Origin of the sequence: Actinomycetospora sp. CA-053990, assembly GCF_050948445.1 — a bacterium.
Classification (GTDB): domain Bacteria; phylum Actinomycetota; class Actinomycetes; order Mycobacteriales; family Pseudonocardiaceae; genus Actinomycetospora; species Actinomycetospora callitridis.
On the sequence record NZ_CP192043.1, the window covers coordinates 5,556,204 to 5,780,938 of the forward strand.

Here is a 224,735-nt window from a genome sequence, read left to right on the forward strand (position 1 = left end):
GAGGAAGACGCGCAGGCGCTCCTCGAGGTCGGCGGCCCAGGCCCGCAGGCGGGACTCCGCCGACGGGTCGGCCCCTACCGCGGCCAGCAGGGCGTCGACCTGGGCCGGGTGCAGGCCGCCGACGGGGTCCGCGGGCCGGACGGCGGCCGCGCCCGCCGCGAGGTCGCGCACCGCGGCCGCGACGGTGGCCGCCGCGACCTCGAAGACGTCCGCGGTGTCCCCCAGCTCGCCCACGAGGCCGTGTGCGGAGCGCGCCAGCGCCGACACCCGCTTCTGCACGGCGTCCGCGGACGGGCCCGCCCACGTGTCCCACAGCGGCCCGAGGTCCTCGGCGGTGTCGACGTGCTGGCGGCGCACCTGGGTCGCGGCCTCGCGCAGCGCCTCCGCCTGCGCGGCGAGCGCCGCCGGGTCGGGGAGCTCGCGCGCCTCGGCGCCCGCGCGCCGCACGGTGGCCGGGTCGGTGTCCGGGCCGGCGGGGATGCCCCGCCAGCGCGGCGGCAGGGCCGCCCAGCGGGTGAGGTGCGTGGTCAGCACGCCGACCGCGGTGTCGACCGCGCCGAACAGGGCGGCGCGGGTGGGCCCCGCGACGTCGACCGGGCCGGCCTCCCCGACGAGCCGGAGCGGGCGGTCGGGGCGGGTCACCCGGCGCTGCGCGGCACCCCGCGCGGTCCGGAGCCCTCGGGGCCGGTGTCGTCGCCCGACCCGGCGCTGAGCAGGTGCTCCGCCAGGTCGTCGACCGCGCCGGCGTGGGCCCGCAGGAGCGCGACGGCCGAGAGCGTGCCGCCCTCGCCTGCCCGGCCGGGCTCGCCGTGGTCGGCGCTGAGCCGGTCGGCCAGCTCGTGGAGGTCGCGGGCGCGGCCCGTCACGGCCTCGACGACCTCGGGGAGGTCGGCCGGCGGGCCGTCGTCCTCGGCGGCGTGCTCGTCGTTCACGGGGTCGAGGCCCTCGACGAGGTCGTCCAGGTGCCGGGCCGGGCCGTGCGTGGGCGGCATCGAGTCCATCCGCGTCCTCCGCGTCCGGCCCGCGCGAGCGGGGTACCGACACCGTCCCGTCCCGGTCGGCGATGACGCCGGGGCGCGGGACCGCCGTCAGGTTAACGCCTGACCGACCGCCAATGAGCGTGAACCCGGGACCGGTCCGCCCCGGTGGGTGAGGCGGTACCGAGCGTCGCGAGCCGACTTCGCTGTGTCGTCGGGAGGGTCGTCAGCGGACGCTGGAGACGAGTCCCGCGAGGCGGTCGGCGACCTGGCCGGCCACCACCTGCGTCGGCGCCTCGACCATCACGCGCACGAGCTGCTCGGTGCCCGAGGGGCGCAGCAGCACCCGGCCCCGGCCGGCGAGCTCGGCCTCGGCGGCGGCGACGGCGTCGGCCACCTCGGTCGAGGCGCCCACGGCGGCCTTGTCCGCGACGGGCACGTTGACGAGCACCTGGGGCAGGCGCGTCATCACCGCGGCGAGGTCGCCGAGCGGGCGCCCGGTGTGCGCCACGCGCGCCATGAGGCGCAGGGCCGTGAGCAGGCCGTCGCCGGTGGTGGCGTGCGCCGGCAGCACGACGTGCCCCGACTGCTCGCCGCCGAGCGAGAAGCTCCCGGAGCGCAGCTCCTCGAGGACGTAGCGGTCGCCCACGGCCGTGGTCCTCAGCGCGACCCCGGCGTCGGCCATGGCGAGGTGCAGGCCGAGGTTGCTCATCACCGTGACGACGAGGGTGTCCGCCGCGAGCTCCCCGCGCTCGTGCATGTCGAGCGCGAGGATCGCGAGGATCTGGTCGCCGTCGACGACGGTGCCGTCGGCCGCCACGGCGAGGCACCGGTCGGCGTCGCCGTCGTGGGCGATCCCCAGGTCGGCGCTCTCCGCCACGACCGCGCGTGTGAGGACGTCCATGTGGGTGGAGCCGACGCCGTCGTTGATGTTCCAGCCGTCGGGGTCCGCGTGCAGCGCGGTCACGCGGGCACCGGCCGCGGCGTACGCGCGGGGCGCGGCCTGCGAGGCGGCGCCGTGCGCGCAGTCGACGACGACGTGCAGCCCCGTCAGCGGCGTCGGCGTCGCCGACGCGAGGTGGGCGACGTAGCGCTCGAGCGCGTCGGGGACGTCGCGGACCCGGCCGATGTCGTGGCCGGTGGGACGCGGCGTGGCGTCGCCCGCACGGACGTGGGCCTCGATCTCGTCCTCGAGGGCGTCGGGCAGCTTGTGCCCGCCGGCGGCGAAGAGCTTGATGCCGTTGTCCGGCATCGGGTTGTGCGACGCAGAGATCATCACGCCCAGGTCGGCGTCGAACTCGCCGGTCAGGTACGCGACGCCGGGCGTCGGCAGCACGCCGACGCGCAGGACGTCCGCACCCGCGGCGCTCAGACCGGCGGTGACCGCCGCCTCGAGCATCTCGCCGCTGGCCCGCGGGTCGCGACCCACGACGGCCAGGGGACGACTGCCCGAGGCACCACGACGACCGCCGGCCCGGGCGTGCTCGGCGAGCACGCCCGCGGCCGACGCGGAGACCGCCGTCGCCAGCTCGGGCGACAGGTCGGCGTTGGCCAGCCCCCGCACACCGTCGGTGCCGAAGAGCCGCGCCATCAGCGCTTCGAGTACTGAGGAGCCTTCCGGGCCTTCTTGAGGCCGTACTTCTTGCGCTCCGTGGCCCGCGGGTCGCGGGTGAGGAAGCCGGCCTTCTTGAGGCCCGGACGGTCGTCGGGGTCGACCTCGGTGAGGGCGCGGGCGAGGCCCAGGCGCAGGGCGCCGGCCTGGCCCGACGTGCCGCCGCCGTGGAGGGTGGCGAAGACGTCGAACTGCTCGGTGCGCTCGGTGATCACCAGCGGCTCGCGGATGAGCTGCTGGTGCACCTTGTTCGGGAAGTACTCCTCGAAGGCCTTCCCGTTGCACACGATGCGGCCCGTGCCCGACACGAGGCGGACGCGGACGATGGCCTCCTTGCGGCGGCCGACCGTCTGGATGGGGCGGTCGATCTGGGCGAACACCGGCGCGGGCGCGGCGTCACCGAAGACGTCGGTCTCGGCGTCGGCCTCGGCACCGTCGGTCTCGGCGCCGTCGCTCTCGACGTCCACCTCGACCTCGGCCAGGACCTCGTCGTCGGTACCGGGCTCGTCCGTGGCGGACACCGGAGTGCCGCCGACGGCACCCTCGGGCAGGTCCGCAGCTTCGGCGAGCGTCTGGGCCGCGTCCGTGTCGTTGACCTCGGGCTGGTCGGTCGCGTCGTCGGGGCTGGTCACTGGCTCACCTGTCGAATCTCGTAAGGCACCGGCTTCTGCGCGGCGTGGGGGTGCTCGGGACCGGCGTACACCTTGAGCTTGCTGCCCATGGCGCGGCCGAGGCGGTTGTGCGGAAGCATGCCCTTGATGGCCTTCTCGACCACGCGCGCCGGGAACCGGTCGAGCTCCTCGCCGATCGTGCGCGAGCGCAGGCCGCCGGGGAAACCGCTGTGGTGGTACACCATCTTGTCGTCACGCTTGCCGCCCGTGAGGGCGATCTTCTCCGCGTTCACGATCACGACGAAGTCGCCGGTGTCGACGTGCGGCGCGTACGTCGGCTTGTGCTTGCCCCGCAGCAGCTGGGCGCTCTGGGCGGCCAGGCGGCCGAGGACGACGTCGGACGCGTCGATGACGTGCCAGGCGCGGTCGATGTCACCGGGCTTCGGACTGAACGTGCGCACGGAAGCTACCTCGTCACGGACGGCTGGGCGGTCGGCTCGGGGCCGGGGTGTGGTCGAGCGGGCGCGGGACATGCACCGCGCATCAGTCGTCCAGAGTACGCGGGCGGCCGCCGACGACGGCGACCACCCCCTCGCCGTGGGTCGTCCGCGCGGAGCCGCCGTCAGGTGAACATGTTCCTCACCTGGTTCTCGGTGTTCTGGTAGTTCGCGTTGACCGTGCCGGTACGCGTGCCGATCTGTGCGAGCAGGCCCTTCATGTCCTCCCAGGAGGTGCGGACCTGCTGCTGGCGCTGGCGGTAGAAGTCGGCGGCCGCGCCGTCCCACACCGCGAGCTGGGCGATCGTCGAGTCCAGATCGGCCAGCTCCTGCTCGATGGCGGACGCGCCCCGGCCGATGTTGGCCTGCGCGCCCTCGATGTCGCCGAACGACACCCGGATCTCACTGCTCATGGGGACTCCGTCCTCGTCTGTCGGGATACGTCGGGGTGCCTCAGAGGTACTGGCCGAGGCCGCCGCCGGAGGCGGGCGTCGTCGCACCGGGGGCCGGACCCGACCCGCCCGTGCCACCGAGCTGGGAGAACGCCTGGCGGTTGTCCTCGTCGGAGGCGGCGTAGTTGCGCCCGCTCTGGCCGATCTTGGCCGCGATCTCGTCGAGGGCGGTGTTGATGCGCGTCGCGTCCTCGTTCCACCGCGCCATGAGCCCCTGGAACGCGACGGATCCCTGGCCGCGCCACGTGCCCGCCAGGGGCGCGAGCTGCGACTGCAGGCTGCTCATGTGGCCCTGCATGCCCTGCTTGATGTCCTGGATCCGCTGCGAGGCGGTGAGCATGACGTCGGTCTCGGTACCGAACTGCCCGGCCATCCGCGGCTCCCTCCGTGTCCGGGGGCCGACCGGCCCCGCGTGCTGCTGACGGATCGAGCATGACGAGGGGGCGCGGGCCGTGGTGGTCGTTTGGTGAAACCCGCGGACCCGATCAGCCGGCGGGCCCGAGGGTCTCGACGACCTGCGCGCAGACCGCGAGGACCCGCGTCGCCTCGGCGTCGTCCGTGCCGTGCCGGCACCCCACGCTGACCATCGACGACGGCGACGAGAGCACGACGAACCAGTCGACCCGCACGCCCGGCGCGGGGTCCTGGCGGTAGCGGGCGACCTCGCGGTCGCCGAACTCGGCGCGCGCCTCGTAGCCCGACACGGGATCGCCGGCGGCGCGTGCGGCCTCGTACTGGGCGGCCAGCTGCCCCCGGGCGCGCTCCGGGTCCTGGGCGGCGGCGCCGTCGAGGGGTTCTCCTGGACGGCGACGAGGTCCGTGCCCTGCAGGGCGCCCGCGGGGCGGAGCAGCACCCGGCGCGCGGCCGCGTCGCCGCCGGCGGTGACCCACCCGACGGGGGCGACGAAGACCTGCCCGCCGACCACCGTGGGCGTGCCGGACGGGCGGCTCACGGCCCGGACGCCCAGGACGATCCCGGTGACCAGGGCCAGGATCGCCAGCGCCGCGATCACGACCGCGCCGACACCCACCGGGCGGCGGGGTGGGCCGGCCGACCGCGGCCGGCGCGCGGGGAGCCGGCGCTGTGGGGACCGTTCCTGGGAAGGCCGAGCGACCACGGCCGCGCCCGGGGCGGTGGCGTCGTCGCTCCCGTCGTCCCCCTCCGCGCCGTCGACCCGGCGCACCGGGAGCAGCGCCGGGGACCCCGACGAGGTCGGGGTGAGCCAGGCGGGGGTGTCCGCGGGATCGCCGAGGTCCTCGGTGGGCTCGGCGTCGGGCACGCCGGGCTCGGCCCGGGGCCACGCCCGCTCCCCCGGCGGCAGCTCGACGGTCGGGGGATCGAGCAGCGGGCCGGCGGCCGACCGGGGCGCGGACGACGAGGACCGGCCCGCACCGGCCGCGACGGCGGCCCCCGCCCGCTGGCGCGAGGCAGCACCGGCGGCCCCTCCGAGCAGCGCCTCGTCCTCCCGGGCCACGACGAGCGCCCCCCGCACCACGACCAGCCGCGGCTCCGGGCCCACGGTGGCGGGCACGCCGAGCTCGCGGTGCACGAGTGCCGCGAGCAGCGGGATCCGCGCACCGCCGCCGGTGAGCCACACGCCGTCGAGGTGCTCCGGGCCGGTGCCGGCGTCGGCGAGCGTCTCCGCGAGGAGGTCCACGACCCGCCTCAGCGACGGACGCAGGACCTCGGTGAGCTCACCCCGCGAGAGCCACGCCGCCGTGAGCCGCCCGGGCAGCGGCACCGCGGCCTGCTCGGCGTCGGAGAGCTGCTCCTTCGCGGCGCGCACGTCGTCGAGCAGCACCTGACGGTGCCGCCGGTCGCCGAGGGTCGTGGCGGCGACGACCTCGCGGACCCGATCGGCGTCGCGTCGCGCAGCCGGATCCTCACGCGACGCGTCCCCGGGGGTCGGCTCGTCGGCGAGCGTCGAGAGCAGGTGGCCCAGCAGCAGCTCGTCGGCGTCGTCGCCCCCGAAGCGGTCGTCCCGTCGCCGCGCGAGCAGCCGGGCGCCACCGCAGCGCCCGGGGTCGGGCGCGAGCACGGACGCGTCGGCGCCGCGTGCCCCGAGGTCGAGCACCGCGATCGGCCCGGGACGTCTCTCCTGCGGGCGCATCCACGCGGCGTGCGCGGCGGCCGCGACGGGCTCCGCGAGCAGGGTGAGCCCGGCGGCGAGCCCGGACCCGGCCCGCCGCAGCACCTCGCGGCGCCCGGCGTCCCAGCCGGCCGGGTGGGTGAGGACGAGGTGGCGCGGCCGGTCCCCGCGCAGCAGCGGGCCGGCCCGCTCGAGCGCCCCGGCGAGGACGGCGCCCCACGCCTCCGCGATCCCGACGACCCGGGTGCCGAGCAGGAGGTCGGGATCGTCGACCCGCAGGCGTGGCGTCGGCTCGTAGCGCGAGGGATCGGTCGGGGCCAGCCGTCGGGCGGCGGCCCCGACCGCGAGGGCCGTTCCGTCGGCGGGGGCGAACACGGCGGCGAGGTCGAGCGGCACCTCGGCGGGTTCGACGGTCTCCGCAGGGGCGCGGGAATCGGGCGACACGTCCACCGACGCCGCCACCGTCGTCACCCCGAGGTCGATCGCGACCGTCGGGCCTTCGCTCACGGGTCGGCGTCCGGGACCGTGATCGGCGGGTCCGGGGCGCGCCACCCGACCTGCACGAGGCGCTCCCCGTGGCGCCGCCCGACGAGCCAGCCGCGCCCCGGCGGCTGCGGACCCGGCCGGACCGTGCCCAGCAGCACGCCCTCGTCGCGGCTGCCGCTCATGACGATGCCGGGCGAGGAGAGCTCGCGCAGTCGGGCGAGCACCGGCTCGAACACCGCGCGGGACGCCCCGCCCGTGCGCCGCGCGACGACCAGGTGCAGGCCGACGTCGCGGGCCTGGGGCAGCAGGTCGAGCAGGACGGCCAGCGGGTTGGTCGCGGCGCCCGCGACGAGGTCGTAGTCGTCGACCAGGACGAAGACGTCCGGGCCGGTCCACCACGAGCGCGCCCGCAGCTGCTCGGGGGTGACGTCCGGGCCGGGCAGCCGGCGCTGCAGCGACTCGACGAGCTCGGCGAGCGCCTGGGTCAGCGCCGCGGCCGACGACGTGTAGGAGATGAGGTGGTCGGTGGCCACCGCCCCGAGCAGCGAGCGCCGGTAGTCGACGATCACCAGCCGGGCCTGGTCCGGCCGGTACCGGGTGACGATCTGGTGGGCCAGCCCCCTCAGCAGCGCCGTCTTGCCCGACTCGGCGTCGGCGAAGCAGACGAAGTGCGGGTCGGCGGACACGTCGAGCAGGACCGGCGCGAGGCGCTCCTCGGACAGCCCCAGCGGCAGCAGGTGCGGCGGGCCCTCGTCCGGGCCGGGCAGCGACTCGACCCCCACGCGGTCCGGGAGCAGCCGCACCCGCGGCGCCCCGGTGCCGCCCCAGGCCGCCGCGACGCGGGCGACGAGCTCAACGGTGGCGCGCCCGAGGTCCGCCGTGTCGGCGACCCCGTCGAGACGCGGCAGGGCGGTGAGGACGTGGCGCTTGTCCGGTGAGAGCCCCCGCCCCGGGCGCCCGGACGGCACGACGGCGGCGACGCGGCGGTCGACCTCGGACTCCGACGGGTCGCCGAGCCGCAGCTCGAAGCGGGTGCCGAGCAGGTCCTTGAGGGCGGGCCGCAGCTCCGCCCAGCGGCTCGCCGTGATCACGACGTGCACCCCGTACGAGAGGCCGCCGGTGGCCAGCGAGATCACCGTCTGCTCGAGGCCCTCGTGCTCGCTGCGGAAGGCGTGCCAGCCGTCGACGACGAGGAAGACGTCGCCGAGCATGTCGCTGCCGCCGGTGCCGGGCGCGAGCTCGCCGCGGCGGCGCCGGGCCCGCAGGTCGGCCATCGACTCGACGCCGGCCTCGCGGAACCAGCGCTCCCGCCCCGCGAGCAGAGCGGTCACCTCGGCCACGGTGCGCCGCACCAGCTCGGGCTCGCCGCGCCCCGCGACCGTGCCGACGTGCGGCAGGCCCGCCAGCCCGGCGAGCGTGCCGCCGCCGAGGTCCACCGCGTAGAACTGCACCTCGGCCGGCGTGTGGGTCAGCGCGGCCCCGGCGACGAGCGTGCGCAGCAGCGTCGACTTGCCCGACTGCGGCCCGCCGGCGACCACCACGTGCCCCGCCGCCCCCGCGAGCTCGGCCCACAGCACGTCGCGGCGCTGGTCGTAGGGGCGGTCGACGACGCCCACCGGCACCGCGAGCTGCCCGTTGGCGGGGAAGCCGGGCGCGGTGAGCCCGCGGTCCGGGGTGGCGGTCAGGGGCGGCAGCAGCGCGTCCAGCGTGGACGGGTCGGCCAGCGGCGGCAGCCACACCTCGTGCGCGGGCGGGCCCTGGCCGCGCAGCCGTTCGACGACGACGTCGAGCACCGACGGCGTCCCCGCCCCGCGCGGGACCGACGGCCCGTGCGGCCCGATCACCGCGGGCGGCCCGCCTGCCGGGGGGTGCCCGTGGCCCTCGAGCACCGCGCCGGGCTCCACCCAGCTCGCGGTGAAGGGGCGCGGGCGCATCTCGCGGGGCACCGGGGAGGGGTCGGGGTCGGCGGGCTCGGCGGAGCGGTAGGGCGCCGACACGTACCCGGCCTTGAACCGGGTCATGGTCGACGACTCGACCTTCAGGTAGCCCGAGCCCGGCACCGGCGGCAGCTCCGCCGCGTCCGGGACCCCGAGCACGGCCCGCGAGTCCGACGGCGAGAACGTCTTGAGCCCGATGCGGTAGGACAGGTGCGAGTCGAGGCCCCGCAGCCGCCCCTCCTCGAGGCGCTGCGAGGCGAGCAGCAGGTGCATCTGCAACGAGCGGCCCAGTCGCCCGATCGCGACGAACAGCTCCGCGAAGTCGGGCTTCTGGCTCAGCAGCTCGGAGAACTCGTCGACGACGACGAACAGGGTCGGCAACGGCTCCAGCGGCGCGCCGTTCTCCCGGGCACGCTCGTACTCGGTGACGTTGGCGAGGTTGCCCGCGGCACGCAGCTTCTCCTGGCGGCGCTGCATCTCTCCCGCCAGCGCGTCCTGCATGCGGTCGACGAGGCTGAGGTCATCGGCGAGGTTGGTGATCACCGCGGCGACGTGCGGCGCGCCGGCGAGCCCCGCGAACGTGGCGCCGCCCTTGAAGTCGACGAGCACGAGGTTGAGCGCCTCGGACGAGTGCGTCGTGATCAGACCGAGCACCAGGGTGCGCAGCAGCTCGGACTTGCCCGACCCGGTGGCCCCGACGCACAGCCCGTGCGGGCCCATCCCCTCCTGGGCGGCCTCCTTGATGTCGAGCTCCACCGGCTCGCCCTCGGCCGAGACCCCGAACGGCACCCGCAACCGGTCGCGCACCGGGCGCGGGCGCCAGGCCGCGGTGACGTCGAACGTGTCGGGCTCCCCGTCGACGCCGAGCAGCTCGAGGATGCCGGGGCTGGTCAGCAGCGGCTCCTCGTCCTCGGCGCCGGCGGCCGGCGGTCGGCAGGGCGCGAGCCGCCGCGCGAGCGCCTCGGCCTCGGCGCCACCGAGGGTGTCGGGACGACCGAACCACTCGACGCCCTGCTGGCCCCGGGCCCCGATGCGGCCCTCGCCGTCCGGTTCCAGGACCAGCCCGAGGCCCCGGCGCGCGGTCAGGGTGCCGAGCGAGTCCGACAGGTCGATCACGGTGACGCCGGCCAGTCCCTCCTCGAGCACGACCTGCTCGGAGCGCGTGACCTCGGCGTCCTCGAGCACGACGACCACGTGGCGGGTGTCGGTGGCCGGCGCGGCGCCCCGGGTGAACCGGCCCCGCCCGGCGAGCTCCGGGGCCAGCCACGCCTCGACCGCAGCGAGCGAGGAGGTCACCATCCGCACCGGCCCGGCGCCGTCCGAGTGCCGCGGGTGCGCGATGTGCGGGAGCCACTTCACCCACTCCCAGTCGGCACGCGCCGGCCCCGTCGCGGCCACCGCGATCACGAGGTCCTCCGGGCTGTGGAACGTCACGAGCTGCGCGAGCAGCGCCCGCACGAGCCCGCGACGGCTCGCCGCGTCGCCGCCGGTGACGCCCACCGACGCGAACGCGCGCAACGACACCGCGGTCGGCAGGTCCGGGACGATCGAGTGGGTGCGCACGAAGCGGCGCAGGGCCACCGTCGACACCGGCTCGAGGTCGTCGACGGGACCGGTCTGCGGCGGGACGAGCGCGGTGGCGAGGCGCTGGGAGCCGCGGCCGACGCGCACGTGCGCGAAGTCCGGGTCGGAGGGGCGGCGCTCCCACATCCGCGGGCCGCGCGCGAGGCCGACGAGCGTCGCGGGCTCGGGGTGGGTCCACTCGAGGGCGCGCCGCTGGTCGACCGCCGTCTCGCGGGCCCGCCGGCGCATCTGCGCGAGGTAGCGCAGGTAGTCCTTGCGGTCCTCGTCGGCCTCCGCCCGGCGCTGTCCTCCGCCGCGTGTCGCGCCACCGGCGACCATGCCGATCGTCGAGAGCGCGAACATCCCGCCGAAGAGCCACGAGGTGGGGTTGTCGACGCCGATGACGACGATGAACCCGAGCGAGCCGAGCACCATGAGCAGCGGCAACAGCCGCAGCAGCGGGGACGTCGGCACCGCCCGGGGGATCTCCGGCGGGGCCTCGAGGTGGATCTCGCCCGACGGCACCTCCGGGGGCGCCGGGCGCGCGGCGCGGCGGAAGACCCGTGTGCCCACCGGTCGCCCCCCATCCTCCGAACGCACCACCCGGCCCTCGCGGTCCGGCCATACTAAGGAGCCGCGGCCCGCCCCGGGTCCGTCTCGGCGAACCTCCGGACGGTCCCCGGACGACGCCGATGCCACGATCCCCGAACGACGGTCGCCGAGATCCGGGAGGAGCGCATGACGGACACCGCCCGCCCGGGTCGCGCGCTGCCGGGGGCCGCCGGGAACGGGGCCCGTGCCTCGTTGCCGGCGGGGTCGGCCGCGCCGATCACGGCCGCGAGCCGGGTGTCGGTCCTCGCGCCCCGCACACGGGTCGACGTCGCCCTGCCCCCCGACGTCCCGCTGGCCGACCTGCTGCCGGTGCTGCTGGACATGACCGGCGAGTCGGGCGCCGGCGCCCGGGGCGGCGCCTGGACGCTCGCCCTGCTCGGGCAGGGCCCGGTCGACCCGTCGCGCACGCTGGCGTCCCTCGGTGTCCTCGACGGCGACCAGCTCGTGCTGCGACGCCGGGCCGACGCGGCACCGCCCCCGCTGTTCGACGACGTGGTCGACGCCGTCGCCGAGGCCACGCCGGCGAGCTACCGGGCGTGGGGGCCGGGTCTCGCGGGCGTCCTCGGGATCTGCGGGCTGGCGCTCGGGCTCGCGGGCGCGGTCCTCGCGCTCGTCGTCGCCGGCCGGGGTCCGGGCACCGCCGGGGGCTGGGCACCGCCGCGGTGGCCGGGGTCGCCGCCCTCGGGGAGCTCGCTGCGGCCGCGGTGTGCACGCGGCTCGCCGACGGCCCGGCCGCCGGGTCGGTCCTCGCCGCCGGGGCCGTGGCCCTCGCGGGGGTGGCGGGTGTCGCCGCGGTGCCGTGGGGAGCCGTCGGTCCTGCCGCCTCGCTCGCCGCGACGTCCGGGGCCCCGCAGCTGCTGCTCGGCGCGGTCCTCGCCGGGGCGGTCGCCGCCGCCTCGCTCCTCGCGCTGGGACGGGCGGGGCGCGCCGGCGTCGCCGCCCTGCTCGGCGCCCTCACCGCGGCGGTGCTCCTCGCCCTCGCCACCGGCATCGCCACCGTGGTCGACGCGGGCGACGCCGCGGGCATCGCCGCCGGCGCCGGCGCGCTCGCCCTCGTCGCCTCCGCCCTGCTCCCGCGCACCGGGATCGCCCTCGCCCGCCTCCCCTGCCCCGCGTCCCGGCGTCGGCCGAGGAGCTCGCCGACGACCCCGGCGTCGCCGAGCACGCCGACATCGAACGGCGCGCCGACCGCGCCCACGCCGCCCTCTCCGGCCTGGTCCTCGGATGCGGCGCCGTCACCGCGGGCGCCGTCACCGTGCTCGCGCTCGCGTCGGTGGGCGGCTGGCGGGGGTCGCCGGCTGGGTGCTCGCGGTCCTGCTGACGCTGCTGCTCGCCCTGCGCTCGCGCACCTACGCCAACGGCGTCCAGGCCGTCGCCCTGCTCGTCTGCGCGCTGCTCGCGGGCGCGGGGCTGGTCGTCGGCTGGCTGCTCGTCGCCCCGCCCGCCGTCGCGATGCTGGCCGTGCCGGCGGTCGCCCTCGCGGCCGGCGCGGGGGCGTTCGTGCTCGGCGTCGTGGTGCCCCGGCGGCGGTTCTCCCCGGTGGCCCGGCGGGCCGTCGACATCGCGGAGGCCGTCGGGATCGCGGCCGTGCTGCCCGTGGCGCTGGCCGTCATGGACCTCTACACCGCGATGCGGCTCCTGTGACGCGCACGCTCGCCGGTACTGTCGTGCTCACCGCGCTCACGGTGCTGCTGAGCGCCGCGCCCGCCGGAGCGACCGATCCCGTGGACGCACCGTCCAGCGCGCCGACGCCGCCCGCACCGGACCGTGCGGCGCTCGACGCCCTCGACGCCGCCCCGGACGGCGTGCCCGGCGCGCGGCGCGACGCCCCTGCCCCGCACCGACCCCGCCGTCGGGCACCGGGTTCGGCGACCTCCCGCCGGGCCCCGACCCCGCGGACGCCTGGGTGGACGGCCGCGGCGAGGGCCAGCTGGTCGCCGTCGTCGACACCGGCGTCGCCGCCCACCCCGGCTCGCGGGCCGCGTCGTCGACGGCGGCGACTTCGTGGCCGGCGACTCCGGCCTCGACGACTGCGACGGCCACGGCACCGCGGTGGCCGGGGTGATCGCCGCGAGCCCCGCCCCCGACGACCTGGTGGTGGGTCGGGCGCCCGCCGCCCGCGTGCTCGCCGTGCGTCAGACCAGCGCCTTCTTCGGTGTCGACGGCCGCGCGGGGGTCGGCGGTGTCGGGGACGTCACCAGCCTCGCCCGGGCCGTCCGGCACGCCGCGGACAGCCCGGGTGTCGGGGTGCTCACCCTCGCCCTCACGGCCTGCCGCACGCCCGCCGAGGTCACCGACCCGTCCGACGCGCCCGCCCTCGAGGCCCTGCGCGCGGCCGTCCGCGACGCGGTCGACCGCGGTGTCGTCGTGGTCGCGGCCGCGGGCAACTCCGGCCCGGCCTGCGCCCCGAACACCGGCGGCCCGGTGCGCAGCGTCCCCGTGCCGGCCTGGTTCGGCGACGACGTGCTCGCGGTGGGCGCGGTCGACGACGCCGGCGCCCCCGACCCGTCGTCGCTCGCCGGACCCTGGGTCGACCTCGCCGCCCCCGGGCGCGAGCCGTCGTCGCTCGCGGCGCGCGGCCCCGGCCTCACCACCACCCTCGGCGCGCCCGACGGCTCGTCGGGGCCCCTGGTCGGCACGAGCTTCGCCGCCGCCCGGGTCGCCGCGGCCGCCGCGCTGCTGCGCCAACGCTCCCCGAGACCCCCGCCCGCGAGATCGCCGCCGCGCTCGTGCGCTCCGCGAGCCCGCCGGCCGGGCTCGCCCCCGGCGTGCGCGACGACGCCGTCGGCTACGGGGTGCTCGACGCCGCGGCCGCGGTCCGCGGCGGTCCGCCCCGCACGGGGCCCGAGGTCCGTCCCGAGCCGCCGACGCCCCCGACGAACGACTCCGGGATCGGGTGGATCACCGCCGCCGTCGGCGCCGCCGTCGCCGTCGTCGCGGTGGGGGCCGTCGCGGTCCGCCGCCGGCGGGGTGGTCCGCGGTGAGCCTCGTCGTCACCCCGTCCCGTCCGGCGCCGTCGGTGTCGCGCCGGCCGTCCGGGCCCTCGCTCGGGCCCGTCCCGCTCGCCGGGGTGGTGGTCGTCGAGGTCGGGCTCGCCCTCGCGGTGGCGCTCGTCGCCCTCGACCGCGGGCTGCTCCCGCTCGCCGGGGTCGTCCTGTCCGCCGCGCTCCTCGTCGGGCTGCTGCGGGTGCGCGGGCGCTGGCTCGTCGTGTGGATCGGGCTGGCGCTGCGCTACCGCCTCCGAGCACGCGAGCGCGAGTCCGAGCCGGTCGATCCCGACGCCGACCCGCGCGTGCGGACGCTGCGCCTGCTCACCGGCGACCTCACCGTCGCGCGCACCCGCGACCACGACGGGCGCGAGGTGGGGATGCTCGGGCACGGGGGCGGCTGGAGCGCCGTGCTGGCGCTCGACCCGACCTCCCCGGACGGCTCGCCCGGTCTCGTCGCGGGCGACGCCTCGTCGGGCACCGCGACGTTCCCGCTGGCGGCGCTCGCCGGCTGCCTGGCCGACCGCGGCGTGGTGCTCGACGCCGTGAGCGCGCTCTGGCACTGCCGCCCGGTCGCCGAGGACACCCCGGCCGCCGCCGCGTACCGCGAGGTCCTCGGCGCCCTGCCGCCGCTCGCGCGCCGCGACGCGTGGCTCGTCGTGCGCCTCGACCCGGCGCGCTGCCCCGACGCGGTCGCCGAGCGCGGCGGCGGGGTCGCCGGGGCGCACCGGGCCGTGGTCGGGGCGCTCGCGCGGATCGGGCGGGTGCTCGCCGAGCACGGCACCGCGGTCCGCCCGCTCGGGGTCGACGAGGTCCTGGACGCCGGCCTCGAGGTCTCCGACACCCCGGGCGAGCCGGAGCGCCTCCGGGAGCACTGGCGCGCGGTGGTCGTCGGCGAGGTCGGGCACGCGACGCACGCCGTGACGCGGTGGCCGGACGTCCCGGAACGCCTCACCGCCCTCACGGCCACGGCCGCGCGCACCTGCACGCTCGCCCTGACCCTCGAGCCCGACCCGCGGGCCGACCGGGACGGGAGCGCGCCCGCGGCCGTCGGGCTGCGCGGCACCGTGCGCCTCACCGCCGACACCCCGGACGCGCTCGAGGAGGCGGGCCGCGAGCTGGTCGCCCGCGGATACACCCTCGGGACGACCCTCGATCCGCTCGACGGCCAGCACGCCGCCGGGCTCGCCGCGACCCTGCCGCTCGGGGTGGCGCCGTGACGACGCCGGGCGCCGCAGGGCGGGTCGCCCCCACCCGCGCGGACCCGGAGCTCGCGCCGACGTTCTCGGTGCCGCCGGCGATGCTCGACGCCCTCGGGCCTCCCGTGCGCCCGGCGGGCGTCGTCCTGGGCGCCGACCCGGACGGTGAGCCGGTCGCGGTGACCCTCGTGCGCCCCGCCCCCACCCGCGTCGTCCTCCTCGGCGGGCTCTACCTCGCCCGCCAGGTGACGCTGCGCGCGGTCGGCACCGGCACGCGCGCCGTGGTCGTCACCGGGCGCCCGCCCGTGTGGGACGCGGTCCGCCTCGCGGGCGAGGTGCCGGGCCCCGAGACCCCCGACGCCGACGCCGACGCCGACGACCCGGCCGCGCCCGTCCGCGTCGTGCGTGAACCCCCGGCCGATCTCGCCGCCGGGGGCGAGCCACTCCTCGTCGTCTACGACCGGGGCGCCACGGCGCGCGGCCCCGCCCCGGCGCGACGTCCGCGGCAGACGACGCTGGTCGTCCTGCCCTCGCTCGTCCCCGCGGTGTCCGATCTGGCCGACGACGCCGACCTGGTCCTCATCCAGCGCCTCCCTCCGCACGAGGCCGAGCTCGCCGGCCGGCTGTGGCGGCTCACGCCGGCGATGACCGAGACCCTGCGGACCCTCCCCGATCGCGGCATCGTGGTGCTCGGGCGCAACCTCTGGCGTCGCGTCGACCTCGTCACCGGGCCCCGCGAGACCGCGATCCTGGGCCCGGTGCGCCGGGGTGACTAGCCCGGCGAGGAGACACGATGGACGACACGTTCACCCCGGTCCTGGCCCTCGCGGACCTGCCCGAGGGCGCGATGACCGCGGTCATGGTCGGCGGCCGGCGGGTGCTGCTGGTCCGCGTCGACGGCGGGGTCCGCGCGTACGACAACCGCTGCCCGCACCGGGCCTGGCCGCTCGAGCGGGGCACGCTCGCCGACGGCGTCCTCACCTGCGCGAACCACCGCTACACCTTCGACGTGGCCACCGGCCGCGGGATCGACCCCGGCGACTGCCACCTGGTCGCGCTGCCCTGCCGCGTCGACGCCGGGACCGTCGAAGTGGCGGCCGGGGGCTGACCGGCCCTTGACCTCGACCACCGTCGAGGTCGGACCCTCGGGGGCATGCCCATCGAGCTGAACCACACCATCGTCGAGACCCGTGACCAGGACGCCGGTGCGGCCTGGCTCGCCGAGGTCCTCGGCCTGCCCGCACCCGTCCGCTTCGGGCCGTTCACGGTCGTCGAGGTCGCCCACGGCACGAGCCTGGACTTCATGGACGTCGACGACCCGCACCCGCAGCACTACGCCTTCCTCGTCCCCGACGACGAGTTCGCGGTCATCGCCGCCCGGCTGCGGGACCGGGGCGTGCCGACCTACGCCGACCCCATGCATCGCCGGTCGGGGTCCAACACCAACGACGGAGGGCAGGGCGCCTACTTCGACTCCCCCGAGGGCCACAACCTCGAGATCCTCACCCGGCCCTACGGCAGCGGAGGCTGATCCGCCGGATCGAGTGCGTGGCGCTACGGACACCGGATGTCAGCATCAGAGGAGCACGCCGAGAGGGCGCCGCCGCTGACGTTCAGACCTCGTCACGACGCCGCCGCGTCCGCGCGGCGCGCTCCGCGAGGTCCGCGGCGTCCGGGTAGTCGACCCCGGTCAGCCGCAGCCCCCGCGCGGCCACGACGGTGACCTCGCTCGACCGCGCGCGCGCCGCGAGCAGCGCCGCGGGCCACTCGACGGGCCGCCGGCCCTCCCCCACTGCGAGCAGCGCGCCGACGACGGACCGGACCATCGAGTGGCAGAACGCGTCGGCACTGAGCCGGGCGACGAGGACGTCGCGCTCGCCGGGCTCCGCGTCCCAGCGTAGGTGCTGCAGCTCGCGCACGGTGGTCGCGCCGGCGCGGGGACGGCAGTAGGCGGCGAAGTCGTGCTCGCCGAGCATCGCGGCGCCGGCCGCGTTCATCGCGTCGACGTCGAGGGGCCGCGGCCAGCGCAGGGTGTCGCGTGCACGCAGCGGCTCGGGCCCCCACGGGGCGGTGCTGACGCGGTAGGCGTAGTGGCGGCGCATCGCGGAGAACCGCGCGTCGAAGCCGTCGGGCGCCGGCGTCACGGCGTGCACCCGCAGGTCCGGCGGCAGCATCCGCGCCAGCCGGCCGATCAGTCCCGGATGGATCTCGACCTCGGCGGGCAGGTCGACGTGGCAGACCTGCGCGTCGGCATGGACGCCGGCGTCGGTACGTCCGGCGACCGTCAGCGCGACCGGCACCCGCCAGATCGTCGACAGCGTCTCCTCGAGGACGCCCTGCACCGTGCGCAGCTCCGGCTGGCGCGCCCAGCCCGAGAAGTCGGTGCCGTCGTAGGCCAGGTCGATCCGGTACCGCCGGGTCGGCGCCGGAGACACCACGAGCCCGCCGTCGGGATCGACGGCGGGCTCGTGGGGGTCGTGCGGGGTCAGGACTTGTCCGAGTCCTTGTCCGAGTCCGCGTCGGAATCGGAGGTCTCGAGACCGGAGCTGGCCGCCGCGTTGTCGGCCATGCCCTCGGGCACGTCGTCGTCGGCATCCGCCGACGACGAGGTCGTGTCCTCGGACGCGGTGTCCTGGGTAGCGCTGTCCTCGGCGGCCGCGGCCTCGGCCTCGGGCACCTCCGGCGCGGAGGTCTCGTCGCCGCTCTCGGCCGCCGCGATCGTGGCCGCCGTGGCCGCGGCACCGGTCGCGGTGTCACCGACCTCGGCGCCCGGACCCGACGGGGACGTCGGCGGGGCCGCCACGCGGGTGGCCTGCGACGCCTCGGCGCTCGCGGTCCGCTCGTTCACCAGCTCGATGACCGCCATGGGCGCGTTGTCGCCCCGGCGCGGCAGCGTCTTCACGATGCGCGTGTAGCCACCCGGCCGGTCCGCGAAGAACGGGCCGATCTCGGCGAGCAGGCGGTGCACGACGTCCTTGTCCCGGATCTGCTCCTGGATGAGACGCCGGTTGTGCAGGTCGCCCTTCTTGGCCTTGGTGATCAGCCGCTCCGCGTACGGACGCAGCCGGTCGGCCTTGGCGCGCGTGGTGTGGATGCGGCCGTGGGTGAAGAGCGACGTGGCCAGGTTGGCCAGCATCAGCTTCTGGTGGTCGGGGGAACCCCCGAGCCGCGGACCCTTGCTGGGCTGGGGCATGTCGAATGCTCCTGTCTCGTGACGCCTTTCCTCCCCGGCCCGCGCACGGACCGGGGAGGGGGCAGCACGTCAGAGTTGCTGGGGTGGTGCTAGAGCTGCTCGGTCTCGGCGTAGTCCTGGCCGTCGTCCTCCGAGGCCCCGTAGCCGCCGAAGCCGCCGAAGCCGCCGTCGGAGCCGTAGGACTCGAAGCCCTCCGAGGGGTAGTCCGCCGCGGCGGCGGACGGGTCGAACCCGGGCGGGCTGTCCTTGAGCGCGAGGCCCAGCCCGGCCAGCTTCATCTTGACCTCGTCGATGGACTTCGCACCGAAGTTGCGGATGTCCAGCAGGTCGGCCTCCGAGCGGCCGACGAGCTCGCCGACCGTGTGGATGCCCTCCCGCTTGAGGCAGTTGTAGGACCGGACCGTGAGGTCGAGGTCCTCGATGGGCATCGCGAAGGCGGCGATCGAGTCGGCCTCGGCCGGCGACGGCCCGATCTCGATGCCCTCGGCGTCGATGTTGAGCTCACGGGCCAGCCCGAAGAGCTCGACGAGGGTGCGCCCGGCGGACGCGATCGCGTCGCGCGGGGTCATCGACGGCTTGGTCTCGACGTCGAGGATCAGCTTGTCGAAGTCGGTGCGCTGCTCGACGCGGGTCGCCTCGACCTTGTAGCTGACCTTGAGCACCGGCGAGTAGATCGAGTCGACCGGGATGCGGCCGATCTCGGCGCCGGACGCCTTGTTCTGCGCGGCCGGGACGTACCCGCGACCACGCTCGACGACGAGCTCGACCTCGAGGCGGCCCTGGTCGTTCAGGGTCGCGATGTGGAGGTCCGGGTTGTGCACGGTCACGCCGGCCGGCGGGACGATGTCGCCCGCCGTCACGGTGCCGGGGCCCTGCTTGCGCAGGTACATCGTGGCCGGCTCGTCCTCCTCGGAGCTCACGACGAGCTCCTTGAGGTTCAGGATGATGTCGGTGACGTCCTCCTTCACCCCCGGGACGGTGGTGAACTCGTGGAGGACACCGTCGACGCGGATGCTGGTCACGGCCGCGCCCGGGATGGACGACAGCAGGGTGCGACGCAGCGAGTTGCCGAGGGTGTAGCCGAAACCCGGCTCCAGCGGCTCGATGATGAACCGGGAACGGGTGTCGTCGATGGCGTCCTCGGACAGTGCGGGACGCTGAGAGATCAGCACGTGCGAAACCTTTCCGATGCGGCGTCCGCTATTTGACGCCGAACGTGAGACCCGGCCCGGGCACGATCGCCCGGGCCGGGGGTCGTGCGTACTTCGTGGGCTTACTTCGAGTAGAACTCGACGATCAGCTGCTCCGAGACCGGCGTGTCGATCTGCGTCCGCTCCGGGAGGGAGTGGACGAAGATGCGCAGCGAGTCCGGAACGACCTGGAGCCAGCCCGGGACGGGCCGCTCGCCGAAGTTCTCCTTCGCCACCACGAGGGGCAGCATGTTCCGGGACTTGTCCCGGATGTCGATGATGTCGTACTGCGTCACCCGGTAGCTGGGGACGTCGACCTTCTGGCCGTTGACCAGGAAGTGGCCGTGGCCCACGAGCTGACGGGCCTGACGACGGGTCTGCGCGATCCCGGCGCGGTAGACCACCGAGTCGAGACGCGACTCGAGGAGCTTGAGGAACTCGTCGCCGGTCTTGCCCTCGCGACGGTTCGCCTCCTCGTAGTACTTGCGCATCTGCTTCTCGAGCAGGCCGTAGGTGAAGCGGGCCTTCTGCTTCTCCTGCAGCTGCAGCAGGTACTCGGACTCCTTGATGCGGATCCGGCCGTGCTGACCCGGGGGGTACGGGCGGCGCTCGAAGGACTTGTCGCCGCCGATCAGGTCGACCTTCAGGCGGCGGGACTTGCGGGTGGCAGGTCCTGTGTAGCGAGCCATCGTGTGTCTCCTCTCCGCCCTAGACCCGGCGACGCTTCGGCGGGCGGCAGCCGTTGTGCGGCTGCGGGGTGACGTCGGAAATCGTGCCGACTTCGAGGCCGGCCGCCTGCAGCGACCGGATCGCGGTCTCGCGGCCCGAACCCGGGCCCTTCACGAAGACGTCGACCTTCTTCATCCCGTGTTCCGCGGCCTTGCGGGCGCAGTTCTCGGCGGCCATCTGCGCGGCGAACGGCGTCGACTTGCGCGAGCCCTTGAAGCCCACGTGGCCGGCCGAGGCCCAGCTGATGACGTTGCCGGTCGGGTCGGTGATGGAGACGATCGTGTTGTTGAACGTGCTCTTGATGTGCGCGTGCCCGTGGGAGACGTTCTTCTTCTCCCGACGACGGACCTTCTTGGCCCCGGCCGCGCCCTGGCGAGTCCTGGGTGGCATCTAGCTCTTCTCCTGATCGAGGGGGGCCTGCATCACTTGCGTGCGGCCTTCTTCTTGCCGGCAACCGTCTTCTTGGGGCCCTTGCGCGAGCGGGCGTTGGTCTTGGTCCGCTGCCCGTGCACCGGCAGGTTGCGGCGGTGCCGCAGCCCCTGGTAGCTGCCGATCTCGACCTTGCGCCGGATGTCCGCCTGGACCTCGCGGCGCAGGTCACCCTCGACCCGGAAGTGGTTCTCGATGTACGCACGCAGTGTCGCGGCATCGGAGTCCGACAGGTCCTTCGACCGCAGGTCGGGGTCGATGCCGGTCTCGGTGAGGATCTCCTTGGAACGGCTACGGCCGATCCCGAAGATGTAGGTCAGCGCGATCTCCATCCGCTTCTCGCGGGGGAGATCGACGCCGGCGAGTCGTGCCATGTGGCGACGTGCTCCTCGTGTCGTCCGGGAGGTCTGGCTCCCCGCCCGTCCCGGACCTCACGGGTCCGGGCCCCGGCCTCCCGAGCCGGGGGTGTTCCGCCGGGGCATCGATCGCTCGAGCCGACGTAGGTGCGGGGAGGAATGGGATGCGGCCGCGTGTGGCCGCGAGTGCCCGGTACTGCGTCAGCCCTGGCGCTGCTTGTGGCGCAGGTTGTCGCAGATGACCATGACCCGCCCGTGACGGCGGACCACCTGGCACTTCGCGCAGATGCGCTTGACGCTCGGCTGGACCTTCACGTCCTCTTCCTCGCTGTGTGGATCACTTGTAGCGGTAGACGATCCGGCCGCGCGACAGGTCGTAGGGCGACAGCTCGACCACGACCTTGTCCTCGGGGAGGATCCGGATGTAGTGCTGACGCATCTTGCCGCTGATGTGCGCCAGGACCTTGTGCCCGTTCTCGAGCTCCACCCGGAACATCGCGTTGGGCAGGGGTTCGATGACCCGGCCCTCGACCTCGATGGCGCCGTCCTTCTTCGCCATGTCCTCCGCATTCTTCTCGACGTACGCTGCCGTCCCCGGCTCGGTGCCACCGCATCGCGACGACACGTCCACAAGGGACGGGGAGCGCGCTCGACACCGGACCGACACACGAGCGCGCGTGGCCGGCACGACACGCGCACCAGCTGTCAAGTGTACGCGTGGCGTGTCGAGAGCCTCGCCACCGGGGCCCTCGACGACCACGCGCACACCACGTCAGCGGCGGATCGGCATCCCGGCGCACGGACCCGGGAAGGGGAGGCCCGCCCGGCCGGCGACCGCCCCGAGGGCCAGAGCGATCCCCCACGGTCCGGCGACCCAGATCCACCACGGTGCCACGACCCCGCCCGTGCCGACCGAGACGGCGACCCAGATCACGAGGTTGATCACCGAGACGACCGCCCAGACCGCCACGGCGGCGCGCATCGGCGAACGCGCCGGCCGCGCTTCCGGGCGGACGGCGCCGCCCGACCGGGCCGGCGCCTCGGCCGGCAGGTCCGCGGTCAGCGGCAGGAGATCGGACCCCACCACCGCGCCGTGCGCCGCGCGCACCCGCTCGTCGTACTCGGCGAGCGTCAGCCGTCCCTCGGCGTGCGCCTGCCCCAGCCGCGCCGCCACCCGCTCGCGGTCCGCGTCCGCCACCCGCAGTTCGTCCCCGGCCACCACGACCACCCCGTCTCCTCGACCCTGCGGCCGAGGATAACAGCGAGCGGATAGCTCCGCTATCCGCACTGGCTCACGGGGGTGCGGTGAGGATGCGGGGCCCGTCGTCGGTGACGGCCACCGAGTGCTCCCAGTGCACGGCCCGGCTGCCGTCCGAGGTGACGACGGTCCAGCCGTCGGCGAGCTCGTCGGTCTCGTCGGTGCCGCCGGTGAGCATCGGCTCGATGGCCAGCACCATTCCGCTGCGCAGGCGCATGCCCGTGCCGGCGCGTCCGAGGTTCGGCACGAACGGGTCCATGTGCATGGAGGTCCCGATGCCGTGCCCGCCGTAGTCGGCGACGATCCCGTACTCGCGGCCGTCCGCGGCCGCGCGACGGCGGGCCTCCTCCTCGACGGCGTGCGAGACGTCGCCGAGCCTGCCGCCGGGCACGAGGCGCTCGATGCCCGCGTACATGGCCGCTCGGCACGCGGCAGACAGCGACTCGTCCCCGGCGCGCGGGGTGCCCACGGCGACGGTCACCGCGGCGTCCCCGTGCCAGCCCTCGAGGATCGCGCCGCAGTCGATCGAGATCAGGTCACCGTCGGCGAGCACCGTCATGTGCGACGGGATGCCGTGCACGACCTGCTCGTTGACCGAGGCGCAGATCGACGCCGGGAACCCCTGGTACCCGAGGAACGACGGCTCCGCGCCGGCCTCCCGGATCGTGGCCTCGGCGACGGCGTCGAGGTCGGCCGTGCTGGCTCCGGGGCGCACCGCGTCGGTGACGGCGGCGAGGGTGGCCGCGACCACGAGGCCGGCCGCACGCATCGCCTCGATCTGACCCGGTGTCTTCATCTCCACGAAGCGTCCCCGCACGCGGTCGGCGATCCCGCCGACACCCGCTGTGAGCCCTGCGACGGCCCCCGTGATCGGCCCGCGACTCGGGTTCCCCAAGTCAGTCGTCGGGCTCGTCGGCGAGCGCGTCCATGGCCCGGTCGGTGATCTCCTCGACCGATCCGACGGCGTCGACGCGCACGGCGATGTCGCGGTAGTGCTCGATGAGGGGCTCGGTCTCGGAGCGGTAGACCTGCTGGCGGTGCCGGATGGTCTCCTCGGTGTCGTCCGAGCGGCCACGGGACATCAGGCGCTTGACGAGCTCCTCGTCGTCGACCTCGAAGACGAGCACCGCGTCCAGGCGCTGGTCGAGGTCACTCAGCACGCTCTCGAGCTCCTCGGCCTGGGCGCTGTTCCGCGGGAACCCGTCGAGCAGGAAGCCCTCGGCGGCGTCGGGCTGGGCGAGACGGTCCTTGACCATCTTGACCGTGACCTCGTCCGGCACCAGGTCGCCCGCGTCGACGTAGCGCTGGGCCTCCTTGCCGAGCTCGGTCTCGTTCTTCATGTTCTCGCGGAAGATGTCCCCGGTGGAGATGTGCGGCGCGTCGAGACGCTCGGCCAGCCGCGCGGCCTGCGTTCCCTTGCCCGCTCCCGGCGGCCCCACCAGAACGATCCTCACGACAACACTCCTTCGCCCGACATCCCTGTGGTCCGTGTACCGCGCCGACCGGCTACCCGATCAGCGCAGGAAGCCCTCGTAGTTGCGCTGCATCAGCTGGCTCTCGATCTGCTTCACCGTGTCCAGCCCGACGCCCACCATGATCAGAACAGCCGTGCCCCCGAAGGGGAAGTTCTGGTTCTGTCCTTGACCGGTCAGGCCGAGGAAGAAGTTCGGCAGGACGGCGATGATGCCCAGGTAGATCGAGCCGGGCAAGGTGATGCGGGACAACACGTAGCTGAGGTACTCGGCCGTGGGACGGCCGGGCCGGATGCCGGGGATGAAGCCCCCGAACTTCTTCATCTCGTCGGCGCGTTCCTCGGTGTTGAACGTGATCGCGACGTAGAAGTACGTGAAGAAGATGATCAGCGCGAAGTACAGGATGATGTGCAACCAGTTGGACTGGTTGGCCAGGTACGTCTGGACGAAGCGCGAGAAGCCGGAGTCCTGGTTGCCCGTGATCCGCGAGAGCAGGTCGGGCAGGTACAGCAGGGACGATCCGAAGATCACGGGGATGACGCCGGCCTGGTTGACCTTCAGCGGCAGGTAGGTCGAGGTGCCGCCGTACATGCGACGTCCGACCATGCGCTTGGCGTACTGCACCGGGATGCGGCGTTGCCCCTGCTCCACGAACACGACGCTGGCGATGATGACCAGCCCGAACGCGCAGACGACGGTGAACGCGATGGCGCCGGCGTTCGTGAGGATCGTGCCGCCCTCGGCGGGGATGCGGGCCGCGATCGAGGTGAAGATGAGCAGCGACATGCCGTTGCCGACACCGCGCTCGGTCACCAGCTCGCCGAACCACATGATGACCGCGGTACCCGCCGTCATGACGATGACGATGACCGCGAGGTCGAAGACGTCCGCGCCCGGCAGGATCGGGAACTGCGCGGGGTCGCAGTCCTGGAAGAGCTGGTTGCGGTCGGCCAGGGCGACGATGCCCGTCGACTGCAGGACGGCCAGCGCGATCGTCAGGTAGCGCGTGTACTGCGTGAGCTTGCCCTGACCGCTCTGCCCCTCCTTCTTCAGCTGCTCGAAGCGGGGGATCACGACGGTCAGCAGCTGCACGATGATGCTGGCCGTGATGTAGGGCATGATGCCCAGGGCGAAGATCGACAGCTGCAGGAGCGCGCCGCCGGAGAACAGGTTGATCAGCGAGTACACGCTCGCCGCGTCGCTGCCCTGGACCTGTCGCAGACATTCCTGCACGTTCGAGTACGAGACGCCGGGTGCCGGGAGCGTGGCTCCCAGTCGGTAGACCGCGACGATCCCGAGCGTGAACAGGATCTTCTTGCGCAGGTCCGGTGTGGTCAGAGCTGACCGCACGGCGCCGAGCACTCGGACCTCCAGATGTCGTTCGGCCGCACCGCGGAACTCCACACCCGCGCGGGCCGGGGGTCACCACACGCACCGCGTCATGGGCGGTGCGCAGGGCCGCGCCGGGTCGGAAGGCGACCCGGCGCGAGACTACACCGCGACGCAGGACCGGCCCCGGCCCGCTCCTGCACAGGAGCGGACCGGGGCCGGTGCGTGCGTCACGAGGGGTACTGCTACTCGACGACGGTGGCGCTGCCGCCGGCGGCGGTCAGCTTCTCGCTCGCCGAGCCCGAGAACGAGTGCGCGGTGACACGCAGCGTCACCGACCCGACCTCGCCGGTGCCGAGCACCTTGATCGGACGGCCGGCGCGCACGGCGCCCGCCTCGACGAGCTCGGCCGGGCCGACCTCGCCGCCGTCGGGGAACAGCCGGGCGAGGTCGCCGACGTTGACGACCTGCGCGACGACCTTGTTGCGGTTGCGGAAGCCCTTGAGCTTCGGCAGACGCATCTGCAGCGGCATCTGGCCGCCCTCGAAGCCCGCGGGGACGTTCTTCCGTGCGCCGGTGCCCTTGGTACCGCGACCGGCGGTCTTGCCCTTGGAGGCCTCACCGCGACCCACACGGGTCTTCGCGGTCTTGGCACCCGGGGCCGGGCGCAGGTGGTGCAGCTTGATCGGGGACGACTCAGCCATCGCTCCCCACCTCCTCGACCGTCACCAGGTGACGAACGGTGTTGATCAGGCCGCGGTTCTGGGGCGTGTCCGGGCGCACGACGGTGGCACCGATGCGCCGGAGCCCCAGGGTCCGCAGCGTCTCGCGCTGGTTGCGCTTGCCCCCGATCTGCGACCGGGTCTGGGTGACCTTGAGGTCGGCCATCACGACGCTCCCTGCGCGGCGCGGGCACGCAGCATGCGCGCCGGCGCCACGTCCTCGATCGGCAGGCCACGACGGGCGGCGACGGCCTCGGGGACCTGCAGGCCCTTCAGCGCCGCCACCGTGGCGTGCACGATGTTGATCGCGTTCTGGCTGCCGAGCGACTTCGACAGGATGTCGGCGATGCCCGCGCACTCGAGCACGGCGCGCACCGGGCCACCGGCGATGACGCCGGTACCGGGGCTCGCCGGGCGCAGGAGGACGACGCCCGCGGCGTCCTCGCCCTGGATCGGGTGCGTGATGGTGCCGCCGACGCGCGGGACGCGGAAGAAGTTCTTCTTCGCCTCCTCGACGCCCTTCGCGATCGCGGCGGGCACCTCCTTGGCCTTGCCGTAGCCGACGCCGACCATGCCGTCGCCGTCACCGACGACGACCAGGGCGGTGAAGCTGAAGCGACGGCCACCCTTGACGACCTTCGCCACGCGGTTGATGGCGACGACGCGCTCGAGGTGCGGCGTGCGGTCCTGCTGGCGGTCGCGGCCGCCCTGCTGGCGGTCGCGACCGGCGCTGCCGCCCTGACGCTCGCCGCCCTGTGCGCCCGAGCCCGCGGGCCCGTCGCGCCGTGTGCGTCCCGGCATCAGGCGTTCCTTCCAATCGTGTTCGTCCTGGGAGTCCGCATCAGAACTGCAGACCCCCCTCGCGGGCCGCATCCGCGAGCTGCGCGATGCGACCGTGGTAGCGGCGACCGCCGCGGTCGAAGACGACCGCGTCGATGCTGGCTGCCCGCGAGCGAGCCGCAATGAGCTCCCCGACCTTCGCGGCCTGGGCCTTCTTGTCGCCCTCCAGCCCGCGCACGTCCGCCTCCAGCGTGGAGGCGTGGGCGAGCGTGTGGCCGGCGATGTCGTCGACCACCTGCGCCGTGATGTGCCGGGTCGAGCGGGTGACGACCAGACGGGGACGCGTCGGCGTGCCGGCGATCTTCTTGCGCAGCCGGACGTGGCGACGGGTACGACCCGTGCGACGCGTCTCCGAGACGTTCTTGCCCAGGTGACCCCGAGCCTTGGTGGTCGTGCTCTCGGTGTTGGTAGCCATCACTTGCCCGTCTTCCCGACCTTGCGGCGAATCTGCTCGCCGGCGTACCGGACGCCCTTGCCCTTGTACGGGTCGGGACGGCGCAGCCAGCGGATGTTGGCGGCCACCTGGCCGACCAGCTGCTTGTCGATGCCCTGCACGGAGAAGCGCGTGGGGCTCTCGACCGTGAACGTGATGCCCTCGGGCGGGTCGATCCGCACCGGGTGGCTGAAGCCGAGCGCGAACACCAGGGTCGAGCCCTGGAGCTGCACGCGGTAGCCGACGCCGTGGATCTCGAGCTTGCGCTCGTAGCCCTGGCTCACGCCCTGCACGAGGTTGTTGAGCAGCGAGCGCGACAGCCCGTGCAGCGCACGGTTGTCCCGCTCGTCGTCGGGGCGGGCCACCGAGATGACACCGTCGTCGACCGAGACCCGGATGGGCTCGTCGACGGTGTGGCTCAGCGTGCCCTTCGGTCCCTTGACGGTGACCTGCTGGCCCTCCACCGCGACGTCCACGCCGGACGGCACGGTGATCGGGGCCTTGCCGATACGTGACATGGTTGGTCCCTCTCCTTCCGAGCCGTTACCAGACGAAGGCGAGGACTTCCCCGCCCATCCGTCGCTGGTAGGCCTGCCGGTCGGTCAGCAGACCGGAGGACGTCGAGATGATGGCGACGCCGAGACCGCCGAGCACCCGGGGGAGCTCGTTGGACTTGGCGTAGATGCGCAGACCCGGCTTCGAGATGCGCTTGATGCCGGCGATGCTGCGCTCGCGGTTCGGGCCGTACTTGAGGTCGACCACGAGGGACTTGCCCACGGTGGCGTCCTCGGTGCGGAACCCGGCGATGTAGCCCTGGTCCAGGAGGACCTGCGCGACGTGGGTCTTGAGCTTGCTGTGCGGCATGGTCGCGCTCTCGTGGAACGCCGAGTTGGCGTTCCGGATGCGCGTCAGCATGTCCGCGATCGGGTCGGTCATCGTCATGACCAGGTCACCTTCCTCGCCGTGGTTCCCCGGGTCGGGCGCACGGAGGCCGTGCGCGCGGTCCCGATGACGGGCCTGCGGCGTGTGGAGCTCTTCTGAGCGGTGGTTCGGGGATGCGCCGTCGGCGAGGCGACGCCGACGAGCATGTGCTCGCGGTGCGCCACCCGCTGGATCAGACGCAGGAGCGCGGGGTCGATCGCGCCCTCGCTCGGGGCCTCGGGGACCTCGGCGGTGTTCGCGGAGGTGTTCGCCGCGCTCACCAGGACGCCTTGCTGACGCCCGGGAGCTCGCCCCGGTGCGCCATCTCGCGCAGGCACACGCGGCAGAGCCCGAACTTCCGCAGCACGGCACGGGCGCGCCCGCACCGGTTGCACCGGGTGTAGCCGCGGACCTTGAACTTCGGGGTCTTCGCGGCCTTGTTGACCAGAGCCTTCTTCGCCATTCTCAGTTCTCCCTGAACGGGAAGCCGAGCTGACGGAGCAGCGCCCGGCCCTCCTCGTCGGTGGTCGCGGAGGTGACCACGGTGATGTCCATCCCCCGCGGCCGGTCGATCGAGTCCTGGTCGATCTCGTGGAACATCGTCTGGTCCGACAGACCGAACGTGTAGTTGCCGGAGCCGTCGAACTGCTTCGGCGAGAGACCGCGGAAGTCACGGATGCGCGGCAGGCCGATGGTCAGCAGCCGGTCCAGGAACTCCCACATCCGCGCGCCGCGCAGGGTCGCGCGGGCGCCGATCGGCATGCCCTCGCGCAGCTTGAACTGCGCGATCGACTTGCGGGCCTTGCGGATCTCCGGCTTCTGGCCGGCGATGAGGGTGAGGTCGCGGACCGCGCCCTCCATCAGCTTGGAGTCCCGTGCGGCCTCGCCGACGCCCATGTTCACGACGACCTTGACGACGCCCGGGATCAGCATCGGGTTCGCGTACCCGAACTGCTCCGAGAGCGCGTTCTTGATCTCGTCGTGGTAGCGCTGCTGCAGCCGCGGACGGGTCGTCTCGGGAGCTTCGGTGGTGGTCACGAGAGGTCCTTCCCGCTACGGCGCGCGATGCGCACGCGCTTCTGCTCGCCCTCGCCACCCTCGCGGCTGCCGACGCGGGTCGGCTTGCCGTCGGGGTCGACCACCATCACGTTCGAGACGTGGATAGGCGCCTCCTGGGTGACGATCCCGCCGCTCTGGGCGCCGCGCTGGTTGGCGGACTGGGCCGTGTGCTTCTTGACGCGGCCGACACCCTCGACGAGGACCTTGTCGCGGTCGGGGAAGGCCTTGATGACCTTGCCCTTGGCGCCCTTGTCCTTGCCGGCGATGACGACGACCGTGTCGCCCTTCTTGACCTTCATCTGCTACAGCACCTCCGGCGCGAGCGAGATGATCCGCATGAACCTCTTGTCGCGCAGCTCGCGGCCCACGGGGCCGAAGATGCGGGTCCCGCGGGGCTCACGGTCGTTCTTGATGAGCACGGCTGCGTTCTCGTCGAACTTGATGTACGAGCCGTCCGGACGGCGCTTCTCCTTGCGGGTGCGCACGATGACGGCCTTGACGACCTCGCCGCGCTTGACACCGGCGGCCGGGATGGCTTCCTTCACGGTCGCCACGATGACGTCGCCGATGCCCGCGTAGCGGCGGGACGAGCCCCCGAGAACGCGGATGCACAGAATCTCCCGTGCACCCGTGTTGTCGGCGACACGCAGCCGCGACTCCTGCTGGATCACTTCTTCTCCTGACCTGCCCGCACGAGCGGACGGTTTCCAAGGATCACTTGGCTTTTTCGAGAATCTCGACGAGACGCCAGCGCTTGGTGGCCGACAGCGGCCGGGTCTCCATGAGGAGCACGCGGTCGCCGGGGCCGGCGGTGTTGTTCTCGTCGTGCGCCTTGACCTTCTTCGTGCGTCGGATGACCTTCGAGTAGCGCGGGTGCTTCACCCGGTCCTCGAGGCTGACGACGATGGTCTTGGCCATCTTGTCCGAGACGACGAGACCCTCACGCACCTTGCGCAGGCCACGGTCGTCGTTGCGGGCCTCGGCCGGGGTCTGCTGGGCCTTGTCGGCCTGCTTCACCTCGGCGCGGACCTGCTCCTGCTCGTCACGCTCGGGGGCGGTGGCGCCCGAGCTTGCCGGAGTGGTGGTCTCAGCGGTGCTCTCGCTCATGCCGCTCCCTCCTCGTCGGTGCCAGATCCTTCATCGGGGCTGACCGACAGGCCGAGCTCGCGCTCGCGCATCACCGTGTAGATGCGCGCGATGTCGTGGCGCACGGTCCGCAGTCGACGGTTGTTGTCCAGCTGCCCGGTCGCCATCTGGAAGCGCAGGTTGAACAGCTCGGCCTTCGCCTCACGGGCGCGGGCGACGAGCTCCTCGGCGTTGAGCTCCCGGAGCTCGCTCGCGGGGGTTCCGGCGGCCATCAGAAACTCTCCTCACGGCTCACGATGCGGCAGCGCATCGGCAGCTTGTGCTGCGCGCGACGCAGCGCCTCGCGGGCCGTGGCCTCGTTCGGGTAGCTCATCTCGAACATGACCCGGCCCGGCTTCACGTTCGCCACCCACTTCTCGGGCGAGCCCTTACCGGAACCCATGCGGGTCTCGGCCGGCTTCTTGGTCAGCGGCCGGTCCGGGAAGATGTTGATCCACACCTTGCCGCCACGACGGATGTGCCGCGTGATGGCGATACGGGCGGACTCGATCTGCCGGTTGGTGACGTAGGCGTGCTCCAGGGCCTGGATGCCGTAGTCGCCGAAGGACATCTGGGTGCCGCCCTTGGCGGCGCCCGTCCGGTCCGGCCGGTGCTGCTTGCGGTACTTGACCTTGCGGGGGATCAGCATGACTCAGGACTCCGTCTGCGTGGTCGCCTCGGGGGCGGCGCCGGCGGGGGCCCCGCCCGTGGTCGCACCCGCACCTGCCTGCTCGGCAGCTGCGGCGCGCCCGGCCTCGGTGCTCGTCCCGGTCGTGCCCGACGAGCCGGAACGACGCCCGCGGGGACGGTCGTTCGAGCCGCCGCCACGGCCACGGCCGCCACGCGGGTCACGCGTCGCGGCGTCGAGCGCCGCCTGGCGCTCGGACTCGCGCTTGCCGCCGACCACGTCGCCCTTGTAGATCCAGACCTTCACGCCGATGCGGCCGAAGTTGGTCCGGGCCTCGAACAGGCCGTAGTCGATCTCCGCGCGCAGCGTGTGCAGCGGCACGCGCCCCTCGCGGTAGAACTCGGAGCGCGACATCTCGGCGCCACCGAGCCGGCCGGAGCACTGCACCCGGATGCCCTTCACGCCGGGGCTGCGCATGGCCGACTGCATGGCCTTGCGCATCGCGCGGCGGAACGACACACGGTTGGACAGCTGCTCGGCGACGCCCTGCGCGACGAGCTGCGCGTCGGCCTCGGCGCCCTTGACCTCGAGGATGTTCAGCTGGACCTGCTTGCCGGTCAGCTTCTCGAGGTTGCCGCGCAGGCGGTCCGCCTCGGCGCCGCGGCGCCCGATGACGATGCCCGGACGCGCGGTGTGGATGTCGACGCGGACGCGGTCACGCGTGCGCTCGATCTCGACCTTGGAGATGCCGGCCCGCTCCATGCCCTTGGAGAGCATGCGGCGGATCTTGACGTCCTCGGCCACGTAGTCGGCGTACTGCTTGTCGGCGTACCAGCGCGACTTCCAGTCGGTGGTGATACCGAGGCGGAAGCCGTGCGGGTTGATCTTCTGGCCCATCAGCGGCCACTCCTCTTCGAACGCGAACGGCCGCCCTTCGCCGCGGCCACCTCTGTGACCTCGACGTAGATGTGGCTGGTCCGCTTCCGGATGCGGTACGCCCGGCCCTGCGCACGGGGCTGGAACCGCTTCATGGTCGGACCCTCGTCCACGGTGATCGTGGAGATCACCAGGTTCGCGCGGTCCAGATCGACGTTGTTCTCGGCGTTGGCCACCGCGCTCGCGACGACCTTGGCCACCGGCTGGGCGGCCTTGAGCTCGGCGAACTGCAGCACCGAGGCGGCCTCGCCCACGGGCATGCCGCGCACCAGGTCCACCACGCGACGGACCTTCATCGGCGACATGCGCACGTAGCGCGCCCGCGCCACGGCCCCGCGCGGGGCCGTGTCGGTGTCGGCTGGTGCAGACATCTCTGACGTTCCTTCCTGATTCCGGGCCATGGGGGTCCCGCGCTCCGCGTCGACTAGCGACGGCGGGAGCGGCGGTCCTCCTTGACGTGCCCGCGGAACGTGCGGGTCGGGGCGAACTCGCCGAGCTTGTGCCCGACCATGGACTCCGAGACGAACACGGGGACGTGCTTGCGCCCGTCGTGCACGGCCAGCGTGTGGCCGATCATGTCCGGGATGATCGTCGAACGGCGCGACCAGGTCCGGATGACCGTCTTGCGGTTGGCCTCGTTGAGCGCGTCCACCTTCTTGAGCAGGTGGTCGTCGACGAACGGGCCCTTCTTGAGACTGCGTGGCATCGCTTCGCTCCCTCCTGCTCTCGTCAGCGCTTCTTCTTGCCCTTGCCGGTGCGGCGGCGACGCACGATCATGCGGTCGCTCTCCTTCCGGCCTCGGGTACGGCCCTCGGGCGTGCCGGCGGGGTTGACCGGGTGGCGACCACCGGAGGTCTTGCCCTCACCACCGCCGTGCGGGTGGTCGACCGGGTTCATGGCCACACCGCGCACCGACGGGCGCTTGCCGCGCCAGCGGTTGCGGCCCGCCTTGCCCCAGTTGATGTTCGAGTGCTCGGCGTTGCCGACCTCGCCGATGCTGGCGCGGCACCGCACGTCCACGTTGCGGATCTCGCCCGAGGGCATCCGCAGCTGGGCGTGGGGGCCGTCCTTGGCCACCAGCTGCACCTTCGAGCCGGCCGAGCGCGCGATCTTGGCGCCGCCACCGGGGCGGAGCTCGATCGCGTGGATCGTCGTACCGGTCGGGATGTTGCGCAGCGGGAGGTTGTTGCCCGGCTTGATGTCGGCCTTGGGGCCGGCCTCCACCGTGTCGCCCTGGTGCAGCCGCTCCGGGGCGATGATGTAGCGCTTCTCGCCGTCCGCGTAGTGCAGCAGCGCGATGCGCGAGGTGCGGTTCGGGTCGTACTCGATGTGAGCGACCTTGGCCGGCACGCCGTCCTTGTCGTGGCGACGGAAGTCGATGAGCCGGTAGGCCCGCTTGTGGCCACCGCCCTGGTGCCGGGTGGTGATGCGCCCGGTGACGTTGCGGCCGCCCTTGTTGTGCAGCGGGCGGATCAGCGACTTCTCGGGGTGGTCGCGCGTGATCTCGGCGAAGTCCGAGACGCTCGCGCCGCGCCGCCCCGCGGTCGTCGGCTTGTACCTGCGGATTCCCATGGTCAGCTCCCTGCCCCGGGCGCGCCGAACACGTCGATCGTCCGGCTGTCGGGCGTCACCGTCACGACCGCGCGCTTGGTGTCCTTGCGCTTGCCGAAGCCGCGGCGGGAGCGCTTGCGCTTCCCCTCACGGTTCAGCGTGTTCACGCTGGCCACCTGCACGTCGAAGATCTGCTGAACGGCGACCTTGATCTGCGTCTTGTTCGCGTCCGGGCGCACCAGGAAGGTGTACTGGCGCTCCTCGAGCAGGCCGTAGCTCTTCTCGGAGATGACCGGCGCGATGATCACGTCTCGCGGGTCGGCGATCACTTGTCGGCCTCCTGTCCCGGCGTGCGCGAGGCGATGAAGGCCTCGAGCGCCGCGGACGTGAAGACCACGTCGTCGGCGCGCAGGACGTCGTAGGTGTTGAGCTGGTCCGGCGTGATCATGTGGACCGCCGGGAGGTTGGCCACGCTGCGGCGGCCGGCCTCGTCCTCGCGGGCGACGACGGCGAGCACGTTGCGGAGCTCCGCGCCCGACGTCACCACGCCCGAGAGCGCCGTGCGGGCGCCCTTGGTGGACGGGGCGGTGCCCTCGATCAGCGCCGAGAAGACGTGGATGCGCTCGTGACGGGCGCGGTCCGACAGCGCACCGCGCAGGGCGGCCGCCTTCATCTTCTTGGGGGTCCGCTGGTCGTAGTCGCGCGGCGTCGGTCCGTGGACCACGCCACCGCCGGTGAACTGCGGTGCGCGCACCGAACCCTGACGGGCGCGGCCGGTGCCCTTCTGGCGGTACGGCTTCTTGCCGCCGCCGCGGACCTCGCCGCGCGTCTTGGTGTCGTGCGTGCCCTGGCGGGCCGCCGCGAGCTGCGCGGTGACGACCTGGTGCATCAGCGCGGTGCTGGCCGGGGCGTCGAACAGCACGCCCGGGAGCTCCACGGAGCCGTCGGTGCCGCCGGCCGGGGTGTTCACCGGCACGGAGCGCGTCTCGCCGGAGGCCGTCGCGTGCTGGTCCCGCCGGGCGAGACGACGCGCCTCACCGGCGGTGTAGCCGCGGCGACGGGTCGAGTGACCGTGGGTCGACCGGAGCGTGGCGGTGGCCGCGGCCGTCGCCGAGCTGGTGCCGGCTTCGGTCTGCTCGGCCGCGTCGGGGCCCTCGGAGTCGGTCACGCCGGGGGTCTGTCCGTCCGGGGTGCTCACTGCTCACCGCCCTTCGCGGGGTCGACCTTGGCGGCCGACGTGACGAGGACCAGGCCGCCGCGCGGGCCGGGGACGGCGCCGCGGATCAGCAGCAGGCCCGCGTCGGCGTCCACGCCGTGCACGGTCAGGTTCTGCGTGGTGGTCTTCTCGTTGCCCATCCGGCCGGCCATGCGCGTGCCCTTGAAGACACGCGCCGGGGTGGCGCAGCCGCCGATGGAGCCGGGCGAGCGGTGCTTGCGCTGCGTGCCGTGGCTGGCCCCGAGGCCGCCGAAGCCGTGGCGCTTCATGACACCCGCCGTGCCCTTGCCCTTGCTGGTGCCCGAGACGTCGACGACGGCACCGGCGGCGAACGTCTCCGCGGTGACCTCCTGGCCGACCTCGTACTCGCTCGCGTCGCTGGTGCGCAGCTCGGCGAGGTGGCGCCGCGGGGTCACGCCGGCCTTGGAGAAGTGGCCGGTCTCCGGCTTGTTCACCTTGCGCGGGTCGATGGCGCCGAAGGCGATCTGCACGGCGTTGTAGCCGTCCACCGAGGGGGTGCGCACCTGCGTCACGACGCAGGGGCCAGCCTTCACCACGGTCACCGGGACGATGCGGTTGGAGTCGTCGAACACCTGGGTCATGCCGACCTTGGTGCCGAGGACGCCGCTCATCTTCCGCTCGGGGCGCGCCGGCGCTGCATTGACTGCATTCGCTGTCGTCACTGCCGACCTCACTGGATGTTCACGTCGACGCTCGCCGGCAGGTCGATGCGCATGAGCGCGTCCACCGTCTTCGGCGTGGGGTCCACGATGTCGATCAGTCGCTTGTGGGTGCGCATCTCGAAGTGCTCGCGCGAGTCCTTGTACTTGTGCGGCGAGCGGATGACGCAGTAGATGTTCTTCTCGGTGGGCAGCGGCACGGGCCCGACCACGGAGGCGCCGGTGCGCGTCACGGTCTCGACGATCTTGCGAGCCGACGCGTCGATCGCTTCGTGGTCGTAGGCCTTGAGCCGGATGCGGATCTTCTGTCCCGCCATGGTGGCTTTGCCGTTCCTCTTCTCGTCCCGCCAGGGTGTGACCCCTGGTGGCTGGCCAGGTTCTCGAGACGCCCCGGTGCTCATGCCTCCGGCCCGGACACCCCCCGAGCGAGACCGTCTCCGGTCCACGCGGTCGGGTGTGTCGAGTCGGTCGACAGGCTCCGCCGTGTGCACTCCGCACACCGCGGCCCCGTGGACCCCGCGCTGTTCAACGTGTGTCCGTCCCGCTCCTCGACACGAGGGGCTGCACGGTGGACCGCCGGCGCGATGGCCGGGCGATCCGGGCCCACGATGTGGCTCTCGGACCCCCGCTCACAGCGGGGCGGTCGGCTCGATACCGACTGAGCCGACCGCCCCGTGCGAGCTAGGTGTCCAGTGTCGCACGGCCGTTCGGGCCGAGCCCCACCGGGGTCGGAGAAGGGGCTCGAGCCCCTTCCCCTGTCCTACTTGCTGATCTTCGTGACCTGACCGGCGCCGACCGTCCGGCCACCCTCGCGGATGGCGAACTGGAGGCCCTCCTCCATGGCGATCGGCTGGATCAGCTGGACGGACATCTCGGTGTTGTCACCGGGCATGACCATCTCCGTGCCCTCCGGCAGCGTCACCACGCCGGTGACGTCGGTGGTCCGGAAGTAGAACTGGGGGCGGTAGTTGTTGAAGAACGGCGTGTGCCGCCCGCCCTCGTCCTTGCCCAGGATGTAGACCTGGCCCTCGAACTCGGTGTGCGGCGTGATCGAACCGGGCTTGCCGATGACCATGCCGCGCTCGACGTCCTCGCGCTTGATGCCGCGCAGGAGCAGACCGACGTTGTCGCCGGCGCGCCCCTCGTCGAGGAGCTTGCGGAACATCTCGATGCCCGTGGTGGTGGTCTTCGTCGACTTCGCACGGATGCCGATGATCTCCACCTCCTCGTTCACCTTGACGATGCCGCGCTCGACGCGGCCGGTGACGACGGTGCCGCGACCCGTGATCGTGAAGACGTCCTCGACGGGCATGAGGAACGGCTTGTCGGTGTCACGCTCCGGCGACGGGATGGCGTCGTCGACGGCGTCCATGAGCGACATGATCGCGTCGCCCCACTCGGCGTCGCCCTCGAGCGCCTTGAGCGCGGAGACGCGGACCACGGGCAGGTCGTCGCCGGGGAAGTCCTGCGACGAGAGGAGCTCGCGGACCTCCATCTCGACGAGCTCCATGATCTCCTCGTCGTCGACCATGTCCGCCTTGTTCAGCGCCACCACGATGTAGGGGACGCCGACCTGGCGCGCGAGCAGCACGTGCTCGCGGGTCTGCGGCATGGGGCCGTCGGTGGCGGCCACCACGAGGATGGCGCCGTCCATCTGGGCGGCACCGGTGATCATGTTCTTGACGTAGTCGGCGTGCCCGGGGCAGTCGACGTGCGCGTAGTGGCGCTTCTCGGTCTGGTACTCGACGTGCGCGATCGAGATCGTGATGCCGCGCTGCCGCTCCTCGGGCGCCTTGTCGATCATGTCGAAGGCCGACGCCTGGTTGAGCTGCGGGAACTTGTCGTGCAGCACCTTGGTGATCGCCGCGGTGAGCGTCGTCTTCCCGTGGTCGATGTGACCGATCGTGCCGATGTTGACGTGCGGCTTGGTCCGCTCGAACTTGGCTTTCGCCACTGCTCTCGTCCTCCTGGACTGTGTTCTCCTGGCCCGTCCCTCGTTACGGGGCGGGCCGGGTGGTGCTCGTCGGTGGGTCCTGCCGTGTCTCGGAGGACCGAGAGGGCCGACACGAGGCTAGCGAAAGCCCTGTGACGTCCCGCGACGTGGTCCGTGACCCGGGCTCTCACCCGGGTCACGGACCCGCGTCACTCGCCGGTCGCCTTCGCGATGATCTCCTTGGCCACGTTGGCCGGGACCTCCGCGTAGGAGTCGAACTGCATGGAGTAGTTCGCCCGGCCCTGGGTCCGCGACCGCAGGTCGCCGACGTAGCCGAACATCTCCGAGAGCGGGACGATCGCGCGTACGACGCGGCCGCCGGCCCGCTCCTCCATGGCCTGGATGTGGCCACGGCGGGAGTTGAGGTCGCCGATGACGTCCCCCATGTAGTCCTCGGGGGTGTTCACCTCGACGGCCATCACCGGCTCGAGCAGCGCGGGGTCGGCCTTGCGGGCCGCCTCCTTGAGCGCCATCGATCCGGCGACCTTGAACGCCATCTCCGACGAGTCGACCTCGTGGTACTGACCGTCGAGCAGCGTCAGCTTGAGCCCGACCATCGGGTAGCCGGCCACGATGCCGTACTGCATCGCGTCCTGGGCGCCCTCGTCCACCGACGGGATGTACTCCCGCGGGACGCGACCGCCGGTCACCTTGTTGTCGAACTCGTAGAGCGGACCGTCGGCCGTCTTCTCGAGCGGCTCGAGCTTGATGATGACGCGGGCGAACTGCCCCGAACCACCGGTCTGCTTCTTGTGCGTGTACTCGTACTTGTCGACCGTCTTGCGGATGGTCTCGCGGTAGGCCACCTGCGGCTTACCGATGTTCGCCTCGACCTTGTAGTCGGACTTCATCCGGTTGACCAGCACCTCGAGGTGGAGCTCGCCCATCCCCGAGATGATCGTCTGACCGGTCTCCTCGTCGAGGTTGACCCTGAAGGTCGGGTCCTCGTCGGCGAGACGCTGGATGGCCGTCGACAGCTTCTCCTGGTCGGCCTTCGACTTCGGCTCGACCGCGACGGAGATGACCGGCTCCGGGAAGGTCATCGACTCGAGGATCACCGGGTTCTGCGGGTCGCAGAGGGTGTCGCCCGTCGTCGTGTCCTTCAGGCCCACCACCGCGTAGATGTGGCCGGCGGTGGCGTTGTCGACCGGGTTCTCCTTGTTGGAGTGCATCTGCAGGAACTTGCCGATGCGCTCCTTCCGGTCCTTGGTCGAGTTGATGAGCTGCGTGCCCTGGGAGGCCTTGCCCGAGTAGACCCGGACGTAGGTCAGCTTCCCGTAGAACGGGTGCGCGGCGATCTTGAACGCGAGAGCCGCGAACGGCTCGTCGGTGTTGGGGCTGCGCTGGATCGGCGTCTCGCCGTCGAGCAGCGTGCCCTCGACCGGCGGGACGTCGGTCGGCGCCGGCAGGTAGGCGATGACGGCGTCGAGCATGGGCTGCACGCCCTTGTTCTTGAACGCCGAGCCACAGATGACCGGGTAGGCCTCGCCGGTGACCGTCACGGCGCGGATGCCGTGCTCGATCTCCTCGACGGTGAGCTCCTCGCCGGCGAAGTAGCGCTCCATGAGCGCGTCGTCCTTCTCGGCGACGGCCTCGAGCAGCGCCTCGCGGTAGGAGGCGACCTGCTCGGCCATCTCGGCCGGGATCTCCTCGACCGCGTAGTCCTCGCCCTTGGACACGTCGCCGCGCCAGGTCAGCGCGCGCATGCGCACCAGGTCGACGACGCCGTAGAACTCCGACTCCGACCCCATCGGCAGCTGCAGGACCAGCGGCTTGGCGCCGAGGCGGTCCTTGATCGTCTGCACGGTGAAGTAGAAGTCCGCGCCGAGCTTGTCCATCTTGTTGACGAAGCAGATGCGCGGGACGTTGTAGGTGTCGGCCTGGCGCCACACCGTCTCCGACTGCGGCTCCACGCCCTCCTTGCCGTCGAAGACGGCGACGGCGCCGTCCAGGACGCGCAGGGAGCGCTCGACCTCGACCGTGAAGTCGACGTGACCCGGCGTGTCGATGATGTTGATCTGGTGGTCTTTCCAGAAGCAGGTCGTCGCGGCGGACGTGATCGTGATGCCGCGCTTCTGCTCCTCCTCCATCCAGTCCATCGTGGCCGCGCCGTCGTGGACCTCACCGATCTTGTAGTTGATGCCGGTGTAGAACAGGACGCGCTCGGTCGTGGTGGTCTTGCCCGCGTCGATGTGGGCCATGATCCCGATGTTGCGGACCTTGCCCAGGTCGGTCAGCACGTCGCGTGCCACGAGATTCCTCTTCCGTCGGGTCGTCGCCGCGGGTCCCGCGGCGGGTGTTCTCGGACCGGTCGGGGACCGGGGTGGTTCGCACCCCGGCGCCCCGCGCGATCACCAGCGGTAGTGCGCGAACGCCTTGTTCGACTCCGCCATCTTGTGGGTGTCCTCGCGGCGCTTCACGGCCGCGCCGAGGCCGTTCGAGGCGTCGAGCAGCTCGTTGCAGAGCCGGTCGATCATCGTCTTCTCACGACGGGCGCGGGAGTACGTGATGAGCCAGCGCAGGCCGAGCGTGGTCGAGCGACCGGCGCGGACCTCGATCGGCACCTGGTAGGTCGCGCCACCGACACGGCGGCTGCGGACCTCGAGGGCCGGCTTCACGTTGTCCAGCGCGCGCTTGAGCGTGACCACCGGGTCGGCGCCGTTGCGCTCCCGGCAGCCCTCCATGGCGCCGTAGACGATGCGCTCGGCGAGCGAGCGCTTCCCGTCGACGAGCACCTTGTTCACGAGCTGCGTCACGAGGGGCGACCCGTAGACGGGGTCGGCGACCAGCGGACGCTTCGGTGCGGGTCCCTTACGCGGCATGTCAGCTCTTGTCCTTCTTCGTCCCGTAGCGGCTGCGGGCCTGCTTGCGGTTCTTGACCGCCTGCGTGTCCAGCGCGCCGCGAATGATCTTGTACCGGACGCCGGGGAGATCCTTCACCCGGCCACCACGCACGAGCACGATCGAGTGCTCCTGCAGGTTGTGGCCCTCACCCGGGATGTAGGCGGTGACCTCGATGCCGTTCGAGAGCCGGACGCGCGCGACCTTGCGCAGCGCGGAGTTCGGCTTCTTCGGCGTGGTGGTGTAGACGCGGGTGCAGACGCCGCGGCGCTGCGGGCTCCCCTTCAGGGCCGCGGTCTTGGTCTTCTCGACCTTGTCCTCGCGGCCACGGCGGACCAACTGCTGGATGGTGGGCATCGAGTGCGCTGACTTCCGTTCCTCTGGACTGTCTGATCGGGCTCGTACGTCCGCACCCGGGGTACCGGCTCTGACGGCCGGCCGGGGAGAGGGGCGCCGTGGCTCCCTGCTCGGGAACCGGCGCACCACACACCCATCGGCACGCGGAACGACCCGACCACGTCGGGCTCTGGAGTCCAGGGTACGCGCATCCCGCACGGCAGCATCCAGCGGGTCGGATCAGGGCCCGGACCGCCGCCTGGCGGTCTCCGGGAATGCCACCGGCGTCCTGTGCTCCGGGGCCCCTCGAGTGTCCTCGACCGCCCGTCGGGACGGCCATGCCGACGCAGGCTGAGATCACCGCATCGACCGGACAAGGACCAGCCTACCCCGGCCCCGCCGGACGGCAAGCCGCGCCACCCCGCCGCCACACATGCCCCCGGAGATCAGGGGCGCCAGGTGCACGCCGACCGGGCCGGCGAGGTGCTCGACGCGCCCCTGATCTCCCCGCACACCCAGGAGGCTTTCCGGCGAACGGCGCCCCTGGCCCCTCTCTCCGGGCGGAGGTGCCCTTCGCGCGGACCCACGGTCCCCGGGACACACGACGGAGGGCGCCCCCGCTGGTGCGGGGACGCCCTCCGGTGTCGTGCGGTGCTACTACTCCGAGGTCAGCGGAACTGGCCGAAGTCGTAGTCGTCGAGCGGCACGGCGGCGCCGCTGCCCGAGCCGAACACGTCGGGGGCGTAGTACCCGTCGTCGTAGCTCGGCAGGGCGTAGGCGGCCGCGCGGGCCTCCTCGGTCGGCTGGACCTGGATGTTCCGGTACCGGTTGATGCCGGTGCCGGCCGGGATCAGCTTTCCGATGATCACGTTCTCCTTCAGCCCGACCAGGCTGTCGGACTTCCCCTCGATGGCCGCGTTCGTGAGGATGCGCGTCGTCTCCTGGAAGGAGGCGGCGGACAGCCACGACTCGGTGGCCAGCGAGGCCTTCGTGATGCCCATGAGCACCGGGCGGGCCGCCGCCGGGTCGCCGCCCTCGGAGACCACCTTGCGGTTGGCCGCCTCGAACTCGGCGCGGTCGACGACACCACCGGGCAGGAACTCGGTGGCGCCCGAGTCGATGATCGTCACCCGGCGGAGCATCTGCCGGACGATGACCTCGATGTGCTTGTCGTGGATCGACACACCCTGCGACCGGTACACCTTCTGCACCTGGTCGACGAGGTGCAGCTGCACCTCGCGGGGGCCCATCACGCGCAGCACCTCGTGCGGGTCGGCCGTGCCCTCGAGCAGCTGCTGGCCGACGCCCACGTGGTCGCCGTCCTGCAGCGGACGCTCGGAGCCGTCGACCGGCACCGTGGCGAGCCGCATGCGCTTGGACAGCTTGTCGTAGACGACCTCCTCGCTCCCGTCGTCCGGGATGAGGGTGATCTTCCAGAACTTGTCGCCGTCCTCGAGCTGGATGCGGCCGTCGACGTCGGCGATCGGCGCCTTGCCCTTCGGGACGCGGGCCTCGAAGAGCTCCTGCACACGCGGCAGACCCGTGGTGATGTCCTCACCCGCGACGCCACCGGTGTGGAAGGTGCGCATCGTCAGCTGCGTGCCGGGCTCACCGATGGACTGGGCGGCGACGATGCCGACCGCCTCGCCCACGTCGACGAGCTTGCCGGTGGCCAGCGAGCGGCCGTAGCAGCGGGCGCAGACACCCTGGGCCGAGTCGCAGGTCAGGACGCTGCGGACGCGGACCTTGCCGACGCCCGAGCCCAGGAGGGCGTCGATCGCCTGCTGGCCGATGTCAGCACCGCGGTCGAGCAGCACGTTGCCGTCGGCGTCGGTGACGGCCGAGGCCGCGGTCCGGGTGTAGACGCTGGTGTCGACGTGGATGTCGCGCACCAGGGTCCCGTCCGGGCCCTCCTCGCCGATCGGCATCGGGATGCCGCGCTCGGTGCCGCAGTCGACCTCGCGGACGATGACGTCCTGCGAGACGTCGACCAGACGCCGGGTCAGGTAGCCCGAGTCGGCGGTCCGCAGGGCGGTGTCGGCCAGACCCTTGCGGGTGCCGTGCGTCGAGATGAAGTACTCGACGACCGAGAAGCCCTCACGGAAGTTCGACTTGATCGGGCGCGGGATGAACTCGCCCTTGGGGTTCGCGACCAGACCCTTCATGCCCGCCAGCTGGCGGACCTGGGTCATGTTGCCTGCCGCGCCCGAGGCCACGATCCGGGAGATGGAGTTGTCGGCGGGGAAGTTGTCCTCCATCGCCTTCGCCACCTCCTCGGTGGCCTGGCCCCAGATGCGCACCATCTCGTCGTTGCGCTCCTGGTAGGAGAGCGCACCGCGCTGGTAGCGCTTGTTGACCTGCTCCGCGCGCGTCTCGTACTCGTCGAGGATCTCCTGCTTGCGCGGAGGCACGACGACGTCGTCGATGGCGATGGTGACGCCCGAGCGCGTGGCCCAGTGGAAGCCGGCGTCCTTGAGCCGGTCCAGGGTCATCGCGACCTCGGTCATCGAGTAGCGCTCGGCGAGGTCGTTGATGATCGCCGCCTGCTTCTTCTTCGGCAGCTGCTCGTTGACGAAGGGGTAGTCCTCCGGCAGCAGCTCGTTGAAGAGCACCCGGCCGAGCGTCGTGTCGGCCAGCCACGGCTTGCCCTGCTCGTAGGAGCCGTTCGTCATCCCCGGACCGGGCACCACCGAGCCCACGAGGCGGATCTTGATCGGCGCCTGGAGGTCGAGCGACCCCAGGTCGAACGCCATGATCGCCTCGGCCACCGACGAGTACGCCCGGCCCTCGCCGGCCGTGCCCTCGCGGCGCTGGGTGAGGTAGTACAGGCCGGTCACCATGTCGAGGCGCGGCATGGCCAGCGGCTTGCCGGACGCCGGCGACAGGATGTTGTTCGCCGACAGCATGAGGATGCGGGCCTCGGCCTGCGCCTCGGCGGACAGCGGCAGGTGGACCGCCATCTGGTCACCGTCGAAGTCCGCGTTGAACGCCTCGCAGACCAGCGGGTGCAGCTGGATGGCCTTGCCCTCGACCAGCTGCGGCTCGAAGGCCTGGATGCCGAGGCGGTGCAGCGTGGGCGCCCGGTTCAGCATCACCGGGTGCTCGTTGATGACCTCCTCGAGCACGTCCCAGACCTGGCCGCGCTGACGCTCGACCATGCGCTTCGCGGACTTGATGTTCTGCGCGTGGTTGAGGTCGACCAGCCGCTTCATGACGAACGGCTTGAACAGCTCGAGCGCCATCTGCTTGGGCAGGCCGCACTGGTGGAGCTTGAGCTGCGGGCCGACGACGATGACCGAACGGCCCGAGTAGTCGACGCGCTTGCCGAGCAGGTTCTGACGGAACCGGCCCTGCTTGCCCTTGAGCAGGTCGGACAGCGACTTGAGCGGGCGGTTGCCCGGCCCGGTCACCGGCCGGCCGCGGCGGCCGTTGTCGAACAGCGCGTCGACGGCCTCCTGCAGCATCCGCTTCTCGTTGTTGACGATGATCTCGGGCGCGCCGAGGTCGATCAGTCGCTTGAGGCGGTTGTTGCGGTTGATGACCCGGCGGTACAGGTCGTTGAGGTCCGACGTCGCGAAGCGGCCACCGTCGAGCTGCACCATCGGGCGCAGGTCCGGCGGGATGACCGGGACGCAGTCGAGCACCATGCCGCCGGGACGGTTCCCGGTGGCCTGGAACGCCGCGACGACCTTGAGCCGCTTGAGCGCGCGCAGCTTGCGCTGGCCCTTGCCCGAGCGGATGGTCTCGCGGAGGTTGTCGGCCTCGGCGTCGATGTCGAAGGTCTCCAGGAGCTTCTGGATCGCCTCGGCACCCATGGCGCCGGTGAAGTAGTCCGCGTAGCGGTCGTAGAGCTCGCGGTAGAGCGTCTCGTCCGAGATCAGCTGGGCACGGTCGAGCTTGACGAACGTGGTCCAGACCTCGTCGAGGCGGTCGATCTCGCGCTGCGCACGGTCGCGCAGCTGGCGCATCTCGCGCTCGCCGCCCTCCTTGACCTTGCGCCGCACGTCGGACTTCGCGCCCTCGGCCTCGAGCTCGGCGATGTCGCTCTCGAGCTTCTGCGCGCGGGCCTCGAGGTCGTTGTCGCGCTGGGTCTCGAGGCGCTTGCGCTCCCCGGAGATCTCGTTCTCCAGCGTCGACTGGTCCGCGTGACGCTGGTCCTTGTTGACGTCCGTGATCACGTACGCCGCGAAGTAGATGATCTTCTCGAGGTCCTTGGGCGCCAGGTCGAGCAGGTAGCCCAGGCGCGACGGGACGCCCTTGAAGTACCAGATGTGCGTGACCGGCGCGGCCAGCTCGATGTGGCCCATGCGCTCGCGGCGCACCTTGGCCCGGGTCACCTCGACGCCGCAGCGCTCACAGATGATGCCCTTGAAGCGGACGCGCTTGTACTTGCCGCAGTAGCACTCCCAGTCCCGGGTCGGACCGAAGATCTTCTCGCAGAAGAGTCCGTCCTTCTCGGGCTTGAGCGTGCGGTAATTGATGGTCTCGGGCTTCTTGACCTCGCCGAAGGACCACTGGCGGATGTCGTCGGCGGTGGCCAGACCGATCCGCAGCTCGTCGAAGAAGTTGACGTCGAGCAAAGGTTCTCCCCTGGATGGGTGAGCGGTGTATCGAAGGTCCGCGGGCCGGCCCCGGCGTGGGGGCCGGGGCCGGCCGGCGCGGCTAGTTCACGACGTCGTCGACGGACGGCGACTCGTTGCGCGAGAGGTTGATGCCCAGGTTCGCCGCGGCACGCTCGAGGTCCTCGTCGTCGCCGTCGCGCATCTCGATGGCCGCGCCGTCCGAGGACAGCACCTCCACGTTGAGGCACAGCGACTGGAGCTCCTTGAGCAGCACCTTGAACGACTCGGGGATGCCCGGCTCGGGGATGTTCTCGCCCTTGACGATGGCCTCGTAGACCTTCACGCGGCCGAGCACGTCGTCGGACTTGATGGTGAGCAGCTCCTGCAGCGTGTACGCGGCGCCGTAGGCCTGCATCGCCCAGCACTCCATCTCACCGAAGCGCTGGCCACCGAACTGGGCCTTACCGCCGAGCGGCTGCTGGGTGATCATCGAGTACGGGCCCGTGGAGCGGGCGTGGATCTTGTCGTCCACCAGGTGCAGCAGCTTGAGGATGTACATGTAGCCCACCGCGATCGCGTGCGGGTAGGGCTCACCGGTACGTCCGTCGAAGATCTGCGCCTTGCCGTCCGGACCGACCAGCCGCACGCCGTCGCGGTTGGGCAGCGTCGACTGGAGCAGCCCGGAGATCTCGTTCTGCCGCGCGCCGTCGAACACCGGGGTGGCGGTGTTCGTGTCGGGCTCGACCCGGCGCATGTCGTCGGGCATGTCGACGGCCCACTGCTCGGTGTTGTCCGGGTCGACCTCCCAGCCGCTCTTGGCGATCCACCCGAGGTGGGTCTCCAGGACCTGGCCGATGTTCATGCGTCGCGGCACACCGTGGGTGTTGAGGACGATGTCGACCGGCGTCCCGTCGGCGAGGAACGGCATGTCCTCGACCGGCAGGATCTTGCCGATGACGCCCTTGTTGCCGTGGCGGCCGGCGAGCTTGTCACCCTCGGAGATCTTGCGCTTCTGGGCCACGTAGACGCGGACCAGCTCGTTGACCCCGGGCGGCAGCTCGTCGTCGTCGTCGCGGGAGAACACCCGGATGCCGATGACCTTGCCGGTCTCGCCGTGCGGGACCTTGAGCGAGGTGTCGCGCACCTCGCGCGCCTTCTCACCGAAGATCGCGCGGAGCAGGCGCTCCTCGGGGGTCAGCTCGGTCTCGCCCTTGGGCGTCACCTTGCCGACGAGGATGTCGCCGTCGGCCACCTCGGCACCGATACGGATGATGCCGCGCTCGTCGAGGTCCGCGAGGACCTCCTCGGAGACGTTCGGGATGTCCCGCGTGATCTCCTCGGCGCCGAGCTTGGTGTCCCGGGCGTCGATCTCGTGCTCCTCGATGTGGATCGAGGTCAGGACGTCGTCCTGCACGAGACGCTGCGACAGGATGATCGCGTCCTCGTAGTTGTGGCCCTCCCACGGCATGATCGCCACGAGCAGGTTCTTCCCGAGGGCCATCTCGCCGTCCTCGGTGCACGGCCCGTCGGCGAGGACCTGGCGGGCCTCGACGCGGTCGCCCTCGGAGACGATCGGCTTCTGGTTGATGCAGGTGCCCTGGTTGGACCGCGTGAACTTGTGGAGACGGTGCGTCGTGCGCTGTCCCTCGTCGTCCATGATCGTGATGTAGTCGGCGCAGAGCTCCTCGACCACACCACCCCGGTCCGTCGCGATGACGTCGCCGGCGTCGACCGCGGCGCGCAGCTCCATCCCGGTGCCGACCAGCGGCGACTCGGAACGCAGCAGCGGCACCGACTGACGCTGCATGTTCGCGCCCATGAGCGCGCGGTTGGCGTCGTCGTGCTCGAGGAACGGGATCATGGCCGTCGCGACCGACACCATCTGGCGCGGCGAGACGTCCATGTAGTCCACGCGCGTCGGCGCGATGAGGTCGACGTCGCCGCCCTTGCGGCGGACGAGGACGCGCTCCTCGGAGAAGTGGCCGTCCTCGTCGAGCGGCGCGTTGGCCTGCGCGACGACGAAGCGGTCCTCCTCGTCGGCGGTGAGGTAGTCGATCTGGCCGATGACCACGCCGTCGACGACCTTGCGGTAGGGCGTCTCGATGAAGCCGAACGGGTTGACCCGCGCGAAGCTCGACAGCGACCCGATCAGGCCGATGTTCGGGCCTTCCGGCGTCTCGATCGGGCACATGCGGCCGTAGTGCGACGGGTGGACGTCGCGGACCTCCATGCCGGCGCGCTCACGCGACAGACCGCCCGGGCCCAGCGCCGAGAGCCGGCGCTTGTGGGTCAGGCCCGCGAGCGGGTTGGTCTGGTCCATGAACTGCGAGAGCTGCGAGGTGCCGAAGAACTCCTTGATCGCGGCCACGACGGGCCGGATGTTGATCAGGGTCTGCGGCGTGATCGCCTCGACGTCCTGCGTCGTCATGCGCTCGCGCACGACGCGCTCCATGCGGGAGAGGCCCACCCGGATCTGGTTCTGGATGAGCTCGCCGACGGTACGCAGACGACGGTTGCCGAAGTGGTCGATGTCGTCGGTCTCGACCGGGATGGAGCCGGTCTCGGCCTCGACCTCGGTCTCCCCCGCGTGCAGGCGCACGAGGTAGGAGATCGTGTTGATGATGTCGTCCTCGGTGAGCGTGCCGACCGAGGGATCGACCGCCGAGCCCAGCTTCTTGTTGACCTTGTAGCGGCCGACCTTCGCGAGGTCGTAGCGCTTGTCCTTGAAGAAGAGGTTCTCCAGCAGCGTCTGGGCCGACTCGCGCGTCGGCGGCTCGCCCGGACGCAGCTTGCGGTAGATGTCGAGCAGGGCCTCGTCCTGCCCGGCCGTGGAGTCCTTCTCGAGGGTGGCCAGCAGCGTCTCGGAGAAGTGGAACTTCTCCTGGATCTGCTCGGTGGTCCAGCCCAGCGCCTTCAGCAGGACGGTGACGGGCTGGCGGCGCTTGCGGTCGATGCGGACACCGACGGTGTCGCGCTTGTCGACGTCGAACTCCAGCCAGGCACCGCGGCTGGGGATGATCTTGACGCTGAAGACGTCCTTGTCGGTGGCCTTGTCGACCGAGCGGTCGAAGTACACCCCGGGCGAGCGCACGAGCTGCGACACGACGACGCGCTCGGTGCCGTTGATGATGAAGGTGCCCTTGTCGGTCATCACGGGGAAGTCGCCCATGAAGACCGTCTGGCTCTTGATCTCACCGGTGGTGTTGTTCGTGAACTCGGCGGTGACGAAGAGCGGGGCCGAGTACGTCATGTCCTTGTCCTTGCACTCCTCGACGGAGGCCTTGACCTCGTCGAAGCGCGGGTCGGAGAAGGACAGCGACATGGAGCCGGAGAAGTCCTCGATGGGAGAGATCTCGGAGAGGACCTCCTCCAGGCCGCCGGCGGGGAGCTCCTCACCCGCCTCCACGCGACGCTCGAACCACTCCTCGCTGCCGACCAGCCACTCGAAGGACTGGGTCTGCAGGGCGAGCAGGTCGGGAACCTCGAGGGGCTGGTCCAGCTTGGCGAAGGAGACCCGGGTGGGTGCCCCGGGGAACGACGCGTGGTGGTTCGAGACCTTGGTGGCGCGGGTAACTGCCAAGATGCGTCCTTCCGGAACAACGCTGTCTGAACGCTGTCAGTAGCTTCACCGGCCGGTACGCAGCGCAGCGATCCGGTCGGCGTGGACGCGGCCCGGGCGTCGGCACACGAGGGGGCGGACAGACGTAGGGCAGCGCGATCCGACAGTCTAGCCATGCATGATGGCACCTGTCGAACGACCCCCCCTCGTGACGCGCCGGGAGGGATGTCCGCCTGGGGCGGGATCGACCTCCGGGGTCTGACGCGGGGGTGCCGCGCTGCGAACAGAGTGACCGCCCGTGCCGCCGGAGTCAAGTGGGGCGCGCCCGGTGTCGCCCGGGCGGATCGGACGATCCCGTGCAGGTCAGGCCCTACGTGGACCCGATCGGGCCCGGACACGACGATGCCGGGTGGACCGTCGGTCCACCCGGCACGTCGCGGGGACGATCAGCGGTTCGCCGTCAGGGGGGTCAGCTCGGCGAGCTTCCAGCGGCCGTCGACGCGCTCCATCTCGAGGCGCAGGAGCCCCGGCGCGTTGGTCGACTGGCCGGTCGTCGTGCGCTGCGCCGAGAACTGCGTCAGCGCCATGACCGTGGCCCGGTCGTCCCGCATCGAGACGACGCCGATGTTCTGGACGGTCGCAGTCTGCCGCAGCTGTTGCTGCTGCGCAGGGGTCCGGATCGTCTGGTCGAACACCGACAGGTAGCGGTCGGTGAACTGGCCGGTCGACATCGTGCGGGCGGCCTCCACGGAGTCGTCGAGGCGCGTGAAGTCGTACGAGAAGATCTTCTCGATCGACTCGCGGCTCTGCCCGACCAGCTCGGCGGTGCCCCCGACGTCCACGACGGCCTGGTTGCTCACCGGCCCGCTGGTCCAGGCCTGCCGGCCCTGCCAGAACGCGAGGCCCGCCAGGACCAGGCACACGACGATGACGGCGACGAGGGTGATCGGCAGGGCCTTCGAGGCGCCGAAGCGGGTCAGCGTGGCGCGCTGCCGCTCGAAGCGACGCGGGGCCCCGTCCGATTCGGGCGTGCGTCCGCGCACCCGGGTGGGCCTCGCGGCCCGCGTCGGGGACGCGACGGTGTCCTCGTCCTGCCGGCCCGGGCGCACCGTGGTGGGGGCGTCCGCGCGCGGCGTCATCCGCGTGGTCCGACGGCCCTTCGGCCGCGGCGTCGTCACCGTGGTCGCCGCGACGCCCTCCGCGACCGGCTCGGTCTCGGTGGCGGTGTCGTCCTCGGAGGTCTCCTCGCTGGAGGACTCCGTGGACGTCGAGGCGTCCGCGGCGGGGAGCGCCGTCGTCTCCTCGGACGCGGTGTCGTCGGCGGGTGCGGTGCCGACCGTCGACGTGCCCTCTGTGGCCTCGGCGGGCTCACTCGCCGCCACGTCGTCGTCCGCCACCGGTGTCGCGGTGGCGGTGTCGTCGGCGCCCGCGGGCGCCTCCGGCTCGACCGGCGCGTCCTCGAGGAGGTCGGCAGGCACCGTCGCCGGGGTCGCCACCGGCGCGGTGGACGCGGCCGGAGCGGTGTCCTCGTCGGCGACGGGGGATGCGTCGAGCGGCCCGTCGTCGAGCTCGGGATCGGTGAGGTCGGGGCTCGCGGCCCCGGCGTGCGCGTGCTGGCGCAGGCCGGCGACCTTGGGTCGACGGGCGGCGGAGCCGGGCTTGGTGCGGGAGCGGGGTGGCACGGTCACTCCCCCTTTCTGGTGTCGGCCGCGGCTACTGCTGTCCGGTCGAGGGCGTCGCCTTGGCGGCCTTCCAGCCGTCCGGCGTACGGATCATCTCGACGAGGAACAGCTGCTGCTTGGACTGGGGCTGCGCGGTGGCGCTGCGGGCGTTGACGTCGATCGCCACGATCGCCGAGGCGGTGGCCCGCTCGGGGTCGAAGGCGGTCAGGGCCGCGGAGACCGGGGTCGCGACGACCTCGGCCTGCGACTGGCGCAGGTTCTCGGCGAACTGCTGCCGCACCCGCTTGTACTCGCCGAGCATCGGCTCGGTCAGGGAGGACTCCGCGGCGCCGAGGTCGGCGTCGAGCGTCGAGGGCCGCACCGTGTTGATGTTGACGACGATCTGTTCGGCAGCGTCGGTCGCCTCGTCGCGCATCGCCGCGGCGCTCGCGTTGTCGCTCTGGGTGCCCGACCACCAGTAGACGCCGCTCGCGACGGCGGCCGCGAGGGCCAGGACCGTCAGGACGGCCAGCACCGTGACGGTGCGCCGTCGGCGCCGATCGGGGGTACCGGCGGGGTCGGGGGCCTCGTCGGTGTCGGGGGCCTTCTCGGCCGTCGTCGTGGACGTGGCGCTCAGCTCCTCAGGTCGTCCGCCGGGCTTTCGGGGAGCGCCCGGCGGGGTCGTGCGTCGGGGTCAGTCGCCCAGCCCCGGGATGATCACCGGCGGTGCGCCGCGCTCGCTGCCCTCCAGGACTCCGCCAGCGGGCAGAGAGGCCAGCGCGGTGGAGTCCTGCTGCTCATTCTGCGACTGGCCCGTCCCCCCGGCGTCGGCGGGGTTACCAGGGTTCTCCGAGTTGAACGGCGCGGGCAGGTTCTGGGCCCCGCGGACATTGACGGGCGGCGCCTCGGCACAACGGACGCTGGTGTCCATGGGGATGAAGTCCTTGGCCGTCGCCGGACGCCAGCCGGCGTCGGGCTGCAGATAGCCGTTGGTGCAGTACGGCGGATCGGCGATGTTCAGCACGAGACCGAAGTGCACCCGCCCGTCCGGGCCGGGGTCCTCGGCGTCCTTGAGGACGGACGGGGCCGCCGCCGACAGCGCCGGGTACGTCACGAGGATTTGCTCGACTCCCGCGAGACGCGGCTCGATGATCCGGGTGATCGTCAGCAGGTTGGCGATCGTGCGGCTGAGGTCCGGTCCGACGTCGCGGATCAGCCCCTCGAGCTGCTGGGCGGCCGGCGGGGCCGCCCTGACGAGCCGGCGCAGGTTGGGGTCATCGGCCTTGAGCTGCGCCGTGAACAGCTGCAGGTCGCGGCTGAACGACGTGATCTGCGGCCCGAGCTGGCTCTGGGTGGTCAGCACGATCCGCCCGTCGCGCAGCAGCTGGCGCGTCTGCGGCAGGTTGGCGATCGCGTCGGGGATCAGCGCGTTGCTCGAGTCGAGCAGGCGCTGCAGGTCCGGACCGGCCCGGTCGAACGCGTTGAAGAGCTCGTCGACGGTGGTCCGCAGCTCGGGCAGCGGGACCGACGTCGCCAGGGCGTTGACGTCGGCGAGCAGCTGGTCGACCGGCACCGGGGTCCGCGTCTGCGAGATCGGGATGACCGAGTCCTCGTCGAGGTAGGGACCGCGGTCGTTCGGCGGCTGGAGGTCCACGTACTGCTCGCCGACCGCGGACCGGTTGGCGATCACCGCCATGGACGAGGTGGGCACGGGCGGGGCGTCCTGCTCGATCTCGAGATCGACCTGGAGTCCCTGCGGGGTGACCCGCATGTCCCCGACCTTGCCGATCTCGACGCCGCGGTAGCTCACCGAGGCGTCGGGGAAGATACCGCCGGAGTCCGCCAGCTCGACCTTGGCCGTGTACGGGCCGAGGCCGATCAGCGAGTCGGCGCCGACGTAGCGCAGGCCGACATAGACGATGCCGACGATCGAGATGACGGCGAACAGCGCCACCAGCCGCAGGGTCTTGGTGCCGATCATCCGTCGTTACCTCCGCCGAGACCGGGCAGCTGGGGAACCAGACCAGGCGTGTTCGTCGACCCTCGGGCGCCTGCTCCTCCTGCGGCCGCGTCCCCGGCCACCGGCGTCGTGCCCGGCGGCTGGAGCAACTTGAAGATCGCGTCCACGCCGGGGACCTCGGGGCTGTTGAGGATGGTGGTGAGCAGGTCCCGGAGGTTGATCTGGAGGCTGACGTCGATGTTCGCGAAGTCGCCCTTGATGACGTTGAGCGAGTTGTCCGCGAACGGGATCGTCAGCAGGATCTGGAGCGAGCCCGGCAGTGCGTCCCCCGCCTCGACGAGGTTGCGCAGGATCGGCTGCAGCGCCCGCAGGTCGGCCACCGTGTTGGCCTGGCTGCGCCGGATCACGTCCGTACCGACGTCGGAGAGCCGGTTCAGCGACTGCAGTGTGCCGACGAGCAGGCCCCGCTGCTGGTTGAGCACGTCGAGACCCGGGCCGAGGTTGTCGATGACGTTCGCGATCCGCGCCCGCTGGTCGACCAAGGTGCGGCTGAGCCGCTCCAGGGAGTCGATCGCCCGCACGATGTCGGCCTTCTGCCGGTCCAGCGTGCCCACGAACTGGTCGAGGTTCTGCAGCAGGGACCGCAGCTGGGCCTCGTTGCCCGTCGTCGCCGCGTTGAGCTCGCGGGCGATCGTCTGGACCTTCTCGACGCCGCCGCCGTTGAGCAGCAGCGACAGCGCCCCGAGCACCTCCTCGACCTGCGCACCGACGTCGGTGCGGTCGGCCGGGATCACCGCGCCTGCGGCCAGGCGGCCCTGCGGGGGGTCCGTGGGCGACGGCAAGAGCTCGACGAACTTCTCGCCGAGGAGGCTGGTCTGACGCAGGCGGGCCGTGGCGTTGGCCGGCAGGACGACCGCGCCGTTGACCTCGACCGTGACCTGGGCGGTCCAGCCGTCCGGAGCGAGCGAGACCTCCCGGACGACGCCGACGGGGACGTCGTTGACGCGGACGCTGTTGTTCGGCACGAGGTCGACGACGTTGGTGAACTGCGCCGTCACCACGTAGGGCTCGGGGCCGAGCGCGGCGCCGCCGGGCAGCGGGAGGTCCTGGAGGGACTGCAACCCGCACCCGGTCAGCGCGAAGAGCGCCACGACCATGAGTGCCGCCAACCGGGTGCGGCGCGGCGGGGTCGTCGACCCTTCCTGCGGGGCGCTCACTGGCCACCTCCGACGGTCTCGAAGCCGAGGATCCCGCTGCCGGGCTCGGTGGGCGTCGCCTCGCCCGGAGCCCCGTCGGCACCACCGGCTCCCGGCTGTGATGCGCCACCGTCGGCGCCGGCTGCGCCTGCCGGTGCTGCGGCGTCCGGCAACGCCGTGACGGGCACGAGCGCGTTCAACGACGGCTGGGTGTTCAGGAGGTTCAGCAGGTTCTTGATCGGCGCGAGCGACAGGCCCAGGGCCGAGTTCCCGACGACCTCGCCGGCGGCGTTCGTGCCGCCCAGCAGGGCCCCGCAGACCGTCGAGGCCCGCGCCACCTGGGTGAGCACGGGGTCGGCAGGCCCCGCCAGGACGTCCGGCAGCCCCGGCTGGTTCACGAGCAGGCTGCAGATCAGCGCCCGCGGATCGAGCCCGGCGCCGAGGAGCTCCGGAGCGAGGACGGGACGCACGTCGAGCGTCCCGGAGCGGGCGTTGTACGAGTTCGTGAGGTTGCCCAGGGCCAGCGGCGCCACGTTGGTGAACTCGGTGACCGCCCGGCGCTGGCGCACGAGGATGTCGGTGATGTTCGCCAGCTTCCGGACGTCGGTCCGCAGGATGTCGCGGTTGTCGCGGATGAAGCGGGCCACGTCGTCCAGGGCCGGCGGCAGCGTCGCGAGCACCGTGGAGAGGTTGCCGCGCTCCGAGGCGAGGAACGCCGAGATGTCGGCGAGCTGGTTGTTCAGGTCGCGGACGGCGCCGTCGTTGCGGGCGAGCATGTTCGTGAACTGGCCGAGGTTGTCGACCGTCGCGAACAGGTTGTCGCGGTTGTCGGCCAGGGTGCCCACGGCGCCACCGAGCTCGGTGATCGTGCTCTTGAGCAGCTCACCGTTGCCCCCGAGAGCGCCCGCGGAGGAGCGGAGCAGCTGGTTGAGCGCACCGGCCCGGTTCGCGCCGTTGGGGCCGAGGGACCGGGCGATGGTGTCGAGGCTCTGGTAGACGCGGTCGAGCTCGACGGGCGTGGCCGTCTTCTCCACCGGGATGATGGCGCCGTCCGCGAGCTGTGGCCCACCCTCGTAGGTCGGGCCGAGCTGGACGTACCGGTCGCTGACCAGCGTCGGGGCGACGATGACGGCCTGCGGGTTCGCCATGACGGGCGCGTCATTGTCGACCTTGAGGGTGACGCGGACGACGTCGCCCTGCGGGACGATCTCGTCGACCGAACCGACCGGGATGCCCTGGATCGTCACCTCGTTCTGGGTGTAGAGGCCGACGGTGTTCTCGAAGTACGCGGTGACGGTGCGCTGGCTCCCGCGCTGCAACGCGTACCAGAGCCCTGCCGTGGCCAGGAGCGCGAGCACCAGCGCCACAGCGAGCGTCCGGGCGGCGCTCTCGAGGAACGTCGCGATGCGGTTCGACATCAATTGCCTCCGCCTTCGCCGCCCGCGGCGCCGGGCGTCGGGTCCGCGCCGGGGAGCAGCCCTCCGCCGGCGTCGGGCGCCAGCGCCTGGGTCAGCGCGTTCACGTCGGGCACTCCGTTCGGGAAGAGAATCTGCAACTGTTGCGGTGTCAGGCCGCCGCCCAGGAGGGCTTGGAGCTGGGCGAGCTGGGCGGGACTCAGCCCGGAGATCACCGCAGGCAGATTTGTCAGATCGATCGGACCGAGTATCTGGGCGAGCGCGTTCTGCAGGATCTGCTGCAGCAGCGCCGGGTTGAACAACCCGGCCAAGCTCGCCGGGTCGAGGCTCGAGCCCGGGTCGCAATTCTGGTCGCCCGGCGGGTCGAGGTTGCAGATGTAGGCGTCGAACCAGCGCCCGTTGCCGACGACGTTGGCGAAGACCCGGGCGAACGGCGCCAGCAGCCGCAGGCCGTTCTCCAGGTTCGCCGAGTTCTCCTCGAGCGTGGAGAGCACGCCGTCGAGCTGCTCGAGGGTCGGCCGCAGCGTCGCCTCGTTGTCGGCCACCAGCCCACGCAGCTGCTGGGACAGCGCGATCGTGCCGGTCAGGAGGTTGTCGATCGCCGCTTTGCGGGCCCGCAGCTCGCCGAGCAGCAGGTTGCCGTCGTTGATCAGCCGTTCGACCTCGGCGTCCCGATCGGCCAGCACCTGGGTGGTCGTCCGGGTGTTGGCGAGCAGACGGGCCAGCTCCTGATCGCGCGAGGAGATGGTGCGCGAGAGTCGGCTCAGACCGTCTAGCGCCCCGCGGACCGGACCGGCGGCGCCATCGAGCGTCTCGGACAGGACGCCAAGGCTCTGACCGAGCTGGTCGGTGTCGAGGTCCTCGACGGTCGTCGAGAGCTGCGAGAAGGCCTGGATGACGTCGAACGGCGCCCGCGTGCGCTCCCGGGGGATCGACGCGTCGGGGTCGAGCGGCGCCTCGCCGGCGGGCTCGAGGTTGATGTACTTCTGCCCGAGCACGGTCTTGATCTCGATCGACGCCGAGGTGCGGTCGCCGACCCAGGCGTCCGGCGCCTTGAACGAGATGACGACGTCCTTGCCGTCCAGCTCGAGGTCGGTGACCGTCCCGATCCGGATGCCCGCGATGCGGACGTCGTCGTCGGGCTGCACACCGGCCGACTCGCTGAAGCGCGCCGAGTAGGTCGGGCCCTGCCCGATGAGGGGAAGGTCCCGGATGTTCAGGGACGCCGCGGTGAGCAGCAGCAGGATGGCGAGGCTGGCCGCGCCGATCGGCAGGGGGTTCCGCTTGCGGAACGGCTTCATCCGTTGCATCGGTTCGCCGTATCCGGGAGTTGGATCAGGGAGCCAGCGTCGATCGGGGGAAGGGGGAGCGGATCGAAACTGATCGTCCCGCCCACCGCGCAGAGGTAGAAGTTGAACCAGGAGCCGTAGCTGCCGGCCCGCCCGAAGTTGTTGGCCTTCTGCGGGGTCAGGCGCAGGAATCGCTCCACGAGGTCCCGGTTGTCGTTGAGGTTGGCCGAGAGCCGGCCGAGCTGGACGATGTCGTCGCGCAGCGGCGGGCGTGCCTCGTCGAGGAGGCCGGCCGTCGTGGTGGTCAGGTCGGCGATCGGCTGCAGGGTCTCGCCGATCCGGACGCGATCGGCGGCGAGGCCGCTGACCAGCTGCTGGAGCGACACGATGAGACCGGACAGCCGCTCGTCACGGGCGTTGACCGTGTCGAGGACCGTGTTCAGGTTCGTGATCAGCGAGCCGATCACGGCATCGCGGTCCGCGATGGTCGACGTCAGCGACGCGGTGCGGGCCAGCAGGGAGTTGACCGTGCCGCCCTCGCCCTGGAGCACCTGGATGATCTCGAACGACAGCTGGTTGATGTCGGCCGGGTTCAGCGCCTGGAACAGCGGCTTGAAGCCGTTGAACACCACGGTGAGGTTCAGCGGCGGGCGCGTCTGGTTCACCGGGATGGTCGCGCCGGGCCGCAGCATCGCGTTCATCGGCCCGTTGCCGCGGGCGACCTCGAGGTACCGCTGGCCGACGAGGTTCTGGTACTTGATCGAGAAGATCGAGCCGACCGGCAGCTTGCGGACCTCGTCGACCTTGAAGGAGACCTCCGCGGTGTCGCGGTCGACCAGCTGCACGTCGGTCACCTGGCCGACCCGGACCCCGGCGATGCGCACGTCGCTGCCCGCGATGAGTCCCGAGGCGTCGGTGAAGCGCGCCTTGTAGTCCTCGGTGCTGCCGAAGTACGAGTTCTGGACGGCCGTGAGCAGCACGGCCACCGACAGCACGGTGACGACGGTGAAGATCGCCAGCTTGATCAGCGGCGCCGCGAGCCCCCTCATCGGAACTCCGCCTGGGCTCCGCGCAGCGTCGCCGCGCTGAGGTACGGGGCGAAGGAGGGCACCTGCGACGGGGTGACGCCCATCTGCATCGCGGTCACCTCGGTCACCAGCTGGCGCTCCTCGGGTGAGTTGGGGGTGTTGGGCAGGCCGATGTTGGCGCCGTCGACACGGCCGGGGGCTGACTGCCCCTCGGTCCGGCCGCCGCCCCGGGCCGATGCCGGCGAGTCGTCACCGGTCTGCGACTCCGCGTCGATCTCGCCGCCCTCGCCGCCCGCGTAGGCGTCCTGCGTGGCCCGCGAGGGATCGGGCGGGGTCGACCCGTCCCGGATCGGTCCGCCGGGCGGGAACTGCGGGGCCTGGCCCTCGATCTGGTAGCAACGCGGGCCGCGGGTGTCGAGGTACTGCGGCTGCTCGCCCGGCACGTACTTGCCGTTGTCGATCGTGAGCTCGGCTTCGATGAGCACCCCGGTCGTCGGGCTGAGCACGTTGTTGATCTGGGGCGTCACGTCGGTGAGCTGCTGGAACAGGCACGGGAACTCCGAGCTGTACCGCGCCAGGAGCTCGAGGATCGGCCGCGACGTGGCGGCCAGCTCGATGATGTTCTCGCGGTTGGCGGCCAGGAAGGCCGTCGTCGTGTCGGACGCCGACGTCACCGTGCGGAAGGTCGACTCGAACGCCGCGCGCTCCTCGACCAGGGTCCGGCTCGTGGTGACGAGGTTGTCGAGCGCGAGGATCAGGTCCGGCGAGGCCTGGTTGTAGATGTCCGCCGTCGGCGCCAGCGCCCGCAGGTTGGCCTGGAGGTCGGGCAGCGACGGGTTGAGGCCCTCGACGTACTGGTTGAGCAGCACCAGCGTGTTGCCGAGCTGCTCGCCGCGGCCCGACAGGGCCTGCGAGACCGCACCCAGGGTGTCCGAGAGCTTCTCCGGCTGGACCGCGGTGAGCACCGGGAGCAGGTTGTTGAGCACCTGCTCGGTCTCCGTCGCGTTCGACGACCGGTCCTGCGCGATGGTGTCGCCCTCCTGGAGCGGGCGGGGGCTCGCGTCCGGCGGGATCGACAGCGACACGTAGCGCTCGCCGAACAGCGTCTTCGGGATGAGCGTCGCCGTCGTGTTGCTCGGGATGGTCGGCAGGAAGTCGGGGCTCATCGCCATCTCGATGACCGCGCCCGAGCCGTCGCTGTCGATCGAGGTGATCTCGCCGACGATGACGCCGCGGACCTTCACGTCGCCCTGCTTGGAGAGCTGGTTGCCCACCGTCGCCGTGCGCAGGTAGACGGTCTCGGTCGGCTTGAACACCTTGTTGAAGTTCGCCAGGCACAGCCCGACGATCAGCAGCATCACCAGGATGAGCGCGACGCCCATCGACCGGCGGCGGATCGGGCTGAGCGGAGGCCGCTTGTCCTTGAGCTGCGGACCCTGGTCGTCGCGCTCCGTGTCCTGCGTCGGCGCGCTCACCCGGCGATCCTGATCGAGGTCGTCGTGCCCCAGATGGCCAGGGTCAGCAGGTTGTCGAGGACCGAGAAGATGACGATCGAGTTCCGCACCGCGTTGCCCACCGCGACACCCACGCCGGCCGGCCCGCCGCTGGCGTTGTAGCCGTAGAAGCAGTGCACGAGGATGATCACCAGGGCGAAGACCAGCACCTTGCCGAAGGAGTACATGACGTCCTGCGGCGGCAGGAACAGGTTGAAGTAGTGGTCGTACGTACCCGGCGACTGCGTGTAGAAGTTCGTGACCAGCAGGCGCGCCGCGAGGTACGAGGCCACCAGGCCGATGACGTAGAGCGGGATGACCGCGATGAAGCCGGCGACGACGCGGGTGGTGACGAGGAACGGCAGCGACGGCACCGCCATGACCTCGAGGGCGTCGATCTCCTCCGAGACCCGCTGCGCGCCGAGCTGGGCGGTGAAGCCGGCGCCGACCGTCGCGGACAGCGCCAGCGCGGAGACCAGCGGCGCGACCTCGCGGGTGTTGAAGTACGCGGTGACGAAGCCGGAGAACGCCGAGGTGCCGATCTGGTTCAGCGCCGAGTAGCTCTGCAGGCCGACCACCGAGCCGGTGAAGAAGGTCAGCGTGGCGACGATGACGACGGTGCCGCCGATGAGGGCGAGCGCGCCCGACCCGAAGGCCACCTCGGTCAGGAGCCTCAGGACCTCGCGTTGGTAGCGGGTCACCGACTTGGGGATCCAGCCGATGGTGCGCGCGTAGAAGGACGCCTGGTCGCCGAGGGTGTCGAGGACACCGAGCGGCGCGCTGGCGGCACGACGTGCGCGTGAAGTGATCGTCATCGATTCCTGGCCTGGGGAGCGGCGGTCAGAACGTCGAGCTGGTCAGAACTTGGTCGGGGGAACGAGGTTGAGGTACACGGCCGTCACGATCACGTTGATCGCGAACAGCAGGATGAACGTGATGACGACGGCCTGGTTGACGGCGTCGCCCACGCCCTTCGGCCCGCCGGCGGGGTTGAGGCCGCGGAAGGCGGCGACGATTCCGGCGGCCAGCCCGAACAGGGCGGCCTTGACGAAGCCGACCAGGAGGTCGGTCGGCTTCGACAGGGCGGAGAAGCCCTGCACGTAGGCGCCCGGGGTGACGCCCTGCAGGACCACGTTGAAGTAGTAGCCGCCGGCGACACCGACGATCGAGACGAGGCCGAAGAGCAGCGCCGACACGAGGATCGAGGCGAGCACCCGGGGCACCACCAGGCGCTGGATCGGGTTGATGCCCAGCACCTCCATCGCGTCGATCTCCTCGCGGATGGTGCGGGCGCCGAGGTCGGCGCAGATGGCCGATCCGCCGGCCCCGGCCACGAGGAGCGCGCAGATGACGGGAGCCGCCTGCTGGATGACCGCCAGCGTGCTCGCCGCGCCGGAGAACGACTGGGCACCGAACTGCCGGATCAGCGACCCCAGCTGCAGCGAGATGACCGAGCCGAAGGAGATCGACACCAGCGCCGCGGGGAGGATGCAGACGCGGGAGATGAACCAGCACTGGTCGATGAACTCGCGGGTCTGGAACGGCCGCTGGAAGATCCCGACGATCACGTCGAGGCCGAGGGCGAACATCTTCCCGGTCGCGGTGAGCGCGCCGGCGCCGGGGAAGTTCCCGGTCGCGAGACGGTTGCTCACGAGCCGCTCCGCCGGAACATGCGACGCAGACCGCCGAGCTTGCTGTCGTCGTCCTCGCGGCCACGCGGAACGTCACCGGACGACTCGTTGCCCGGCGGGGCCTGTTGCGGGGACCCCGGCCCACCCTCGGCGGGCGGGTCGTTCGTCGTCTCGCCCTGGGGGTCGGGGGCGGCGTCCTGGCCGGCGTTCGGCTGGGCCCAGCCCGAGCGCTCGGACTCGCGGCCGCTGCGGGCGCCCTGCTGGCCCTGACCCTGCTGCTGGCCCTGACCCTGCGGCTGACCCTGGTCCTGCTGCTCGCCGCCGTCCTCGCGCGCCGGACGGGCAGCCATGGGGACCAGGCCGGCGACACCCTGGTCGCCGCCCTGATCGGCCGGGGCACCGGCGTCCTCGCCGCGCCAGTGGTGGCGTCCGGTGGTCTGGGCGTCGTCGGAGGACACGGCCGCGGCGGCACCGGCGGCGCCCGCCGCTCCGGCGGTGGCGACCTGTTCGGTCCGCTGGTCCTGCTGCTGGCCGCCCTGGTCCTGGCCGGAGTCGTCCCGGACGGCCTGGAACTGCTCGGTCGGCGGGTCGTCGTCGCGGTCCTGGCCGGAGTCCTGCTGGCCGGAGTCCTGCTGGCCGGAGTCCTGCTGGTCCGAGGACTGCTCGGTCGTCTGCTGGTCGGAGGACCCGGCGCCGCTCTCGTCGGACTGCTCGTCGCCCTCCTTCGTGTGCTCCCCCGCCTGGGGCAGCACGACGGTGCCGCCGGCGTCCTCGTCGGCGGGGACGCCCACGAGGGGCTCGTCGGACTCCGGCGGCGCGGGCGCGGCCTTGCGGGCCTCGGCGTCCGCGTCGGGGTCGCCGCTGCCGGCCTGCTCGCCCTCGCCCTCGCCCTCGCCGGCCGGGGAGTCCTCGACCATCGAGTTGTCCTCGGCCTCGGCCATGGCCTGGTAGCCGAACGGGTCGGCGTCCTCGGGCGGGTTGTTGCGGGTGATCTCGATGAGCTCGGTGCGGTCCTGGTCCCGGGAGATGCCGTAGCGCTCCTGGTCCTCCTCGGTGAGCTGCTCGAGGATCGCCGTCTGCGCCTTGGGCGGCAGGGTGTGCAGGACCTGCATGACGCGGTCCTTGCGCCGCTGCACCGCCTTGCGCTCGGGCACGCCCTCGCTGACCTCGAGCTGCGGGTCGATGAAGGACTCCTCGGACTCCGCCGCGCCGCCCTTCTTCTTCAGCTCCTCCATCTCGGCCTCCATCTGGGCCGAGTCCTTCTCCTCGGACATGCCGATCGGGCCGATGCGCCGACCCTGGAGGAACTGCTGGACCACGGGCTCCTCGGAGGTCAGCAGCACCTCGCGCGGGCCGAACATCACCAGGTTCTTGCGGAACAGCATCCCGATGTTGTCCGGCAGCGAGCGCGCCGTCCCGAGGTGGTGGGTGACGATGAGGATCGTCGCGTCGAGCTGGGCGTTGAGGTCGACGATCAGCTGGTTCAGGTACGCCGTGCGCACCGGGTCCAGGCCGGAGTCGGGCTCGTCGACCAGGATGATCTCGGGGTCGAGCACCAGCGCGCGGGCCAGCCCGGCGCGCTTCTTCATGCCGCCGGAAATCTCGCCGGGGAGCTTGTCCTCCGCGCCGCCGAGCCCGACCAGGTCGAGCTTCTCCATGACGATGTCGGAGATTTCCTTCTCGCCCTTGCGGGTGTGCTCACGCAGGGGGAAGGCGATGTTGTCGAAGATGTTCATGGAACCGAACAGCGCGCCGTCCTGGAACAGCACCCCGAACAGTTTCCGGATCTCGTAGAGCTTCGACTCCGAGCACCGCACCAGGTCGGTGTCGTGGATGAAGATCGAGCCCTTCTCGGGCTTCAGCAGTCCGATGATCGACTTCAGGAGCACCGACTTACCGGTACCCGACGGGCCGAGCAGGACACTCACCTCACCGGCCGGCAGCGTCAGCGTGACGTCGGACCAGATGTTGGAGCTGCCGAAGGACTTCGAGAGGTTCTTGATCCCGACCTCGACGCCCGCCATCGGAGTCCTCCCACTGTCGTCGTCGTGTCGACCTGATGTGCGCCCGCTGTGTCACCGACGTCATGTGGCCGGCACCCCGCGAGAGGGGCGTCACGTCTACAACGACGGGGTTCTGCGGGAGGTTACTCACGCGCAAAGTTGGGCAGACGCCGGGTCGTGATCGACCGGACACGACCGGTGCTTGCGCCGCACGGGTGGCGACGAGCGGTCCGCTTCACGCGTTCGGTGGACTGATCGCTGCCGGCCGACGCATCGTTGTGTGCCGCACCACCCGCTCCGGCGACGCCCGGACGCGGGCTTGACGGACCCGGAGACGACGACGGGGCGGGGACCGACCGGTCCCCGCCCCGTACGTTCCGTGCAGCGCTCGTGCGCGCCGAGATCAGGTCAGGCTGATCTTGGCGCCGGCCTCCTCGAGCTTGGCCTTGGCCGCGTCGGCGGCCTCCTTGTTGACGCCCTCGAGGATCGGCTTCGGGGCGCTCTCGACGAGCTCCTTGGCCTCCTTGAGGCCCAGGCCCGAGACGACCTCGCGGACGACCTTGATGACCTGGATCTTCTTGTCGCCGGCGCCCTCGAGGACGACGTTGAACTCGTCCTTCTCCTCCTCGACCGGGGCGGCGGCACCGCCGGCGGCCGGGGCGGCCGCCGCGGCGACCGGCGCCGCCGCGGTGACCTCGAAGACCTCCTCGAACTTCTTCACGAACTCGGAGAGCTCGATCAGGGTCATGTCCTTGAAGGCGTCGAGCAGCTCGTCGGTGGACATCTTCGCCATGGTGGCTCCTAAAGAATGATCAGTGATGGGACAGGACCGGCCGTGCTCAGGCGTCGGCGGTCTCGGTGTTCTCGGCAGGGGCCTCGGTGGCGGCCTCGGCGTCGGCGGACTCGACCGCCGCGACGGCCTCCTCGGTGCTCGAGGTGCCCTCGGCGGCCCGCTTGTCCTGCAGGGCCTGCGCGAGACGCGCGACCTGCGAGGCCGGGGCGCTGAACAGCTGGGCGGCCTTCGTGAGGTTGCCCTTCATGGCGCCGGCCAGCTTGCCCAGCAGCACCTCGCGGGACTCGAGGTCCGCGAGCTGGGTGACCTCGACGGCGGAGAGCGCGCGGCCCTCCATGTAGCCGCCCTTGACGACCAGGGCCTTGTTGTCGCGCTGGAAGTCGCGGAGCGCCTTGGCGGCGTCCACCGGCTCCCCGCTGACGAACGCGATGGCCGTCGGGCCGACGAGCAGGTCGTCGAGACCCTCGACCCCGGCGTCGGCGGCAGCCCGCTTGACCAGCGTGTTCTTCGCGACCGTGTAGGTGACGTCCGAGCCCAGCGAACGCCGCAGCTGCGAGATCTGCTTCATCGACAGGCCGCGGTACTCGGTGACGACCATCGCCGACGCGTCGCGGAACTCCGCGGCGATCTCGGCGACAGCAGCCACCTTGTCGGCGTTCGGAGGCCTCTCGGTCTCTGTAGCCATGCGCGCCTCCTCTCTGCGTACTCGGGCGACCGCGGTGTGCGGGGCCCGGGACGACGAACGCCCCGTGCGCAGGCGCACGGGGCGTGGAGGTGACGCACGGGCGGGGCCCGGCGGACTCGCTGCCCTCGTCCTCCTGCGCGGGACGCCCCTCGTGGGGCCTTCGTCCGCTCGGACCCCCAGGAGGGGCCGGGCGGAGACCAGCGGTCTCGGGTGGATCGGGGTTCGATCTGGTGTGGAGTCTACGCGGAGCCTCGGGGCACCCCGCGCAGCAGGGTGCGGTAACCCGACCGCACCGAGTGATGCGGTGGGAGCGCTCCTACGTCGCGCTCCCACCGCTCACCGGTACGGGGGTCCCTGCTCAGGCCTCGGCGGTGAGCAGGTTGCGCGTGCGGTTCGGGTCGACCGGGATGCCCGGGCCCATCGTCGTGGTGACGGTGATCTTCTTGACGTAGCGGCCCTTCGCGGCCGACGGCTTCACGCGCAGGATCTCGTCGAGCGCGGCGCCGTAGTTCTCGACGAGCTTCTCGACGTCGAAGCTCGCCTTGCCGATGATCAGGTGCAGGTTGGCCTGCTTGTCGACGCGGAAGTTCACCTTGCCGCCCTTGATGTCGCCGACCGCGCGGGCGACGTCCGGGGTGACCGTGCCGGTCTTCGGGTTCGGCATGAGCCCGCGGGGGCCGAGGATGCGGGCCACGCGGCCGACCTTGGCCATCTGGTCGGGTGCGGCGACGGCGGCGTCGAAGTCGAGCCAGCCGCCCTGGATGCGCTCGATGAGGTCGTCCGACCCCACGACGTCGGCGCCGGCCGACTCGGCCTCGCGCGCCTTGTCGCCGGTGGCGAACACGATGACGCGGGCGGTCTTGCCGGTGCCGTGCGGCAGGTTGACGGTGCCGCGGACCATCTGGTCGGCCTTGCGCGGGTCGACACCCAGGCGCATGGCGACCTCGACGGTCGCGTCCATCGACGTCGGCGACGTCTCCCGGGCGAGCTCGATGCCCTCGAGCGGGGCGTAGAGCTTGTCGAAGTCCACCTTCTCGGCGGCGTTCTGATAGGCCTTGCTGCGCTTCATGTCTGTCCTTGTCCTGATGGATCAGTGGTGGTCAGGGCTGCGCCGCCCTCCCACGTGTCGCCGACCGTGTCGGCGCGGGTCAACTTCTCAGTCTGCGACGGTCAGACCCATCGACCGGGCGGTGCCGGCGATGATCTTCGACGCCTGGTCGAGGTCGTTCGCGTTGAGGTCGGCCATCTTGGTCTGGGCGATCTCGCGGACCTGGTCCGCGGTGACCGACCCGACCTTCTTGCTGTGCGGCGTCGCGGAGCCGGACTTCACGCCGGCCGCGGCGAGCAGCAGCTTGGCCGCCGGCGGGGTCTTGAGCTCGAAGGTGAAGGACCGGTCCTCGTAGACCGAGATCTCCACCGGCACGACCTGACCACGCTGCGCCTCGGTGGCGGCGTTGTAGGCCTTGCAGAACTCCATGATGTTCACGCCGTGCTGACCCAGGGCCGGGCCGACGGGCGGGGCCGGCGTGGCCGCGCCGGCGTTGATCTGCAGCTTGACGACTGCGGAGAGTCGCCTCTTCTTCGGGGGCATCGGATTCCTCTACTGCGTTGTGCTGGGTGGTGCCTTAAATCTTGGAGACCTGGTTGAACCCGAGCTCGACCGGGGTCTCGCGGCCGAAGATCGAGACGAGCACCTTCAGCTTCTGGGCGTCGACGTTGACCTCGGAGATGCTGGCGGGCAGCGTCGCGAACGGGCCGTCCATGACGGTGACCGACTCGCCGACCTCGAAGTCGACCTCGACGGCGGGCTTGGCGCCGAAGGACTCGGTGCCCGACTTGTCGGCACCCTTGGCCTTCTTCGGCGTCTCCTGGCGCGGCAGGAGGAACTTGACGACCTCGTCGAGGGTCAGCGGCGACGGGCGCGAGGTGGCCCCGACGAAGCCGGTGACGCCCGGCGTGTTGCGCACGGCGCTCCACGAGGCGTCGTTGAGGTCCATCCGCACGAGGATGTAGCCGGGCAGCACCTTGCGCTGGACCTGCTTGCGCTGCCCGTTCTTGATCTCGGTGACCTCCTCGGTGGGCACCTCGACCTGGAAGATGAACTCCTCGACGTCCAGCGTCTGGACACGGGTCTCGAGGTTGGCCTTCACCTTGTTCTCGTAGCCCGCGTAGGAGTGCACGACGTACCAGTCGCCGGGGGCCAGACGCAGCGAGTCCTTGAGGGCCTGCGCCGGGTCGACCTCCTCCTCCTCGACCTCGGCGGCGGGCTCCTCGACGGGCGTCTCGTCGACGACCGGGTCGTCCTCGGTGTCGGCGCGCGCGGCGAGGTCGCCGGTGCCCGCCGACTCCACGGGGAGGTCGGAGTCGTCCTCGTCGGCGGGGCCGCCCAGGGCGGCGCGCGCGGCGCGCAGCTCGGCCTCGGCGTCGACCTCGGCGCTCTCGTCGTCGGCGTCCTCGGCGGCCTCGCGGGCCTCCTGGCCGGCGCGCGCCACCGCGGCGTCGTCGAGCGTCGCCGGGTTCTCCTCGGTGCTGAGGTCCCCGTACGTCCCACTGCCCTCACGCACCATGACGCCACGCGTGCGGGCTTCACCGACGAGCTCGGGCTCGCCGCCGTCGGGGGTGGTGGTCTCGGAGTCTGCGCCGGATCCTGCGGAGGTCACTTCTGTCTCACTTCCTTTGCACGGCGGGCACCGCGGAGGTGCCCGGCCGGCCGCTCGCGGAACGGTCAGCCGAAGAGGGCGAACACGGCCTTGGCGAACACCCAGTCGAGGCCCGCCACCAGGGACACCATGAACGCCACGAACACGAGGACGACGAACGTGTAGACCACGATCTGCCGTCGGGTCGGCCAGTGGACCTTGCGGAGCTCGGCCACGACCTCGCGCAGGAACCGGCGCAGGCGCGTGATGAGCGAGCCCTCCGGCTCGGCCTGCGCCCGGTCGCGCGTGGGGGTGGCCGTGCCCTTGCCGCCGGGACGCCGTGACGTGCCGGTGTCCGCGGCGTCTCCGGCACCGTCGCCGGAGGCCCGCCGTCGACGGCCGGCGGCGGTGACCGGACGCGCCTCGTCGTCGTCGCTCGCGCGCCGACGTCGGCTGCTGTCCTCGCTCACGGGGCCGTCCTCACCGTCCTCGTCCACCGTCCCGCCGGCCGGCGGGCCCGTTGTCGTGTAGTGCAGGGGCGACAGGACTTGAACCTGCAACCTGCGGTTTTGGAGACCGCTGCTCTGCCAATTGAGCTACGCCCCTGTGGCGGACCCGGGGACCCGCCCGGACGATGCGACGTCGTTCCCGGCACGCCGACGGACGCGCGGGGACGACGGACGAACCGTCCCGACCATCGATGGTACGCAACGACCCACGGGAGCAGCGCCCCGACCCCTGGCCACGGCGGGACCTGGCCGGGAACGCGGTCGCTGCTGTCTGTCAATATCTGGGGCATGGCATCGGTGACCTCGCTCCAGTCCACCGCGACCGACCGCCGGATCTCGGCCCGCGTGGGCGGGATCGCGGAGTCGGCCACGCTGGCCGTGGACGCGAAGGCGAAGGCCCTCAAGGCGGCCGGCCGGCCGGTCATCGGCTTCGGCGCCGGCGAGCCCGACTTCCCCACCCCGCAGCCGGTGGTGGACGCGGCGATCGCGGCGTGCTCGGACCCCAAGAACCACCGCTACTCCCCGGCCGCCGGGCTCCCCGAGCTGCGCGACGCGGTCGCGACCAAGACCGCGCGGGACTCGGGCTGGCAGGTCGAGGCGCGCCAGGTGCTGATCACCAACGGCGGCAAGCAGGCCGTGTTCGAGGCCTTCGCGACGCTGATCGACCCGGGCGACGAGGTCCTGCTGCCCGCGCCGTACTGGACGACCTACCCCGAGGCCGTGCGCATGGCCGGCGGCGAGCCGGTGGTCCTGGGCACCGACGAGTCCACCGACTTCCTGCCGACCGTCGAGGCCCTCGAGGCCGCGCGCACGCCGAACACCAAGGCGCTGCTGTGGTGCTCGCCGTCGAACCCCACGGGTGCGGTCGCGCCGCGCGCGCTCGTCGAGGCCGTCGGGCGCTGGGCCGCCGAGCACGGTGTCTGGGTGATCGCCGACGAGATCTACGAGCACCTGACCTACGACGGCGCCGAGCACGTGTCGATGCCCGTCGCCGTGCCGGAGATCGCCGACCGCTGCGTGGTGCTCAACGGCGTCGCCAAGACCTACGCCATGACCGGGTGGCGCGTCGGCTGGATGATCGGGCCCGCCGACGTGGTCGCGGCCGGCGTCAACATGCAGTCGCACCTGACCTCGAACGTCTGCAACGTCGCCCAGCGCGCCGCGCTCGCGGCCGTGTCCGGCCCGCTCGACGCGGTCGCCGAGATGCGCGAGGCGTTCGACCGCCGTCGCCGGCTGATCGTCGAGCTGCTCTCGGGCATCGACGGCATCACCTGCCCGACCCCCCAGGGCGCGTTCTACGCGTACCCGTCGGTGGCGGGCCTGCTCGGACGCGAGCTGCGCGGCGAGCGCCCGCAGACCAGCGTCGACCTCGCCGCGCTCATCCTGGAGCACGCCGAGGTGGCGGTGGTGCCGGGCGAGGCGTTCGGGACGCCCGGCTACTTCCGGCTCTCCTACGCCCTCGGGGACGAGGACCTGCGTGTCGGCGTCACCCGGATGGCCGACCTGTTGGCCGAGGCACGCTGAGACGCGCGATCATCCGCCGCGACGGTCCCGCCGGGACCCCGGACACGAGGGAGCCCCGGTGCGTCGTCCGGTCGTCCTGCGCCTGCTCGTCGCCCTCGGCATCGGCCTCCTCGGACTCGCCGTCGCGCCCGTGGCGATGGGCGCCCCGACGACCGCCGGGCAGGCCTACGTCGCGCTCGGTGACTCCTACACGGCCTCGCCGCTGACCGGTCCGATCGCCGGGCCCCCGCCGGGCTGCCTGCGCTCGGCGAACAACTACCCGCACCTCGTCGCCGAGCGCTCCGGCGCCCGACTGACGGACGTGAGCTGCAGCGGCGCGCAGACCCGTGACCTCGCCGCCCCGCAGCAGACCTCGGGCGGGGTGAACCCGCCGCAGTACGACGCGCTCGGACCCGGCACCCAGCTCGTCACCATCGGGATCGGCGGCAACGACATCGGTTTCGGCGAGATCGTCCAGAGCTGCGTGAGCCCGACGCCGTTCGGCACCCCGTGCCGCGACCGCTGGACCGCCGGCGGCACCGACCAGCTCGAGCAGCGGATCGACACGCTCGCCGGGCGCCTCGACGACGTCCTCGACGAGGTCGGCTCCCGCGCCCCGGACGCCCGCGTGCTGCTCGTCGGCTACCCCTCGGTGCTGCCGGCCCAGGGCCCCGGCTGCTACCCGGTCGTGCCCTACACCGCGGGCGACGTGGAGTACCTGCGCGGCGTGCTCGGCCACCTCAACGACACGATCGTCGAGGCCGCTGCCGAGGGCGACGCGACGTACGTCGACACCTTCACCCCGACCGTCGGCCACGACGTCTGCACGCTGCCCGGGACGCGCTGGATCGAGGGCCTCGTGCCCACCGCCCCCGCGCTCCCGGTGCACCCCAACGCCCTGGGCTCCGAGGCCCTCGCCCGCGCGGTCCTCGCCACCCTGGGCGTGCCGGCGGCGGCCTGAGTCCCGGGCGTTGCAACGAACGCCCTATCGGCGTGCTCAGCTGGATGTCGCTGCTTCTAGGCGCCGGAACTCCCCGTTCGCTCGCGCCGACGCGATGATCGGCCCGCCGCGAACGGGGACTTTGCGCGCGTAGAAGCAGCGAGATACCCGTTCGCTGCGGGGGAGGCGCCGGCGCGGGTCAGGCCGGGCGGAGGATGGCGACGGCCTTGCCGAGGACGCCCTTGCCCTCGTGGGTGGCCGTCACGGTGACCGTGCGGCTGCCGTCGTCGGCGGTGTCGCCGGCCTTGCCGCCGAACTCGACGGTGGCGCCGGTGTCGTCGTCGGGGACGACCACCGGGCGGGTGAAGCGGGTCGAGAACGACACGACGGCGGCGGGGTCGTCGGCGAGGTCGGTGACGTAGCGCGCGGCGAGGGCCATCGTGAACATGCCGTGGGCGATGACGCCCGGCAGACCCACCTCGAGGGCGACGCGCTCGTTCCAGTGGATCGGGTTCTGGTCGCCGGACGCGGCGGCGTAGCGCACGAGGTCGGCACGGGTGATCGTCACCGTGCGCGCCGGGAGGGCGTCGCCGGACGACAGGTCGGACAGGGCGCTCACGCGTCACCACCGTCGGGCTCGGCGCGGCCGACGAGGGTGGCCCGGGTCGTCGCCACGGTCTCGCCGTCGGCGTCGGTGACGTCGCAGCGGAAGGTGATGACGTCGTTGCCCGCGAGCTCGCGGATCTCGTCGACCGACACGACGCTGCTCACGACGTCGCCGGCGTGGACCGGACGGCGCACCTCGAATCCTTGGTCGCGGTGGATGACACGCGTGAAGTCCAGGCCGAGGGCGGGGTCGTCGACGACGCGCCGGGTCGCGGGCCAGGTGAAGACCACCGGGAACGTCGTCGGGGCGACGACGTCGGGGTGGCCCGCGGCCCGGGCGGCGTCGCGGTCGTGGTGCACCGGGTCGTCGGCGCCGACGGCGACCGCGAACTCCCGGATCTTCTCCAGCGAGACCTCGTAGGTCTCCGCGGGCCACGAGCGGCCCACGAACGACTCGTCGAGCGGCACGAGGAGGGCTGCGTCAGCGGGTCTCGCGGTGACCGCGGTGCGTGCCGCAGTTCGGGCAGAACTTCTTGATCGTCAGACGATCGGGGTCGTTCCGCCGGTTCTTGCGGGTGATGTAGTTGCGGTTCTTGCACTCCTCGCAGGCCAGCGTGATCTTCGGTCGAACGTCGGTGGTGGCCATGGAGGTTCCTCTCGTCACGGTGTGGCAGCGGCCGCGGGCGAACCCGTGGCGCCTGGGTAGCGGTGGCCGGACTTGAACCGGCGACACAACGATTATGAGCCGTTTGCTCTACCGACTGAGCTACACCGCCGCGATGAGCACCCGTCTCATGACGAAGCCGGCGGAAGCCCGTCCGCCGGCCTGCTCACCGAGAGCCCCTTTACGGAATCGAACCGTAGACCTTCTCCTTACCATGGAGACGCTCTGCCGACTGAGCTAAAGGGGCCTGCCCCGGAGGGCACGACACAGCTTACCCCCCGCGGTCACGCGATCAGAGTGCGGGGTCCCGGGGCCGCACCGGGCTCGTCGGGGTGCGCCTCGAGCGATTCCAGCCAGCTGTCGAAGCACCGCGCGGGCAGCGGACGGGACACCAGGTAGCCCTGCGCGACGTCGCAGCCCATCTCCGCGAGGGTGGCGCGCACGGCGGCCTGCTCGACGCCCTCGGCGACCACGGTGAGCCCCAGGGTGTGGCCCATCTCGACGATCGCGCGGACGACGGCGACGTCGCCGTACTCGGTGCCCATGCCCAGCACGAAGCTCTTGTCGATCTTGACCTGGTCGACGGGGAGCCGGCGCAGGTGGGCCAGCGACGACTGCCCGGTGCCGAAGTCGTCGACGGCGAGGTGGCAGCCCAGCGCGTGCAGACGGCGCATCACTGGGAGCGCGATCTCACGCTCCGAGGAGACCCCGGACTCGGTGAGCTCGAGGGTGAGCAGCTCGGCCGGGACACGGTGGGCCGCGAGCAGCGTGGCGACCTCCTCGGGGAAGCCCGGCGAGCCGAGGTTGCCGACCGAGACGTTCACCGCCACGGACAGCCGCATCCCGCGGTCGAGCCACCGGCGGGCCGCGGCGAGGGACTCGTCGAGCACGAACGTCGTGAGCTCGGCGATCTGGCCGGTGGCCTCGAGGACGGGGACGAACTCGTCGGGCAGCAGCAGGCCCAGCTCCGGGTGGTCCCAGCGCGCGAGCGCCTCGACCCCGACGACCGTCCGCTCGCCGAGCGAGACGACGGGCTGGAAGTCCACCCGCACGTCCCGGCGCTCGACGGCCGCGGAGAAGCCGCGGATGAGACGCAGGCGACGGGCCGCCCGCTCCCCCATGCTCGGCTCGTAGCAGCGCACCGCCTCGACCCCGTCGCGGGTGGCGGCGAGCGCGACGTCCGCGCGGCGCAGCAGGGCCGCGGTGCGCTCGGGGCCCGCCGGGACGTCCGCGAGCCACGGGCCGTCCGCGGCGATGCCGACCACCACCGGAGGCTCGAACCGCACGCCCTCGACGACGTAGGGCGCGAGGAGGCGCTCGCGCAGCTCCTCGCCCGCCCGGTGTGCGTCGTGGCCGTCGACGCCCGGGATGTGGACCGCGAACGTGTCACCCTCGAGGCGGGCGGCGACGGGCTCCCGTCCCGCCAGGCTGAGCAGCCGCACGTCGACGAGACGCTCGGTGGCGAGGCGGACGAAGACCTCGCCGCGGGCGTGCCCGAGGGTGTCGTTGACCTGGTCGAGCAGGCTGAGGTCGACCACCGCGACCGCGCCCCCCGTGACCGCGTGCAGGAAGCCCTCGCGGTTGAGCAGTCCGGTCAGCGGGTCGTGGTGGGCGTCGCGACGGAGGCGCTCGGCGAGCGCGGCGGCCTCGACGTCGTGGCGGTGGCGCCGGACCCGCTGGACCAGCAGGCCGACGACGGCGGCGGCGAGCATGAGGAGGAGCAGACCGGCGACGGTCAGGACCCCGAGCGGCGGAGCCGGCGAGGCGACGGCCGACGCGACACGAGCCGGGGTCACGTCACCACACCCTTTCCGGTCGCGCCGCGAGGACGAGCCGCCTGCGGCGGAGGGACGCCGAGCCGCCGGCGGCGGAGGGTCGCCGGGGTAGCGCACCACATCGTCGTCTCGTTCACCCTACGCAACAAATCGTGGCCAACCGACGGACGGGGGATTCACTCCTCCGGCCCATCATGCACCGCATGTGACCCTCAACGATGACCGACCGACACAGGTGCGCCCGCACGTCCGACACGTCCGTGTCGGCGAGATCCGGGCGGCGGCGGTCCACCCGGCTTCGCTGCGCCCCCGGCCGCCGGCTCTGGTGGGATGACCGGGGGACGACCGATCGGACAGGGGTGCGGCGTGACCGACGACGGGCAAGGGGCGCGCACGGGCGTGCGGGCCGGGATCGTGGCGACGGGCAGCGAGCTGCTGACCGGGCGGATCACCGATCGCAACGGCCCCTGGGTGGCCGAGCGACTCGGCGAGCTCGGGGTCGAGGTGTCCCACCTGCTGCTCGTCGGCGACCGCGCCGAGGACATGGCCGCCGCGCTGCGCTTCCTCGCCGGCGACGGCGTCGACCTCGTCGTGACGACCGGGGGCCTCGGGCCGACCGCCGACGACCTCACCGGCGAGGTGGTCGCCGCCGAGACGGGCCGACCGCTCGAGCTGGACGAGCACATGGAGAAGGTGGTCGGCGACATCATCGCGAAGTTCGCCGACCGGCTCCGCTGGGACGCCGACGCCCTCGCCGCCGCCAACCGCAAGCAGGCGATGGTGCCGCGCGGGGCGACCCCGATCCGCCCGGCCGGCACCGCGCCGGGACTCGCCGTCCCGCCCGACGCCGAGCGCGGCGGGCCGACGGTCCTGGTGCTGCCGGGTCCGCCGCGCGAGGTCCACGCGATGTGGGACGACGCGCTGGCGACGGAGCCGGTCAGCAAGGTCCTCGCCCGCACCGAGCCCTACGCCGAGACCCACCTGCGGCTCTTCGGGGTGCCCGAGTCCGAGATCGCCGCGACCCTGCGCGACGTCGGCGAGCAGACCGACCTCGAGCCGCTGGAGATCACCACCTGCCTGCGCGACTTCACGCTCGAGGTCGACCTGCGCCACGCCCCCGGCTCCACCGCGGGGGCGACGGCCCGCGACGCGGTGATCGCCGAGATCGACCGTCGGCACGGGCGCAACGTCTTCTCCCGGACCGGGCAGAGCATCGACGAGCTGCTGTTCGACCTGCTCGACGGGCAGGTCGTGGCCACCGCCGAGTCGTGCACCGGCGGCCTGCTCGCGGGGCGTCTCACCGCGCCGGCGGGGGCGTCGGGGCACGTCGCGGGCGGCGTCGTGTCGTACTCGAACGACGCGAAGGCCGACCTTCTCGGCGTGCCCCGCGAGCTGATCGAGACCCACGGCGCGGTGTCACCGCAGGTCGCCGAGGCCATGGCCGACGGCGCGCTGGCCCGTTTCGGCGCGACGGTGTCCGTCGCGATCACGGGCGTGGCCGGCCCCGGTGGCGGCACCGAGGCCAAGCCCGTCGGCTACGTCTGCTTCTGCGTGCGCACCGCGGACGGCCGGACCCTCGCGCGCGACCCCGTGCTGCCCGGCGAGCGCGGGGACATCCGCGAGCGGTCCGTCGTGCTCGCCATGCACCTGATCCGCCGCGTGCTCACCGGTGACAGGGAGCCGGCGCCGGTCTAGTCCGTCGTGATCGACGCCGCTGACACTCACGCCACGCGATCGACGAACGCCGAGATGTCGTCGAGGAACTCGTCACGGTTGGTCTCGTTGAGGACCTCGTGCCGGGCGCCGGGCTCGATGCGGGTGGTGACGTCGCTGCCGGCGAGCTTCTCCATGACCGGCCGGGTGGAGTCCAGGGGGACGAGCTGGTCGTCCTCGCCGTGGATCCACAGCACGGGCAGCTCCGCGAAGCCGGGGCCGGCCGCGATCGCCTCGACCGCCGCGACGAACGCCTCGAGCGTCGGGCGCTTGAACGGCCCGTGCCACACCAGCTCGTCGGACTCGTAGTCCGCGCCGACCGCGGGGTCGCGGGAGAGCACCGCGGGGTCGATCGGGACGTCGGGGATCTCGTCGTACTCGAGCAGCCCGAAGATGCCCGGGCTGCCGCCGACGACGGGGCCGGTGAGCACCAGGCCCGCGAGGACGTCGGGGAACCGCTGGGCGTAGCGGGCGGCGATCAGGCCGCCCATCGAGTGCCCGAGCAGCACGATCGGCAGGTCGGGGTGCTCGTTGCGGGCGGTGCGGCGGACCTGGTCGAGGTCCTCGACGGTGTCCTCGACGTCGGCGACGAGCACCCGCTCGCCCTCGGAGCGGCCGTGCCCGAGGTGGTCGGGCGCGTAGACGACGGCCCCGTCGCCGGCGAGCCGGTCGAGCACGTGGGCGTAGCGCCCGGAGTGCTCGCCGTAACCGTGCGCGACCAGCACCACGCGGCGCGGCGCGCCCTCGGGGTCGCGACGGCGGACGACGACACGGCCGTGCGTGCCGCCGAGCTCCAGGTCGGTCTCGGTCCCGATCATGCTGAGGTCTCCTCGCGGACGCAGGGGTGGGCGGTGGTGACACCGAGGACGGTGCGCACCACCAGGTCGGGGTCGTCCCACATCGGCACGTGGCCGACACGGGGCAGGCGGACGAACTCGGCGCCGGGCAGGCGCTCCCGCAGCGTCTCGCCGTGACGCCGCCACGGGATGAGCCGGTCGCGCCCGCACCAGGCGACGCGCACCGGGCAGGGCAGCTCCTCGAACGACGCGAGCCCGCCGTGCTCGGCCGCGCCGTCGAGCAGCTCGTGCAGGATCACGCAGCCGCCGAGGTCGTCGATCAGGTCGGGCACGTCGGCGGTCGGCACGCGGTCGCCGCGCTCGAGCACCCGGCCGAGCAGCAGGCGCCGAGGCCGAGGCCGCGCCGCCATGACGCGGACCGCGGGCGAGCCGCCGAGCGCCGAGCCGAGGCGGAACGACCACACGAGCCGGCGCAGGTCGAGGCGCGTGCGCCAGCCTCCGGCCGGCGAGAGGGCGACCACCGTGCGGGCGCGCCCGCGGCGGGCGAGTTCCAGGGCCACCCAGCCGCCCAGGGAGTTGCCGACGAGGTGCGCGGTCGGCATGCCGGCGGCGTCCATCAGCAACTCGACGTCGTCGACGATCCCCGCGACCCCGACCGGCTCGCCCTCGGGCCACGGCGCCCCGCCGCGGTGCCCGATCATCGTCGGCACGAGGACGTCGTGGTGCTCCTCGAGGCCGGCGAGCACCGGGCGCCACGCCCGCCACGACATGCTCGCGCCGTGCAGCAGCACCAGCGGCTCGCCGCGCCCGCCCCGGTACGGGCCCTCGGGCGCGCTCACGGGCGTCCCAGGGCGAGCACCTCGTCGAACCCGTCGGCGAGGTCCTGCTCGAAGCCGGCCAGGTCGGTGATCGACGCAGCGTCGAGGTTGGCGGCCACGCAGCACGTCGGCCCGTGCGTGAGCATCGCGATCATCGCCGCGCAGCCGGGCAGGGGCGCGAACGGGTAGCTGCGCACGATCCGCGCGCCGGCCAGGTAGATGTCGCCCTGCAGGCCCGGGATGTTGCTGGCCTGCAGGTCGTTGGCCCCGGTCGCCGCGCCCGCGCCGAGGCCGGTGATGACCGAGCCGGGCAGCCGCGCGAGCCACGGCGTGACGACCTCGACGCTCTCCAGCGCCGGCTCGGCGAGCGCGGCCTTCATGCGGCGCCGGACCTCGACGATCCGTGCGGCCGGGTCGACGATGCCGACCGGGGCCGAGAGCCGGGCGGGCGCGAAGTGGTTGCCACCGGCCTCGTGCTCCTCGCGGCGCACCGACACCGGCAGCGTCACCGGCATCAGCCGCTCCGGGGGCAGCGGGTCGCCCTGGCGGGCCGAGTAGCGGCGGAACGCCCCGAGCAGCGACGCGAGGTAGGAGTCGTTGATCGAGCCGCCGGCCGCCTTGCCCGCCGCACGTAGGTCGGCGAACGGCACGTCGAGGGTGCGGAACCGCCAGGACGGGCTGCGGTGCGCGAGCACCGGCAGCGGCGGGGCCGGCGGCGGCGAGAGCACCCGGCGCGCCGAGACGACGTAGCCGAGGGCGTCCCGCACGGCACGGTCGGGACGGACCAGCGATGCCGCCATCCCGAGCACCCCGCGCGCGGCCCCGCCGACCAGACCGAGGTCGCTGCGAACCTGGCGCGCGAGCTCCTGGGACAGGGTCGGGGCCTCGCCCGTCGGGGCGGGCGGCTGGGGCTTGTCGGTCGTGGGCTCCCGGGTGCGCGAGTGCAGCCCGGCCAGGAGCTGCGCGAGGCCCATGCCGTCGGAGAGGACGTGGCTGAGCTTGAACAGCAGCGCGGCCCCGCCGTCGGGCAGACCGCCGACGAGCGTGGCCTCCCACAGCGGGCGCGACGGGTCGAGCGGGGTCATGGCGGCCTGCTCGGCGAAGGTGAAGAGGCCGTCGGTGCCCGCGCCCTCGGGCAGCCGCAGGCGGCGCAGGTGGTAGTGCAGGTCGAAGTCGTGGTCGAGTGCCCAGTGCGGGGTCCCGGCGCCGAGGAACGGCGTGACGATGCGTTCGCGGAACCGGGGGACCACGCGGGAGGCCCACTCGGTGGCGGCCACGAACCGGTCCCAGTCGGGCTCGCGGTCGAGGGTCTCGACGATGACGACGGTCGAGCGCATCCGCGGGTCGACCTCGACGCGCCACATGAGCGCCTCGAAACCGGTCATCTCCTCCGACCGGGACCAGAGGAGGCTCCCGTCGGCACTGCGGGGCGGGGTGGGGTCGGTCTTTCCCGACGAGCTCACGGCGTGCCTTCCAGCGTCGCGACGAACCGTGCCCGCACGTCGGCGACGTGGTCGTTCATGGTCGCCACGCTCCACTGCGAGGTGTCGACCGGTGGCAGGACGTCGACGTGCACGGTGCCACCCCGCAGGGTCTGGTGCCCGCGCCACATCACCTCGCCGGCGTCGTGGATGACGATCGGCACCATCGGCACGCCCGCCTGCATCGCGATGTGGAAGGCGCCCTTCTTGAACGGCCCGAGCCGCGGGGTCGGCGAGCGGGTGCCCTCGGGCGCGATCGCCAGCGACCAGCCCTCGTCGCGCATCTTGCGCACCGCGGGCTCGAGGGCCTCCTTCGACTGCCGGGCGTTGCCGCGCTCGACGAAGGCGACGCCGGCCAGGCTGAACATCTGGCCCCACAGCGGGATGGAGGCGGCCTCCGCCTTGGCCACGCCGGTGAAGCCCCCGCGCAGCAGCTTCATGAGCAGGGCGACGTCGAGCTTGGACTGGTGGTTGAAGACGAAGACGCACGGCCGCGCCGACCACAGGTGCTCCGCACCCCGCACGTCGACGTCGATGCCGGCGAGCGCGAGACCGAGGTCGCCGGTGACCGACGAGGCCAGGTCGACCATGTGCCGCCGCGACCGGCGCGCGAGGCCGACCGCCGCGCCCGCGGACGCGCCGCCGAGCAGGGCGCCGTAGAACCCGGCCGTGCGCAGGACGTCGCCTGGCGTGGCGAGCGTGCCGCCCGCTCCGCGACGGTGAGCACCGGCCGGTCGCCGCACGTCGTCGCCCGCGGCGTCACCACCAGGGGCCGCTCGCCCGCGTCCAGCAGCGCCGACGAGGACGGGCCCGCGTAGACGAACGTCGGCTTCCGCCCGTCGAGGGCCGCGGCGAGCGCGGCGGCCTTCGCGCTCCCGTCGCCGTCGACCAGGACCGGCCCGGCGACCTCCCCGCTCAGCGTGCCGTCGCGGACGTCGACCTCCGTGGTGACCAGCTCGTCGGCGCCGAGGTCCTCGGCCAGGGGCGCGAGCACCGGGCGGGGCGCGTGCCCGGTGACCACCACGCGGTGCCCGGCCCGACGGTGCTCGGCCACGAGCGACCACATCTCCGGTCGCAGCGCCGCCCCGAGCTCGTCGCGGTGCAGCACCCGCGCCCGCTTCGCGACCGTGTCCTCGTCCTGTCCGGCCCAGCCCGCGACGAGACGGCGCACGGCGGCCTCGTCGTCGCCGGCCCCCGCGACCAGCGCGACGTCGGCGGGCAGCGCGCGCCAGGACGTCCGCCCGGATCGCAGGGCCTCGCCGGCGTGGGCGGCGACCGCGGAGGCGTCCAGCAGCGCGGTCTCGTCGACGACGGCGACGCTGCCCGAGGGCGCGGCCCGGACCGAGGCCCGCCGGTCGTCGAGCTCAGCGCTGGGCAGGGGCATCGAAGACCTCCGACCGGAGTGCGTGCTCGCGTTCCGCGACACGGCGCAGCTGGTCGCGGACGCCGGCGACCTCGTCGCGCCAGGCCGCCCGCGCCGCGGGTGTCGCGTCCGCCCCCAGCAGTGCCCGGTTCTCAGCCGCGCGCAACGCGGTGGAGAAGAGCTCGCGGGACACGACGTCGGCGCCGTGCAGGCGCTGCTGGCGCCACCACTGCTGCCCGAGGCCCGTGCAGGCGTCGAGGAAGGGACCGCGGTCCTCCAGGGCGCCGTCCTGCTCGGCGAGCACCGTGGCCACCACCCACTGCGACTCGACGAACGGCAGCAGCGTGCGGGGCGCGACGAGCAGCTCCGCGCGGCCCAGCATCTCCGCCGCACCGCCGGGCGAGCCGAGGACGTCCTTCCAGTCGGGGGCGAGGCGGTCGAGCTCGGCGAGCAGCTCGTCGCGGTACTCCCGCTTGCGGGAGAAGAAGAAGTCGAACTTCAGCAGGTCGCGCAGCTCGAGGGCCGTCCCCCAGCACGCCTCGAGGGCCTCGTCCTGCGGGAGGTCGGCGTCGACGATGGTCAGCAGCGCCATCTCGAGCACGGCCCGCGTGAGCAGGTGGTGCAGCACCCCGTTGCGGTAGAACGCGGCGACGTGGTGGCGATCGGGCCCGATCGACCACACGGCCTGCGGCCCCCCGTCGAAGCGCTCGGCGACGCCCACCGAGACGAGCCGCTCGAGGGTGTCCTCCAGCGCCTCGTCGGAGTCGAGGTCGCCGATCGCCGGCAGGCGCTCGAGCAGCCGGCGCACCGGCTCCACGACCGCGCGGACCTGCTCGAACGTCAGCGCCCGCCCGCCGGCGCCGAGCAGGGCGAAGGTGACCACCGACGTGGGCGTCACGGGCGTGGCCCGGTTGATGCCGACGGCGATCCGGAACGCGACCTTCTCGAGCTGCGAGCGCCCCTCGCCGGCCTCGTCGAGCGCCGCACGCAGCGCGAGCGGCTCGCCGACGCGGACCCGGGCCGAGCCGATGCGCCGCTGCTGGTCGCGCATGTAGCCGGCGAGCCAGCCCAGGCCCTCGGTCTTCTTGCCGGCCCCGCCCTGCTCCGCGGCCAGCGCGCCGACCTCGTGGAGCTGGTCGTAGTGCAGCGACACGGGCACCAGCAGCGGGTCACGGCCGGGCGAGTCCGGCTCGAGCTGGGACGCCGCGTCGACGAGGTAGCGCAGCAGCCCGTACTTGGGCGGGCGCAGCTTCCCGGTCCGGGTGCGGCCGCCCTCGATGTACCACTCGAGGTTGAAGCGCTTGTCCAGCAGATGGCCGAGGTACTCGCGCACCGCGAACTTGTAGATCGCGTCGTCGCCGAAGCTGCGGCGGATGAACACGATCCCGGCCCGGCGCCCGAGCGTGCCGAGCGGCCAGAACGCGAGGTTGTCGCCGCCGAGGACGTGGTTGCGCGGGAAGTCGTGCGCGTGCAGCACCTCGGCCAGCACGAGCGGGTCGGCGTAGCTGCGGTGCGAGGGCAGGAAGATCAGCGGTCGCCGGCGGCCCTGCTCGCGCAGACGCTCGAGGCTGGAGGTGTCGACGTCGACATCCCAGGCCTTGCGGTGCAGCGGGCTCATCACCGACCGGAAGGCCTCGATCGCCGGCGGGCTCTGCACCGCGGCCATCTCCTCGAGGCAGTCCGACGTCTTCGCCAGGACATCGTCGGGCGTCAGGCCGAGCTCGCCGGCCAGGTCGGCGGCGCGGCGGGCGACCGCCGTCGACGCGACGATCTGCTCGGCCATCAGCCGCGGCACCTTGTAGCGGTCGCCGGTGAGCCGTCGCTCGGCGCGGTCGCAGGCGAGAGTCGCGCGGCGGCGGACAAAGGCGACGAAGCCCGACCCGTCGGGCGTGCCCACCTCCTGGTCGCCCTCGCGCCGCAGGTCCGACAGCGTCGCCGCGTCCCCGGCGACGACCCGGGCGCGGTCGGCCGACCAGCCCCGCAGCCGGGCGCGCGCGTGGCGCACGCCCCGGCGCCGCGGGCTCAGCGAGAACAGGTCCGAGAGCGACGGCTCGTCCGAGGAGGCGCGCTCGTCGGGCGGCCACACGACGCGCACCGGCACGACGGTGGTGTCGGGCGCCGCGGCGTCGAGGGCGCCGGCGAGCTCGCGGGCGCCGTCCGGGACCACCTGGGCCCGCCCGTCCCCGTACGTCGACTCCGTCCACTGCCGCACCAGCTCGCGCTCGGTGCGCGAGCGCGCCCCCGAGAGCACCAGCGTCCGCACCACTCTGTGCTCCCCTGCATCTCCGCGTCCCTCGGAGGGGACGCGAGCGTCAGCCCCGGATCGAGCAGGGCATGGTCTTCACCGCGTGCACGAAGTTGCTGCGCAGGGTCTCGGGCTCGCCGACCGTCAGGTCCGGGACCCGGGTCAGGAGCTGCGAGAAGATCTGTCGCAACTGTGTGCGCGCGAGCATGTTGCCCATGCAGAAGTGTGGTCCGCCACCCCCGAAGCCGACGTGGGGGTTGGGGTCGCGGGAGAGATCGAACCGCAGCGGGTCGGTGAAGACCTCCGCGTCCCGGTTGCCCGACTCGTAGAACATGACGACCTTGTCGCCCTCGGCGATCGGGACGCCCCGCAGCTCGGTGTCCTGCGTCGCGGTGCGCCGGAACGTCACCACCGGGCTGGCGTGCCGGACGAACTCCTCCACCGCCGTCCTCGCCCGGCCCTCGGGGTCCTCGGCGAGCCATACGCGCTGGTCCGGGTGCTCGGTCAGCCGGCGCATGGAGTGGGCGATCGTGTTGCGCGTGGTGTCGTTGCCGGCCACCGAGAGCAGCACGAAGAAGGCGCCGATCTCGTTGTCGGTGAGGCTCTCGCCGTCCACCTCGGCCTGCACGAGGTTGGTCATCAGGTCGTCCTGCGGGGCCCGCCGCCGGGCCTCGGCGAGCTCGAGCGCCGGTCCGAGCAGGGCCATGAGCGCCTGGCCCGCCGCCTGCAGCGGGTCCTCGAGGCCCAGGTTCTGGAGCACGTCCGGGTCGTTCGTGGCGACGAGCAGGTCGGCCGCCTCCGCCAGCGACTCCTGGTACTCCTCGGGCGCGCCCATGAGGTCGTAGATCGTGCCCATCGGCAGCCGCTTCGCCACGAGCGCCACGAAGTCGCCGTCGCCGTGGTCGAGCAGCTCGTCGACGATCGACCGCGCGCGCTCCGCGATCCTGTCCTCGACGCGGCGGACCTGCTTCGGCGTGAACGCGGCGCTCACGATCTTGCGGAGCTTGGTGTGCCGCGGCGCGTCCATCGCGAGGAACGACTGGCTCGCCTCGAGGAGCTCCGCCGGCGCGTCCTGGAACTGCACGCCCTGCCCGGAGCAGAAGAGCTTCGGGTTCTTGCTGACGTGGCCGATGTCCTCGTGGCGCACGACGGCCCAGAATCCCGGGTCGTCCTCGCCGGGCATGAGCATGCCCTCCGGCGGGCGGTGCCAGGAGATCGGACGCTCGGTCCGGAGCTCGGCGAACGACGCGTCGCGCTCGGCCATCGGCCGGCCCCAGAAGTCCAGGGACGACAGATCGACCGGGTCGAGGTCCCGCCCGGGTGTCGTGGCGGTGCTCCTGGTGGTGGTCATGCGTTCGCCCCGTCCTGTGCCGTCTCCGCCGCCGCCTTCGCCTCGGCCGCCTTCGCCGCGGCCTGCTCGCGCCGCTCGGCGGCGAGGGCGAGCGCGGCGTCCCAGCCCTCGCGCTTGCCGATGAGGCGGCGGTACTTCATGACCTCGGCGCGCATGTCGACCGCGAGGGCGCCGACGATCCGGTCGTTCGCCCGGTAGAGCGCGGTGAACGGGCCGCCGTCGGCGTCGTCGCCCGCGACGACCTCGACGTGGTCGCCCGCCGCGACGCCGACGAACTGCACCCGGCTCGCGTACCAGTCCGACCAGAAGTACGGGACGGTCTCGTAGGCCTTGGCGTTCTCGGGGTCCACGGCGTTGCGCGCGGCGTAGCGCCCCTGCTCGGCGGCGGAGGTCCAGTGCTCCAGGCGCATCGGGCCGTCCAGGACGTCGTCGAACAGCGCGTTCGGCCAGCGGGCGACGTCTCCGGCGACGTAGACGCCCGGCGCGGCGGCGAGGCGGGCGTCGGCCACCACACCGTCGTCGACGGTGAGGCCCGAGCCCTCGAGCCAGCCGGTGGTCGGCTGCGCGCCGATGCCGACGACGAGCAGGTCGGTGTCCAGCTCGGTGCCGTCACCCAGGCGCACGGCCCGGACCCGGTCGCCGTCGTGGAGCACCTCGTCGACGGCCACCCCGGTGCGCACCTCGGTGCCGTGACGCTCGTGCAGGCGGGTCAGCGCGCGGCCCATCCGCTCGCCGATCGCGCGCACGAGCGGGGTGTCCATCGCCTCGAGGATCGTCACCTCGAGATCGAGGGAGCGGGCGACCGCGGCCACCTCGGAGCCGATGAAGCCCGCCCCGACGACGGTGACCTTCCGGTTGTCGTCCCGCAGGGCCCCGCGCAGCCCGATGGCGTCGTCGAGGGTGCGCACGACGTGGACGCCCGCGAGCCCCTCGGTGCCGGGCAGGGTGCGCGCGTGCGCCCCCGTCGCGATCACCAGGCCGTCGTAGGGGATCGCGCGGTCCCCGACGGTCACGGTGCGCGCCGAGGTGTCCAGCGCCGACGCCGGTGTCCCGAGCACGAGCTCGACGTCGAGGTCGTCGGCGAAGGTCGCGTGCTCCCGGTAGCGCGGGTCGGGGCACTCCTCGGCGGCGAGGTACTCCTTGGACAGCGGCGGCCGGTCGTAGGGCAGGTGCTCCTCGGCCCCGACCAGGGTCACCGTCCCGTCGAACCCGTCGCCGCGGACGGCCTCCACGGCGCGCAGGCCGGCGAGGGACGCCCCGACGACCACCAGGTGCGTCACCGCTCAGGACTCGAGCGAGAGCGCCTCGGTCGGGCACGCGGCGACGGCCTCGCGGACCTCGTCCTCCTGCCCGTCGGGCACCTCCTCGGCGTGCAGGATGAGCGAGCCGTCGTCGTCCACCTCGAACACGTCGGGCGCCAAGGACTCGCACATCCCCATGCCGGTGCACTTGTCGAAGTCGACTCTGATCTTCATTGGGGTGGCCCTCCCCCGGGTCGGCGTCCTCGGCGATGGAGCTCTCGGCGAGCCCGCACCCGGCGCACCATAACGTGCGTGATGCTACGGCGCGAGACCTGCGTCACCGACTGATCACTCCACGTCAGCACGGGGAGCGCGCCGACCTCGTGTCAGCCTGGGGGCCATGCTGGCGTTCAACGTCAGGAAAGCCCCCACCTGGACCCCGGCGAGAGGAACACGCCCGTGAGCACGCTCGACCTGGACGCGCCGGCCACCCCCACCGCGCTGTCGGTCACGCACGACGGCGGCGTCGCGACGGTGCGCCTCGAACGCCCCGAGACCGCGAACGCGCTCGACCGCACGCTGTGGCACGAGCTGCGCGACACCTTCACGGCGCTCGACGCCGACCCGGGCGTGCGGGTCGTCGTCCTCGCCGGCGCCGGGAAGCACTTCTGCGCGGGCATCGACCTCTCGATGCTCGGCGAGATCCAGGGCATGGCCCCCGACGGCGCCGACCCCGGCCGGGCGCGCGAGGCGCTGCGCCGGCTGATCCTCGACCTCCAGGACGTCCTGACGACCGTCGAGCGCTGCCGGGTCCCCGTCCTCGCCGCGATCCAGGGCGCCTGCGTCGGCGCCGGCCTCGACCTCGCCGTCGTCTGCGACCTGCGCTACGCCACGCCGCGCACGAAGTTCTCGCTCAAGGAGGTCGACATGGGCCTCGCCGCCGACGTCGGCGTCCTGCAGCGCCTGCCCCGCATCGTCGGCGAGGGCCGGGCGCGCGAGATGGCCTACACCTGCCGCGACGTCCGCGGCGCCGAGGCCGAGACGATGGGTCTGGTCAACGCGTGCGTCGAGGCCGACGACCCGGAGGCCCTCGTCGCCCACGTCCAGGAGATCGCCCGGGGTCTCGCCGCGAAGTCCCCGCTCGCGATGCGCGGCACCAAGCACGCGATCACCTACGCCCGCGACCACTCCGTGGCCGACGGCCTCGACCAGATCGCGACGTGGAACGCCTCGGCGTTGATCTCCGACGACCTCACCGAGGCCGTCACCGCCTTCAGCCAGGGCCGCGCGCCGCGCTACGCCGACTGAGGCACCTGCGGTGCCAGCCCTGCGTCCACGCTGGCACTGGAAGCCAGGAAATCCGCGTCGATCACCGGTCCTCGTGCGCCGCAGCCCGCCACGGCGCGACGGGGGTCGCGACGGGATCCCAGACGCCGTCGGCGTGCGCCCGCACGAGCAGCTCGAACTCGTCGAGCAGCGAGGACAGCTCGACCGGGGTGACGCCCGCGATCTGCTGGTGGCCCGCCAGCACCGCCACCCCGAGGGAGGCGAGCCGCTCGCGGAGCGCGTCGTCGGCGATCACCGACGCGAGCACGTCGCCGAGCGCGCGCACCCGGCCACGGTCGACCGCCCGCTGCGCGGCGTCGACGGTGGGGTCGACCGTCGCCCAGGCCCGGATCGCGGTCTCGGCCTCGTGGGGCACCGTCAGCGCCAGGTACTTCATCCGCGTGACGCGCTCGAGGGCGTCGTCGGAGGCGTTCACCAGCTCGACGAGGCGGGCGGTCTCCTCGCGCTCCCAGTGCTCGAGCAGCGCGGCGACGAAGCCCTCCCAGCTGCCGAAGTGGTGGTAGAAGGACCCGCTGGTGACCCCGAGCGCGGCGCACAGGCGCCCGATGCGCAGCCCGTTGCGGCCCTCGCGGGCGAGCAGGCGCAGGGCCTCCTCGAAGTAGGCCTGCGGGGTGGCGGTCGGCATGGCTCCCGGTCCCCCCGCCTCGACGCGACGCTCGGTTCCCCTCCGAGCACACCGTAATCTACTCTACGGCCCGCCGACCCCCGGTCTCGTGATCGCTGAGGAGACGTCGATGTATCCCGGCACCTTCGCCGCCACCCACCCCGATCGCCCTGCGGTGATCATGGCCGAGACCGGCGAGGGGCTGACCTACCGCGAGCTCGAGGACGGCTCGGTGCGCCTGGCGCGCACGCTGCTCGACCACGGGCTGCGGCGCGGTGACGTCGTCGCCCTGCTCAGCGACAACCACCCGCGGGTGTTCGAGGTCTACTGGGCCGCGCAGCGCGCCGGCCTGCTCGTCACCGCCGTCAACCACCACCTCTCTCCCGACGAGGCGGCCTACATCGTCGACGACTGCGGGGCCCGCGCCCTCGTGGTGTCGGCGGCGAAGGACGAGCTCGCGACGGCGATCGTCGACGCGACCCCGGGCGTGACGCTGCGCCTCGCCTTCGGCGGCACGGTCGCCGGGCACCGCGACTACGACGAGGTCGTCGGCCCGCAGAGTCCCGAGCCGCTCGCCGACCAGCCCCGCGGCGGCGACATGCTCTACAGCTCGGGCACCACCGGGCGCCCGAAGGGGATCAAGCCGAACCTCGTCGAGCGCCAGATCGACGAGCCCGGCGACCTCTACATCGCGGTGTTCAAGCCGATGTACGGCTTCGACGAGGACACCGTCTACCTCTCGCCGGCGCCGGTGTACCACGCGGCGCCGCTGCGCTTCGGGGCCACGATCCAGTCCACCGGCGGCACCGTCGTGATGATGCACCGCTTCGACCCGGAGCAGGCCCTCGCCGCCATCGAGCGCTACCGCGTCACCCACAGTCAGTGGGTGCCGACGATGTTCGTGCGGATGCTCAAGCTGCCCGACGAGACGAAGCAGCGCTACGACGTCTCCAGCCTGCGCGTGGCGATCCACGCCGCCGCGCCGTGTCCCGTCGAGGTCAAGCAGGCCATGCTCGACTGGTGGGGCCCGGTGCTCTACGAGTACTACAGCTCGTCCGAGGCCAACGGGATCACGTTCATCAACCCGCAGCAGTGGCTCGAGCGGCCCGGCTCGGTCGGGGTGGCGGGCCTGGGCACCATCCACGTCTGCGACGACGAGGGGCGCGAGCTCGCCCCGAACGAGGTCGGCACCGTCTACTTCGAGCGCGACCGCGTCCCCTTCGCCTACCACAACGACCCGGACAAGACCCGGGGCGCGCAGCACCCCGAGCACGAGACGTGGACGACCACCGGCGATCTGGGCTACGTCGACGACGCCGGCTTCCTCTTCCTCACCGACCGCAAGAGCTTCATGATCATCTCAGGCGGCGTGAACATCTACCCGCAGGAGATCGAGGACGTCCTGACGCTGCACGAGGCGGTCTACGACGTCGCGGTGATCGGTGTGCCGGACGACGAGATGGGCGAGTCGGTGTTCGCCGTCGTCCAGCCGGCGCCGGGCACCGAGCCCTCCGAGGCGCTCGCCGAGGAGCTCCTCGAGCACGTGCGCGGCCGCATCGCGCGCTACAAGACGCCTCGGCGCCTGGTGTTCACCGACGACCTGCCGCGCACGCCGACGGGCAAGCTCGTGAAGCACCGCCTGCGCGAGCGGTACGCGGCGGGCGAGTTCGCCGTGCTCTAGGAGAGCCCTAGAAGAGCGATCGGAAGAACGTCGCGATCGACGACAGCGCGTTGCCGATGATGGCCAGGATCGACTGGACGACGTCGGCGGCGCCGGTCGGGTTCGTGATCACGAAGAAGAGCACGACGGCCACGGCGACGATCCCCAGGAACCGCTTCAACCCGCTGGACATGCGTTCCCGATGCTCCCGTCGTGCCGGTCGCTCCGCACTCGAGGTGGGTGCGGTGCGGTGTGCACCGACCGTAACGCCATCGCTCCGCTGGGGTGGGCTCCTTCGACACAGTGGCGCGGGCGTGTCTCGGACGAGATCGACGCCGACGGCGCGGCACCATCCAGGGCCGTGGACTCCTACACGCGTGACGGCCTGCGCTTCGACGTCACCGAGCACGGCCCGCCCGACGGCACCCCGGTGCTGCTGCTCCACGGCTTCCCGCAGACCGCGGCGAGCTGGGAGCCCGTGGCCCGCCGTCTCGCCGACGCCGGCTACCGCGTGCTCGCCCCCGACCAGCGCGGGTACTCGCCGGGTGCCCGGCCCACGGGCCGCCGCGCCTACCGCGTCGAGGAGCTGGCCGCCGACGCCGTCGCCCTCGTGGATGCGGCCGGCGGCGGGCCGGTGCACGTCGTCGGGCACGACTGGGGAGCGATCGTGGCCTGGGCGCTCGCCGCGCTGCACCCCGAGCGGGTGCGCACCGTGACCGGGGTGTCCGTGCCCCACCCCGCCGCGTTCCTGCGGGCGATGCGCTCGAGCCGGCAGGTCGCGCTGTCCTGGTACACCTACCTCTTCCAGCTCCCCGGGCTGCCGGAGCGGTTCCTGAGCCGCCCGGGAGCCTTCGTCCGGGCGATGCAGCGGACCGGGCAGACCGCCGAGCGGGCCCGGCGGGACGAGGCCGCGCTCGCGTTCCGGGGCGGGCTCCGCGCGGCCGTGGCCGGGGGCGTCAATTGGTACCGCGCGACGCCGCTCTGGGAGCACCCCGGCCTGCCGATCCCCGTCGAGGCCCCGGCGCTGATGGTGTGGAGCGACGGCGACACCGCGGTCTCGAGGGCGGCCGTCGAGGGCAACGCCGCGTGGATGCGCGGGCCCTACCGCCTCGAGGTGTTCTCCGGCGTCAGCCACTGGATTCCGGACGAGGCCCCGGACCGGCTCGCGGATCTCGTGCTGGAGCACGTCGCGGACCGATGAAGTAGGGGGTTCCGGGAGCGCGGGGGGATGCGCTCCCGGAACCATGGTCGGCCGAGGGGGGCGCGGCCGACCGCTCCATGTTACGGCCGGCGTGCCGTTCTCAGGGGTGCGTTATGCCACCTTCAGTGAACGGTCCCTCAGCCGACGAGGTCGAGCCGGCCGTCCCCGCGGTGTCCGAGGGCGATGTCCAGGGGAAGTGTGGGGTCATCGCCAGGGAGGAAAGGGCGATCGGATCTCCCGTGTCGGAGCAGGGAGTTCCGGTGCGCCACGATCGCGGTCGCCAGCGCATGGGCGTGGGACTCGGCCTCGGGGGCGTCCTCACCCGAGACCCGTTCCACCGCGCGGCCGAGCACCTCTGCCAGGCGGGCGAGCTCGTCGAGCACATCCGCGGACCAGGTGAAGTGATCCGTACCGTCCGGTCGCAGCGTCCGCCCGTGGTCGTCGAGGTGCCGGAGCGCCTCGGTGGCCTGCCGGGCGAGCGCGACGCCTGTGTTCTCAACCGTCACGACGCTGCTGTACCCGGGTCCCGGCGGGACGACGCGCTCCCGAGCACACGAGGCATCCCGGTACGCCGGACGGTCGACCGACGGTCGCTCGACCTTCAGGGGTATAACCTCGCTACACCGATTACGGGACGCGGAGGCGGTGCAGGGTGCGGGTCGACCTCGACGACTACGTGAGCGGCGCGACCCTGGCGACGGAGCTGGTCAACACCGCCCCCGGGGTCTGGCACGGCGAGGACCAGCTCGACGGCGTCCCCGCGCTCGCCCGGTTCCTCGCCGAGCACGGCGTCGCCCCGGAGCACGCGCCGACGGTCGGCGACCTCGAGGCGGTGCGGGCGTTGCGGGCACCCGTGCGCGAGGCGATCGAGGCGGGCGAGCACCCGGACGGCGAGGCCGGCGTGGCGGCGCGGGCCGGGGCGCTGGTCGCCCGGGCCGGCGGGCCGCCGTCGCTCACCCGTGACGACGGCGGGCGCTGGCGATGGACGGTCGCCCCCCGGCCGGACGCCACGCTCACCGAGCGGCTCGCGCTCCTCACCGGGGTCGGCCTGCTGGGCGTGGTGCGGGTGCTCGACGCCGACCGCTTCCGCGATTGCGCGTCCCCCACCTGCTCGGGGGTCTTCGTCGACACCAGCCGTGCCGGCCGACGGCGCTACTGCATGCCGGACCTCTGCGGGAACCGCGCCCACGTGGCCGCGCACCGCGAGAGGCGCAGAGCGGTGGAGAAGGAGGGGGAAGAGAAGTAGAGGGCCGGTCTCGCTCCTGATCGGCTCCCCAGCGGACAGGAGCGAGACCGGCCTTCCGGAACGGTCACGCGGCGAATCCCCCGAAGAAATCGCCGTGACCCGTTGCACACGGAGTGTCCTGGTGGCTCCCGACGGAAACCGGCTCCGCACCGATAAATCGGTTCAGCGGACGCGATCAGCGACACGTGTTTCGCTGCACAGCCGGAGTGGGACGCGCAACGGACACCGGCTGCTCAGCCGATGTGCCGTCCCTCGGCGTTCTCTCAGTAGGGCTTGCGCAGGTCCTTCTTGAGGATCTTCCCGGACGCGTTGCGCGGCAGGGCGTCGATGACGTCGACCGAACGCGGCCGCTTGAAGCCGGCCATGCGCTCCTTGCACCACTCCAGCAGCGCGTCGCTGTCGATCGTCGCGCCCTCCCGGGGGACGACGACAGCCTTGACCGTCTCGCCCCACCGCTCGTCCGGGACGCCGATGACGGCGACGTCGGCGATGTCGAGGTGGCCGGAAAGGACGTTCTCGACCTCGATGGGATACACGTTCTCCGCCCCGGTGACGATCATGTCCTTGATCCGGTCGGTGAGGAACAGGAAGCCCTCGTCGTCGAGGTAGCCGGCGTCGCCGGTGTGGAACCAGCCGTCCGACAGCGCCTTCGCGGTCTCCTCCGGGCGCGCCCAGTAACCCGGCGTCACCTGCGATGAGCGGATCCAGACCTCGCCGACCTCGCCCGTGGGCAGGTCCTCGCCGGTGGCCGGGTCGACGGTCTTGAGCTCGACCCAGGGGTACGCCTTGCCCGCCGAGCGCATGAGGTGGGCGCGCGGGCCGTCCGGGTCGTGGTCCTCGGGGTCGAGCTGCGTGATCGCGCCGGTGGTCTCGGTCGAGCCGTAGACCTGGAACAGCGGCGCCTGGAAGGTGGTCAGGACGCGATTGAGCACCGCGCTCGTGATGGGCGAGGCCCCGTAGGCGATGGCGCGCAGCTTCGACCAGTCGCGGTCGGCGGCGCCGGGCACCCCGACGAGGAACTGCAGCACCGCGGGCACGAGGAAGGCGTTGGTGACGCCCTCGTCGGCCATCGTCGCGAGCAGCTGGTCGGGGACGATGTCGGCGACGAGGACGACGCGCGCCCCGAACGACATGCAGACCAGCGCGAAGCCCGAGCCGCCGATGTGGAACAGCGGCATCGCGACCAGGCCGACCGACTCGGTGTCGAAGCCCCAGTGGTCGCCGACCGAGAGCAGCGCCGCGAACTGGGTGTGGGTCAGCACGACGCCCTTGGGCAGGCCGGTGGTGCCCGAGGTGTAGAGCTGCAGGACGCAGTCGTCGTCCCGCGCGTCGTCGGGCGGGTCGAGCACCTCGTCGGACGCGGTCAGCCAGGCCTCGTAGTCGTCGTCGACGACGAGGACGCGGCGCACGGCGTCGATCGACCCCACCCGCTCGCGCAGGTCGGCGAAGTCGGGACCCAGCACCACGAGCGGCGCCGCCGAGTCCTCGATGATCGCGATCAGCTCGTCGTGGGTGAGCCGGTTGTTCAACGGCGCGGTGCCCGCCCGCACGCGGGGCGCGCCGAAGAGCAGGTCGAAGAACTCGGGGCGGTTCTTGCCCAGCCACACCACGCGCGCCCCGGCGCCGAGCCCGTCGGCCGCCATCGCGCGCGCCGCCAGGCCGGCGCGACGGTCCAGCTCGGCGTAGGTCGTGTTCTGACCGTCGAACGTCAGCGCCACCAGGTCGGTGGCACTCGTGTGCTGGCGCACGACATCGGTCAGGCGAAACGACACAGGGGACCTCCACGCGGAACCGGGGCGGGGGAACAGGACAGAGGGGACGGCGGTGACGCCGACCACAGGGTGGGCGCGACCGTAACCGGTCATACGGAAGCGCGGAAGAGTCAGGCTTGACTGTTACCGGGCGGTGCAGCCACGCTGAGGTCCACCAGCACGGACGCGGGCCCGCTGGACCCACAGGGGCGCCCGCACGTCCCCAGAGGAGGGGCCACCCGGTGGAGCGAACGATCTTCTCCGACGAGCACACCGACTTCCGGCAGATGGTCCGGGACTTTCTGGAGAAGGAGGCCGTCCCGCACCACCCGGAGTGGGAGAAGCAGGGCCACGTCAGCCGGGACATCTGGCTGGCCGCCGGGAAGACCGGCCTGCTCGCCATGGACATCCCCGAGTCCTACGGCGGCGGCGGGACGCCCGACCTGCGCTTCCAGTGGATCGTCACCGAGGAGGTCGCCCGCGCGGGCACGAGCGGGCTCGGCTTCACGCTGCACAACGACGTCATCGCGCCGTACCTGAACGAGCTGACGAACGACGAGCAGAAGCAACGCTGGCTGCCGCGCTTCTGCTCCGGCGAGATGATCACCGCCATCGCGATGACCGAGCCCGGCACCGGCTCGGACCTGCAGGGCATCCAGACCCGCGCCGTCCGCGAGGGCGACGAGTGGGTCATCAACGGCCAGAAGACGTTCATCACCAACGGCATCATGAGCGACCTGGTGATCGTCGTCTGCAAGACCGACCCGGACGCCGGCGCCCACGGCTTCAGCCTCATCGTCGTCGAGCGCGACACCCCGGGCTTCGAGCGTGGCCGCAACCTCGAGAAGATCGGCATGTCCGCCCAGGACACCGCGGAGCTGTCGTTCACCGACGTCCGCGTCCCCGCCGGGAACCTCCTCGGCGAGGAGGGCAAGGGCTTCATCTACCTGATGCAGAACCTGCCCCGCGAGCGGCTCTCGATCGCCGTCGGCTCCATCGCCGGTGCGGAGAAGGTGCTCGAGGAGACCATCAAGTACGTCAAGGAGCGCACCGCGTTCGGCAAGCCGCTCGCGAAGCTCCAGACGGTCCGGTTCTCCGTGGCCGAGATGGCCACCAAGCTCGCCGTCACGCGCACCTTCGTCGACCGCTGCATCACCGAGCTGAACGAGGGCAAGCTCGGGCCGGCGGACGCGTCGATGGCGAAGTACTGGGCCAGCGAGGCGGCCAAGGAGGTCATCGACGGATGTCTCCAGCTGCACGGTGGCTACGGCTACATGAAGGAGTACCCGGTCGCGAAGGCGTACCTCGACACCCGCGTCCAGACGATCTACGGCGGCACCTCGGAGATCATGAAAGAGATCATCGGGCGGGTGGTGCTCGGATGAGTGCCATGAAGGTCGGCATGGGGATCGCGTACGCCCAGGGCGGGTTCCGCGAGACCGTCGAGAAGGTCGTCGAGCTCGAGGACGTCGGGCTCGACGCGGTGAGCGTCGCGGAGCTCTACAGCTTCGACGCGGTGAGCCAGCTCGGCTACATCGCGGCGCGCACGTCGCGGGTGCACATCGAGTCCGGCATCGTCCAGATCTACACGCGGACCCCGTCGCTGACGGCGATGACCGCGGCCGGCCTCGACTACGTCTCCGACGGTCGGTTCGTGCTCGGCATGGGCGCCTCGGGGCCGCAGGTCATCGAGGGCTTCCACGGCGTGAAGTACGACGCGCCGGTCGGACGGACGCGCGAGATCATCGAGATCTGCCGGCAGGTGTGGCGCCGCGAGAAGGTCGAGTACTCGGGCAAGCACTACACGGTGCCGTTGCCCCCGGAGCAGGGCACGGGGCTGGGCAAGCCGCTGAAGCTCATCAACCACCCGGTGCGCGCGCAGATCCCGGTGATGCTCGCGGCGATCGGGCCGAAGAACGTCGAGCTCGCCGCCGAGCTCGCGGAGGTCTGGGAGCCCATCTGGTTCCACCCGGGCCGGGCGCAGGAGGAGTGGGGCTCGTCGTTGGAGGCCGGCAAGGCCCGTCGCGACCCGTCGCTGGGCGAGCTGCAGACCTCGGTCAACGTCCCGTTCGCCGTCGGGCCGGGCGCGGGGAAGCTGCGCGAGCACGTGCGTCCCCAGCTCGCGCTCTACGTCGGCGGGATGGGCGCGAAGGGCAAGAACTTCTACAACGACCTCGCCGCGCGCTACGGCTTCGCCGACGAGGCGGCCGAGATCCAGGACCTCTACCTCTCCGGCCGCAAGGACGAGGCGGCCGAGAAGGTGCCCGAGGAGCTCGTGCACGCGGTGTCGCTGATCGGCAGCGAGGACGAGGTGGCCGAGCAGGTGCGCGGGTTCGCCGCCGCCGGGGTCACGCAGCTCAACATCCAGCCGCTCGACCCGGACCACGAGACCGTGAAGTCGTCGCTGGAGACCCTGAAGTCGTTGCTCTGACGGATCACCCGCCCTCGGGCAGCAGGAGCATGCGCGCGAGCTGCTTCCACTGCTCGAGGTGCGGGTCGGTCTGCGGGTCGCGCGGGTCGAACCCGTAGGTCAGGGCCACGCCGCGCATGGCGGTCAGCAGCGTCTCGCGCACGAGCGCCGCGCGCGCCGGGTCGGCGTAGTCCTCGAAGAACACGTCGACGGTCTGGCGGATCGCGGCGCCCAGGCGCCGCTCGGCGGGGAGCAGGGCCTCGGCCAGCGCCGGGTCGGTGCGCGCGGCGGTCCACAGCTCGACCGACGCCCAGAAATAGGCCTGCTGGTAGGTCCACCACATGACCTCGACGGCCCGGTCGAGGCGGGGACCCGGGTCGACGTCGGCGTCCGGCAGGTCCGCGCGGGCCAGGCCGTCGGCGGCGAACCGGCTGGTCGCGAGGTGCTGCGCGGCGGCGACGAGCAGGTTCTCCTTGGACGGGAAGTGGTGCAGCAGCCGCCCCCGGGAGACCCCGGCCCGGTTCTGGATGGTGAGCGTCGTGGTGCCCGCGTAACCCGACTCGACGAGGCAGGAGACGGCCGCGTCGAGGATGCGCGTGCGGCTGTCGGAGGTCCGCTGCTCGCGGGAGCGCCGCTCCGGCTCGGCGGTCGATCGGGTGCTCATCCTCTCGCCCCTCCCCGTCCCTCGTGCCGTCGGTGGATGACGATCGTGCATCCCCCCGACGGGAACGGTCAAACCTGACTGCCCGAGCGGCCAGGAGGCACACCGGGCCGCAGGACCGCGAGCAGGCCGTCGACGAGCAGGGCCCGCGTGCCGGAGCGGTCGAGCGTGCCGCGAACCAGCCACTCCCGGGAGGCCGAGCGCACCAGGCCGAAGAACGACCGCACGCGGGCGCGGTACGGGTCGTCGGGCGCGTCGGCGGCCAGGGCCGCGAGGACGCGGTCGGCGGCGATCTCGTCGGCCTCGGCGAGGATCGCGTCGACGTCGATGTCCCCGGCCGCCCCGGTGCCCACCGAGAGCCACAGCCCGCGGTGACGCTCGACGGCGTCGAGGAACCAGTCGACGGCGGCGCCTGCCCGGACGTCGACCGTGCCCGGCGGCAGCTCGGAGACCGCGACCTCCGGGATCGTCGTCAGCCGGCGCACGACCTCGAGGTAGAGCGCACGCTTCGTGCCGAAGTAGTGGTTGATCAGGCCGCGCGCGACCCCGGCCTCGCCGGCCAGGTCGGTGGTCGACACCGCGGCGTACGGGTGCTCGGTGAACAGCCGCAGCGCGCCGGCGACGATCTCCTCACGCCGCGCGTCGGGGTCCAGCCGCCGGCCGCGCAGGGGTGTGCTCATCGGGCGGGGTCGACGTGGGGGCTTTCCTGACGTCGGACGTCAGCATGGCCCCCAGGCTGGGACACCCGCGCGCGATCGGCCGGCGTCATCCCGAACAGCATCGCGAAGTCGTGCAGCGTCGCCGAGACGACGGGACGGTGTCCGGCGAGGAAGGCCAGCGGCCCGTCGGGGTCGAACGACCACTGCGCGGACAGGAGCCCGAGGCCCGCGCGGCTGGACACCGGGCTCTCGCAGCGTCGCCCGTCCAGGTCCTGGGCCAGCGTGAACCCGACGCGCGGGCGTCCCGGGAGGCGCCGGCCGTGGCGCAGGACCGCGGACGCGGCCGGGCGATCCGCACCCTCGAGCGCCATCTCCGGCGTGCCCTCGGCGACGCCGGTGAACCGTGCGAGGCCCTTCGGGATGCCCCACAGCTCCCGCCCGCCGTCGCGGGAGGCGGGGCTGTCGACCCAGATGGCGACGATGTGCGGGCGCACGCGCGCACCGATACGTCCGGCCACTGCGACCAGGAGCTCCCGGTAGCTCATGGCGCCGCCCGGGGCGTAGTCGACCCACGCCGCGCCGACCGGTGTCCGGCCGCCGAGCACCAGGGGGCGCCAGCCGTCGGGCCAGGTGGCGGTCGGCAGGTCCTCGGTGGGCACGAGGAAGGTCGACAGGTCCATCCGGCCGACGAGCGTCCAGGGCTCGGGCGGGTAGGTGGTCACTGGGGCGCTCCGATGCTGGGGACGGGCAGGTCGGTGGTCGTCCGCAGCGCGCCCGGGGCCTCGGCGGGCACGGCGGGGTGCCGCGGGGCGACGGGCGCCACGCGGCGGTAGCGCTCGCCGGGAGCGGGTCGCGGGTCGGGCTCGCCGCGGTTGGGCCAGAGCGACATCGCGCGCTCGGCGAGCGCGGTGATCGTCAGCGACGGGTTCACCCCGAGGTTCGCCGGCACCGTCGAGCCGTCGACGACGTGGACACCGGGGTGGCCGTGCAGGCGGTGGTACGGGTCGACGACGCCCGTCGCCGGCGTCTCGGAGATCACCGCGCCGCCGAGGAAGTGCCCGGTGACCGGCACGTTGACCAGCGTCGAGCTCGCGCCGACGGGGAAGCCGCCGATCCGGCGGGCGACGCGCCGGGCGACCTCGTGGCCGGACGGGATCCACGCGGGGTTCGGCGTCCCGGCGCCCGGGCGCGAGGTGAGGCCCCGGAACAGGCGCCGCGGCCGCAGCGTCAGCGAGTTGTCCAGCGACTGCATCACCAGCAGCACGATCGACTGCTCCGCCCAGCGCCGCGGGCGGTGCAGGGCGCGCAGGATCCGCCGCGAGCGCAGCGCCTCGCCCGCGATCCGGCGCCACGACGGGCCGCGCGCTCCCAGCGTGCGGTCGTCCGTCGCCGTCGTGCCGTCGACGAGCACCGCCGAGAGCAGCGCCAGCAGGTTCGACCCGCGCCCGTAGCGCACCGGCTCGACGTGGGTGTGCGGGTCGGGATGGATCGACGAGGTGATCGAGACCCCGCGCGTGAAGTCGACGTCGTCGCTCGGGGTGCGCGCGGCGAGGATGGCCTCGGAGTTGGTGCGGGAGAGCTCGCCGAGCCGTGGGGAGATGCGCGGCAGGTCGCCCCGGCGCCGCATCCGGTGCAGCAGCCGCTGGCTGCCCAGCGCCGACGCCGCGACGACGACCTGGTCGGCGCGCAGCGTGCGCCGCCCGCCGGGACGCCCCGTGTGGCGCACGTCGACCTCGTAGCCGGAGGCGCCGGACAGGTCACCGCCGCGCGGGCGGATGCGCGTCACCGTCGTCAGGGGGTGCACCCGGACGCCCGCCGCCTCGGCGAGGTGCAGGTAGTTCTTGACCAGCGTGTTCTTCGCGTCGTGCCGGCACCCGGTCATGCACTCGCCGCAGTGCAGGCACCCGTGGCGCGCGGGTCCCGCGCCGCCGAAGTAGGGGTCGGGGACCTCCTCGCCCGGGTCCGCGCCGAAGAAGACCCCGACGTCGGCATGGCCGAAGGTGTGGCCGACGCCCATCTCCTCGGCGACGTCGCGCATCACCTCGTCCGACGGCGAGACCCGGGGGTATGTGGTGGCGCCGAGCATCCGCGTCGCCTGGTCGTAGGGCAGGTCGAGCTCGTCGGCCCAGTCGGTGATGTCGCGCCACTGCGGGTCGTCGTAGAACGCGCGCCCGGGCCGGTAGAGCGTGTTGGCGTAGACCAGCGAGCCCCCGCCGACGCCGGCGCCCGAGAGCACGAGGACGTCGCGCAGGGGGTTCACCCGGAAGATGCCGAAGCAGCGCGCCCACGGGGCCCACAGGTAGTCGCGGAACTGCCAGGAGGTCGCGGGGAAGTCGCCGTCGGCGAAGCGGCGACCCGCCTCGAGCACCCCGACCCGGTACCCCTTCTCGGCCAGGCGCAGGGCGCTCACCGCGCCGCCGAAGCCCGAGCCGACCACCAGGACGTCGTAGTCGGGAGCCGCCATGGCCCCACCCTCGCGAGCCGTTGGCAGCCTGTCAACGAGACCCGGACAACGCTACCGACCAGTAACAGGAGGTCGGGCGCACGTTGACACGAGAGCAAAACAGTCCATCATGACTGTTGAGAGCAGGCGGCTCACCACGCGCGCGAAGGGACACCCCACCCGTGACCGAGGCATTCATCTACGACGCGCTCCGCACCCCCCGCGGCCGGGGCAAGGCCAGTGGCTCGCTGCACGCGACCAAGCCCGTCTCGCTGGTCGTCGGACTCATCGACGAGCTGCGCAAGCGGAACCCGGAGCTCGACCCCGACAAGCTCGAGGACGTCGTCCTCGGCTGTGTGTCGCCGATCGGCGACCAGGGCGGCGACATCGCCAAGACCGCGGCCATCGCCGCGGGCCTGCCCGACCACGTCGGCGGCGTCCAGCTCAACCGCTTCTGCGCCTCCGGGCTCGAGGCCGTCAACCAGGCCGGCCAGCGCGTGCGCTCCGGCTTCGAGGACCTGATCGTCGCCGGCGGCGTCGAGTCGATGTCCCGCGTGCCCATGGCCTCCGACGGCGGCGCCTGGGCGATGGACCCGGAGACGAACCTCAAGACCTCGTTCGTCCCCCAGGGCATCGGCGCGGACCTCATCGCCACCCTCGAGGGCTTCAGCCGCGAGGACGTCGACGCCTACGCGCTCGAGTCGCAGACCCGCGCGGCGAAGTCCTGGGCCGACGGCGCCTTCGACCGCTCGATCGTGCCGGTGGTCGACCGCAACGGCCTGACCGTCCTCGACCGCGACGAGCACATGCGCGAGACGACGATGGAGGGCCTCTCCGGCCTCAAGCCCTCGTTCGCCGGCATCGGCGACATGGGCGGCTTCGACGCCGTGGCGCTGCAGAAGTACCACTGGGTCGAGGCCATCAACCACGTGCACCACGGCGGCAACAGCTCCGGGATCGTCGACGGCGCCGCGCTGGTGCTGCTCGGCTCCGAGGAGGCCGGCAAGCAGAACGGCCTCACCCCGCGCGCCCGCATCGTCGGCACGGCCGTCTCCGGCGCCGACCCGACGATCATGCTCACCGGCCCGACGCCCGCGTGCGAGAAGGTGCTGGCCAAGGCCGGCATGACGGTCGACGACATCGACCTCCTCGAGATCAACGAGGCGTTCGCCGCCGTGCCGATGAAGCTCATGAAGGACCTGGGCTTCCCGCACGAGCGCACCAACGTGGCCGGCGGCGCCATCGCGCTGGGCCACCCGCTGGGCGCCACCGGCGCCATGCTCGTCGGCACGATGGTCGACGAGCTCGAGCGCCGCGACCTGCGTCGCGCCCTGGTGACGCTGTGCATCGGCGGCGGCATGGGCGTCGCCACCATCATCGAGCGTGTCTGAGCCACCCCGGAACGTCACCGACCAGCGAACGAGGAGTCAGTAGCGCAGTGTCCGAGAACATGTTCCGGTGGGAGGCCGACGGGGACGGCATCGTCACGCTGACGATGGACGACCCGACCGCCTCGGCCAACACGATGAGCGCCAAGTGGGGCGAGGACTTCGCCGCCACCCTCGACCGTCTCGAGGCCGAGAAGGACTCGATCACGGGCGTCGTCCTGACCTCCGCGAAGAAGACCTTCTTCGCCGGCGGCAACCTCGACGACCTCGTGAAGTACACGAAGGCCGACGCGCAGAAGGTCTTCGACCAGTCGCAGTCGATCAAGGGCCTGCTGCGGCGCCTGGAGACGCTGGGCAAGCCCGTCGTCTCGGCGATCAACGGCGCGGCGCTGGGCGGCGGTCTCGAGATCGCCCTGGCGACGCACCACCGCATCGCGCTCGACGCGAAGGGCTCGAAGATCGGGCTCCCCGAGGTCACCCTGGGCCTGCTGCCCGGCGGTGGCGGCGTCGTGCGCGTCGTGCGCCTGCTCGGCCTGGCCGACGGCCTCATGAACGTGCTGCTGCAGGGTCAGCAGCGCAACCCGAAGGCCGCGCTCGAGGCCGGGCTGGTGCACGAGGTCGTCGACACCCCCGAGGAGATGATCTCCCGGGCGAAGCAGTGGGTGAAGGACAACCCCGAGGCCGTCCAGCCCTGGGACCAGAAGAAGTACAAGATCCCCGGCGGCACGCCGTCGACGCCGTCGTTCGCGGCGAACCTGCCCGCGTTCCCGTCGAACCTGCGCAAGCAGCTCAAGAACGCCCCGATGCCGGCGCCGTACAACATCATGTGCGCCGCGGTCGAGGGGTCGCAGGTCGACATCGACAACGCCGGCACGATCGAGTCGCGCTACTTCGCCGACCTCGCCTGCGGGCAGGTGTCGACGAACATGACGCGCGCCTTCTTCTTCGACCTGCAGGCCATCAACAAGGGTGCCTCGCGCCCCGACGGCTACGAGAAGCACAGCGCCCGCAAGGTCGTCGTGCTCGGCGCCGGGATGATGGGTGCGGGCATCGCGTACTCGTGCGCGATGTCGGGCCTCGAGGTCGTCCTCAAGGACGTCTCACAAGAGAACGCCGACAAGGGCAAGGCGTACTCGCAGAAGATCCTGGACAAGGCCGTCTCGCGCGGCAAGCAGACCCAGGAGAAGGCCGACGAGGTGCTCGGGCGCATCACGCCGACCGCGGACGCCGCCGACGCCTCGGGCGCCGACCTCGTCATCGAGGCCGTGTTCGAGAGCCCCGACCTCAAGAAGCAGGTCTTCGCCGAGGTCATGCCGTACCTGGCGCCCGACGCGGTGCTGGGCTCGAACACCTCGACGCTGCCGATCACCGACCTCGCGACCGGCGTCGACCGGCCCGAGGACTTCATCGGCCTGCACTTCTTCTCGCCGGTCGACAAGATGCCGCTCCTGGAGATCATCCGCGGCGAGAAGACGAGCGACGCGACGCTGGCCAAGGCCGTCGACATCGCGCTGCAGATCAAGAAGACGCCGATCGTCGTCTCCGACAGCCGCGGGTTCTTCACCAGCCGCGTCATCGGCACGTTCATCAACGAGGCCGTGGCCATGCTCGGCGAGGGCGCCGCGCCGTCGTCGATCGAGCAGGCCGGCTCGCAGGCCGGCTACCCGGCCCCGCCGCTGCAGCTGATGGACGAGCTGACCCTCACGCTGCCGCAGCACATCCGCCAGGAGACCCGCAAGGGTGTCGAGGCGGCCGGCGGCACCTGGGTCGCGCACCCCTCCGAGGCGATCATCGACCGGATGGTCGAGCTCGGCCGCAAGGGCCGCTCCTCGGGCGCCGGGTTCTACGAGTACGACGAGTCCGGCAAGCGCACGCGCCTCTGGCCGGGCCTGTCCGACGAGTTCGGCGCGGCCACGGGCGACCTGCCGTTCGAGGACATGCAGGAGCGCATGCTCTTCGCCGAGGCCCTCGAGACCGTGAAGTGCTTCGACGAGGGTGTCCTGCACACCATCGCCGACGCCAACATCGGCTCGATCATGGGCATCGGCTACCCGGCCTGGACCGGCGGCGTGGCGCAGTACATCGACGGCTACCCGGGCGGCCTGCCCGGCTTCGTCGAGCGCGCCCGCATCCTGGCCAAGGCCTACGGCGACCGCTTCGCGCCCCCGGCCTCGCTGGTCGAGAAGGCGGAGAAGGGTCAGTCCCTGCGCGGGGAGTGACCCTCGTGTCCTGAGCTGTCCTGAACCGAACGGCGCCCTCGCTGCTCCCGAGCAGCGGGGGCGCCGTGTCGTGTGTCGGGGTGGGGGTACCGACCGCCGACGAGCCAAGAGGTGTCGCCATGATGCTTCGGAAATCGAAGCATCGCTGGCAGGAGGAAGAGGTTGGACGGCTCGGGCGGGCTCTGGCAGATCGTCCTCGGCTGGGTGCCGACGATCGTGTGGGCGGGCGTCGCGGTGACAGCTCTGGTCCTGTTGCGGAAGCCGCTCCGCCAGCTCCTCCCCGCCTGGAGAAGGTGAACGTGGCCGGTGTCGACGGGCTCCGGCGGCAAGGACTCCGGCCCCCGGTCATCTTGTACACGACAGGCATCGACGAGGACGACCAGGCGAAGCCCGCCGGCATCTTCGCGGAGACCACCCGCCCCGACCGGCTCCTCCATTTCGTGATCGACGCCCTCGAGCACGCAGCGCACGACCCATACCGTCAGGCCTGACTGTCTCGTAGGCTCACCCCCGCCACGACCGCGGCGAGAGGAGATCGGGCCCCATGGGTGTGCTGGACGGCGTCAAGGTCATCGAGGTGGCCGGGATCGGCCCCGGGCCGTTCGCGGCGATGATGCTCGCCGACATGGGCGCCGACGTCCTGCGCGTCGACCGGCCGGCCGGGGGCCGGGGGCTCTCGATCGGCAACGCGAGCAAGGACGTGCTCGCGCGCGGGCGCCGCTCGGTGGCGCTGGACCTCAAGTCGCCCGAGGGCCTGGAGGTCCTGCTCGACCTCGTCGAGGGTGCCGATGTGCTCCTCGAGGGCTACCGACCGGGCGTCGCCGAGCGCCTCGGCTTCGGCCCGGACGAGTGCCACGCCCGCAACGAGCGCCTCGTCTACGGCCGGATGACCGGCTGGGGACAGGACGGGCCGAACGCCGCACGCGCCGGCCACGACCTGACCTACCTGTCGACGGCCGGCGTCGTCGCGCACATGGAGGGGCCCGACGGCGCGCCGGCCATCCCGATCAACCTCGTCGGCGACTTCGGCGGCGGCGGGATGCTGCTCGTCGTCGGCGTGCTCGGGGCGCTGGTGGAGCGCGCGACGTCGGGGCGCGGACAGGTCGTCGACGCCGCGATCGTCGACGGCGCGGCCCTGCAGATGGCGATGCTCTACGGCATGCGGGCGGGCGGGATGTGGCCCAACCCGCGGGGCCAGAACCTCCTCGACGGCGGCGCGCCGTTCTACGAGCACTACCGCTGCAGCGACGGCGGCTGGGTCGCGGTCGGGGCCATCGAGCCGCAGTTCTACGCCGAGCTGATGACGCACCTCGGACTCGAGGGCGAGGACATCGCGAGCAACCAGTGGGACATGGCCCGCTGGCCGGAGTTCCACGGGCGGCTCGCGGAGGTGTTCGCCACCCGCACGCGTGACGAGTGGGCCGCCGACCTCGAGCCGACCGACGCCGTCGTCGCCGCCGTGCTCGACATCGACGAGGCGCAGGAGCACCCCCACAACCAGGCCCGCGGGCTGTTCATCGACGCCTTCGGCGTCCGTCAGCCCGCGCCCGCACCGCGCTTCGACCGCACGCCCAGCGCGACGCCGTCCGCGCCGGCGGCTCCGGGCCAGCACTCCGCCGAGGCCCTGGCCGACTGGGGGATCGCTCCGGACCGCGTCGCGAAACTGCAGGAGGCCGGAGTCGTCCACCAGGCCTAGGGTTCGACCTTCGGCCGTGTGCGTGTCCGCACTCCGACACGGGTCAGCGCGCACGAACGTGGAACGCAGAGGAGGGCCCGTGATCCTGACCCCGGCCGGGGCGTGGCGTGCTGTCGACAACGTGCGCGCCCGGGTGCTCGAGGGGCCGCTCGCGGACCTGCGTCGCATGCCTCGCTCGGCGTTCGACACCGGTCCGGGCGACCCCGGCGCCGGCGGCGTGGGCCGGGCGCTCGGTCTCGCGCGGTCCGGATCGGTGAGCACCTACCGCTACGCCGTGCACCCCACCGCGCGGCTGCGGGGCTCGCCGGTCCTGCTGGTGTCCCCGCTCGGCGCGTGCGGGGTCGCCTTCGACCTGCGGCGCGGCAACAGCCTCGTCGAGCACCTCGTCGGCGAGGGCCGTTCGGTGCACCAGGTCGACGACGAGGACCTCGTCGGGTTCGGCGGCGCGATCTCCCCGGGTCCGGCCGACCTCGAGCGGTGGGTCGACGAGATCCTCCCGCACGTCGTGCGCACGGTCAGCCGCCACCATGACGGCGCCCCGGTGCACCTGGTCGGCTGGTCGATCGGCGGCCTGCACAGCGTGCTCAGCGCGGCCGGACACCCCGACCTCCCGCTGGCCTCGGTCACGGCGATCGCGACGCCGTTCGCGCTGGACGAGGTGCCGGCCGTCGTCCGGGCGCAGCCGCTGGCGGTCGCCGCCGGCGGGCCGGTCCTGGCGACGCTGCAGACGCTCCTGGCGATCATGCCGCTGCCCCGGCTGATCAGGGCCCTGGGCCTCGGCTCGCTCGACGAGCTCCTGACCGCGCCGCTGACGATGATCGCGCGCCTCGACGACCGTGACTTCCTCGCGCAGCTCGAGGCGGTCGACGACCTGCGGGCGATCATCGGCGAGCAGGCCCGCTACGTCGGCAGCTACTTCCGCGCGATGGTCGACCCGGCCGACCTCGCCGTCGGGCGCGTCCCCGTCGGGCACCGGGTGATCGATCTGGCGGACCTGCACCAGCCCACGCTGCTCGTCGCCGGGGAGAACGACCGCGTCGTCCCGCCCCGCGCCGTCCGCACCGGCGCGCGCCGTCTCACCGGGGCGCCGACGCGCCTGACGACGGCTCCCGGCGGGCACCTCGGCGTTCTCGCCGGTCGGGCCGCCAAGCACACGACGTGGGCCCGGCTGTGCGCGTTCCTGGACCACCACGACGCCCCGGCCGTCGTCGAGGGCGGCAGCCCCGGGAGCCGACGTGTGCTGCGCCCCGCCCGGTCGGCGCCGCGGCGCGCCGTGGAGCCGATCCGCCCGTCGGTGACAGATCTCCCGCCGCCGGTGGACGAGGCCGGCGACGTGGCCGGGGTCGAGGACCGCGACGAGGCGCCCGCGGCGAAGCCGGCGGCGGCGCGCCCGACGCGGAAGTCGTCGCGGCTGCCCGCCCCCAAGCGGGCCTCGCGCTCCCCCCGGCGGCGCTAGAGAACCCCTGCTGGCGGGGGCGTCGTCTACTGTGACGACGTGGTCTCGTTGCGTGATGCCCGGCGCGACCGGGGGTGGTCGCAGACGACGGCCGTCGCCCGACTACGGGAGCTCGCGGAGCAGGGCGAGGTCGACGTGGCCAGCGCCGCCAGCCTCAAGACGCAGCTCTCGCGCTGGGAGAACGGCACGGTCCCGGACGAGCCCTACCGCACGCTGCTCGCGGAGCTCTACGAGCGCGAGCTCGGCGAGCTGGGCATCGACGTGACGCCCCACTGGGAGCGCACCCACGAGATCCCCGACCTGCTCACCGAGATCCGCGACGAGCTGCGCACCCTGAACGAGCTGCTGCGCGGGGCCCGCGACGAGCCGACGCCGCGCTAGGCGGGCTCAGACCTCCGGCGAGCGACCCACGAGCTGCAGGCGCGGCGCGTCCGACGACTCGGAGGTGCGCGCCAGCACGACCCCCAGGGCCGCCACCGAGACCGTGCCGACCGCGGCGACCGCCTCCGCCGTCAGATCGAGGACGTCGGCCAGAGGGCGCAGCGGCGCCAGCAACATGTTCACGTAACCCCTACGGAGTGCGGACGGTCGAGGACCCGAGGAGGTCCACACGACGGTCCGCAGCGGCTCTGCCGGGGACTCTTCGGGACCACCCTCGCGAGTTCGTGGTCCCATCGTGCCAGTCGTTCGGGACCGCGGAACCCGCTGTCGCGGCAATTCACACGTCGGTCACAGCGAACTGCGACGATCGGTCGATCTGGTGCGCCGATCGGCCCTGGATTTCCGACCACTGGGAGTACCGATCTCCGCACGGGCCGTGCCGACGACTCCGGCCTACGGTGACGGGGTGCGCCTTCGCCAGCTCGGTACGAGCGACCTGCAGGTCTCGGAGATCTCCCTCGGTTCGTGGCTGACCTACTCCGGAGGTGTCGAGGCGGACGCGACCGCCGCGTGCACCCGCGCCGCGTTCGACGCCGGCATCACGTTCTTCGACACCGCCAACGTCTACGGGCGCGGCGCCGCCGAGGAGGCCTGGGGCCGGATCCTCGCCGACTACCGGCGCGAGGACTACGTGCTCGCGACCAAGGTCTACTTCCCGATGTCCGACACCGACCGCGGGCTCTCCCCCGCCCAGGTCGCGAAGCAGATCGACGCCTCGCTGGCGCGTCTGCGCACCGACCACGTCGACCTCTACCAGTGCCACCGCTTCGATGCGCAGACGCCGATCGAGGACACGATGGAGGCGCTGGCCGAGGTCGTCCGCGCCGGCAAGGCCCGGTACCTGGGCTTCAGCGAGTGGACCCCGGACCAGATCCGCGCGGGCCTCGAGGCGTGCCCGGACGACGTGACGCTGGTGTCCTCGCAGCCCCAGTACTCGATGCTCTGGCGCGCGCCGGAGGCCGAGGTGTTCGGGGTGACCGCGGAGCACGGCATCTCCAACATCGTCTGGTCGCCGATGGCGGAGGGCGTGCTCACCGGCAAGTACCGCCCGGGCGAGCCGGTGCCCGTCGACTCGCGGGCCGCCAGCGACGAGATGAACGGCTTCATCAAGCAGAAGCTCACCGACCGGACGCTCGAGGCCGTGCAGCGCCTCGTGCCCATCGCCGAGGGCGCCGGGCTCTCGATGCCGGAGATGGCGCTGGCCTGGGTCCTGCGCCGGCCCGAGCTGGCGTCGGCGATTGTCGGGGCGTCGCGTCCCGAGCAGGTGCACGCCAACGCCGCCGCGGCGGGGATCGAGCTCAGCGCCGACACCCTGGCCGCGATCGACGAGGCGCTCGGCGACGTGCCCGTCACCGGCCAGCAGCTCGCCCCCGGCGCCTCGGCGGGGATCACGAGGCGCTGACACGTGGGGCGAGGCCCCTCACCGCGGGAGGCGTCGCCAGGCCCACCGGGGCAGCAGGCGCAGGCCCGTGAACAGCACCCGCAGGGAGCCCGGCACCCAGACGACGTCGCGACCGGTGGTCAGGGCGTCGGCGGTCGCGTCGGCCACCTGGCCCGGGGTGGACGACAGCGGCGCGGGGTCGATCCCGCTGTCGGCCGTCATGCGCCCGATCACGAACCCGGGGCGCACCAGGGTGAGGTGCACCCCGCTGCCGTGCAGGGCGTCCGCCAGGCCCGAGGCGAAGCCGTCGAGCCCGGCCTTCGCCGAGCCGTAGACGTAGTTGGCGCGCCGCACCCGCACGCCGGCCACCGACGAGAACACGACGATCTCGCCGCGGCCCCGGGCGCGCATCCGCGCGGCGACCTCGGTGAGCACCGCGACCTGCGCGGTGTAGTCGGTGTGCACGACGGCCGCGGCGTGCGCGGCGTCCCGCTCGGCGCGGGCCTGGTCGCCCAGCACGCCGAACGCCAGCACCACGGTGTCGGGCAGCCCGTGAGCCGCCTCGACCGCGTCGAGCACACCGGCCTGCGCGCCGAGGTCGTCGGCGTCGAACTCCACGGTCGCGACCTCGGCGCCGGCGCTGCGCACGGCCGCGGTCTCCGCGGCCAGGTCGTCCGCGCGCCGCGCGGCGAGCACGACCGTGCCGGCGCGTCCGGAGGCGGCGAGGCGGCAGGCGAGCGCCACCCCGATCTCGCTGCGGCCACCGAGGACGAGCACGACCGGCGCGGGCGACTCAGCGGTCCGATCAGCCATCGCGGCAGCGTAGGCAGCGCACCCTCGCCCTGCGGCGCCCGGCCCCGTAGCGTCCGCGAGGACGAGGGAGGGGAGCCGCGGTGAGGATGTTGCACGCGATGGTCCCGCCGCACGCGCTCGACCATGTGCGACGCGCGCTCGAGCGTCACGCCGTGCTCGGGATGACCATCTCCGAGGTGCGCGGCCCCAACTCGGGCGGCCGGCGCGCGATCCACCGGGGTCAGGTCGTCGTCGACGAGTTCGCGCCCTGCCTGCGCATCGAGACGATCCTGCACGACGAGATCGTCGAGCGGGTGCTCGGCGAGGTCGCGGGCGCGGTGCACCCGGACGGCCGTCTGTGGGTCGTCCCGGTGGACCTCGTCACCCGCGTCCGTACCGGTGAGCGCGGCGCCGACGCGGTGTAGCTCGGGTGTAGCGCGCTGTGACCCAGCGTGCCCAACGGACACGACCGTCCGTCGCATCGGTCGGTCCACTGGGCGGTGGCGGGTGTCGTCGGCGTGCGCGCAGCGGCCAGGATCGGCGCATCTGATGGACGCCGCCACGGAGCGGGGTGGTGCGAGGGTGACTGTGTCGGAGATTCGCGGGCGACATCGCCGCGACGTCGCGTCCCTCGAGCACGCGGCCCTCTTCTACGAGGGCGACGAGCAGTTCGTGCGGGGCGTGGTCGGTCACGTCCGTGCCGGCCTCGAGGTCGACGACGCGGTGGTCGTGGCGCTGCCCGACGCCCACCTGTCCCTCGTGCACGACGCGCTGGGCGACGACGCGCAGGCCGTGGTCCTCCAGGACGTCCGGCGCCTGGGCCTCAACCCGGCGCGCCTGGTCCCCGCGCTGCAGAAGTTCGTCGAGGACCGTCCGGGGCGCCGCGTCCGCGCGGTCGGCGAGGCGCTCTGGCCCGACCGTCCCGCCGACGAGCGCGCCGCCTACCTGCAGCACGACGCGCTGACCAACCTCGCGTTCGCCGACCGTCCCGTGTCCGTGCTCTGCCCGTACGACACGCGGCTCCTCGACGCGGACGGCCTCACCGACGTCCGTGCCGCGCACCCGCTCGTCGTCGAGGACGGGACGGCCGTCGCCAACGCGGGGTTCGCCGACCCCCTGACGCTCGCCGAGGCCGTCCTCGGCGCGCTGCCCGACGGGCCCGAGGAGAGCGAGACCCTCGTGTTCCGGCCGCCGCACGGCCCGCGCGCCGTCCGCCGGGCCGTCGCCGAGCACGCCGCGGAGGCGGGGATGACGCCCGACCGCGTCACCGACCTCTGTCTGGCGGTGCACGAGGTCGCCCTCAACACGGTGGTGCACACCAACGGACCGGGCATCCTCTCGCTCTGGCACACCGACGACCGGGTGGTCGCCGAGATCCAGGACTCGGGGTACGTCGACGACCCGCTCGTCGGGCGTCACCCGCCCGGCCCGTCGGACGGCCGCGGCTACGGGCTGTACCTCACCCATCACCTCTGTGACCTCGTCCGGCTGCACAGCACGCGCGACGGCGGGACGACGGTGCGGATGACGATGTACCTCGACGGGCCGCACCGCTAGCGTTCGCTCCCCCGATCCCCTGGAGCGCGCCGTGGACCGTGCCCGCCTGCAGACCGCTGTGGAGGCCGAGCGTCGTGCGCTGGCCGACGTCCTCGACACCCTCACCCCCGAGGAGTGGCGCTCGCCGTCGCTCTGCGCGGGATGGACCGTCCAGGACGTCGTCGCGCACCTGACGCTCACCTCGCGGCTCACGCGCTTCCAGGCCGTCAAGGCCGTGGTGGCCGCGCGGGGCGACATCAACCGGATGATCGACAGGACGTCCCGCGCGCGGGCGGCGGAGTACTCCCCCGGCGAGCTCGCCGCGCAGTACCGGGCGACGATCTCCTCCGCGCAGCGTCCGCTGGGCACCCAGCCCGCGGACCCGCTCGTGGACGTCATGGTGCACGGTCAGGACATCACCCGGCCGCTCGGACGCTCGCTGGCGACGCCGCCCGAGCACGCTGCCCTCGCCCTCCACCACGTGTGCGCGTCGTCGTTCTACGGCGCCAAGAAGCGGCTCGAGGGCCTGCGCCTCGTCCCCACCGACATCGACGCGTCGTTCGGTGACGGCGACCGCGAGGTGCACGGCCCGGCCGGGGAGCTGCTCCTGGTGGCGACGGGCCGGCCCGCCGGGCTCGCGGCCCTCTCCGGTCCCGGGGTCGAGGACGTGGCGGCACGCGTCGGCTGAGCCCTTGCCCACGGGTGGATGCTGACCTCGTGGACGGTCGGCTGATGGGGTTCGTCGGGGTGTCCGACCTCGACGCCGCCCAGGAGTTCTACGGCGGCGTCCTGGGGCTCGACCTGGTCGACGAGAGACCGTTCGCGCTCGTCGCCGACGTCGGCGGGACGATGCTGCGGATCACGGCCGTGGACGTCCCCGCCGCCGCGCCCTACACGGTGCTCGGCTGGGCCGTCGACGACATCGCCGCCGCCGTGGACGAGCTCGCCGGGCGCGGGGTGATCTTCACGCGATACGAGGGCATGGGCCAGGACGAGCGCGGGGTCTGGTCGGCGCCGGGCGGCGCGAAGATCGCGTGGTTCCTCGACCCGGACGGCAACAACCTCTCGCTGGCCGAGCTCACGGTCTGAGGATGGAGAAAGCCCCTGACCGTTCGTGCTGGTCAGGGGCTCGGTGGCGGGTGAAGGATTCGAACCTTCGAAGCTTTCGCGACGGATTTACAGTCCGCTCCCATTGGCCGCTCGGGCAACCCGCCAGGGTGTGCCACCCCGCAGGATGACGTCGGCAAGAATACAGATGCCGGCTCGCCGCCGATGCAGGCGGCCCCCCGGTCTGCGCGCCCGGCCGACACATCCAGGGAGGACGACCATGGCCAACCCCTCGTTCGACGTCGTGAGCAAGGTCGACCGCCAGGAGGTCGACAACGCGCTCAACCAGGCGAGCAAGGAGCTCTCACAGCGGTTCGACTTCCGCGGCACCGGTGCCGACGTCTCGTGGGCCGGCGAAGAGGCGATCACCGTCAGCGCCGAGACCGAGGAGCGCTGCAACGCCGCGATCGAGGTCTTCAAGGAGAAGCTGATCAAGCGTGGCATCTCGCTGAAGGCCTTCGACATCGGCGAGCCCGGGCTCTCGGGCAAGGCCTACAAGGTCACCGGGACCCTGGTGCAGGGCATCAGCAAGGACAAGGGCAAGGAGATCTCGAAGGCCATCCGGGACGAGGGCCCCAAGGGCATCCAGGCCCAGATGCAGGACGACCAGCTCCGGGTGACGGGCAAGAAGAAGGACGACCTCCAGGCCGTCATCTCCCTGCTCAAGGAGCGCGACTTCGAGATCGCGCTGCAGTTCACGAACTACCGCTGACGCCCGGCCCGGGCCGTCACGCCCGGCGGTGGCGACCGCCGGCCAGGGCGTGGCGGGCACCGACGGCGCCGGCGACGGCCGCGGAGCCGAGCAGGCCGTAGGTCAGGAGGTCCGGGACGCCCGCAGGGGCACTGCCGTCGCCGGCCTCGACGCCGCCGACGGGGTAGGCGGGCGTGCTGTCGTGGTGCTCGGAGGCGGACTGGTCCTCGGTCACGGCCGCGGGCACGGTCTCCACCTCGTCGGCGTAGCCGAAGGACTCGCACGCGATGCCGTCGTCGTCGGCGTCGAGCCGCTCGGGGTCGCTGGGGTCGTCGTCGAGGACGGCCTGGGCCTCGGCCTGCGAGTCGAAGTCGGCGCAGTCGCGGTCGCGGGTGCTGGTCGAACTCTCGTGGGACGTGTCCGTGGCGGTCCAGGTGGACCCGGACGAGGACGTGGTCTGGTCGTCCTCCGAGGAGGAGTCCGACTCGTCGATGGTCGACACGTCGTTGATCGCCGGACGGTGGGGCAGGCTCTCGCACGCCTCGCCATCGTTGTTGCCGTCGAGGCCGTTCGGGTCGGCGGAGTTGCCGTCGAGAACCTCCTGCGCGTCCTCCTGGTACTCGAAGTCGCTGCAGTTCTTGTCCCCGGGCACCGCCGCGAGCGCCGCGCCTGCCCCGGGGCCGACGGCCGCCAGCAGCGTCAGCCCGCCGAGGGCGGCGACGTGGAAGCGACGGGTCCGGCGAGCGGCGCGGTGAGCAGGCACGATGATTCCCCCGAATGATGATCTGGCTGAGTGATGACGTGGCTCGAGTGCGACCGCACTCACCGCGACTGTCGCCGGGGACCCCGAGGCCGTTAGGGAATTCCCCGACAACCACTCGTCAGGGTCGTTGCGGCCGATCACAGGCAACCGACACGACTCCCGCGCGTCGGGCGGTGGCGGCGTGGAGAGGGAGGACGGCATGGGCGAACGCGTGGTCGTCGTCGGCGGGGGGTTCGCCGGCGCGAGCGTGGCGCGGCGGCTGGAGAAGCTCGCGCCGGCCGCCGACGTCCGCCTCGTCTGCCCCGACGACTACATGCTCTACCTCCCGCTGCTGCCCCAGGTGGCGGCCGGCGTGCTGCCGCCGCGCGCCGCGGTGGTGTCGCTGTCACGACGGCTGAAGCGCACGATGCTGCTTCCCGGCCGGGCGACGGGCGTCGACCTCGACGCGCGCCGGGTCCTCGTCCACAGCATCACCGGCCGCGACCACGTGCTCGCCTACGACCGCCTCGTGCTCGCGCCGGGCAGCGTCACGAAGGTCATGGAGATCCCGGGGCTGCGGGAGTACGGGCGGGGGTGCAAGACGCTCGCCGAGGCCACCTTCCTGCGCGACCACGTCCTGACCCAGCTCGAGGTCGCCAACGCCTCCACCGACCCCGGCGAGCGCGCGCGCCGCTGCCGCTTCGTCGTCGTCGGCGGGGGCTACGCCGGGGTCGAGACCGCGGCGAACATGCAGCTGATGACCACCGCGCTCGCCCGGCGGTTCCCCCGCCTCGACCCGTCGCTCATGCAGTGGCACGTCGTGCAGCACCACGACGGGCTCCTGCCGGGCATGGGCAACCGTCTCGGCGACGACACGCGGCGGGTGCTCGAGGCCCGCGGGGTGCACGTCGATCTCGTCACGAGCCTGACCGCCGCCGACGACCAGTCCGTGACGCTCTCCGACGGACGTCGTCTCGCCACCTCGACCCTGATCTGGACCGCCGGCGTGGCGCCCAGCCCGCTCGTGGGGCACCTCGACGCCGCGACCGAGCACGGCCGGCTGGTCGTCGGGGCCGACCTCGCGGTGCCCGGGCGCCCGGAGGTGTTCTCGCTCGGCGACGCCGCGGCCGTGCCCGACCTCGCCACCGGCGGCGGCGCGATCTGCCCGCCCACCGCGCAGCACGCCACCCGGCAGGCGCCGGTGGCCGCCGACAACGTCGCGGCGAGCCTCGCCGGACGTCCCACGCGCGACTACCGCCACCGCGACCTCGGGCTCGTCGTCGACCTCGGCGGCAGCGACGCCGTCGCCAAGCCCCTGGGATTCGACCTCGCTGGTCTGCCGGCCGCGGCCGTGACCAGCGCGTACCACCTGTGGGCGCTGCGGTCGCCGGCCGCCGTCGCCCGCGTGGCCACCAACTGGGCGCTGCGGGCGGTGGAGGGTCAGAACCCCGTGCGGCTCGGCTTCCTCACCGACCGCAGCGGGCGCCTCGGCGAGTTCGAGCACACGGACGACTACCTCGACGCGGCCCAGGTGCGCGCCGCGATCGCCGCCGTCCCGGGCTGAGCGAGGTCGCTCCGGGCGCCGGCGATGAGGGGCTCGACGTCGAGTCCCAGCGCGCGCAGGAGCCGCGGCCCGTCCTCGGCGTCGTCCGCGAGGACACCGAGCAGGAGGTGCCGCACGTCCACCGTCGACTCGGCGGCCTCGTCGGCCAGCCGCAGCGCCGTCGCGAGGGCGAACACGGCACCGGGGCGCCACGGCCGGTGCCCGGGATCGCGGTAGCCGACGCCGGAGGCGGCGAGGTGTGCGCGGGCCCGGTCGAGGTCGAGGCCGTCGAGCAGCCCGCCGCCGTGGTCGCGCTCGTCGCGCGCGAGGGCGAGCAGGAGGTGCGCGGTGCCGAGACGGGTGTCGCCACTGCGGGCCGCCTCCTGCTCGGCGCGGACGAAGACGCGGGTGGCCCGCACGGTCTGGCGTGAGCTGAGGTCCATGGACCCACGGTGGCGTCGACGTCGGCGGCGCACCTCGGGGTCGGCCCCCGATCGACGTCGGGGTTCCCTCACCACTCCTTGGCGTAGTAGTAGCTCGGTTCGCTCGCCCCCGGTTCGATGAAGGCGTAGCCGTGAGCGGCGTAGAAGCGCCGGGCGTCGGTGTCCTCGCCGTCGACGTTGACCTCGACGATCCGACCGCCGCGCGCCGTCGCCAGCGCCTCGACAGCTTCGATGAGCGCGTGCCCGATACGCCGGCCGCGGAGGTCGGGGCGCACGTAGAGCTCGTCGAGGAGGGCCACCGGCGCGTCGAACCAGACGTTGGGTCGGAACGACACGATGGCGAACCCGTCGGGCGGGTCGCCGTGGAGCAGGGCGACGAGGTCGTCGCCGGCCAGCAGCGTCCTCAGCCGCCCGGCCAGGACGTCGGCGCCGGGGGTCGGGGTGTCGAACTCCGTGTTGAAGTCGTGGAGCAGCGCCCCGACCGTCGCGGCGTCGGCGACCCCGGCCCGCCGGACGTCAGCCACCGGACCCGTAGCGGCGCGTGATGACCTCGAGGTGGTGGCCCGCGGGGTCGTCGAAGTAGAGGCCGCGGCCGCCGTCGTTCGTGTTGTACTGCCCGACCCAGCGCTGGTGCGGGTCGGCCCAGTAGGTGATCCCGCGGTGCTCCAGCCGGGCGTGGATCACGTCGAAGTCGTCCTCGCCGACGAGGAACGCGACGTGCTGGCCGGGGAAGTCGATCGGCGGGGCGGCGTAGTCGATCGTGAACGTCTCGTCGACGTCGACGGCGAGGAACGGGCCCGCCTCGTAGGGATCGGAGAGGCCGAAGATGTCGGCGAGGAACTGGGCGGACTCGCGGGCGTCGTGCGCGGCGAGCGCGAGATGGTCGATACGAACAGCCATGGGGTGTGGACTCCAGGGCTCCGGCGCCTCCATCCGCCGGTCTGACACCGGCCCGGACGCGACGCTGTCGACGATCTCAGCGCTGATCCCTGCGACGCGTCAAGAGCCCGGCGAGCGGGTGGATTTCCTGATGTTGACCGTCAGCATGGCCCCCAGGCTGGCACGGCCGTCCCACGACGATGCGGAAATCCTGGCGTTGAGTGCCAGCGAGGCCGCAGGGCTTGCACTCGGAGAGTGCGGTCCCGCGTTCAGCGCGCGGCGCGTGCCGCCTCGATCACCTCGCGGCTCGCGCCGAGGGCCTCGAGGTCCTCGGGGCGGCTGTGGCGCAGGAAGTGCTCCGCGCCGACCTTCACGAACAGCGCCCGCGCCGTGCCGGCCACCTCGCCGTCGAGCTCGCCGAGGTACGCGGTGCCCGAGGTGTAGACCTTGCGCCCCGCGACGGCGTCGACCCGGCTGCGCAGCCACAACGTCGTCCCGACCGGCACCGGGCGGCGGAAGTCGGTCTCCATCCGCGCCGTCACCGCGGCGCGCGTGACCTGCGTGTGCGCCGTGCCGAGGGCGTCGTCGAACGCGGTCATCAGCAGGCCGCCGTGCAGCAGCCCGGGCCCGCCCTGGTGCTCGTCGAGGACGTCGAAGCGGCTGCGGATCGACACGCCGTCGTCCTCGACCCACGACGCGATCCGCAGGCTGCCCGGTACGTCCGCGCACCCGCGGCACTGGGAGTGGTGCTCGCGCGTGCGCTCCCCGGGGGCGGGCGCCTTGGGGTGCCGTTGCGGGGCCTCGGCGTCCTCGGGCGGTTCGATGGAGATCGGCACGCGCCGCACGTTACCGACGCGGACGACTCCTCCGGCCGCGAGCCGCGTCACGCAGGAGCATGCTGGCGGCCATGGCCGATCCGGATGTCCGCATCGAGCGCCTCGACGGAGTCGCGCTCCTCACCGTCTCCGACCCCAAGCGCCGCAACGCCATGACCGGCGCGCTCTCCGAGCGGCTCGTCGCCGTGCTCGAGGAGGTCGGGGCCGACGAGGGCGTCGGCGCCGTGGTGATCACGGGAGACGACGACCCCAAGCCCGCCTTCTGCGCCGGCGGCGACCTCGACGAGCTGGCCGCGGCCGGCGAGGCGGGTCCCGACGCGCTGCAGCACATCTACGCCGGCTTCCTCGCGCTCGCGGAGTGCCCGCTGCCGACCTTCGCGGCCGTCGACGGGCCCGCCGTCGGCGCCGGGCTGAACCTCGCGCTCGCCGCCGACGTGCGCATCGCGGGCGAGACCGCCCGCTTCGAGCCCGGCTTCCTGCGCCTCGGCGTGCACCCCGGCGGCGGCATGACGTGGATGGCGCAGCGGATCGTCGGACCGCAGGTGACGACGGCGATGCTGCTCGGCGGCGAGGGTCTCGACGCCGCGCGCGCCGCCGAGCTGGGCCTGGTGCTGCGCGTGGCGACCGGCGAGGGCAGCGACGGGCGGTCGGCGGCCGTCACGGACGCCCTGCGCATGGCGGCGACCGCGGCGGCGGCGCCCCGCGAGCTCGTCGTCGCCACCAAGGCGAGCATCCGCGCGACCGGGCAGCTGGACCGGCACCGCGACGCCGTGGCCGTCGAGGTCGGGCCGCAGCTGGAGTCGCTGCGCTCGGACGGCTTCCGCGAGGGCCTCGCGCGGGTGCGGCAGGCGACCGGCAAGAAATGACCCGTGCCACCAGGGCGAACAGCCGTGGTGCGTGACGTGCCTTTTTCGGTCCAGCGTGTGACCCACGACCAGCCGCCGGTGATCGCACCGGAGGTGAGGTTAGCCTGGGTGGTCCGCTCTTCTTCAGAGGACGAATCGATGAGGACGCGAAGGGACGCGATCGCTCGATGAGCACTGACACCGACGTCGGGCCGGCCGGGCGGGAGGTGCGCCAGACCCATCGGGTCGTGATCCGCTTCGCGGGCGACTCCGGTGACGGGATGCAGCTCACCGGCGACCGGTTCACCTCGGAGGCCGCGGCGTTCGGCAACGACCTCGCGACGCTGCCCAACTTCCCCGCCGAGATCCGGGCCCCTGCCGGCACGCTGCCCGGGGTGTCGAGCTTCCAGCTCCACTTCGCGGACTACGACATCCTCACGCCCGGCGACCGCCCCGACGTGCTCGTGGCGATGAACCCGGCGGCGCTCAAGGCGAACATCCGGGACCTGCCGCACGGCGGGATGCTCATCGTCAACACCGACGAGTTCACCAAGCGCAACCTCGCGAAGGTCGGCTACGAGTCCAACCCCCTCGAGGACGACTCGCTGGAGCCCTACACCACGCACAAGGTCGCGATGGCGACGCTGACGCGCGGGGCGCTCGAGCCGACGGGCATGAGCAAGAAGGACGCCGAGCGCGCGAAGAACATGTTCGCGCTCGGGCTGCTGTCCTGGATGTACCACCGCGGCACCGACGCCACCGAGCAGTTCCTGCGCGAGAAGTTCGCCAAGAAGCCCGACCTCGCCGAGGCCAACATCCTCGCGTTCCGGGCCGGCTGGAACTACGGCGAGACCACCGAGAGCTTCGCGGTCACCTTCGAGGTCGCCCCGGCGCGCCTCGCGGAGGGCACCTACCGCCAGATCACCGGGAACCTCGCGCTGGCCTACGGCGTCGTCGCCGCCGGCCTGCAGGCGAAGCTGCCGGTGTTCCTGGGCACCTACCCGATCACGCCGGCCTCCGACGTCCTGCACGAGCTCTCCAAGCACAAGGGCATGGGCGTCACGACGTTCCAGGCCGAGGACGAGATCGCCGGCATCGGCGCCGCGCTCGGCGCGTCGTTCGGCGGCTCGCTGGGCGTCACGTCGACGTCCGGGCCGGGTGTGGCGCTCAAGTCCGAGACGATCGGTCTCGCGGTGGCCCTCGAGCTGCCGCTGCTGATCCTCGACGTGCAGCGCGGCGGCCCGTCGACGGGTCTGCCCACGAAGACCGAGCAGGCCGACCTGCTGCAGGCCATGTACGGGCGCAACGGCGAGGCCCCGGTGCCGATCATCGCGCCGCAGTCGCCCGCGGACTGCTTCGACGCCGCCCTCGACGCGGTACGCATGGCGCTGACCTACCGCACGCCGGTCTTCCTGCTCTCGGACGGCTCGATCGCCAACGGCTCCGAGCCGTGGCGCGTGCCCGACGTCGACTCGTTGCCCGACCTGTCGACCACGTTCGCCACCGAGCCCAACGCGCCCGACGGGTCCGGCGAGTTCTGGCCCTACCTGCGCGACCCCGACACCCTCGCGCGGCCCTGGGCGATCCCGGGCACCGCGGGGCTCGAGCACCGCATCGGCGGCCTGGAGAAGGCCGACGGGCGGGGCACGATCTCCTACGACCCGGACAACCACGACCGCATGGTCCGGCTGCGCCAGGCGAAGATCGACGGCATCCCGGTGCCGGACCTCACCGTCCACGACCCCGACGGCGACGCCGAGGTCCTGGTCATCGGCTGGGGCTCGTCGTACGGCCCGATCGGCGCGGCCTGCCGCCGCGTGCGGGCCGCGGGCATGTCGGTGGCCCAGGCGCACCTGCGCCACCTCAACCCCATGCCCCGCAACCTCGGTGACGTGCTGCGCTCGTACCGCCGTGTCGTGGTGCCGGAGATGAACCTCGGCCAGCTCTCGATGCTGCTGCGCGCCAGGTTCCTCGTCGACGCGCACTCGTACACCAAGGTCGCCGGCCTGCCGTTCCAGGCCGAGGAGCTCGCCGGTGTGCTCACCGACGCCGTGAAGGGAGACCTGCCCGCATGACGGCCACCGACCTGCCACTGAGTAGTCCTTCTGGCTCTCTTGGTGGTCTGGACCTCGTCCCGACCACCGACGACACCCAGAAGGCCAAGGACTTCACCTCCGACCAGGAGGTGCGCTGGTGCCCGGGCTGCGGCGACTACGCCGTGCTCGCCTCCGTGCGCGGCTTCCTGCCCGAGCTCGGGCTCAAGCGCGAGAACATCGTGTTCGTCTCGGGCATCGGCTGCTCGTCGCGCTTCCCGTACTACCTCGACACCTACGGCATGCACTCGATCCACGGGCGCGCGCCGACGATCGCCACCGGCCTGGCCGTCACGCGCCCGGACCTCTCGGTCTGGGTCGTCACCGGCGACGGCGACGCGCTGTCGATCGGGGGCAACCACCTGATCCACGCGCTGCGCCGCAACATGAACATCACGATCCTGCTGTTCAACAACAGGATCTACGGCCTGACCAAGGGCCAGTACTCGCCGACCTCCGAGGTCGGCAAGGTCACCAAGTCCACGCCGATGGGCTCGGTCGACGCGCCGTTCAACCCGGTGTCGCTGGCGCTGGGCGCCGAGGCGACGTTCGTCGGGCGGGCGCTGGACTCCGACCGCAAGGGCCTCACCGAGGTGCTGCGCCAGGCCGCCGCCCACCGCGGCGCGTCGCTGGTCGAGATCTTCCAGGACTGCCCGATCTTCAACGACGGCTCGTTCGACGTCCTGCGCAAGGGCGACGACGTGGCCGAGCGCCTCATCAAGCTCGTCGACGGCGAGCCGATCCTCTTCGGCAACGACGGCGAGTACGGCGTGGTCCGCTCCGCCGCCGGCGGGCTCGAGGTGGCCAAGGTCGGCGGACCTGACGGGGTCGGCGAGGACGCGGTCGTCGTGCACCGCGCCGGCGAGGAGGACCCGACGCAGTCCTTCGCGCTCTCGCGCCTCTCCGACCAGGACCTCACGCACACCGTCACCGGCATCTTCCGCAAGGTCGACCGACCGACCTACGACGACGGCGCCCGCGCCCAGGTCGAGGCGGCCACGGAGCAGGCCGAGCAGCGGGGTGACAACCTCGAGGCCCTCCTGCGCGGCAAGGACACCTGGGCGGTCATGCCCGAGCCCGAGAACGAGCAGTAGGACGGCGGGCCGGGGGTCAGCCGTGCGCGCACCACGCGTGCACGGCGGCCCGGCCCGTCGCCACCGCGTCGGCCAGCGCTCGGGGCTCGGTCTCGAGCTGGCCGACGTCGCGGCTGCCGGCGGGCGGCCGGATCGTCTGCACCCGCGCGGCGGCCGGACCCGCGAGATCGGCGTCGTCGGCGAGCTGGCGCGTGTGCCGGGTCCGCCAGACGGCCGCCGCGCCCGGCGCGGTGTGCCTGAGCAGGTTCCGGGCGAGCAGGTCGCCGCTGCGCCACGGCGGGCGGGCCGGATCGTCCGCACGCCGCGTGCGCAGCAGCAGCACGTGCGACGCCCCGTCGGCCAGCGGTGTCCTGTAGGGCAGCGTCTCGGCCAGTGCGGCGTCGAGGAAACGCCGGCCCGCCAGCTCGACGGGCGGCCCGCCGAGGATCGGCAGGTGGGTCGACGCCCGCAGCGCGGCCTTGAGGGTGGGGGTGTCGTGGACCAGCGGGCGGAGGTCGACCGAGGCTCCGGTGTCCGCGTCGGTGGCCATCGGGTGCAGCTCCGTCGCCGCATCCCGGACCGCGTCCCAGTCCAGCGGGACCACGCGCTCGTAGAGGTGGTCGACCACCCAGGCCATGTCCACCACGGGGCGCCCGACGAGCAATCGCGCGACACCCGTGACGCGGCGCATCACCCCGGGCCGCGACCACGCGGCCGCGCCGTCGTCGGCCCCGCCGGCGACGAACCACGCCCCGTTGATCGAGCCGGCCGACGCCCCGTGCACGGCGTCGAAGGCCTGTCCGAAGCCCTGCGCGGCCAGCTCGGCGGCCATGCCCGCGGACAGCGTCGCCCGGCTCCCCCGCCCTCGACGGCGAGCACGACGCGGTGCGGGTCGCCGCGGTCGCCGGGGCGGTCGCCCCGGGCGCGCCGGGCGAGCAGGACCTCGAGGACGGGGTGCACCGATGAGCTTCGCACCGGCGAGCGAGACAGGTCGGCAGGAGGACGCGGATCACCCTGGCGGGCCCGGACGCGGGTACGCCGCCGCGGTCGGCGCGTACGTGCTGTGGGGGCTCTCGCCCGCCTTCTGGCCGCTCCTCGCGCCGGCCGACGCCGTCGAGTCCGTCGCGCACCGGGTGGCGTGGACGTTCCTCGGCATGCTGCTGGTGATCACGGTCGCCCGGCGCTGGGTGGACCTGCGCGGGCTGTCCTGGCGGACCTGGGCGCTCATCACCGCAGGCTCGGTGCTGATCGCGGTCAACTGGGGCACCTACATCTGGTCGACGACGCACGGCCACGTCGTCGACGCCGCCCTCGGCTACTACGGCACCCCGTTGGTGTCGGTGCTGCTCGCGGTCGTCGTGCTGCGCGAGCGGCTGCGCCCCGTGCAATGGGTCGCGATCGGGCTCGCCGCAGCGGCCGTCGGCGTCCTGACCGTCGGCACCGGCCAGCTGCCGTGGATCACCCTGACACTCGCTGTCAGCTTCGGGCTGTACGGGCTGGTCAAGAAGCGGGTCCCCCTCGAGCCGATCCCGGGGCTGACCGCCGAGGGCTTCCTGCTCGGCCCGCTCGCGATCGTCTTCCTCGTCGGGCTCCAGATCACCGGCGCGGGCACGTTCACCGGGTTCGGCGCGGGCCACGCGCTGCTGCTCGTCGCCGCCGGGCCGGTGACGGCGATCCCGTTGCTGCTCTTCGCCGCCGGTGCCCGGCGGTTGCCCCTGGCCACCCTGGGCGTCCTGCAGTACATCAACCCGACCCTGCAGTTCCTGTGGGGCGTGGTCGTGGCCGGCGAGCCCATGCCGGTGTCCCGCTGGGTCGGCGTAGGCCTCGTCTGGGCGGCGCTGGTCATCTTCACGCTCGACGCCCTGCGCAGCCGTGAGCGAAGTTCCCGGCCATAGCCGGGTGTGATGTCTCAGCACATCTGACACAGGTCTGTCTCAGCACATCGGAGACAGGTTGGTGGTCCGCTGGTAGCGGACGCTGCGGTCGAGGGTAAGGCTGGCGGCGACGGTGTCGTTGATCAGGATGGTGACGCGGTCGCCTTGCCAGAACACCTCGGCGGTGGCGCCGGTGTGGCGTCGGCCCACGCTGATGGAGGTGCCGCTGAACCCGATCACCCCGGTGGAGGAGACGGCGCGGGTGACGTGCCCGGCCACCCGTGGTGCGGGCCCGGCGGGTCGGGCGCGTGCGGTGGCGTGGAAACGCTGGTGCGGGGTGTCGCCGTCGAGGGCCTGGTGACGGCGGCGGTTGTAGCCCTTGCGGTAGGCCTCGAGCAGGGCCTGCAGCTCGAGCAGGGTGTGCGGGGCGGGTCGGGCGGCGAGCCAGCGTTGCAGGGTCTGGTGGGCGCGTTCGTTCTTCCCGCAGGTCTGGGGGTGACCGACCGAGGACACGATGGTGGTGATCCCCAGCGCGGCGAGGTGCCGCTCCATCTCGACCAGGGGCCATTGGCGGCGGCGCCCGGAGAAGGCGGCGCCGTTGTCGGAGAGCACGCAGGCCGGGTGCCCGTAACGCTCGAAGCCGGCGCTGAGCGCCTGCCAGACCGCGTCGCTGTTCTCGCCGCTCGCGGCGTGGCAGGCGATGTCGAGGCGGGAGTGGTCGTCGATGACCTGCACGATCGTGGCCCGGGTGCCGGTGGCGAGCAGGGTGGTGGTGCCGTCGATCTGCCACACCGCGTTCGGGGCGGGATGGACGAACCGCCGCCCACGGTGAGGACGTTTCCGCGGCGCCGGGGTGATCTGGCCGCGGTCGAGCAGGATGCGGTGGATCGTGGCCCGCGACGGGACCTCGCCGAGGTCGGGCACCGGCCCGCCGGTGGGGTGGACACCGGTGGCGGCGATGTCGAGCAGCCGCCAGCGGATCGTCTGCGCGCCGTGGTCCCAGCCCAGCTCGGCGAGCTCCTTGCGGGCCCGCACCACCGCCTCGCCGACATGGGCGGGCGTACTCGTTGGGCGGGTGCGCGGAGCCCGCGAGCGCGGCGCCAGCCCGGCGCTGCCGTGCTCACGGAACCGGTCGAGCTTGCGGTAGAACACCGCCCGGGACACACCGTGCTGCCGGCACAGCCCACTGACATTGATCTTCTCACCGGCAGCGGCCCGGGCGACCGCGGCAACGAGCGCGGGATCCATCTCGAACCCTGTTCTGCCCACCCCGGCAGGCTGGCCACAAACCGCAGCCAGCCCGGCCGGAGGAAGCTAGTCAGTGTCCGCGATGTGCTGAGACATCAACTGTCTCCGATGTCCTGAGCACGAGCACCCGGCCATAGCCGGGAACTTCGCTCACGGGGTCAGCCGGTGCGGGCGACGGTGTAGTCGAGGAGGGCCGCGAGGGCGCGGCGGGCGGGGCCGTCCGGGAGGGCGGCGAGCTCGGCGCGGGCGGCGTCGGCGCGGGCGTCGAGGGCGGCGCGGGCCTCGTGCAGGCCCGCCGAGCCGCGCAGCAGCTCCAGGGCCTCGTCGACCTCGTCGTCGGCCAGCTCCCGGCTCCCGACGCCCAGGGCCCGCAGGCGCGCCACCTCCGGACCGTCACCGGCCAGCGTGTAGAGCACCGGCAGCGTCGCCACGCCCTCGCGCAGGTCGGTGCCCGGGGTCTTGCCCGAGTCCCCGGACGGCGAGGCGATGTCGATGATGTCGTCGGAGACCTGGAAGACCGTTCCGATGATCTCCCCGAAGCGCCGCATCGCCGTCACGTGCTCGTCCGGGGCGCCCGCGAACATCGCCCCGAAGCGGCCCGAGGTGGCGATCAGTGAGCCGGTCTTCTCGGCCACGACCGCCAGGTAGTGCTCGACGGCGTCCTCGCCCTCGCGGGGCCCGCGGGTCTCGCGCATCTGGCCGGTGACGAGCTCGGCGAACGTCTCGGCGATGATCCGCACGGCGTCCGGCCCGAGCTGGGAGACCAGCCGCGAGGCGTGGGCGAACAGGTAGTCGCCGGTGAGGATCGCGACGGTGTTGTCCCACCGCGCGTTGGCGCTCTCGGCGCCGCGGCGCATCGTGGCCTCGTCCATGACGTCGTCGTGGTACAGCGTCGCGAGGTGCACGAGCTCCACCGACGTCGCGGCCACCACGACGTCCTCGGAGGTGCCGCCCGCCAGCTGGGCGGCGAGCAGCGTCAGCAGGGGCCGGAAGCGCTTGCCGCCGGCCTCGATGAGGTGCAGCGACGTGTCGGTGACGAAGCGGTAGTCGCTGTGCACCTCGCGGCGCAGCAGCTCCTCGACCCGGTCGAGGCCGTCGCTGGTCGCGGCCGCGAGATCGGGATCCCCGATCGGCAGGCCGGCGACCTGGGTGAGTTGGGGGCCGGTCACGCGTCAGCCCAGGAAGGACAGGCCGTCGGCCCATCCGAGGACGGCGGTCGGCACGACGCCGAGGAGGAGGGTCACCACGACCCCCAGTGTGATCGCCACCGTCGTGAACGGGCCAGGCACGCTGACGGTCGGGCCGTCGGCGGCCGGCTCGGAGAAGTACATGAGCACGATCAGCCGCAGGTAGAAGAACGCGGCCACCGCGCTGACCACCAGAGCCACGATGACCAGCGGCGCCATGCCGTCGGCGAGGGCCGCGGCGAACACCGCGAACTTGGCCGTGAAGCCACTGGTCAGCGGGATCCCGGCCAGGGCCAGCATGAGGAACGTCACCGCCGCGGCGACCACCGGCGCGCGCTTCCCGAGGCCCGCCCAGGCCGACAGGTGCGTCGCCTCGCCGTCGGGGCCGCGCACCAGCGACACCAGCCCGAACAGGGCGACGGTCGTGAAGCCGTAGGCGAGCAGGTAGAACAGCGTCGCCGAGAGCCCCTGGGGGGTGATCGCCATGGCGCCGAGCAGCAGGAAGCCGGCGTGCGCCACCGACGAGTAGGCGATCATGCGCTTGACGTCGGTCTGGGTGAGCCCGAGCACCGCGCCGATCACCATCGAGACGATCGCGACGACCCACAGCACGCCGCGCCACTCCCACACCGTGGAGCCGAACGCGACGGTGAAGACCCGCAGGATCGCGCCGAACGCGGCGACCTTCGTGCAGGCGGCCATGAAGGCGGTCACCGAGGTCGGCGCGCCCTGGTAGACGTCGGGCGTCCACGTGTGGAACGGGCCCACCGAGGCCTTGAACAGCAGCCCCACCACCAGCAGGGCGAGCCCGCCGAACAGCAGCGAGTCGGGGCGCAGCGAGCCCGCGGCCGCCAGCGAGATGTCGGAGAGCTTCACCGAGTCCGCGTAGCCGTAGAGCAGCGCGAGCCCGTAGAGGAAGAACGCCGACGAGAACGCGCCGAGCAGGAAGTACTTGACCGCCGACTCCTGGCTCATCAGCCGCCGGCGCCGGGCCAGCCCGCAGAGCAGGTAGAGCGGCAGGCTCAGCACCTCGAGCGCGACGAACATCGTCAGCAGGTCGTCGGCGGCGCAGAAGACGAGCATTCCGCCGAGCGCGAAGAGCACGAGCGCGTAGATCTCGCTCTGGCTCTCGACGGGGGTCTGCCCGCGGCCCGAACGCCCGGTACGGCCGCGACCACCGCCGCCGCCCGAGGAGCGCGCCGACGAGGACGAGCCGCCCGCGCGGGCGCCGACGGCGACCCGCTGCTCGGCGGCCTCGGCCTCCCCGAGCGCCACCGGGTCGGCGAGGAACGCCCCGCCCGGCTCCACGGAGCGGTCGGCGAGCAGCAGCACGCTGGGCACCGCGAGGGCCAGCAGCGTGCCCCAGAGGAACAGCGCGGGCCCGTCGACGGCCAGCGACCCCGCCAGGGTCGAGACCGGGGCCGCGCCGGAGGTCGCCCGCACGATCACGGCAATGAGCGCCGCGGCCACCACGGTGAGCGTCAGGCCGAGCTGGGCGCGCCCGCGCACCCGCAGCGGCAGCAGCGCCTCGAGCAGCACCGACACGCACGCGCCGCCGAGCACGATCAGCACCGGCGCGAGCGCTCCGTAGTCGACCGACGGGAAGGCCTGCCCGGTCATCGCGCCACTCCGTTCGGGGTCACCGGGTCGGCGACGCCGACCTCGGCCATGGTCGCCGACACCGCCGGCTCGAGGACCTCGAGGACCGGACCGGGGAAGAAGCCGAGCACGAGGATCAGGGCGACGAGCGGGGTCAGCACCGCGACCTCGCCGCGGGTCAGGTCCCCGAAGCGCGCGGTGAGGTTGCGCGCCGAGGGGTCGTCGGCGTCAGGCTCCATCACCGCCGCGGACGCGGCCCCCGGACCGTCACCCACCACCGCCGAGCCCCGCAGGGGCCCGGTCATCACGCGCTGGAACACCCAGAGCATGTAGAGCGCCGCGAAGACGATGCCGACGGTCGCGATCACGCTGAACACGGGCTCGCGCGGGAACGACCCCAGCAGGACCAGGAACTCGCTGATGAACGAGTTGGTCCCGGGCAGGGCGATCGTCGAGAGGCCGGCGATGAGGAACATGCCCGCCAGCAGCGGGGCGATCCGCCCGACCCCGCCGTACTCGGTCATCGACGCCGTGCCGCCGCGGCGGATCAGCAGGCCGACGACCAGGAACAGCATCGCGGTCGAGATGCCGTGGTTGACCATGTAGAGCGCCGAGCCCGCGATCGACTGCGACGAGAACGCGAAGATGCCGAGCGCGATGAAGCCGAAGTGCGCGATCGACGTGTAGGCCACGAAGCGCTTCATGTCGGTCTGCACCGCGGCGAGCAGCGAGCCGTAGACGACGCCGATGACGGCGAGCGTCAGCAACAGCGGGGCGAGCTCGCGGGACGCCGCCGGGAACAGCGGCAGGTTGTAGCGCAGGAACCCGAAGGTGCCGACCTTGTCCAGGAGGCCGAGCAGGATCACGCCGCCCGCGATCGGGGCCTCGGCCCCGGCGTCGGGCAGCCACGTGTGGAACGGCACCAGGGGCGCCTTGATCGCGAACGCGGCGAAGAACCCGAGGAACAGCGGGATCTGGGTGGAGAGCGGGAGCTGCGCGGCCATCCCCTGCAGGGCGGCCCAGTCGAACGTTCCCTGGCCCAGGCGGGTGTCGCTCGCGACGAACAGCCCGATGACCGAGGCGAGCATGATCAGCCCGCCGAGGAACGAGTACAGGAAGAACTTCACCGCCGCGTACTGGCGGCGCGGCCCGCCGAAGCGCCCGATGAGGAAGTACATCGGGATGAGCATCGCCTCGAACAGCACGTAGAACAGGAAGACGTCCGTCGCCGCGAACACGCCGACCAGGACGCCCTGCGTGGAGAGCATCAGCGCGGTGAAGCCCGCGCCGGTGCGGCCCGCGGGCAGCTTCTCGGACCACGCGAACCACAGCACGATCGGCACCAGCACCGCGAGCAGCGCGATCATCGTCAGCGCGATGCCGTCGAGACCGAGCGCGAAGCGCGTGCCGAACGCCGGGATCCACTCCGCCGACAGCTCGGCCTGGAAGCGCGGCGTGCCGGGCCCGGTGCGGAACCCCGCCCACAGCACGATCACGAGCACGAGCGAGACCACCGAGAGCGCCAGGCCGAGGATCTTGGCGGCGCGGTCGAGGTCCTCGCGGCGGGCCATCGCGCCGACGACGGCGGCGCCGACCAGCGGCAGGAGCAGCAGGACCAGCAGGACGGCGCTCATCCGGGGAACCCGCCGACGGTGAGCAGGGCCGCGACGAGCACGACGGAGCCTCCCAGGATGGTCAGGGCGTAGGTGCGGACGAAGCCGGTCTGGCTGCGCCGCAGCCGGCCGGACGTGCCGCCCAGCAGGGCGGCGGTGCCGTTGACGGCGCCGTCGACGCCGCGGTTGTCGACGTAGACCAGCGCGCGGGAGAGCCAGATGCCCGGCCGGGCGATGAGGCTCTCGTTGATCGTGTTGGCGTAGAGGTCGGCCCGTGCCGCGCGCACCGGCAGGCTCACCCGCTGCGGGCGCTCGACCGGCACCGCGCGGCGCCCGACGAGGACGTAGGCGAGGCCCGCCCCCGCGAGCATGAGCACGACGGTGAGGATCGGGACCAGCCCGATCGGGATCACCGCGGGCACCTCGCTGGGCTCGACGGTCGCGCCGATCGAGGGCTCGAGGAAGTGCGCGAGCCGCTCCCCGAGGACGAGGTACGCGCCGGCGCCCACGGACCCGATCGCCAGCAGGATCATCGGCACCGTCATCGAGGCCGCCGACTCGTGCGGGTGGTAGTGCTCGGGCGGGTCCTCGAGGTCGGCCGGGTCGACGCGCCGCGGGCGGAGGTCCCGCCAGCGCTCCTCGCCGAAGAACGTCATGAGCATCAGGCGCGTCATGTAGAACGCCGTCAGCCCGGCGGCGAGCAGGGCCACACCGCCGAGGAGCCAGCCCGCCACCGGCCCCGCGGTGAGCGCGGCCTCGATGATCAGGTCCTTGGTGAAGTACCCGGACAGGAACGGGAAGCCGATCAGGGCGAGGTAGCCGAGGGTGAACGTCCAGAACGTCACCGGCATGTGGCGCCGGAGGCCGCCGTACCGGCGCATGTCGGTCTCGTCGGCCATCCCGTGCATCACCGAGCCGGCCCCGAGGAACAGGCCCGCCTTGAAGAAGCCGTGCGCGAACAGGTGGGCCAGGGCCGCGGCGTAGCCGACCGGGCCGAGCCCGACGGCCAGCATCATGTAGCCGATCTGGCTGACCGTGGAGTACGCGAGGACCTTCTTGATGTCGTCGTACGCGCAGCCGATGATCGCGCCGATCAGCAGCGTGATCGCGCCGACGATCGTGACGACGAGCTGGCCGATCGGCGCCAGGTCGTAGAGCGGGTTCGACCGCGCGATGAGGTAGACGCCGGCGGTGACCATCGTGGCCGCGTGGATCAGCGCCGACACCGGGGTCGGCCCCTCCATGGCGTCCGGGAGCCAGGCCTGCAGCGGGAACTGGCCCGACTTGCCGCACGCGCCGAGCAGCAGCAGGAGCGTGATCGCGGTGAGAGCCCCGGGCGAGATCTCCCCGGCGCGGGCGAAGACGTCGGCGTACTGGGTGGTCCCGAGCTCGAGGAAGAGGATGAAGATCGCGATCGCGAGGCCGACGTCCCCGACGCGGTTCATCAGGAACGCCTTCTTCGCGGCGCTGCCCGCCGAGCGGCGCTGCGTGTAGAAGCCGATGAGCAGGTAGGACGCGAGACCCACGCCCTCCCAGCCCAGGTAGAGCGTCACGAAGCCGTTGCCCAGGACCAGCACGAGCATCGCCGCGACGAACAGGTTGAGCTGCGCGAAGAACTTGCGGCGGTTCGGGTCGTGGGACATGTAGCCCACCGAGTAGATGTGGATCAGCGACCCGACACCCGTGATCAGCAGGACGAACGAGAGCGAGAGCGGATCGATGCGCAGGCCGAACTCGACGTTCAGCGACGCGACCGCGATCCAGTCGTAGAGCGGCAGGTCACGGACCTGCTCCTCGGCGGGCAGCGCGACCGTCCCGAGGAAGAGCACCACCCCGTACAGGAACGACAGCACGACGGTGGCGACGCCGAGCAGGTGGCCCCACCGGTCGGTGCGCTTCCCGCCGACGAACAGCACCAGGGCGCCCAGCGCGGGCAGGGCGACCAGCACCCAGGCCGCGGAGGCCGTGCCGCCCTCGACCGGGACGACCGGCGGCAACGGGACGGCCGTCGTCAGGCTCGACACGACTCGAGTCCCCCTCAGTACTTCAGCAGGTTGGCGTCGTCGACCGAGGTCGTCCGGCGCGTACGGAAGATCGCCATGATGATCGAGAGCCCGACGACGACCTCCGCCGCGGCCACGACCATGACGAAGAAGGCCATGATCTGGCCGCCGAGCGACCCGTTGATCCGCGAGAACGTGACGAGCGTCAGGTTCACGGCGTTGAGCATGAGCTCGATGCACATGAACACGACGATCGCGTTGCGGCGCACGAGCACGCCGACCGCGCCGATCGCGAACAGCAGCGCGGAGAGCAGCAGGTAGATCGTGGGGCTCATCGGGCCCCTCCCTCGTGGGTGCCCTCGTGCAGGCGGTCGTGGGTGCTCCCGGCGCCCGCCTCCGCGCCGTCGCCGTCGCCGCCGCGCAGGGCCCGGGCGGAGACGTCGGTCGCCGGGCCGGTGTCGCTGCGGACGTCGGCGATGTCGGCGTCGAGACGCTCGCGCCGCGTGGACTCGATGATCTTCGAGAGCGAGGCCGGGGCCACCGAGCCGTCGGGCAGCAGCGCCGGGGTGGCGACGGAGTCGGCGGTCGCGAAGACACCGGGCCCGGAGCGCGACCCGTACTTCTCCAGCGGACCCCGCAGACGCTCGACGACCCGCTCGCGCTGGCTCGCCTGCTTGCGACGGGCCTGACCGGCGAAGGTGTAGACCATCGCGCCCACCGCTGCGGTGATGAGCAGGGCCGAGGTCAGCTCGAAGGGGAGCAGGTAGTCGCGGAAGATGCTCGTCCCGAGCGCCTGCACGTTGCCGCGGGCCTCGGGGCCGTAGCCGGGGCCGAGCCCCACCGGGCCGATCGTCGTCAGCGTCTCGGCGACGGCGGCGACGGTCAGACCGCCGAGGCCGATGCCGAGGACGGCCGCCGCGAGCCGCTGTCCGCGCAGCACCTCGACGACGGAGTCGGACGCGTCGCGCCCGACCATCATCAGCACGAACACGAACAGCATCATGATCGCGCCGGTGTAGACGATGATCTGGGTGAAGCCCAGGAACGGCGCCTGCTGGACCATGTAGAGGATCCCGAGCGACAGCATGGTCATCACCAGCCAGAGCGCCGAGTGCACGGCGTTCCGCGAGAAGATCATGCCGAGGCCGCCGGCGAGGGCCACCGGGCCGAGGATCCAGAACGCCACCGACTCGCCGGTGCTCATCTCCCCGCCGCCGGTCATCGGGGCGGCGCTCGCGAGGATCGCGCTCACCGCGACGCCTCGGGCGTCATCTGGATCTCCTCGCGCACCGCGTCCTGGACGTCCGGGCGGCGGGCCATCTCGGGCCCCTGGACGTAGTAGTCCTGCTCGTTCTCGCCGAGGCGCATGGGGTGCGGCGGCTGCTCCATGCCCGGCAGCAGCGGGGCGAGCAGGCGGTCCTTGTCGTAGATCAGGTCCTGGCGGTCGTCGTCCGCGAGCTCGTACTCGTTCGTCATCGTCAGCGAGCGCGTCGGGCAGGCCTCGATGCACAGGCCGCAGCCGATGCAGCGCAGGTAGTTGATCTGGTAGATCGACCCGTAGCGCTCACCGGGCGAGTAGCGCTCCTCGTCGGTGTTGTCGCCGCCCTCGACGTAGATCGCGTCGGCCGGGCAGGCCCAGGCGCACAGCTCGCAGCCCACGCACTTCTCGAGGCCGTCCGGATGCCGGTTGAGCTGGTGCCGCCCGTGGTAGCGCGGGGCGGTCACCTTCTTCACCCGCGGGTAGTCCTCGGTGACGACCTTGCGGAACATCGTCGAGAAGGTCACGCCGAATCCGGCGATCCCGTCGAACATGCCCATCAGCGGTCTCCCTCCTTCGCGCCGGCGGTCACGGCCTCGGCCTCCCGGTCGTCCCCGCGCGCGGCCGTCACCGCGCGGCGGCGCCGCTTCGGTGTCGGCGGCACGGCGAGGTCCAGGGGTGGCACGGGGTAGTCGGCGACGACCGGGGGCTCCGGGTCGTCGTCGGGCGGGGTCTGGTCGGGCAGCAGCAGGGCCGCACCGACGAGCAGCACCAGCGCGACGCCGCCGACGATGAGGATCTGGCCGGTGGTCAGCTCGGCCCGCAGCACGCGCAGCGTGGCGACGAGCATCAGCCAGACCAGGCTGATCGGGATCAGCAGCTTCCAGCCCAGCGCCATGAACTGGTCGTAGCGCTGGCGGGGCAGCGTGCCGCGCAGCCAGACGTAGACGAACAGGAACGCCAGCGTCTTGCCGAGGAACCAGACGATCGGCAGCCAGCCCTCGTTCGCGGCGGGCCACAGCGACAGCGGCCACGGCGCCTGCCAGCCACCGAGGAACAGCGTCGTGGCCACCGCGGAGAGGGTGACCATGTTGACGTACTCGGCGAGGAAGAACAGGGCGAACTTCAGCGACGAGTACTCGGTGTGGAAGCCGCCCACCAGCTCGGACTCGGCCTCGGGGAGATCGAACGGCGCGCGGTTCGTCTCGCCCACCATCGACACCGCGAAGATCACGAAGCTGACCGGCAGCAGCCAGATGTACCAGCCGGTGGACTGCGCGGCGACGATGTCGGCGGTGGACAGCGAGCCCGCGTACAGCACGACCGCGATGATCGACAGGCCGAGCGCGAGCTCGTAGGAGATCACCTGGGCGGCGCTGCGCAGGCTGCCGAGCAGCGGGTACGGCGAGCCGGACGCCCAGCCGGCGAGCACGATGCCGTAGACACCGATCGACGAGCACGCCAGCACCACCAGGATGCCGACGGGCAGGTCGGTCAGCTGCAGCGCGGTCTGCTCGCCGAAGATCGAGACCTCGGGCCCGATCGGGATGACCGCCCAGGCGGCGAAGGCCGGGATCACCGAGAGCACCGGGGCGATGAAGAAGACCGCCTTGTCCGCGAGGACCGGGCGGATGTCCTCCTTGAACGCCAGCTTCAGCCCGTCGGCCAGCGACTGGAGCAGCCCGAACGGGCCGTTCCAGTTCGGGCCGGGACGCTGCTGCATGCGACCCACGACCCGGCGCTCGAACCAGATCATGAACAGCGTGATCAGCATGAGCATCGCGAAGACCACGACGACCTTGATCAGCGTCAGCCAGAACGGGTCGTCCGCCAGCAGGGTCTGGGTGTACCCCGGCGGGGGAACAGGGTTCACGCCGAACTCCCGTCAGTGCTGGTACCGCCGGTGAGGCGGGCGGGCCCGCCGTGGGTCAGGCCGAGGCCCGCCAGCGTGACGACCCCGCCGTCGGCCTGCGGCACCCGCGCGGGCGCCCAGACGACGTCGTCGGGGAGGTCCGCGAGCTCGACGGGCAGGTGCAGCGACCCGCGCGGGCCCTCGAGCCCGGCCATCGCGTCCTCGACCAGCCCGAGCCGCCGGGCCGTGACCGTCGAGAGCCGGATCTTCGGCGGGCGGGCCGTGCCGGCGAGCTCCGGCTCGTCGATGAGCAGCGCGCCACCGTCGAGGAGCTGGCGCCAGGACGCCAGCCGCAGGCTCCCGTCGGCGCCCTCGACGTCACCCGCCCCGTCCGGGCCCCGGACCCGCCCGATCTCCGTCGGCCGGGCGGCGCCGAGGCGCCCGAGCTCCGCGGCGGCGACCTCCGGGGTCTGTGTGAACAGGTCGACGTCCATCTCGACGGCGAGGGTGTCGAGCACGCGGCAGTCCGGCAGCGTGATCGCGGCCGTCCCGCCGACGCGACCGGAGGAGCCCCCCGACGGGTCGATCGTGGTGGCGAAGCGGCGGTCGCGGCCCTCCCAGTTGCGGAAGGTCCCCGACTTGTTGATCACCGGGGCCACCGGGAGGACGACGTCGGCGTACTGCGTCACCTCGGACGTGACCTGCTCGAGGCTCACGACGACGTCGGCCTCGCGCAGCGCCGCGCGGGCGAGCACCGGGTCCGGGAGGTCCGCCAGCTCGACGCCGCCGACCACGAGCCCGGCGAGCTCGCCGGAGGCGGCGGCCCGCAGGATGGCGGCGCCGTCGCGACCCGGCGTCGCGGGAGGGCGTTCTCGTCGGCGAGACCCCAGCTCGAGGCGAGCTGGGCGCGGGCGACGTCGTCGACGGGGCGTCCGCCGGGCAGCAGGGTCGGCAGCGCGCCGGCGTCCACCGCGCCGCGCTCACCGGCCCGCCGCGGCACCCAGGCCACGCGGGCCCCGGTGCGGCCGACGAGGTCGGAGACGGCGGCGTAGAGACCCGGCACCTCGGCGGCGCGCTCCCCACCAGCACGACCGCGCCCGGCGTCGCGAGCGCGGCGGCCACGTCGTCGGGCAGCGTGGCCAGCGCCTCCGGCTCGCGGCCCGGGGCGGTGCGGACCAGCCGGCCGCCGGTCTTGACGACGGCCGGGCTCGACCACTGGCCGAGGTGGTGCACCGCCGTGCCCGTGCGGGCCGCCTTGCGCAGCCGCAGGAAGACGACGGGCGCCTCCTCCTCGACCTCGAGGGCCACGGTGAGGACGGCCGGCGCCGACTCGAGGTCGGCGTAGGTCACCCCGAGGCCGGTGCCGGCGACGTGCGCGGCGAGGAAGTCGAGCTCCTCGCCGGAGTGCGCGCGGGCGCGGGCGTCGATGTCGTTGGTCTGCAGCGCGACGCGGGCGAACTTCGCGTAGGCGTAGGCGTCCTCGATCGTCAGACGACCGCCGGGCAGCACGCCGACGCCGCGCTTGGGCTCGCCGGGTTCGCCGTCCGCGTCGAGCGGAGCGGGCCCCGTGCCGTCGCGCGCGGCGAGCAGGGCCGCCGCGGCCCGCTCGAGGGCGTCGGTCCACGACGTCTCGTGCAGCTCGCCGTCGTCGCCCCGCACCAGCGGACGCGTGATCCGGGTGGCGGACTGCGCGTAGCGGAACGCGAAGCGGGTCTTGTCGTCGATCCACTCCTCGTTGACGTCCGGGTCCTCGCCGGCGAGCACGCGGGTGACCGCGCCGCGGCGCCAGTCGCGGCGGACCGCCGCGCCCGAGGAGTCGTGCTCGGAGACGCCGGGCGTCGAGACGAGGTCGAACGGGCGCGAGCGGAAGCGGTAGGACGCCGAGGTCAGCGCACCGACCGGGCAGATCTGGATGGTGTTGCCGGAGAAGTAGGACTGGAAGTCCTCGCCCTCGCCGAAGGCGGTCTCCTCGGTGCCGATCTGCTGGTGCGCGCCGCGCTCGAGCAGCTCGATGAACTGGTCGCCGGCGATCTGGCGCGAGAACCGCGTGCAGCGCTGGCAGAGCACGCAGCGCTCGCGGTCGAGCAGCACCTCGTCGGAGATCGGCAGCGGCTTGGCGAACGTCCGCTTCTCCTCGACGAAGCGGGAGTCCGCGCGGCCCGAGGACATCGCCTGGTTCTGCAGGGGGCACTCGCCGCCCTTGTCGCAGATCGGGCAGTCCAGCGGGTGGTTGATGAGCAGCAGCTCCATGACGCCCTGCTGCGCCTTGTCGGCCACCGCGGAGGTCATCTGGGTGTTGACGACCATGTCCTGGGCCACGGTCATCGTGCAGCTGGCCTGCGGCTTGGGCATCTTGCGCCCGCCCATCTCCACCTCGACCAGGCACTGGCGGCAGGCGCCGGCCGGGTCGAGCAGGGGGTGGTCGCAGAAGCGCGGGACGACGATCCCGAGGCGCTCGCAGGTGCGGATCAGCAGCTCGCCCTGCGGGGCGTCGACCACGCGGTCGTCGATGGTCAGGCGGACGTGCCCGTGCGGGACCGGGGGGAGGTCGTCCTGCTCGGAGGGCTTCTCAGGGGCCTGGGTCATGCGCTGGCTCCGCTCAGCTCGGCGATGCGCTCGACCTCGGGGTGCCGGCGCTGCGCCGTGCACAGGTCGACGAACTCCTGCCGGAAGTACTTGATGCCGCTGGTGATCGGCGAGACGGCGCCGTCGCCGAGGGCGCAGAACGATCGCCCGAGGATGTTGTCGCAGACGTCGAGCAGCGTGTCGATGTCGGCCTCGGTGCCCTCGCCGTCGACCATCCGGCGCAGGATGCCGGCGAGCCAGTAGCAGCCCTCGCGGCACGGCGTGCACTTGCCGCAGGACTCGTGCTCGTAGAACTCGGTCCACTTCATGACCGCCCACGGGACCGACACGGTCTCGTTGAAGATCATGAGCGCGGTGGTGCCGAGCATCGACCCGGCCTCGGTGGCGCCCTCGAAGTCCAGCGGGACGTCGAGGTGCTCGTCGGTGAGCAGCGGCGTCGACGACCCGCCCGGCGTCCAGAACTTCAGCGGGATGCCGTCCTTCATGCCGCCGGCGAGGTCGAGGAGCTCGCGCAGCGTCGTGCCCAGCGGCGCCTCGTACTGCCCGGGCCGCTCGACGTGACCGGACAGCGAGTAGATCTTCGGGCCGGGCGAGCGCTCGCGGCCCATCGTCCGGAACCAGTCCTTGCCGCCGTTGACGATCGACGGGACGGTCGCGATCGTCTCGACGTTGTTGACGACGGTCGGCGCGGCGTAGAGGCCCGCGGTCGCCGGGAACGGCGGCTTGAGCCGCGGCTGCCCGCGACGCCCCTCCAGCGAGTCGAGCAGCGCCGTCTCCTCACCGCAGATGTACGCCCCGGCGCCGGCGTGCACGACGATGTCGAGGTCGAACCCGGAGCCGTGGATGTCCTTGCCCAGGTGGCCGGCGTCGTAGGCCTCGCGCACCGCGGCGTGCAGGCGCCGCAGGACGTGGACCACCTCGCCACGCACGTAGATCGCGCAGAAGTGCGCGCGGATCGCCCAGCTCGTGATGATGCAGCCCTCGATGAGCGAGTGCGGGTCCGCCATCATCAGCGGGACGTCCTTGCAGGTCCCCGGCTCGCCCTCGTCGGCGTTGATGACGAGGTACTTCGGCTTCGCCGCCGGGCCGGTGGGCGTCTCGCCCGGCTTGGCCTGCGGGATGAAGCTCCACTTCATGCCCGTCGGGAACCCCGCGCCGCCGCGTCCGCGCAGGCCGGAGTCCTTCACGAGCGCGACGAGGTCGTCGGGCGGGGTCGCCAGCGCGGTGCGCAGCGCCTCGTAGCCGCCGAGCTCGGTGTAGTTCCGCAGCGTCCAGGACTCGGGGCCGAGCCAGTGCTTGGTCAGGACCGGGGTGAGCGGGTCGGTCATGCGGAGCCTCCCTCGTCCGGCACGGGTGGCGCGGTCCAGCCGCGCTCCTCGGCGAGCCGGGCGCCGCGCAGGCTCTCCTCGGCCGCCGACGGACCGGCGACGGCGGCGAGACCGCCGACGGCCGGGTCGTCGAAGAACCCGGCGAGCAGCAGCTCCACCGAGCGGAAGTCGTTGAGCGGGGCGCCGCGGGTCGGGTGGGGCTTCTCGCCCCGCTGCAACGCCTCGATGATCTCGACGGCCGACTCGACCGTCTGCTTGTCGAAGAACTCGTAGTCGACGGTGAGCACGGGGGCGAGGTCGCAGGCCGCCAGGCACTCGGCGTGCTCGATCGTCGCGGTGCCGTCGGCGCTGGTCTGCTCGTGACCGATCCCGCCGAGGCGTTCACGCACCGCCGCGTAGATGTCGTCGCCGCCCAGGGCCGCGCAGAGCGTGTTCGTGCAGACGCTCACGAGGTGGCGGCCGACGGGCTCGCGCTTGTACATCGTGTAGAAGGTCGCGACCGCCGAGACCTCGGCGGTCGTGATCTCCAGGACCTCCGCGCAGAACGCGATCCCGGCGCGGGAGACGTGGCCCTCGACGTGCTGGACGAGGTGCAGCAGCGGCAGCAGGGCCGACCGCGGCTGCGGGTAGCGGGCGACGATCGCCGTGGCGCGGTCGCGCACCCCGTCGAACACCGTGGTGTCGACCGAGGCGCGCTCGGCGTGCTGCGCGGTGGTGCCGCCGGCCTCGTCGATCGCGTGCGCGGGCTCGACGGGCGGGGCCGCCGGCGCCTCGGGTCCGAGAGCGCGGCTCATCGGTCACAACCCCCCATCACGGGATCCAGCGAGGCCAGCGCGGCGATGACGTCCGAGACCATCCCGCCCTCCGACATCGCCGGCGCGGCCTGCAGGTTCACGAAGCTGGGGTCGCGCAGGTGCACGCGCAGCGGACGGGTGCCGCCGTCGGAGACCAGGTGCGCGCCGAGCTCGCCACGGGGCGACTCGATCGGCACGTAGGCCTGGCCCGGCGGCACCTTGAAGCCCTCGGTGACCAGCTTGAAGTGGTGGATGAGCGATTCCATCGACTGGCCCATGATCTTGCGGACGTGGTCGAGGGAGTTGCCCATGCCGTCGGCACCGATCGACAGCTTGGCGGGCCACGCGATCTTGGCGTCCTCGACCATCACCGGGCCCGGCTCGAGCCGCTCGAGGGCCTGCTCGATGATCCGCAGCGACTGGTTCATCTCCTCGACCCGCAGCACGTAGCGGGCGAAGCTGTCGGCCGCGGTGTCGGTCGGCACCTCGAAGTCGTAGTGCTCGTACCCGAGATACGGCTCGACCTCGCGGAGGTCCCAGGCCAGCCCCGCCGAGCGCAGGATCGGGCCGGTGACACCCAGCGCGAGGCAGCCGTCGAGGGGCAGGTAGCCGACGCCCTCGAGACGCTGGCGCCAGATGCGGTTGCCGGTGAGCAGCTTGTGGAAGCCGGGCAGCCGCTCGCGCATGACCTTGATGAACGACCGGATGCGCTCCTCGTGGCCCTCGGGCAGGTCCTGGACGACCCCGCCGGGGCGGATGAACGCGTGGTTCATGCGCAGGCCGGTGAGGAACTCGAGCAGGTGCAGGACCTCCTCGCGCTCCCGGAAACCGTTGGTCATGCCGGTGAGCGCGCCGAGCTCCATGCCGCCGGTGGCGAGCGCGACGAGGTGCGAGCCGATCCGGTTGATCTCCATGAGGAGCACGCGGATCGTGGCGGCGCGGTCGGGCACGTCGATGCCGAGCAGCCGCTCGGTCGAGAGGCAGTAGGCGGTCTCGTTGAACAGCGGCGCGAGGTAGTCCGCCCGCGTCACGAAGGTGACGCCCTGGGTCCAGGTGCGGTACTCGCAGTTCTTCTCGATGCCGGTGTGCAGGTAGCCGATGACCAGGCGCGCGTCGGTGACGACCTCGCCCTGCAGCTCGAGCACGAGCCGCAGCACGCCGTGCGTCGACGGGTGCTGCGGACCCATGTTGATGACGATGCGCTCGTCGCCGGCGGTCTGGTCGATCATCTCGTCCCAGTCGCCACCGGTGACCGTGTAGACGGTGCCCTCGGTGGTCTCGCGGGAGGAGGCGGCGTACGGGTCCGTGGTGGTCATGTGTAGGCCCTCCGCTGGTCGGGCGGCGGGATCTCCGCGTCGTGGTACTCCACGGGGATGCCACCGAGCGGGTAGCTCTTGAGCTGCGGGTGACCGTTCCAGTCGTCCGGCATGAGGATCCGGGTCAGGCTCGGGTGGCCGTCGAAGACGATGCCGAACATGTCCCAGGTCTCGCGCTCGTGCCAGTCGGCGGTCGGGAAGACCTCGACGAGCGACGGGCAGTGCGCGTCGTCGAGCTCGAGCGCGATCTCGAGGCGCAGCCGCCGGCGGTAGGTCATCGACAGCAGCTGGGCGACGACGTGCAGCTGCTGCGGCACGCCCTCGCCGTAGTCGACCCCGGAGATGCCGGAGCAGAACTCGAAGCGCAGCGCGGGGTCGTCGCGTAGCGTGCGGGCCAGCCGCACGAGGTGCTCGCGGTCGACGTACCAGGTCATCTCGCCGCGGTCGACGGTCACCTGGTGCACGCAGGTGTCGAAGTCGGCGCCGCCGTCGTCGGCGAGCGCCGCGGTCGCCTCGTCGGCGACCTCGTCGAACCAGCCGCCGTAGGGCCGCTCGGCCGGGGCGGGCGCGTAGGCGGGCAGGCGGAGCCCGCCGAAGCCGGACGTGTCGCCGGAGCCGGCGATGCCGAACATGCCCTCGCGGGCACGCCCGGCGACGGCGCCGGACACATCGCGGCGGGCGATCTCCTGAGGGCCGAACGCGGCGGCACCCGCGGAGGAGGCGTTGGACGCGCCGGACGGGCCGCTCGCGCCGCCGGCACCGGTGCCCGGGGTCACAGGCCCGTCCTTCTCGTCACCAGACATGCTCCTCCTTCACCTCCCCGTGCTTGTCCCGCTTGGCGTACTTCACCGACGACGGCAGCAGCTCGAGCTTCTCGCCCTGCGCTTTGCGCTCGGCGGCGAGCTCGGCCCGGACGGGTCCGAGGGGCTCGGCCTGGATCTTCTGGTGCAGCTTGAGGATCGCGTCGATGAGCATCTCCGGCCGCGGCGGGCAGCCCGGCAGGTACATGTCGACGGGCACGACGTGGTCGACGCCCTGCACGACCGCGTAGTTGTTGAACATCCCGCCCGACGACGCGCAGACGCCCATGGCGAGCACCCAGCGGGGCTCGGCCATCTGGTCGTAGATCTGGCGCAGGACCGGGGCCATCTTGTTGGTGACGCGGCCCGCGACGATCATCAGGTCGGCCTGGCGGGGGCTCGGGCGGAACACCTCCATGCCGAAGCGGCCGAGGTCGTAGCGCGGGGCGCCCGAGGTCATCATCTCGATCGCGCAGCAGGCCAGCCCGAAGGTGGCGGGCCACAGCGATGCCTTGCGGGTCCAGTTGACCAGGCTCTCGACGCTGGCCAGCACGATCCCGTTCGGGAGCTTCTCTTCCAGTCCCATGCTTCTAGCTCCAGTCCAGCCCGCCGCGGCGCCACACGTAGGCGTAGGCGAAGGCGACGGTGGCGACGAACAGCACGATCTCGACGAGACCGAACAACCCGAGCGCATCGATGTTCACGGCGAACGGGTAGAGGAAGACCATCTCGATGTCGAAGAGGATGAAGAGCATCGCGGTGAGGTAGTAGGCCACCGGGATACGGCCGCCGCCGGCGACCGGCTGCGGCGACGGCTCGATGCCGCACTCGTAGGCGTCGAGCTTCGCGCGGTTGTAGCGATGCGGTCCGATGAAGGGCGCGGCCGTCACCGAGAACAGCCCGAACCCGGCGGCGAGCACGAACATGACGATCAGCGGGACGTAGAGGTCCAGCATCGTCGCTCCTTCCTCCCCGTGCTGCGCGTCGGGAGTTCCGTGGTGGTGCGGCCCACGCGCGGGCCGTGCAGTGGATCACGGTCGGCGGGCGGGACCGACCCTAATGAGCCCGAACGGGCGAGACGCCGATGAGGGCGTCCTAACCCGGGTGAACGATTCGCGTCTCAGGCCGCGACGGAGCCCTCCTTCCGGGTGCTCGACGACCCCGGCGGCGTGTCCCCGAGTGGCGGCACCATCCGCAGGACGAGGTCGAGCGCGCGGTCCCCCGCGTCGCCGTCCCGTCCGTCGGTGAGGCCGGTGAAGAGCCGCAGCGCGGCCTCCATGAGACGGCGCCTCGGCATCCCGAGGCGCAGGGCGTGGTGCATGAACCGCGGCCGGCCGAGCGCGCTCGCCGCCCGGTTGCCGACGCGGTACCAGCTGCCGAGCTCGTGGCGGACCGCCGCCGGGTACGCGGCCAGCGCGCGCTCCCGTCCGGGACCCTCCGGCCGGGCGCTCGCCTGCACGACGCACTCGGCCGCGATGGCCGCGGACTGCAGCGCGTAGGCGATGCCCTCGCCGCTGAAGGGGTTGACCATCCCGCCGGCGTCGCCGACGAGCACCAGGCCGTCGCGGTAGAGCGGGGTGCGGCTCATCCCCATCGGCAGCGCGGCGCCGCCGATCGCGCCGGTGGCGGTCTCCTCGCGCAGACCCCACTCGGCGGGCAGGCCCTCGACCCAGTGCCGGAGCAGAGCGCGGTAGTCGCGCTTGTCGTTCTTCCGGGTCGCGAGGACGCCGAGGCCGACGTTCGCGGTGCCGTCGCCCATCCCGAACACCCAGCCGTAGCCGCCGTGCAGGTCGGGGCCGACGCCCGGGCCGTCGTGCAGGCCGAGGTGGGTCTCGAGGTAGTCGTCGTCGTGGCGCGGGCTCGTGTAGTAGCGACGGACGGCCACGCCGAGCGGGCGGTCGTCGCGCTTGCCGATGCCGAGGCTCAGCGCGGTGCGCGCGCCGACGCCGTCGCAGGCGACGACCAGCGGCGCGCGGTAGGAGACCGGCTCGCGCTCCGGGCCGCGGCGGGCGTCGACGCCGGTGACGCGGCCGGAGCGCTCGTCGACCGTCGCGCCGGAGACCGAGACGCCCTCCTCGACGCGGGCCCCGGCGGCGCGGGCGTGGTCGGCGAGCATCTGGTCGAAGTCGCGCCGGGGGCGCACGAGGCCGTAGGCGGGGAAGGTGGCGAGCTCGGGCCAGTCGAGCTGGATGCTCGTGCCGCCGCCGATGACCCGCAGGCCGCGCTGGTGACGCCAGCCGGCCTCCTCGCGGGTGTCGACGCCGAGGTCGACGAGCTGCTTCACCCCGCGCGGGGTCACGCCGTCGCCGCAGACCTTCTCGCGGGGGAACGTCGCCTTCTCCAGGACGAGCACGTCGAGCCCGGCGCGCGCCAGGTACGTCGCGACCGTGGAGCCTGCGGGACCGGCACCCACGACGACGACATCCGCGTCGGCGTCGGGGCTGCGGCGCGCTCCGGTGGTGGCGGCGGACACGGCACGGCTCCTTGTGAATCCGTTCACTAGCTCGGCTACGGGGAGTCTAGGGACCGTGTGGCGTGATCGCCCGCCGAGGGTGGTTTCGGATGCGCGGGCGCGGGTCACTCGCCGGGGCTCGCAGGCCACGTGGGGGATTTCCTGACGTTGAACGTCAGCATGGCCCCCAGGCTGACACTGGTCAGGCGGGTTTGGTCGCCGTGTGGAGGGCGACGATGCCGCCGGAGAGGTTGCGCCAGGCCACCGAGCGCCAGCCGGCGGCGCCGATGCGGGCGGCGAGGGCGGGCTGGTCGGGCCAGGCGCGGATCGACTCGGCGAGGTAGACGTACGCGTCGGGGTTCGAGCTCACCGCGCGGGCCACGCGGGGCAGGCCCGCCATCAGGTAGTCGGTGTAGACGCGGCGGAACGGCGCGAAGGTCGGCCGCGAGAACTCGCAGACCACGAGGGTGCCGCCGGGGCGGGTGACGCGGGCGAACTCCGCGAGCGCGGCGTCGACGTCGACGGTGTTGCGCAGGCCGAAGGAGATGACCACCGCGTCGACGGACGCGTCAGGCAGCGGGAGGTGCAGGGCGTCGGCGGCGACGTACGGCACCGGGCTGCGGCCCAGCTTGCCCACGAGCCGCGAGCGGCCGGTGCGCAGCATCCCCAGCGAGAAGTCGGTGGCCAGGCAGGTGGCCCCGGTGCGGGCGAGCTCGACGGTGGAGACCCCGGTGCCCGCGGCGACGTCGAGCACCACGTCCCCCGGCCCGACCGCGAGGCAGGCGCGCGTGGCGCGGCGCCAGCGGACGTCCTGGGCGAACGAGAGCACGGTGTTGGTGAGGTCGTAGCGCGCGGCGACGCCGTCGAACATGCGGGCCACGGCGCCCGGGTCGCGGTCGAGCTCCGCGCGGGTGCCGCCCGGTCTCGGGCTCATCGGTGCCCCGCCCCCGCCATCTCGGGCTCGCCGTCCTCGCGCTCGCCCTCACCCTGGCCCTCGTCGCGGACCGTCCACGCCTCGCGCGCGGCCACCGCCTCCTCGCGGCGCCGCCGGGCCCGCCCGAGCGCCCAGGCGCCGGGAGCGACGACGGCCCAGAGCACGAGCAGGCCGAGCGCGACGGGCACGAGGCCCTCGGTCCAGGTGCGCCCGGCGACGCGCACCAGCTCGGGGTCCGTGCGGTCGTACTCGACGCGCACGAGCTGGCCGGGCTCGAGGCCGCGCGGGTAGAACACGCCCTTCTCGGGGGTGAGCACCGCGCCCTCGCCGGTGGTGAAGCGGACGTAGACGTGGGGCCCGGATCCGCCCTCGAGCACCTCGCCGACGGCCCGGCCGATCGAGGCGTCGATGTGGGCGTCGTTGCGCGCGGCCGCGACGAGCACCAGGCCGAGCAGGACGCTGACGACGAGTCCCGCGGCGACGACGATCTCCGGAGCCTTGCGGGCGGCGGGGCGCAGCAGCGCGACCGCGGCCTCGAACGGCGGACGCGCCTTCGCGACGGCCCGCCGCGCCAGCTCGCGCAGCCCTGTCATTCGTCCGAGTCTAGGGAGGCCCCGTCGGAGCCGGCCCCGCCCCTGCGCCGGCTGCGCCCGACGGCCTCCCCGTTGCGGTGGGGTGGTGGGCTCTCCTCCTGGTCGTCCGGGCCCGGGTCGGCCTCGTCCGGACGGTCGGCGAGCTCGTCGACGTACAGCAGGTCGCGGCGCAGGCCGCCCTCGCCGCGGTGGGCCAGGCGGCCGACGACGTGCGCGGTGACCGGGGCGGTCACGAGCTGGAACGCCCCGACGAGCAGGAGCATCCAGACGTCGGGGCTGGTGCGCAGGTGCAGCGCGCCGCCGATCACGATGAGCAGCAGGCCCACCACCTGCGGCTTCGTGGCGGCGTGCATGCGGCTGAGCACGTCGGGCAGCGACAGCAGGCCGATCGAGGCGACGAACGTCAGCAGGACGCCGAGCACGATCGCCACCGTGCCGATCGTGTCGAGCACGAGCTCCCCGGTGCTCATCGTCCGGTCCCCCGTCGCACGAACCGCGCCACGGTGGTCGAGCCGAGGAAGCCGACCAGGCTGATCGCGACCACCACGGGGACGAGCGACGAGTCGCCGGTGAGCGCCGCGTACGCCACGAGCCCGCACAGGAACTCGGCGACGAGGACGTCGAGCGCGACGAGGCGGTCGAGACCCGTCGGGCCCCGCAGCAGCCGCACGACGACGAGGATCGCGGAGAGCCCGAGCAGCACGAGCGAGACGACGAGGACGGCGTCGAGCAGGGCGGGCAGGGTGCTCATCGGCTCTCCTCGGCGACGTCGTGATCCACGGGGACGGTCGGCGCGGCCGGTCGTCCGAGGGCCGCCACGATGTCGCCCTCGAGCCGGGCGACCTGCTCGCGGAAGTCCGCGACGGCCCGGGCGTCGCCGGCGCCGAGGACGTGGGCGTAGATCGTGCGCTCCTCGGGCCGGGCCTCGATGACCACGCTGCCGGGCACGAGCGTGAGCACCTCGGTGACCATCGCCATCACGAACTCCGACGACGACTCGAGCCGCACCGCGATCACCGAGCTGCGGATCGGCGGGCCGGTGACGGCCTGCAGCGACTGCCAGGCGACCTGCAGGCTCGACACGACGAGGTCGCCGACGAACCGCGCGGCCGCGCCGAGCGCCGCGCCCGGCCGGATCCAGCCGCCGCCGGGTGCGGCCGGCAGCGGGAAGAGGAGGAGCACGAGGAGCCCGACGGCCAGGCCGCCGAGCACGTTGGCCCACGAGAAGGTCCCCCACAGCAGGACCCAGACGATCATGAGCCAGAACACCGGGACGGCGCGGCGCAGGAGCCCACCGGTGTCGGGCGGGGTGCGGCGCCCCCCGCCTCCGTCCCGACCCTGCCGGCTCACCGCGCGACCCTGTCGTCGACGGTCTGGGCGAACACGGCCTGGATGTAGGGCGTGCGGGCGACGAGGTCGTCGGAGGCCTGGTCGGCCACGGCGTACAACGGCCCGGCCGCCACCGTCAGGGAGAGACCGAGCACGACGAGCGCGGCGGTCGCCGCGGTCATCACCCGCGGCAGGCTCGACGACACGGTGTCGCCTGCGGCCCCGAGGAACCGGCCGGACAGCGCCGGGGTGCCGTCGGTCGGGGCCAGGCGCGCCACGGGCCAGTCGACCTCGGCGCCGGAGTTCGCCTCGGCGTGCGCGATCGTGCGGGCCGTGCCGGGGCGCACCTGGGTGAGCACCCCGCTGCGCGGCGTCGGGGCCCCGGGCAGCCCGCCGGTGGTCCGCTCGCGGTCGTCCGGCGCGTCCTCGTCGCCCTCGTCGGCCTCCTCGTCCTCGTCCTGGTCGGGCTCCTCGGAGACCGGGATCTGGTCGGCGGGACGCCAGAAGGCGAGCACCCACACCTTGGTGACCGCGTAGAGCGTGAGCAGGCTCGTGAGCACCGAGACCACCACGAGCGTCCAGGCCAGCGCGGAGCCGTCGACGACACCGGCCTGCACCAGCCCGAGCTTGCCGATGAAGCCGGACAGCGGCGGGATGCCGCCCAGGTTGACCGCGGGGATGAACCAGAGCAGGGCGAGCAGCGGGGACGCCTTCGCCAGCCCGCCGAGACGCGTCACCGACGTCGAGCCGCCGACGCCCTCGATGAGGCCCACCACGCAGAACAGCGTGGCCTGCACGGTGATGTGGTGGACGACGTAGAACACGGCGCCTGCCACGCCGAGCGGGGTCGCGAGCGCGATCCCGAAGATCATGTAGCCGATGTGGCTGACGAGGGTGAACGACAGGACCCGCTTGATGTCGGCCTGCGCGATGGCGCCGAGCGCCCCGACGAGCATGGTCAGCCCCGCGGCGACGAGCAGGACGGTCTGGACGACCTCGGAGTCCGGGAACAGCAGCATCTCGGTCCGGATGATCGAGTACACGCCGACCTTGGTGAGCAGGCCGGCGAACACCGCGGTGACCGGGGCGGCCGCGGTCGGGTAGCTGTCGGGCAGCCACGCCGACAGCGGGAACACGGCGGCCTTGATGCCGAACGCCGTGAGCAGCACGAGGTGGATCGCCAGCGCCGTGCCGGGCGGCACCTCGGCCATCCGGAGGGAGATCTGGGCGAGGTTCAGCGTGCCGACCGCCGCGTAGACCAGCGCGATGCCGACGAGGAAGACCAGCGACGACACCACGTTGACGACGACGTAGGTGATGCCCGCCCGCACGCGCGACCGGCTGCCCCCGAGCGTCAGGAGCACGTAGCTCGCCATCAGCAGGACCTCGAACCCCACGTAGAGGTTGAACAGGTCCCCCGAGAGGAAGGCGTTCGCGACGCCCGCGGCGAGCACCAGGTAGGTCGGGTGGAAGATCGTGATCGGGGTGTCCTCGTCGCGGTCGTACACGCCCTGCCCGATGGCGTAGACGAGCACGGCGAGCGTCACCGACATCGACGTCAGCAGCATCAGCCCCGACAGCGGGTCGACGACGAGCGTGATGCCCAGGGGCACCGGCCACGAGCCGACCGTGGCGACGACCGGGCCCGACTGCACGGCCGTCACCAGCAGCAGCGCCGCGATGACGACCACGACGGCGAGCACGGCGACGCTGATCGCGCGCTGCAGCATCGGGCGCCGCGAGAGCACCAGCGTCAGGCCCGCCCCGAGCAGCGGCAGCAGCACGGGCAGCGGGATCAGGGTCGCGAGCAGGGTGGAGCCCGGGTTCATCGCCCGTCCTCCCCGGGGGCGCCGGCCGCGGCGCGGACCGGGTCGGGGCCCGTCTCGGTGTCCTCCGGGTCGGTGTCGCTGACGTTCTCGCAGCCCGTGGTGTCCAGCTCCTCCTCGTCCTCCTGCTCCCCGCGCGCCAGGCGGCGGCGCACGGAGCGGTCCTCGGTGTCCTCGGTGAGGTCGTCCTCACGGTCGAGGGTCCAGGCGCGGTGGATGAGGGCGAGCAGGAACGCCGACACCCCGAGCGTGATGACGATGGCGGTCAGCACGAGCGCCTGGACCAGGGCGTCGCTCATCGTCTCCTCCGGCGCGCGGCCGACCAGCGGCGCCGCGCCCGTGGGACCCCCGGCCACGATGACGAGGACGTTGGTGGCGTTGCCGAGCACCAGGACGCCCAGCAGCACCCGGGTCAGGCTGCGCTCGAGGAGCAGGTAGACCCCGGCGGTGTAGAGCACGCCGACGAGCGCCAGCAGGACGATCGGGGAGCTCACGAGGGGACCTCCTCACGGGCCGACATCCGGCCCACCGCGACGGAGCGCCGGCGGTCGAGCTCGGCGCCGAGGCTGCGCAGGATGTCGAGCACGAGCCCGACGACGATCAGGTAGACGCCCACGTCGAAGATCAGCGACGTCACGAACTTCACGTGGCCGAGCACCGGGACGTCGCCCTCGAGCACGGCGGTCTGCAGGACCTCGCCGCCGAGCAGCAGCGCGCCCACCCCGGTGCCGCCGGCGAGCAGCAGCCCGAGCCCGAGCAGCACACCGGCCTCGACGGGGACGGCCTCGCCGAGCTCGTAGCGACCGCCCGCGACGTAGCGGACGACCAGCGCGAGACCGGCGACCAGCCCGCCCGCGAAGCCGCCGCCGGGGGCGTTGTGGCCGGCGAACAGGAAGTACAGCGAGACGACCATCATCGTCGGGAAGACCAGGCGGGTGATCACCTCGAGCAGCAGGACGCGGTCGCCGTCGCCGCGGCGGGCCGACCGCAGCCAGCCGCCGGCCCCCGTCGACGGGGTGACCACGGGCTGCGGCTCCGAGCGCGGCGGCGCCCCGGAACGGCGGTGCAGGAAGACCAGGCTGGCGACGCCGGTGGCCGCGGCGACGATCACCGAGAGCTCGCCCATGGTGTCCCAGGCGCGGATGTCGACCAGGGTCACGTTGACGACGTTCGCGCCCGCGCCGAAGTCGTAGGCCTGCGCGGGGTACGCCGCCGACACCGGCGGGGCCTGCCGCGCGGCCAGCGCCACCGCCCCGAGCCCCGTCATGAGCAGCCCGACCGGCACGGCGACGAGCAGGCGCCGGACGCGCTGGCGGGAGGTGTGCCGGTCGGCGATGTCGCGCGGGAGCGTGCGCAGCACGAGCACGATCACCACGAGCGTCGCCGTCTCCACCAGGGCCTGGGTGAGCGCGACGTCGGGCGCCCCGGCCAGGGCGAAGATCAGCGCGATCGAGTAGCCGAGCCCGCCGACCACCAGGACCGCGCCGAGACGCCGGCGCACGCGCGTGGCGACGATCGCGCACGCGGCGCCGATCACGGCGGCGAGCACCTGGAACGGCGAGTCGGCGAGACGGTCGACGCGAACTTCGCCGAGGTCGGCCGACAGCAGCAGCGCGAGCCCCGGCCCGAGCACCAGCACCACGAAGACCGTGTTGAGGACCCAGGACAGCGAGCCGCGCTGGGTCATCACCGTGACGCGCAGCGAGGTGTTCTCCAGGGCGTGGATCACGCCGCGCCACGCGATCTCGGCGCGCACCCCGGCCAGCGGGTGGCGCGCGGTGAGACGGGCGCTCACCGACGGCAGGCCCACGACGGACCCGAGGGCGATGGCGAGCGCCGAGAGCCCGAGCGCCACGCCGAGCGAGGGGATCACGGCGAGCTCGAGCAGGGCCGGGTAGGTGGCCGGCAGGGTGTCGGCGTAGCCCTCGAGCAGCGGCGCGAGGCCCGCGACGCCGAGCCCCGCGACGAGGCCGCCGACCCCGAGCACGGCCGGCGACGCGACGAACAGCGGACCCGGCGCCTCCCAGGTCACCGCCTCCACCCCCGGCTTGCGCCAGAACGCCCCCCACACGAACCGCATGCTGTACCCGACGGTGAGCACCGAGCCGAGCACGACGAGCGCGAGCAGCGGCACCGCCGCGGAGCCGTAGGCCTCGTGGAGGAACGCCTCGAACGACGCCTCCTTGGTGACGAAGCCGAGCAGCGGCGGCAGGCCGGCCATCGAGGACGCGGCGAGGATGCCGGCCGTCGCCAGCACGGGAGCGCGTCGCCCGAGCCCGGAGAGCTCGCGCAGGTCACGGGTGCCGGCGCGACGGTCGATCACGCCGACGACGAGGAACAGGCAGGCCTTGAACAGGGCGTGGCCCACCACCAGCCCGAGGGCGGCGAGCGCGCCGTCCCGGGTGCCGGCCCCGGCGAGCAGCAGCATGAACCCGAGCTGGGACACCGTGCCGTACGCGAGGACGAGCTTGAGGTCGTGCTGGCGCAGCGCCTGCACGCCGCCGAGCAGCATCGTGACGATCGCCAGCGTCGCGATCAGCGGGCGCCACGGCTCGACGTCGGCGAGGCCGGGCGCGAGGCGCAGCACGAGGTAGACGCCGGCCTTCACCATCGCGGCGGCGTGCAGGTAGGCGCTGACCGGCGTGGGCGCGGCCATCGCCGAGGGCAGCCAGAAGTGGAACGGCACCAGCGCGGACTTGGTGATCGCCCCGACCAGCACGCAGACGACCCCGGCGGTCACGGCCGCGGGGGTCGCGGCCGGGCCGGTGAAGTAGGTCACGAGCTCCGAGAGCGACGTGGTGCCCGCCGCGGCGGACAGCACGACCAGGCCGACGAGCATCGTCAGGCCGCCCGCCGCGGTGACGACGAGCGCCTGCACCGCCGCCGCACGGCTGGCCCGCTTGTGCGAGTCGTGCCCGACGAGCAGGAAGGAGAAGACGGTCGTGAGCTCCCAGCACACGTAGAGCACGAAGACGTCGTCGGACCAGACGAGCGCGAGCATCGCGCCGGCGAAGGCGGTGAGCACCCCGGCGAACCGCCCGAGCCCGCGCGCGCCCTCCGCGAAGTAGCGGGTGCAGTACAGGAGCACGAGGGCACCGATGCCGGTGACCAGCAACGAGAAGGTGGCGGACAGCGCGTCGAGGCGCATCGCGATGTCGATGTCGAGGGCGGGGATCCACGGGATCTCCTGGGTGGGCGCGGCGCCCGCGAGCACCGCGGGCAGCTGCGCCAGGATCCAGACGAAGGCCGCGGCGGGGACCAGGGCCAGCACCGCGAACGCGCGTCGACCGAGCACCCGGACCAGACCCGGCGCGGCCAGCGCCGCCACCGCGTGCGCCCCCACCAGCACCAGCACGCTTGCTGCACTCCCAACTGTCGTCCCGACCCGTGGCGGGGCGCATCATTCCGGATCCCCCGTGGTGGTCGCGTGCGGTGACGACGAGGTCACTCCCGCGGGATCGCGCGGACGGCGGTCAGTCGTCGGCGAGCGCTGCCCGCACCGCCGCGACGGTCTGCTCCCCGGTGGCCCGCCGTTCCGACCGGTCGATCGCCACCTCGACCACCCGTGTCCCGGGTCTCCCGGTCGGGGCGAGCGCCCCGGTCGGACCCCCGAGCTCGGCCGGCATCGCACGGCGGTGCGGCACGCGGTGCGCGGCGCAGAGCGCGGCGAGGTCCGTGCCGTGCGGGGCCCCGAAAACACGCTCGAACGCAGCGGCGAAGCGGGGTGCGCCCTGCTCGAGGGTGGCGAAGATCCCGCCGCCGTCGTCGTTCGCGACCACGACGACGAGCTCCCCGCGCGGCTCGTCCGGCCCGACGAGCAGGCCGTTCGTGTCGTGCAGGAACGTCAGGTCGCCGAGCAGCGCGTAGGTCGGCCCGGGGTGCGCGAGCGCGACGCCCGCGGCCAACGAAACGGCCCCGTCGATCCCGGACACGCCGCGCGCCGACAGGACGGTGACGTCGGCGCGGGGGGTCGCCGCGAGCGCGACGTCCCGGATCGGCGCGGACGCGCCCACCACCAGGCAGGCCCCGGACGGGAGCGCCGCGACGGTGGCCGCGGCCAGGGCGGGCCCGCTGCCCTCGACGACGGCGGAGTCGAGCACCTCGAGGGCCCGGTCGTCGGCCTCGGCCCAGGCGCGCGCGAAGTCCGCGTCGGGCTTCCAGTCGTCCGGGGGCGGGAGCGCGCCGACCGCCGTCACCGACCCGGCGACGTCCGTCCAGCCCGGCCGGGGGCGGCCGCCGGTCGGGGCCACCGAGGGGACCGCCACGACGGTGACGCACGGGTCGGCGAGCAGGCGCGAGACGGCGCGGTGCAGCGTCGGGCGGCCGAGGACGACGACCTGCTCGGGGCGCAGGTCCTCGCGCGTCCCGTCCAACGCCGCGGGCAGCGCCCAGGTGCCGGCGGGCAGCGCGCGCCCGCCCGCGGGGTCCGACCACAGCGGCGACGTCGGCTCGGCGAGCACCGGGACGCCGTCGGGCAGGCGCGTCCCGGCGGGCACGACCTCCCCGCCGTGACCGGCGACGACGAGCGTCCGCGCCCCGGCGCGCAGCGCCAGGGGCGCGAGGGTGGAGGCGGGCGGCGCCGCGACGATGCCCGTCCACGGAGCGCCCTCGGGCCGGCCCTCGAGCGCAGGATCGGAGCTGGTCCGCGGGTCGGCGGCGCCCTGCGGGTCGAGCAGCGGCTCGCGCAGGGGACGTTGAGCTGGACGGGACCGGGGTCGCCCCCGCTCGTGCCCGCCGCCCGGTCGAGCGCCCGGCTCACGACCGCCCGCCAGGAGCGCGCCGCCCCGGGGCGGTCCTCCGCCAGCGGCATCACCACCGAGGCGCGGACCGCCTCGCCGTACATCCCGACCTGGTCGATGGTCTGGTTGGCGCCGCTGCCCACGAGCTCGACGGGCCGGTCGGCGCTGACCACCAGCAGGCCCACCCCGCTGCGCGAGGCCTCGAGCACGGCGGGGTGCAGGTTGGCCACCGCGGTGCCCGAGGTGACGACGACGGGCACGATCCGGCCCGACACCGACCCGAGGCCCACCGCGAGGAAGCCCGCGCCGCGCTCGTCGATGCGGACGTGCAGCCGGAGCCGGCCGTCGCGGTCGGCGGCGTAGAGGGCGACGAGCAGCGGCGCGTTGCGCGACCCGGGGCACGCGACGGCGTCGGTGATCCCCGCCCGGACCCATTCGTCCACGACGACGTGGGCCTGCGCCGTCGAGGGAATCACCCAACCCACGGTAATGACGCGGAGGCCGTCGCACCCGATGGGCAGGGGGTGATCCCGGCCCCTGATCAGGTCCGGTGGCGCGGCGACACGAAGGGACCACCGCAGACCGTGTCCTGAGGACACGGTCTGCGTGCTCGACTCCTCGGAGCGGCGCGCGAGGCCGATCACCTCCGCCGGCGCAGCAGGCGCAGCGTCGCGTCCCGCCCGGTCGCCCGCGTGAACAGGTACTCGGCCCGCTCGTAGGACAGTCGCGTGCGACCCGTGTCCGGGCACCGGTCCGCCGCGGCGGGGGTGCGGGCGGGCCCCGGGCGGCGGTCGGCGAGGAACACCGGGCCGCGGGTCCGCCCCTCGAGCAGGACGTCGAGCAGGCGCGCGGTGCGGGCGCGCCACGCGACGGCGCCGGCGCACCGGTCGTCCCGGTCGAGGTCGTCGACATCGAGGTCGAGCACGGCGCGGACCGGCGCCCCGGACTCGGACAGCAGCGACCACAGCGCGCGCTCGCGGACGGGCACCGAGGGGTCCTCGCAGAGCGCGGCGACCCGCGCGGGATCCAGCGGTGGAGCCGGCGCGCGGTCCGGATCGCGGCGCTCCAGGCCCCCGGCGAGGTCGGGGCGGTCCAGCCAGGCGGCGAACGAGCGGACCGCGGCGCGGTGCCGGTTCCACGTCGCGGCGGCCGCCCCGCCCCAGGTGGTCACGAGCACGCGGATGACCTCGTCGCCGGTCAGGGCGTCGAGCGGGGTGGTGCCGCCGAGCCCGCGCACCAGCCGGCACAGGGTCTGGCCGTAGGCCCTGCGCGCAGGGGGCTCGAGACCCTCGAGGAACGCGGCGGCGCGGTCGTCGAGGGTCGGCGTGGTCGTCGTCCCGCCCGGGTCGGCGGCCCGGGCGTCGAGGTAGGCGCGCTCGGCGTCGTTGCGGGTCAGGGCGGCCGCGCGGGCGTACTCCCGGCGCGCCTCGTCGTGGCGGCCCAGGCGGCCCAGCAGATCGGCGCGGACTCCCGGCAGCAGGTGGTAGTCGCGCAGGCGGGGGTCGTCGCGCAGGGCGTCCGCGAGCGCCAGCCCGGCCTCCGGTCCCCGGGCGCGCCCGACGGCGACGGCCCGGTTGAGCGCGACCACCGGCGTGGGCAGGAGCGCGGCGAGGCGGTCGTACAGCGCGGCGATCGCCGCCCAGTCGGTGTCCTCGGGACGCCGGGCCTGCGCGTGGCAGACGGCGATCGCGGCCTGCAGGACGTAGATGCCGGGCGTCCCGCCGAGATCGCGAGCGCCCAGATCCCGAGCCCGCAGCATCGACGTGAAACCTCGCCGCACGTGCACCGGGTCCCAGCGCCCGCGGTCCTGGTCGTGCAGCGGGATCGGCTCGCCCTCCGGGCCGGTGCGCGCCGCCGACCGCGAGGCCTGCAGCTCCATGAGCGCCACCAGGCCGTGCACCTCGGGCTCGGAGGGCGCGAGCGCGGCGAGCCGGTGACCGAGACGCAGGGCCTGCCCGCAGAGGTCCGTGCGCACCAGGGCCTGCCCGGAGGTGGCCGCGTAACCCTCGTTGAACACGAGGTAGACCACCTCGAGCACCGACGACAGCCGCACGGCGAGCTCGTCGCGCCCGGGCATCGCGAACTCGGCCCCGGTCTCGGCGAGCGTCCGCTTCGCGTCGGCGATCCGCCGGCTGATCGTGGCGTCGTCGACGAGGAAGGCGCGGGCGATCTCGGCGACGTCCAGGCCGCCGAGCAGGCGCAGGGTCAGCGCGAGGCGTCCCTCGGTGCGCAGCACGGGGTGGCACGACAGGAACATCAGGCGCAGGACGTCGGCGTCGTCGTCGGGACCGTCGTCGGGATCCTGGTCCTCGCCGGGCCCGGTCTGCGCGAGCTCCGCGTGGACCCTCTCGGCCCGCCCCTCGCGCCGCAGGTGGTCGACGGCGCGCCGCTTGGCGACGGCCGTGAGCCAGGCGCCCGGGTTGGCGGGGACGCCCTCGTCCGGCCACTGTTCCAGCGCCGCGACGAGGGCGTCCTGCGCGAGCTCCTCGGCCAGGCCGACGTCGTGCACCATCCGCGTGAGGGCGGCGACGATCCGGGCGGACTCGAGCTTCCAGACCGCGTCCACCCGGGCGTGCAGCCCGCCCCCACGCGCGGGGATCACGGACCCATGACCCGGTGCAGGACGCTGTCGCCGTCACCGACGATCCGCCGGAAGCGCCGCGAGACCTCGAGCGCCTCCTCGTGGGAGGAGACCTCGACCAGGGCGAAGCCCAGGATCTCCTCCTTCGCCTCGACGAAGGGCCCGTCGGTCACGGTGATCTCGTCGCCGACCGACGTGACCTTCACGCCGCCGGGCGCGAGGCCCCCGGTCGCGATGAGGATGCCGGCGGCGGTCATCTCCTCGATGAACGCGCCCATCTCGGCGAACAGGGCCTCGTCGGCCTGCCGGCTGTTCTGTCCTGTGGTCATCAGGTAGCGCATCGGGTGCTCCTCGGTCTCGGTGGTGCGGGGTGCTGACGGCTCCACGTCGTCCGGGCCGATGCGACAGGGAACGGGCGCGTTCCCTGTCGTACCAGGTCGGACGACGTGGTGGCGAGAGTCCGATCCGGCAGGTCCCCAGAGAGGCACCCGAGATGACCACGACCGTTGTCACCCCCGCCGTCACCACCAGCGCCGCCGACGCCCGCACCCGCCGACAGCTCGCCGCGCTGGCCGTCGGCTTCCCGCTCTGGGCCGCCGTGTCGGTCGCCCAGGCCGCCACCCGCGACGGGTTCGACATCCTGCGCCACCCACTGAGCCTGCTCTCCGCCGGCGACCTCGGGTGGCTGCAGATCACCAACTTCGTCGTCGCCGGTGTCCTCGCCCTCGTCGGGGCGCGCGGCCTGCACACGGCGGTGCGCGGCACCCCCGGCGACGTGTGGGCGCCCCGGCTCGTGGCCGCCGCCGGCATCGGGCTCCTCGCGGCCGGCCCCCTGGTCATGGACCCGGGCGCGAACTTCCCCGTCGGGGCGCCCGACGACCTGCCGCTGGTCACCTGGCACGCCGTCGGCCACATGGTCGCCGGCACGGTCAGCTTCACCGCGCTGATCGCCGCGTGCCTCGTCCTGGCCCGCCACCTCACCCGCACCGGACGCCGGGGCCTCGCGATCGCCTGCCGCGTCGCGGGCCTCTCCCTGGCGCTCGGCTGGGGCTGGGCGATGGGCGGGGGCGCCGCCGGCACGCTCACCCTCGCGGTCGGTGCCGTCGCCGCGATGCTCGCCGTGGCCGGGGTGGCCGCCCTGGCGCGACGCGGGGTCTGATCACCCGCGGACGACCCACCCCTCCGGCGCGCGGTGCGCGCCGGGGGGTTCGGCGCGTCATCACCCACAGGAGCCCCTCCGCCCCCGTGCGCCTGCACCACGTACGCCACGAGGTCGTGGAGGCGCGCCGGACGGGTGGTGAAGCACTCGACCGGATGACAACCCATCGAGCGGATCTCCGCCGAATCGGACACCGCAGCCCGTGATCGCGCCGTTCACTGCACCGTGCGCATCGATACGACTCGACTCCAGCCCTCCACGGAGCGGGTCGTCCGGGCGCGGGGGATGCGACGGACAGGCTTCGTCGTGGCCACCGGCGTCCTGACGACCGCCCTGTCCCTCGCGACCCTCGCCCCGGTGGCGAGCGCCGACCCGGGCGTCCCGCCGCCGCCCGGCCCGCACACCCAGGCCGCTCCGGACGACGAGGGCCCGCAGCGCTGGGCGCCCCCGCTGGCCGGGACGTCGACCGGTGTCGCGATCACCGAGGGCACCGCGCGCCTGAGCACCATGCGCGACGGCACCGAGACCGGCCCGGCCGCGCTGCGCGGCGCCGAGCGCCAGGGCCTGCTCGACCTCGGCGCCCACCAGTTCGCGACGCCGGTCAACCGGATCGACGCCCCGGTCACCGGCGACGTCCCGCCCGGGTCCCAGGTGGCGGTCGACGTGCGCGGACAGGACGCCGACGGGCAGTGGAGCGAGTGGCTCCCCGCCGAGCCGGGCTCCCCCGCGGTGCTCCCGGAGCCCACGCGCACCGTGGCCGTGCGGCTCGCGATGCTCGCCCCGACCGGTTCGGCCGGCCCGGTGGTGCGCAGCCTCGAGGTCCTCGCCGACGAGGTGCCGACCGGCCCGCGCACGATCGCCCCGCGAGCCAGCTACCGGGTGTTCGCCACCCGCGAGGGCCTCGTCGGCGGGGTCACCGCCAACGGGCACCGGATCACGCCGAACGACCAGTTCGCCGCGCTGCCCTCCCGCCGCGCGCTCTCCCCCAACGGGCGCGGCGACTACAGCGTGCGCGTCTGCGCCGCCGGCGGGCGCTGCGCGACCGTGCCGGTGTGGGACGTCGGGCCCTGGAACACCAAGGACGACTACTGGAACCCGTCGGACCAGCGCCAGCAGTGGAAGGACCTGCCCCAGGGGCGCCCGCAGGCCCAGGCCGCGTTCGAGAACAAGCACAACGGCGGGCGCGACGGCTTCGGGCGCCAGGTGAAGAACCCCGCGGGCATCGACCTCGCCGACGGGACCTTCTACGGCCTCGGCCTGCGCGACAACGCGTTCGTCACCGTCGACTACCTGTGGACCGCGAAGTCCGCGGCGCTGGGACGGGCGGCCACCGCCGGCGCCGGCCCGGTCGTGGAGCGCGCGACGCCGGACGCCGCGGCGCCCGACGGCGGGGTGGTCGGCGACGGCGCCCAGGTCGAGGTGCAGTGCCAGGTCGCGGGCACCTCCGTCACCGGCACCCAGGGCACCAGCAACCTCTGGCTGCGCACCCGGCCGGAGCGCTACGTCCCGGCTGCGTGGATCCAGGGTGCGCCGCCGGTGCCGCCCTGCACCTAGCGCACGTCGGTAAAGTCGCCGGGCGTGGCGACCGTCGGCGAATGGGTGGAGGGCGCGCGTCCCCGCACGCTGCCCACGGCGATCGCCCCGGTGCTCGCGGGCTCCGGGGCGGCCGCGGGAGTCGCCGGTTTCGACCCGGTGGCCGCCGTGCTCGCGCTGATCGTCTCCGTCTCCTTCGTGATCGGCGTGAACTTCGCCAACGACTACTCCGACGGCGTGCGCGGCACCGACGACGACCGCGTCGGCCCGCTGCGTCTCGTGGGCTCCGGGGTGGCGCAGCCGTACATCGTCAAGCGCACCGCGATGCTCTGCCTCGGGCTCGGGGCGCTCGCCGGCGTCGTGCTCTCGCTCTACAGCGGGCACTGGTGGCTGATCCTCGTCGGCGGGATGTGCCTGCTCGGTGCCTGGTTCTACACCGGGGGCTCGCGCCCCTACGGCTACCGCGGGCTGGGCGAGCTCGCCGTGTTCGTCTTCTTCGGACCGGTCGCGGTGCTCGGCACCGAGTTCGTGCAGACCGGCCGCGCCAGCGGCCTCGGGATCGGCGCCTCGGTGGGCGTCGGCCTGCTCGCCTGCGCGGTCCTCGTCGCCAACAACCTGCGCGACATCAGCTCCGACGTCGACACCGGCAAGCGCACCCTCGCGGTGGTGCTCGGCGACCGCGACACCCGCGTGCTCTACGCCGCGCTCGTCGTGGTCCCGCTCGGCATGACGCTCGTGCTCAGCCTGCGGGCCTGGGGCGCGCTGGCCGGCCTCCTGGCGCTGGTCCTGCTCGTGCCCGGGCTGCGGCGCGTGCTCGCCGGGTCCACCGGCCGGGACCTGATCCCCGTGCTGCGCGACACCGCGCTCGGGCTGCTGGTGTGGTCCGCCGCGACGGCGCTGGGCCTGGCCCTGACGTAGGGCCCTGACGTAGGCCCTGACCTAGGGATCCTCTCCGGGAGCGTCCCCCCGGAGCTCGGCCCGCAGCTGCTCGCGCCGGGCCCGGCGCGACGCGGTGGCCGCGTCCACCTCGGCGGCGAGCCGCGCCCGCAGCCCGCGGAACAGGAACAGCGACAGCGGCAGGGCCACGACGATGGCGATCAGCAGCGACACGAGCAGCGGCAGGCCGACGGCCACGAGCACGCCCGCGATCACCGCCACGACGAGCAGGCGGGCCCCGACGTAGAGGGCGACCGCGAGCGCGACGCCGCCGGGCGAGCCGGTGGCGCCGGAGGGGCTGTCGGCGGGGCTGTCGGTGGTGTCGTCCCGGACGCCCTCGGCGGGCCCGGGAGCGGGATTCGGCGAGGTCACGGCACCAGGGTAGGCGCGCGCCGAGGGCGCCGCGCCCGCAGCCGGCGGCGCCGGAGTCGTCCGTTTCGCCCTTTGTGCTCTCTTTACCTGGATACAAGCGTTCGAGTACGTACGGGGTCCGGTGTCACGATTCGCCGCGTTGTGTCCGCTCCCGCCGTTCGGCGGTCGGGCGGGCACCCGTGGCGACAGGGAAGGTGGAGTGACATGACCATCACTCACGAGGCCGGCGAGCGACTGATGACCCCCGGCGAGGTCGCGGCGATGTTCCGCGTCGACCCGAAGACCGTCACGCGCTGGGCGTCCGCGGGCCGCATCGGCTCCATCCGCACCCCGGGTGGCCACCGCCGCTTCCGCGAGTCCGAGGTCCGCACCCTGCTCGACGGCCTGACCAGCGAGGCGCACCGCTAGCCGATCCGGCACGACCGGCGGCCGGACGGCCGCCGGTCGGCGGCGACGTGACGGCGTGGGTGGGGATCCGCTTCGTCGGGCCTCACAGGGGCCTCGTGGCGCGGCACCCCGCTCGTCCCGGGCACCCGACCGCCACCCGACGTCCACCTCGCGGACGTCACGCGGACTTCGGGTCCGACCGGTAGCGTGGTGGATGCCCGGTCCGTGGAGCATCCGCGGCCGGTGACGTCGAAGATGCTGGAGGCGTCCGAGTGATCCCGTTCCTCGTGGCCGTGCTTGTCCTGGTCGTCGTGGGGACGTTGCTGTGGAAGGTGATGGCCGCCCAGGCGGCCCAGGCCGGACACGACGGCGGTCCCGGCGGCATGGTCGAGGACGCACCGACCGGCCCCACCCGCCAGGCCTCTCCGCGTCGCCCGCAGCGCCCGGTCGCGCCGGACGACGACCCGGAGTTCCTGCGCTCGCTCGACGAGCGGATCCAGCGCCCCGAGCGCGAGGACCCGCCCAGCACCTAGAGAAGACCTCCCACGAGGGGCGTCCCGGTCCGCCGGGGCGCCCCTCGTGGTGTCTGTGGGGGTCCCTCTATCGGGGGATCATCGGGCGCCGCACCCGGGACCCGGCCCGGCCGAAGTCGTCGGCGACGGTGGCCGCGAGCTCGAGCAGCGCCGCCCGCGTGCGCGAGGCGAGCTTGTCGAGCTCGATCTCGGCGCCCTCCTCGAGGTGCGGGTCGAACGGCAGCCGCACGACGGCCCGGCAGCGGGCCGCGAAGTGGTCGGAGACGCGGTCGAGATCGACGTTGCCCGACGACCGTCGCACGTAGTTGATGACGGCCACCGAGCGGGACACCAGGTCGCGGTAGCCGTGCGCATCGAGCCAGTCGAGGGTGGCCGACGCGCTGCGCGCCCCGTCGATCGACGCCGACGAGACGATCAGCAGGGAGTCCGCGACGTCGAGGACACCCTTCATCGCGGAGTGCATGAGCCCGGTGCCGCAGTCGGTGAGCACCACGTTGTAGAAGTGCTCGAGCAGCGTCACCGTGCGCCGGTAGTCGACCTCGCTGAACGCCTCGGACACCGCCGGGTCCTGCTCGCTGGCGAGGACCTCGAGGCGCGACGGGCCCTGCGAGGTGTAGGCGCGGACGTCGGAGTAGCGCCGCACGCGGTTGGCGTCGCGCAGCAGGTGGCGCACGGTGGCCGTGGTCTCGAGCGGGATCTTCTGGCTCAGCGTGCCGCGGTCCGGGTTCGCGTCCACGGCGATCACGCGGTCGCCGCGCAGGGACGCGAAGGTCGACCCGAGCGTGGTCGTCATCGTGGTCTTGCCGACGCCGCCCTTGAGGCTCAGCATCGCGATCTTGTAGCAGCCGTGGAGCGGCTGGTTGACCCGCGCGATCAGCTCGCGTCGCGCGGCGTCCCCGGCGCTCTCCCCCGGGTTGACCAGGCCACCGCTGCCGACGAACAGCGCGCGCCGCCAGCCCGTCTGCGGCGGGCGCCTGCTGGGCCGGAGGAGCTGCGCCGACGAGAGGTCGTAGCTCGCAGGACCGTCCGGGCCCTGCGGCGCGTGGGCCCCGCGGCCCGGCGTCGTGAAGCGCCCGGAGAGCGGCGCGCGATCGCCCGGCACGGGACCCGCGGGCGGGGCGGTGGCGCCGCGCGGGTCGACGCCGGCGTGGCGGGGCTGGGCGGTGTCACCGCGGGCGGCCTCGGCGGTGTCGACCCGCCGCGTGGTCTCCGGGGAGTCCGCCGGGGCGGCCACGGCCGGCTCGACCGGGGTGCCGTTCGTGGCCGCGGTCTCCGACGACACGCTCGGCGTCTCGGCCGAGGAGGGCGGCGCCGAGGTCGGCGCCGCGCTCGACGGCGGCGAGGACGACGGAGGCGTCGCCGGCGACTCGTCGTCGTCCGTGGGTTCCATCTGGCGGCCCCTCCCTCGTCGCGTGGCGCGCCAGACCGTATCCCGTCGTGGAGATCCGAACGACCCGAACGGACGGAGATCGTTGCGACGTCCGGGGGTCAGCCGACCCCGGCGTACGAATGCAGTCCCGTGACCACGAGGTTGACGAAGAACAGGTTGAACACCATCACCGCGAAGCCGACCACGTTGATCACCGCGGCGCGGCGCCCCCGCCAGCCTGCGGTGGACCGCGCGTGCAGGTAGCAGGCGTAGACGACCCAGGCGACGAGCGCGGTGGTCTCCTTGGGGTCCCAGCCCCAGTAGCGACCCCAGGCGGCTTCGGCCCAGATCGCCCCGGTGATCACCGCGAACGTCCAGATCGGGAAGGCCAGTGCCGTGGCGCGGTAGGCGACGCGGTCGAGCACGTCGGCGCCCGGCAACCGCGCGGCCCACGCCAGGCGGCTCGGGGTGCTCTCGTGCGCGGCCCGCAGGAGGTACAGGACGCTGCTGACCCCGGCGAGCAGCAGGATGCCCGAGGCGATGACGGCGGCGGAGACGTGGATCGCGAGCCAGTAGGAGCGCAGCGCGGGCACCACGGGCGCGGTCTGCGTGTAGAGCACCGTTCCGCCCAGGAACATCAGGATGATCACGGGCAGCAGCACGAAGACGCCGAGGCGGCGCAGCTCGGGGCGGCGGTGGAGCACGACCAGCCAGGCCCCCACCGCGACCAGGCAGATCGCGGCGGTGAACTCGTACATGTTGCCCCAGGGCACCCGCCCTGCGGCGAACCCGCGGACCACGAGCATCGCCAGGTGCAGGCCGAACCCGAGGACGGTGAGCGAGACGCCCATGCGCCCGAACCGCTCGGCGCGGGAGCGGGGCGGCGGGGCGCTGTCGGCCCCGGTGCCGGTCAGGTCGGCGGTCCCCGTCGAGCCCCCACCCACGGCCGCGCCGACGGGCTCCCGCGCGGACTCCTCGGCCCGCGTCGGACGCCGCAGGAGCGCGTGCTCGACGGCGTGCAGGATCATCGCCAGCACGTAGACGCCGAGCGCGGACTCGAACAGCAGGTCGCCGAACTGGCCGAGCTGCGCGTCAACGACCATCGGGGTCCTCCCGCTCCTCCCCGCCGGCGTCCACCGACGGTTCCTGCGTCGCCTCGGGCGGCACGGACTCCTCGGGGACGGCCGGGTCGGGCATGGCGGGATCGGGTCCCGCCTCGCCCCGCGCGCCCAGCTCGGCCGCGAGCCGCCCGAACTCCTCGCCGTAGCCCGCGCGGTCCGTGCGTGCCAACCCGCCGAGCGTCACCACCGTACGACCACCTGTCGTAGGCGGCAGTGCGGGGGCCGCGCGCACCCAGAAGCGGCGACGGCGCACCGTCAGCGACAGCGTCAGGCCCCCGAGCAGCGCGATCGCCGTGATCAGCACCGCCGTCTGCCCCGGGTCGTGCGACACCTGCAGCGACACCCAGTTCTCGACGCCGTCGAAGCGGATCCGGGTGCCGTCGTCGAGCGTGATCTCGCCGCCGGGCTTGATGTTCTCCCGCGCCACGCGCACCAGCCGGCCCTGATCGACCATGCCCTGGTCCACCGAGAAGATCGACTGCGCGCGGCCGGAGTCGAGCCCCAGGTCGCCGCGCAGCACGTCGACGGCGACCTCGGGGTTGTTCAACGCCGGGAACACCGACGTCACGAGCCCGCCGCCCGACGAGGTCGGCGCGAACAGGCCGGTGATCGCGAGCTGGGAGCGCCGGCGCTGCGCCTCGTCGGTGACCCCCGGCGGGTCGATCTTCGTCGCGCCCTCGGAGAGCAGCGTCCCCTGGTCGACGGGACGCCACTGCACGAGGCCGACGCGCTGCTGGCCGTCGGGGAAGGTCACCGTGAAGCGGGGCGCGTAGCCGTGCCCGAGCAGGTAGACGCGCTCGCCGTCGACGCGCAGCGGGTCGTTCACCGCGAGGTCGTGGGGCACCCAGGCGTCGGCGCCGCTCTGCACGGCCTCGCCGTCCTGGAAGCGGATCGCGGCGTCGAAGGAGTCCGGCTGCCCGTCGGGGCGGAACGTCGCGCGGAAGCCGTCGACGGTGAGGCAGAAGGGATCCAGCCCGGTGCCGTCGACCTGCAGGCCGGGACGGAACGAGTCGTAGGCGTAGATCCCGGAGTTGCAGAACTCGCTGCCGTCGGCCATGACGATGACCTGGCCCTCGTAGCCCAGGATCTTGCCGATGGCGATGCCGCCGAGCAGGGCGATGAGGCTGAGGTGGAACACCAGGTTGCCGACCTCGCGCAGCGAGCCTTTCTCCGCGGAGATCGTGCGCACGCCGCCCGGCTCGGAGCGCACCACGGTGCGCCAGCCGCGCAGCCGCCGGCGGGCCGCCTCCACGACGGCGTCCGGGTCGTCGTCGGAGGTGCTCTGCGCGTGGTGGGGCAGGCGGGCGAGGTTCCGCGGCACGGCGACCGGCTCGACGCGCAGGCTCCGGGCGTGCTCGATCGACCGCGGGACCAGGCAGCCGATGAGCGAGATGAACAGCAGCAGGTAGACCGCCGAGAACCACGGCGTGGCGAAGACGTCGAAGAACCCGAGGTCGTCGAGCACCGGGCCGAGGGTCGGGTGCTGGGCGAGGTAGTCCTCGACGGCGTTGGGGCTCGGGGTGCGCTGGGGCAGCACCGCTCCGGGCAGCGCGGCCACCGCGAGCAGGAACAGCAGGATCAGCGCGGTGCGCATGCTGGTCAGGCCGCGCCAGGTGTTGCGGGCCAGCGCGAGCGCCCGCCGGGCGCGGCTCGGGCCGGACGGCGGCGGGCCGGCGTCCCCGGCGGGTGCCTTCGGCAGCGTGGTGGTCATGGGAGGCCTACAGCGGGGTGGAGAAGCCGGCGATGGGACCGCGCAGCAGCGCGATGATCTCGGCCCAGAGGCCGGTGGCGAGCAGCAGGCCCACGAGGATCATGCCGACACCGCCGACGATCTGGATGCGCCTGCTGTGGTTCCGCAGCCACGCCTGCGCCCGCACCGCCCGCCCGGCGCCGAGGGCGATGAGCACGAACGGCACGCCGAGCCCGACGCAGTAGGCGAGCAGCAGCACGACGCCCCGGACGCCGGCGCTGCCCGCGTCGGTGCCGCTGGCCAGGGCGACGACCCCCGCGAGCGTCGGCCCGAGACACGGCGTCCAGCCCAGGCCGAACGTCGCGCCGAGCAGCGGGGCGCCCACCAGCCCGAGCTGCGGCACCCGGTGCGGGCGGGTGTCGCGCTGCAGCGCCGGGACCAGGCCGAGGAAGACCAGGCCCATCGCGACGGTGACGACGCCGCCGATCCGCTGCAGGAGGGCCTCGTTGGCCAGCAGTGCGTCGGCCAGCCAGACGATCGACCCGAGGCCGACGACGAAGACGACGGTGAAGCCGAGCACGAACAGGCACGCCGCCCCGGCGACCCGCCAGCGCCGCAGCCGGCGGGGGGTCGCGGTGGCCACGGGGAGCTCGCCGGTGACCGCGGCGCGACGCTCGGCATCCTGGGCCTTGACCTCGTCGTCGGTCACTGCCGGCGCGTCGGCGCCGACCAGACCGGCGAGGTAGGCGAGGTAGCCCGGCACCAGCGGTACGACGCACGGCGACGCGAAGCTGACCGCGCCGGCCGCCACGGAGAGCAGCACGGCGAGCAGGACGGGGCCGGACGTGGCCACCTCGGTCAGGTTCATGGCGTCCCCAGGGTAGGACGCCGCTGTCGGACGCGCGTGTGCACGGGGACCCATCTCCGACGATGTGTCGTAGATCGTGCCGTCGGAGCGGGATGCCGATCGGGACCATGGGTCGGACGGCGGGGTACTCGCACGAGCGGAGCGCAATGCTTCGAAAACCGAAGCGTCGGCAGAAAATCGGTGGCGGCTCCGGCGAGGTCGCTCCTACCGTCCTCGCCGTGGACATCGACTCCTGAGGCGTCCGGGACCGTTCCGGTCCCCCGCCCCCTCCGCTGCCCCTCCCGCCGTCCGGCGCGGTGCTCTGCACCCCGGGCGCGCCGGCGGCGTCCGTCCGCACACCCCCAGGAGGTCCCCATGCGAACCACCCCGTCTCCGCAGACCCCGTCCGCGCCGCAGCCGGCCAACCGCGCCGAGCGCCGGGCCGCCGCCCGCGGTCGACAGACCGGCGGGGGCACGACCCGCACGGCACCGCGGGCCACCGGCCCGCGCGAGCACACCAAGCCCGCGCACGCCCGCGCGGACTTCGCGGCCCGCCGCAGCGGGTGAGACAGCGCGTGATCCGGCGGCTGACGACCGGGCCGGACGGTCCGGTCGTCAGCCGTGGGCGCCGGGGTACTGCTGCTGCTGGGGATACGGCGGCGGGTACTGGGGCGTCGCGCCCGCGGGCGGCAGCTGCGCGAGCTGCTCGGCCTGGTCCTTGTCGACGGCCATCGCGAAACCACAGGCGGTGCACTGAATGCTGTACCGCACGCGGACCGGGAAGAGCGGGATGAAGAAGAGCGTGAACTTCGTGACCAGCTTCAGGACGGCGTTCGCCGCCGACCGGTGACAGTTCGCGCAGGTCAGCAGCACCATCGCGAGCTGCGCCACCGTGCGGCGCGTCCCAAAGATGATCACATCGGCTCCTCGGCCTGGGTGGGTCCAGCGTCAGCTGGCGGGGGCGGGCTCGGCGGCGATGCGGTCGACCACGGGCTGCAGGTCCGAGGCCAGGACGGCGGTGAGGAACACCGCCGCCACGCGGTGGGAGCGGTCGAGCACGATCGTCGACGGCACCGCGTTGCGCGGGTAGCCGCGCAGCACGAGCAGGGAGCGACCCGGCGGGTCGAAGATCGACGGGTAGACGACGCCGCGGTCGCGGACGAAGTCGGCGGCGGCGTCGCGCTGGTCGCGGACGTCGATACCGAGGAACTGCACCCCGCGCGGCGCGGACGCCTCGGCGACCTGGTCGAGGGCGGGCGCCTCGGCGCGACAGGGCCCGCACCACGATCCCCACACGTTGAGCACCACGACCTGGCCGCGGTAGGCCTCCGTGGACAGCTCCCGGCCGGGCTCGAGCAGGCTCTCGCCGCCGAGGGCGGGCAGGACGCCGCGGGTCTCGGGCGGGTCGTAGGTGACGGTGGTGCTCCCGCCGGTGCCGCCGAAGACGAACGCCCCGTCCGACGGCGACGACGAGCACCCGGCGAGCACGAGCAGGCCCGCGAGCACGAGCAGGACGGCACGCACTCAGGCGCCCGTCGCCGACGGGTCGGAGACGCCACCGGGCTCGGCGTAGGCGATGTCGACGAGGCTCTCGTCGTCGAAGACGAAGCTGGTCACCGACCCCAGCGAGCACTGCCGGTGCGACGGGTTGTGCCACAGGCGCTCGCCGGACAGGAAGCGGCGCAGGGTCCAGATGGGCAGCTGGTGCGACACGCACACCGCCTCGTGTCCCGCGGCGAGCCCTCGCGCGCGGTGCGCGGCGCCGAGCATCCGGTGCGCGATCTCGAGGTACGGCTCGCCCCACGAGGGCGTGAACGGGTTGCGCAGCAACGGCCAGTACTCCGGCTTGCGCAGCGCGCCGTCGCCGACCCCGACGTGCAGGCCCTCGAAGGCGTTGCCGGCCTCGATCAGCCGGTCCTCGGTGACCGGCTCCACGCCGAGCTCCTCCGCGATCGGCACCGCGGTCTCCTGCGCCCGCTGCATCGGGGAGACGAGCAGGGCGGTGACGTCGGCGCCGGCCAGGTGCTCGGCGGCCCGGCGAGCGTGCTCGCGTCCGGTGTCCGAGAGCCCGTAGCCGGGCAGGCGGCCGTAGAGGATGCCCTCGGGGTTGTGGACCTCGCCGTGGCGGACCATGTGGACGGTCGTGCGCAGAGGGCTCACGGCGCCGTCGCCGCGGCCGCCGCCCGCGCCGCGCCGGGCAGCGCGTCGGCGATCACCGAGAACGCGTCGTCGTCGAGCGCCGCGGAGATGAAGCACGCCTCGAACACGCTCGGCGGCCAGTACACCCCGGCGTCGAGCAGGGCGTGGAAGAACGGTGGGAAGCGCCAGGTCTCGGCGGCCTTCATGTCGTCGTAGTTCCGCCCCACCTCGTCGGCGAAGCGGACCGACACCAGCGAGCCCGCCCGCTGCATGGTGTGGACGACCCCGGCCGCGGAGAGCGCGTCGGTGACCAGGCCGTGCAGGCGGTCGGCGTTCGCGTCGAGTGCCGTGTAGACCTCGGGCGTCGCGTGGCGCAGCGTCGTGAGCCCCGCCGCGACGGCGACGGGGTTCCCGGCCAGCGTCCCGGCCTGGTAGACGGGCCCGGCGGGAGCGAGGTGGCCCATGACGTCGGCGCGGCCGCCGAACGCGGCGGCGGGCAGGCCGCCGGACATGACCTTGCCGAAGCAGTAGAGGTCGCCGGCGACGCCCTCGAGGCCGTACCAGCCGGACGCCGAGACCCGGAAGCCGGTCATCACCTCGTCGATCACCAGTAGCGCGCCGTGCGCCTGGCAGAGCCGCTTGAGCCCGGCGTTGAAGCCGTCGTCGGGGGCGACCGCGCCCATGTTGCCCGCGGCCGCCTCGGTGATCACGCACGCGATCTCGGGCCCGCGCTCGGCGAACACGGCCGCGACGGCGTCGAGGTCGTTGTAGGGCAGGACGACGGTGTCGGTCGCCTGGGCGCCGGTGACGCCGGGCGACGAGGGGAGCCCGAACGTCGCGACGCCCGAGCCCGCCTCGGCGAGCAGCGCGTCGACGTGGCCGTGGTAGCACCCGGCGAACTTGACCACCACGCTGCGCCCGGTGAACCCGCGGGCCAGCCGCACCGCGCTCATCGTCGCCTCGGTGCCGGAGTTGACCAGGCGCACCTGCTCGACGGGCTCGACGCGCCGCACGAGCTCCTCGGCGAGGTCGACCTCGCCGATCGTCGGCGTCCCGAACGACAGCCCGGCGGACGCCGCCTCGCGCACCGCCTCGACCACGGCGGGGTGCGCGTGCCCGAGGATCATCGGGCCCCAGGAGCTGACCAGGTCGACGTAGCGGTGGCCGTCGGCGTCGGTGAGCCAGGGCCCGGAGCCGGCCACCATGAACCGCGGGGTGCCGCCGACCGACTTGAACGCGCGGACCGGGGAGTTCACCCCGCCCGGCACCACCTGCTCGGCGCGCGCGAAGAGGTCCGCGCTGCGCCCGACGTCGGACGTCCCGGGGCTCGTCATCGCTGTGCGGGTCACGGGGCCCAGTCTCCCAGCCGCCGGGACCTCGGGCCCGCCAGGCCCGTCAGGCCGGGAGCGACTCCAGCGGCGGAGGCGCGAGCGCGGTGACCGCGCGGTCGACCGCCTCGCACGACGGGCCGGCGACCTCGATCGAGTAGGCGACGGCGTCCCAGCCCACGAAGGTCCGGCAGGGACCGCCGTCCTCGGTCTGCACGAGCGGTCCGAGGCGCCCCCGCCCGGCGCGTTCCAGGCGGCCGCGCCGCCCGACTGCGCGCCGCGCGCGTTCGCCTCGGTGCTCACGTCGCCCGCGGTGTTCCACCGCGTGTAGCTCACGGTGGTGCCCTCGGGCCCGGCGCAGCCGCGCACCTGCTTCGGCGTGACCCCCGACGTCCCCGCGGTGGGCGTGCCCGGGTTGCACCCGGGCCGGATCGCGCCGGGGAAGACCCGTTCGGGCGCCCGCAGGTCCTCGGTGGTGGGCAGGCCGGTCGCGTTGAGGCTCGCGGTGACGTCGGCGCACCGGTCGTTGGTGACGTAGGCCTGCACCATCTGCGAGTGGCCGGTGTACGAGGCCACCGTCGTGCACTGCCCCTGGACGAGGGTCTGGTAGTAGGGGCCCTGGGTGATGCCGTCGATCGTCCAGGTGCGGATGCCGTCGGTCGAGGGGGAGGTCTGGTACGACGCGACGCGCGTCTGGGCGTCCTGCGCGGTCGGCCAGTCGATGTAGGCGATCGCCGCGACCCCGCGCTGGCACTGCAGCACGCTCTGCGGCTGGGCGCCCGTCGCCAGCTGGTACGCGGTGCCGTCGCCCGGCAGGCACCCCGCCCGGGCGCTGTCGGTGAACGTCTGCGACAGCGGCGCGGCCTCCCCGAGCGCGAGCGTGGCCGGCGCGGTGCCGCCGCGGTCGAGGACGACGATTGCGGTGACGACGATCGCGGCGACGAGCAGGACGGCCACCGCGACCAGGCCGATGACCAGGCCACGGCGGCGGGGCCTGCCCGTGGCGGCGTGCGGGCCGGACTGCCCGGGCGGGCCGGCGGGGGTCGTCGGCGACCAGGGGCCGGACGGAGGGGGCCAGCCGGAGGGGGCCGGACGCGTGGGGCCCGCTGTCCCAGCGGATCGCCGGGCCGCCCGCGGGCGCGTACGGGCCCTGCCCGTAGGGCGGGTAGGACGGCGGACCGGCGGGTCCGACCCAGGTCTCGCGCTGGTGTTCCGGGCCGCGCGGCGGGCCACCGGGTCCCCCGGGCGGGGCGTCCGGACGGCGGCCGCCCGGCGGGTCGGGGATCGGGGCGGGGGCGCGTCCGTCGAGGGCGGCCCTGGCCGCGGCCGCGAGCTCCCCGGCGTCGCCGAAGCGCTCGCCCGGCCGCTTCGCGAGCCCCCGCAGGACGACGGCGTCGAGCGCCGGCGGCAGCCCCGGACGCCGCACCGAGGGCGGCTGCGGGTCGACGTTGAGGTGCTGGTGGAGCATCGCCGGCATGTCCCCGTCGAACGGGGGCCGCCCGACGAGGATCTCGTAGAGCACGACGGCCAGCGCGTAGACGTCGGCGCGCCGGTCCACCGTCGCGCCCTCGAACTGCTCGGGCGCCATGTACGCCAGCGTGCCCAGCGTCGTGCCCGCCTCGGTGAGCGCGCGCCCACCCGGCGTGCCCTGCCCGAGGCGCACGATGCCGAAGTCGACGAGGTGCACGAAGTCCCGTCCGTGCGCCGTGGTCACCAGGACGTTGCCCGGCTTGACGTCGCGGTGGACGAGGTCGTGCGCGTGGGCGTCGTCGAGGGCGTCCGCGAGCTGCTCGACGAGGCCGACGGCGCGCGCCGGGTCGAGCGGGCCCTCCTCGCGCAGGAGCCGGGCGAGGTCGCGTCCGTCAACGAGGCGCATGTCGAGGTACAGGCGCCCGTCGATGACGCCGAAGTCGTGGATCGGGACCACGTGCGGCGAGGACAGGCGGGCCGCCGTGCGGCACTCGCGCTCGAACCGCTCGCGGATCTCCGGGTCGTCCGCGAGGTCCGGCGCCAGCCGTTTGAGAGCGACCTCGCGGTCGCGCCGCGTGTCGTACGCCCGGTGCACCTCGCCCATGCCGCCGCGCCCGAGACGGCTGGTCAGACGGTAGGGACCGAACATCTCCGCCGACCCCCCGGCGGGGCCCGTCGTCCCGGCGCCCGGTCCCGGCGAGCCCGTCATGTCGATCTCCCCCCAGGGCGGCGGAGGGTGGTCGACCGCGGGCCCGGACGGGAGGATACGACGCAGATCACCCCGGAGGCGATCACGAACGGCGATCGGATCCCGGGGAGGTCGTGGCGTGGTCGGCGTCGTCCGCCTCGGCCGGGTGAACGGGGACCTCGTCCGGGTCGGGAGCGTCGACGGGCGTCGGTGCCACCGGTGCCGCCGCGTCGGCGGGCGCCCGGGCGGCCCGGAGCGCGGGCACCGCGGCGAGTGCGGCGAGCACCGCCGCGACCCCGGCGGCCGTGCCCGCGAGCAGGAGGCCGCCGACGAGGTGCAGCTGGCGGATCGGGGTGACGAGCAGGCCGCCGGTGGTCTCGCGGACGTCCACGCCGGCGACGAGCAGCACGACCGCCGCGACGGCGAGCACCACCGTCGCCGCGGCGAGCAGGACGGCGCGCCTCACGACGACGCCCGCGCGCGCAGCAGGTCGCCGATCGCCTGCCGGAGCGCGTCGCCGTCGCGGGCCCAGGCCACCGCCCGGGTGCCGTCGCTCAGGCGCAGGACGACGGGCGTCAGCCGGCGGGGCACCACCGGCCCGTCGCCGAGGACCCGCAGGCCGTGGTGGTCCTCGTCGGCGGGGCGCAGCGACGTCACCTGCGACATCGGCAGGCGGGTGCCGCCCTGCACCAGCGTCGACGGGGTGAGCTCCACCCGCAGGAAGCGCCGCCTGCTGCGGACGAGCACGAGCGTGTAGAGGAACACCAGCAGGCCGACGCCGAGCCACAGCGCGAACGACGGCCCGCCGGGAGCGAGGCTCTCGAGCCCGATCCCGGCCGCCGCGAGCACCGGGCCGAACAGCAGCACCCAGGGCCGCGAGCCGGTCTCGGCGTAGAGGACCGGTTCGTCGGTCGTGGGGTCCGCGGCGGTCACCGGAACCGGCCGAACCACACGCGGGCCGCGGGCAGGTGGAGCAGCACCGCCCCGGCGACGAACGCGACGAACCACGCCCCGCCCACCCCGAGGAATGTGACCTGCACGAGGCCGACCGCGGCGAGGACCACGCCGACGGCGGTGAGGACGGTGCGCGCGCGCCGGGAACCGCGCCCGGCCCGGCGGGCCGCGACGATCGTGCCGACACCCCCCGCGGCCAGCACCACCATGGCGGCGGCCACGGCGGCCGGGCCGGTGCCGGGGTCGGCCGTGCCGAACGCGAGGCCCAGGCCGAACAGCAGGGCGGTGCCGATCATCAGCACACCGAGCACGATCCACAGCACGACGGCGGCGGTGACCAGCCCGGGGCGTCCGGGCTCCTCCTCGGGCGGGGTGAGGTCCCGCTCCGCGTCGGACCGCGCGTGGTCGGTCACCGTCAACGGTCCAGCCAGGCGGTGGCCTCGGTGGCCCAGTACGTCAGGACGATGTCGGCGCCGGCGCGGCGGATGCCGGTGAGCGTCTCGACGATCGTGCGCTCGCGGTCGAGCCAGCCGCGCTCGACCGCGGCCGAGATCATCGCGTACTCCCCCGAGACCTGGTACGCGGCGACCGGGACGTCGGAGGAGTCGGCGACCCGGCGCAGGACGTCGAGGTAGGCCATGGCCGGCTTGACCATCACCATGTCGGCGCCCTCGTCGAGGTCGAGCGCCGCCTCGCGCCCCGCCTCGCGGGCGTTGGCCGGGTCCTGCTGGTAGGTGCGGCGGTCGCCCTGGAGCTGCGAGTCGACGGCCTCGCGGAAGGGGCCGTAGAACGCGCTGGCGTACTTCGCGGAGTAGGCGAGGATCGCGGTGTCGCGGTGGCCCGCCTCGTCGAGCGCGGACCGGATGACCCCGACCTGGCCGTCCATCATCCCGCTGGGCGCGACGACGTGGGCGCCGGCGTCGGCCTGCGCGACGGCCATCTGCCCGTAGATCGGCAGCGTGGCGTCGTTGTCCACCCGGCCCTCGTCGTCGAGCACGCCGCAGTGGCCGTGGTCGGTGAACTCGTCGAGGCAGGTGTCGGCCATGACCGGCATCGCGTCGCCGACCTCGGCCCGCACGTCGCGCAGCGCGACGTTGAGGATGCCCTCGGGGTCGGTGCCGCCGGACCCCACGGCGTCGCGCCGGGCCGGGACGCCGAACAGCATGATCCCGCCGAGACCGGCCGCCGCCGCCTCGGCGGCCGCCTTGCGCAGCGAGTCACGGGTGTGCTGGACGACCCCGGGCATCGACGAGATCGGGCGCGGGGCGTCGAGACCCTCGGCGACGAACACCGGCAGCACGAGGTGCCGCGGGCGCACGTCGGTCTCGGCGACGAGCCGGCGCAGGCCGGGCGTGGCCCGGAGGCGGCGGGGACGGTCTGTGGGGAACATGCGGTTCGTCCTTCGGACCTGTGGGCGGTCGTCCGTGCCCTCGCACGGACGACCACCCACGAACGCGGAGCGCCAAGCTAGCGCTTGCGGGCCTTCGTCTTGCGGGGCGGGGGCAGGGCGCCCTCCGCCCGCAGCTTGTTGGCGTGCGACGCCAGCGCCTCCACCAGGGACGGCACGTCCGCGGTGTCGGGCTTCACGTCGACGCGCAGCCCGAACTCGACCGCGGTCTCCGCGGTCTTCGGGCCGATGCAGGCGACGATCGTGCGGGCGTGCGGCTTGCCGGCGATGCCGACGAGGTTCCGCACCGTCGACGACGAGGTGAAGCACACCGCGTCGAAGCCACCCGTCTTGATCGCCTCGCGGACCGGCGCGGGCGGCGGCGCCGCCCGGACGGTGCGGTACGCGGTGATGTCGTCGATCTCCCAGCCGCGCTGCTGCAGGCCCTCGGCCAGGGTCTCGGTGGCGATGTCGGCCCGCGGGAGCAGGACGCGGTCCACCGGGTCGAGGACGTCGTCGTGCGGCGGGAACACGTCGAGCAGACCCTCGGAGGACTGCTCGGTCTCGTCGCCCGGCACCAGCTCGGGGTGCACGCCGAACGAGCGCACGACGTCCGCCGTCGCCTCGCCGACGCAGGCGATCCGGACGCCGGAGAACGCGCGGGCGTCGAGCCCGAACTCGCCGAACTTCTCCCACACGGCGCGCACCGCGTTGGCCGAGGTGAACACGACCCACTGGTAGCGCCCGTCGACCAGGCCCTTGACCGCGCGCTCCATCTGCGCCGGGCTGCGCGGGGGCTCCACCGCGATGGTGGGCACCTCCTCGGGCACCGCGCCGTGCACGCGCAGGCGGTCGCTCATCGCGCCCGCCTGGTCCTTGGTGCGCGGGACGAGCACGCGCCAGCCGTAGAGGGCGCGCGACTCCCACCAGGACAGGGTGGCGCGGTCGGTGACGGCGTCGCCGAGGGTGACGACGAGCGGTCCCTCGAGCTCCGCGCCGTCGGCGGCGAGCTTGTCGAGGCTCGTCTCGACGGTGCGCTGCCGGGAGCCGGTGCCGCCCGCGGTGACGAGGGCGGGGGTGCCGGGCTTCCAGCCGTTCTCGACGAGGCGGGCCGACGCGCCGGCGAGCTCGGCCGCGGTGGCCTGCAGGACGAGCGGGCCGGGGGCCACGGCGAGGGCGGCGTAGTCGACGGCCTCGCCCGCGGTGATGTCCACCGAGGTGTGGGCCGGGCCGAGGGCGACGCCCGCGTAGGTCGGCACCGCGGTGTCGGCGGGCATGCCCGGCACGACGTCGAACGGCACGCCGGCGGCCGCGACGGCACGGACCTCGCTGACGATGTCGGGGCGCACCAGCGGGTCGCCGACGACCAGGCGCACGACCGAGGCGCCGCTGCGGGCCTCGCCGACGACGGTCTCGGCCAGCGTGGCGGGGTCGGCGGGCGCGGGGCCGCTCGTGGCGGCGGGATCGTCGGCGGCGAAGCCGGGCGCGACCACGGCGTCGGTGGCCGGTCCGCCGGCCGCCGGGTCGTCGGCGTGCCCGACCGGCCGGACCGTCGTCGTCGAGGGCAGCAGGCCGAGGACGTCCGCGGGCACGCCGCGGTCGGCCACGACGAGTGTGGCCGCGGCGAGGGCGTCGCGGGCGCGCACGGTCAGTAGACCCGGGTCTCCGGGTCCACTGCCGACGAAGGCGACCCGGCCGGCGGTCGTCGAGGGTGCTGTCATGTCTTCCGATCCCATCGTGGTGTTCAGGAGGCGTGCGAGGGCCCCGAGGGCCCCGTCGGCTCCGCCCCGTCGGCGAGCAGTTCCTCGGCCAGTGCGCGGCCGATCTGCTCGGCGTCCTCGGTCTCTCCGGTCGCGGACCCGCGCACGAGTGCGCCGTCCGCCGTGGTGGCCACCGCACGCAGCGACAGCCGTTCGACGACATGGCCGTCGTCGTCGAGGTCCTCGACGACCTCGGCGAGCGCCCCGATCGGGGCGCTGCAGGGCGAACCCAGCGCGCTGAGCACGGCGCGCTCGGCGGCCACGGCCACCGCGGCGCCCTCGTCGTGCAGGGTGGTGCGCAGCAGGTGCTCGAGCGCCGCGTCCTCCGACCGGCACTCGCAGGCCAGCGCGCCCTGGGCGGGCGCGGGCAGCACCTGGAGGGGGTCGAGCACCTCGGTGACCTCGCCGACCCGCCCGAGGCGGGCGAGTCCGGCGCGGGCGAGCACGACCCCGTCGATCTCGCCCCGGGTCACCTTGGCGATCCGGGTGTCGACGTTGCCCCGGATCGGCACGAGCTCGAGGCCGAGCCCGAGCGCGCGGATCTGGGCGACCCGCCGGGGCGAGCCGGTGCCGATCACCGCGCCGGGCGGCAGCTCCCCGAGCACCATGCCGTCGCGGGCGATGAGGGCGTCGCGAGGGTCCTCGCGCGCCGGCACGGCGGCGAGCGTCAGACCCGGCACCCCGGCGGTCGGCAGGTCCTTGTACGAGTGCACGGCGACGTCGATCTCGCCGGCGAGCAGGGCGTCGCGCAGCGCGGTGACGAACACGCCGACGCCGTCCATGGCGATCGGTGTGCCCGCCGCCTGGCTGCGGTCGCCGTCGGTGGAGATCGTCACGACCTCGACCGTGGCGCCGGCGTCGGTGAGCGCCGAGGCGATGATGTCGGTCTGGGTGCGCGCGAGCAGGCTCGCGCGCGTGCCGATCCGGATCGTGCGGGCGTCGGTGCCGGTCATGGGCGGCGCGTCCGTGGTGTCGGCGGTCATCGCCGGCCCCCGGGACCCCGGGTGTCGACGGCCAGCGCCTGGTCGACCTCGTCGCCGGGCTCGACGCTCGCGGTGCGGGTGCTCGACTCGGTGGCGGCCAGCACCGCGGGCGTCTGCGGGTCGAGCTCGAACAGCTCGCGCAGCGCTTCGGCGTAGGTGTCGCCGCCCGGGGACTGCGCGAGGCGCTTGACCTGCACCGTCGGGGTGTGGAGCAGCTTGTCGACGACGCGGCGCACGGTCTGGGCGACCTCGGAGCGGGAGCGCTCGTCGAGGTCGGGCGTGCGGCCGTCGAGGCGCAGGAGCTCGGCGTCGACGACCTCCGCGGCGCGCCGGCGCAGCGCGGTGACCGTCGGGGTGACCTCGGCGGTGCGCTGCGCGGCGAAGTAGGCGCGCACCTCCTCGGCGACGACCGTGCGCGCCTCCTCGACGGCGATCCCGGCGCTCGCCGAGCGCAGCCGCTCCCCGAGGGCGGCCAGGTCGACGACGGTCACGCCCTCGATCCCGGCGACGCGCGGGTCGACGTCGCGGGGCAGGCCCAGGTCGCAGACGACGAGCGGGGCGACACCCGTGTCGCGGCCCGCCAGCCCGCGGCGCACGTCGTCCTCGCCGACCACGGTGCCGACGGCGCCGGTGCAGGCGACGACGAGGTCCGCGGCGGCGATCTCCGAGGCCAGCGCGTCGAGGCCGACGGCGCGGGCGGTGGCGCCCTCGGTGCGCAGGGCCACCGCGAGGCGCTCGGCGTTGGCCTCCGAGCGGTTGGCCAGGACGAGGTCGTCGACACCGCCGCGGCGCAGGTGCGCGGCCGTCAGGGCGCCCATCGACCCGGCACCGACCACGAGCGCGCGGCGCCCGGCGAGCCCGCCCAGGGCGGCCTCGGCGTCGGTGAGGGCCTCGGAGACCACCGAGGCGCCCGCGGCGTCGATCCCGGTCTCGGCGTGGGCGCGCTTGCCGACCCGCAGCGCCTGCTGGGCCAGCTCGTGCAGCACCCGGCCCGCCGAGCCGAGCTCGCGGGCGTCGGCGTACGAGGCACGGAGCTGGCCGAGGATCTGTGCCTCGCCCACGACCATCGAGTCGAGGCCCGCGGCCACGGAGAAGAGGTGCTCCACCGCCGAGCCTGCGTAGTGCACGTAGAGGTGGTCGGTGAGGTCGGAGACCTCGGCGTGCGCATGGCGGGCCAGCACGTTCGAGACCTCGGTGAGGCCGCCGTGGAAGGTCTCGACCACCGCGTAGATCTCCACGCGGTTGCAGGTGGAGACCAGCATCGCCTCGGTGACGTGCTCGCCGGTGAGGAGCTCGTCGAGGACCTTGCGGGTGTCCTCGGGGGAGACGGCGACGCGCTCGAGCACCGGCACCTCGGCGGTGCGGTGCGAGACGCCGACCAGGAGCAGGCTCATCGGGAGAACACCTCTCGCGGGGTCGGTCGCGACGGGGCGGCGGGAGCGGCCGCGGACACCGTGCCGTGCCGGCGCGCCACGTGGAACGACAGGACCTGCATCTCCACCGCCAGGTCGACCTTGCGCACCTCGACCCCGGCCGGCACCGAGAGCACCGTGGGCGCGAAGTTCAGGATGCTGCGCACGCCCGCGGACACGAGGTGGTCGCAGACGCGCTGCGCGGCCTCCGCCGGCGTGGCCACCACGCCGATGGTGACCCCGCGCGCGGCGCATACCGCGTCGATCGCGTCGGCGTGCTGCACCTCGACGCCGTCGATGACGGTGCCGACGAGCGCCGGGTCGACGTCGAAGAGGGCCGCGACCGGGAAGCCGCGCTGGGCGAAGCCGCCGTAGCCGGCGAGCGCGTGCCCGAGGTTGCCGACCCCGACGAGCGCCACGGCGTGCGGGCTGTCCAGGCCGAGCGTCGCCTCGACCTCCGCGGTGAGGCGGGAGACGTCGTACCCGACGCCCCGGACACCGGAGGAGCCGATGAGGGAGAGGTCCTTGCGCAGCTTCGCGGAGTTCACCCCGGCCGCCGCGGCGAGCTCCTCGCTGGACACGGTGCCGCGGCCGTCGGCGAGCAGGGAGGTGAGGACGCGCAGGTAGACGGCCAGGCGGGCCACCGTCGCCTCGGGCACCGGGCGGGTCGCGGACTCCTCGCCACCGTCGGCGGCGTGGGCGAGGTCCACCCCGGGGGGTCGGCTCGAGGGCACCGCGCGCCGAGCGGGCCGGGTGCCGCGGTCGACCGTCACTTCCGGGCGCCTCCTGTCATGCCTGCATCACCACGCCGTCGCGGGGTTCCCGCACCCGCGGCCGTGCACCACGCGGACGTCCCTGGATCGGATCCAGAACAACGCTAGCGCTCGTGAACGCACGCACAAAATCGCCGCGGGACCTCCGGCCGTGGGCTCGACCACCCTCCGCACCGGCGCGGACCCGCGCCGTGTCGTGTCGACCGGCGGAGGTCTCCAGTCTGCCAGTCGGCGCGCCGCGACGCGCCGTCCACACCGGCCCGGAGCAGCGCGGGGCGGTACTCGGCCGTCCCCGTGCGCCGTCCGGCCCCGTTCGGGTCAGACCGTCAGGGCGTCCGGGCCGAGCGCTCCGGCGGTGGGGTCCGTGGGTGCGGTGGGCGGCCGTCCGAGCAGGAAGTCCGCCGTCGCGCCGTGCATCGCGGAGACGGGCGCGACACCCGCCGCGAGGGCGACCGTCGACGTCTCGGTGGCGCGGCTGGCGATCGCGGTGATGGTGGCGGTGACGGTCGCGGTGACGTCCGCGGCGAGTCCCAGCAGGTCGACGGGGGCGACGGCGGCCACGAGGCGACCGCGCAGCGCGGGCTCGACGATGAGGGGGTAGCCGTCGACCGGGGGCCGCCCGGCGTTCGTCAGCAGCCGGTTCCACGCCTCCGCGTGCGCCACGTGCTGGGCGGCGGCCCCGGACAGGAAGGCCGTCACCACTCCCGGGACGGACCCGTACCGCCCCTGGCCCGCGCCGGTGCCGGCCTGGCCGAGGAGGTCGCCCGCGAGGCCGGAGAGCGCGGCCGCGACGGCCATGAGAGCCGCGTCACCCTCGTACACGGGGGCCGGCGTGGTGGTCGTGGTGGTCGGCGGCGGCGTGCCCGCCGGGGCGGGGGTCCCGGGCGGCGCGGTGTTCGAGCACGCGGCCAGCGCGGCCGCGCCCGAGAGCGCACCGAGCCCGAGCAGGAAGCGGCGCCGCGTCGTCCCGGGCCCGGTCATCGCAGGGCCCCCTCGGTGGCCGGCGACGCCTTCTCCGTAGGGAAGAGGACGTCGGGGAAGCCGACGGTGCCCGCCCCGGGCGGCAGCGCGACCAGGTCCGGGGGCACGGCGACCAGGTCGGCGCGCCCCGTGGAGAGCAGCGCGCCCAGCGTGAGCAGCAGGGCCTTGCGCCGGGCGGAGGCCGTCGCGTGCCCCAGGACCGTGACCCGCACGTCGGGGGACGAGAGGTCGACGACGTCGGCGACGAGGGTCTGGGCGAGGACGTCCTCGAGGGTCAGCAGGAGACCGACGACGTCCCCGGGGCCGCGCACGGTCGGCAGGGCCTGTTCCACCACCGCGGCGTACTTCGCGTTCGGCGAGGTCTGCACCCGGCCCCCGGCGGTGCGGGTGGCCCGGGCGAGGTCGGTGCGCGCGCGGTCCAGCTCCTGCACCGCGGTGGCCAGGAGGGCGCGGACCGGCGCGAGCGCGGTGCCGCCGCCGGCGTAGGGAAGCCGCTGCAGGCGTGTGTAGGTGTCGGAGGTGAGCTCCACCAGCGAGGAGGCGGTCTGCAGGACCGGCACGTCCGCGGGCGTCGGTGCCGTCACTGCACGTCCCCGCCCGTGAGGGCACGGACCAGGTCGTCCGGCTCGACCCGCCAGGACCCGATCTCGACGCCGTCGACGAGCGTGACGGGGATGCGGTCGCCGTACTCGGCGCGCCACTCGGGGTCGGTGTCCGCGGCGTCGACGTCGACGACGACGTGCTCCTCGCCGACCCGCGCGCCGATCTCCCGCACGACGCCCTCCATCCGGTCGCAGGTCCGGCAGTCCGCCCGCACGAGCACCACGATCCGGGGCGCCTCCACGTCCGGGTCCACGTCCGGGTCCACGTCCGGGGAGGCGTCCGACCCGTCCGGGCGACCGCCCGCCGCACCGCCCACCGACACGGTCGCCCGCTCGTCGGACCGTTCGTCCGCCACCGGCTCGTCGCCTCCCTCCGGGGCCGCGTCCCTGCCCCGCCCGGCGGCAGTCTCCCACGGTGCGTTGACCTCCACGCGGAGCCCCACGACCACTCCGAACGGCCGCTCGTCGCACCGTTGCTGCAGGTCGGAGAGGGTCACCCCTCTCGGGGGCGCGCCGGTGTCAGGGGCCGTCGCGCCGCACGTATGCTCCCGCGCCAAGGCCTCCTCACCGGGGGATCCGGTCGGGAAACGTCGATCGAGGGAGAGGGCATGTCCGACGCTGCCGGTCGTCATGACCCGGCGCGCGCGCACGCTCTCGGGGCCCCCGGCCTCCCGTCCCCGCCCGGAGCAACGTGAGGCGCGCGGCACCCGATCCCGCCGACGAGCCCGGCGCCGGCCGCCCCCCGGCCCGGGACGGCGCCCGGCGCGGCACCGGCGCGCGCGGGGCCACCGGGACCGACACCCCGCCCGAGCCGGTGATCGACACCCGCACCAACGGCCACACGAACGGCCACGGCGGGCACCACGGCCACAGCACCCCGACGGCGGCTCCGGCAGCGCCGCCGACGGCTCCGTTCTACCCCGCGCAGCGCCGGCGCGAGGACACCTGGCCCCCGCCGGCGGGCGACGGGGCCCCGGCTCCCCGGACCGGCTCCGGCCCCTCCCGGGGCCGCCGCCTCCCCCGACCGCGCACCCGCCGACCGCCCCCGCGCCGATCGCCGACCCGGGCGAGCCGACCACCGGCCTCCCGATCGCCGACCCGGGCGTCGCCGTGCCGGCCGTGCCGGCGGACGGGCCGCCCCCGCTCGCGGAGGACGGCTCGGAGACCGTGGACGCCGACGAGCTCCCCGAGGACCTCCCCGAGGAGGGCGCCTCGGCCGAGGGCTGGGCGCTCGTGCGGGCCGCGCAGGACGGCGACACCGACGCCTTCGGCCAGCTCTTCGACCGCTACCACGACACGGTCTTCCGGTTCGTGCTCTACCGCCTCGGCGACCGGCCCGCGGCCGAGGACCTCACCCAGGAGACCTTCGTCCGCGCCTACCGCCGGATCACCTCGGTGAGCTACCAGGGACGCGACATCGGTGCGTGGTTCGTCACCATCGCCCGCAACCTGGTCCTCGACCACGTGAAGTCCAGCCGCTACCGGCTCGAATCCGCGACCGCCGAGGTCGCCGACGTCGCCCCCGGCAGCCTGCGCCCCGGTCCCGAGACCGAGGTGATCGCGGGCGCCACCCACGCCGAGCTGCTGAAATGCGTCGCCAAGCTGGGCGACGACCAGCAGGAGTGCATCGCGCTGCGCTTCCTCCAGGGCCTCTCCGTGGCCGAGACCGCGGACATCATGGGCCGCAACGAGGGTGCCGTGAAGGCGCTGCAGCACCGCGCGGTGCGCCGCCTCGCTCAACTGTTGCCCGAGGGTCTGCGGTGAGTCACAACGATGTAGTTCGAACCGCACACCGCAAAGACGTAACCGGTCGCCCGTCCGGTCGTTTTGCCCATCGACGAGCACGGCGCGCACCCAACGTGACGCGCGGACGATGAGGACGGGCGGAATGTCGAGCGGGTACGACGGGGACGACGAGCTGTTCGCTCGCGTCTGGGCGCAGCGGGACGCGGCGGAGCGTCCGGCGCCCCCCGATCCCCGCCGTGACCGGACCCAGGAGCGCCCCCAGGAGCGCCTCGACCCCGAGCTCGCCCGCGTCCTCGACGTCGCCGCCGCCCTGCGCACCGCCGGTCGCGCGGCGCAGGGTCCCGATCCGGACACCTCGGCCCGCATGCGCGCCGCTGTGATGGCCGAGATCCGCGGTGGGACCGCCGACGGCGCGACCCGCGAGCGCACCCGCGTGCTGCGCTCCACGGACCCCGGTCCGGCCGGTGGTCGGGGGCCGGCCGGGCCGGTGCCACCACCCGCCGGGAGAGCCGCGAGAGCCGGGGCGGGACGCGTCCCGCGGACCGTCGCCCCGCCGCCCGCGCGACGTCCCGGCGCTCGGGCGCCCGCCTGCTGTCCTCCTTCGTCACCGGTGCGTGCGCCGTGATGCTGCTCGGCGCCCTCACGGTGCTGCTGAGCCGCGGCGCGCTGCCCGGCGAGATGCTCTACAGCATCAAGCGCGCGTCGGAGAGCGCCGAGATCGGCCTCACCAGCGGCCAGGAGGCCAAGGGCCTCAAGCACCTCGACTTCGCCTCGACCCGTCTCGAGGAGGTCTCGGACCTCATCGAGCGCCAGGCCGCCACGGCCGCGGGCGCGGGTCCGGTCGCCGCCGGCATCGGCCCCGACGAGGCCGCCCTCGTGCTGGACAACCTGCGGGCGTTCGACGAGCAGGCCCGCACGGGATCGCGCCTGATCCTGCCGCTCGCCGCCCAGCCCACCGGCCCGTCGCCCGCGGAGCTCGGCGAGTGGGCCCGCTCCCAGTCGGCCCGCATCGACACCCTGAGCCCCTCGCTGGACGGCGACGGGCGCACCGCCGCCGCCGGGTCGCAGCAGATGCTGCAGCGCCTCGACCAGCGCGCCACCGCGTTCGGCGGGCCCGAGCGCTGCGCCACCGGTGACGCGTCCGACGACCTGGGCCCGCTGCCCACCGGCGCCTGCGACACCGGCTCCGGGTCGGACGACTCGCAGGCCACCACGACCGCGATCCCGGAGTCCACGACCACGAGCACGACGTCGAGCACGACGACGTCCAGCACGTCCTCGACGACGTCCTCGCGGAACGAGACCTCCAGCCGCGACGACGACTCGGACGACTCCGACTCCTCGTCGGGCTCCCGCGAGCAGCGGACCTCGACCCCGGACCCGGTCCAGGTCCCCCTGCCCGTGCCGCTGCTGCCGCAGGTCGACCTGCCGCCGCTGCTGCCGGGTCTGCCCGGCCTCAGCCTGGGCTGACCGGGCCGCGCCCGGCGCGACCGGTGGGCGGTCCGGCCCGTCTAGGGTGGACGAGCACCGCCGAGGACGCTGCCGTCCCACCCCGGCGGTCCGGTCCCGGGACGGCGACGACACGGGCGGCTACGACACGGGGAGGACCCGGCGGTGGGACGACGGCGCGAGCGCCGGATACAGGCGGAGCGCGACGCGGCGCGACGGGCCGGGGAGGCCTCCGCCGAGGCCGCGGTGCGGGACGCCGCCCTCGGCACGCCCACCGCGTCGGAGCTCCTCGAGGCGGTGCCGGACAGCGCCGACGCCGCAGGCGGGGTCGACGGCGCCCCCGACGGCGAGCTCTCGGGCGGAGGCCCGGCCGCAGCGGCCGCATCGGCGGACGCCCCGGACATCCACCAGGTGCCGCCGTCGACGCGCGTGCCGCCCGACCTCACGGCCGCGGCGTTCTTCGACGTCGACAACACCATGATGATGGGCGCGTCGATCTTCCACTTCGCCCGCGGCCTGGCCGCCCGGAACTTCTTCTCCGGCTCGGACATGCGCGGGTTCGTCTGGCAGCAGCTGAAGTTCCGGCTCGGCGGCGAGGGCTCGCCCGAGGACGTCCGCGCCCACCGCGAGCAGGCCCTGTCGTTCGTCGCCGGCCAGCCCGTGGCCGAGCTCGTCGAGCTCGGCGAGGAGATCTACGACGAGCTGATGGCCGACCGCATCTGGGAGGGCACCCGCGCCCTCGCCCAGATGCACCTCGACGCCGGGCAACGGGTCTGGCTCGTCACCGCCACGCCCCTGGAGCTGGCGCGCATCATCGCGCGCCGCCTGGGCCTCACCGGCGCCCTCGGCACGGTCGCCGAGAGCGAGGACGGCGTCTTCACCGGCCGCCTCGTCGGCGAGCTGCTGCACGGCCCGGCCAAGGCGCACGCGGTGCGCGCCCTCGCGGCCCGCGAGGGCCTCGACCTGCGGCGCTGCGCGGCCTACTCCGACTCGGTCAACGACGCCCCGATGCTGTCCGTGGTGGGCACCGCCGTGGCCGTGAACCCGGACTCCGACCTGCGTCAGATGGCCCGGCGGCGTGGCTGGGAGATCCGCGACTTCCGGTCCGGGCGCAAGGTCGCCCGCATCGGCGTGCCGTCGGTGCTGGGTGCGGGCGCGGTGGCCGGCGCGGTGGTGGCCGGCGCGGCCTACCGCCGCCGGGTCAGCTGACCCGGCCCGCTCAGCCCAGGAAGGCGTTCCGCCGGCCTGCGAGCAGGCGGTAGAGCGTCTGCTGGATGTTCTCGCGCACCTGGTCGGTCAGGTTGAACACCAGCATCGGGTCGTCGGCCGCGCTCGGGTCGTAGGAGTCCGTGGGGATCGGCTCGCCGAACTCGATGTACCACTTCGACGGCAGCGGGACGAGGCCCAGCGGACCCAGCAGCGGCCAGGTCGGCGTGATCGGGAAGTAGGGGACGCCGAGCAGGCGCGCGACCGGCCCCAGGTCGGCGATCTTGGGGTAGATCTCCTCGGCCCCGACGATCGAGCACGGGATGATCGGGACGCCGGTGCGCAGCGCGGCCGAGACGAAGCCGCCGCGGCCGAAGCGCTGCAGCTTGTACCGGTCGGCGAAGTCCTTGCCGATGCCCTTGAACCCCTCGGGCCACACGCCGACGAGCTCGCCGGCCGACAGCAGGGCCTCGGCGTCGGCGTTGCAGGCGAGCGTGTGCCCGGCCTTGCGCGCCGCGGCGCCGACGCCCGGGAGGCCGAAGACGAGATCGGCGGCGAGCATGCGCAGGTAGCGCGGCACGGGCAGGTCGTCGTGCGTCGCGACCGTCGTCATGAGCGCGTCGAGGGGCAACGTGCCCGAGTGGTTGGCCACGAGCAGCGCGCCGCCGGAGGTCGGCACGTTCTCGGTGCCGATGGTCTCCACGCGGAACCACTTGTCGTAGAGCGGGCGCAGCAGCGGCATGACCACGTTCTCGGTCAGGTCGCGGTCGAACCCGAAGTCGTCGACCGCGTAGCGGCCCGTCAGCCGGCGCTGCAGGAACTCGCCGACCTCGGCCACCCGCGCCTCGAGCTCCGTCGGTCCCGACGGGGTCGGCAGCGCGGCCAGCTCGCCGCCGGTGGTGGGCTCGACGGCGTCCATGGCCTCCTCGGTGGGCAGGCCGTCGCCGTCCACCCCGCGGGCGGCCGCCGTGCGCTCGGTGAGGGATCCGATCCCCGGTCGGCTCGCCCGTCGCGGCGCGGGACGGGGTCGCGGACGACCTCCGTCCTGGCGCAACGGGATGACCCGGGCCTCGGGCATGACGTCTCCTCGCGGACGCTCGTGGTCGGACAGCTCGTGGTCGGACAGGGTGTGGTGCGGGCTCACGAGCCCGTGGGCAGGGCCCGCGCGACGGCGACCGCCGCGTCCTGGGCCTGCCCGAGCCTCGACGGATCGATCCACGGGCGCAGCCCGCGCCCGGCCACGAAGTCGTCGAACGCCTGCACCGTCGTCCAGCGTGGCGTGAACCCGAACTCCGTGCGCAGCTTCGTGGTGTCCACCACGCGACCGAAGTTCAGCAGGCGCATCTGCTCGGGCGAGAAGTCGACCAGCCGGGCGCGCCGGGTGAACCGCCCGACCAGCGGCACCGCGGGCTGCGGGATCGGCAGCGGGAACCGGCCCGCACGCCGGATCGCCTGCGAGAGCATGAGCACCCCGGCGCCGCCGACGTTGAACACCCCGGGCAGGTCCTGCGCCGCCGCGCGCTCGAGCACCGCGACCGCGTCCTCCTCGTGCAGCAGCTGCACCCGGGCGTCGTAGCCCAGCACGACCGGGACCACCGGCAGCGAGAAGTACCGGACGAACGACGTGTCGATCCGCGGGCCGATGAGGTTGACGAACCGCAGCGTCGTCACCGGGATGTCCGGCCGGCGTCGCGAGAAGCTGCGGACGTAGCCCTCGATCTCGACCGCGTCCTTCGCGTAGCCCCCCGGCGGGATCGCCTTCGGCTCGGTGGTCTCGGTGAACGTCGCCGGGTCACGCTTGCTCGCGCCGTAGACCGCGCTGGTCGACTTCACCACCAGCCGCCGGACCGTGTCGGAGCGCTGGCAGGCCGCGAGCAGCTGCATCGTCCCGATGACGTTCATCTCCATCATCATCGAGCGCCCCCCGGACTGACCGGGATTGCCCGACAGGGACGCGTGGACGACGGTGTCGACCTTCGCGGTGGAGATGACCTTGCCGATCAGCGGGTTCCGGATGTCGACGCGCACGAACTCCGCGCGGCCCATCCGTCGTCGCATCTCCCGCGACGGCGGCGTGGTGTCCACGCCGAGGACGCGTTCGATCGACGGGTCGGCCGCCAGACGCGCCGCCAGGTGGCCGCCGAGGAAGCGGCTCACCCCGGTGACCAGGACGACGGACGGCGCCTCGGGCATCAGCTGGGCATCTCCTGGGATCGTGCGGCCGGCGTCGGCCCCTCGCGGGGCCGGACGGGCCTACTTGCCGAGCTTGCGACGCTGCACGCGGGTCTTGCGGAGCAGCTTACGGTGCTTCTTCTTCGACATCCGCTTGCGACGCTTCTTGATGACCGAACCCAATGGAGTACCTCTCGTGAGCAGGACGCGACCGACGGGTCGCGGACACACCACCGTACCGGCCGCCGCCATGGCGGCCGGTGGGTGGAGGGCCGATGGATCGAGGCGGCGTCAGCCGGCGTCGAAGTACGAGCCCCGCAGGTACTCGTGGACCGCGTCCTCCGGCACACGGAAGCTGCGGCCCACGCGGACCGCGGGCAGCTCTCCGTTGTGCACCAGCCGGTACACGGTCATCTTCGACACCCTCATGGCCGCCGCCACCTCGGCGACGGTCAGGAACTGCACCCTCGCCAGGTTGTCGCCGTCGGTCCGTCGCGGGCCGGGGCCCGCGTTGTTCTGGGGCATGGGTCACACGCCTTCCCGTGGCACCGGCCGTGCCGCCGGGCTTCCCCTCCCGGCGGTTCGACACGCCGTGCCGTGCGCGTGAGAGTAGCGGGACGCGTGTGACGTCTGGTTCGTTGCCACCCGACCGTGCGGCAGCCGCGCACCGAGGCGCGTCAAGCGTCCACGCCGACACGCCGGAGAACGATCCCGTCACGACGAACGGATCCCCGGCACCGCCCGGCGCGCTCAGCCGTCCTGACGCCCGAGGGCCACGGAACGGTCGCGAGCAGCGGCGACCGCGCGGGCGAGGGCGGTGCGCAGACCCTCGGCCTCGAGCGTGCCCAGCGCGGCCGCGGTGGTGCCCCCGGCGAGGTGACGGCCTCGCGCAGCAGCCCCGGGTGCGGCGCGGCACCCTCGCGCCCGTCGCTGCCCGGCGTCGTCAGCAGGCCCCCGGCGCCCTCGACGGTAGCGGTGACGAGCTCGGTGGCCGTCGCGCGCGGCATGCCGAGGGCCACCCCGGCGTCGATCATCGCCTCGGCGAGCAGGAAGACGTACGCGGGCCCGGAGCCCGACAGTGCGGTCGCGAGGTCCTGCTGGGACTCGGGCACGCGCACCGTGCGGCCCACGGCGGCGAGCAGGCCCTCGGTCAGCGCGAGCTCGGCCTCCCCCGCGGCCGCGCCCGGCGAGAGCACGCACATGGCCCGCCCGACGAGCATCGGGGTGTTCGGCATGACCCGCACGACGGCGGTGTCCGCCGGGAGCCGCGCCTCCAGGCTCGCCGTCGGGATGCCCGCGGCCAGGGACACGACCGTGGGGCGGTCGCCGTCCGGGCCGCGCCCGGCGAGGACGTCGTGCACCTGGTCCAGCGCGGCCGGGACGTCGCCGGGCTTCACGGCCACCACGAGCACGTCGGCGCGCCGCGCGGCCTCGGCGGCGTCGACCGCGCCGATCCCGTACCGCTCGCCGAGCTCCGCGGCGCGCGCCGCCACCGCCTCGACGACCAGCAGCCCACCGGGACTGCGCCCCGCGGCCACCAGCCCGCCCAGCAGCGCCTCGCCGATCTTCCCGCCACCCAGGACCGCGACCGTCTCCACGGCCCGATCCTCCCGCGACGTCAGACGCGCGAGCGCGGCAGGTCGGTGCCCAGGTGCAGCCGCGCGAACAGCAGCGACTCGGCCAGCATGTCGAGGCGCTCGTTGCGCGAGCGGGCGCGCCGCGTGCTGATCTCGACGACGACCGTGCCGTCGAACCCCGAGGCGCCGAGCCGGCGGCACACCTCGGCGCACGGCTGGGAGCCGCGCCCGGGCACCAGGTGCTCGTCGCGCTCGACGCCCGTGCCGTCCGCGAGGTGCAGGTGCACCAGCCGCTCCCCCATGCGCTCGAGGAGGGCGAGCGCCTCGTCCCCGGCGGTCGCGGTGTGCGAGAGGTCGAGCGTGTAGTTGCGCGCCCCGGGCTTGGTCGGGTCGTGCCCGGGCGTGTAGCTCGACCACCGCAGCGGGCCGCGCCGCAGCGGGAACATGTTCTCCATCGCGATGCGCACGCCGTGGGCGCGCTCGAGCTCGTCGATCTGCCGGGGCAGGCCCAGCGCATAGCGGCGCTGCCAGCGGAACGGCGGATGCAGCACCACCGTCGGCGCGCCGAGGCTCGCGGCGAGCACCGCGCTGCGGCGCAGGCGCTCGGCCGGGTCGGGCGTCCAGACCCGCTGGGTGATCGCGAGGCAGGGGGCGTGCACCGCGAGCACCGGCATGCCGGTGCGCTCGGAGGCCCGGGCCACCGCGGCGAGCCGCTGGCTGTCGGGGTCGGTCCAGACCATGAGCTCGACGCCGTCGTAGCCCAGCTCGGCGGCCACCTCGAAGGCCGAGTCCATGGGCTCCGGGAACACCGAGGCGGTCGACAGCGCGACCGGCGGGCCCCCGTGGGGGGAGGGGTGGGACGCCACGGATCAGCGGCTCAGCAGCACGATCGCAGCCGGGGACACGGTCACCACGAGTCCCACGACGACGGCGAGCACCGTGGTCTGCAGGTCGTCGGAACGTCGCAGGGCCCGCACACCGAACACCAGCCCGGTGGTCGCGGCGGCGGCGAGCACCAGCGCGACGACCGGCTGCTCCTGCCACAAGTAGGAGAAGACCGTCCACAGCACGGCGCCGAGCAGCGCGCCGAGCACGAGCTGGACGATCATCACCGCCCAGTCCTTGGCCGAGCTGGGGCGCTCCTCGGGCTCGTCGTCGTACTCGTCGTCCAGCTCGTCGCCGTCGTCGAGGCGGGTGCGCTGCGGAGCCCGGCCGAGCCCGGCGGGGGCGTCGTCCGGCTCGTCGTCGAACCGGTCGTCGAACCGGTCCTCGAACCGGTCGTCGTACTCGTCGTCCAGCTCGTCGTCCTCGTCGTCGAGGTCCGGGCGGGCCATCGGCGACGCCGCGGTCGCCGGTCCGCCGCGGTCCTCGGCCGGGCCGCCGCGCTGGGGGGCGCTCCGGGGGCTGGGCGAGGGGGAGGCCGCCGTCGCGGGGCTGCCGTCGCCGACCCGCGCGGCCGGGACCCCGCCGGGTCCCGCCGGCATGCCCCGGGTGGGCTGGGCCGCCGTGGGCTGGGCCGCCGTGGGCTGGGCGCTCGGGGGCTGGCTCGTCATCGGCGGGCCGGCCGGCGGGCCCGCGAAGGCCTGGGTGCCGGTGGCCGGCGGGGCGGGACGGCCCGGGGGCGGGCCGGGCGGAGGTCCCGGAGGCGGGCCGGGCGGTGGTCCCGGCGGCGGCCCGGGCGGGCCGGCCGCCCACGGGTCGCGTCGGGGCGGCGCGTACGCGCCGGGGCCCTGGCTGCGGGGATCGTGGCCCGGAGCGGGGGCGCGGCCCCCGTCGTCGTACCCGCCGGGCTCGTAGCCGCCGGAGTCGTAGCCACCCGAGTCGTACTGGCTGCCGCCGTACTGGCTACCGCCGTACTGCCCGCCGCCGTACTGCCCGCCGTACTGCCCGGTGTCGTACTGACCGGTCCGGTACTGACCGGTGTCGTACTGACCCGTCTGCACGGGGCCGCTGTCGTACCGGCCCGCGCCGTACTGGCCGCCGTCGTACTGGCCCGCGTCGTACTGGCCGCCGTCGTACTGGCCGGTCTGCGGCCCGGGCGACCGGTACCCGCCGGTGTCGTAGCCGCCCGGCTCGTAGCCACCGGTGTCGTAGCCACCGGAGTAGCCACCCGGGTCGTACCCACCGGAGTAGCCACCGGGCGCCTCCGGCGCGGGGCCGGGAGCGCCGTCGTCCTCGGGCTCGCTGGTGCGGCGACGCCGGGGCTGCTGGGACTCCGCGCTGTACGCGGCCAGGAGCTCGGCCACGCTGCGCTGGGTGCCCGGACGGGGCCCGTCGTCCCTGTTCACCCGACCTACCGTGCCTCGTGGAGGGTCGGTCGTCCAGTCGCGAGGGGCCCGCCGACCGACAGCACCCCACCGCCCGGCTGCACCTGGTCGAGACGCCCCAGGATGATCCCCTCGCGGAGTGCCCAGGGGCACACCTCGACCTCTTCGAGGCCCAGCGCGGTCATGGCCTCGTGCGCCACGATCGCGCCGGCGACGAGCTGGTGCGAGCGGCTGGCGCTCACGCCCTCGAGCTCCGCGAGGTCCGCGGAGCTCATCCGTGAGATGAACGCCACGACCTGACGCAGGCCCGCCGCGGACAGCCGCCGGCGCACCCGGGGCCCGGCGCTGCGCGGGGCCGCGCCGGTGAGGCGGGCGAGCGAGCGGAAGGTCTTGGAGGTGACGACGGCGCGGTCCGGCGTGCCCTCGCCGAGCAGGGTGTTCGCGGCCGGTGCGAGCACCTCGTGGGCGTACTCGGTGATCGACTTGAGCTCGCGGCGCTGCGGCGGGTCCGTCGTGAACCAGTCGCGGGTGAGCCGGCCCGCGCCCAGCGGCACCGAGATCGCGTGCACCGGGGCCTCGTCGCGCCCGACCGCCATCTCCAGCGAGCCGCCGCCGATGTCGAGCACCAGGAGGTGCCCCGCGGACCAGCCCAGCCAGCGGCGGACGGCGAGGAACGTCAGCGAGGCCTCGTCGGGCCCGGAGAGCACGTGCAGGTCGACCCCGGCCTCGACGCGGACCCGCTCCAGCACGGCGTTCGAGTTCGACGCGTCGCGCACCGCGGACGTCGCGAACGCCAGCAGGTCCTCGCAGCCCAGCTCGATGGCCTGACGGCGGGCGTCGGCGACGGAGGCGACGAGTGCGTCGGCGCCCTCGTCCTCGAGCCGCCCGTCGCGGACGTGCTCGGCCAGCCGCAGCGCGGTCTTGGTGGAGTGGGTCGGCGTCGGGTGCCCGCCTCGTTGGGCATCGACCACCAGGAGATGGACGGTGTTCGAGCCGACGTCGAGCACACCGAGTCGCACGGCGGGGAGTCTAGCGGGGGCGGGAACAGCCGCGATCGTCAGGCGTCGAGCTTGTAGCCCAGTCCGCGCACGGTGACGAGGTGCCGCGGCGCGGCGGGCTCCGGCTCGAGCTTCGCGCGCAGGCGCTTGACGTGGACGTCGAGGGTCTTGGTGTCGCCCACGTAGTCGGCGCCCCAGACGCGGTCGATGAGCTGGGCGCGCGTGAGCACCCGGCCGACGTTGCGCATGAGGTACTCGAGGAGGTCGAACTCCTTGAGCGGCAGCGGCACCTCGGTGCTCCCGCCGGGACCGTCGACGGTGACCACGTGGCGGTCGACGTCCATCCGGATCGGGCCGGCCTCGAGGACCTGGCGCTCGGAGCCGGGCACGGCGCCCTCGCCGTCCGCGTCCTGGCCGCGGCGCAGGACGGCCCGGACGCGGGCGATGAGCTCGCGCGCCGAGTAGGGCTTGGTGACGTAGTCGTCGGCCCCGAGCTCGAGACCGACCACCTTGTCGATCTCGGCGTCGCGGGCGGTCACCATGATCACCGGGACCGAGGAGCGCTGGCGCAGCGCCTTGCAGACGTCGGTGCCGCTCATGCCCGGGAGCATGAGGTCGAGCAGGACGATGTCGGCGCCGTGGCGCTCGAAGTCGTCGAGCGCGGCGGCCCCGGTGCCGGCGACCGAGGTCTCGAAGCCCTCCTTGCGCAGGAGGTAGGCGAGCGGGTCGGCGAACGACTCCTCGTCCTCGACGATGAGCACGCGGGTCATGGCGAACCTCCGGGCAGGGACGGGGCCGGGTCCGGTCCGGATCCCGCCGGTGTGAGGGCGAGGTCGGCGTCGAGGCCGTCCGTCACCGTGTGGGCGTCCTCCGCGGTGGCGGCGGGCACCCGGAGCGTGAACGTGGAGCCCACGCCGGTCTGGCTCCAGAGCCGGACCTCGCCGCCGTGGTTGGCGGCGACGTGCTTGACGATCGCGAGGCCCAGCCCGGTGCCGCCGGTCGCGCGGGAGCGGGCGGGGTCGACGCGGAAGAAGCGCTCGAACACGCGCTGCTGGTGCTCGGGCGCGATCCCGATGCCGCGGTCGGTCACCGAGATCTCGACGCGGTCGCCCTGACGGCGCCTGCGCACCGAGACCGGCGTGCCCTCCGGCGAGTAGGCGACGGCGTTCTCGAGCAGGTTCACCAGTGCGGTGACGAGCAGCGTGCGGTCGCCGGCCACCTCCAGCCCGCTCGGCGCGTCGAGCAGGAAACGCCCGCGCGGGTCGGCGGGCCCGTCGTCGCCCCCCGCGGCGCTGGCGGCCTCGGCCGGCACCCGCACGCGGCGCAAGGCCTCGGTGAGCACCTCGTCGACGTCGACGCGCACCAGCTCGGGCAGCCGGTCGGCGCCCTGCAGCCGCGAGAGCGAGATGAGCTCGGTGACGAGCGCGCCGAGGCGGTGGGACTCGTTGAGGATGCGGGTGGCGAAGTGGGCGACCTCGTCGGGGTCGTCGGCGTCGAGCACGGCCTCGGCCAGCACCGCGAGGGCCCCGACCGGCGTCTTGAGCTCGTGGCCGACGTTGGCGACGAAGTCGCGGCGCACCGCCTCCAGGCGCACGGCCGCGGAGGTGTCGGTGGCGTCGACGACGACGAACCCGTCCCCGAGCGACCGGACCTGGGCGACGATCGTCTGCGGCGTCGATCCCGGGGGGAACGACCGGGGCGAGAGGTCCACCTCGCAGGGTTCGCCGCCCGCGGCGACGCGCTCCGCGGCGGCGGCCAGGCGCGGGTCCGGGCGGGCGTCGACGACGGCGCCGAGGGCCTCGGCGCGCTCGTTGGAGAGCACGACGTCGCCGAACCGGTTGACGACGGCGATGCCCGACTGCGAGCGGCGGACCAGACGGGCCAGGAGCTCGGCCACCGTCGGCCCCCGCGAGCGCTCCCGACCGACCTCGGTCTTGCGGCGCACGGCGGCGGCCCCGGCGACGGCTCCGAGCGCCGCGGCGAGGAGAGCCACGACGACGGTCACCAGCACGGGGACGGCCACGTTTCCCGATGGTAGGGCCGTTCGGGGCCTGCGCGTGCGTCCCGCGTGAGCTGTCCGACGTTCGAGCGAGCCAGGGTTGGCCGGCCGTTCAGGCGTTGTTCACGCACCCTCGGGGGGCTCCGCCCCCCGAGCACCCCCCTGGAAGCCCCCTCAGCCTCTCAGCGACCCTGGTTCGCCACCGCGGCGATCGCATCCTTCGCGGCCTCGGGGTCGAGATACGTGCCGCCCGGGTTGGTGGGCGTGAGGTCCCCGTCGTCGGCCTCGGCGAGGTCGTAGCGCAGCGGGATGCCGGTGGGGATGTTCAGCCCGGCGATGGTCTCGTCGTCGACGCCGTCGAGGTGCTTGACCACCGCGCGCAGCGAGTTGCCGTGCGCCGCGACGAGCACGGTGTGCCCGGCGCGCAGGTCCGGGACGACGGCCTCGGTCCAGTAGGGCAGCAGCCGCTCGAGGACGTCCTTGAGGCACTCGGTGCGCGGCATCGCGTCGCCGAGGTCGGCGTAGCGCGGGTCGCCGGTCTGCGCGTACGGGTCGTCGGGGTCGATGGGCGGCGGCGGGGTGTCGTACGAGCGGCGCCAGATCTGGAACTGCTCCTCGCCGTACTCCTCCATCGTCTGCTTCTTGTCCTTGCCCTGGAGCGCGCCGTAGTGCCGCTCGTTCAGCCGCCAGTCGCGGCGGACCGGGATCCAGCCGCGGTCGGCGACGTCGAGCGCGAGGTTCGCGGTGTTGATGGCGCGGCGCAGCAACGAGGTGTGCAGGACGTCGGGCAGCAGGCCGGCGTCCGCGAGCAGTTCGCCACCCCGGCGCGCCTCCTGCTCGCCCTTCGCCGAGAGCGCGACGTCCACCCAGCCGGTGAACAGGTTCTTCTCGTTCCAGTCGCTCTGGCCGTGACGCAGCAGCACCAGCGTGCCGACGGTTCCCTCCGGGGTCATGACCTGGGAGCCTGCCAGCGGCCCGCCGGGGACACCACGCCGCCGGGTGGTCCCGCGAGTGGGATCACCTCTCGACGGGTACCGCTGGCGGCATCGGCGGCAGGATGCGCCGAACCCTCCGACCGTGGCGGCGGGCCGCACACCACGCGGAGCCGCCCGGGTCTCCGAACGACTCGATCTCAGGAGTACGACGTGAACGACGACGACATGACCACCAGCGGGCACGGCCCGGCCGACGGCGGCGCGGCCGGCAACGGCGGCGACGGCGGCGCGGACGGCGGCGCCGACGGCGGCGCGGGTCACGGCCCGGCCGACGGTGGCGCGGCCGGTCGCGGCGCGGACGGCGGCGCCGACGGCGGTGCCGACGGCGGTGCGGACGGTGGCGCCGACGGTGGCGCCGACGGCAGCGCCCACGGCCCGTCCGACGGTGGCGCGTTCGGCAACTCGGCCGACGGCGGCGCCGACGGTGCCGCGGGCCACGGCCCCTCCGACGGTGGCGCCCGCGGCGGCGGCTCCGACGGTGGCGCGGACGGTGGCGCGCACGGCCCGGCCGACGGTGGCGCCCGCGGTGGCGGCTCCGACGGCGGTGCCGACGGCGGGGCCTGAGCCACCGATGACCCCCACGCCCGATCCCTCGTCGGATCGCGGCCCCGACGCCGGGCGGTCCCACGACCGCCCGGCGCTGCGCCGCCTCGTGGCCGGCGACCTCGACGACTTCGCCGGGGCGGCCTGGGGCCGCGAGGCCCGGCTCTCGCGAGCCGCCGACCTGGCGAAGCACGCCGAGGGCGAGCAGCCCGACGCGTTCGGCGATCTGTTCGACCTGGGCGCCGTCGACGAGCTGCTGTCGCGGCGCGGGCTGCGGACCCCGTTCCTGCGGATCGCCAAGCAGGGCACCGTGGTCGACTCGCGCCACTTCACCGGCGAGGGCGGTGTCGGCGCCGAGGTGTCCGACCAGGTGCAGGACGACCGCGTCGCCGCGCTGTTCGCCGACGGGCACACCGTCGTGCTGCAGGGCGTGCACCGGACGTGGGCGCCCGTGGCCGACCTCGTCACCGAGCTCGCGGCCGAGCTCGGGCACCCCGCGCAGACCAACGCCTACATCACGCCCGCGTCGTCGCAGGGCTTCTCGGCTCACTACGACGTGCACGACGTCTTCGTCCTCCAGGTGGCGGGCACGAAGCGCTGGCACGTGCACGCCCCCGTCCACGCGGACCCGCTGCGCTCGCAGCCCTGGAACGACCGCGCCGGCGCCGTCGCCGCCCGCGCCACCGAGGACCCGCTGATCGACGAGGTCCTCGAGCCCGGCGACGTGCTCTACCTCCCGCGCGGCTACCTGCACTCGGCCACCGCCCAGGGCGAGGTCAGCGCGCACCTGACCATCGGCGTCCACGTGCTCACCCGCTGGGCCGTGGTGGATGCGCTGGTCAACGCGCTCACCGACGACCCGGCGCTGCGCGGCTCGCTGCCGCTGGGCATCGACGCCGCCGACCCCGAGGCGCTCGCCCCGCACGTCGAGGCCGTGGCCGCGCGCCTCGCCGAGACGCTCGCCGCGCCGGACCCCGGCCGCGCCGAGCGCGTCGCCCGGCGGCTGCGCCGGCGCGCGTGGACGGGCAACCGCCCCGAGGCCGTCGCCCCGCTCGCGCAGGCCGCGGCGTCGACCTCGGCCGACGCGTCGACCGCCGTCCGCTGCCGCCGGGGCCTGAGCCACCGGCTGCGCAGCGGCGACGACGGCGCCGTCCTGCTCGAGCTCGCCGACCGCACCGTGACCCTGCCCGCGGGCACGCGCGCGGCCTGCGAGCGCCTGCTCGACGGGCAGCCCGTCACCGCCGGTGAGCTGCCCGGTGTCGACCCGGACGACGGTGCCGTGATCGTCCGTCGGCTGTTGCGCGAGGGCGTCCTGCGCCCGGCGTGACACACACCGGGTGTCCAGTCCGGCCCGGGCCGGGTATGACGGAGAGATGACCTCACCGGACTCCGACGCGACGGACGCATCTGCGGGCTTCCGGTGCTCGGAGGCGGCCCGCGACCGCGACGACCCCTTCGTCGCGACCGCGCCGCCGGCCCGCTGCTGGCTGCTCGTCGAGCACCCCGGCCCGTGGGGGCGCGACGCGCTCGGCGACGCGGGCTACCCCGACGACGTCCTCGACGCGATCGACGCGTTCTGCCGTACCCGCGGAGCGCGGTTCCAGCTCATCCGCCGCTCCCGCAGCCGCGGTGAGCCGACGGCCGACCGCGGTCGCTTCGCTCTCGTCGACACCACGCCCGGCGCGGAGAACGTGCGCTGGGGCCGGGTCGCCTCGCCGCTCGAGCTGCCCGCAGCGCTCGCCGACGTCGAGGCCGTGACCGTCGAGTCGTCCGAGCCCGTCTACCTCGTCTGCGCCCACGGGCGTCACGACGCCTGCTGCGCGATGCGGGGCCGTCCGGTGGCCGCCGAGCTCGCCGCGACGTACCCGGACCGCACCTGGGAGACCACCCACACCGGCGGCGACCGGTTCGCCGCCAACGTCGTCCTGCTCCCCCACGGCCTCGTGCTGGGCCGGGTGCCCGCCACCGAGGCGGTGGCCGTCGTCGAGCGCTACGCCGCCGGCGAGGTCGACACCGTCTGGGTGCGCGGGCGCTCCGGGTTCTCGCCGCCCGCCCAGGCCGCCCAGCACCACGCGCGGCTGGCGTTCGGCGAGCCCCACGTGGACGCCCTGCGCGTCCTCGGCGCCGAGACGCGCGAGCAGGGCGTCATCGAGGTGACGCTCGACGGCGGGCCCGCACGCGGGCCGGTGTCGGTGGTCGTGCGCGAGCGCTGGGTCGCGTCGCCGACGCCGCTCACGTGCTCGGCGGGGCGCGCCTCGTCGATGCGTGTCTTCGATCTCGTCGAGATGACGCCCGGCTCCGGATTCCCCGAGGCCAGGACGCTGGGGGCAGTGGCCGGGGGATGAACCTCGCCGGAACGGGCGTGGGGACTGGTTCAGGAGGAGGATCCAGGGGAACGTGGCGGCTGAACGTCACGAATCCCGGAACGGAGCAGGACCCATGATCCTCACCATCCTCGGCTGGATCGTCTTCGGACTGATCGTCGGCTTCATCGCCCGCGCCCTGGTCCCCGGCAAGGACAACATCGGCATCCTCATGACGATCGGCCTGGGCATCCTCGGCTCGGTCGTCGGCGGCCTGGTCTTCTCGCTGTTCAGCGGCCGTTTCGAGCTGACCAACCCGGTGGGCTGGATCGGGTCGGTCATCTTCGCGATCATCCTGCTGGTGATCTACAACAAGGTGACCGGGCGCAAGCGCGTCGGCCGCTAGGCCACCTGGCTCGGCCCGGCGTCCGCCGGGCCGGGCCGACCGACACGCCCGCCGATCCCCGGGAGACGACCATGCCGAGCCGTGACGCGACCACCCACTGGGAGGGCGGGCTCCAGGACGGCACGGGTCAGGTGAGCCTCGACTCGTCCAACGCCGGCCAGTTCAGCGTCTCGTTCCCCACCCGCGCCGAGGACCCCAACGGGCAGACCAGCCCCGAGGAGCTGATCGCCGCCGCGCACTCCTCGTGCCTGGCGATGAACCTCTCCGGCGTGCTCGGCGGCGAGGGCCTCACGGCGAACGCGATCGACGTGAGCGCCGAGGTCACCCTGTCGCCGGCCAAGGGCGGCGGCTTCGAGATCAGCGGGATCGCGATCACGCTGCGCGCCGACGTCGACGGTCTCGACGAGGCGAAGTTCCGCGAGCTGGCCGAGACCGCCGAGAAGACCTGCCCGGTCTCCAAGGCGCTCGCCGGCACCACGATCACCCTCGACGCCGCGCTCGGGAGCTGAGACCGCGCCGTCGGGGGCCGCGTCTACCGTGACGCCGTGCCCGATCCCGGCCCATCGCTGACGTCCCCCGGTATCGTGGGTCCCGACGGCGAGAACCGGAGGCTCCCATGGCCGACGCACCAGCCCGCCCCGCGCGGCAACGCATCGTCGAGCCCGGCGAGCCGGCGGGCGACCTCGCCGCGCGTCTGCACCTCGACGATCCCGCGCTCCAGCGCCGCTACCGCGCCGATCTCGACCGCGTGCGCGACGCCGAGCTCCGCGCCGAGATCGACACCGAGGGCGTCCGCCTCCACTAGCCTGCCGCGCCCAGGAGATGCGCACGCCGGCGCTCCTGCGTCGCGCCGTCCTGCGACCTCCGGCGCGAGTGACCGGCGGCGCCGATGACCTGGCCGTTCCTCGCCTGGTCGCCGGACGACTCCGCCGGCGCGGTCTACGACGTCACCGTGCCCGGCACCTGGGACGAGCTCGTCGAGTTCTACGCCGGCGGCGCCGGCAGCCGCCCGCTCGAACGCATCGTGGAGATCGCCCGCGGGCACGGGGTGCGCAGCGTCGTCGTCGAGCAGCGCTACCTCGATCCGGACTGGCGCAGCGAGCACGGCGCGTTCCACGGCCGCCTGTTCCGCCGCCACCCTTCGGTGTGCCACCGCTGGCACCTGTTCACCGACGACGTCCCCGCCGACCTCTCGGCGCTGCGGCCGGAGGCCTACCGCGGCTACGTCGTCCTGCGCCCCCTCCCGTCCACCCCGGTCGGGCGGACGATGATCGCGCCGCCCGCCGGCCTCGAGGGGGCGATCCGCTGCGAGGCCACCGAGCGCGTCTCCCTGTTCGGCACCCCGCTGTGGATCACCGCGATGCCGTTCCTCAGCCAGGACGCGGAGTACCTGCGCTGCGCGCACGCCACGCTCTGGATGGTGCTGCGCCACGCGCACCTCGCCCACGGCCTGCCGCGCCGGCTCACCGCCGAGGTGCACGACGCCGCGCTCGGTGGGGTGATCGTCGGTCGCCAGGTGCCCAGCGAGGGCCTGTCGGTGCAGCAGATGCTCTCGGGCGCCACGCGCCTCGGCCTGTCCCCCGGGCTCATGCACCTGCCCTCCACTCCCGAGGAGGACGCCGCGGCCGACACCGTCGCCGAGCCCGCCGACGTCGTCCCCGGTGGGCGCGCCGACCCGCAGGCCGGACGGCTCTCGCTGCGCGCGGTGCTGTGCCGGTACGTCAACAGCCAGCTCCCGCCGCTGGTGATCTCGTCGAGCCACGCCTGGGTGGTCGTCGCGTACCGGCGTGGACCCGGCGACGACCGCGCCGTGACACTGTGGCGCCACGACGACGCGCGCGGGCCGTACCTCGAGGTCGACGACCCCTTCGCCGAGCCCGAGGACGCCCATCGCCCCTGGCAGACCGCGATCCTCCCGCTGCTGCCCGCGATCTACGTGACGGCGGAGCGCGCCGAGGCGGCCGGGCGGCTGTGGTTCGCGGGCTACCTCCGCGGCGCCGAGGACGACGAGCCCGTGGCCCGCGCCGCCGCGGCGGGCGAGCTGACGTTCCGCACCTTCGTCGTGCGCAGCGACGAGTACCTCGAGGGCCTGTGGGCGCGCGGCGTCGACCCGGCGCTGGCCGACCTCTACCGGCTCGCGGCCCTGCCCGAGCACCTCTGGGTGGTCGAGGCCGTCGACCGCGCCGCCCGCCGCGAGGGCCGCCCCGACGTCGTCGGCGAGGCCCTGGTGGACGCGACGGCGTCGACCCACCACGAGCCGCTGCAGGAGGGCCTCGTCGCCCTGCACGGCGGCCGGCTGGCGCACCGCATCGGGCCCGACCACGGCACCCGCCGCGAGCTCCTGCTCACCGACCCGGGCCACTACCGCACGGGGCGTCCCGGGCGGCGCTGACCGGGCTCGTCGTCCTCCGGCAGCGTGCCCGCGATGGCCGGGCCGACGACGCTGATCGAGGCGTCGCCACCGGACTCCTCCTCGGCCTCGCCCTCGTCGGACACCGGGCCGAGCGTCAGGTGGATGCGGTGGGTGTCGGTGCGCTCCCGCTCGCCCCCACCGGACACCTCCCCCGACAGCACGAACCACTTGGCCCCGACCGAGCCCTTCGCGTCCCGCCGGCGGCGCACCTCCACCGCCAGCTCGATCTCGACCTCGCGCACCCCGAGCCCGTAGCCCTCGTCGCGGCGCCCCCGCGCGGCGACCAGGTCGCGCCGCAACGCCAGCAGCACCTCGTCGAGACCCAGTCCCTCGTCCGTCCCGTCCCCCTGCTCGTCCACGTCGACGACCGTAGCGAGGTACCCCGACACCGGCCCTCGCCCTCGCTTGACAGGATCGCGTGGTACGGAATTAGGATCGAGGTCATGGACCTCAGCGCGCGCCCCGTCGTCACGTCCGCCGAGTGGCAGAAGGCCCGCGAGGAGATGCTCGTGCGCGAGAAGGAGGCCACCCGCGCGCAGGACGCGCTGGCCGCCGCCCGGCGCCGGATGCCGATGGAGAGGCTCGCGAAGGACTACGTCCTCGACGGCGCCGACGGACCCGTGCGCCTCGTCGACGTGTTCAAGGGGCGCCGCCAGCTCATCGCCTACAAGTTCATGTGGACCGACCCCGAGAACCCCTGTGAGGGCTGCTCGCTGTTCGTCGACCAGTTCGGTCACACCGCCCACCTCAACGCCCGCGACGTCACGCGCGTGGTGATCAGCTCCGGCCCGCTCGCGGAGACGCTGCCGTACCGCGAGCGGATGGGCTGGAGCGTGCCGTTCTACTCGGCGGCCGGTAGCGAGCTCTTCGACGACCTCGGCCACGACAGCTCGTTCGCTCTCGACGTCTTCCTGCGCGACGGCGACGACGTCTACCGCACGTACATGATCGACGGCCGGGGCACCGAGAAGCTGGGCAGCGTCTGGTCGTTCCTCGACATCACGCCGTTCGGGCGCCAGGAGGCGTGGGAGGAGTCCCCGCCCGGCACGCCGCAGGGCGACCCGTACGTCTGGTGGCGCCGCCACGACGAGTACGAGACCGCCGCGACCGCGCCCGGATGCCACTGAGCACTTGTCAGCGGCGTGCCCCTGTCGGCGTGCTCCATCGATGCTGACATCCAGTGTCCGTATCGCTCCGTGGATCACCGGGGATCACCGGGGATCAGTCGCCGTCGACCACCGGCAGCGGCGCGGTGTCGACGCGCGGCTCCTCGTCGGTCCCGGGCCGGAAGAACGCGAGGAAAGCGACGGCCACCGCCGCGAACACCAGACCGACCGCGAGGTAGACCAGCGCCGAGACCACGGTCGGGTCCCCGGCGACGGCGTGGGTCAGCCCCGCCTCCGCCGACCACGCCAGCACGAACTGTCGCACGCGCCGCGCCCCGTCCCGCACCGCGACCAGCAGCGCGACCTGGGCCACGACGAGGACCACGACGAGCAGCAGCGACCCGCCGGCCAGCAGCATCACCGCCGCGACGCCCGCGCCGAGCGCGCACGCCGCGACGGTCGCGAGCACGGCGCGGGTCGGCACGGCCCTCACGGTACGGCGACGGACGGCGCGGGCCGGTTCCGCTCCCGGCGTGGATGGGCGACGATCACGTCTCGCCGAGCACCGAGCACCCCGGAGGCACCGTGGCCGCCCAGCAGACGCCCGCGTCCGGGACACCGACCATCTCCCTGCACGACTTCACCGACATCGACCACTCCGCGGAGTCCACCTACGTCGCCGCGCTCGAGGCCTTCGACCGGCTGCCGTTGCTCCGCGAGCTTAAGGCGCTCGCCATCGAGCGCACCGCGATCGGGCCGGGTCGCCGGGTGCTCGACGTCGGCTGCGGGTTCGGGCTCGAGACGCTCCGGCTGGCGGCGCTCGTGCAACCCGGCGGCGCCGTCTCCGGGATCGACCTCTCCGCCGACTTCATCGCCGAGGCCGTCCGTCGGGCCGAGGCCCAGGGCCTGCACGTCGACCTCGCCACGGGCGACGCCCAGCACCTGCCCTTCCCGGACGACGCCTTCGACGTCACCCGGATCGAACGGGTCCTGATCTACCTCGACGAGCCGGACCGGGCGCTCGCCGAGATGGTCCGCGTGACCCGACCCGGCGGCCGGATCGCGATCATCGCGCCGGACTTCGACACGAACACCGTCAACGTGCCCGACGCCGCCCTGGTCCGCGCGGTGCTCGCCCACGAGGCCGACACGTCCGTCGTCCATCCCCGCCTGGTGCGTGACCTGCGCGGGAAGCTCGAGGACCTGGGTCTCGAGGACGTCGAGCTCACCAGCCGCATGGTGGTCTTCTCCCCCGACCTCGGCGCGCAGTACTTCGGCGGCCTCGGCCCGTCGGCCGCGCGGGCCGGCGTGATCGACGCCGACGCCGGGGAGCGCTGGACGTCGACCGTCGCCGAGCTCCACCGCACGGGCCGCCTCTTCGGCGCGATCGGCTACTACCTGCTCACCGCGTCCCTGCCGGGGTGACGGACGCGGCGCCGAGCAGCGGCGCCTCGGCCACCACGTGCCAGGACCCGACGTCGAACGACCCGGCGAGCAGGTGGACGCGGTCGATCTCGGCCGTGATCGGGAGGCTCGGCGCGAGCCGCTCCTCGGCGGCACGCAGCGCCGCGAGCGAGGAGTGGCGCCGGTAGCCGACGGTGAGGTGTGGCACCGGCTCGTGCTCGCCCTCGTACGGCGGATGGTCGGGAAAGGCGCGGGTGGTGCGCTCGGTGAGCTCCGCGAACGGCTCCGGCGGGTTCGGCGCGAGCCACACGAAGTCGTCGCCGAACCAGCCCACGCTGTCCAGGCGGAACGAGAACGGCGCCACGTCCCGCACTGCCCGGCGCAGCGTCGCGACCGTCCCGTCGTCGACCGCCCGGGCGGGCACGAACGGGAAGAGGACGGTCACATGCGCGGGCACGCCCTGGAGTGCCGACGGGTCCAGCTCGTCGCGCAGCGCCCCGACCACCGGTTCGGCGGCGGGGACGAGGGCCAGCACCGCGGTGTGCGTCGCCCGCGCATCGACCTGGACGCTCATCACCCGGATCCTGCCGCAGGGCCGACCCCGCGCGGTCCGCGCGCAGCTGTCCCGTCCCACCGCCGCGGTCGAATCGGCTCAGCGCCGGCCACGGCCCTCGTCGTCGTCCGGCCCCTCGGCGGCGCGACGGAGCCGTTGCGCCTCCCGTCGTTCGGCGTCGGCCCTGCGTCGGACGACCAGGACGTGCTCACCCGGGGTCGTGGCGCCGGCCTCGCGCGCGCGTGCCTCACGGGTGTCGGCGAGGCGGTCGTAGGTGGCGGCGAGGGCCTCGGCGGCGTCGGCGAGACACAGGTAGGTCTTGCGGGTCGTCTCGATGGCGTTCCCGGCCCGTTCCATGAGGTCGGGGCGCTGCGCGGGGGGCCGGGCCACGACACACAGCTCACGGTCGATGACCACCTCCCCGTCGCAGACCTGGCGCGCCACCTCGTGCACCGGGGTCCCGGTGGCGGCGGCGTGCGCACGCAAGCCCTGGTGGGCCTCGTCGAGGTCCACGACCAGCGCCTCGGCCAGGAAGGCCCGGGCGCGCAGCACCCGGACGTCGCGCCAGTCCCGCGGGTTCAGGTCGCTGTCGGCCATCAGCTCTCGTCGGCCCGGGCTCCCGCATCCGACGAGAGTTTCCGACGATGGCGACCGGGCCTGCGCCTCCGCCCACGAGTGTGGTCCGCCTCGCCCGGTCGGTCCACCCGCGCGGTCCCCGGCGCGTCGTGTCCTCGGCGTGGCCCGTGCGGCGGATGAGCCGGTGGCCGACTAGGGGTAGTCGGTACCGGTGATGTGATCGATGAGTTGCTCGGCGACGACGACGGGGTCCTTGCCCGTGTCGTCGAGGTGGGGCACCAGGAGGTCTTCGGCGTCGGGGAGCGCCAGGTGCAGACACCTGCTGACGAGGCTGACGGCGAGTTGATATCGCCCTGCTCGGGTCTCGTCGGCTCCATAGAGCAGCTGGGTGGCGCGGCGGACGAACATCTCGGCCATCGCGGTGGCGGGGAGCCCGAGGGCGTGGGGGCGGGTCGCGTAGAGGTCCAGCGCCGTCCTGTGGCCCCCCTGGCTGCGCAGCGTGGTCGAGTGCAAGGACCGGAACGGGGGGCTGATGTCGACCGTGCACGCGCCGGACTCGATCCCCAGCGTGAGGTCCTCGACGATGAGGACCGAGCCGTGGATGGGTTGTGCCTGGGCCTCGTCGAGCAGGGGACCGGCACCGGCCTGGTTGTGCCAGCGGTCGATCACCTCGATGGCGGGGTGGGTGACATGGGTGGACCGCACCTGGCCGTGGCCGGCGTACGAGATGGCCGCGGCATCGGCGGCGGGCACCGTGTTCCGGCAGACGGCGACCAGCGCGTCCAACGCGTCGTAGCCGGCCTCGAGCGGGCGGAGGGTGGAGCTCCGGAGGTCCCGCAGCGATTCGAGCAGGCCGAACGGGTCGCCGTCCCCGGGCTGCATCACCGGCGCCCTCGCTCGTCGACCTGGAGAGGGTGGCGCCTGTCCGGTCCGCGGCGCGAGGGCCGGGAGCGGGCCTCAGTGATCATCGGCGCGTCGGTCACGACGGTTCCGTCCCTGTTCGGCCTCGGCGACGACCCAGGCGGCGACGTCCACCAGATCGATGGACGAGCGCCGCGAGGAGGTCACCAACATCTGGAACGCCTCGTCGCCCGTCACGCCGTGTCGCTCGATCAGGATGCCGCGGGCCTGGGCGATGACCTCCCGGCTGTCGATGCCGGCCTGCAGCGCCCGGGTCTGCTCGGCTCCGTAGAGCAGCATCGCGGCCTGGGACCCGAACAGTCCGGCCGTGACCTGCGCGTGCTCGTCGAACACGCGGGGCTCGGCCCCGTAGAGGTTCAGAGCCGCCTGCATCTCCGGCTCCTGGGACAGCTGTACACCCAGCATCGCGCGGTAGCCCTGTTCGACGGCCTGCGGCGCGAACCGCGGCCACCGCTCCCCGTCGCCGTTCGACAGGTCGTCGACGACGACGAGCCCGTCGACGGCGGGCTCCTCGATCGCGGTGATGCACGGACCTTCGTGCAACTCGCTCTGCAGCCGGTCGAGCTTGGTCACCCCGCCGTTGCTCGGGGTCCGCGAGTCGACGCTTCCCCTGCTGACCATCGAGATGCCGCCGGCGTCGGCACCGGGGATCGTGTCGACCGCTGCCGTCACGACGTTGCTGAGCAGCACGTCCTGGTCGCGGAAGTTCCGCTGGTCCATCAGGTCCAGCGCTGCGGCACGCAGGGCAGGCCCGATCTCGTCGTTGCGCTCGGGTTTCACTACAGACGCCACCTGTCGGTGTTCCAGTGCTCGCAACACGTCGCCGAGCCCTCGCAGGCCGGCGAGGCAGAGCCGAGGAAGACATGCGCTGTGCTCTCGGGAAGCACATGACGGTCGGAGCTGCCAGGTCTCCGCGAACTACTGCGGTCCCTCGCGTCCTCACGGGCGGCAAAGGTGGTCGACCGCCAGCAGGGATGGTACCCGGCAGGAGGATCACCGACACTCGGCGACCACGCCCCCTCCGTGGCGGCACGGGGGTCCGTCGCCCGTCAGTCGTCCGTGCACCCGCAGCGCTCGGGCTCGAGGTGCATGACCGGCTTCGGCTGCTCATCGCGGTCGCCGCTGGCCTGACGGGCCATCAGCGCGCCCATGTCGACGTGCTCGGCCACGGTGAGCAGGCCGTGGGTGGCGGCGTTGGGCCGGACGCCGACGCCGACCGAGCGCAGGAGGCTGACGACCGCGTCGAGCGTGAGGGACAGATCGGCGGCCAGCGTCCGGAAGTCGTCATCGGTCAGGTCACCGCCGGTGGCACCGTCCCGGCGGACCCTGAGCGCCTGGGTCGCTTCCCGGAGAGCGGTGTGCGCGCTGGTGGCGGTGTCCGAGGTCGTCACGGGTCGTCTCCTTCACGGTGGCGGTCGCGTACTGCGTCACACCCCGCCGTGGTGGAGGCGTCACCATTGTGCCCCGTTCCCGGCCCTCTGGGCAGGCGGTCGGACGGCGCCGCGCCGTGTGGCCGGAGGAGTCAGAGGCTGCGGAACTCGGTCGAACAGCTCGTCGTGACCCTGCGCGGCGGTGTCGTCAGGCGCGGGCGCGAGTGCGTTGCCCACCGGCGGTCTAGCCCGTATGGTCCATCGTGACAGCACGGTTGACCTCCAGCCGGCGAAGAGACGGACCTCGGTGTCCGTACCCGCCCACCGGAGCCCGTGCGCTGGTCGATCGACAGTTCAGCCTCGGGACCGCTCGGGCCCAGTCCTCGTCCGAGGTGAAGTGTCGATGACGGAAGCAATGTCGAGCCGCGCAGGATATGTCCCGCGGACACGCCAGCGCATCGAGCCACGGCGCACGCCCCCGGTGACCTCCCTGGTGAGTGACGTCGGCGGCGCGTTGGCCATGGTGTTGTGGCGACTCCTGGAGCGGGCGGACCGGCGCGCCAACGGCCAGGTCGGACGAGCACGACCCGGGCGCGGTGGTCGCTGATCGCAGCCTCGATGGCGGACCACGACGGGCGCCTGCTGCGCGATGCCCTGCCTCACTCGGCGGGGAGGACACAGAACTCGTTGCCCTCCGGATCGGCCATGACGACCCACGGATGGTCCGGAGCCACGTCGAGGACAGCCGCCCCCAGGGCGACCAGACGACCCAACTCGTCCTGCTGATCGCTCCCGGCCGGCGTCGCGAGGTCGAGGTGCATCCGGTTCTTGCCCTCCGTGGGCGACGCGACGGCCTGGAACAGCAGGACCGTCTCGCCGAGCAGCGCGACCTCCACGTACGGCGTGCCGTGGGCGTCCTGCCAACGGCGGACGATGTCCGCACCGAGCGCCGCCGCCCAGAACGAGGCGAGCGTCTCGGGATCGCGGGCGTCGACCGCCACCGCCACCATGCGCAGCCCTGACACGCTCGCCACGTTCTCACCCCGGAGCGTCTGCAGGTCAGGGACCCTAGGCGGAGGCCTGCTCACGCGCGCGGAGATCCTTGCGCAGGATCTTCCCCGACGCCGACTTCGGGATCTGGTCGATGAACTCCACGACCCGCACCTTCTTGTGCGGGGCGATGCGCTCGGCCACGAAGCCCATGACGTCGTCACCGGAGAGCTGCGCGCCCTGCTGGAGGACGACGAACGCCTTGGGGATCTCCTCGCCCTCGGCGTCCTTGACCCCGATGACCGCGGCGTCGGCGATCCCGTCGTTGGTCAGCAGCAGCGCCTCGAGTTCGGCCGGCGGTACCTGGTAGCCCTTGTACTTGATCAGTTCCTTGACGCGGTCGACGATGTGGAAGACGCCCTCGTCGGTGACCGTGGCGACGTCGCCGGTGTGCAGGAACCCGTCGGCGTCGAGGGTCTCCGCAGTGGCCTCGGCGTTGTTGAGGTACTCGCGCATGACGTTCGGGCCGCGGACCCACAGCTCGCCGCGCGAGCCCTCCTCGCCGGTCTCGGGGTCGACGAGCTTGCACTCGATGTTGGGCAGCGCGACACCGATCGAGTTGAGGTCCATGTCGGGACGGTCCTGTGGCATCGCGTGGCTGACGGGGCTGAGCTCGGTCATCCCGTAGCCCTGCAGCACCGTGCAGTTCAGGCGCTTCCCGACGGCGTGCCCGAGCTCGGCGTCGAGCGCCGCGGCGCCGGAGAACACGATGTCGACGCAGTCGATGTCGTACTGGTCGACCATCGGGTGCTTGGCCAGCGCGACCGCGATCGGCGGGGCGATGTAGACGCGGTCGACGCGGAACTCGGAGATGATCCGCAGGAACTCGGCGAGATCGAACTTCGGCATCGTCACGACGGTCGCCCGCACGTAGATGCCGTGGTTCATCATCACGGTCATGCCGTAGATGTGGAAGAACGGCAGCACTGCGAGGATCTTCGAGTCGGCATCGGTGCTCGCGTTGAGCACCTGGAACTGGATCAGGTTCGCCACGAGGTTGCGGTGGGTCAGCACCACGCCCTTCGCGCGCCCGGTGGTCCCCGAGGAGTAGGGCAGGGCGGCGACGTCGTCGCCGGTCACCGTCACCTGCGGGCGCTCGGCCGTGGTCGAGAGCAGGTCGGCGAGCCCGTTCTCGGGACGCGGGGTGCCGGCGTCGTCCCGGGTGCCGTCGATGAGGACGGTCTCGGTGACGACGACGCCGTCCTGCTCCGTCGCGGCGCGGGCCCGGTCGAGGAACGGGGTGATCGTGACGAGCATCTTCGCGCCGGAGTCGCGCAGCTGGAAGGCGAGCTCGTCGGGGGTGTAGAGCGAGTTGACCGTCGTCACCGCGACGCCCGCCGCGAGGGCGCCGTGGAAGACGACCGGGTAGTAGGCGTTGTTGGGCGCGAACAGCGCGATGACGTCGCCGCGGCCGAGGCCCCGCTCGCCGAGGGCGGCGGCGAAGCGGTCGATCGCCCCGGCGAGCTCGCCGAAGGTCGTCTGCGCACCCGACGATCCGTCGATGATCGCCACACGGCCGGCGTCGGCATCGCTCAGGTCGCCGAAGAGGAACTCGGGCAGACCCACGTCCGGGATGTCGACGTCGGCGTACGGGCTGCGGACGACCATGCGGGAACTCCTCGTCGAGCGCGGGATGGCAATGCGTCGGTAAACCTACCTGTCGGTACGGCCGAGCGTCCTCCCTCTCGCATGATCTCTCTGTGATCGGGAGGCACATAGACGAGTCAGGTGGTCACCCGTTCGGCCGTATGACGGCGTCTTGCCCCGCGTCTTGCGTGGTGGGACAGTGAGCGCGAGAAGCCGATTCGACCCCACGGTTCGGCCGAGGCGTGGCCTACTTGTGCCCGTTCGCCTGTGCGAGCGCCCCTGGACGCCCGCCGCCGGCGTCGGATGCCCCCCGTCCCACGCCGGCGGCGTGGCCCGGTGGCTCAGTCGCGGCCCTCCACGAGGTGCGCGAACGCCGAGAGGTTCGCCAGCGACTCCCCCCGCGACTCCCGCCACGCCCACTCGCGGCGGATCGACGTGGCGAAGCCGAGCTCGAGCAGGGTGTTGAAGTCCCCGTCGGCGGCCTCCAGCACCTGCCCGAGGATGCGGTCGATCTCCTCGTCGATCACGGCGTGCCTCGCCACGCGCCCGACGAGGTGGATGTCGCCGGCCCGGTCGATCGTGTAGTGCACGCCGTAGAGCCGGGCGTTGCGCTGCAGGAGGAAGCGGTAGACCTCCTCGAGGTTCTCGTCCGCGTGCCGGCACACGAACGCCTCGACCAGCAGCGCGTGGGGCGTGAGCACCAGCCAGCAGTGCGTGGCGAGCTTCTTGGTGCCCGGCAGCGTCACGAAGAACCGTCCCGGACCCGGCCGGGTGTAGGTCAGCTCGCGCTCGTCGAGGGCGTCGACGAGCACCTTCTCCAGCTCGTCCGGGGCAGGGGAGCTCACACCGCCATCCCTCGTGTCCGGTCGCGGTCCTTCTCCCGCGAGGCCTCGGCGTACGTCGCGAGCAGCGCGTCGGCCGTGCGGTCCCACGAGAACATCGCCGCGTGCTCCACGGCGCCGGCGGAGAACCGCTGGCGCCCGGCCCGGTCGAGGCCGACGCGCTCGAGGGCGTCCGCCCAGCGCTCCGGGTCGTGGCCGTCGACGAGCAGCCCCGAGCGTTCGTGGGCGACCGCGGTGGGCAGCCCGCCCACGGCGGCGGCCACCACCGGGGTGCCGCAGGCCTGTGCCTCGAGGGCGACGAGCCCGAAGGACTCCGAGTAGCTGGGCACGGCGACGACGTCGGCGGCGCGGTAGACCTGCGCGAGCTCATCACCGCGCCGGGGCGGCAGGAAGCGCACGACGTCGGCGATGCCCAGATCGCGGGCGAGCGCCACCAGCGACTCCGGCTCGGCGAGCCCGGTGCCCGAGGGACCGCCGACGACGAGGACGACCAGCCGCTCGCGCAGCTCCGGACGGCGCGCGAGCATCGTGGCGGCGGCGCGCAGCAGGACGTCGGGGGCCTTGAGCGGCTGGATCCGCCCCACGAACGCCATCGCCGTGTCCTCCGGCCGGATCCCCAGGGCGGCGCGCGCGGCGTCGCGGTCGGGCGCGGGGTGAAGGTGCGCAGGTCGACGCCCGGCGCGATCGTGCGGACGCGGGCGGGGTCGGCGCCGTAGGCGGCGACCAGGTCGTCCGCCTCGGCCTGCGTGGACGTGACGAGGCGGTCGGCCTCGGCCACCACCTGCTCCTCGCCGACCACCCGCGACAGCGGCTCGGGCCGGTCGCCGTCGGCGAGGGACGCGTTCTTGACCTTGGCCAGGGTGTGCGCGGTGTGCACCAGCGGCACGCCCCAGCGGTCCCGCAGGAGCCACCCGACCTGGCCGGAGAGCCAGTAGTGGCTGTGCACCACGTCGTACCAGCCCGGCTCGTGACGGGCCTCGTCGCGCAGCACCCCGGCGGTGAACGCGCACAGCTGGCTGGGCAGGTCCTCCTTGCCGAGGCCGCCGTAGGGCCCGGCGATGACGTGCCGGACCAGCACGCCGGGCGCCAGCTCGGCCACCGGCGGCAGGTCCGACGACGTCGCCCGCGTGAAGATCTCGACCTCCACGCCGCGCTGGGCCATCCGCCGGGCCGTCTCCACGACGTAGACGTTCATGCCACCCGCGTCGCCGGTGCCGGGCTGGGCGAGCGGCGAGGTGTGCAGTGAGATGACCGCGACCCGGCGGGGTCGCCCCGGATGCGGACGAACCACCCGGCCCGGGGGACGGGAACGGGTCGCCGGAGATGCCGTCGCCGTCGTCGCCGCCGGGGTCACCCCGCCAGCTTAGGTGTGTCGGGCCCTCCCGGGCTCGCCGAGGACCACGTGACGAACAGACCTAGGGTGCGGGGCATGAGCACGCCGACACCGGGAACCGACCGTCCCCTCGCCGTCGTCACCGGCGCCAGCTCGGGCATCGGGGCCGCCACCGCCCGCGCGCTGGCCGCCGACGGCTGGCACCCCGTCCTCGGCGCGCGCCGGGTGGAGCGCCTCACCGAGGTCGCCGAGGAGGTCGGCGGCACCGCCCTGCCCCTCGACGTCACCGATGCGGACTCGGTGGCCGCGTTCGTCGACGGCGTGCGCGACCTCGTCACCCCGCAGAGCCCGCTGCGCGGCCTGGTGAACAACGCCGGCGGCGCCAAGGGCACGGAGAAGGTGATCGAGGCCGACGAGGAGAAGTGGCGCTGGATGTGGGAGTCGAACGTCCTCGGGACCCTGCGCGTCACCAAGGGCCTGCTGCCGCTGCTGATCGACTCGGGCGACGGCCACGTCGTCACCATCACCTCGATCGCCGGCCTCGAGGTCTACGACGGCGGCTCGGGCTACACCGCCGCCAAGCACGCCGAGGGCGCCATGCACCGAACCCTGCGCGGCGAGCTGCTCGGGGAGCCCGTGCGCGTCACCGAGATCGCACCCGGCGCGGTGGAGACCGAGTTCGCACTCGTGCGGTTCGCGGGCGACGAGGACCGCGCGGCCAAGGTCTACGAGGGGATCACGCCGCTGGTCGCCGAGGACGTCGCCGAGGTCGTGGCGTTCGCCATGAGCCGACCCTCGCACGTCAACCTCGACACCATCGTCCTCAAGCCCCGCGACCAGGCCACGGGGATGCGCTTCCACAGGACCTAGAGAGGACCCAGACCACCTAGAGCGCCGACATCCCCTGCCACTCCGTCCAGGGGATGGCCCAGTCGTAGATGTCGCCGTCGCTCGGCGAGTAGTTCACCCCGGAGTTCGTGACCTCCACCGGATCGCCGTACTGGGCGGTGTCGTAGAACGCCCGGGCATCGGCCTCCGAGAGGTTGATGCAGCCGTGGGTGACGTTGCTGGAGCCCTGGGCGCCGGTGGAGGCCGGGTTGGCGTGGATGAACTCGCCGTTGTTGCTGATGCGCACCGCCCAGCGCTCGACGAGGTCGTAGCCGTACTGCTCGCTCACCATCCGCTTGTTGGTGAACTTCTCGCTCACGACGTGGATGCCCGAGCGCGTCGTGCGGTTCGGGTCGGAGTCCGTCCCGTAGCTGGCGGGGACGTCCATCACCTGCTGGCCGTCGCGGATGACGACCATGCGGAAGCTGTTGACGTCGGCCTGCACGACCTGCGAACGGCCGATCTTGAACGACGTGGTGAGGTCCTCGCGGCCCCACGCGCCGCCGCCGAACGGCGTGCCGAGGAGGTTCGCGCGGACGTCCACCTGCGTGCCGGGCCGCCAGTACTCCTTCGGGCGCCAGTGCACCCGCGAGCCGCCGTCCTGGTCGGGCAGCCAGGCCCAGGAGCCCTCGGTGGGCACCGACGTGCGCACCTGCAGCGCCCGCTCCACGGCCGCCTTGTCCTCCACCGGGGCGGCGAACTGGATCGTGATCGGCGCCGCCACCCCCACCTCGCGGTCGTCCCCGATGTTCAGCGTCGCCCGGACCGTCTGCCCGGGCGCGACCGTGGTGAACGAGCCGGTGACCGGCGAGGAGCCCCCGCCGGGCCCGGTGGCCGTGCCGCCCCAGGTGTAGGTGGCGCCGTAGGCCAGCGGGCCGGAGGGCGTCCAGCGCTTCCGGTCGGGCGAGAGCGACCCGGCGACCGCACCGCCCGGCGACGCGGTGAGCGTGACGTCGGTGAACGTCCCCTCGGTGCTGGCCGCGACCGTGGCGCGCGGCGCGACGTCGGCGGCGTTCGCGGCCGGCTCGACCGCCACACCCACCGGTGGCGGCGCCTCGGTGGAGGCGCCGGCCCCGCCGGGCGTCGGCGCCCCCGAGCCGCAGGCCGTCAGCACCACCAGCAGCAGCCCGCTCAGCACCGTGACGAGCGCCCGACCCATGCGTCCCCCGAACCTCTCCGAGTGCGTGGCCACCATCGTGGCACCGCACCCCGACGGCCCGCCGGGTCGAACTCAGGTCAGCGCCGACATCCCGGCCCAGGTGTCCCAGTCGAGGGCCCAGTCGTAGACGTCCCCGTCGGCGGCGGAGAGCTGGACCGGGGAGTTCGTGACCTCGACGGGGTCGCCGTAGATGGCGGTGTCGTAGTACGCCCGGGCATCGGCGGTCGAGAGGTTGACGCAGCCGTGGGTGACGTTGCTCGAGCCCTGGGCGCCGGCCGACGCCGGGTTGGCGTGGATGAACTCGCCGTTGTTGCTCATGCGCACGGCCCAGTGCTCGACGAGGTCGTAGCCGTACTGCGCGCTGGTCATCCGCTTGTTGTCGAACTTCTCGGTGACGACGTGGGTCCCGCTGCGCGTGATCCGGTTGGGGTCGCTGCCCAGCCCGTAGCTCGCGGGCACGTCCATGACCTGCTGGCCGTCCCGGATCACGACCATCCGGTGGCTCGTGACGTCGGCCCGCACGATCTGCGAGCGCCCGACGGTGAGGTGGTTCGTGAGGTCCTCACGCCCGTAGGCGCCGTCGCCCAGGTTCACCCCGTACAGGTTCGCCGCGACGTCGACGACGGTGCCGGGCTTCCAGTACTCCTTCGGCCGCCAGTGCACCCGCGAGCCCAGCGCGTCGTCGGGCAGCCACGCCCACGAACCCTCGGTGGGCACCGACGTCCGCACCTGCAGGGCCCGCTCCGCAGCCGCCTTGTCGGTGACCGGCCCGTCGAACTGGATGGCGAGCGGCGCGGCCACCCCGACGGTGGCGTCGTCGGGCTGCGCGAACTGCGCGCGCACGACCCGTTCCGGGCTCACCGTGGTGAAGCCGCCGGCCACAGGTGTGGTGGCCCCGTCGGCGCCCACCGCGACGCCGGACCAGGTGTAGGGCTTGCCGTAGCCGAGCGCCTCGGTGGCGGCCCAGCGGTGTCCGTCCGGGGTCGTGGCCCCGGCGATCGGGCGGCCGTCCGCGCCGGTCAGCGCGACGTCGCGCAGGGCGGCGTCCGGCGCCGTCACGCTGATCTCGCCGCCCGGGTCGACGTCGGCGCGCCCCGGCACGGCCGTCGTGGTCACGGTCGGGGGCTGCGTCGCGTCACTCCCCGCCGGCCGGGGCGTCGCGCCCGCAGCCGCACACCCCGCGACGACTCCCGCGACGGCGACGAGCGCCACCACCACGGCCAGCACACCCTGCACGCGTTCCCGCACCCCGAGGGCCACCTCTCCTGATCGATCCCGAACGCATGACGCGAACGGCCCCGGGACGGTTGTCAGGCCACGGGCACACTCACACCGGTGGCCCAGTGATCGTGAGCGGCGTCTCGCCACATACCGGTCAGAGGGCGCAGGAGACGAGCACGGGCTCGGGTTCGAGCACGAGACCGAAGGCGGCGTCGACCCGGTCGCGCACGTCGCGGGCGAGCGCCAGGAGGTCGTCGGTGGTCCCGCCGCCGCGGTGCGTCAGGGCGAGCGTGTGCTTGGTGGAGACCCGCGCGGGGGCGTGCTCGCCGGGGTGGCCCCGCGGGACGCCGGCGCGCTCGATGAGCGCAGCGGCGGAGAGCTTCACCAGCCCGCCGGGCTGCGGCCACGCCGTGACCGGGACCTGGCCCGCCGCTTCGACGCGGGCGGCGACGCGGGCCGCGGTGGCCTCGTCCACCACCGGGTTGGTGAAGAACGAGCCCGCGCTGCGGCTGTCGGGGTCCGCGGGGTCGATGACCATGCCCTTCCCGCGGCGCAGGGCGAGCACGGCGGCGCGGGCGTCGGCGACGGGCACGCGGGTGCCGGGCTCGACGCCGAGGGCGCGGGCGAGCTCGGCGTAGCGGACCGGGGCGGACAGGCCGTCGGTGGTGAGGCGGAAGCGCACGCCCAGCACGATCTCGCCGTCGACGTTGCGGTCGCCCTTGAGGCGGCTGGTGCGGTAGCCGAGGCCGAGGTCGGCGGCCGGGACCGTGCCGCGGCGGCCGGTGCGGCGCGCGTAGAGGTCGACGTCGACGAGGAGGTCGCCGACCTCGACGCCGTAGGCGCCGACGTTCTGCACCGGCGTCGCCCCGGTGCGCCCGGGGATGCCCGAGAGGCACTCGAGCCCGCCGAACCCGTCGGCGACGGTGTCCGCGACCAGCGCATCCCAGTCGTGGCCGGCCTCGACGTGCAGGACGACGGTGTCGGCGTCGCGGCGCACGACCTCGTGGCCCGCGGAGTCGATGAGCAGCGCGGTACCGGCGAACCCGGCGTCCCCGATGACGAGGTTGGAGCCCCCGCCGACGAGCAGCAGCGGCTCGCCCGCCCCGTCGGCCGCCCGGGCCCGCTCGACCACCTCGTCGGCCGTCGCCGCCCGCACCAGGCGGCGGGCGGGGCCGCCGAGACCGAGCGTCGTGTGGGGCGCGAGGAGCGTCGCGGCGTCGGTGTCGACGGGGCCGTCGCCCGGCGCGGGCGTCGTCTGAGCGGTCGGACCGGGTGCCACGGCCTCCGACGGTAACCTCCCGCCCGTGTCGACCCGCATCGCCCACCGCGCCACCTGGGACGTCCCCGCCGAGGAGGTGTACGCGGAGCTCGTCGACGGCGACCACCTCCGGGCACGCCTGAAGGAGCTCGGCGGCAAGGATCCCGCCCTCGTGGAACACACCGTCGACGACTCCGGAGCCCGCGTGGAGCTGCGCCACTCGGTGCCCGTCGAGTTCCTGCCGTCGGCGGTCCGCCGCTTCACCGGCGACGACCTCGTGCTCGACCGCGTCGAGACCTGGCGCGGGCGCACCGACGGCGGCTACGACGGCACGTTCGAGGTCACGGTCCGCGGTCTCCCCGGGACGATGACCGGGACGCAGACGCTCACCGACTCCGGCGGTGGCGCGGTCACCGAGATCCAGGGCGAGGCCACGGTGTCGGTGCCGATGGTCGGCGGGCGCATCGAGAAGGTCGTCGTCGAGCAGGTCGGCGCGCTGCTCGACGCCGAGGACGCATTCACCCGCCGGCGGCTGGAGAAGCGCTGACCATGGCGACCCATCGCCTCGTCGTTACCCTGAGCTGTCCGGACCGCACCGGCATCGTCGCCACGATCACGGGACGGCTCGCCGCGCTCGGCGCCTCGATCACCGAGGCCGCGTACCACGCCGACACCGAGGCGGGCTGGTTCGTCACGCGCCAGGTCGTCGACGCCGCGTCGGTGCCCGGCGGGGCGGACGTGCTGCGCGTGGTGATGGGCCAGGTGGCCGCGGGCCTCGAGGTCCCCGGCGGCGACCCGGTGCGCTGGCAGGTGCGCGACGCCGCCGAGCCGCCGCGGGTGGTGCTGCTGGTCAGCAAGGAGTCGCACTGCCTGCACGACCTGCTCGGCCGGGTCTGGGGCGGCGAGCTCGAGATGGACGTGCGCGCGGTCGTGGGCAACCACGAGGTGCTGCGCCCGCTCGCCGAGGCCCACGGCGTGCCGTTCCACCACGTGCCGTTCCCCTCGCGGGCCGAGGACGACGACGCCCGCACGGGCCGCGACGCCGCGTTCGCGAAGGTCGCCGCCCTCGTCGACGAGCACGACCCGGCCGCGATCGTGCTGGCGCGCTTCATGCAGGTCCTGACGCCCGAGCTCTGCGACCGATGGGCCGGGCGGGCGATCAACATCCACCACAGCTTCCTGCCGTCGTTCGCCGGCGCGCGCCCGTACCACCAGGCCCACGCCCGCGGGGTGAAGCTCGTCGGGGCGACGTGCCACTACGTCACCGCGGACCTCGACGCCGGCCCGATCATCGAGCAGGACGTCAGCCGCGTGGACCACGCCGACAGCGCCGAGGACATGGTCCGCCGCGGCCGGGACGTCGAGAAGCTGGTGCTGGCCCGCGGGCTGCGGGCCCACCTCGAGGACCGCGTGCAGGTGCACGCGGGCCGCACCGTCGTCTTCCGCTAGGTGCCTGCGGCATGTGAGCACTTCGTGGTGCTCCGGCACCTCGAAGTGCTCACGTGCGCGTGCGCACCCGCTCGGCGGGGATCGCGCCCAGCCGGCCGGCGTGGAAGTCGACCATCGCCTCCCGGACCTCCTGCTGGGTGTTCATGACGAACGGCCCGCCCCAGGCCACCGGCTCGCGGAGCGGGCGGCCGCCGAGCAGCACGACCTCGAGCTTCGGGTGCCGGCCCTCCTGCCCGGGGTCGGCGGCGACCCGCAGCGACTCGCCGGGACCGAAGACGACGAGCTGGCCGGTGCGCACCGGCCGCCGCTCGGCGCCGACCGTGCCGTCGCCCGAGAGTACGTAGAGCAGCGCGTTCTGCTCGGGGTCCCAGGGCAGGTGCAGCGCGGCGCCGGGCTCCAGCGAGGCGTGCGCCATCGTCATCGGCGTGTAGGTCGAGCCGGGTCCCTCGTGCCCGCCGACCTCGCCGGCGATGACACGCACGAGCGTCCCGGCGTCGGCGGAGGTCAGCAGCGCGGCCTGCCCGGAGCGCAGGTCCTGGTAGCGGGGCTGCACCCACTTCTGCGCCTGCGGGAGGTTCACCCACAGCTGCAGGCCGTGGAACAGGCCGCCCGACGCGACGAGCGCCTCCGGCGGGCGCTCGATGTGCAGCACCCCACCACCAGCGGTCATCCACTGCGTGTCGCCGTTGGTGATCGAGCCGCCGCCACCGTGGTTGTCGGCGTGCTCGAACGTGCCGTCGATGATGTAGGTGACGGTCTCGAAGCCCCGGTGGGGGTGCCAGGCCGTGCCCTTGGGCTCGCCCGGCGCGTACTCGACCTCGCCCATCTGGTCCATGTGGATGAACGGGTCGAGGAGCGCGAGGTCGACGCCGGCGAACGCGCGGCGCACCGGGAAGCCCTCGCCCTCGTAGCCCTGCGGCGCGGTGGTCACCGTGCGGACGCCCCGCTCGGTGGCGCCGACGCGGGGCCCCGCGGGCTCGGGGATGCGGGGCAGGACCGTCAGGTCGGCGACCGTCAGAGCGGGCATCGTCCCCTCCTCAGTAATTGAACGTTCAATGTTGAGCGGAGAACGTTCCCCGAGGGCGACCGATTCCCACCGGGCCCCGCGTCAGCGGCCGAGGCCCTCGAGAGCCTCGGCCCCGGCGATCTCGCCGAGCACGGCACCGGGGACGAGGAGCTTGCTCTCGCGCCGGCCGCTGCCCACCACCACCGCGGGCGTGGCGAGCACCGCGGGGTCGACGAGGACGGGCCACGACGCCGGCACGCCGAACGGGGTGATGCCGCCGTAGGCCATGCCGGTGAGCTCCACGGCCTCGTCCATGGGCGCGAACGACGCCTTGCGGACGTCGAGCCGCTTGCGGACGACCGTGTTGACGTCGGCGCGCGTCGTGGCCAGCACGACGCAGGCGGCGAAGCGACGCTCGCCGGAGCGCGAGCCGGCGACGACGACGCAGTTGGCCGACGCCTCCAGCGGCGAGCCGTAGGCCTCGCAGAACGCGGCGGTGTCGGCGAGCGTGGGGTCGATCGCCGCGACGAGACAGTCCGCCGCGACGTCGGCGGGCAGCGCGCGCAGGGCGTCGACGACCGGCTCGGCCAGCAGATCGGTCCGCTCGAGGGCGGGCACCGGCTCCAGCGACCCCGCGATGGCCAGGGCGGCCGCCGACGTCACCAGCGCGGGCCCTGCTGGATCTCGATCACCCGCGGGCGCACGTCGACGATGTAGATGAGCACGGCGATGATGCCGACCAGCCACAGGAAGCTGTAGGGGCCGCTGGTGGAGATCGCGAGGATCGCCAGGCCGACGCCGGTGATCGCGCACCAGACGGGCTTGGTCAGCTTGTCCGCGGCCGTGAACGCGTCGGAGCGCTGCATCAGGGCGTGCACGAAGGCGTAGAGGCCCACCGGGATCCCCAGCAGCCACAGCACCAGCAGCACGTAGCCATCGAGGTTGTAGAGCACCGACACGCCACCACGATACGTGCCCCGCGCAGCGGGGCGACAGGCGCGCGGTCCTCCTCCGGACACACGACGACCCCGGGACGGCGGAGCGTCCCGGGGTCGTGTCGAGCAGAGCGTCACCGCACGGTGGCGGGACTCAGCTCTTGGGGGCCCGCTTGGCGCCGCCCGCGGTGGCCGCGGACTTCGGCGCGTTCTTCGGGCCCTGCTTCTTCGGCGCGGTGCGCGCGGCGGCCTTGCGCGTGGTGCTGCGCGTCTCGGCCGCCACCTCGTCACCGGCCTCCTTGATCTCCTCGGAGAGCTCGGAGCCGGCCTCGGCGACGACCTCGGCGGCCTGGGCGCTGAAGCGCTGCGTGGTGCGGGCGGCGCGCTCGCCGACCGAACGGGTCTGCTTGGTGACCCCGGCGAGAGCGCTCTCACCGCGGACGCGGACGCCCTCGACGGCGTCCTCGAGGCGGTCCTCGATCTCGCTCGAGACCTGGTCGACCGTGTTCAGCGCCTGCTTGACCTGCGGCTGCGACGTGATGTCGCGGTACGCGGACTCGCCGCGCTTGATGAGGTCGGTGTAGACGCTGCGGACGGCGGCCAGGTAGCTGTCGACCAGGCGGCGGAAGTCCTCCGCGGTCAGCTTGGTGCGCAGCTCCTGGACCTCGGCCGGGAGGTCCTCGACGCGGGCCTGCACCTCGGTGGCGCCGGACTGCACGCGCTCGGCGGCCTCACGGGCGGCGGCGACGGCCACGTCGCCGAGGCCCAGCACGGCCAGGGCGGGCTGGCGCAGCGGGTCGATGGCGTCCGAGACGGCCTTGCTGGCCTGGTCGCGGACCTCGCGGACGTCGAACTTGGTGGGGAAGGTGACAGCCATGGTCGTCCTCTCTCCTGAATACGTGTGGGACGTGCGTGCCTGAGCGGTAGGTCAGGACGTGCGCGGGGCCGGTGCCTCGACTGCCTGGGCGGCAGCGTCGATGGCGGCCACGGCGAGCGCGGCGTCCTCGGTCCCGGTCGCGGTGCTGGTCTCGGCAGCGTTGCCGCGACGGAACGATTCGTAGATGTCGGTGAGCACCTGTTTCTGGCGCTCGGTCAGCTCCGTGTCCGACGCGAGGGCGTCGAGCACCGGGGAGTGCTCCCGGGGCTCGAGAATCCCTGCCCGGACGTACAGCGCCTCGGCGGAGATCCGCAGGCCGGTCGCGATCTGGGCCAGGATCTCGGCGGACGGCTTGCGCAGTCCACGCTCGATCTGGCTCAGGTACGGGTTGCTGATCCCCGCGACCTTCGCGAGTTGACGGAGGCTGACCTCCGCACCCTCACGCTGCCGGCGGATGTAGGCACCGATGTCCTCGACGGCCTGGCCGATCTTCTCGACCCCGTCCGTCCCGGACACCGATGACCACCTCCTCCGAACTCGCTGACACCCACGCTAACACGAGTGCTAGCTGGCGCAAGCACTGTGCTTGCGCAGGTCGCGTGGGCTGCCACACACACTTCCGGGGGACGGCGTCAGACGAGGAGCTCGCCCACGGTGTAGATCACCAGGCCCGCGAGGGCACCGACGAGGGTGCCGTTGATGCGGATGAACTGGAGGTCACGGCCCACCTGGAGCTCGATCTTGCGCGAGGTCTCGGGGCCGTCCCAGCGGGCGACGGTGTCGGAGATCAGGGTGGAGATCTCGCTCGAGTAGCGGCCGACGACATAGGCGGCGGCGTCGACGATCCAGCCGTCGATCTTGTCGCGGAGCTCGGGATCGGTGTCGAGGCGCTCGCCGAAGCGGGCGACGCCGTCGGTCACCTTCAGGCGCAGCTGCGACGACGGGTCCTCGGCGGCGTCGAGCAGCATCGCCTTGCCGGTGGCCCACGCGCGCGAGATGAGGGCCTGGACCTCGGGGTGCTCGAGGAGCTGGCGCTTGATGTCCTCGACCCGCGCGTTGGTGTCCGGGTCGTCCTGCAGGTCGGCGGCGAAGGAGATCAGGAAGCGGTCCACGGCCTTGCGCATCGGGTGGTCGGCGTCGGACTTCACCGCCCAGGCGAACGACAGGGCCTCGGCGTAGAGGCGATCACCGATCAGCCCGTCGACGAAGCGCGGCGACCAGCTCGGCGCCTGCTTGCTCACCAGCGCCATCACGGTGTCGTGGTTGTCGCGCACCCAGTCGTAGGCGCGGTCGCAGATCAGGTCGACGACGCGGCGGTGCGCCCCGTCGTCGAGCACCCCGGCCAGCAGCCGGCCCATCGGCGGCCCCCAGGGCTGGGCGACGACCCGCCGGGTGACGGCCTGGTCGACGACGGCCTGGATCTCGTCGTCGCGCAGCACGGTGACCGCGCCGCGCACGACGGTGGCGAGCTCGCCGGTCACCCGCGAGGCGTTGCCCGGCGTCGTGAGCCAGCCGCCGAGCCGCGCGGAGATCTGGGCGGCGCGCAGCTTCTCCCCGACGACCTTGGGGGCCAGGAAGTTCTCGCCGACGAAGCCCGAGAGGCTGGCGCCCAGCTGGTCCTTCTTGCGCGGGATGAGCGCCGTGTGCGGGATCTTGATGCCCAGCGGGTGACGGAAGAGCGCGGTGACCGCGAACCAGTCGGCGAGCCCGCCGACCATCCCGGCCTCGGCCGCGGCACGCACATAGCCGGTGAACGCAGGTCCGCCGTTGCGCTCCCAGACCAGGAAGACGATCCAGACGATCGCGGCACCGAAGAGGAACGACAGCGCCACGCCCTTCATGCGGCGCAGGCGGGCCCGCTTCTCCGGGTCGTCGACGAAATCCGGGATCAGGCCGCCCTCCCCGCCGGACGCGCGGCGGGAGGACGGGAGCGCGACGTCGTCGCCCCCACCGGTGACGGGCGGGCCGACGGGTTCGGTCGGCGGGTCGGCCTCCACGTCGCCACGTGTGCTGGCGCCGTCCGGGCCGTGGGCGGTCTGCACCTCCCCAGTGTCCCACCGGCGCCGGGCGGGGCCCGTCGAGCACCGGGACGTCGCATTCGGCTCAGTGCGGCACTGAGGAGACGTGCGTCACGGCCGATTCGTCCCCCGGTCCGGTGAACCGGAGGACCACCCGGCGCGAATCGCGCACAGGGCGGCGAGAGTGCGTATCGCTCGGGCGACTTCGGTCGTTGGATAGATGCCGTTGTCGCCGTTGTTCGCGCCGGAGTCGTCGCACGGTCTCCACGGCCGCCGTCGTCCCCGTCGTGACCAGGGTCGCCGACGTGTCTTCCGACCACCCCGTGCCGTCCCTCGGGACGACCCGGACCCCCGTGCGACCGACCGCGCCCGGCCGCACGGGGTCTCGCGTCCCCCGGTCGCCGTGCTGCCCCACGGTGACCGGGGGGCGCCCCCCTCCGACCTGTGGCGGACGCGCTCAGAGCGCGAGTGTCGGGCGGTAGCGCCGCAGCCACGCGTCGATCTGCAGCACCGATTCCATGCGGGCGCGGTCGGTGTCGATGCTCGGGCCGTCCTGCGGGGCGTCGATGGCCGAACGCAGCGCCTCGACGTCGACGATCTCGCGCACCGGGGCGTCGCGATCGGACACCAGGTCGGCGATCGACGCGCGCAGCGCCTTCTCGTAGCCCGGGTCCTGGGTGGACGGGTACGGGCTCTTGACCCGGTCGACGATCGACGAGGGCAGCAGGTCGCTGGTCGCGGCCCGCAGCAGGCTCTTCTCCCGGCCGTCGAAGGTCTTCAGGGCCCAGGGCGTGTTGAAGACGTACTGGACGAGGCGGTGGTCGCAGAAGGGCACCCGCACCTCGAGCCCGCTGGCCATGCTCATGCGGTCCTTGCGGTCGAGCAGGATCTGGACGAACCGCGTCAGGTGCAGGTAGCAGACCTCGCGCATCCGACGTTCGTGGTCGGAGACGCCCTCGACGTGCGGCACCTCCGCCAGCGCGTCCCGGTACGACGCGTCGACGTAGCCGTCGAGGTCGAGCCGTTCCCGCAGGTCCGGGGCGAAGTGGCTCACCGAGAGGTCCAGCGGCCCCTGGCGCCGCGCCATCCACGGGAACGTGTCGGCGCCCACCGCGTCGGCGTCGTGGAACCAGCGGTAGCCGCCGAACACCTCGTCGGCGGACTCCCCCGACAGCGCCACGGTCGAGCGACCCCGGATCGCCTTGAACAGCAGGTAGAGCGAGGTGTCCATGTCCCCGATCGAGACCGGGACATCGCGGGCGGCGAGCACCGCGGCCCGGGCCTCGGGGTCGATGAGGTCGTCGTTGGACAGCGTGATGGCCGTGTGGTCGGCGGCGACGTGCTCGGCGAGCTCCCGGACGTACGGCCCGTCCGGGGTATCACGCATCGGGTCGGCGTGGAAGGCGTCCTCGTAGCCCACGAAGTCCACGGAGAACGAACGGACGGGGCCGGCGTCCTGGGCGCGCAGCTTCTGCGCCGCGAGCGCGGTGATCGCCGAGGAGTCCAGGCCGCCGGACAGCAGCGCGCACAGCGGCACGTCGGCGATGAGCTGGCGGTCGACGATGTCGTCGAGCAGCTCGCGGACGTGCGCGACGGTGGTGTCCTGGTCGTCGGTGTGCTCGAGGGCCTCGAGCTGCCAGTAGCGGTGGACGTCGGCGCCCTCGCGGCGCACGCGCACCCACGAGCCGGGGCGCACCTCGTACAGGCCCCGGTAGATGCCGTGGCCGGGCGTCTTGACGTGCGCGAGCAGCTCCCGCATGCCGTCGAGGTCCAGCACGGCCTCGCTGCGCGGGTGCGCCAGGATCGCCTTGGGCTCGGAGCCGAAGAGCGCCCCGTCCGGCGTCGGGTACCAGTACAGCGGCTTGACGCCCATCCGGTCGCGGACGAGGAAGAGCTCCTCGCGCCGGGTGTCCCAGATCGCGAAGGCGAACATCCCGTTGAGGCGCTCGACGACGTCGGAGCCCCACTCGAGCCAGCCGACGAGGACCACCTCGGTGTCCGACGCGGTGCGGAAGACGTGGCCGCGCCCCTCGAGCTCCCGGCGCAGCTCGCGGAAGTTGTAGACCTCGCCGGAGAACACCAGCGTCAGCAGCGTCTCGCCGTGGCGCTCGAGCGTCATCGGCTGCCGGCCGCCCGGCACGTCCACCACCGCGAGACGGCGGTGGCCCAGGGCGGCACGGGACCGGCCCTCGTCCTGCGACAGCCAGAGACCCTCGTCGTCCGGCCCCCGGCAGCTCATCGTCTCGACCATCGGGGCGACCTCGGCGCGGTCCACTCCGCGCGCCAGGTCCACAGCTCCGGCGATGCCACACATGGGCCCGACCTCCTCGTCGACGGTGACGAGGAGGGAGTGCCCCGATATTTAGCTTGCGTAACTAATCGTCGAGATCCTCGCCCGGCGTCGTCTCCCGGCTCGGACCGTCGATCGGCAGGCAGACCTCGAACGTCGTGCCGCCCGGGCCGGTGTGGACGCGGATGTCGCCGTGGTGCTTCTTGACGACGATGCGCCAGGAGATGTCCAGGCCCAGCCCGGTGCCCTCGCCGACGTCCTTGGTGGTGAAGAACGGCTCGAAGATGCGCGGGCGCACGTCCTCGGGGATGCCCGGGCCGGTGTCGGAGATCTCGACGACCGCGTTGCGGCCGTCGCGGCGCGTGCGGATCGTCAACGTGCCCGAGCCGTCGCCGGTCGCCTTCATGGCGCCGACGGCGTTGTCGATGATGTTGGTCCACACCTGGTTGAGCTCGGCGGCGTACGCCGGGATCTTCGGCAGGTCGGGGTCGAGCTCCTTGACCAGCTGGATGCCCTCGAGCTTGCGACTCATCATCATCAGCGTCGACTTGAGCAGCACCCGCAGGTCGACCTCGTCGAACGGCGCGCGGTCGAGCTGGGAGTACTGGCGCGCGGCCCCCACGAGGTTGGCGATGCGTCCGGTGGCGTCGGTGATCTCGCCCATCAGCGTCTCGGTCTCGACGGCGTAGGCGATCCAGCGGACCGCGGCCTCGATCGACCCCTCGGGCACCGCGCGCTCGACCTTGTCCAGCCACTCGGCGTCCAGGCCGCCCGCGACCAGGACCGGCGCGAGGTCCCAGGCGCCGCCGACGCTGCGCTGGTCGAGCCAGTCGCCGAGCTCGTCCTCGGCGTCCGAGGCCTCCATCACCGAGAGGTCCGGCGCGGTCTCGGCCCGGCTGACGGCGTCCTCCTGGAGGTCGACGAGCTGGGCGATCGTCTCGCCGTCGAGCTTGCCGCAGGCCAGCAACCCGAGCTTGTGCCGCATCCCGGCGACGCGGCTGCGCAGCGACTCGGTGGCCCGCTGGGCGGCGGCCGCGGGGTTGTTGAGCTCGTGGGTCAGGCCGGCGGACAACGAGCCGAGGGCGAGCAGCCGCTCGCGCTCGCTGGTGATCGTCGAGGTGCGGCGCATGCCGACGACGAGGCCCTCGAGCAGGTGGATCGGCAGCGGGAACCACTCGCGCAGCGCCTCGGCCCACTCGGTGGCGGGCAGCGCGAGGAACGTCGCGTCCTGGGTCGCCCGCAGCGAGTGCATGTAGGTCTGCTCGGCGTTCGGGATGTAGGCCTGCGTCGAGCCTCCGTAGGTGCCGCGCTGGCTCGTGCGCGTGGTCTCGACCTCGTCGCCGCGCACCGTCTGCAGCATGGCCATCTCGCCGGAGAGCAGCACCCAGAAGCAGGCGGCGGGGTCGCCCTCGCGGCAGACCGTCTCACCGGCGGAGGCGGTGACGACGTCCCCGTGGCGCGCCAGCCAGTCGAGCTGGGCGTCGTCGAGCTTCTCGAACAGGAAGAGCTCCCGCAGCTCGTCGCGGGTGAGCTTCTCGGGGATCTGCTCGGTGGTGCTCATGAGTTCTCCAACCATCGGTGCACCAGACTCACGGCCATCGCTCCCTCACCGACTGCGGACGCGACGCGCTTGACCGACTCGGCCCGGACATCGCCGACGGCGAAGACCCCGGGCACGGACGTCTCCAGGTGAAACGGATCCCGGTCCATTTCCCATCCCGCGGGGCGCCGTCCGTTCGGACCCCCGGGCAGGTCGGGGCCGGTGAGGACGAAACCGCGGCCGTCGCGGGCGACGACACCGTCCAGCCAGTCGGTGCGCGGCGCGGCGCCGATGAAGACGAACAGCCAGGAGGCCTCGACCGTCTCCTCGGCGCCGGAGTTCCTGTCACGCAACGTCAGCTTCTCGAGGTGCTCGGTGCCGGCCGCGCCGACGACCTCGGTGCAGGTGCGGACCTCGATCCGGGGGTTCGCCTCGATCTGCGCGATCAGGTAGTGCGACATGGACGCCGTCAGCGACGGACCGCGCACGAGCATGACGACCCGGCTGGCGTGCCGGGAGAAGTTCATCGCCGCCTGGCCCGCCGAGTTGGCGCCGCCGACGACGTACACGTCCTGGTCGGCGCACGAGTTCGCCTCGGTGGCCGCGGCGCCGTAGAACACGCCCTGGCCGGTGTGCTCCTCGAGCCCCGGGCAGTCGAGCATCCGGTACGAGACGCCGGTGGCCAGCACGACGGCGTGCGCGGTGATCTCGGAGCCGTCGTCGAAGGTGATGACGCGCGCCCGCCCGCGGGGCTCCATGTTGGTCACGGTGCGGGTGGTGAGCACCTCGGTGCCGAACTTCTCGGCCTGCAGGCGCGCCCGCGTCGTCAGCTGGTCGCCCGAGACGCCGTTCGGGAAGCCCAGGTAGTTCTCGATGCGGCTCGAGGTGCCCGCCTGTCCGCCGGTGGCCCGGGACTCGATGAGCACCGTGCGCAGCCCCTCGGATCCGCCGTAGACGCTCGCGCCGAGCCCGCCCGGGCCGCCGCCGATCACGGCGAGGTCGTAGACGGCCTCCGAGGCGGTGGTCGACAGGCCCGCGGACTCGATGACCTGGGCGTCGGTGGGCTGGACCAGCGCCGTCCCGTCCTCGGTGATGACGACCGGCAGCTGGTCGGGATCGGCGCCGGCGGCCTCGAGCAGGCGGGCGCCCTCGGGCTCGTCGGCGCGCAGGAAGTCGTAGGAGAGCTGGTTGCGGGCGACGAGGTCGCGCAGCTCGTAGGAGCGTGACGACCAGCGGTGCCCGACGATGCGCACGGGCGCCGCCGGCCGGTCCGGGGTGTCACGCCACGCCGCGAGCAGGCTGTCGACCACCGGGTAGAGCTTCTCCTCCGGCGGGTCCCACGGCTTGAGCAGGTAGTGGTCGAGGTCGACGACGTTGATCGCGGTGATCGCCGCCTCGGTGTCCGCGTAGGCGGTGAGGAGCACGCGTCGCGCCCTCGGGAACAGGTCCATGGCCTGCTCGAGGAACTCGACGCCCGACATCCGCGGCATGCGCTGGTCGGCGAGGATCACCGCGACCTGCTCACCCCGCAGCGCGATCTCCTTGAGGGCGTCGAGCGCCGCAGGGCCGGACTCGGCCCGCACGATGCGGTGGTGCTCGCCGTACTCACGTCGTAGGTCGCGGGCGACGGCGCGGGAGACCCCGGGGTCGTCGTCCACGGTCAGGATCACCGGGCGGGCTGGCACGTCTCCGAGCGTAGGCCCTCGCCGGCCCTTCTCGATCGATCGAGAAGGTCACTCCGGCCTAGTCGCTGCTGCTGCTCGACAGTCCGGAGTCGTCCGAGCCCGGGGAGTCACCGGAGCTCCCGGTGTCCCACCACGTCGAGTCCCCGCCGTCGTCCCCGCTGCCCCGGGTCAGCGGCGCGTCCCGCGCCGCGCGGATCTTCGCGTCGAGCTCGGCGCAGACCCATACGACGAACGCCGCCGCCGCCGGCGAGAGACGCTCGGGCACGCGGGCCTGCGGGTGGACGCGGCCCCGACGGCACGGGCCGAGGCGCACCAGCCACGCCTCCCCTCGTCGTCGACGAGCGTGCGCCGCGGCACGGGGTGGGTGCCGCGGACCTCGAGGTCCAGGCGCCGGCCCTCGACGGCGATCTCCCAGCGACGCCGCCCGGCCGGGCCGAAGCGACGCGCGACGAACACCGGCCCGGCGGCGCCGCTCGCGGTCATCTGCCCCGCACGGGCCCGCAGGCGCAGGCGGCGGTCACCGTCGTCGAGGAAGGCGGACGGGCCGCCGCGGTCCTGGCGGTCGTTGACCGTCACCGCGCCCGGGACGTGGTCGACGTCGACGACGTAGCGCACGGTGTCGCCGGGACGGCCGGCGTCCTGGGGCTCCGGACGGCGGACGCGCACCGGCTGGCCCGTGCCGTAGGTCCGGACGTCGTCGCGCGCGCGCCGGCGGATGGCCGAGACGAGCTGGTGGATCAGCCCCCACACCAGGATCGGGACGAGGACGATCACCGCGGTGAGGACGTTGACCGCGCCGTCGTCGGCGATCCCCGGCTCCGGCGACGGGTCGAGGGCGACCGCGATCGCCGCCGCGACACCGGCCAGGAGCAGCGCGCCCGCCCACCAGAGATAGCGGTGGTGACCCAGGCGGCGCGGCGACCAGCGGGGCGCGG

General features: G+C 73.5%; 227 protein-coding genes, 4 tRNA genes and 7 pseudogenes (2 of these 238 cut by a window edge). 55 read left to right on the forward strand and 183 right to left on the reverse strand.

What is annotated here, in order from left to right:
* The 8 genes from ACQPYN_RS28250 to eccCa all read right to left on the reverse strand — a co-directional run.
* Positions 1-642, reverse strand: the 5' portion of a protein-coding gene (locus ACQPYN_RS28250; protein ID WP_433030068.1) for a hypothetical protein. 114 nt of this gene lie to the left of the window's left edge; only the first 642 of its 756 coding nucleotides appear in the window; it begins with the start codon at positions 640-642; its stop codon lies off the left edge, out of view.
* Positions 639-1,001 (reverse strand): hypothetical protein, encoded by a 363-nt coding sequence (locus tag ACQPYN_RS28255; RefSeq protein WP_433030070.1) that lies wholly within the window; start codon positions 999-1,001, stop codon positions 639-641. Before ACQPYN_RS28255 ends, ACQPYN_RS28250 begins: the two co-directional genes overlap by 4 nt.
* Positions 1,002-1,203: 202 nt before the next feature.
* Positions 1,204-2,568, reverse strand: coding sequence for a phosphoglucosamine mutase (glmM, locus tag ACQPYN_RS28260; RefSeq protein ID WP_433030072.1), 1,365 nt, complete (start codon positions 2,566-2,568; stop codon positions 1,204-1,206).
* On the reverse strand, positions 2,568-3,221 hold the full coding sequence (gene rpsI, locus ACQPYN_RS28265; protein WP_433030074.1) for a 30S ribosomal protein S9: 654 nt from the start codon (positions 3,219-3,221) through the stop codon (positions 2,568-2,570). The genes glmM and rpsI overlap by 1 nt, the downstream gene beginning before the upstream one ends.
* Positions 3,218-3,661 carry a 50S ribosomal protein L13 gene (rplM, locus tag ACQPYN_RS28270; RefSeq protein ID WP_274190731.1) on the reverse strand — a complete coding sequence of 148 codons (444 nt, stop codon included), beginning with the start codon at positions 3,659-3,661 and terminating at the stop codon, positions 3,218-3,220. The genes rpsI and rplM overlap by 4 nt, the downstream gene beginning before the upstream one ends.
* 161 nt (positions 3,662-3,822) lie before the next feature.
* Entirely contained in the window at positions 3,823-4,110 is a 288-nt protein-coding gene (locus ACQPYN_RS28275) for a WXG100 family type VII secretion target (RefSeq protein WP_433030077.1), read from the reverse strand.
* A 40-nt stretch (positions 4,111-4,150) separates the two neighbouring features.
* Positions 4,151-6,745 (reverse strand): WXG100 family type VII secretion target, encoded by a 2,595-nt coding sequence (locus ACQPYN_RS28280; protein WP_433030079.1) that lies wholly within the window; start codon positions 6,743-6,745, stop codon positions 4,151-4,153.
* Positions 6,742-10,797 (reverse strand): type VII secretion protein EccCa, encoded by a 4,056-nt coding sequence (eccCa, locus tag ACQPYN_RS28285; RefSeq protein WP_433030081.1) that lies wholly within the window; start codon positions 10,795-10,797, stop codon positions 6,742-6,744. The genes ACQPYN_RS28280 and eccCa overlap by 4 nt, the downstream gene beginning before the upstream one ends.
* Positions 10,798-10,962: 165 nt before the next feature.
* Here eccCa and eccD point away from each other — a divergent pair, with 165 nt between their 5' ends.
* The 7 genes and pseudogenes from eccD (at position 10,963) to ACQPYN_RS28320 (ending at position 16,553) form a co-directional block, all read left to right on the forward strand.
* On the forward strand, positions 10,963-12,480 hold the full coding sequence (gene eccD, locus ACQPYN_RS28290; RefSeq protein ID WP_433030083.1) for a type VII secretion integral membrane protein EccD: 1,518 nt from the start codon (positions 10,963-10,965) through the stop codon (positions 12,478-12,480).
* A 417-nt stretch (positions 12,481-12,897) separates the two neighbouring features.
* Positions 12,898-13,476 (forward strand): annotated as a pseudogene (locus tag ACQPYN_RS28295) (S8 family serine peptidase); the annotation flags it as partial.
* Between the two features lie 89 nt (positions 13,477-13,565).
* Positions 13,566-13,820, forward strand: coding sequence for a hypothetical protein (locus tag ACQPYN_RS28300; RefSeq protein ID WP_433030085.1), 255 nt, complete (start codon positions 13,566-13,568; stop codon positions 13,818-13,820).
* Positions 13,817-15,043: a type VII secretion protein EccE gene (eccE, locus tag ACQPYN_RS28305; RefSeq protein WP_433030087.1), complete on the forward strand. Its 1,227-nt coding sequence runs from the start codon at positions 13,817-13,819 to the stop codon at positions 15,041-15,043. The genes ACQPYN_RS28300 and eccE overlap by 4 nt, the downstream gene beginning before the upstream one ends.
* An 80-nt stretch (positions 15,044-15,123) precedes the next feature.
* On the forward strand, positions 15,124-15,798 hold the full coding sequence (locus ACQPYN_RS28310; protein ID WP_433039085.1) for a hypothetical protein: 675 nt from the start codon (positions 15,124-15,126) through the stop codon (positions 15,796-15,798).
* A gap of 17 nt (positions 15,799-15,815) precedes the next feature.
* The gene (locus ACQPYN_RS28315; RefSeq protein ID WP_433030089.1) at positions 15,816-16,130 is read left to right on the forward strand and encodes a Rieske (2Fe-2S) protein; all 315 of its coding nucleotides are present in this window, start codon (positions 15,816-15,818) and stop codon (positions 16,128-16,130) included.
* Positions 16,131-16,175: 45 nt separating this feature from the next.
* Positions 16,176-16,553 (forward strand): VOC family protein, encoded by a 378-nt coding sequence (locus ACQPYN_RS28320; protein WP_433030091.1) that lies wholly within the window; start codon positions 16,176-16,178, stop codon positions 16,551-16,553.
* Positions 16,554-16,635: 82 nt separating this feature from the next.
* Here ACQPYN_RS28320 and truA read toward each other — a convergent pair whose 3' ends face one another.
* The 58 genes and pseudogenes from truA to ACQPYN_RS28610 all read right to left on the reverse strand — a co-directional run bounded on the left by truA (position 16,636) and on the right by ACQPYN_RS28610 (position 66,779).
* Positions 16,636-17,460 (reverse strand): tRNA pseudouridine(38-40) synthase TruA, encoded by an 825-nt coding sequence (gene truA / locus ACQPYN_RS28325; protein ID WP_433030093.1) that lies wholly within the window; start codon positions 17,458-17,460, stop codon positions 16,636-16,638.
* 47 nt (positions 17,461-17,507) lie between these two features.
* The gene (gene rplQ, locus ACQPYN_RS28330) at positions 17,508-18,215 is read right to left on the reverse strand and encodes a 50S ribosomal protein L17 (protein ID WP_433030095.1); all 708 of its coding nucleotides are present in this window, start codon (positions 18,213-18,215) and stop codon (positions 17,508-17,510) included.
* A gap of 89 nt (positions 18,216-18,304) precedes the next feature.
* Positions 18,305-19,387, reverse strand: a complete 1,083-nt coding sequence (locus ACQPYN_RS28335) for a DNA-directed RNA polymerase subunit alpha (protein WP_433030097.1) — start codon at positions 19,385-19,387, stop codon at positions 18,305-18,307.
* 101 nt (positions 19,388-19,488) lie between these two features.
* A complete protein-coding gene (gene rpsD / locus ACQPYN_RS28340) occupies positions 19,489-20,094 on the reverse strand; it encodes a 30S ribosomal protein S4 (protein WP_274190744.1) in 606 nt (201 codons plus the stop codon).
* A 19-nt stretch (positions 20,095-20,113) separates the two neighbouring features.
* Entirely contained in the window at positions 20,114-20,524 is a 411-nt protein-coding gene (gene rpsK / locus ACQPYN_RS28345; RefSeq protein WP_116708483.1) for a 30S ribosomal protein S11, read from the reverse strand.
* Positions 20,525-20,556: 32 nt separating this feature from the next.
* Positions 20,557-20,937, reverse strand: a complete 381-nt coding sequence (rpsM, locus tag ACQPYN_RS28350; protein ID WP_274190745.1) for a 30S ribosomal protein S13 — start codon at positions 20,935-20,937, stop codon at positions 20,557-20,559.
* Between the two features lie 183 nt (positions 20,938-21,120).
* The gene (gene rpmJ / locus ACQPYN_RS28355; protein ID WP_018330934.1) at positions 21,121-21,234 is read right to left on the reverse strand and encodes a 50S ribosomal protein L36; all 114 of its coding nucleotides are present in this window, start codon (positions 21,232-21,234) and stop codon (positions 21,121-21,123) included.
* A 22-nt stretch (positions 21,235-21,256) separates the two neighbouring features.
* The gene (gene infA / locus ACQPYN_RS28360) at positions 21,257-21,478 is read right to left on the reverse strand and encodes a translation initiation factor IF-1 (protein ID WP_030532868.1); all 222 of its coding nucleotides are present in this window, start codon (positions 21,476-21,478) and stop codon (positions 21,257-21,259) included.
* Positions 21,479-21,691: 213 nt separating this feature from the next.
* Positions 21,692-22,147 (reverse strand): DUF1707 SHOCT-like domain-containing protein, encoded by a 456-nt coding sequence (locus tag ACQPYN_RS28365; protein WP_433030102.1) that lies wholly within the window; start codon positions 22,145-22,147, stop codon positions 21,692-21,694.
* Positions 22,148-22,211: 64 nt separating this feature from the next.
* Positions 22,212-22,973 carry a type I methionyl aminopeptidase gene (gene map, locus ACQPYN_RS28370; RefSeq protein WP_433030104.1) on the reverse strand — a complete coding sequence of 254 codons (762 nt, stop codon included), beginning with the start codon at positions 22,971-22,973 and terminating at the stop codon, positions 22,212-22,214.
* 100 nt (positions 22,974-23,073) lie between these two features.
* Positions 23,074-23,631: an adenylate kinase gene (locus ACQPYN_RS28375; RefSeq protein WP_433030106.1), complete on the reverse strand. Its 558-nt coding sequence runs from the start codon at positions 23,629-23,631 to the stop codon at positions 23,074-23,076.
* A 60-nt stretch (positions 23,632-23,691) separates the two neighbouring features.
* Positions 23,692-25,011 carry a preprotein translocase subunit SecY gene (gene secY / locus ACQPYN_RS28380; RefSeq protein WP_433030108.1) on the reverse strand — a complete coding sequence of 440 codons (1,320 nt, stop codon included), beginning with the start codon at positions 25,009-25,011 and terminating at the stop codon, positions 23,692-23,694.
* A gap of 212 nt (positions 25,012-25,223) precedes the next feature.
* Positions 25,224-25,682: a 50S ribosomal protein L15 gene (rplO, locus tag ACQPYN_RS28385; RefSeq protein WP_274190758.1), complete on the reverse strand. Its 459-nt coding sequence runs from the start codon at positions 25,680-25,682 to the stop codon at positions 25,224-25,226.
* Positions 25,675-25,866 (reverse strand): 50S ribosomal protein L30, encoded by a 192-nt coding sequence (gene rpmD, locus ACQPYN_RS28390; RefSeq protein ID WP_274190759.1) that lies wholly within the window; start codon positions 25,864-25,866, stop codon positions 25,675-25,677. Before rpmD ends, rplO begins: the two co-directional genes overlap by 8 nt.
* Positions 25,866-26,501 (reverse strand): 30S ribosomal protein S5, encoded by a 636-nt coding sequence (rpsE, locus tag ACQPYN_RS28395; RefSeq protein ID WP_274190760.1) that lies wholly within the window; start codon positions 26,499-26,501, stop codon positions 25,866-25,868. Before rpsE ends, rpmD begins: the two co-directional genes overlap by 1 nt.
* A 40-nt stretch (positions 26,502-26,541) precedes the next feature.
* A complete protein-coding gene (rplR, locus tag ACQPYN_RS28400) occupies positions 26,542-26,955 on the reverse strand; it encodes a 50S ribosomal protein L18 (RefSeq protein ID WP_433030111.1) in 414 nt (137 codons plus the stop codon).
* The gene (gene rplF / locus ACQPYN_RS28405; RefSeq protein WP_274194349.1) at positions 26,955-27,491 is read right to left on the reverse strand and encodes a 50S ribosomal protein L6; all 537 of its coding nucleotides are present in this window, start codon (positions 27,489-27,491) and stop codon (positions 26,955-26,957) included. The genes rplR and rplF overlap by 1 nt, the downstream gene beginning before the upstream one ends.
* A 25-nt stretch (positions 27,492-27,516) precedes the next feature.
* Positions 27,517-27,915, reverse strand: a complete 399-nt coding sequence (rpsH, locus tag ACQPYN_RS28410; protein ID WP_274190763.1) for a 30S ribosomal protein S8 — start codon at positions 27,913-27,915, stop codon at positions 27,517-27,519.
* Positions 27,912-28,175 (reverse strand): hypothetical protein, encoded by a 264-nt coding sequence (locus ACQPYN_RS28415; protein WP_433030114.1) that lies wholly within the window; start codon positions 28,173-28,175, stop codon positions 27,912-27,914. The genes rpsH and ACQPYN_RS28415 overlap by 4 nt, the downstream gene beginning before the upstream one ends.
* Positions 28,172-28,357 (reverse strand): type Z 30S ribosomal protein S14, encoded by a 186-nt coding sequence (locus tag ACQPYN_RS28420; RefSeq protein ID WP_133829609.1) that lies wholly within the window; start codon positions 28,355-28,357, stop codon positions 28,172-28,174. Before ACQPYN_RS28420 ends, ACQPYN_RS28415 begins: the two co-directional genes overlap by 4 nt.
* A 2-nt stretch (positions 28,358-28,359) precedes the next feature.
* The gene (rplE, locus tag ACQPYN_RS28425; protein ID WP_274194352.1) at positions 28,360-28,932 is read right to left on the reverse strand and encodes a 50S ribosomal protein L5; all 573 of its coding nucleotides are present in this window, start codon (positions 28,930-28,932) and stop codon (positions 28,360-28,362) included.
* A complete protein-coding gene (gene rplX / locus ACQPYN_RS28430; RefSeq protein WP_274190766.1) occupies positions 28,929-29,252 on the reverse strand; it encodes a 50S ribosomal protein L24 in 324 nt (107 codons plus the stop codon). Before rplX ends, rplE begins: the two co-directional genes overlap by 4 nt.
* 3 nt (positions 29,253-29,255) lie before the next feature.
* Positions 29,256-29,624, reverse strand: a complete 369-nt coding sequence (gene rplN, locus ACQPYN_RS28435; protein ID WP_133829612.1) for a 50S ribosomal protein L14 — start codon at positions 29,622-29,624, stop codon at positions 29,256-29,258.
* Positions 29,625-29,667: 43 nt separating this feature from the next.
* Complete coding sequence (gene rpsQ, locus ACQPYN_RS28440) at positions 29,668-29,970, reverse strand: 30S ribosomal protein S17 (protein ID WP_433039087.1); 303 nt, start codon at positions 29,968-29,970, stop codon at positions 29,668-29,670.
* Between the two features lie 86 nt (positions 29,971-30,056).
* Positions 30,057-30,311: a 50S ribosomal protein L29 gene (gene rpmC / locus ACQPYN_RS28445; protein WP_433030118.1), complete on the reverse strand. Its 255-nt coding sequence runs from the start codon at positions 30,309-30,311 to the stop codon at positions 30,057-30,059.
* Positions 30,311-30,727 (reverse strand): 50S ribosomal protein L16, encoded by a 417-nt coding sequence (gene rplP, locus ACQPYN_RS28450; protein ID WP_274190768.1) that lies wholly within the window; start codon positions 30,725-30,727, stop codon positions 30,311-30,313. Before rplP ends, rpmC begins: the two co-directional genes overlap by 1 nt.
* A gap of 3 nt (positions 30,728-30,730) precedes the next feature.
* Positions 30,731-31,603 carry a 30S ribosomal protein S3 gene (gene rpsC / locus ACQPYN_RS28455; RefSeq protein WP_274190769.1) on the reverse strand — a complete coding sequence of 291 codons (873 nt, stop codon included), beginning with the start codon at positions 31,601-31,603 and terminating at the stop codon, positions 30,731-30,733.
* Entirely contained in the window at positions 31,603-32,013 is a 411-nt protein-coding gene (rplV, locus tag ACQPYN_RS28460) for a 50S ribosomal protein L22 (RefSeq protein ID WP_433030121.1), read from the reverse strand. The genes rpsC and rplV overlap by 1 nt, the downstream gene beginning before the upstream one ends.
* A 53-nt stretch (positions 32,014-32,066) precedes the next feature.
* The gene (rpsS, locus tag ACQPYN_RS28465) at positions 32,067-32,348 is read right to left on the reverse strand and encodes a 30S ribosomal protein S19 (protein WP_116708465.1); all 282 of its coding nucleotides are present in this window, start codon (positions 32,346-32,348) and stop codon (positions 32,067-32,069) included.
* A gap of 23 nt (positions 32,349-32,371) precedes the next feature.
* Complete coding sequence (gene rplB, locus ACQPYN_RS28470) at positions 32,372-33,214, reverse strand: 50S ribosomal protein L2 (RefSeq protein WP_274190771.1); 843 nt, start codon at positions 33,212-33,214, stop codon at positions 32,372-32,374.
* Positions 33,215-33,216: 2 nt separating this feature from the next.
* Positions 33,217-33,522 carry a 50S ribosomal protein L23 gene (rplW, locus tag ACQPYN_RS28475; protein ID WP_274194354.1) on the reverse strand — a complete coding sequence of 102 codons (306 nt, stop codon included), beginning with the start codon at positions 33,520-33,522 and terminating at the stop codon, positions 33,217-33,219.
* Positions 33,519-34,169: a 50S ribosomal protein L4 gene (gene rplD / locus ACQPYN_RS28480; protein WP_433039089.1), complete on the reverse strand. Its 651-nt coding sequence runs from the start codon at positions 34,167-34,169 to the stop codon at positions 33,519-33,521. The genes rplW and rplD overlap by 4 nt, the downstream gene beginning before the upstream one ends.
* Before the next feature lie 218 nt (positions 34,170-34,387).
* A complete protein-coding gene (gene rplC / locus ACQPYN_RS28485; protein WP_433030124.1) occupies positions 34,388-35,041 on the reverse strand; it encodes a 50S ribosomal protein L3 in 654 nt (217 codons plus the stop codon).
* Positions 35,042-35,100: 59 nt separating this feature from the next.
* Positions 35,101-35,406, reverse strand: a complete 306-nt coding sequence (gene rpsJ / locus ACQPYN_RS28490; RefSeq protein WP_116708461.1) for a 30S ribosomal protein S10 — start codon at positions 35,404-35,406, stop codon at positions 35,101-35,103.
* A gap of 443 nt (positions 35,407-35,849) precedes the next feature.
* The gene (gene tuf / locus ACQPYN_RS28495) at positions 35,850-37,043 is read right to left on the reverse strand and encodes an elongation factor Tu (RefSeq protein WP_274194356.1); all 1,194 of its coding nucleotides are present in this window, start codon (positions 37,041-37,043) and stop codon (positions 35,850-35,852) included.
* Between the two features lie 188 nt (positions 37,044-37,231).
* Positions 37,232-39,334, reverse strand: a complete 2,103-nt coding sequence (fusA, locus tag ACQPYN_RS28500) for an elongation factor G (RefSeq protein ID WP_274190774.1) — start codon at positions 39,332-39,334, stop codon at positions 37,232-37,234.
* Between the two features lie 99 nt (positions 39,335-39,433).
* Positions 39,434-39,904, reverse strand: a complete 471-nt coding sequence (gene rpsG / locus ACQPYN_RS28505) for a 30S ribosomal protein S7 (RefSeq protein WP_274190775.1) — start codon at positions 39,902-39,904, stop codon at positions 39,434-39,436.
* A 1-nt stretch (position 39,905) separates the two neighbouring features.
* On the reverse strand, positions 39,906-40,280 hold the full coding sequence (gene rpsL, locus ACQPYN_RS28510) for a 30S ribosomal protein S12 (protein ID WP_116708457.1): 375 nt from the start codon (positions 40,278-40,280) through the stop codon (positions 39,906-39,908).
* A 647-nt stretch (positions 40,281-40,927) separates the two neighbouring features.
* Positions 40,928-44,839, reverse strand: a complete 3,912-nt coding sequence (locus tag ACQPYN_RS28515; protein ID WP_433030128.1) for a DNA-directed RNA polymerase subunit beta' — start codon at positions 44,837-44,839, stop codon at positions 40,928-40,930.
* An 82-nt stretch (positions 44,840-44,921) separates the two neighbouring features.
* Positions 44,922-48,401, reverse strand: coding sequence for a DNA-directed RNA polymerase subunit beta (rpoB, locus tag ACQPYN_RS28520; RefSeq protein ID WP_274190777.1), 3,480 nt, complete (start codon positions 48,399-48,401; stop codon positions 44,922-44,924).
* Between the two features lie 425 nt (positions 48,402-48,826).
* Positions 48,827-50,062 carry a hypothetical protein gene (locus tag ACQPYN_RS28525; RefSeq protein ID WP_433030130.1) on the reverse strand — a complete coding sequence of 412 codons (1,236 nt, stop codon included), beginning with the start codon at positions 50,060-50,062 and terminating at the stop codon, positions 48,827-48,829.
* 31 nt (positions 50,063-50,093) lie between these two features.
* Complete coding sequence (locus ACQPYN_RS28530; RefSeq protein WP_274194360.1) at positions 50,094-50,576, reverse strand: hypothetical protein; 483 nt, start codon at positions 50,574-50,576, stop codon at positions 50,094-50,096.
* Positions 50,577-50,735: 159 nt separating this feature from the next.
* A complete protein-coding gene (locus ACQPYN_RS28535) occupies positions 50,736-52,022 on the reverse strand; it encodes an MCE family protein (protein ID WP_433030132.1) in 1,287 nt (428 codons plus the stop codon).
* Entirely contained in the window at positions 52,019-53,218 is a 1,200-nt protein-coding gene (locus ACQPYN_RS28540; protein ID WP_433030134.1) for an MCE family protein, read from the reverse strand. Before ACQPYN_RS28540 ends, ACQPYN_RS28535 begins: the two co-directional genes overlap by 4 nt.
* On the reverse strand, positions 53,215-54,615 hold the full coding sequence (locus ACQPYN_RS28545; RefSeq protein ID WP_433030136.1) for an MCE family protein: 1,401 nt from the start codon (positions 54,613-54,615) through the stop codon (positions 53,215-53,217). The genes ACQPYN_RS28540 and ACQPYN_RS28545 overlap by 4 nt, the downstream gene beginning before the upstream one ends.
* Positions 54,615-55,922, reverse strand: coding sequence for an MCE family protein (locus ACQPYN_RS28550; protein ID WP_433030138.1), 1,308 nt, complete (start codon positions 55,920-55,922; stop codon positions 54,615-54,617). Before ACQPYN_RS28550 ends, ACQPYN_RS28545 begins: the two co-directional genes overlap by 1 nt.
* Positions 55,910-56,950, reverse strand: a complete 1,041-nt coding sequence (locus tag ACQPYN_RS28555; RefSeq protein ID WP_433030140.1) for an MCE family protein — start codon at positions 56,948-56,950, stop codon at positions 55,910-55,912. The genes ACQPYN_RS28550 and ACQPYN_RS28555 overlap by 13 nt, the downstream gene beginning before the upstream one ends.
* Entirely contained in the window at positions 56,947-58,404 is a 1,458-nt protein-coding gene (locus ACQPYN_RS28560; RefSeq protein WP_433030142.1) for an MCE family protein, read from the reverse strand. The genes ACQPYN_RS28555 and ACQPYN_RS28560 overlap by 4 nt, the downstream gene beginning before the upstream one ends.
* Positions 58,401-59,237 (reverse strand): MlaE family ABC transporter permease, encoded by an 837-nt coding sequence (locus ACQPYN_RS28565; RefSeq protein WP_274194366.1) that lies wholly within the window; start codon positions 59,235-59,237, stop codon positions 58,401-58,403. Before ACQPYN_RS28565 ends, ACQPYN_RS28560 begins: the two co-directional genes overlap by 4 nt.
* Positions 59,238-59,279: 42 nt before the next feature.
* Positions 59,280-60,011, reverse strand: a complete 732-nt coding sequence (locus ACQPYN_RS28570; RefSeq protein WP_274194709.1) for an MlaE family ABC transporter permease — start codon at positions 60,009-60,011, stop codon at positions 59,280-59,282.
* 1,067 nt (positions 60,012-61,078) lie between these two features.
* Positions 61,079-62,077, reverse strand: a pseudogene (locus ACQPYN_RS28575) (ABC transporter ATP-binding protein); the annotation flags it as partial.
* Positions 62,078-62,459: 382 nt separating this feature from the next.
* Positions 62,460-62,849 (reverse strand): 50S ribosomal protein L7/L12, encoded by a 390-nt coding sequence (rplL, locus tag ACQPYN_RS28580; RefSeq protein ID WP_274190786.1) that lies wholly within the window; start codon positions 62,847-62,849, stop codon positions 62,460-62,462.
* Between the two features lie 46 nt (positions 62,850-62,895).
* Positions 62,896-63,534 (reverse strand): 50S ribosomal protein L10, encoded by a 639-nt coding sequence (gene rplJ, locus ACQPYN_RS28585; RefSeq protein ID WP_433030145.1) that lies wholly within the window; start codon positions 63,532-63,534, stop codon positions 62,896-62,898.
* Between the two features lie 358 nt (positions 63,535-63,892).
* On the reverse strand, positions 63,893-64,603 hold the full coding sequence (gene rplA / locus ACQPYN_RS28590; protein WP_274190788.1) for a 50S ribosomal protein L1: 711 nt from the start codon (positions 64,601-64,603) through the stop codon (positions 63,893-63,895).
* Between the two features lie 87 nt (positions 64,604-64,690).
* Positions 64,691-65,125, reverse strand: a complete 435-nt coding sequence (gene rplK, locus ACQPYN_RS28595) for a 50S ribosomal protein L11 (RefSeq protein WP_274194369.1) — start codon at positions 65,123-65,125, stop codon at positions 64,691-64,693.
* 34 nt (positions 65,126-65,159) lie between these two features.
* Positions 65,160-66,101: a transcription termination/antitermination protein NusG gene (nusG, locus tag ACQPYN_RS28600; RefSeq protein WP_433039091.1), complete on the reverse strand. Its 942-nt coding sequence runs from the start codon at positions 66,099-66,101 to the stop codon at positions 65,160-65,162.
* A gap of 158 nt (positions 66,102-66,259) precedes the next feature.
* Positions 66,260-66,643 carry a preprotein translocase subunit SecE gene (secE, locus tag ACQPYN_RS28605; protein ID WP_433030148.1) on the reverse strand — a complete coding sequence of 128 codons (384 nt, stop codon included), beginning with the start codon at positions 66,641-66,643 and terminating at the stop codon, positions 66,260-66,262.
* A gap of 63 nt (positions 66,644-66,706) precedes the next feature.
* Positions 66,707-66,779: transfer RNA gene (locus tag ACQPYN_RS28610), tRNA-Trp, on the reverse strand.
* Positions 66,780-66,970: 191 nt separating this feature from the next.
* Between ACQPYN_RS28610 and ACQPYN_RS28615 the strand changes: the two genes are divergently transcribed.
* Together ACQPYN_RS28615 and ACQPYN_RS28620 are read left to right on the forward strand one after the other, a co-directional pair.
* Entirely contained in the window at positions 66,971-68,206 is a 1,236-nt protein-coding gene (locus tag ACQPYN_RS28615; protein ID WP_433030150.1) for a pyridoxal phosphate-dependent aminotransferase, read from the forward strand.
* A gap of 58 nt (positions 68,207-68,264) precedes the next feature.
* Complete coding sequence (locus ACQPYN_RS28620) at positions 68,265-69,146, forward strand: SGNH/GDSL hydrolase family protein (protein ID WP_433030152.1); 882 nt, start codon at positions 68,265-68,267, stop codon at positions 69,144-69,146.
* A gap of 178 nt (positions 69,147-69,324) precedes the next feature.
* Here ACQPYN_RS28620 and ACQPYN_RS28625 read toward each other — a convergent pair whose 3' ends face one another.
* From ACQPYN_RS28625 to ACQPYN_RS28650, 6 genes are all read right to left on the reverse strand, one after another.
* Positions 69,325-69,744, reverse strand: coding sequence for a MaoC family dehydratase (locus tag ACQPYN_RS28625; protein WP_433030154.1), 420 nt, complete (start codon positions 69,742-69,744; stop codon positions 69,325-69,327).
* A complete protein-coding gene (locus ACQPYN_RS28630; protein ID WP_433030156.1) occupies positions 69,741-70,199 on the reverse strand; it encodes an FAS1-like dehydratase domain-containing protein in 459 nt (152 codons plus the stop codon). The genes ACQPYN_RS28625 and ACQPYN_RS28630 overlap by 4 nt, the downstream gene beginning before the upstream one ends.
* A 13-nt stretch (positions 70,200-70,212) precedes the next feature.
* Positions 70,213-70,377, reverse strand: a complete 165-nt coding sequence (rpmG, locus tag ACQPYN_RS28635) for a 50S ribosomal protein L33 (protein ID WP_274190796.1) — start codon at positions 70,375-70,377, stop codon at positions 70,213-70,215.
* Between the two features lie 57 nt (positions 70,378-70,434).
* A tRNA-Met gene (locus ACQPYN_RS28640) sits at positions 70,435-70,507 on the reverse strand.
* A 62-nt stretch (positions 70,508-70,569) separates the two neighbouring features.
* A tRNA-Thr gene (locus ACQPYN_RS28645) sits at positions 70,570-70,642 on the reverse strand.
* Between the two features lie 37 nt (positions 70,643-70,679).
* Positions 70,680-72,191, reverse strand: coding sequence for a putative bifunctional diguanylate cyclase/phosphodiesterase (locus tag ACQPYN_RS28650; protein WP_433030158.1), 1,512 nt, complete (start codon positions 72,189-72,191; stop codon positions 70,680-70,682).
* A gap of 345 nt (positions 72,192-72,536) precedes the next feature.
* Here ACQPYN_RS28650 and ACQPYN_RS28655 point away from each other — a divergent pair, with 345 nt between their 5' ends.
* Positions 72,537-73,865 carry a competence/damage-inducible protein A gene (locus ACQPYN_RS28655; protein WP_433030160.1) on the forward strand — a complete coding sequence of 443 codons (1,329 nt, stop codon included), beginning with the start codon at positions 72,537-72,539 and terminating at the stop codon, positions 73,863-73,865.
* A 26-nt stretch (positions 73,866-73,891) separates the two neighbouring features.
* Here ACQPYN_RS28655 and ACQPYN_RS28660 read toward each other — a convergent pair whose 3' ends face one another.
* The 9 genes from ACQPYN_RS28660 to ACQPYN_RS28700 all read right to left on the reverse strand — a co-directional run bounded on the left by ACQPYN_RS28660 (position 73,892) and on the right by ACQPYN_RS28700 (position 83,413).
* Positions 73,892-74,701, reverse strand: a complete 810-nt coding sequence (locus tag ACQPYN_RS28660) for an alpha/beta hydrolase (protein ID WP_433030162.1) — start codon at positions 74,699-74,701, stop codon at positions 73,892-73,894.
* Positions 74,698-75,519: an alpha/beta fold hydrolase gene (locus ACQPYN_RS28665; RefSeq protein ID WP_433030164.1), complete on the reverse strand. Its 822-nt coding sequence runs from the start codon at positions 75,517-75,519 to the stop codon at positions 74,698-74,700. Before ACQPYN_RS28665 ends, ACQPYN_RS28660 begins: the two co-directional genes overlap by 4 nt.
* A complete protein-coding gene (locus ACQPYN_RS28670; protein ID WP_433030166.1) occupies positions 75,516-76,883 on the reverse strand; it encodes a wax ester/triacylglycerol synthase domain-containing protein in 1,368 nt (455 codons plus the stop codon). The genes ACQPYN_RS28665 and ACQPYN_RS28670 overlap by 4 nt, the downstream gene beginning before the upstream one ends.
* A 74-nt stretch (positions 76,884-76,957) precedes the next feature.
* Positions 76,958-77,503 carry a lysophospholipid acyltransferase family protein gene (locus tag ACQPYN_RS28675; RefSeq protein ID WP_433030168.1) on the reverse strand — a complete coding sequence of 182 codons (546 nt, stop codon included), beginning with the start codon at positions 77,501-77,503 and terminating at the stop codon, positions 76,958-76,960.
* A complete protein-coding gene (locus ACQPYN_RS28680) occupies positions 77,416-78,363 on the reverse strand; it encodes an HAD family hydrolase (RefSeq protein WP_433030170.1) in 948 nt (315 codons plus the stop codon). Before ACQPYN_RS28680 ends, ACQPYN_RS28675 begins: the two co-directional genes overlap by 88 nt.
* Entirely contained in the window at positions 78,344-80,608 is a 2,265-nt protein-coding gene (locus ACQPYN_RS28685; RefSeq protein WP_433030172.1) for a glycerol-3-phosphate 1-O-acyltransferase, read from the reverse strand. The genes ACQPYN_RS28680 and ACQPYN_RS28685 overlap by 20 nt, the downstream gene beginning before the upstream one ends.
* Positions 80,609-80,654: 46 nt before the next feature.
* Positions 80,655-81,938: a cytochrome P450 gene (locus ACQPYN_RS28690; RefSeq protein WP_433030174.1), complete on the reverse strand. Its 1,284-nt coding sequence runs from the start codon at positions 81,936-81,938 to the stop codon at positions 80,655-80,657.
* Entirely contained in the window at positions 81,935-83,218 is a 1,284-nt protein-coding gene (locus tag ACQPYN_RS28695; protein WP_433030176.1) for an NAD(P)/FAD-dependent oxidoreductase, read from the reverse strand. The genes ACQPYN_RS28690 and ACQPYN_RS28695 overlap by 4 nt, the downstream gene beginning before the upstream one ends.
* Positions 83,219-83,221: 3 nt before the next feature.
* Entirely contained in the window at positions 83,222-83,413 is a 192-nt protein-coding gene (locus tag ACQPYN_RS28700) for a ferredoxin (protein WP_433030178.1), read from the reverse strand.
* A 225-nt stretch (positions 83,414-83,638) separates the two neighbouring features.
* Here ACQPYN_RS28700 and ACQPYN_RS28705 point away from each other — a divergent pair, with 225 nt between their 5' ends.
* Positions 83,639-84,487, forward strand: coding sequence for a crotonase/enoyl-CoA hydratase family protein (locus tag ACQPYN_RS28705; protein ID WP_433030181.1), 849 nt, complete (start codon positions 83,639-83,641; stop codon positions 84,485-84,487).
* A 61-nt stretch (positions 84,488-84,548) separates the two neighbouring features.
* On the opposite strand, the gene ACQPYN_RS28710 is transcribed toward ACQPYN_RS28705, so the two are convergent.
* Positions 84,549-85,151: a TetR/AcrR family transcriptional regulator gene (locus ACQPYN_RS28710; RefSeq protein WP_433030183.1), complete on the reverse strand. Its 603-nt coding sequence runs from the start codon at positions 85,149-85,151 to the stop codon at positions 84,549-84,551.
* Positions 85,152-85,260: 109 nt separating this feature from the next.
* Here ACQPYN_RS28710 and ACQPYN_RS28715 point away from each other — a divergent pair, with 109 nt between their 5' ends.
* Positions 85,261-86,811 (forward strand): acyl-CoA synthetase, encoded by a 1,551-nt coding sequence (locus ACQPYN_RS28715; RefSeq protein WP_433030185.1) that lies wholly within the window; start codon positions 85,261-85,263, stop codon positions 86,809-86,811.
* A 7-nt stretch (positions 86,812-86,818) separates the two neighbouring features.
* Here the strand turns inward: ACQPYN_RS28715 and ACQPYN_RS28720 are convergent, their stop codons facing one another.
* Entirely contained in the window at positions 86,819-86,983 is a 165-nt protein-coding gene (locus tag ACQPYN_RS28720) for a hypothetical protein (RefSeq protein ID WP_433030187.1), read from the reverse strand.
* 168 nt (positions 86,984-87,151) lie between these two features.
* Here ACQPYN_RS28720 and ACQPYN_RS28725 point away from each other — a divergent pair, with 168 nt between their 5' ends.
* On the forward strand, positions 87,152-87,991 hold the full coding sequence (locus ACQPYN_RS28725) for an alpha/beta fold hydrolase (protein ID WP_433030189.1): 840 nt from the start codon (positions 87,152-87,154) through the stop codon (positions 87,989-87,991).
* A 137-nt stretch (positions 87,992-88,128) separates the two neighbouring features.
* On the opposite strand, the gene ACQPYN_RS28730 is transcribed toward ACQPYN_RS28725, so the two are convergent.
* On the reverse strand, positions 88,129-88,497 hold the full coding sequence (locus tag ACQPYN_RS28730; protein ID WP_433030191.1) for a hypothetical protein: 369 nt from the start codon (positions 88,495-88,497) through the stop codon (positions 88,129-88,131).
* A 146-nt stretch (positions 88,498-88,643) separates the two neighbouring features.
* Here ACQPYN_RS28730 and ACQPYN_RS28735 point away from each other — a divergent pair, with 146 nt between their 5' ends.
* Positions 88,644-89,237 (forward strand): CGNR zinc finger domain-containing protein, encoded by a 594-nt coding sequence (locus ACQPYN_RS28735; protein WP_433030193.1) that lies wholly within the window; start codon positions 88,644-88,646, stop codon positions 89,235-89,237.
* A gap of 263 nt (positions 89,238-89,500) precedes the next feature.
* On the opposite strand, the gene ACQPYN_RS28740 is transcribed toward ACQPYN_RS28735, so the two are convergent.
* A complete protein-coding gene (locus tag ACQPYN_RS28740; RefSeq protein ID WP_433030195.1) occupies positions 89,501-90,985 on the reverse strand; it encodes an AMP-binding protein in 1,485 nt (494 codons plus the stop codon).
* Positions 90,986-91,230: 245 nt separating this feature from the next.
* Between ACQPYN_RS28740 and ACQPYN_RS28745 the strand changes: the two genes are divergently transcribed.
* Positions 91,231-92,373, forward strand: a complete 1,143-nt coding sequence (locus ACQPYN_RS28745) for an acyl-CoA dehydrogenase family protein (RefSeq protein ID WP_433030197.1) — start codon at positions 91,231-91,233, stop codon at positions 92,371-92,373.
* Between the two features lie 5 nt (positions 92,374-92,378).
* Positions 92,379-93,419 (forward strand): LLM class F420-dependent oxidoreductase, encoded by a 1,041-nt coding sequence (locus ACQPYN_RS28750; RefSeq protein ID WP_433039093.1) that lies wholly within the window; start codon positions 92,379-92,381, stop codon positions 93,417-93,419.
* Between the two features lie 4 nt (positions 93,420-93,423).
* On the opposite strand, the gene ACQPYN_RS28755 is transcribed toward ACQPYN_RS28750, so the two are convergent.
* The 4 genes from ACQPYN_RS28755 to ACQPYN_RS28770 all read right to left on the reverse strand — a co-directional run bounded on the left by ACQPYN_RS28755 (position 93,424) and on the right by ACQPYN_RS28770 (position 97,182).
* On the reverse strand, positions 93,424-94,062 hold the full coding sequence (locus tag ACQPYN_RS28755) for a TetR/AcrR family transcriptional regulator (RefSeq protein WP_433030199.1): 639 nt from the start codon (positions 94,060-94,062) through the stop codon (positions 93,424-93,426).
* Between the two features lie 68 nt (positions 94,063-94,130).
* Complete coding sequence (locus tag ACQPYN_RS28760) at positions 94,131-94,739, reverse strand: TetR/AcrR family transcriptional regulator (RefSeq protein ID WP_433030201.1); 609 nt, start codon at positions 94,737-94,739, stop codon at positions 94,131-94,133.
* A complete protein-coding gene (locus tag ACQPYN_RS28765) occupies positions 94,736-95,440 on the reverse strand; it encodes an acetoacetate decarboxylase family protein (RefSeq protein ID WP_433030203.1) in 705 nt (234 codons plus the stop codon). Before ACQPYN_RS28765 ends, ACQPYN_RS28760 begins: the two co-directional genes overlap by 4 nt.
* Entirely contained in the window at positions 95,437-97,182 is a 1,746-nt protein-coding gene (locus tag ACQPYN_RS28770) for an FAD-dependent oxidoreductase (RefSeq protein WP_433030205.1), read from the reverse strand. Before ACQPYN_RS28770 ends, ACQPYN_RS28765 begins: the two co-directional genes overlap by 4 nt.
* Positions 97,183-97,343: 161 nt before the next feature.
* Here ACQPYN_RS28770 and ACQPYN_RS28775 point away from each other — a divergent pair, with 161 nt between their 5' ends.
* The 6 genes from ACQPYN_RS28775 to ACQPYN_RS28800 all read left to right on the forward strand — a co-directional run bounded on the left by ACQPYN_RS28775 (position 97,344) and on the right by ACQPYN_RS28800 (position 104,301).
* Positions 97,344-98,552, forward strand: a complete 1,209-nt coding sequence (locus ACQPYN_RS28775) for an acetyl-CoA C-acetyltransferase (protein ID WP_433030207.1) — start codon at positions 97,344-97,346, stop codon at positions 98,550-98,552.
* 59 nt (positions 98,553-98,611) lie between these two features.
* The gene (locus tag ACQPYN_RS28780; RefSeq protein ID WP_433039095.1) at positions 98,612-100,768 is read left to right on the forward strand and encodes a 3-hydroxyacyl-CoA dehydrogenase NAD-binding domain-containing protein; all 2,157 of its coding nucleotides are present in this window, start codon (positions 98,612-98,614) and stop codon (positions 100,766-100,768) included.
* A gap of 299 nt (positions 100,769-101,067) precedes the next feature.
* Complete coding sequence (locus tag ACQPYN_RS28785; protein WP_433030209.1) at positions 101,068-101,259, forward strand: hypothetical protein; 192 nt, start codon at positions 101,068-101,070, stop codon at positions 101,257-101,259.
* Between the two features lie 53 nt (positions 101,260-101,312).
* On the forward strand, positions 101,313-102,464 hold the full coding sequence (locus ACQPYN_RS28790; protein ID WP_433030211.1) for a CaiB/BaiF CoA transferase family protein: 1,152 nt from the start codon (positions 101,313-101,315) through the stop codon (positions 102,462-102,464).
* 79 nt (positions 102,465-102,543) lie between these two features.
* Positions 102,544-103,920, forward strand: coding sequence for an alpha/beta fold hydrolase (locus ACQPYN_RS28795; protein ID WP_433030213.1), 1,377 nt, complete (start codon positions 102,544-102,546; stop codon positions 103,918-103,920).
* A 39-nt stretch (positions 103,921-103,959) separates the two neighbouring features.
* Positions 103,960-104,301 carry a hypothetical protein gene (locus ACQPYN_RS28800; RefSeq protein WP_433030215.1) on the forward strand — a complete coding sequence of 114 codons (342 nt, stop codon included), beginning with the start codon at positions 103,960-103,962 and terminating at the stop codon, positions 104,299-104,301.
* A gap of 6 nt (positions 104,302-104,307) precedes the next feature.
* Here ACQPYN_RS28800 and ACQPYN_RS28805 read toward each other — a convergent pair whose 3' ends face one another.
* Positions 104,308-104,484 carry a hypothetical protein gene (locus tag ACQPYN_RS28805; protein ID WP_274190844.1) on the reverse strand — a complete coding sequence of 59 codons (177 nt, stop codon included), beginning with the start codon at positions 104,482-104,484 and terminating at the stop codon, positions 104,308-104,310.
* Between the two features lie 283 nt (positions 104,485-104,767).
* Between ACQPYN_RS28805 and ACQPYN_RS28810 the strand changes: the two genes are divergently transcribed.
* Positions 104,768-105,763, forward strand: coding sequence for an aldo/keto reductase family protein (locus tag ACQPYN_RS28810; protein ID WP_433030217.1), 996 nt, complete (start codon positions 104,768-104,770; stop codon positions 105,761-105,763).
* 18 nt (positions 105,764-105,781) lie between these two features.
* Here ACQPYN_RS28810 and ACQPYN_RS28815 read toward each other — a convergent pair whose 3' ends face one another.
* On the reverse strand, positions 105,782-106,555 hold the full coding sequence (locus ACQPYN_RS28815; protein ID WP_433030219.1) for an SDR family NAD(P)-dependent oxidoreductase: 774 nt from the start codon (positions 106,553-106,555) through the stop codon (positions 105,782-105,784).
* An 86-nt stretch (positions 106,556-106,641) separates the two neighbouring features.
* Between ACQPYN_RS28815 and ACQPYN_RS28820 the strand changes: the two genes are divergently transcribed.
* The 4 genes from ACQPYN_RS28820 to ACQPYN_RS28835 all read left to right on the forward strand — a co-directional run bounded on the left by ACQPYN_RS28820 (position 106,642) and on the right by ACQPYN_RS28835 (position 109,159).
* Positions 106,642-106,959, forward strand: coding sequence for a P-II family nitrogen regulator (locus ACQPYN_RS28820; protein ID WP_433039097.1), 318 nt, complete (start codon positions 106,642-106,644; stop codon positions 106,957-106,959).
* Positions 106,960-107,116: 157 nt separating this feature from the next.
* Entirely contained in the window at positions 107,117-108,091 is a 975-nt protein-coding gene (locus tag ACQPYN_RS28825; RefSeq protein ID WP_433030221.1) for an anti-sigma factor RsbA family regulatory protein, read from the forward strand.
* A gap of 31 nt (positions 108,092-108,122) precedes the next feature.
* Entirely contained in the window at positions 108,123-108,758 is a 636-nt protein-coding gene (locus ACQPYN_RS28830; RefSeq protein WP_433030223.1) for a maleylpyruvate isomerase family mycothiol-dependent enzyme, read from the forward strand.
* A 29-nt stretch (positions 108,759-108,787) separates the two neighbouring features.
* A complete protein-coding gene (locus ACQPYN_RS28835) occupies positions 108,788-109,159 on the forward strand; it encodes a VOC family protein (protein ID WP_433030225.1) in 372 nt (123 codons plus the stop codon).
* A 44-nt stretch (positions 109,160-109,203) separates the two neighbouring features.
* Here the strand turns inward: ACQPYN_RS28835 and ACQPYN_RS28840 are convergent.
* Positions 109,204-109,284, reverse strand: a tRNA-Tyr gene (locus tag ACQPYN_RS28840).
* A 113-nt stretch (positions 109,285-109,397) separates the two neighbouring features.
* On the opposite strand from ACQPYN_RS28840, the gene ACQPYN_RS28845 reads away from it, so the two are divergent.
* A complete protein-coding gene (locus tag ACQPYN_RS28845) occupies positions 109,398-109,889 on the forward strand; it encodes a YajQ family cyclic di-GMP-binding protein (RefSeq protein WP_274190854.1) in 492 nt (163 codons plus the stop codon).
* Positions 109,890-109,905: 16 nt separating this feature from the next.
* Here the strand turns inward: ACQPYN_RS28845 and ACQPYN_RS28850 are convergent, their stop codons facing one another.
* Positions 109,906-110,631 (reverse strand): excalibur calcium-binding domain-containing protein, encoded by a 726-nt coding sequence (locus tag ACQPYN_RS28850; RefSeq protein WP_433030228.1) that lies wholly within the window; start codon positions 110,629-110,631, stop codon positions 109,906-109,908.
* Positions 110,632-110,830: 199 nt separating this feature from the next.
* Here ACQPYN_RS28850 and ACQPYN_RS28855 point away from each other — a divergent pair, with 199 nt between their 5' ends.
* Complete coding sequence (locus ACQPYN_RS28855) at positions 110,831-112,174, forward strand: NAD(P)/FAD-dependent oxidoreductase (protein ID WP_433030230.1); 1,344 nt, start codon at positions 110,831-110,833, stop codon at positions 112,172-112,174.
* On the opposite strand, the gene ACQPYN_RS28860 is transcribed toward ACQPYN_RS28855, so the two are convergent.
* The 4 genes from ACQPYN_RS28860 to ACQPYN_RS28875 all read right to left on the reverse strand — a co-directional run bounded on the left by ACQPYN_RS28860 (position 112,123) and on the right by ACQPYN_RS28875 (position 114,311).
* Positions 112,123-112,596 (reverse strand): Clp protease N-terminal domain-containing protein, encoded by a 474-nt coding sequence (locus ACQPYN_RS28860; protein WP_433030232.1) that lies wholly within the window; start codon positions 112,594-112,596, stop codon positions 112,123-112,125. The genes ACQPYN_RS28855 and ACQPYN_RS28860 overlap by 52 nt on opposite strands.
* 68 nt (positions 112,597-112,664) lie before the next feature.
* Positions 112,665-113,120 carry a GNAT family N-acetyltransferase gene (locus tag ACQPYN_RS28865; RefSeq protein ID WP_433030234.1) on the reverse strand — a complete coding sequence of 152 codons (456 nt, stop codon included), beginning with the start codon at positions 113,118-113,120 and terminating at the stop codon, positions 112,665-112,667.
* Entirely contained in the window at positions 113,113-113,496 is a 384-nt protein-coding gene (locus ACQPYN_RS28870) for a VOC family protein (RefSeq protein WP_433030236.1), read from the reverse strand. The genes ACQPYN_RS28865 and ACQPYN_RS28870 overlap by 8 nt, the downstream gene beginning before the upstream one ends.
* A gap of 248 nt (positions 113,497-113,744) precedes the next feature.
* A complete protein-coding gene (locus ACQPYN_RS28875) occupies positions 113,745-114,311 on the reverse strand; it encodes a PaaI family thioesterase (RefSeq protein ID WP_433030238.1) in 567 nt (188 codons plus the stop codon).
* Between the two features lie 71 nt (positions 114,312-114,382).
* Here ACQPYN_RS28875 and ACQPYN_RS28880 point away from each other — a divergent pair, with 71 nt between their 5' ends.
* From ACQPYN_RS28880 to ACQPYN_RS28890, 3 genes are all read left to right on the forward strand, one after another.
* On the forward strand, positions 114,383-115,177 hold the full coding sequence (locus ACQPYN_RS28880) for an enoyl-CoA hydratase-related protein (RefSeq protein WP_433030240.1): 795 nt from the start codon (positions 114,383-114,385) through the stop codon (positions 115,175-115,177).
* A 167-nt stretch (positions 115,178-115,344) separates the two neighbouring features.
* Entirely contained in the window at positions 115,345-117,231 is a 1,887-nt protein-coding gene (locus tag ACQPYN_RS28885; RefSeq protein ID WP_433030242.1) for a 2-oxoacid:acceptor oxidoreductase subunit alpha, read from the forward strand.
* Positions 117,228-118,343: a 2-oxoacid:ferredoxin oxidoreductase subunit beta gene (locus tag ACQPYN_RS28890; RefSeq protein ID WP_433030244.1), complete on the forward strand. Its 1,116-nt coding sequence runs from the start codon at positions 117,228-117,230 to the stop codon at positions 118,341-118,343. The genes ACQPYN_RS28885 and ACQPYN_RS28890 overlap by 4 nt, the downstream gene beginning before the upstream one ends.
* 16 nt (positions 118,344-118,359) lie before the next feature.
* On the opposite strand, the gene ACQPYN_RS28895 is transcribed toward ACQPYN_RS28890, so the two are convergent.
* The gene (locus ACQPYN_RS28895; protein ID WP_433030246.1) at positions 118,360-119,154 is read right to left on the reverse strand and encodes a patatin-like phospholipase family protein; all 795 of its coding nucleotides are present in this window, start codon (positions 119,152-119,154) and stop codon (positions 118,360-118,362) included.
* A gap of 130 nt (positions 119,155-119,284) precedes the next feature.
* Here ACQPYN_RS28895 and rarD point away from each other — a divergent pair, with 130 nt between their 5' ends.
* Positions 119,285-120,217 carry an EamA family transporter RarD gene (gene rarD / locus ACQPYN_RS28900; RefSeq protein ID WP_433030248.1) on the forward strand — a complete coding sequence of 311 codons (933 nt, stop codon included), beginning with the start codon at positions 119,285-119,287 and terminating at the stop codon, positions 120,215-120,217.
* A gap of 39 nt (positions 120,218-120,256) precedes the next feature.
* On the opposite strand, the gene ACQPYN_RS28905 is transcribed toward rarD, so the two are convergent.
* The 28 genes and pseudogenes from ACQPYN_RS28905 to ACQPYN_RS29040 all read right to left on the reverse strand — a co-directional run bounded on the left by ACQPYN_RS28905 (position 120,257) and on the right by ACQPYN_RS29040 (position 152,575).
* Positions 120,257-121,465, reverse strand: a complete 1,209-nt coding sequence (locus ACQPYN_RS28905; protein WP_433027378.1) for a DDE-type integrase/transposase/recombinase — start codon at positions 121,463-121,465, stop codon at positions 120,257-120,259.
* 137 nt (positions 121,466-121,602) lie between these two features.
* Entirely contained in the window at positions 121,603-122,613 is a 1,011-nt protein-coding gene (locus ACQPYN_RS28910; protein ID WP_378014982.1) for a polyprenyl synthetase family protein, read from the reverse strand.
* A gap of 3 nt (positions 122,614-122,616) precedes the next feature.
* The gene (gene nuoN, locus ACQPYN_RS28915; protein ID WP_433030251.1) at positions 122,617-124,251 is read right to left on the reverse strand and encodes an NADH-quinone oxidoreductase subunit NuoN; all 1,635 of its coding nucleotides are present in this window, start codon (positions 124,249-124,251) and stop codon (positions 122,617-122,619) included.
* Positions 124,248-125,864 carry an NADH-quinone oxidoreductase subunit M gene (locus tag ACQPYN_RS28920; RefSeq protein ID WP_433030253.1) on the reverse strand — a complete coding sequence of 539 codons (1,617 nt, stop codon included), beginning with the start codon at positions 125,862-125,864 and terminating at the stop codon, positions 124,248-124,250. The genes nuoN and ACQPYN_RS28920 overlap by 4 nt, the downstream gene beginning before the upstream one ends.
* Complete coding sequence (gene nuoL, locus ACQPYN_RS28925; protein WP_433039099.1) at positions 125,861-127,858, reverse strand: NADH-quinone oxidoreductase subunit L; 1,998 nt, start codon at positions 127,856-127,858, stop codon at positions 125,861-125,863. The genes ACQPYN_RS28920 and nuoL overlap by 4 nt, the downstream gene beginning before the upstream one ends.
* A gap of 23 nt (positions 127,859-127,881) precedes the next feature.
* The gene (gene nuoK / locus ACQPYN_RS28930) at positions 127,882-128,181 is read right to left on the reverse strand and encodes an NADH-quinone oxidoreductase subunit NuoK (RefSeq protein WP_274190868.1); all 300 of its coding nucleotides are present in this window, start codon (positions 128,179-128,181) and stop codon (positions 127,882-127,884) included.
* Complete coding sequence (locus ACQPYN_RS28935; RefSeq protein ID WP_433039101.1) at positions 128,178-129,068, reverse strand: NADH-quinone oxidoreductase subunit J; 891 nt, start codon at positions 129,066-129,068, stop codon at positions 128,178-128,180. The genes nuoK and ACQPYN_RS28935 overlap by 4 nt, the downstream gene beginning before the upstream one ends.
* A 26-nt stretch (positions 129,069-129,094) precedes the next feature.
* Positions 129,095-129,664, reverse strand: coding sequence for an NADH-quinone oxidoreductase subunit NuoI (gene nuoI, locus ACQPYN_RS28940; RefSeq protein WP_274194447.1), 570 nt, complete (start codon positions 129,662-129,664; stop codon positions 129,095-129,097).
* Positions 129,664-130,977, reverse strand: a complete 1,314-nt coding sequence (gene nuoH, locus ACQPYN_RS28945; protein WP_433030255.1) for an NADH-quinone oxidoreductase subunit NuoH — start codon at positions 130,975-130,977, stop codon at positions 129,664-129,666. Before nuoH ends, nuoI begins: the two co-directional genes overlap by 1 nt.
* A pseudogene (locus ACQPYN_RS28950) lies at positions 130,974-133,542 on the reverse strand (NADH-quinone oxidoreductase subunit G). Before ACQPYN_RS28950 ends, nuoH begins: the two are co-directional and overlap by 4 nt.
* Positions 133,539-134,870: an NADH-quinone oxidoreductase subunit NuoF gene (nuoF, locus tag ACQPYN_RS28955; RefSeq protein WP_433030257.1), complete on the reverse strand. Its 1,332-nt coding sequence runs from the start codon at positions 134,868-134,870 to the stop codon at positions 133,539-133,541. The pseudogene ACQPYN_RS28950 and the gene nuoF overlap by 4 nt, the downstream one beginning before the upstream one ends.
* The gene (nuoE, locus tag ACQPYN_RS28960; RefSeq protein WP_433030259.1) at positions 134,867-135,664 is read right to left on the reverse strand and encodes an NADH-quinone oxidoreductase subunit NuoE; all 798 of its coding nucleotides are present in this window, start codon (positions 135,662-135,664) and stop codon (positions 134,867-134,869) included. Before nuoE ends, nuoF begins: the two co-directional genes overlap by 4 nt.
* On the reverse strand, positions 135,661-136,980 hold the full coding sequence (locus ACQPYN_RS28965) for an NADH-quinone oxidoreductase subunit D (RefSeq protein WP_433030261.1): 1,320 nt from the start codon (positions 136,978-136,980) through the stop codon (positions 135,661-135,663). Before ACQPYN_RS28965 ends, nuoE begins: the two co-directional genes overlap by 4 nt.
* Positions 136,977-137,612 (reverse strand): NADH-quinone oxidoreductase subunit C, encoded by a 636-nt coding sequence (locus ACQPYN_RS28970; protein ID WP_433039103.1) that lies wholly within the window; start codon positions 137,610-137,612, stop codon positions 136,977-136,979. Before ACQPYN_RS28970 ends, ACQPYN_RS28965 begins: the two co-directional genes overlap by 4 nt.
* Positions 137,613-137,772: 160 nt before the next feature.
* Complete coding sequence (locus ACQPYN_RS28975) at positions 137,773-138,366, reverse strand: NuoB/complex I 20 kDa subunit family protein (protein ID WP_274190876.1); 594 nt, start codon at positions 138,364-138,366, stop codon at positions 137,773-137,775.
* Between the two features lie 4 nt (positions 138,367-138,370).
* A complete protein-coding gene (locus ACQPYN_RS28980) occupies positions 138,371-138,736 on the reverse strand; it encodes an NADH-quinone oxidoreductase subunit A (RefSeq protein WP_433030263.1) in 366 nt (121 codons plus the stop codon).
* Between the two features lie 164 nt (positions 138,737-138,900).
* On the reverse strand, positions 138,901-140,253 hold the full coding sequence (locus ACQPYN_RS28985; RefSeq protein ID WP_433030265.1) for a geranylgeranyl reductase family protein: 1,353 nt from the start codon (positions 140,251-140,253) through the stop codon (positions 138,901-138,903).
* A gap of 181 nt (positions 140,254-140,434) precedes the next feature.
* Positions 140,435-141,166, reverse strand: a complete 732-nt coding sequence (locus ACQPYN_RS28990) for a demethylmenaquinone methyltransferase (protein WP_433030267.1) — start codon at positions 141,164-141,166, stop codon at positions 140,435-140,437.
* Complete coding sequence (locus ACQPYN_RS28995; protein ID WP_433030269.1) at positions 141,163-141,759, reverse strand: DUF3592 domain-containing protein; 597 nt, start codon at positions 141,757-141,759, stop codon at positions 141,163-141,165. Before ACQPYN_RS28995 ends, ACQPYN_RS28990 begins: the two co-directional genes overlap by 4 nt.
* Entirely contained in the window at positions 141,756-142,229 is a 474-nt protein-coding gene (gene mnhG, locus ACQPYN_RS29000) for a monovalent cation/H(+) antiporter subunit G (protein ID WP_433030271.1), read from the reverse strand. Before mnhG ends, ACQPYN_RS28995 begins: the two co-directional genes overlap by 4 nt.
* Positions 142,226-142,510 (reverse strand): monovalent cation/H+ antiporter complex subunit F, encoded by a 285-nt coding sequence (locus ACQPYN_RS29005; protein ID WP_433030273.1) that lies wholly within the window; start codon positions 142,508-142,510, stop codon positions 142,226-142,228. Before ACQPYN_RS29005 ends, mnhG begins: the two co-directional genes overlap by 4 nt.
* Entirely contained in the window at positions 142,507-143,109 is a 603-nt protein-coding gene (locus ACQPYN_RS29010) for a Na+/H+ antiporter subunit E (RefSeq protein ID WP_433030275.1), read from the reverse strand. Before ACQPYN_RS29010 ends, ACQPYN_RS29005 begins: the two co-directional genes overlap by 4 nt.
* Positions 143,106-144,917, reverse strand: coding sequence for a Na+/H+ antiporter subunit D (locus ACQPYN_RS29015; protein WP_433030277.1), 1,812 nt, complete (start codon positions 144,915-144,917; stop codon positions 143,106-143,108). The genes ACQPYN_RS29010 and ACQPYN_RS29015 overlap by 4 nt, the downstream gene beginning before the upstream one ends.
* A complete protein-coding gene (locus ACQPYN_RS29020; protein WP_433030279.1) occupies positions 144,914-145,408 on the reverse strand; it encodes a Na(+)/H(+) antiporter subunit C in 495 nt (164 codons plus the stop codon). The genes ACQPYN_RS29015 and ACQPYN_RS29020 overlap by 4 nt, the downstream gene beginning before the upstream one ends.
* Positions 145,405-148,269, reverse strand: a complete 2,865-nt coding sequence (locus ACQPYN_RS29025) for a Na+/H+ antiporter subunit A (protein WP_433030281.1) — start codon at positions 148,267-148,269, stop codon at positions 145,405-145,407. Before ACQPYN_RS29025 ends, ACQPYN_RS29020 begins: the two co-directional genes overlap by 4 nt.
* Before the next feature lie 118 nt (positions 148,270-148,387).
* Positions 148,388-150,129 (reverse strand): annotated as a pseudogene (gene menD / locus ACQPYN_RS29030) (2-succinyl-5-enolpyruvyl-6-hydroxy-3-cyclohexene-1-carboxylic-acid synthase).
* Positions 150,130-150,293: 164 nt separating this feature from the next.
* On the reverse strand, positions 150,294-152,255 hold the full coding sequence (locus ACQPYN_RS29035; protein WP_433030283.1) for a DUF6596 domain-containing protein: 1,962 nt from the start codon (positions 152,253-152,255) through the stop codon (positions 150,294-150,296).
* Complete coding sequence (locus ACQPYN_RS29040; protein ID WP_433030285.1) at positions 152,252-152,575, reverse strand: YciI family protein; 324 nt, start codon at positions 152,573-152,575, stop codon at positions 152,252-152,254. Before ACQPYN_RS29040 ends, ACQPYN_RS29035 begins: the two co-directional genes overlap by 4 nt.
* A 152-nt stretch (positions 152,576-152,727) precedes the next feature.
* Between ACQPYN_RS29040 and ACQPYN_RS29045 the strand changes: the two genes are divergently transcribed.
* From ACQPYN_RS29045 to ACQPYN_RS29055, 3 genes are all read left to right on the forward strand, one after another.
* Positions 152,728-153,393: a DUF998 domain-containing protein gene (locus ACQPYN_RS29045; RefSeq protein WP_433030287.1), complete on the forward strand. Its 666-nt coding sequence runs from the start codon at positions 152,728-152,730 to the stop codon at positions 153,391-153,393.
* Positions 153,394-153,699: 306 nt separating this feature from the next.
* Positions 153,700-154,947 carry a hypothetical protein gene (locus tag ACQPYN_RS29050; RefSeq protein ID WP_433030289.1) on the forward strand — a complete coding sequence of 416 codons (1,248 nt, stop codon included), beginning with the start codon at positions 153,700-153,702 and terminating at the stop codon, positions 154,945-154,947.
* A 24-nt stretch (positions 154,948-154,971) separates the two neighbouring features.
* Complete coding sequence (locus tag ACQPYN_RS29055) at positions 154,972-155,844, forward strand: 1,4-dihydroxy-2-naphthoate polyprenyltransferase (protein WP_433030291.1); 873 nt, start codon at positions 154,972-154,974, stop codon at positions 155,842-155,844.
* 21 nt (positions 155,845-155,865) lie between these two features.
* Here the strand turns inward: ACQPYN_RS29055 and ACQPYN_RS29060 are convergent, their stop codons facing one another.
* Entirely contained in the window at positions 155,866-156,234 is a 369-nt protein-coding gene (locus ACQPYN_RS29060) for a DUF4229 domain-containing protein (RefSeq protein ID WP_433030293.1), read from the reverse strand.
* A 204-nt stretch (positions 156,235-156,438) separates the two neighbouring features.
* Between ACQPYN_RS29060 and ACQPYN_RS29065 the strand changes: the two genes are divergently transcribed.
* Both ACQPYN_RS29065 and ACQPYN_RS29070 read left to right on the forward strand, forming a co-directional pair.
* Positions 156,439-156,642 (forward strand): BldC family transcriptional regulator, encoded by a 204-nt coding sequence (locus ACQPYN_RS29065; protein ID WP_274190891.1) that lies wholly within the window; start codon positions 156,439-156,441, stop codon positions 156,640-156,642.
* Positions 156,643-156,908: 266 nt separating this feature from the next.
* Complete coding sequence (locus ACQPYN_RS29070) at positions 156,909-157,154, forward strand: hypothetical protein (protein ID WP_433030295.1); 246 nt, start codon at positions 156,909-156,911, stop codon at positions 157,152-157,154.
* A 67-nt stretch (positions 157,155-157,221) separates the two neighbouring features.
* Here ACQPYN_RS29070 and ACQPYN_RS29075 read toward each other — a convergent pair whose 3' ends face one another.
* The 4 genes from ACQPYN_RS29075 to ACQPYN_RS29090 form a co-directional block, all read right to left on the reverse strand.
* Complete coding sequence (locus ACQPYN_RS29075) at positions 157,222-158,544, reverse strand: MinD/ParA family ATP-binding protein (RefSeq protein WP_433030297.1); 1,323 nt, start codon at positions 158,542-158,544, stop codon at positions 157,222-157,224.
* 98 nt (positions 158,545-158,642) lie between these two features.
* Positions 158,643-159,626 (reverse strand): c-type cytochrome biogenesis protein CcsB, encoded by a 984-nt coding sequence (gene ccsB, locus ACQPYN_RS29080; RefSeq protein WP_433030299.1) that lies wholly within the window; start codon positions 159,624-159,626, stop codon positions 158,643-158,645.
* Positions 159,616-161,355: a cytochrome c biogenesis protein ResB gene (resB, locus tag ACQPYN_RS29085; protein WP_433030301.1), complete on the reverse strand. Its 1,740-nt coding sequence runs from the start codon at positions 161,353-161,355 to the stop codon at positions 159,616-159,618. The genes ccsB and resB overlap by 11 nt, the downstream gene beginning before the upstream one ends.
* A 7-nt stretch (positions 161,356-161,362) precedes the next feature.
* Positions 161,363-162,202, reverse strand: coding sequence for a cytochrome c biogenesis CcdA family protein (locus ACQPYN_RS29090; RefSeq protein ID WP_433030303.1), 840 nt, complete (start codon positions 162,200-162,202; stop codon positions 161,363-161,365).
* Between the two features lie 354 nt (positions 162,203-162,556).
* On the opposite strand from ACQPYN_RS29090, the gene ACQPYN_RS29095 reads away from it, so the two are divergent.
* Positions 162,557-162,748 carry a hypothetical protein gene (locus tag ACQPYN_RS29095; RefSeq protein WP_433030305.1) on the forward strand — a complete coding sequence of 64 codons (192 nt, stop codon included), beginning with the start codon at positions 162,557-162,559 and terminating at the stop codon, positions 162,746-162,748.
* 48 nt (positions 162,749-162,796) lie between these two features.
* On the opposite strand, the gene ACQPYN_RS29100 is transcribed toward ACQPYN_RS29095, so the two are convergent.
* The 16 genes and pseudogenes from ACQPYN_RS29100 to ACQPYN_RS29175 form a co-directional block, all read right to left on the reverse strand.
* Positions 162,797-163,099, reverse strand: a complete 303-nt coding sequence (locus tag ACQPYN_RS29100) for a zinc-ribbon domain-containing protein (protein ID WP_433030307.1) — start codon at positions 163,097-163,099, stop codon at positions 162,797-162,799.
* 30 nt (positions 163,100-163,129) lie between these two features.
* Entirely contained in the window at positions 163,130-163,705 is a 576-nt protein-coding gene (locus ACQPYN_RS29105) for a TlpA family protein disulfide reductase (RefSeq protein ID WP_433030309.1), read from the reverse strand.
* The gene (locus tag ACQPYN_RS29110; RefSeq protein ID WP_433039105.1) at positions 163,706-164,332 is read right to left on the reverse strand and encodes a histidine phosphatase family protein; all 627 of its coding nucleotides are present in this window, start codon (positions 164,330-164,332) and stop codon (positions 163,706-163,708) included.
* Between the two features lie 5 nt (positions 164,333-164,337).
* A complete protein-coding gene (hemL, locus tag ACQPYN_RS29115; RefSeq protein WP_433039107.1) occupies positions 164,338-165,654 on the reverse strand; it encodes a glutamate-1-semialdehyde 2,1-aminomutase in 1,317 nt (438 codons plus the stop codon).
* Positions 165,655-165,715: 61 nt separating this feature from the next.
* Positions 165,716-167,827: a protein kinase domain-containing protein gene (locus ACQPYN_RS29120; protein ID WP_433030311.1), complete on the reverse strand. Its 2,112-nt coding sequence runs from the start codon at positions 167,825-167,827 to the stop codon at positions 165,716-165,718.
* An 82-nt stretch (positions 167,828-167,909) separates the two neighbouring features.
* Complete coding sequence (locus ACQPYN_RS29125; protein WP_433030313.1) at positions 167,910-168,272, reverse strand: hypothetical protein; 363 nt, start codon at positions 168,270-168,272, stop codon at positions 167,910-167,912.
* Positions 168,269-168,739: a hypothetical protein gene (locus ACQPYN_RS29130; RefSeq protein WP_433030315.1), complete on the reverse strand. Its 471-nt coding sequence runs from the start codon at positions 168,737-168,739 to the stop codon at positions 168,269-168,271. The genes ACQPYN_RS29125 and ACQPYN_RS29130 overlap by 4 nt, the downstream gene beginning before the upstream one ends.
* Positions 168,736-169,173, reverse strand: coding sequence for a hypothetical protein (locus ACQPYN_RS29135; protein WP_433030317.1), 438 nt, complete (start codon positions 169,171-169,173; stop codon positions 168,736-168,738). Before ACQPYN_RS29135 ends, ACQPYN_RS29130 begins: the two co-directional genes overlap by 4 nt.
* A 2-nt stretch (positions 169,174-169,175) precedes the next feature.
* Entirely contained in the window at positions 169,176-170,150 is a 975-nt protein-coding gene (hemB, locus tag ACQPYN_RS29140) for a porphobilinogen synthase (RefSeq protein ID WP_433030319.1), read from the reverse strand.
* Positions 170,151-170,227: 77 nt separating this feature from the next.
* Complete coding sequence (locus ACQPYN_RS29145) at positions 170,228-171,868, reverse strand: uroporphyrinogen-III synthase (protein ID WP_433039109.1); 1,641 nt, start codon at positions 171,866-171,868, stop codon at positions 170,228-170,230.
* A gap of 23 nt (positions 171,869-171,891) precedes the next feature.
* Entirely contained in the window at positions 171,892-172,890 is a 999-nt protein-coding gene (gene hemC, locus ACQPYN_RS29150; RefSeq protein WP_433039111.1) for a hydroxymethylbilane synthase, read from the reverse strand.
* A pseudogene (locus tag ACQPYN_RS29155) lies at positions 172,880-174,284 on the reverse strand (glutamyl-tRNA reductase); the annotation flags it as partial. The pseudogene ACQPYN_RS29155 and the gene hemC, both read right to left, overlap by 11 nt.
* Positions 174,281-175,075 (reverse strand): redox-sensing transcriptional repressor Rex, encoded by a 795-nt coding sequence (locus tag ACQPYN_RS29160; protein ID WP_433030321.1) that lies wholly within the window; start codon positions 175,073-175,075, stop codon positions 174,281-174,283. The gene ACQPYN_RS29160 and the pseudogene ACQPYN_RS29155, both read right to left, overlap by 4 nt.
* A gap of 318 nt (positions 175,076-175,393) precedes the next feature.
* Positions 175,394-176,056, reverse strand: coding sequence for a hypothetical protein (locus ACQPYN_RS29165; protein WP_433030323.1), 663 nt, complete (start codon positions 176,054-176,056; stop codon positions 175,394-175,396).
* The gene (locus ACQPYN_RS29170) at positions 176,053-176,640 is read right to left on the reverse strand and encodes a hypothetical protein (RefSeq protein ID WP_433030325.1); all 588 of its coding nucleotides are present in this window, start codon (positions 176,638-176,640) and stop codon (positions 176,053-176,055) included. Before ACQPYN_RS29170 ends, ACQPYN_RS29165 begins: the two co-directional genes overlap by 4 nt.
* Positions 176,637-176,885 (reverse strand): glutaredoxin family protein, encoded by a 249-nt coding sequence (locus tag ACQPYN_RS29175; RefSeq protein WP_433039113.1) that lies wholly within the window; start codon positions 176,883-176,885, stop codon positions 176,637-176,639. The genes ACQPYN_RS29170 and ACQPYN_RS29175 overlap by 4 nt, the downstream gene beginning before the upstream one ends.
* 940 nt (positions 176,886-177,825) lie before the next feature.
* On the opposite strand from ACQPYN_RS29175, the gene ACQPYN_RS29180 reads away from it, so the two are divergent.
* From ACQPYN_RS29180 to ACQPYN_RS29195, 4 genes are all read left to right on the forward strand, one after another.
* Positions 177,826-178,422 (forward strand): sigma-70 family RNA polymerase sigma factor, encoded by a 597-nt coding sequence (locus ACQPYN_RS29180; protein WP_378014987.1) that lies wholly within the window; start codon positions 177,826-177,828, stop codon positions 178,420-178,422.
* Positions 178,423-178,546: 124 nt separating this feature from the next.
* Entirely contained in the window at positions 178,547-179,029 is a 483-nt protein-coding gene (locus ACQPYN_RS29185) for a hypothetical protein (RefSeq protein WP_433030327.1), read from the forward strand.
* The gene (locus ACQPYN_RS29190; protein WP_433039115.1) at positions 179,029-179,874 is read left to right on the forward strand and encodes a DUF5667 domain-containing protein; all 846 of its coding nucleotides are present in this window, start codon (positions 179,029-179,031) and stop codon (positions 179,872-179,874) included. The genes ACQPYN_RS29185 and ACQPYN_RS29190 overlap by 1 nt, the downstream gene beginning before the upstream one ends.
* 144 nt (positions 179,875-180,018) lie before the next feature.
* The gene (locus tag ACQPYN_RS29195; RefSeq protein ID WP_433030329.1) at positions 180,019-181,062 is read left to right on the forward strand and encodes an HAD family hydrolase; all 1,044 of its coding nucleotides are present in this window, start codon (positions 180,019-180,021) and stop codon (positions 181,060-181,062) included.
* Between the two features lie 10 nt (positions 181,063-181,072).
* Here the strand turns inward: ACQPYN_RS29195 and ACQPYN_RS29200 are convergent, their stop codons facing one another.
* The 11 genes from ACQPYN_RS29200 to ACQPYN_RS29250 all read right to left on the reverse strand — a co-directional run bounded on the left by ACQPYN_RS29200 (position 181,073) and on the right by ACQPYN_RS29250 (position 191,025).
* A complete protein-coding gene (locus ACQPYN_RS29200; protein ID WP_433030331.1) occupies positions 181,073-182,137 on the reverse strand; it encodes a lysophospholipid acyltransferase family protein in 1,065 nt (354 codons plus the stop codon).
* A gap of 62 nt (positions 182,138-182,199) precedes the next feature.
* Positions 182,200-183,252, reverse strand: a complete 1,053-nt coding sequence (locus ACQPYN_RS29205) for an NAD-dependent epimerase/dehydratase family protein (protein WP_274190914.1) — start codon at positions 183,250-183,252, stop codon at positions 182,200-182,202.
* A gap of 60 nt (positions 183,253-183,312) precedes the next feature.
* Positions 183,313-183,414, reverse strand: coding sequence for a 30S ribosomal protein bS22 (locus tag ACQPYN_RS29210; RefSeq protein WP_010241351.1), 102 nt, complete (start codon positions 183,412-183,414; stop codon positions 183,313-183,315).
* Between the two features lie 108 nt (positions 183,415-183,522).
* Entirely contained in the window at positions 183,523-183,756 is a 234-nt protein-coding gene (locus ACQPYN_RS29215) for a helix-turn-helix domain-containing protein (protein WP_274190915.1), read from the reverse strand.
* 152 nt (positions 183,757-183,908) lie between these two features.
* Positions 183,909-184,829 (reverse strand): pyrroline-5-carboxylate reductase, encoded by a 921-nt coding sequence (proC, locus tag ACQPYN_RS29220; protein WP_433030335.1) that lies wholly within the window; start codon positions 184,827-184,829, stop codon positions 183,909-183,911.
* A 20-nt stretch (positions 184,830-184,849) separates the two neighbouring features.
* Positions 184,850-185,602 (reverse strand): sugar phosphate isomerase/epimerase family protein, encoded by a 753-nt coding sequence (locus tag ACQPYN_RS29225; RefSeq protein ID WP_433030337.1) that lies wholly within the window; start codon positions 185,600-185,602, stop codon positions 184,850-184,852.
* A 75-nt stretch (positions 185,603-185,677) separates the two neighbouring features.
* Positions 185,678-187,096, reverse strand: coding sequence for a hypothetical protein (locus ACQPYN_RS29230; protein WP_433030339.1), 1,419 nt, complete (start codon positions 187,094-187,096; stop codon positions 185,678-185,680).
* A gap of 5 nt (positions 187,097-187,101) precedes the next feature.
* Positions 187,102-188,094 (reverse strand): Ppx/GppA phosphatase family protein, encoded by a 993-nt coding sequence (locus ACQPYN_RS29235; protein ID WP_433030341.1) that lies wholly within the window; start codon positions 188,092-188,094, stop codon positions 187,102-187,104.
* A 38-nt stretch (positions 188,095-188,132) separates the two neighbouring features.
* On the reverse strand, positions 188,133-188,843 hold the full coding sequence (locus ACQPYN_RS29240; protein WP_433030343.1) for a response regulator: 711 nt from the start codon (positions 188,841-188,843) through the stop codon (positions 188,133-188,135).
* Positions 188,840-190,096 carry a sensor histidine kinase gene (locus ACQPYN_RS29245; RefSeq protein WP_433030345.1) on the reverse strand — a complete coding sequence of 419 codons (1,257 nt, stop codon included), beginning with the start codon at positions 190,094-190,096 and terminating at the stop codon, positions 188,840-188,842. The genes ACQPYN_RS29240 and ACQPYN_RS29245 overlap by 4 nt, the downstream gene beginning before the upstream one ends.
* A gap of 158 nt (positions 190,097-190,254) precedes the next feature.
* The gene (locus ACQPYN_RS29250; protein WP_433030347.1) at positions 190,255-191,025 is read right to left on the reverse strand and encodes a phosphoglyceromutase; all 771 of its coding nucleotides are present in this window, start codon (positions 191,023-191,025) and stop codon (positions 190,255-190,257) included.
* A 192-nt stretch (positions 191,026-191,217) separates the two neighbouring features.
* On the opposite strand from ACQPYN_RS29250, the gene ACQPYN_RS29255 reads away from it, so the two are divergent.
* From ACQPYN_RS29255 to ACQPYN_RS29285, 7 genes are all read left to right on the forward strand, one after another.
* Positions 191,218-191,631, forward strand: coding sequence for a hypothetical protein (locus tag ACQPYN_RS29255; RefSeq protein ID WP_433030349.1), 414 nt, complete (start codon positions 191,218-191,220; stop codon positions 191,629-191,631).
* A gap of 7 nt (positions 191,632-191,638) precedes the next feature.
* Complete coding sequence (locus ACQPYN_RS29260; protein ID WP_433030351.1) at positions 191,639-192,937, forward strand: cupin domain-containing protein; 1,299 nt, start codon at positions 191,639-191,641, stop codon at positions 192,935-192,937.
* 46 nt (positions 192,938-192,983) lie between these two features.
* Positions 192,984-193,955 carry a sucrase ferredoxin gene (locus ACQPYN_RS29265; protein ID WP_433030353.1) on the forward strand — a complete coding sequence of 324 codons (972 nt, stop codon included), beginning with the start codon at positions 192,984-192,986 and terminating at the stop codon, positions 193,953-193,955.
* Positions 193,956-194,049: 94 nt separating this feature from the next.
* Positions 194,050-194,319, forward strand: coding sequence for a GlsB/YeaQ/YmgE family stress response membrane protein (locus ACQPYN_RS29270; protein ID WP_433030357.1), 270 nt, complete (start codon positions 194,050-194,052; stop codon positions 194,317-194,319).
* Between the two features lie 71 nt (positions 194,320-194,390).
* Positions 194,391-194,828 (forward strand): OsmC family peroxiredoxin, encoded by a 438-nt coding sequence (locus tag ACQPYN_RS29275; RefSeq protein ID WP_433030359.1) that lies wholly within the window; start codon positions 194,391-194,393, stop codon positions 194,826-194,828.
* A gap of 107 nt (positions 194,829-194,935) precedes the next feature.
* Positions 194,936-195,124 (forward strand): hypothetical protein, encoded by a 189-nt coding sequence (locus ACQPYN_RS29280; protein WP_433030361.1) that lies wholly within the window; start codon positions 194,936-194,938, stop codon positions 195,122-195,124.
* A gap of 84 nt (positions 195,125-195,208) precedes the next feature.
* Positions 195,209-196,711 (forward strand): hypothetical protein, encoded by a 1,503-nt coding sequence (locus ACQPYN_RS29285; protein ID WP_433030363.1) that lies wholly within the window; start codon positions 195,209-195,211, stop codon positions 196,709-196,711.
* Here ACQPYN_RS29285 and ACQPYN_RS29290 read toward each other — a convergent pair.
* A complete protein-coding gene (locus ACQPYN_RS29290) occupies positions 196,681-197,091 on the reverse strand; it encodes a trypco2 family protein (protein WP_433030365.1) in 411 nt (136 codons plus the stop codon). The genes ACQPYN_RS29285 and ACQPYN_RS29290 overlap by 31 nt on opposite strands.
* Before the next feature lie 84 nt (positions 197,092-197,175).
* Between ACQPYN_RS29290 and ACQPYN_RS29295 the strand changes: the two genes are divergently transcribed.
* Positions 197,176-197,859 carry a DUF899 domain-containing protein gene (locus ACQPYN_RS29295; protein ID WP_433030367.1) on the forward strand — a complete coding sequence of 228 codons (684 nt, stop codon included), beginning with the start codon at positions 197,176-197,178 and terminating at the stop codon, positions 197,857-197,859.
* A 94-nt stretch (positions 197,860-197,953) separates the two neighbouring features.
* Here ACQPYN_RS29295 and ACQPYN_RS29300 read toward each other — a convergent pair whose 3' ends face one another.
* Positions 197,954-198,322, reverse strand: coding sequence for a hypothetical protein (locus ACQPYN_RS29300; RefSeq protein WP_433030369.1), 369 nt, complete (start codon positions 198,320-198,322; stop codon positions 197,954-197,956).
* A gap of 53 nt (positions 198,323-198,375) precedes the next feature.
* Between ACQPYN_RS29300 and ACQPYN_RS29305 the strand changes: the two genes are divergently transcribed.
* Positions 198,376-199,263 (forward strand): methyltransferase domain-containing protein, encoded by an 888-nt coding sequence (locus ACQPYN_RS29305; protein ID WP_433030371.1) that lies wholly within the window; start codon positions 198,376-198,378, stop codon positions 199,261-199,263.
* On the opposite strand, the gene ACQPYN_RS29310 is transcribed toward ACQPYN_RS29305, so the two are convergent.
* From ACQPYN_RS29310 to ACQPYN_RS29355, 10 genes and pseudogenes are all read right to left on the reverse strand, one after another.
* On the reverse strand, positions 199,241-199,816 hold the full coding sequence (locus tag ACQPYN_RS29310; RefSeq protein ID WP_433030373.1) for a 2'-5' RNA ligase family protein: 576 nt from the start codon (positions 199,814-199,816) through the stop codon (positions 199,241-199,243). The two genes, ACQPYN_RS29305 and ACQPYN_RS29310, sit on opposite strands and share 23 nt — an antisense overlap.
* Positions 199,817-199,894: 78 nt before the next feature.
* Complete coding sequence (locus ACQPYN_RS29315) at positions 199,895-200,392, reverse strand: hypothetical protein (RefSeq protein ID WP_433030375.1); 498 nt, start codon at positions 200,390-200,392, stop codon at positions 199,895-199,897.
* Between the two features lie 171 nt (positions 200,393-200,563).
* Positions 200,564-201,256 carry a hypothetical protein gene (locus ACQPYN_RS29320; protein ID WP_433030377.1) on the reverse strand — a complete coding sequence of 231 codons (693 nt, stop codon included), beginning with the start codon at positions 201,254-201,256 and terminating at the stop codon, positions 200,564-200,566.
* Positions 201,257-201,328: 72 nt separating this feature from the next.
* Positions 201,329-202,111: a GAF and ANTAR domain-containing protein gene (locus ACQPYN_RS29325; RefSeq protein WP_433030379.1), complete on the reverse strand. Its 783-nt coding sequence runs from the start codon at positions 202,109-202,111 to the stop codon at positions 201,329-201,331.
* 230 nt (positions 202,112-202,341) lie between these two features.
* Positions 202,342-202,683 carry a hypothetical protein gene (locus ACQPYN_RS29330; RefSeq protein WP_433030381.1) on the reverse strand — a complete coding sequence of 114 codons (342 nt, stop codon included), beginning with the start codon at positions 202,681-202,683 and terminating at the stop codon, positions 202,342-202,344.
* Positions 202,684-203,321: 638 nt separating this feature from the next.
* Positions 203,322-203,696 carry a VOC family protein gene (locus ACQPYN_RS29335; protein ID WP_433030383.1) on the reverse strand — a complete coding sequence of 125 codons (375 nt, stop codon included), beginning with the start codon at positions 203,694-203,696 and terminating at the stop codon, positions 203,322-203,324.
* A gap of 34 nt (positions 203,697-203,730) precedes the next feature.
* A complete protein-coding gene (locus ACQPYN_RS29340) occupies positions 203,731-205,320 on the reverse strand; it encodes an AMP-binding protein (protein WP_433030385.1) in 1,590 nt (529 codons plus the stop codon).
* Positions 205,321-205,640: 320 nt separating this feature from the next.
* A complete protein-coding gene (locus ACQPYN_RS29345; protein WP_274194521.1) occupies positions 205,641-206,144 on the reverse strand; it encodes a YbjN domain-containing protein in 504 nt (167 codons plus the stop codon).
* Positions 206,141-206,806 (reverse strand): annotated as a pseudogene (locus tag ACQPYN_RS29350) (glycosyltransferase); the annotation flags it as partial. The pseudogene ACQPYN_RS29350 and the gene ACQPYN_RS29345, both read right to left, overlap by 4 nt.
* A 59-nt stretch (positions 206,807-206,865) precedes the next feature.
* Positions 206,866-207,336: pseudogene (locus ACQPYN_RS29355) on the reverse strand (glycosyltransferase); the annotation flags it as partial.
* Positions 207,337-207,570: 234 nt separating this feature from the next.
* Here ACQPYN_RS29355 and ACQPYN_RS29360 point away from each other — a divergent pair.
* Positions 207,571-208,344 (forward strand): SDR family NAD(P)-dependent oxidoreductase, encoded by a 774-nt coding sequence (locus tag ACQPYN_RS29360; protein ID WP_433030387.1) that lies wholly within the window; start codon positions 207,571-207,573, stop codon positions 208,342-208,344.
* A 16-nt stretch (positions 208,345-208,360) separates the two neighbouring features.
* Here the strand turns inward: ACQPYN_RS29360 and ACQPYN_RS29365 are convergent, their stop codons facing one another.
* From ACQPYN_RS29365 to ACQPYN_RS29375, 3 genes are all read right to left on the reverse strand, one after another.
* Complete coding sequence (locus tag ACQPYN_RS29365; RefSeq protein ID WP_433030389.1) at positions 208,361-209,557, reverse strand: L,D-transpeptidase; 1,197 nt, start codon at positions 209,555-209,557, stop codon at positions 208,361-208,363.
* 36 nt (positions 209,558-209,593) lie between these two features.
* Positions 209,594-210,781, reverse strand: a complete 1,188-nt coding sequence (locus tag ACQPYN_RS29370; RefSeq protein WP_433030391.1) for a L,D-transpeptidase — start codon at positions 210,779-210,781, stop codon at positions 209,594-209,596.
* Between the two features lie 115 nt (positions 210,782-210,896).
* The gene (locus ACQPYN_RS29375; protein ID WP_433030393.1) at positions 210,897-212,021 is read right to left on the reverse strand and encodes a UDP-N-acetylmuramate dehydrogenase; all 1,125 of its coding nucleotides are present in this window, start codon (positions 212,019-212,021) and stop codon (positions 210,897-210,899) included.
* A gap of 25 nt (positions 212,022-212,046) precedes the next feature.
* Between ACQPYN_RS29375 and ACQPYN_RS29380 the strand changes: the two genes are divergently transcribed.
* Positions 212,047-212,547, forward strand: coding sequence for a DUF2505 domain-containing protein (locus ACQPYN_RS29380; RefSeq protein ID WP_433030395.1), 501 nt, complete (start codon positions 212,047-212,049; stop codon positions 212,545-212,547).
* Positions 212,548-212,549: 2 nt separating this feature from the next.
* Complete coding sequence (purU, locus tag ACQPYN_RS29385) at positions 212,550-213,449, forward strand: formyltetrahydrofolate deformylase (RefSeq protein WP_433030397.1); 900 nt, start codon at positions 212,550-212,552, stop codon at positions 213,447-213,449.
* A gap of 49 nt (positions 213,450-213,498) precedes the next feature.
* Here the strand turns inward: purU and ACQPYN_RS29390 are convergent, their stop codons facing one another.
* The 10 genes from ACQPYN_RS29390 to ACQPYN_RS29435 form a co-directional block, all read right to left on the reverse strand.
* Complete coding sequence (locus ACQPYN_RS29390) at positions 213,499-214,476, reverse strand: pirin family protein (protein ID WP_433030399.1); 978 nt, start codon at positions 214,474-214,476, stop codon at positions 213,499-213,501.
* An 81-nt stretch (positions 214,477-214,557) separates the two neighbouring features.
* Positions 214,558-215,118 (reverse strand): YbaK/EbsC family protein, encoded by a 561-nt coding sequence (locus tag ACQPYN_RS29395; protein WP_433030401.1) that lies wholly within the window; start codon positions 215,116-215,118, stop codon positions 214,558-214,560.
* Positions 215,115-215,414, reverse strand: coding sequence for a DUF2516 family protein (locus ACQPYN_RS29400; RefSeq protein ID WP_274190949.1), 300 nt, complete (start codon positions 215,412-215,414; stop codon positions 215,115-215,117). The genes ACQPYN_RS29395 and ACQPYN_RS29400 overlap by 4 nt, the downstream gene beginning before the upstream one ends.
* A gap of 130 nt (positions 215,415-215,544) precedes the next feature.
* The gene (locus tag ACQPYN_RS29405) at positions 215,545-216,267 is read right to left on the reverse strand and encodes a hypothetical protein (RefSeq protein ID WP_433030403.1); all 723 of its coding nucleotides are present in this window, start codon (positions 216,265-216,267) and stop codon (positions 215,545-215,547) included.
* Positions 216,268-216,318: 51 nt separating this feature from the next.
* Positions 216,319-216,783 (reverse strand): helix-turn-helix domain-containing protein, encoded by a 465-nt coding sequence (locus ACQPYN_RS29410; RefSeq protein WP_433030405.1) that lies wholly within the window; start codon positions 216,781-216,783, stop codon positions 216,319-216,321.
* A 116-nt stretch (positions 216,784-216,899) separates the two neighbouring features.
* On the reverse strand, positions 216,900-218,108 hold the full coding sequence (locus ACQPYN_RS29415; RefSeq protein WP_433039117.1) for a DUF445 domain-containing protein: 1,209 nt from the start codon (positions 218,106-218,108) through the stop codon (positions 216,900-216,902).
* Positions 218,109-218,742: 634 nt separating this feature from the next.
* Complete coding sequence (asnB, locus tag ACQPYN_RS29420) at positions 218,743-220,599, reverse strand: asparagine synthase (glutamine-hydrolyzing) (protein ID WP_433030407.1); 1,857 nt, start codon at positions 220,597-220,599, stop codon at positions 218,743-218,745.
* Between the two features lie 61 nt (positions 220,600-220,660).
* Positions 220,661-222,136, reverse strand: coding sequence for an ATP-binding protein (locus tag ACQPYN_RS29425; RefSeq protein ID WP_433030409.1), 1,476 nt, complete (start codon positions 222,134-222,136; stop codon positions 220,661-220,663).
* Positions 222,133-223,800, reverse strand: a complete 1,668-nt coding sequence (locus ACQPYN_RS29430; RefSeq protein ID WP_433030411.1) for an FAD-dependent oxidoreductase — start codon at positions 223,798-223,800, stop codon at positions 222,133-222,135. Before ACQPYN_RS29430 ends, ACQPYN_RS29425 begins: the two co-directional genes overlap by 4 nt.
* A gap of 168 nt (positions 223,801-223,968) precedes the next feature.
* Positions 223,969-224,735, reverse strand: the 3' portion of a protein-coding gene (locus tag ACQPYN_RS29435; protein WP_433030413.1) for a hypothetical protein. The gene runs 43 nt beyond the window's last position; 767 of the gene's 810 nt are visible here — the last part of the coding sequence; its start codon lies beyond the right edge, outside the window — the gene reads right to left on this strand; it ends in the stop codon at positions 223,969-223,971.

Coding starts and splice junctions, on each gene's coding strand:
- ACQPYN_RS28255 (WP_433030070.1), bottom strand. CDS start 1,001: ATGGACTCGATGCCGCCCACGCACGGCCCGGCCCGGCACCTGGACGAC.
- glmM (WP_433030072.1), bottom strand. CDS start 2,568: ATGGCGCGGCTCTTCGGCACCGACGGTGTGCGGGGGCTGGCCAACGCC.
- ACQPYN_RS28275 (WP_433030077.1), bottom strand. CDS start 4,110: ATGAGCAGTGAGATCCGGGTGTCGTTCGGCGACATCGAGGGCGCGCAG.
- eccD (WP_433030083.1), top strand. CDS start 10,963: ATGACGGACACCGCCCGCCCGGGTCGCGCGCTGCCGGGGGCCGCCGGG.
- ACQPYN_RS28310 (WP_433039085.1), top strand. CDS start 15,124: ATGCTCGACGCCCTCGGGCCTCCCGTGCGCCCGGCGGGCGTCGTCCTG.
- ACQPYN_RS28315 (WP_433030089.1), top strand. CDS start 15,816: ATGGACGACACGTTCACCCCGGTCCTGGCCCTCGCGGACCTGCCCGAG.
- ACQPYN_RS28320 (WP_433030091.1), top strand. CDS start 16,176: ATGCCCATCGAGCTGAACCACACCATCGTCGAGACCCGTGACCAGGAC.
- rplQ (WP_433030095.1), bottom strand. CDS start 18,215: ATGCCCCAGCCCAGCAAGGGTCCGCGGCTCGGGGGTTCCCCCGACCAC.
- rpsD (WP_274190744.1), bottom strand. CDS start 20,094: ATGGCTCGCTACACAGGACCTGCCACCCGCAAGTCCCGCCGCCTGAAG.
- rpsK (WP_116708483.1), bottom strand. CDS start 20,524: ATGCCACCCAGGACTCGCCAGGGCGCGGCCGGGGCCAAGAAGGTCCGT.
- rpsM (WP_274190745.1), bottom strand. CDS start 20,937: ATGGCACGACTCGCCGGCGTCGATCTCCCCCGCGAGAAGCGGATGGAG.
- infA (WP_030532868.1), bottom strand. CDS start 21,478: ATGGCGAAGAAGGACGGCGCCATCGAGGTCGAGGGCCGGGTCATCGAA.
- map (WP_433030104.1), bottom strand. CDS start 22,973: ATGAAGACACCGGGTCAGATCGAGGCGATGCGTGCGGCCGGCCTCGTG.
- rplO (WP_274190758.1), bottom strand. CDS start 25,682: ATGGCTGAGTCGTCCCCGATCAAGCTGCACCACCTGCGCCCGGCCCCG.
- rpmD (WP_274190759.1), bottom strand. CDS start 25,866: ATGGCCGACCTCAAGGTCACCCAGACCCGGTCGCAGATCGGGGGCAAG.
- rpsE (WP_274190760.1), bottom strand. CDS start 26,501: ATGCCGGGACGCACACGGCGCGACGGGCCCGCGGGCTCGGGCGCACAG.
- rplR (WP_433030111.1), bottom strand. CDS start 26,955: ATGGCTACCAACACCGAGAGCACGACCACCAAGGCTCGGGGTCACCTG.
- rplF (WP_274194349.1), bottom strand. CDS start 27,491: ATGTCACGTATCGGCAAGGCCCCGATCACCGTGCCGTCCGGCGTGGAC.
- rpsH (WP_274190763.1), bottom strand. CDS start 27,915: ATGACGATGACCGACCCGATCGCGGACATGCTGACGCGCATCCGGAAC.
- ACQPYN_RS28420 (WP_133829609.1), bottom strand. CDS start 28,357: ATGGCGAAGAAGGCTCTGGTCAACAAGGCCGCGAAGACCCCGAAGTTC.
- rplX (WP_274190766.1), bottom strand. CDS start 29,252: ATGAAGGTCAAGAAGGGCGACACGGTCGTCGTCATCGCCGGCAAGGAC.
- rpmC (WP_433030118.1), bottom strand. CDS start 30,311: ATGGCCGCCGGAACCCCCGCGAGCGAGCTCCGGGAGCTCAACGCCGAG.
- rplP (WP_274190768.1), bottom strand. CDS start 30,727: ATGCTGATCCCCCGCAAGGTCAAGTACCGCAAGCAGCACCGGCCGGAC.
- rpsC (WP_274190769.1), bottom strand. CDS start 31,603: ATGGGCCAGAAGATCAACCCGCACGGCTTCCGCCTCGGTATCACCACC.
- rplV (WP_433030121.1), bottom strand. CDS start 32,013: ATGTCTGCACCAGCCGACACCGACACGGCCCCGCGCGGGGCCGTGGCG.
- rpsS (WP_116708465.1), bottom strand. CDS start 32,348: ATGCCACGCAGTCTCAAGAAGGGCCCGTTCGTCGACGACCACCTGCTC.
- rplB (WP_274190771.1), bottom strand. CDS start 33,214: ATGGGAATCCGCAGGTACAAGCCGACGACCGCGGGGCGGCGCGGCGCG.
- rplC (WP_433030124.1), bottom strand. CDS start 35,041: ATGAGCGGCGTCCTCGGCACCAAGGTCGGCATGACCCAGGTGTTCGAC.
- rpsJ (WP_116708461.1), bottom strand. CDS start 35,406: ATGGCGGGACAGAAGATCCGCATCCGGCTCAAGGCCTACGACCACGAA.
- rpsG (WP_274190775.1), bottom strand. CDS start 39,904: ATGCCGCGTAAGGGACCCGCACCGAAGCGTCCGCTGGTCGCCGACCCC.
- rpsL (WP_116708457.1), bottom strand. CDS start 40,280: ATGCCCACCATCCAGCAGTTGGTCCGCCGTGGCCGCGAGGACAAGGTC.
- ACQPYN_RS28535 (WP_433030132.1), bottom strand. CDS start 52,022: ATGATCGGCACCAAGACCCTGCGGCTGGTGGCGCTGTTCGCCGTCATC.
- ACQPYN_RS28545 (WP_433030136.1), bottom strand. CDS start 54,615: ATGTCGAACCGCATCGCGACGTTCCTCGAGAGCGCCGCCCGGACGCTC.
- ACQPYN_RS28550 (WP_433030138.1), bottom strand. CDS start 55,922: ATGCAACGGATGAAGCCGTTCCGCAAGCGGAACCCCCTGCCGATCGGC.
- ACQPYN_RS28555 (WP_433030140.1), bottom strand. CDS start 56,950: ATGAGGGGGCTCGCGGCGCCGCTGATCAAGCTGGCGATCTTCACCGTC.
- ACQPYN_RS28565 (WP_274194366.1), bottom strand. CDS start 59,237: ATGACGATCACTTCACGCGCACGTCGTGCCGCCAGCGCGCCGCTCGGT.
- ACQPYN_RS28570 (WP_274194709.1), bottom strand. CDS start 60,011: ATGTTCGCCCTCGGCCTCGACGTGATCGTCGGGATCTTCCAGCGGCCG.
- rplL (WP_274190786.1), bottom strand. CDS start 62,849: ATGGCGAAGATGTCCACCGACGAGCTGCTCGACGCCTTCAAGGACATG.
- rplJ (WP_433030145.1), bottom strand. CDS start 63,534: ATGGCTACAGAGACCGAGAGGCCTCCGAACGCCGACAAGGTGGCTGCT.
- rplA (WP_274190788.1), bottom strand. CDS start 64,603: ATGAAGCGCAGCAAGGCCTATCAGAACGCCGCCGAGAAGGTGGACTTC.
- rplK (WP_274194369.1), bottom strand. CDS start 65,125: ATGCCCCCGAAGAAGAGGCGACTCTCCGCAGTCGTCAAGCTGCAGATC.
- nusG (WP_433039091.1), bottom strand. CDS start 66,101: ATGGTGCGTGAGGGCAGTGGGACGTACGGGGACCTCAGCACCGAGGAG.
- ACQPYN_RS28615 (WP_433030150.1), top strand. CDS start 66,971: ATGGCATCGGTGACCTCGCTCCAGTCCACCGCGACCGACCGCCGGATC.
- rpmG (WP_274190796.1), bottom strand. CDS start 70,377: ATGGCCACCACCGACGTTCGACCGAAGATCACGCTGGCCTGCGAGGAG.
- ACQPYN_RS28660 (WP_433030162.1), bottom strand. CDS start 74,701: ATGATCGGGACCGAGACCGACCTGGAGCTCGGCGGCACGCACGGCCGT.
- ACQPYN_RS28670 (WP_433030166.1), bottom strand. CDS start 76,883: ATGACCGGTTTCGAGGCGCTCATGTGGCGCGTCGAGGTCGACCCGCGG.
- ACQPYN_RS28680 (WP_433030170.1), bottom strand. CDS start 78,363: ATGCCCCTGCCCAGCGCTGAGCTCGACGACCGGCGGGCCTCGGTCCGG.
- ACQPYN_RS28690 (WP_433030174.1), bottom strand. CDS start 81,938: ATGACCACCACCAGGAGCACCGCCACGACACCCGGGCGGGACCTCGAC.
- ACQPYN_RS28700 (WP_433030178.1), bottom strand. CDS start 83,413: ATGAAGATCAGAGTCGACTTCGACAAGTGCACCGGCATGGGGATGTGC.
- ACQPYN_RS28710 (WP_433030183.1), bottom strand. CDS start 85,151: ATGCCGACCGCCACCCCGCAGGCCTACTTCGAGGAGGCCCTGCGCCTG.
- ACQPYN_RS28715 (WP_433030185.1), top strand. CDS start 85,261: ATGTATCCCGGCACCTTCGCCGCCACCCACCCCGATCGCCCTGCGGTG.
- ACQPYN_RS28720 (WP_433030187.1), bottom strand. CDS start 86,983: ATGTCCAGCGGGTTGAAGCGGTTCCTGGGGATCGTCGCCGTGGCCGTC.
- ACQPYN_RS28750 (WP_433039093.1), top strand. CDS start 92,379: ATGAAGGTCGGCATGGGGATCGCGTACGCCCAGGGCGGGTTCCGCGAG.
- ACQPYN_RS28755 (WP_433030199.1), bottom strand. CDS start 94,062: ATGAGCACCCGATCGACCGCCGAGCCGGAGCGGCGCTCCCGCGAGCAG.
- ACQPYN_RS28760 (WP_433030201.1), bottom strand. CDS start 94,739: ATGAGCACACCCCTGCGCGGCCGGCGGCTGGACCCCGACGCGCGGCGT.
- ACQPYN_RS28770 (WP_433030205.1), bottom strand. CDS start 97,182: ATGGCGGCTCCCGACTACGACGTCCTGGTGGTCGGCTCGGGCTTCGGC.
- ACQPYN_RS28780 (WP_433039095.1), top strand. CDS start 98,612: ATGTTCCGGTGGGAGGCCGACGGGGACGGCATCGTCACGCTGACGATG.
- ACQPYN_RS28790 (WP_433030211.1), top strand. CDS start 101,313: ATGGGTGTGCTGGACGGCGTCAAGGTCATCGAGGTGGCCGGGATCGGC.
- ACQPYN_RS28815 (WP_433030219.1), bottom strand. CDS start 106,555: ATGGCTGATCGGACCGCTGAGTCGCCCGCGCCGGTCGTGCTCGTCCTC.
- ACQPYN_RS28820 (WP_433039097.1), top strand. CDS start 106,642: ATGTTGCACGCGATGGTCCCGCCGCACGCGCTCGACCATGTGCGACGC.
- ACQPYN_RS28845 (WP_274190854.1), top strand. CDS start 109,398: ATGGCCAACCCCTCGTTCGACGTCGTGAGCAAGGTCGACCGCCAGGAG.
- ACQPYN_RS28855 (WP_433030230.1), top strand. CDS start 110,831: ATGGGCGAACGCGTGGTCGTCGTCGGCGGGGGGTTCGCCGGCGCGAGC.
- ACQPYN_RS28860 (WP_433030232.1), bottom strand. CDS start 112,596: ATGGACCTCAGCTCACGCCAGACCGTGCGGGCCACCCGCGTCTTCGTC.
- ACQPYN_RS28870 (WP_433030236.1), bottom strand. CDS start 113,496: ATGGCTGTTCGTATCGACCATCTCGCGCTCGCCGCGCACGACGCCCGC.
- ACQPYN_RS28880 (WP_433030240.1), top strand. CDS start 114,383: ATGGCCGATCCGGATGTCCGCATCGAGCGCCTCGACGGAGTCGCGCTC.
- ACQPYN_RS28885 (WP_433030242.1), top strand. CDS start 115,345: ATGAGCACTGACACCGACGTCGGGCCGGCCGGGCGGGAGGTGCGCCAG.
- ACQPYN_RS28890 (WP_433030244.1), top strand. CDS start 117,228: ATGACGGCCACCGACCTGCCACTGAGTAGTCCTTCTGGCTCTCTTGGT.
- ACQPYN_RS28895 (WP_433030246.1), bottom strand. CDS start 119,154: ATGGCCGCCGAGCTGGCCGCGCAGGGCTTCGGACAGGCCTTCGACGCC.
- rarD (WP_433030248.1), top strand. CDS start 119,285: ATGAGCTTCGCACCGGCGAGCGAGACAGGTCGGCAGGAGGACGCGGAT.
- nuoN (WP_433030251.1), bottom strand. CDS start 124,251: ATGACCGGGCAGGCCTTCCCGTCGGTCGACTACGGAGCGCTCGCGCCG.
- ACQPYN_RS28920 (WP_433030253.1), bottom strand. CDS start 125,864: ATGAGCGCCGTCCTGCTGGTCCTGCTGCTCCTGCCGCTGGTCGGCGCC.
- nuoK (WP_274190868.1), bottom strand. CDS start 128,181: ATGAGCCCCACGATCTACCTGCTGCTCTCCGCGCTGCTGTTCGCGATC.
- ACQPYN_RS28935 (WP_433039101.1), bottom strand. CDS start 129,068: ATGACCGGCGGCGGGGAGATGAGCACCGGCGAGTCGGTGGCGTTCTGG.
- nuoI (WP_274194447.1), bottom strand. CDS start 129,664: ATGGGCATGTTCGACGGGATCGCCGGATTCGGCGTGACCTTCTCGACG.
- nuoF (WP_433030257.1), bottom strand. CDS start 134,870: ATGACCGACCCGCTCACCCCGGTCCTGACCAAGCACTGGCTCGGCCCC.
- nuoE (WP_433030259.1), bottom strand. CDS start 135,664: ATGAGCCGCGCTCTCGGACCCGAGGCGCCGGCGGCCCCGCCCGTCGAG.
- ACQPYN_RS28965 (WP_433030261.1), bottom strand. CDS start 136,980: ATGACCACCACGGACCCGTACGCCGCCTCCTCCCGCGAGACCACCGAG.
- ACQPYN_RS28970 (WP_433039103.1), bottom strand. CDS start 137,612: ATGTTCGGCATCGCCGGCTCCGGCGACACGTCCGGCTTCGGCGGGCTC.
- ACQPYN_RS28975 (WP_274190876.1), bottom strand. CDS start 138,366: ATGGGACTGGAAGAGAAGCTCCCGAACGGGATCGTGCTGGCCAGCGTC.
- ACQPYN_RS28980 (WP_433030263.1), bottom strand. CDS start 138,736: ATGCTGGACCTCTACGTCCCGCTGATCGTCATGTTCGTGCTCGCCGCC.
- ACQPYN_RS28990 (WP_433030267.1), bottom strand. CDS start 141,166: ATGAGCCCGAGACCGGGCGGCACCCGCGCGGAGCTCGACCGCGACCCG.
- ACQPYN_RS28995 (WP_433030269.1), bottom strand. CDS start 141,759: ATGACAGGGCTGCGCGAGCTGGCGCGGCGGGCCGTCGCGAAGGCGCGT.
- mnhG (WP_433030271.1), bottom strand. CDS start 142,229: ATGAGCACCGGGGAGCTCGTGCTCGACACGATCGGCACGGTGGCGATC.
- ACQPYN_RS29005 (WP_433030273.1), bottom strand. CDS start 142,510: ATGAGCACCCTGCCCGCCCTGCTCGACGCCGTCCTCGTCGTCTCGCTC.
- ACQPYN_RS29015 (WP_433030277.1), bottom strand. CDS start 144,917: ATGAACCCGGGCTCCACCCTGCTCGCGACCCTGATCCCGCTGCCCGTG.
- ACQPYN_RS29040 (WP_433030285.1), bottom strand. CDS start 152,575: ATGCGCTACCTGATGACCACAGGACAGAACAGCCGGCAGGCCGACGAG.
- ACQPYN_RS29045 (WP_433030287.1), top strand. CDS start 152,728: ATGACCACGACCGTTGTCACCCCCGCCGTCACCACCAGCGCCGCCGAC.
- ACQPYN_RS29065 (WP_274190891.1), top strand. CDS start 156,439: ATGACCATCACTCACGAGGCCGGCGAGCGACTGATGACCCCCGGCGAG.
- ACQPYN_RS29075 (WP_433030297.1), bottom strand. CDS start 158,544: ATGGAACCCACGGACGACGACGAGTCGCCGGCGACGCCTCCGTCGTCC.
- ccsB (WP_433030299.1), bottom strand. CDS start 159,626: ATGGTCGTTGACGCGCAGCTCGGCCAGTTCGGCGACCTGCTGTTCGAG.
- resB (WP_433030301.1), bottom strand. CDS start 161,355: ATGACCACCACGCTGCCGAAGGCACCCGCCGGGGACGCCGGCCCGCCG.
- ACQPYN_RS29090 (WP_433030303.1), bottom strand. CDS start 162,202: ATGAACCTGACCGAGGTGGCCACGTCCGGCCCCGTCCTGCTCGCCGTG.
- ACQPYN_RS29095 (WP_433030305.1), top strand. CDS start 162,557: ATGCGAACCACCCCGTCTCCGCAGACCCCGTCCGCGCCGCAGCCGGCC.
- hemL (WP_433039107.1), bottom strand. CDS start 165,654: ATGACGAGCCCCGGGACGTCCGACGTCGGGCGCAGCGCGGACCTCTTC.
- ACQPYN_RS29120 (WP_433030311.1), bottom strand. CDS start 167,827: ATGACGGGCTCGCCGGGACCGGGCGCCGGGACGACGGGCCCCGCCGGG.
- hemB (WP_433030319.1), bottom strand. CDS start 170,150: ATGTTCCCCACAGACCGTCCCCGCCGCCTCCGGGCCACGCCCGGCCTG.
- ACQPYN_RS29145 (WP_433039109.1), bottom strand. CDS start 171,868: ATGACAGCACCCTCGACGACCGCCGGCCGGGTCGCCTTCGTCGGCAGT.
- hemC (WP_433039111.1), bottom strand. CDS start 172,890: ATGACCGCCGACACCACGGACGCGCCGCCCATGACCGGCACCGACGCC.
- ACQPYN_RS29165 (WP_433030323.1), bottom strand. CDS start 176,056: ATGACCGGGCCCGGGACGACGCGGCGCCGCTTCCTGCTCGGGCTCGGT.
- ACQPYN_RS29185 (WP_433030327.1), top strand. CDS start 178,547: ATGTCGAGCGGGTACGACGGGGACGACGAGCTGTTCGCTCGCGTCTGG.
- ACQPYN_RS29190 (WP_433039115.1), top strand. CDS start 179,029: ATGCTGCTCGGCGCCCTCACGGTGCTGCTGAGCCGCGGCGCGCTGCCC.
- ACQPYN_RS29200 (WP_433030331.1), bottom strand. CDS start 182,137: ATGCCCGAGGCCCGGGTCATCCCGTTGCGCCAGGACGGAGGTCGTCCG.
- ACQPYN_RS29205 (WP_274190914.1), bottom strand. CDS start 183,252: ATGCCCGAGGCGCCGTCCGTCGTCCTGGTCACCGGGGTGAGCCGCTTC.
- ACQPYN_RS29215 (WP_274190915.1), bottom strand. CDS start 183,756: ATGCCCCAGAACAACGCGGGCCCCGGCCCGCGACGGACCGACGGCGAC.
- ACQPYN_RS29225 (WP_433030337.1), bottom strand. CDS start 185,602: ATGGACTCGGCCTTCGAGGTGGCCGCCGAGCTGGGCTACGACGGCGTC.
- ACQPYN_RS29240 (WP_433030343.1), bottom strand. CDS start 188,843: ATGACCCGCGTGCTCATCGTCGAGGACGAGGAGTCGTTCGCCGACCCG.
- ACQPYN_RS29250 (WP_433030347.1), bottom strand. CDS start 191,025: ATGACCCCGGAGGGAACCGTCGGCACGCTGGTGCTGCTGCGTCACGGC.
- ACQPYN_RS29260 (WP_433030351.1), top strand. CDS start 191,639: ATGACCCCCACGCCCGATCCCTCGTCGGATCGCGGCCCCGACGCCGGG.
- ACQPYN_RS29265 (WP_433030353.1), top strand. CDS start 192,984: ATGACCTCACCGGACTCCGACGCGACGGACGCATCTGCGGGCTTCCGG.
- ACQPYN_RS29270 (WP_433030357.1), top strand. CDS start 194,050: ATGATCCTCACCATCCTCGGCTGGATCGTCTTCGGACTGATCGTCGGC.
- ACQPYN_RS29275 (WP_433030359.1), top strand. CDS start 194,391: ATGCCGAGCCGTGACGCGACCACCCACTGGGAGGGCGGGCTCCAGGAC.
- ACQPYN_RS29280 (WP_433030361.1), top strand. CDS start 194,936: ATGGCCGACGCACCAGCCCGCCCCGCGCGGCAACGCATCGTCGAGCCC.
- ACQPYN_RS29285 (WP_433030363.1), top strand. CDS start 195,209: ATGACCTGGCCGTTCCTCGCCTGGTCGCCGGACGACTCCGCCGGCGCG.
- ACQPYN_RS29295 (WP_433030367.1), top strand. CDS start 197,176: ATGGACCTCAGCGCGCGCCCCGTCGTCACGTCCGCCGAGTGGCAGAAG.
- ACQPYN_RS29305 (WP_433030371.1), top strand. CDS start 198,376: ATGGGCGACGATCACGTCTCGCCGAGCACCGAGCACCCCGGAGGCACC.
- ACQPYN_RS29310 (WP_433030373.1), bottom strand. CDS start 199,816: ATGAGCGTCCAGGTCGATGCGCGGGCGACGCACACCGCGGTGCTGGCC.
- ACQPYN_RS29315 (WP_433030375.1), bottom strand. CDS start 200,392: ATGGCCGACAGCGACCTGAACCCGCGGGACTGGCGCGACGTCCGGGTG.
- ACQPYN_RS29340 (WP_433030385.1), bottom strand. CDS start 205,320: ATGGTCGTCCGCAGCCCGTACGCCGACGTCGACATCCCGGACGTGGGT.
- ACQPYN_RS29360 (WP_433030387.1), top strand. CDS start 207,571: ATGAGCACGCCGACACCGGGAACCGACCGTCCCCTCGCCGTCGTCACC.
- ACQPYN_RS29365 (WP_433030389.1), bottom strand. CDS start 209,557: ATGGTGGCCACGCACTCGGAGAGGTTCGGGGGACGCATGGGTCGGGCG.
- purU (WP_433030397.1), top strand. CDS start 212,550: ATGGCGACCCATCGCCTCGTCGTTACCCTGAGCTGTCCGGACCGCACC.
- ACQPYN_RS29390 (WP_433030399.1), bottom strand. CDS start 214,476: ATGCCCGCTCTGACGGTCGCCGACCTGACGGTCCTGCCCCGCATCCCC.
- ACQPYN_RS29405 (WP_433030403.1), bottom strand. CDS start 216,267: ATGGCTGTCACCTTCCCCACCAAGTTCGACGTCCGCGAGGTCCGCGAC.
- ACQPYN_RS29415 (WP_433039117.1), bottom strand. CDS start 218,108: ATGAAGGGCGTGGCGCTGTCGTTCCTCTTCGGTGCCGCGATCGTCTGG.
- asnB (WP_433030407.1), bottom strand. CDS start 220,599: ATGTGTGGCATCGCCGGAGCTGTGGACCTGGCGCGCGGAGTGGACCGC.
- ACQPYN_RS29425 (WP_433030409.1), bottom strand. CDS start 222,136: ATGAGCACCACCGAGCAGATCCCCGAGAAGCTCACCCGCGACGAGCTG.